Consider the following 201,871-nt stretch of genomic DNA (forward strand, 5'->3'; position numbering starts at 1 on the left):
CCGCCCGCGGCGCCCGCCGCCGGTCTGGAGGCCGAATGCCGCCCGTCGGCGAAAGCACCGAGAACACCGAAGAGGACTCCCGATCGAACCGCCGCCCAATCGAACTCATCGACTCGCCGGCCTTCCAGCGATCCCAGATCTCAGCCCGCTGGGCCGCCGAATAGTAGATCCGCCGCCGCTGCTTCATCACCCACGCTCCATCTCCAAAGGAAAAGTAGCGTGTTGCGATTACCGATTGAGACCACCACCCATTCCTGACATTTGTCGCGTTGAGCGCTTCAACGCCGCCGGCCCAACAAAAAAGCCCGCACGAGACGATCGCGCGGGCCTTGGGACTGCTACCCGGAAAGCCTCAGAGCTGGCCGAGCATCGTCTCGGCGCCGGAGGCGTCGGCTTTGCCCGGCGCTTCCTCGACATTGAGGGACTTCACCACGCCGTCCTCGATCAGCATCGAGTAGCGCTGGGAGCGTGTGCCCATGCCGAAGCCCGAACCGTCCATCGACAGGCCGATCTCCTTGGCGAAATCGGCGTTGCCGTCCGACAGGAACTCGATGACGCCGGCGCCGCCGCTGGCCTTCGACCAAGCATCCAGCACGAACACGTCGTTGGTCGAGGTCACCAGGATGGCATCGACGCCCTTGGCCTTGATCTCGTCGGCCTTGGCCAGATAGCCGGGCAGATGGTTCTTGTGGCAGGTCGGGGTGAAGGCGCCGGGCACGGCGAAGAGCACGACCTTGCGGCCTTTGAATAGGTCGTCGGTCGTCTTGGCCGCCGGCCCATCGGCGGTCATGACGCGGAACGTCGCCTGCGGAAGCTTGTCACCCACCTTGATCGTCATTGCGGCTGTTCTCCGTGAAGCCTGCGGCCGGGGCCGCTCGCCCCCGGATTAGGGCCTGCTGGCGGGGATGTCGAGTTCGAGCCGTGTCTCGACAGGCTTGGGCATTCCGCGGATGGTGAAGATGAGGGGGACCGGGCCGGCGGCGCTCTTCGGCCGTTCGTTGATCCGGATCTGGGCGACGACCGTCCCGTCGGGCTGCGGCGCCAGCCGGGATTTGCCGAAGGACCACATTCCCGGGCCTTCGGCGAAGATGTCCTGCACCTTGCCATCGGGCGGCGGCTGCAGGACGAGCCGCAACCCTGGATCGACCACGGTGTCGTCGAGCTTCGCCTCGATGATGGAGGTCTTCTCCTTGTGCGTTCCCGGCTTCACGGGCACCGGAACGCGCGCCTCGAAGCTCTCCAGCCGTGGCGACGTCACGGTGGTGACGCCGGGCTCGAGCCAGAGGCTCGCCTCGCCCTTGGCGGGAATGCAGATCTTCTCGCAGACCGCATAGTCGAGCTTGAGCACGACCATGACCGGCCGCGACGGATCGACCGGCTGCACCGAGATCGGGATCACGACCTCGCCGACATAGCCCACGGAATAGCCGGCCGAATCCTGGAACCGCTCCGGAACCGGCCAGCGCACGTCGAGCCCGCCGATATTGATCGAGCCCGACCAGTCGAAGCTTGGCGGGACGCCGAATTCACCCGGGCTGCGCCAGTAGGTCTTGAAGCCCGGCGACATCACGATCTCGACGCCGACGCGCTGCTTTCCGGTCGGGGTCGTGGGGCCGGCGATCAGCCGCAGCTTAGAATGCTCGCTCGTCGACCAGGGCGACGTCGCGGCTTCGGTCGCTGCCTCCTGCGCATGCGCGACGGCGCTCAGCACGAAAGGCGCCATGGCCAGCAGGGAAAAAACTCGGTTCACCGACCCTGCCTTATCCATTGCGAAACCGAAAAGCGAACAAATCCTGCATCTCCCTGCGAAGCCAGCGCCGCCGCGACCGTGCAGTTTCTTGCATAAATGGGGCACAATCGCGTTGCCGGCCGTGTCGGTACGCGCATTCAGCCGTGCCGCACGCGAACGTGATCCATGGCGGTGGCCAGGCCAGGGTCACGCGATCTTGGCAGGCCTGTTCGCATCCAACCCTTGCCGAGACTCCCCGACAACCTCTAGCATGGGTGGATGAAGATCGGCTCACAACCACGCGTCGGCGGCCGCAGCTATCTCGACGGGCAATGCCTGATCGCGATGCCGGGCATGGCCGATACGCGCTTCAGCCGCAGCGTCGTCTATGTCTGTGCCCATTCGGAAGATGGCGCGATGGGCATCATCGTCAACAAGCCGGCAGCCGATACGAGATTCCCGGACCTCCTCGTCCAGCTCGACGTCATCCCGTCGGAAGAGATCATCCGCCTGCCGAGCCGCGCCGAGAAGATGCAGGTGCTACGCGGCGGGCCGGTCGAGACCAAGCGCGGCTTCGTGCTCCATACCGCCGATTTCTTCCTCGAATCGGCGACGCTGCCGATCGACGACGGCATCTGCCTGACGGCGACGCTCGACATCCTCCGCGCCATCGCCGTCGGCAGCGGGCCGGAAAACGCCGTCCTCGCTCTGGGCTATGCCGGCTGGGCTGCGGGCCAGCTCGAAGCCGAGATCCAGTCCAATGGCTGGCTGCACTGCGCCGCCGACCCCGAATTGCTGTTCGACGAGGGCGTCGATACCAAATACCAGCGGGCGCTGAACAAGATCGGCATCGACCCGGCCTTCCTCTCGCGCGAAGCCGGCCACGCCTGAAACCGCCGCTCCGGCATTCTCGGCCCTGACCCGAGCATCTTTTCAACCCGAGTCATCCAGGGCGTGCCGATTTGGTGCGGAATCACGCCGTCATCCCGGGCTTGACCCGGGATTCATGCCGGGACGTTGCCGACGAAGGCTCGGGCATGGATCCCGGATCTCCGCTTCGCTACGTCCGGGATGACCCGCGTTTGACGAAAACGCGGCATGCTCTTGTCCTGCGATCCCCGGGTCTGCGCTTCGCTTTGCCCGAGCATGACGCAGTGGGTCACGCCGCTTCCGTCGCCGCAGCCGTTGCGCCCATCAGGCGGCGCGCTTCGGCCGCCGTCATCGGCTGTCCGAAGATGTAGCCCTGCGCGTATTGGCAGCCGAGCTGGTAGAGCTCGATCGCATCCGACTCGCTTTCCGCGCCTTCCGCGACCACGTCCATGCCGAGATCGGAGGCGAGTTGCACGATCGAGCGCAGGATCACCGGCGGGCGGCCATTGCCCATCTGCCGCACGAAGCTCTGGTCGATCTTGATCGTGTCGAAGGGGAAGCGCTGCAGATAGGACAGCGACGAGTAGCCCGTGCCGAAATCGTCGAGCGACAATCCGGCGCCGAGGTCGCGGATGCGTTGCAGCATCTGCGCGGCATATTCCGGATTCTCCATCACGAGGCTCTCAGTGATCTCGAGCTTCAGCGTGCCCGGCAGCACGCGCCGGCGCCCGAGCACGGTCTTCACGTCATGCAACAGATCGTGGCGCAGCAGTTGCCGGCTGGAGACGTTGACGCTGGCGAAGATCGGCGGGTCGACTTCGAGTGCAGCCTGCCAGGCTTCGAGCTCGCGCGCCGTCTTGTCCATCACATAGACGCCGAGATCGACGATCAGCCCGGTCTCCTCGGCGATGGCGAGGAAGTCCTGCGGCATCAGCCGGCCCTCGCGCGGATGGTCCCAGCGCACCAGCGCCTCGAAGCCCGCGATCGTGCGGTCCTCCAGCCGGACGATCGGCTGGTACATGACCTGGATCTCGCTGCGCTCGATCGCCCTGCGGAGGTCGCTTTCGAGCGCGAGCCGGTCGTTGCGGTCCGTCCGCATCGCCGGCACGAAGACCTCGATCTTGTTGCCGCCCTGGCGCTTGGCATGGGCCATGGCGAGCTCGGCGTTCTTAAGCGCATCGTCCTTGCGTGCGGCCGAAGAGGGATCGAACAAGGCGAGCCCGATCGAGGGCGTCAGCACGATCTCGCGCTCGGCATAGGTGATCGGCGTCGAGACGGCGCGGCGCACGAGCTCTGCCAGCGCCAGGATGCGCTCCGGGTCGCGCTCCGAGACAAGGATCATCGCGAAGGTATCGCCGCCGATCCGGGCGAGCGTGTCCTGCGCCCTCAGCAGCCGTCCGAGCCTGCGGGCCAGCGTCAGCAGGATCGAGTCACCGGCCGAGAAGCCGACCGATTCGTTGACCTGCTTGAAGCGGTCCACGTCGATCACGAGCACGGTCGGGCGGATGTTGTCGTCGGCACGGGTGAAGCCGAAGATCGCGCCGAGCCGGTCCTGGAATAGCTTGCGGTTGGGCAAGCCGGTCAGGTTGTCGTGGACGGCGTCGTGCAGCAGCCGCTCCTGCGCGGTGCGCTGCTCGGTGACGTCCGAGAGCGTGCCAATGACGCGGATGACCTCGCCGTCAGAGCCGAGGACCGGCCGCGCCTTGACGTTGAACCAGTGATAGGCGCCGCTTGCGGCGCGCAGGCGCAGGTCGAGATTGAGCTTGCCGCGCCGCTGCTCCAGCACGGCGTCGAGCGTGACGCGGTAGCGATCGCGGTCGGCGACGTGCATGTGCTCCAGCCATCGTGCCGCGGAGCCTTCGAGCGAGCCCTTGGGCAGGCCGAGCAGCGCCTCGATCTGCGGCGAGACGAAGACCTTGTCGGAACTGACGTCCCAGTCGAAGACGAGGTCGCCCGAACCCGAGAGGGCGAGCGCCCGCCGTTCGGTATCCGAGACCAGGCCTTGCGAGATCGCGCCGCCGGCGAAGGCGTGCTGGATCACGGTGAAGCCGATCAGCAGCACGATCAGCACGAGGCCGCCCAACAAGGCAGGCGCGACCAGATCGCGTTGGAATTGCCCGGTGACGGTGAAGCTCGCCGCCGTGACCCAGACCGCGAGCAGGAACCAGGTCGGGATCAGCATCACCGCGCGCTCATAGCCATGCGTCGCCAGATGCACGACGAGCACAAAGCCGACAGCCGCGACGGCGGCGATCGAGATGCGCGCGATGCCCGAGGCCATCGGCGCGTCGAAGACGGCAAGACCGATCAACCCGGCGAGCCCGAGGATCCAGATCGCCGTGACATGGCCGTAGCGCACATGCCAGCGCGACAGGTTGAGATAGGCGAAGAGGAAGACGAGCAGCGTCGCCGCCAGCACCACCTCGGCGCCGGCACGGTAGATGCGCTCGATCGCAGGCGTGAGCGGGAAGAGACGCTGGAAGAAGCCGAAGTCGAGGCCTGCATAGGCAAGGACCGCCCAGGCGAGCGCCGCGGCGGCCGGGAAGATCACCGCGCCCTTGACCACGAAGATGATGGTCAGGAACAGCGCCAACAGGCCGGCGATGCCGATGATGATGCCCTTGTAGAGGGTCAGCCCGTTGGTCTTCTGCCGGTAGGCTTCCGACTCGTAGAGATAGAGCTGCGGCAGGTTGGGCGACTTCAATTCCGCGACGAAGGTCACGGTCGTGCCGGGGTCGAGCGTGATCAGGAAGACGTCGGCGTCGGGGCTGGCCTCGCGATCGGGTGCGAGGCCCTGGCTCGCGGTCACCGCCTCGATGCGCTTGTCACCGAGATCGGGCCAGACCACGCCGGAGCCGATCAGCCGGTGGAACGGCGCGACCAGCAGCCGGTCGATCTGCTCGTCGGAATCATTCGTGAGCGCGAAGACGATCCAGTCCGGCCGCGCGCCGGATTCGCGCGCCCTGACCGCGATGCGCCGGACGATGCCGTCCGGCCCCGGCGCGGTCGAGATCTGGATGACGTCGCCGTCGGATTTGTTGCGCTCGACGACGTTGGTGAGGTCGATCACCGGCACGTCGACCGGCACGCGCACCGCTTCGACGGCGCTTGCCGGCGTCGCGGCCGCAAAAACAAACCACAGGGCAAGGCCGGCGACGGCGAGGCCGATCCGGAGGATGCGCTCGGAAATGGACAAGCTGTGCTCGGCTATCAGGCGGGAAACGATCATTCGAGTTTGAACGAAAATCCCTATTGGTCGCTCATGGCAAGGGCAAGGCAGAGCGCGGCTGTGGTCAACCGCTGCCGTCACGGCTTCTCTCCGGTCAGCGCGTCGTTCGAGAGCACGGCATAGAGCAGGTGATCGGCCCAGGCGCCGTTGATCTTGAGATAGGCGCGCGCCAGCCCCTCATGCCGGAAGCCGACCCGCTCCAGCAGGCGCCGCGAGGGCTCATTGTTCGACAGGCAGGCGGCCTCGACCCGGTGGAGCGCAAGTTCGGAGAAGGCGAAGCGTACGGCGCCGCGCACCGCTTCCGTCATATGGCCCCTGCCGGCATGGCGCTTGCCCATCCAGTAGCCGAGCGTGCAGGCCTGTGCGACTCCGCGCCGGATCAGGCCGAGCGTCAGCCCCCCGAGCAGCGCTTCCGAATGGGCCTCGAAGATGAACAGCGAATAGGCCTCGTCGCTGGCGATCTCACGCGACGCGCGCTTGGCCCGCAGCCGGAACGAGGCGCGGGTCAGGTCGTCCTCGTTCCAGGTCGGCTCCCAGGGCGTCAGGAACTCGCGGCTTTCGATGCGCAGCACGGCCCAGGCCGAGTAGTCGCTGGCCTGCGGCGCGCGCAGGAATAGGTTCTGCGTCCGGATCAGCGGGCGGTTTGGCGGCTCGCTCGGGAAACGGAAGAGCGCCATCGCCGTTCAGTCCGCCGCCCGGGCCGCCTGGCGCAGGCGCTTGGCCGCGGGAACGTCCTGGATAGGGCCGATCGCGGCGATGGTCGGTTGGTGGCCGAGCAGCGAGCGGCCGGCGGCGCGCACATCCTCCAGCGTCACCGCGTCGAGCCGGGCGGCCAGCTCCTCGCGCGGGATCGCCCGGCCGAAGATCAGCACCTGCCGCGCCATCTGCTCCAGCTTGCCGCCGGGGCTCTCAAGTGAAGCCAACAACCCCACCTTCATCTGGGCACGGGCGCGCGCCACCTCGATCTCGCTGACATCCTCGGCAGCCTGGCGCAGGCAGCCGAATGCGACCTCGATCAGCTCGTTGGCATCTTCCGGCGCGGTGCCGGCTCCGATGCCGAACACGCCGCAATCGGAGAAGGGCCAGTGGAAGGCGTCGATCGCATAGGCCAGGCCACGCTGTTCGCGCACCTCCTGGAACAGCCGCGATGAGAGCCCGCCGCCGAGCACGGAGGCGAAGATCTGCAGCGGATAATGGGCTCCGCCGGTGAAGGGCAGGCCGGGCAGGCCAAGCACGAGATGCACCTGCTCCTCGTCGCTGCCGATCCGGGCTTCACCGCCGCGATACTCGCCGGCTTCCCGCTCTGGTATTTCGTCCGGCCTGGCCGGCAGTTTCGACAGATGCTCGCGGGCCAGCGCGACCAGCTCGTCATGGTCCACGGCGCCGGAGGCGGCGAGCACCATGTTTCCCGCATGGTAGTTGCGCGCGAGATAGGCGCGGATCGCATCGGGCGTGAAACCCTTCACCGTCTTGGCGGTGCCGAGGATCGGCCGGCCGATCGGCTGGTCGGGGAAGGCGGCCTGCAGGAAGCGGTCGTAGACGAGATCGTCGGGCGTATCCTGAACGGCCGAGATCTCCTGCAGGATCACGCCCTTCTCGCGCTTCAGCTCCTCCTCGGTGAGGGCGGGCGAGGTCACGATGTCGGCGAGGATGTCGACGGCGAGCCCTAGATCGGCGCCGAGCACGCGGGCGGTGTAGCAGGTGTATTCGACTGATGTCGCGGCATTGAGGTCGCCGCCGACGCTTTCGATCTCCTCGGCGATCTGCAGTGCGTTGCGCCGCGCCGTGCCCTTGAACGCCATATGCTCGAGCAGATGGGCGAGGCCATGCTCATGGGACAGCTCGTCGCGCGAGCCGGCGCCGATCCAGATACCCAGCGAGACGGTCGCGGCATGCTCCATGTGTTGCGAGACGATGCGCAGGCCCGAGGGCAGGGTGGTCAGCCCGACCTCGGGATCATGGGCACCTTCCGGCCGAGCCGGTGCGGCGATCTCGGCGGCCTCGGCCGGTCCGGTCGCGCTCACGCTGCCGCCCCGCGGACGGCGCGGGCATGCTCGCGCACGAAGGCCTCGACCTTGCCGAGGTCGTTCGGCAGCAGCGTCAGGCGCTCCTTCCGCGCCATCAGATCGGCAAGATGGGCGGGCAGGGCGGGTTCGACGCCGCTCGCCGCTTTCACCGCCGCGGGGAACTTGGCCGGGTGGGCCGTGCCGAGCACGATCATCGGCGTCGCCGGGTTGCGCTTCAGGGCCTGCCGCGCGGCGCCGACGCCGATCGCGGTATGGGGGTCGAGCAGATATCCGGCTTCGGTCCAGCTCTTGCGGATCTCGGCCGCGACCTGCTCCTCGCTCTGAGCGCTCGCGTCGAAATCGCCGCGGATGCGCTGGAGCGGCTCGGCCGCGATCTCGAAGCGGCCGGATTGCTGCAGCGATTGCATCAGCCGGCGCACGGCGCCGCCGTCTCGGCCATGGGCCTCGAACAGCAGCCGCTCGAAATTCGAGGATATCTGGATATCCATCGAGGGCGAGGTTGTCGCCGCGACGCCGCGCATCTCATAGGCGCCGGTTTCGAGCGTGCGCGTCAGGATGTCGTTGCTGTTGGTCGCGATCAGCAGGCGCTCGATCGGCAGGCCTATCTGCTTGGCGACCCAGCCGGCGAGAATGTCGCCGAAATTGCCGGTCGGCACCGCGAAGGAAACCTTGCGCGCCGGGCCACCGAGCGCGACGGCGGAGGTGAAGTAATAGACCACCTGCGCCGCGATGCGGGCCCAGTTGATCGAGTTCACGCCCGAGAGGCCGATCTCGTCGCGGAAGGAGTGGTGGTTGAACATCGCCTTCACGAGATTCTGGCAATCGTCGAAGGTGCCTTCGACCGCGATGGCATGGACGTTCGGCGCATCGACCGTCGTCATCTGCCGGCGCTGCACGTCGGAGACGCGGCCCTGCGGATAGAGGATGAAGACGTCGACGCTCTTCAGCCCCTTGAAGGCGTCGATGGCGGCTCCGCCCGTATCGCCGGAGGTCGCGCCGACGATGCTGGCGCGCTGGCCCCGCTGGCCGAGCACCTGGTCCATCAGCCGCCCGAGCAGCTGCATCGCCACGTCCTTGAAGGCGAGCGTCGGGCCGTGGAACAGCTCGAGTACGAAGAGATTGTCGCCGATCTGGGTCAGCGGGCAGACGGCCGGGTGCCGGAAGCCGGCATAGGCCTGATGGATCATCGCGCCCAGCGCCTTAGGCTCGACATCGCCGTCTGTCAGGGCGCCGAGCACGCGTTCGGCCACGGCAGTGTAGGGCTGGCCCGCGAAGCCGGCGATCTCGGCCGGCGTGAGTTTCGGCCAGCTCTGCGGCAGATAGAGGCCGCCGTCGCGGGCGAGCCCGGTCAGGAGCGCGTCGGAAAAGCTGAGCGCCGGGGCTTCACCCCGGGTGGAGACATGCAACACGATCTTGGCCTCGGTGATCTCAGTCAGATGCTATAGGCCGGTCCGTCGGTTTCGGCAAAACCGTCGAGACGTCAGGCCGGGGCCGAGCCCTTCCGCGCCTGCCAGACCCAGGCCGCGAAGACGCCGAGCAGGGTCAGCGCCAGTCCGAACCAGGTCAGGGCGTATTGGAGATGGTTGTCGGGGATTCGTCCGATCAGCTCGCGCACATCGACGCCGGCCGGTGGCGTCAGCTCGTCGCCCTCCCGCTCGGCTTCGAGATAGAACGGCGCCGGAGGCAGGCCGAGCGAGGCGGCGATGGCGCCGGGATCGCGCGTGTAGAACTCGCGGATCGACGGCAGGTCATCCGGCGTGAAGGTGTTTCGGATTTCCGGCGCGCGCAGGAAGCCCTTGATCGTGTCGGGGCCGCTGGCCGGGCCGATCTGTCCGATGCGGCTTTCGGGCACGAAGCCGCGATTGACCAGGATGATCCCGCCATCTTCCAGCCGGAAGCCCTGGAACACCCAGCGGCCGAAGCCGGAGAGCTGGCGCGAGCCCGGCGGGCCGGCGGCGATCGTGGTGCGCACGCCGGCGATCGGCCCGTCGACGTAACGGCCTGTTGCGGCGACGCGGGTCAGGTCGAGCGCGGCGGCATCGAGCTTGGCCCATTCGGCGCTCGCCGGCATCGCAGCCGGTGCGCCGGCAGCCTGCGCCTGCAGCCGGTCGATATAGGCGTGCTTCTCCTGCATGCGCTGGAGTTGCCAGGCCCCGAGCGTGCAGAGGATCGCCGTGCCCACGATCGTCAGGATCGTCGGCAGGATCAGGCCCGGCCTCCGCTCGATTGCGATCTTCGCCGTCACTTCGCGCGCCTGCCTTCCTCGGCCTTGTGGGCGTATTGCAGCGCGACGGCGAGCCCCTTCATCGGCCTGAGCAGTCCGAGGCAGAGGATCAGCGCCAGCGGCAGCCACATCGACAGGTGCAGCCAGATCGGCGGCTCATAGGCGATCTCGACATAGAGCGCGGCGCCCAGCACGACGAAGCCCGCTATCAGCATGATGAAGACGGCCGGGCCGTCGGCTGAGTCCGCGAATTTGTAGTCGAGCCCGCAGGCGCTGCAGCGCGGCTTCAGCTTGAGGAAACCGTCGAACAGCGCGCCTTCGCCGCAGCGCGGGCAGCGCCCGGCCAGCCCCGTGGAATAGGGGGAGGGAGGTGTGGGTTCAGGACCGGCCATCGCAGCCTCCCAGAGCATCGGCCCGAAACGTGGAATGCGATTTTCGGGAAAGCCGATGCAAATCAAAGGACCTAAGCATGAAAGGCGGCCTCGCGGCCGCCTTTCATCAGACGAGAACCGCGGGGGCGCGGTAGTTGTTCGCGATCTAGTGCGCCGCGGCCGCGTGCCCACCCGCGCCCCAGACGTAGATCGCGGCGAACAGGAACAGCCAGACCACGTCGACGAAGTGCCAGTACCAGGCGGCGAACTCGAAGCCGAGATGCTGGTTCGGCTTGAAGTGGCCGAGATAGGCCCGGTAGAGGCAGATCGCCAGGAAGATGGTGCCGATGATGACATGCGCGCCGTGGAAGCCGGTCGCCATGAAGAAGGTGGCGCCGTAGATGTTGCCCCTGAAGGCGAAGGTGGCGTGCGAATACTCGTAGGCTTGGCACAGCGTGAACAGGATGCCGAGGATCACCGTCAGCCACAGGGCCTGCTTCAGGCCGGCGCGGTCGTTGTTGATCAGCGCGTAATGCGCCCAGGTCACGGTCGTGCCCGAGGTCAGCAGGATCAGGGTGTTGAGCAGCGGCAGATGCCAGGGATCGAAGGTCTCGATGCCTTTGGGCGGCCAGACGCCGCCGGTAAAATCGTAGCGGAGATAGTTGATCGTCTCGCCGGAAAACAGGCTGGCGTCGAAATAGGCCCAGAACCATGCGACGAAGAACATCACCTCCGAGGCGATGAACATGATCATGCCGTAGCGGTGGTGGAGCTGGACGACGCGGGTGTGGTGGCCTTCCGTCTCGGCCTCGCGCACCACATCCATCCACCAGGAGAGCATGGTGTAGAGCACGCCGAGCAGGCCGGCGCCGAAGACGAGCGGGCCGATATGCATGCCGCCCACGGGCAGCGCCTTCATCCACATCACGGCGCCGATCGCCAGCACGGTCGCGCTGGCGGCGCCGACGAGCGGCCACGGGCTCGGATCGACGAGGTGGTAGTCGTGGTGCTTCGTATGGGCCCCGGCCATCTTATTCAGTCTCCGCGTACGGCGTCTTGTCCGCGCTTTTGCTCTAGCGCGTTCTACAGTTTCGAATTGCCCGCGTCACCCTTGACGGAGCCGGCCTTGTCCTCGGCGACGGGCTGGCCCGACTTGGAGGCGAAATAGGTGTAGGAGAGCGTGATGGCGTGGACCCCATCGAGTTCGCGATTCCCAGCGATCTCGGGGTCGATATAGAACACCACCGGCGCTTCGAAGCTCTCGCCCGGCTTGAGCGTGTGCTCGGTGAAGCAGAAGCACTGGATCTTGACGAAATAGGCCGCGCCCTTCTCCGGCGCGACATTGTAGGTCGCGATGCCGGTCACGGTGCGGTCCGAGCGATTCGTCATCTTGTAGAACACGGTCTGCGTCGCGCCGACGCGGACCTTGATCTCCGGGCTCTCGGCCTCGAACTTCCAGCCCAGCCCCGGCGCGACATTGGCATCGAAACGCACTGCCATCGTCCGGTCGAGGATCTTGCCGGCGCCGGCCGTGCCGACCATCGGCGTGCCGCCGAAACCGGTGACCTTGCAGAACAGGTCGTAGAGCGGCACCGCCGCGAAGGAGGCGCCCAGCATGCCGAAGGCGACGCCGGCGCAGATCAACGCGGTGCGCGCCGGATTGGCCCTGGGCTTCTCGGGGGCGGGGTTCGTCATCACAGCGGCCGGTTCATGATCGCGGGGCCGGTCTTCACCAGCGTCACCACGAAGAAGAACACCACGAGCCCGGCCAGCACCAGCGCGAGCGCGACGGAGCGGCGGCGGCGGCGCGCCATGTCCTCCGGCGAGAACGGAGCCGGCGCGGGCTGCTTGGGGGGCTGCTCGCTCATCCGATCACCTTCGGCAGGGCCCACATCAGCCCAAGGCCGTTCTCGACGAGCAGCACGGCGAACAGCAGGAAGAGATAGATGATCGAGAAGCCGAACAGGGAATAGGCGGCCTTCACGGCGGGCTGTCCCTCCGTGCGGCGCCAGACGCGGATCGCAAGCCAGATCATGGCGAGGCCGGTGGTCACCGAGACGATCAGGTAGAGCAGGCCGCCGAAGCCCATCAGTGCCGGCAGCACGGCGACGGGAGCCATGAGCAGCGAATAGAGCACGATCTGCCGGCGGGTGGCGGCGGGGCCGGCCACGTTCGGCATCATCGGGATGCCGGCGCGCGCATAGTCTTCGGACTTGACCAGCGCCAGCGCCCAGAAATGCGGCGGGGTCCACAGGAAGATGATCGCGAACAGCACCAGCGAATGCCAGCCGAAATCGCCGGTCACCACCGCTTCGCCGATCATAGGCGGGAAGGCCCCGGCGGCACCGCCGATCACGATGTTCTGCGGCGTCCAGCGCTTCAGCCACATCGAGTAGACGACGGCGTAGAAGAAGATGGTGAAGGCCAGCATGAAGGCCGCAAGTTCATTGGCGACCAGGCCGAGCACCAATACCGAGCCGATCGAGAGTGTCAGCCCGAAGGCCAGCGCCTCGGAGGCCAGGACGCGGCCGGCCGGGATCGGGCGCTTGGCCGTGCGGCTCATCAGCGCGTCGATATCGGCGTCGTACCACATGTTGAGGCAGCCGGAGGCACCGGCGCCGACCGCGATCGCGATCAGCGCGGCGAGTGCGAGGACCGGGTGCACGGAGCCCGGCGCCGTCGCCATGCCGGTCAGCGCCGTCACCACGACGAGCGACATCACGCGCGGCTTCAGCAGCGCGAAGAAATCGCGCGCTTCGCCGGGGGAGGCGGTCAGGCCGTCGGTGCGGGTTTCGAACGCAGCAGACATCTGTCGAATCGTCTTCGTACTCGTGAAACGGCGCCGTCAGGCGCGTGGGTATTCGCGGCGATGATCTTGCCGCCCGTCTCCGGAAAGCCTCGGGCGAGGCTCTCGGGGGAAGGGCGGCGGCGGGCCGGTTGGCCCGCCGCCTGTTGTCTCAGTGGTCCGAGCCGGTGATGCGCGGCAGCGTCTCGAACTGGTGGAACGGCGGCGGCGAGGACAGGGTCCACTCCAGCGTCGTCGCGCCTTCGCCCCACGGATTGTCACCGGCGAGCTGCTTCTTCGTGAAGGCGACCACGAGGCCGTAGAAGAAGATCAGCAGGCCGAAGGCAAAGATGTAGGAACCGATCGACGACCAGAAATGCCATCCCGCGAAGGCATCGGGATAGTCCACATAATGACGCGGCATGCCGGCGAGGCCAAGGAAGTGCTGCGGGAAGAACAGCAGGTTCGCGCCGATGAAGGCCACCCAGAAGTGCAGACGGCCGATCCAGTCGGGGATCACGTAGCCGCTCATCTTCGGGAACCAGTAGTAGAAGCCCGCGAAGATGCCGAACACGGCGCCGAGCGACAGCACGTAGTGGAAATGCGCCACCACGTAGTAGGTCGCATGCAGCGAGCGGTCGACGCCGGCATTGGCCAGCACCACGCCGGTCACGCCGCCGACGGTGAACAGGAAGATGAAGCCCACCGCCCAGACCATCGGCGCGGTGAAGCGGATCGAGCCGCCCCACATCGTCGCGATCCAGGAGAAGATCTTGATGCCGGTCGGCACCGCGATCACCATCGTCGCGAACACGAAGTAGCGCTGCGTGTTGAGCGACAGGCCGGCCGTGTACATGTGGTGCGCCCACACGATGAAGCCGACGACGCCGATCGCGACCATGGCGTAGGCCATGCCGAGATAGCCGAAGATCGGCTTCTTCGAGAAGGTCGAGATGATGTGGCTGACGATACCGAAGGCCGGCAGGATCATGATGTAGACTTCGGGGTGACCGAAGAACCAGAACAGGTGCTGGTACAGGATCGGGTCGCCGCCGCCGGCCGGATCATAGAAGGTCGTGCCGAAATTGCGGTCGGTCAGCAGCATGGTGATCGCGCCCGCGAGCACCGGCAGCGCCAGCAGCAGCAGGAAGGCGGTGACCAGCACGCCCCAGGCGAACAGCGGCATCTTGTGCATGGTCATGCCGGGCGCGCGCATGTTCAGGATCGTGGTGATGAAGTTGATCGCGCCCAGGATCGAGGCCGCACCGGCGAGGTGCAGCGACAGGATGCCGAAATCGACCGACGGGCCGGGATGTCCGGTCGTCGAGAACGGCGGATAGACCGTCCAGCCCGTGCCGACACCGTGCGCGCCGGGAGCACCTTCGACGAACATCGAGATGATCATCAGGATGAACGCCGCGACGGTGAGCCAGAACGAGATGTTGTTCATGCGCGGGAAGGCCATGTCCGGCGCGCCGATCATCAGCGGCACGAACCAGTTGCCGAAGCCGCCGATGACGGCGGGCATGACCATGAAGAAGATCATGATCAGGCCGTGGCCGGTGACGAAGACGTTGTAGCTCTGGCCGTTGGCGAAGATCTGCAGGCCGGGCTGCTGCAGCTCGATGCGCATCATGATCGAGAGGAAGCCGCCGACGAGGCCCGCGATGATCGAGAAGATCAGGTAGAGCGTGCCGATGTCCTTGTGGTTGGTGGACAGGAGCCAGCGGCGCCACCCGGTCGGGTGGTCGTGATGGGCCTCGTCATGTCCATGGCCGTGAGCGTGCGGTGCCGCGGTTGCCATCGTCTAGTCTCCTCGGCGAATTACTTGGACGCGGCGGCGAGCTTGCTGCCCGCATCCTCGGCATTGGCGAATTTCTGCTTCGCTTCGGCGAGCCAGGCGGCGTAGCGCTCCTGGCTGACGACGCGGAAGGCGATCGGCATGTAGGCGTGGTTCTGGCCGCAGATGAACGAGCACTGGCCGTAATAGATGCCTTCGCGCTCGGCCTTGAACCAGGTTTCGTTCAGCCGGCCGGGAATCGCGTCGATCTTGATGCCGAAGGACGGCACCGTGAATTTGTGGATGACGTCGGCGCCGGTGACCTGGACGCGGACGGTCTTGCCGACCGGCACGACCGCCTCGTTGTCGACGGCGAGCAGGCGCGGGGCTTCCGCCGCCGCGATCTTGTTGCTGGCGATCGCCTCGGCGCGCTGCTTCTCGTCCAGCATCAGCGAGTCGAAGCCGAAGGCGCCGGTGTCCTGCGCATATTCATAGGACCAGTACCACTGCTTGCCGGTGACCTTCAGGGTCAGGTCGGCCTGCGGCACTTCGAGCTGCAGCTTGAGCAGGCGGAACGAGGGAATCGCGATGACGACGAGGATCAGGACCGGGATCACGGTCCAGGCCACTTCGAGCAGGGCGTTGTGCGTGGTCTTCGACGGAACCGGGTTGGCCTTCTCGTTGAAGCGGAAGACCACGTAGACCAGCAGGGCGAGCACGAAGAGCGTGACGACGCCGATGATGATGTTCAGCCAGTCATGGAACCAGTGGATGAACTCGGCGACCGGGGTCGCCGCACCCTGCAGGTTCATCTGCCAGGGCGATGGCATGCCGGTGCCGGCGATGGCCGGGACAGTCGCCAGCGCGGCGACGGCAAGGGCCGTGGCGGCCGCTGTTGCAAAGGTCCTGCTCAGAAATCGCATCGATCCGACATGCTCCTCAATCGACCTGCATGGGAACCTACCGGCTTTGCCCCACGCACGAAGGGGCGACCGCGAAGTCGCCTCGTTCTTCGGGATTGCGATAAATCAAAGATCGCGCTTACGCCAGAGGGGCAATGAAGAGGCGCCCCGACATCTGTGCGGCATAATCGCGCGAGGTCTTGACGGAAGCGGCTGGACACGCCCGTGCCCGCCTTGACAGGGCCCTGCCTGCATGGTCCCAACGGATTTTATGTGAAGAGCGGTGGGATTCTCTCGCACGGTCGGCGTTTTGCCTGAATCTTGCGCTTCTGCTGCAGTGACGAGTCGGTTTGGAGGATGGCACGGATGATGAGGATCATCGGAGCGGCAGGCGCCTTGGCGCTGGCGCTGCTGGGGACGAGTCTCACCGCCGGCTCCGCTTTCGCGCAGGGCGCGGTGCGTTCGACACATGGCGATTGGCAGATGCGCTGCGAGGTGCCGCCGGGTGCCAAGGCGGAGCAATGCGCACTCGTCCAGAACGTCGCCGCCGAGGACAGGCCGAATTTGACGCTGCTGGTCATCGTGCTGAAGACGGCCGATCAAAAGAGCCGGCTCCTGCGTGTCGTCGCGCCGCTCGGTGTGCTGCTGCCGTCCGGTCTCGGCCTGAAGATCGACGACAAGGATATCGGCCGCGCAGGTTTCGTGCGCTGCCTCACCACCGGTTGCGTCGCCGAGGTCGTGATGGACGACAATCTGCTCGGCCAGCTCAAGGGCGGCAAGAGCGCGACATTCATCGTATTCCAGACGCCGGAAGAGGGGGTGGGCGTGCCCGTCTCGCTCAACGGCTTCGGCCCCGGCGTGGAGGCGCTGCCTTGATCGACCAGACTTTGACTGCGAGCCGCTGGTTTGCCCTGCCGCTGCTCTGCCTTGGCCTTGCCGGCTGTGGATCCTCTTCGTCCTCGTCGGGCCAGCCGAGCACGGCGCAGACGATCGGCAACGTCCTCATGTTCCAGTCGACGAAGCCGCCGGCGCCGGATCAGCTGCCGAAGGAGGAGAATGACGGTCAGTCCATCTGTCCGGAGGTCATCGTCGCCGATGGCGGTGCCGCGGTTCGCGCACAGGCCGGGCAGGACAGCAGCGGCCTGCGCTATCAGATCTCGATCACCAACGTCGCGCGCGAATGCACATCGACAGGCAATGGCGGCTTCCGGCTCAAGGTCGGTGTCGAGGGGCGCGTGCTTCTCGGCCCCGCCGGCGGTGCGGGAAGCTACGGCGCCACGCTGACGACGACGGTGTCGCGCGGCACGACGACTGTCGCCCGCCGCGCCTCGCGCGTCGGCGGCACGATCTCGTCCGGCCAGGGCGGTGTCGATTTCTCCCATGTCGAGGACGGCATCGTGGTGCCGGCCGGCAGCGGCGATGTCGAGATCATCGTGGGCCTGGGCCAGGGCGGCGCTGTCACTCCGGCGCGCAATCGCCGTCGATAAAGGCGGCTTTGCCGTGAAAGAGGGCGGCGCGCCGATTGACTAAGGCCGCGCCTCCTGTATCTCTGCCCCAGCCGCATATCCCCGCGGAAGAGACCGGGCCTGATCCGTCAGGGCCGGCGCCGAAGGCGCAACCGCCCCGGAAACGCTCAGGCAACAAGGACCGCTGGGGATTTGGCGCTCTGGAAAGCGGCGGGAAGCGATTCCCGCCCACCGACGGGTGTAACTCGTCCGGCCTCACGGTCTGGCGGGGAAATCTCTCAGGTCCCAAGACAGAGGGGGCGCGTTCCGGGCGATGCCGTCCGGAGCTTGCGCTCGACTCTGGGAGGGGCATGCCATGGCTGCCGAGGCACTTGAGGCCACAACCGACAATGCCGGCGCGCCTGCGCCGCTGAAGACGCCCTTGTACGCCCGCCATGTCGCGCTCGGTGCCCGCATGGTGCCCTTCGCCGGCTACGACATGCCGGTGCAGTACCCGGCCGGCATCCTGACCGAGCACAACTGGACACGCGAGAAGGCCGGGCTCTTCGACGTCTCGCATATGGGCCAGGCCTTCCTGATCGGTCCCGATCACGAGACTACGGCCAAGGCGCTGGAAGCGCTGATTCCCGCCGACATCGTCAATCTCGCCGCCGGCAAGCAGCGCTATTCGCAGCTCCTCAACGAAGAGGGCGGCATCCTCGACGACCTGATGGTGACGCGCTCGCTCGATCCCGACGAGGATGGGGCGCTCTATGTCGTGGTCAACGCCGCCTGCAAGGATGCCGACTACGCCCATATCGAGGCGCGGCTGCCGGCCAATGTGAAGCTGGTCAAGGCCGAGCATCGCGGGCTGATCGCGCTGCAGGGGCCGGGCGCCCAGGCGGTGCTAGCCGCCATCGCTCCGGAAGCGGCCGAGATGGGTTTCATGACGTCCCGCACGATGAAGGTCGCGGGCATCAAGGCCAATGTCAGCCGCTCCGGCTATACCGGCGAGGACGGCTACGAGATTTCCGCCGCCGCCAACAAGATCGGCGAGATCTGGGACACGCTGTTGCTCGATGCCACGGTGAAGCCGATCGGCCTCGGCGCCCGCGATTCGCTTCGGCTCGAAGCCGGACTTTGCCTTTACGGCCATGATATCGATACCACGACGTCCCCGATCGAGGCCGCGCTCAACTGGTCGATCCAGAAGCGCCGCCGCGAGGAGGGCGGTTTCCCCGGCGCCGCGCGCATCCAGCGCGAGCTGGCCGAGGGTGTGTCCCGCATCCGCGTCGGCCTGCTGCCGGAGGGCCGCGCGCCGGCTCGCGAGGGCACTGAGATTGCGACACCGGACGGCGAAGTCGTCGGCACCGTGACCTCGGGCGGCTTCGGCCCGACGCTGAACGGCCCCTGCGCCATGGGCTACGTCGCCAAGGCCCATTCCGCACCGGGCACGAAGCTCAACCTGATCGTGCGCGGCAAGCCGCTGCCGGCCGTGATCGCGCCGATGCCCTTCGTGCCGAACGGCTACAAACGCTGAATCGTTTTTCCGAGATATTTCGCCAGGAGGAGACCATGGCAGAGACCCGTTACAGCAAAGACCACGAATATATCCGCATCGAGGGTGACGTCGGCACCGTCGGCATCAGCGACTACGCCCAGTCGCAGCTCGGCGATGTCGTCTTCGTCGAGCTGCCGGCCGTCGGCAAGGCGCTGGCCAAGGGCGGCGAGGCCGCCGTGGTCGAGAGCGTCAAGGCCGCCTCGGAGGTCTATGCCCCGGTTTCCGGCGAGGTCGTCGAGGTCAATGGCGAGCTCGAAGCCACGCCCGGCACCGTCAACGAGGACCCCGCCGGCAAGGGCTGGTTCCTCAAGCTGAAGATCAAGGACGCGGGCGAGCTCGACGGGCTGATGAACGAGGCCGAGTACCAAGATTACGTCAAGACGCTTTGAGCTGAACCTCCGCGTCATCCCGGACAAGCGGCGAAGCCGCGCTGCTCCGGGATCCATCGGAGAGCGCGCCGCCCTTCGATGGATCCCCGGTCTTTGCCCGGGATGACGACGCGGTTTGGAATGCGTTCGGCGCCAGCACGATAACGGAAAACCCCATGCGCTATCTCCCCCTGACCGATACCGACCGCGAGGACATGCTCGCACGGGTCGGCGTCTCCGACATCGACGCGTTGTTCAGCGACGTGCCCGCCGGCAAGCTCCTGAAAGGCCCGGTCGATCTGCCGCGTGCCAGGGGCGAGCTCGAGGTCGAGCGCATCCTCGGCAAGATGGCCGGCCGGAACACCGCGGCTTCCGCCGTGCCTTTCTTCGTTGGCGCCGGCGCCTACAAGCATCATGTCCCAGCGACGGTGGATCACCTGATCCAGCGCTCGGAATTCCTGACCAGCTACACGCCCTACCAGCCCGAGATCGCGCAGGGCACGCTGCAATATCTCTTCGAATTCCAGACCCAGGTCGCGGCGCTGACCGGCATGGAGGTCGCCAACGCCTCGATGTATGACGGCTCGACCGGCACCGGCGAGGCCGTGCTGATGGCGCATCGCGTCACCCGCCGCCGCAAGGCCGTGCTCTCCGGCGGCCTGCACCCGCATTACACCGATGTCGTGAAGACGCTTTCCGAGATGGCGAACGACGAGGTTGTGGCGCTTAAAGCCGACGTCTCGGCCAATGAGGACATCCTCTCGCAGATCGACGACAGCGTCTCCTGCATCGTCGTCCAGTCGCCCGACGTGTTCGGCAATCTCCGCGACCTCAAGCCGATCGCGGAGAAGGCCCATGCCCATGGCGCCCTGCTGATCGCTGTTTTCACCGAGGTCGTCTCGCTCGGCGCCGTCGTGCCACCGGGCGCTGAGGATGCCGATATCGTCGTCGGCGAAGGTCAGTCGATCGGCAATGCGCTGAACTTCGGCGGCCCCTATGTCGGCCTCTTCGCCGCCAAGTCGAAATATATCCGCCAGATGCCGGGAAGGCTTTGCGGCGAGACGGTCGATTCGACCGGCCAGCGCGGCTTCGTGCTGACGCTCTCGACCCGCGAGCAGCACATCCGCCGCGACAAGGCGACCTCGAACATCTGCACTAATTCCGGCCTCTGCGTGCTGGCCTTCACCATCCATATGACGCTGCTCGGGCAGGCGGGTTTGACCCGCCTTGCCGAGGTGAACCACGCCAATGCCGTGAAGCTTGCCGATCTGCTGGCCGGCGTGAAGGGCGTCTCGGTGCTCAACGAGAGCTTCTTCAACGAGTTCACGGTGAAGCTGCCGAAGCCTGCGGCCGAAGTGGTCGAAGCTCTCGCCGAGAAGGGCGTGCTCGGCGGCGTGCCGGTCTCGCGGCTGATGCCGGGCGCCGGGCTGGACGACCTGCTGCTCGTCGCTTCCACCGAAGTGAATACCGATGATGACCGGGCGGCCTTCGCCAAGGCGCTCGCGGAGGTGCTGTGATGCTGAACCGTCAGGGACGTCCCACGCAGGCCGGCGAGGCCTCACATGAAGAGCACCTCACCTTCACCGGCAACAAGGCGCTTCAGCAGATCGAGCCGCTGATCTTCGAGATTGGCCATCACGAGACGACCGGCGTCGACATCGAAAAGCCGGCGCCGTTCAAGTCGCGTCTGGGCAAGCATGCCCGCCAGGGCGAGATCGGCCTGCCCGGCCTCTCCGAGCCCGAGGCGATGCGCCACTATGTCCGCCTCAGCCAGAAGAACTACGGTATCGATACCGGGCTCTTCCCGCTCGGCTCGTGCACGATGAAGCACAACGCCCGCCTCAACGAGAAGATGGCGCGGCTTCCGGGTTTCTCCGACGTGCATCCGCTGCAGCCGCTCTCGACCGTGCCCGGCGCGCTCGAATTGATGCTGGAACTGGCCAACTACCTGATGACGCTGACCGGCATGCCGGCCGTGGCGCTGAGCCCCAAGGCCGGCGCCCATGGTGAGGCCTGTGGCATGATGGCGATCAAGGCCGCGATCGAGGCCAAGGGCGAGGGCGCGACCCGCAACGTCGTGCTGGTTCCCGAATCGGCGCATGGCACCAACCCGGCGACCGCCGCGCTGATCGGCTTCTCGGTGAAGGCCGTTCCGGCGCGTCCGGACGGCACCGTCGCGGTCGAAGACGTGAAGGCCCTGCTCGGGCCCGACATCGCGGCGATCATGCTGACCAACCCGAACACCTGCGGTATCTTCGAGCCGCAGATCGTCGAGATCGCCGCGGCGATGCATGAGGCCGGCGCATATTTCTACTGCGACGGAGCCAACTTCAACGCCATCGTCGGCAAGGCGCGTCCGGGCGATCTCGGCGTCGACGCCATGCACATCAACCTGCACAAGACCTTCTCGACGCCCCATGGCGGCGGCGGGCCGGGTGCCGGCCCGGTCGTACTCTCCGAGCGCCTGGCGCCCTTCGCGCCCGTGCCCTTCATCCATGTCGAGGATGGCGGCAAGCTGCATCTGATCGAGAGCCGGGAGGAAGCGCCGGAAGGCAACAAGCCCTTCGGCCGCATGACCGCCTTCCACGGCCAGATGGGCATGTATGTCCGGGCTCTCGCCTACATGCTGAGCCATGGCTCGGACGGCATGCGGCAGGCGTCGGAAGATGCGGTGCTGAACGCCAACTACATCCGCGCCGGGCTTGCCGACCTGATGTCGCTGCCCTTCCCGGACCATCCGTCGATGCACGAAGTGCTGTTCGACGACGAGTGGCTGAAAGGCTCGGGTGTCTCGACGCTCGATTTCGCCAAGGCGATGATCGACGAGGGCTACCACCCGATGACGGTGTATTTCCCGCTGGTCGTCCACGGCGCCATGCTGATCGAGCCGACCGAGTCGGAATCGAAGGCTTCGCTCGACCTTTTCATCGCGACGCTGCGGGACCTCGCCATGGCCGCCAAGGGCAATGACAAGGAGCGCTTCACCAGCGCCCCGCACCACGCTCCGATCCGCCGGCTCGATGAGACCCGTGCCGCGCGCCAGCCGGTGCTGAAGTGGGAGAAGCCGGCGCCGGCGAAAGTCGCGGCAGAGTAAACGGCGACAGGCCGTCGCCGGCCGATCTTAATGCTTCCTTGACTATGTCGAGGAATGATCCCCCCGTGCCGCTCCCTGCGGCTCGGGGGTTTCCATGTCTATCCGTCCCGCCATCCTCGCTGCGACGGCCGCTCTTCTCCTGGCTTCGACGGCGGTCGTGCGCGCGAACGAGCCGAGTTACGGCCCGAATACCTATGACCGCACGCTCGAGGCGCTGATCGCCCATGAGGATGTCGCTGGCCGTGGCGGCTGGCCGAAGGTGCCGGGCAGCGCCGCGGCGCTGAAGCCGGATTCGCAGGGCGCGGATGTCGTCGCGCTGAAGCAGCGGCTGCTCGCCAGCGGCGATCTCGCGCCCGAGGCTATCGCGGGCGACGTCTACGATGCCGCCGTGACCGAGGCGGTGAAGCGCTTCCAGCGCCGTCACGGCCTGTCGGATCTCGGCACGGTCGGGCGCCTCACCCTCAAGGCGATGAATACGCCGGTCGAGACCCGGCTCAACCAGCTCACCGCGACTCTGGAGCGCCTCAAGGGCAACGGCTTCAACTTCGCCAGCCGCTATGTCGTGGTGAACATCCCCGGCGCCAGCGTCGAGGCGGTCGAGAACGGCGCCGTCCAGCAGCGCCACCTCGCCATCGTCGGCCGGGCTGACCGGCCTTCGCCGGTGATCCAGGCCAACATCACATCGGTCAACCTCAATCCCTATTGGACGGTGCCGATGTCGATCGTGAAGGCCGACATCATCCCGCATATGCGAAAGGATCCGGGCTTCATCGCCAAGTCGAACATGAAGCTGCTCGGAGCGGAGAACAAGGAAATCGACCCGGCGAGCGTCAACTGGGCGGGCCTGACCAATCCCTATTTCTATGTCCGGCAGGAGCCCGGGCCGACCAATTCGCTCGGCCAGCTCAAGATCGACATGCCGAATTCCGAGGCGGTCTACATGCACGACACGCCGAAGAAGACGCTGTTCCGCAACGATGTCCGTTTCAACTCCTCCGGCTGTGCCCGTATTGAGGGCGTCCGCGATCTCGCGGCCTGGCTGCTGGAAGGCTCGGAGTGGAATCGCCAGGCGATCGAGGACGAGATCGCCAAGGGCGAGCGCAAGAACATCGCGCTGAAGAAATCCGTGCCGGTCGCCTGGGTTTATCTCACCGGCTGGCAGGGCGCGGACGGGCAGGTCCAGTTCCGCGACGATATCTACGGGCTCGACACGCCGCAGGGCATCGTTACCTCGACGATCCAGCCGCGCAAGCCGAAGCCCAAGGCGGCGGTGGCTCCGCCGCCGTCACGACCTGCTGCGATGCCGGTGACTGCGGCGGGCAATGCTCCGGCTCCAGCGGCGACCGCCAGCAACTGAAGCGGCAACCCTGCCGTCATTCTCGGGCGAAGCGAGGCGCAGGTCCGAGAAGCTCTTTCAGGATGGGGCGCCTCTTTCGTCCTGAGATGCTCGGGGCAAGCTCGAGCATGACGCGTCACCCTCTCAGGCATCAAAAAGAAAACGCCGCGCTCCGAAGAGCGCGGCGTTGATCTTTCAGACGATCAGGGCTGGGCTCAGTTGAGCTTGGCCTTGACCTCCTGCAACCCGGCGGCGAAGGCGGCTTCGCCCGCCTTGCCGGCCATCTGGCCGCGCAGGATTGTCTCGGCCGCCTTGGTGGCAGCCTCCGCAGCCGCGGCGCGAACCTCGGCCTCGGCCTGGCTCTCGGCTTGGGCGATCTTCTCCTCGGCCGATTTGGTCCGGCGGGCGACGAAGTCCGCGAGCTTGGCCTCGGCTTCCGCCGCGAGGCGCTTGGCCTCGTCATTGGCGGAGGAGATGATCTCGGCGGCGTCGGCCTCTGCGGCCTTGCGCTTGGCATCGTACTCGGCGAGCAGCTTCTCGGCCTCCTGGCGCAGGCGGCGGGCTTCCGCCAACTCCTGAGCGACCTTCTCCCCGCGCGCATCGAGCGCGGAGACGATGGCCTTGGGCACGCCGAACTTGGCGAGCAGGGCGAGGAAGATAACGAGCGCGACGCCGACCCAGAAAGTATCCATCTGATCTCTCCTCAGCCGCGCGACAGGGCCTGGTCGACAGCCGCAGACGCCTCGCTGGCGCTGGGAGCCTGACCGGTCAGCTTCTCGACGATCGCGACGGCGATGTCGCTGCCGAGGCCGCGCACATTGGTCATCGCCTCGGTCTTGGTCTTGGCGATGGTCGCCTCGGCCTGAGCAAGCTTGGCGGCGAGCTCGGCCTCGGTGGCGTGACGCTGGGCGTCGCTCGCCTTGGCGCCGGTCTCGCGAGCCGTCTGGGCGATGCCCTGAGCGTTCTTGCGCGCCTCGGCGAGGGCCTTCTCATAGGCCTGCGCCATCTCCTCGGCCTTGCCCTGCATCTGCGTGGCGTGGTCGAGGTCGCGGCCGATCGTGTCCGCGCGCTCTTCCAGGATGGCGCCGAGACGGGGCAGGGCGACCGTGGACATCAGCCAGTAGAGCACCGCGAAGGTGATCGCGAGCCAGAACAGGTTGCTGGCGAAGTGTGTCGGATCGAAGGGCGGGAAGGAGGCCTTCTCGCCGCTCAAGCCGTGTTGCTGCTCGGCAGCCTGCGCCGCACCCGCCAGCAGAGTGGCGAACGAGGCGACAGCCACCGGCCATCCTTGTCCGACGAACCCTGAAGATCGAACCGGCATGGGGTGCCTTTCAGCGCAGAGAAAAGGAATCGCCGCGCACATGGCCGAAAGATGGCCGGCGCGCGCGACGAGAAAGCGATCGACGAAAAGCGTCAGACCACGAAGAGCAGCACGAGCGCGACGACGAACGCGAAGATGCCCAGACCTTCGGCGAGCGCCGCACCGATGAAGGCGCGCGGGAACTGGCCGTCAGCCGCGGAAGGGTTGCGCAGCGCGCCCGAGAGGAAGTTGCCGAAGATGGTGCCGACGCCGATGGCGGCGAGGCCCATGCCGAGCGAGGCGAGGCCGGCGCCGATGAACTTGGCTGCAACAGGATCCATGATGTTTCTCCAGTGTGGAAGGCTAAACGGTGGGTTGAACTCTCGCGAGCGCTGCTACGGGCTCAGTGGCCGGGGTGCAGCGCGTCGTTGAGATACACGCAGGTCAGGATCGCGAAGACGTAGGCCTGCAGGAAGGCGACGAGGAACTCGAGCGCGGTGAGCGCGACGGCCAGCAGCAGCGGCAGCGGCGCGATGGCATAGTTCAGCACGGCGCCCGAGCCGAGCAGCACGACCACGAAGCCGCCGAAGACCTTGAGCGCGATATGGCCGGCCAACATGTTGCCGAACAGGCGCAAGCTGAGCGAAACCGGGCGCGAGAGGAAGGAGACGACCTCGATCACCACCATGAAGGGCAAGAGCCAGCCCGGCACGCCCGACGGCACGAACAGGCCGAAGAAATGGCTGCCATGCTTCACGATGCCGTAGACCAGCACCACGCTGATGACGAGCACGGCGAAGGCGGCGGTGACGATGATCTGGCTGGTGACGGTGAACGAGCCGGGGATCATGCCCAGCATGTTGCTGGCCAGCACGAACATGAACAGCGAGAACACGAGGGGGAAAAACTTCATGCCCTCACGGCCCATCACGCCCGTGAGGGTGGAGGCGACGAACTCGTAGATCATCTCGGCGAGCGACTGCAGCCGGCCGGGAACGACCGAACGCTGGCTCGAGCCGTAGATCATGATCACCGAGACGACGGCGAGCACGATCACCATCCACAGCGAGGTGTTGGTGAAGGACAGGTTGAGGCCGAACGGCTTCAGCTCCACGATGGGAGTGATGTGGAATTGGTGGATCGGATCGATTCCGCCGCCGGCCGCCATGCTCTCGTTCCCTGTGGTGCGGCCTTCGCAGGCCGCCCTTCGATCAATTCGCCTTCGGACCGCCATTCGACCCGGAGGTCGGACGCGAACCGAGCCGATAGACGGATCTCAGGCCGGCGATGGTTCCGATCACCATGAAGGCGATCAGCAGGAACGGAGACGTTCCCAGCCACCGGTCGCCGAGGTACCCGATCAGGGCGCCTGCGATGATGCCGCCTGCGAGATCCGTCGCGGCGCGAAAGCCTGAGGACATCGCACCCGCAAGGGCCTTGTCCTCTCCAGCCGGGCCCGCGCCCGGCTTATCGTTCTCTTCCGCCCGTTTGATTGCGGACTTCAGGGAACCCAGTCTTGCGCGCAACTCCGAGTCTGAGGCGTTTGGGTCGGGTTCGGGCATGGTCTCGGTCCTCCGTCTTGATCGCGTTTACGCCGCGATCCCGCGAAAAACCACTATAACCACGACCAAACTCGCGCATCGAGCCGTCGTCAGCACGGCCTCCTTTATTGACAGCCCCCCGCGCTGTCAAGGCAGGTGGATAACGCCTAACGCATTGGAATATTTAGAAATTCGGGCTGGGTGCGACATTCTTGCCGCAATGCGGCGCAGATTGTGGCATTTTTTCAGCGCAGGGAACGCCGCCTTCAGACGGCCTCGCGGATGCGTTCGGCGGTGGCGAGGTCGACAGAAACCATCTGGCTGACGCCGCGCTCGGCCATGGTCACGCCGAAGAGCCGTTCCATCCGCGCCATGGTGATCGGATTGTGGGTGATCAGGATGAAGCGCGTCTCGGTATTCCGCGCCATGTCCGCGAGCAGGTCGCAGTAACGCTCGACATTGGCGTCGTCGAGCGGCGCGTCGACCTCGTCGAGCACGCAGATCGGCGAGGGATTGGTCAGGAACACCGCGAAGATCAGCGCGGTCGCGGTCAACGCCTGCTCGCCGCCCGACAGAAGGGTCATCACCTGCGGCTTCTTGCCGGGCGGGCGGGCGAAGATTTCGAGCCCGGCATCCAGCGGATCTTCCGAATCGACCAGCTTGAGCTCCGCCTCGCCGCCGCCGAACAGGATGCCGAAGAGGCGCTGGAAATGCGCGTTGACGATCTCGAAGGCAGCCAGAAGCCGCTCGCGGCCCTCGCGATTGAGCGCCCCGATCGCCTGGCGCAATCGCCGGATCGCCTCGGTCAGGTCGTCGCGCTCGCCGGAAAGCCCCTCGCGCTTCGTCTTCACCTCCGCGAGTTCGTCCTCGGCGCGCAGATTGACGGCGCCGAGCCGCTCGCGTTCGCCCTTCAGGTTGGCGAGCCGCCGCTCGACGGCCTCCGGCTCGGGCAGGGCGTCGCCCGGCTTGATCCCGGCGATTTCCTGCAGCCCGTCGAGCCCGGTTTCCAGCCCGTCCTCGATCTGCCGCGTGATGTCGCCGACACGCTGGCGGGCGGCTTCGAGCCGCGCCTCGGCCGAAGCGCGGCGCTCGCGCGAGCCGGACAATCCTTCGAGCCCGATGCGGGCCTGCCGGTCGGCGTCCGCAAGCGCCGTTTCGCCGGCGGCGAGCCTGTCGGCGGCGTCGCGGCGGGCGCCTTCGGCCTGCTCGATCTCCGCCAGGAGTCGGCGCCGCTCTGTCAGGAAGGTGTCGGGTGCTTCCAGCAGCGTCTTCTGCTCGGTGCTTGCGGCTTCGATTCGGCGGCGTGTTTCTTCGGCGGTCTGCAGGCTTGCCGTTGCGCGTTCATTCCAGGCCCTGATGTCGGCGGCGATGGCGGCGCGGCGGCGCATCCGCAATTCGGCCTCGCGCGCCAGCGTCTGGACGCGGGCGCGCGCATCAGAGGCCGCAGCGCGGCTCTCGCCCAGCAGCACGCGCGCCTTGAGCAGAATGTTCTCCAGTTCCGCGGGGGCAGGCAGCGCCGCGAGCCCCGCCTCATGCGTCGCGATCTGCGACACCGCTTCGGAGACGGCCTGGCCGAGACGCTTGATCGCCTCGGCCAGCGTCGAGCGCTTCACCAGCGTTTCGGCAGCCTTGCGCTCGGCGGCGGCCAGTTGCTCGCGGGACTGATCGACGCCACGGCGGGCCTGCCGCGCGGCCTCGATCGCGGCGGTCTCTGCTTGCGCGGCCTTACGCGCCTCGGTGCTGACGGCCTCCAGAGCCCGCCGGGCGGCATCCGCCGCTTCGCGCGCCGCTTGGGCCGCACGCTCCAGATCGGCAAGCCGGTTCTTCTCGGACAGCCGCCGTGCGGCCGGGGAGGGCGCGTCTGCGGCGCTGGTGAAGCCGTCCCAGCGCCAGAGATCGCCCTCGCGCGAGACCAGGATCTGGCCCTGCTTCAGATGATGCCGCATCCCTTCGCCGTCGCCGCGCGCGATCACGCCGATCTGCGCCAGCCGCCGCCCGAGGGCCGCCGGTCCCCCGACATGGTCGAGCAGCGGCGTCGCACCTTCCGGCAGTGCCGGATCGTCGGATCCGGCGCCGGTGTCGTCCCAATGGGCAGGGGCCGCGGCCTCGGTCGAGGCATCGAGATCGTCGCCGAGCGCCGCGCCGAGCGCGACTTCATAGCCCTTCGCGACGCTGAGCGATTCGAGGATCGCCGGCCAGCGATCACCAACTGCCGGGGCGAGCAGCTTGCGTAGCGTGCCGATCTCGGTGTCGAGACGCTGGGCGCGGCGGTCGGCCTCGGCGAGAGGGCCACGCAGCGCGGCCTCGCGCTCGCGCGCCGCCGCGACGGCCGAACGCGCCGCGGCGACTTCGCTTTCCGCGCTCTGCACTGTCTTCTCTGCCGCCGCCAGCGCCTCGCGCAGCCGGTCGAGCATCGTCTTCGCGTCGGAGGAATCGAGGATTTCGAGTTCGCGTCGCAGTTTCTCCCGCTCGCCAGTTGCACGCTCCTGGCGCTCGCGGGCCTCACGCGCCGCACGCTCCAGGGCACCGCGCCGCGCGGCGAGATCGGACAAGGCCGCCTGTGCGGCGCCGTGTTCAGCCTCCGCTGCGGCAAGCGCAGCCTCCGCCTCCTGCTGTTCTCCCGTGGCGGCTTCCGCCCCGGAGCCGGCGCCATCGCCCTCGCGGGCAAGCGCTGCATCCTCCTCGCCGAGCCGGGACAGGCTTTCCGCAGCATCGCGGCCGACGCTTTCCTGACGCGCGAGATCGGCCTGCAATTCCGTGAGACGGCGGCCGAGTTCCTCCGCTCGCAGGCGGGCACGGCGATTCTCGGCTTCGAGCTCGTCGAGCCCGCGCTTCAGCCGGACCAGCGCCGCGGCGGCCGTGGCCTCGCCCTCGCGCAACGCCGGCATCTCATGGGCGGCGATGGCCTGCCGCTTGGCGGTTTCGGCCTGGATGCCGGTCTGGTCGGCGACGCCGCGCACCGCTTCCTCCAGCACGCGCGTGGCCTGCGCCTCCTGGGTGCGCGCATCATGCAGGGCGATCAGCGCCAGGATTGCTTCGGCCCGGCGGATATCGGAGGCGAGGCTGCGATAGCGCCCGGCCTGCCGCGCCTGCCGCTGCAGGGCTTCGATCTGCCCGTCGATCTCGCCGAGCACATCCTCCAGCCGGGTCAGATTGTCCTCGGCGCCGCGCAGCCGGAGTTCCGCCTCGTGGCGGCGGCTGTGCAGCCCGGCGATGCCCGCGGCGTCCTCCAGGATGCGCCGGCGCGATTGCGGCTTGGCCGAGATGATCTCGCTGATCTGCCCTTGCCGTACGAGCGCCGGAGAGCGCGCGCCGGTCGCAGCATCGGCGAAGAGCAGCTGCACGTCCTTCGCCCGCACCTCCTTGCCGTTGATGCGGTAGGTCGAGCCTTCCTCGCGCTCGATCCGGCGCGTGACTTCGAGCACCTCCGCCTCGTTGAAGGCGGCGGGCGCCTTGCGGTCGCTGTTGTCGAGGGTGAGCGAGACTTCGGCCATGTTGCGGGCCGGGCGTTCGCCCGAGCCGCCGAAGATGACGTCGTCCATCCCCGAGCCGCGCATGTTCTTGAACGAGCTTTCGCCCATCACCCAGCGCAGGGCTTCGACGAGATTGGACTTGCCGCAGCCATTCGGCCCGACGATGCCGGTCAGGCCGGGCTCGATCAGGAATTCCGTCGGCTCGACGAAGGTCTTGAAGCCGGCGAGCTTGAGGCGCGTCAGATGCACGGCTGCGCCTCGCCGCTTCTCCCCGCGAGCGTCATCCCGGGCGACCGAAGGGAGACCCGGGATCCATGCCGGAACGCTTCCGTTTGGGGTTCAGGCATCGATCCCGGCTCTGCGCCGCTTTGCGGCTTGGCCGGGATGACGGCGAGAAAAGGGACTGCGAAAACCGCGCCCTCACTGTCCGAGGAGCGGCTCCAGGATCTTGTCGAACTCGGCGATCGAGAGCGCACCGGAACGCTTCTGCCCGTTGATGAAAAAGGTCGGCGTCGAATCCACGCCAGCCTTGGCCCCGCCATCCTTCACGACAGTGACGGCGTCATAGATATCCTGCCTTTTCAAGCAGGCCTCGAACGATTCCTGTGTGAAACCGGCCTGTTTCACCAGCGCGGACAGCGCGTCGACCGGCTTTTCGGTGAAGGCCCAGTTGCGCTGCTGCGCGAACAGCAGGTCCGTCATCGGGAAGAACTTGTCGTTGCCGTTGCAGCGGGCGAGCATGAAGCCGGCCGTCGCCAGCGGATCGAGCGGGAATTCGCGGAGCGTGAAGCGCACCTTGCCGGTGTCGATGTACTTCTTCTTCAGCTCCGGCCACGTCGTCTCATGGAAATGCGCGCAGTGCGAGCAGGTCATCGAGGCGTATTCGACGATGCTGACCTTGGCGTCGGCCGGGCCGAGCCAGACATCGCCCAGCGGGCCGGCGTCGGGCAGCTTGGTCTGGGCCCGCGCGGCGTTCGTGCCGGCGAGCGCGGCAGCGGCGATGCCGGCCGCGCCGGTCAGGAGCTGTCGCCTGTTCGTCATCGTGAGAATTCCCCGGAAGGTCCAAATCGGTTGCGGAGCTATAGAGGCCATCGCGATTGTGGCAAGAGCACATCGCGCCGCGCACCGCCTCGCTCACGAAGCCGTGTCATGGCCTCGCGTTTTCGCGTTGAGGGCGACGGCGCGGCCGAGCCGCGCCAATGCCTCGCGCAGCCCCTCGTCGGCGACGCAGGCGACCTGCTCGTCGACGCGTGCGGCAGCTTCCCCGTCGAGCTTCGGCACCGGCTTGGCTGTGACAGGCGGGGCAACCGGCCCCTGCTTGAGCACGAGCTTGCCGACAGCGCGCCAGCCGAGATGGGTGTTCACCCGTTCGACGACCAATGGGCCGAGCTGCTGCATCTCCAGCGCGAAGGCGCCCTCGACGCGCACGACCATCGTCGCCGGCTCGGTCGCCTCGCCCGGGGCGGGGCGGCGGCGCGGCCAGTCGATCTTGAGCGGGCGCGAGCGCGCCGCCAGCCGCTCGCCGACGATCTCCGGCCAGAGCGAGACGATGGCGCGCCCCGCGAAACCCTGCGCGGCGAGCGCGGGCGCGATGCAGTTGTCGATCAGCTCTGCGAGCGGTTTTGCGGCCATGGCCCAGTTTGCGCGAGCGAGCGGTGGCAAGGCAAGCCGAATGCGTCGGGAGGCGAGAACGTGCTTCGGTTTTCGACCCCACCGGGAACTTGGACAGGTCCGCGTGCAAGGCGAATCCTTGCGGCGGGACGATCTCCGTGGTTTGATGCGCGTAGAGGGGTTATCGCGACGACCCCGTGAGGCGTCAGCCCAACGATCGCGTCCATTATCCTCGGTTCATCGGGATGGACGCTCATGTCTTCATTCACCCAGATATCGCCACAGCAGCTCTCGCGTCTCGTCGGAACGCTTGACGCGCCAACGATCATCGATGTCCGCATCCCCGACGATGTCGCCATCGATCCCCGAATCCTGCCCGGAGCGGTTCACCGCTCTCATAAGAACGTCGCCGAATGGGCGCGTGAATATCTTGGCCAGCGCATCGCCGTCGTCTGCCAGCGCGGCCAGAAGTTGAGCGAAGGCGTCGCGGCATGGTTGCGCCACGAAGGCGTCGAGGCCGAGAACCTGGCGGGCGGCTTCGAGGCGTGGCGAGATGCCGGTGGCATCCTGGTCGCGACCGGCAAGCTGCCGGCGCGCGATACCGCCGGGCGCACCTTATGGGTCACGCGCTCCCGGCCGAAGGTCGACCGCATCGCCTGCCCATGGCTGATCCGGCGCTTCGTCGACCCCAACGCCGTGTTCCTGTTCGTGACGGCCGCCGAAGTGCCTGATGTTGCCGACCGCTTCGGGGCGACACCGTTCGACATCGATGACGTGTTCTGGAGCCATCGCAGCGAGCGCTGCACCTTCGACGTCATGATCGAGGAGTTCGGCCTGGCCAATCCAGCGCTCGATCAGCTCGCCACGATCGTGCGCGCGGCCGACACCGCGAGGCCGGACCTCTCGCCCCAGGCGCCAGGCCTCCTGGCGGCTTCCCTCGGGCTCTCACGGATGTATCGGGACGATCTCGAACAGCTGGGCGCGGGCATGTTGCTCTACGACGCCTTCTATCGCTGGTGCCGGGACGCAACCGAGGAGACCCACAACTGGCCGTCCGTCCCGAAGAAGTCTTGAGGGAGGGCGCCATGACGATCGCTTCGACCTCGGACGACACCCACATCTCGCCATCGGCGCCGACCTTCGCAGGGGCCACCAGGGTCTGGGCGAAGATCGGCTGCCTGTCGTTTGGCGGCCCAGCCGGGCAGATCGCCCTCATGCACAAGGAACTCGTCGAGGATCGGCGCTGGATCGGCGAGCAGCGCTTTCTGCACGCTCTGAACTACTGCATGCTCCTGCCGGGCCCGGAGGCGCAGCAACTAGCTGTCTATATCGGCTGGCTGATGCATCGGACCATCGGCGGCCTCGTCGCGGGCTTGCTCTTTATCCTTCCCGGCGCACTGGTGATGCTCGGGTTGAGCCTGCTCTACGTGCTCTACCGGCAGGTGCCGCTGGTCGATGCCGTCTTCTTCGGCGTCAAGGCGGCTGTCCTTGCGGTCGTGATCGAGGCCTGCCTCCGCATCAGCCGTCGCGCCTTGAAGAACCGCGCGATGGTCATGATCGCGATTGCAGCCTTCGTCGGAATATACCTTTTCAAGATCCCGTTCCCGATCATCATTCTTGCCGCCGGCATCGTCGGTTGGGCCGGAAACCGTTACGCCCCCGCGACGTTCGTCGGCGGTGGCCACGCGGCCAAAGCCGGCGCGCCCGAATTCAAGGGCGTGGTCGACCTGATGTTCGAGCGCGGCGAACTTGCGCACGCCACGCCTTCGGGCGCGAGGGCGCTCCAGACGGTCGCGATATGGCTTCCGCTCTGGCTCGGCCCCGTCGCCCTGCTCTGGTTGCTGACCGGGCAGGCCAGCGTCTGGACGCATATCGGCGGCTTCTTCAGCACGATGGCTGTCGTCACCTTCGGCGGCGCCTATGCGGTGCTGGCCTATGTCGCGCAGGCCGCAGTGGAGAGTTTCGGGTGGCTCGCGCCGGGGGAGATGGTCGACGGGCTCGGGCTCGCCGAGACGACGCCGGGTCCGCTGATTCTGGTGCTGCAGTTCGTCGGCTTCCTCGCAGCCTATCGCGCTCCGGGTATGTTCGATCCGCTGCTGGCCGGTTGCCTCGGGGCGCTGCTGACGCTCTGGGTCACCTTCGCGCCCTGCTTTTTCTGGATCTTCCTCGGGGCGCCCTATGTCGAGGCATTGCGCGGCAACAAGGCGCTCGCGGCGGCCCTGACCGCGATCACAGCCGCGGTGGTCGGCGTGGTAATGAACCTCGCATTATGGTTTGCGCTGCACGTCGTTTTTCGAGAGGTGCGCTCGGTGAGCTTTCTCGGCCTCTCGCCTGATATGCCGGTCTTTGCGTCGGTGGATTGGCGGGCCGCGCTGTTGTCCATTGCGGCGATGATCGCGATGCTGCGGTTCCGGTTGGGCATGATACCAACCTTGGCCATGGCAGCCTTGGCCGGCGTCCTGCTGCGTATGGTTTTCTGAAACAACGGTTCGGGGCTGCCCAGGCATGTCCGCTCCTGGCTCCATGGCGCCAAGCTGCTGCTCACCTCTTGGCTGGCATCTGGAGCCCCCGCTGCCGTTCGGCCCTTCCACAGCCGCGGCTCCTCGCGCTAAACCGGACGCATGGACGCCCCCGTTCCGATGCCCCGCGCGGCCGACCTTCTCGCCTGGTACGATCGCCATCGCCGCGCGCTGCCCTGGCGCGCCATCGCAGGCGCGCGGCCCGATCCCTATCGTGTCTGGGCCTCCGAGATCATGCTGCAGCAGACCACGGTCACGGCGGTGAAGCCCTATTACGAGCGCTTCATGACCCGCTTCCCGACGGTGAAGGCACTTGCCGACGCGCCATCCGAAGAGGTCATGCAGGCCTGGGCCGGCCTCGGCTATTACTCACGCGCCCGCAATCTCCATGCCTGCGCCAAAGCTGTGATGGAAAGCCATGGCGGCCGCTTCCCCGATACGGAGGACGGGCTGCGCTCGCTGCCCGGCATCGGCGCCTATACGGCGGGCGCCGTGGCCGCGATCGCCTTCGACCGGCCTGCCGCGGCCGTCGACGGCAATGTCGAGCGCGTCATGACGCGGCTTTTCGCGATCGAGGACGAATTGCCGGGCGCGCGTCCGCTGATCCGCGAGAGGGTGCTGGCGCTGCTGCCGCATGGCCGTCCGGGCGATTTCGCGCAGGCCCTGATGGATCTCGGCGCCACCATCTGCACGCCGCGCAATCCGGCCTGCGGCCTTTGCCCGTGGCGCGAGCCCTGCCGGGCGCGGGTGGCGGGCACGCAGGAGAGCTTTCCGCGCAAGGCGCGCAAGAAGGCGGGGGTGACGCGCTATGGCGCCGCCTTCGTGCTGGCGCGGGCCGACGGCGCGATCCTATTGCGTACGCGCCCGGCCAAGGGGCTGCTCGGCGGCATGGCCGAGGTGCCGACCAGCGAATGGCGCGCCGATTACGAGCTCGACGGCGCCGCGCAGGATGCGCCCTTGCCGCTGCGCTGGAACCGGCTGCCCGAGCCGGTGCGCCATGTCTTCACGCATTTCCCGCTGGAACTGACCGTGTTCACCGGCAGCGTGCCGCAGCAGACGCGGGCGCCCGTCGGCATGCGCTTCACGCCGCTGGCGGATATCGCGAGCGAGCCGCTGCCGAGCCTCATGCTCAAGGTGGTCGAGCGTGCCGGGCTTTATCGCTCGAAGACGCGGTAGGTCATCGTCGGAAGGTCGACGGACCATTTGAAATAGCCCTTGGAGTAGATCTTGCCGCGGTTCGGCGGCCAGGGATCGTGGATGCGCAGCGTCGTGCCGGTGCCGTCGGGGTTGCCGTCCCCGCGCATGCCGACCACCACGATCATATGGCCGGGGCTGCCGCGCCCGGCGGTGTATTCGTTGACGCGCCAGAGCATGTCGAACATCAGCGGCCCGCGTGACAGCGCCTGCCGCAGCAGCTCGACCGACCAGGACATCGGCGCGTTGCAGCGCAGCCCGTGGATGCGGCCATAGCGCTGGCCGGTCACGATCGCCTGGTCGCTTTCGGAGGAGTTCAGCAGACCGCCATCGGAGGCGATCATGTCCGGTGGCGTCCTGGCGATGATGATCGGAACGGTCGAGTTCTTCATCATCGCCGTCGACGTCGCCCAGCAGGTCGTGTTCGTCGGCTGCGCGATGAAGGAGACCTTGTGCAGGATCGGCGCGAAGGCCTCGATGTCATAGAGGCAGGATTGCGTGGCCGGGCCGGCCTCGCCGTCCTCGACCAGCCAGTTCTTGCGCTGGAAGGCGAGGACCGCGCTGCGGGTCAGGTTGCCGAACTGGCCATCGGGTACGAGCAGCGGCCGCGGCTTCAGCGTGGCGTTCAGCGCTTCCTGAAGCTTCTTGACCTCAGGCCCGCGGGAACCGTTTTTCAGGATTGTGGCCATGACGTATCCGCCGGAGATGTCCTGCGCCCAGAGTGAGTGCGCCCAAGGGGCGCAGGCATCATCCGAACGAAGGACAGGCGGGTGGATACGGGGCGGCCCGCCGTTCAGGCGGCCGCCATCTGCGCCCTGATCTCGCCGCGCAGCGTGTCGAGCACGGTCAGATTGCCGCCGCGCTCGACATGCCAGAAGGTCCAGCCATTGCAGGCGGGCAGCCCCTGAGCGAGAGCGCCGACCTTGTGGATCGAGCCCACCGCGGGGCCGAGGATCAGCGTGCCGTCGGCCCGGATCACGGCCTTGTGGCGGCGCTTCTCGTCATGGACGGTCTCGCCCGCCTTCACCAACCCGGCCTCGACCAGGCTGAGGAACGGCACGCGCGGCTCGCTGCGCTTCGAAGGAGCGGTCGAGAAGGCCTCCGGCGCGAGTGGCGTCACTGCGGCGATGCGCTCGCGCGCCGCCTTGGCATAGACCGGATCGCGCTCGAGCCCGATGAAATGGCGGCCGAGCGCCTTGGCGACGGCGCCCGTCGTGCCGGTGCCGAAGAAGGGATCGAGCACGACGTCGCCGGGATTGCTGGCCGAAAGCAGTACGCGGGCTAGCAGGGCCTCCGGCTTCTGCGTCGGATGCACTTTGGCTCCGCCAGCGTCCTTCAGGCGCTCCTCGCCGGTGCAGAGCGGCAGATACCAGTCCGAGCGCATCTGCAGGTCGTCGTTACCGCCCTTCAGCGCCTCGTAATGGAAGGTGTATTTCGAGCTTTCGCCGCGCGCCGCCCAGATCAGCGTCTCATGCGCGTTGGTGAAGCGCCGGCCGCGGAAATTCGGCATCGGATTGGCCTTGCGCCAGACGATGTCGTTCAGCATCCAGAAGCCGAGATCCTGCAGCGTCGCGCCGACACGAAAGATGTTGTGGTAGCTGCCGATCACCCACAGCGCCCCGTCCGGCTTCAGCACGCGCCGCGCCGCGGCAAGCCAGGCGCGGGTGAACGCATCATAGTCGGCGAAGGAGGCGAACTTGTCCCAGTCGTCGTCGACGGCGTCGACGAGGCTGTCGTCGGGCCGGCGCAGATCGCCGCCGAGCTGGAGGTTATAGGGTGGATCGGCGAAGACGAGATCGACGCTCGCCGGTGGCAACGCATTCATCGCCGCGACGCAATCGCCGACGAGAATCTGATCCAGCGGCAGTTCCGATGGAACGCCGATTGTTTCGGGAAGGCTCTTGGCCTTCATCCGAGCCCCCAGCGCAGGCCGTCCGGTACGCGAAACTTGAATCCGGACGGGAGCGCTGGCGGTCCCGGTACGCGAGATACCCATGACGCCAAGACCGTTACGCAACTTCAACAAGCGCGATATTGGCCGGACAGGGTAAAGGGCGGGTTTCCGCTTTGAAAAAAATGCGTCCCGTTTTGGGGCTGCAGAAATTGCCTAGCCCATTGGCATTGAAAGGAAATTTCCTAACGGGAATTAACGCTTCGCCCTGCCGTAACGGCAGTCTCTAGCGCGACCAGACGCCCTTCACCGGGGCGAAGGAGTAGCGGTGCTCGGGGCAGGGGCCGTGCTCGGCGATCGCCTTGCGGTGCTGCGGCGTCGCATAGCCGACATGGCCGGCGAAGCCATAGGCCGGATAGCGCCGCGAGAGCCGCGCCATCATCCTGTCGCGTGTCACCTTGGCGACGATCGAAGCCGCTGCGATGGAGGCCACCGCCCCATCGCCTTGAATGATGGCCTCGCAGCCGCAGCCGAATTGCGGCGGGTCGTTGCCGTCGACCAGCACATGCAGCGGCGCGAGCGGCAGCGCGGCTACGGCCCGGCGCATCGCGAGCAAGGTCGCCTGGCGGATGTTCAGCGCATCGATCTCGATCGCGGTGGCGCTGGCGACCGCGACGGCCAGCGCGCTCTCGACGATCTCGCCGAAGAGTTCCTCGCGGACCGGCGCCGACAGCTTCTTCGAATCGTCGAGCCCATGCGGCACGCGGGCAGGGTCCAGGATCACGGCGGCGGCCACAACAGGCCCGGCCAGCGGCCCGCGCCCGACCTCGTCAATGCCGGCAAGCGGCCAGCGGCCGGTCGCGATGGCGTGGGTCTCTCGGCTGAAATCGGCGGGCATGGCCGGGTTATGCAACATCCGTCCCTGGGGAGCCAGAGCGACATGAGTGCGCTCCACGGTCATCCCGGGTCAACGCTTCGGTTCGCCCGGGACGATGGCGCCTCACTCTCCAAACGCTCCCGCTCAAAACAAACTCAGCTGCGCCTTCTCCTTCTCGGGCTTGACGAACAGGTCGGTGCGCAGGCGCCGCCGCGTCGTGTTGAAGCCGCTGCGCTCAGCCGCGAGCTCGAAGCGCCGGCCGATCATCCAGGCATAGGGGCCTGAGCCGACCATGCGCTGGCCCCATTGCGAATCGTAGTCCTTGCCGCCGCGCGTCGAGCGGATCAGCGACATCACATGCCGGAGCTTGTCCGGGTGATGCGTCAGGAGCCATTCCTGCACGATGTCGCGCACCTCGAGCGGCAGCCTGAGCAGCACATAGCCGGCCTCCTGCGCGCCCGCCGCCTTGGCGGCGTCGAGGATGCGCTCGATCTCATGCTCGTTGATAGCCGGCACGATCGGCGCGACCAGCACCGTCACCGGAATGCCGGCCTCCGACAGCTTGCGGATCGTCTCCAGCCGCTTGGGCGGCGAGGCGGCGCGGGGCTCCATGCCGCGTGCGACCTTGGGGTCGAGCGTCGTCACAGAGAGCGCGACCTTGACCAGCCCCTTCTCCGCCATCGGAGCGAGGATATCGATGTCGCGCTGGACCAGCGCCGACTTCGTCACGATGCCGACCGGATGATTGAACTTCGCCAGCACCTCCAGGATCGAACGCATGATCCGCAGCTTCTTCTCGATCGGCTGATAGGCGTCGGTGTTGGTGCCGATTGCGATGGTGCGCGGCTGGTAGGAAGGGGAGGAGAGTTCCTTCTCCAGCAGCGCCGCGGCATCGGGCTTGGCGGTCAGCTTGCTCTCGAAATCGAGGCCGGGCGACAGGCCGAGATAGGCATGGGTCGGTCGCGCGAAGCAGTAGACGCAACCATGCTCGCAGCCGCGATAGGGATTGATCGAGCGGTCGAAGGAGATGTCGGGCGAGTCGTTGCGCGTGATGATGTTGCGCGCCTTCTCATAGGCGATCTCCGTCGTGAACGGCGGCAGCTCTTCCAGCGAGCCCCAGCCATCGTCCTCCGCGACGCGCTGCTCGGCCTCGTAGCGCCCGCCCGGATTGATCGTGGCGCCGCGCCCGCGCCGTCTCTCCGGATCGATGCGGTGGCCGGCATAGGCCATCGGGTCGGCCGGGGCGACGACAGGCGCGGAGACCGTCGGCTCCCGGTCGTGCCGCTTCAGCGGCTGGGCCGCCGGATAGGGCCTCTCGGTGGGTCTGGCCTGACGCATGGCAGTCGAACCTCGTCCAAAGCCGGGAATCGGCGTCGGTTCTCGCTCACCAATGTGAACATACCAAGAACAAATGGCAAGTGACAGGATTGCGACATGCTGCGCCGCATCATAAGCATTGGGCATGCTCACAGCCGTGATCCGGGCAGACGGTTCTCCACAGGCACTCGCCGCGACGCTCGCCGTGCTGATACCGGCGGTGGCCGAGGGTTTTCTCGGCCATGCGGTAATCGTCGATGCCGCGGGCTCGGCCGATATCGAGCGCATCGCCGACGGGACCGGGGCGCATTATCTGCGCGGCGGGGTCGAGGCCTGGCAGCGTGGAGCGGCCGAAGCGCGCGGAGACTGGATATTGCTGCTCGATGCCGGCGACGTCCCGCAGCCCCATTGGGTGCAAACCGTCGAGCGCCATTTACTGCTCGCCCCGAATCGGCCGGCACTGATCCCGGTGGAGGGGGCGGCAGCCTCGCTGCGTGAGCGTGCGGCAGTGGCCTTCGGTGGGCGCCGGCTGAGAGCGGGCCTCGTCGTTCCGAAAAGCGCGGCGCAGTCCGGGCACCTCGCTCGCGCACCGAAGCGGCTGGCGGTGCGGCGGGAAAGGGCCGGCTAAAGAGCCGCCCTAGGTCTTTTGCGTTCCTGGCATGCAAAGGCCCCGCCGAAGCGGGGCCTCAGGATTGGGAGCCGGTGGCTCGGCCGGAACGCGACGCCTATCCGGTCAGGCTTGCTCCAGCAGCAGGTTTTCGTCCCGATGCTCGCCGCCGAGTCCGGCAGCCCAAGCCGCCGCCGCGGCGCCGACAAGCAAGGCCGCCGCCGTCAGGAAGGCGGAGAGGACGGCGATCTTTCGGGCGCGTTCGGCTGCCTGCTTCGCGGTCTCCTTTGCCTGAGCCAAGCGGGCGTAGGCGTCATCGATGCGCTTCTGGGCATCCTGCTGGGCGATACTGGCCCGCGCCGCGAGCCGGCCGGCGAGGTAGTCCCGATCGGCAGGCTCGATCTTTCCATTGGAGAGCGCATTGACGAAGATTCGCGAGGCTTCGTTACGCTCCTCGGCCGTTACAGGCTGCTGGCCGCTGGCGCGCATGGAATTGTCGAGCGCCATGCTGAGCGGATCGACATTCTGGGAGATCAGCGATGCCGCTCCCGAGCCGGCGGAGGCGACGCCGCTGGCTGCCGTCTTCGCGGCCCCGAACAGCGACGATGTCGCGACGATGGTGATCAGCAGCGCGCCGGTGGCCCAGACGAGCAGACCATGGGTGGCGTCGCGCACTTTCCGCTCGTCCTTGGTGGAATCGAAGGTCGGCTGGCGCATGCGGCCGGCGAGATAGCCGCCTGCCATGCAGCAGGAGACGGTGACCCAGAGCGCCCAGAGAGCGCCGGCGATCGCCAGCGCCGTTGCGCTCGAACTCCTTTCGTAATCGGCGGAGACCATCGACAGGCCGATGGCCGAACCGAATACGGTCATGATCGTCGAGATGGCGGTGGCGATGACGGCGCCGCCGATGATCGGCCCCCATTGCACGTAAGAGTGCGTCTGCTTGTTGACGGTCACCGGGGCGACGACGACGTCTGTTCCTGACATGGACATGGGGATCTCCTATCGAAGCCCGAGGAACGACAGGATGGCCAAGATGACCACGACTAAGCCGACGAGATAGATGATGCTGTCCATGAGCCCCTCCTGCTGGCGAAAATCGCCATCTGCGTGAGAGGCAAACGGTTCTGAGGGCGCAGAGGTTCCTCCGCACCCGTCCAGATTGCAAAACAGCCGAAACCTGTCGTCGCGGCTGCCGGCGTGTCGATGCTCGCTCCGGCGGTGTCGGAGTTCCCCGCTACACCTGATTGCGGAACGTGTCGCAGCTCTGCATCGAGCCCGACTGGAAGCCGGTATTGAACCACTTCGTGCGCTGTGCCGAGGAGCCGTGGGTGAAGGAATCCGGCACCACCGTGCCCTGCGCCGCTTTCTGCAGTTTGTCGTCGCCGATCGCGGAAGCGGTGCGGATCGCCTCCTCGATGTCGCCCTGGTCGAGCCGGCCCATGGCCTGGACGTTGTGCGCCCAGACGCCGGCAAAGCAGTCGGCCTGCAATTCGACGCGCACCGAGATGGCGTTGGCATCGCGCTCGGACGAGCGCTCGCGCAGCTGGTTGGCCTTGGGCAGGATGCCGAGCAGGTTCTGGATGTGGTGGCCGACCTCGTGGCCGATCACATAGGCATAGGCGAAGTCGCCGCCGCCGCCGAGCTTGCGCTGCATCTCCTGGAAGAAGGAGGTGTCGAGATAGACCTTGCGGTCCTGCGGACAATAGAACGGACCCATCGCCGATTGTGCCGTGCCGCAGCCGGAGCGGTCGATACCGGAGAACAGGACGAGCCGCGGCGCCTGATAGCGGGTATTGGCCTGCTGCGGCAGGATCTTCGTCCAGACATCCTCGTTCTGCGCCAGCACGGCCGAGACGAAGCGGCCCATCTGGTCCTGCGGCGGGCCGGACGAGCGTCGGGTCTCCTGCGTCTGCTCACGCCCGCCGATGCCGCCGATCATCTCGGCGCCACCGATCAGCAGGCGCGGATCGATGCCGAGCGCCCAGCCGAGCAGGCCGAGCACCACCATCGTGCCGATGCCGATGCCGCCGCGGCCGCCGGGCATGCCGGCGAACCCGCCGCCGCCACCGCTGCCGCGCCTGTCCTCGAGATTCTCGGACTGGCGGTAATCTTCCCACTGCATGGACCGGTCCCCGAGAAAGCTCCCCGCAATCTCGCCAAGTGAGGCGGGGAACTCAAGCCGTCTTTGCAGGCGGCGGCTGAATATAGGCTGACTGCGGCCTGTCGGCTCAATGATAGCCGCTGTCGGCCCGCACCTTGCCGCGGAAGGTCCAGTACACGAAGGCCGTGTAGAACAGGATCATCGGCAGCAGGAACGCGACGCCGATCAGCACGAAGATATGGGAGGAGGGCGCTGCGGCCGCATCCCAGATCGTCACGTTCGGCGGCACCAGATAGGGGAAGTTCGAGATCGAGAGCCCGAGGAAGCAGAGCAGGAAGATCGCGATCGTCAGCGCGAAGGGCGTGAACTCATGCGCGCCATGGAGCCGCCGCCAGGCGAGGTAACCGCACAGCGCCGTCAGCACGGGGAAGGGCCACAGCCAGACGAGATTGGCTGGCGTGAACCAGCGCTCGGCGATGCGCGGATGCGCATAGGGCGTCCAGAGCGAGACCAGCACCGCGAAGGCCAGTAGCCCCAGCAGCAGCGTCTTCGCCTGACGCCGGGCCCGTTCGGCGACCGGGCCGTCGGTCTTGTAGAGCAGCCAGGTCGCGCCGAGCAGCGCATAGCCGACGACCACGCCGGCCCCGCACATCACCGTGAAGGGCGTCAGCCAGTCGAGCGGTCCGCCGGCAAACTGGCCCTTCGCGACGGTGACGCCCTGGATCAGCCCGCCGAGCACAAGGCCCTGCGAGAACGCGGCCACCGTCGAGCCGAGCCAGAAGGCCAGATCCCAGCGCTGGTGATGCGGCTTGGCGACCCAGCGGAATTCGAAGGCGACGCCGCGGAAGATCAGCGCCAGCAGCATCAGCGTGATCGGGATGTAGAAGGCGGGCATGATGATGGCGTAGGCCTGCGGGAAGGCGACCCAGAGGCCGCCGCCGCCCAGCACAAGCCAGGTCTCGTTGCCGTCCCAGAACGGGGCGACCGAGTTCATCATCTGGTCGCGCTCGCCCTCGTCCTTGGTCGTCGGGAACAGGATGGCGATGCCGAGGTCGAAGCCGTCGAGCACGACATAGAGCATCACGGCGGTGCCGATCAGCACGGCCCAGATGATCGGAAGATACCATTCCATCGTCGTGGCTCCTCAGATCGCCGGCTGGATCTTGTCGTCGCCGGGCCGGCCGTCGCCGAAGATCGTGGCGGCCTCGCCCTGCACCGCCTTGAGCGGGCGCTTCGATGGCTGCTCCGGTGGCTCCTCCCCGGTGATCTCGTCCGGTCCCTTGGCGATCAGGCGGTTGATCAGCAGGATGCCGGCCGTGAACACCACCGAATAGACGCAGACGAACAGGAAGAGCGAGATCGCGACCTGCAGGGTCGTGACCGGGGAGACGGCGTCGGCCGAGCGGATGATGCCCGTCGCCAGCCAGGGCTGGCGGCCGACCTCGGTGACGAACCAGCCTGAGAGAATGGCGACGAAGCCCGCCGGCCAGGAATATTGGGCGACCCAGAGCCAGCGCCGCGATTCGAATACTGTGCCCTTGCGCCAGAGCCAGGCGCCGGTCCAGCCGAACAGGATCATCAGCACGCCGATCCCCACCATCGCCCGGAAGGCGAAGAACGGGATCAGGACGGGCGGCCGATCCTGTGGCGCGAAGTCCTTCAGGCTCGGGAAGAGCGCGTTCATGCTGCCATGGGTCACCAGGCTGGCGACGCCCGGGATCGAGATCTCGAATCGGTTGAGCTCGGCCTTCTCGTCGGGCCAGGCGAAGAGCACGAGGGCGCCGGGCTTCGACGAATCCCAGTGCGCCTCGATCGCGGCGAGCTTGGCCGGCTGATAGGTCGCCGTGTCGCGACCGTGGAAATCGCCGATCACCGCCTGCAGCGGCGCCGTCAGTGCGATCATCAGGATCGCCATCCGCACCATCGTCTTGGCCGATTCGGTGCGATGTCCGATGAGCAGATGCCGCGCGCCGGTCGCCAGCACGACGAAGGCGGTCGTCAGATAGGCTGCCGTCATCATATGGGCGAAGCGTAGCGGGAAGGTCGGGTTGAAGACGATCTTCATCCAGTCGACCGGGTAGGCGATCCCATCGCGCACCTCATGCCCGGTGGGATGCTGCATCCAGCTATTGGCCGAGAGAATCCAGAAGCCGGAGAGCGCCGTGCCGCCCGCGACGATGATCGCCGAGGTGAAATGCAGCCAGGGCGGCACGCGCTTCCAGCCGAACAGCAGCACGCCGAGGAAGGACGCCTCCAGGAAGAAGGCCGAGARCACCTCGTAGCCGATCAGCGGCCCGATGACGTTGCCGACCGCCGTCGAGAACCGGCTCCAGTTGGTGCCGAACTGATAGGACAGCACGATGCCGGAAACCACGCCCATGGCGAAGGAGACGGCGAAGATCTTGGTCCAGAAGCGGGCGAGCAGGTGGAATTTAGGATCGCCGGTCTTGAGCCACAGGCCGAGCAGCGTGGCGATATAGGCGGAAAGCCCGATGGTGAACGCTGGAAAGACGATGTGGAAGGAGACGGTGAAGGCGAACTGCAACCTTGAAAGCAAGAAGGCGTCGATGACCATTGCAGAACTCCATCCGGCAGCGCCATGAAGGCGCCGGGTTTCGCCCGCTGGGGCGCTTCTGGATATGATCTAATTCGAGCTTGCCCTGCTTGGCTCCGGTCCGCAACGCCGCTGCGTCAATTCTTCCCATCGAGCGCGGTTTTGAGCGCGCGCAAATCCCGCCAGGCGAGCCGCTTCTGCAATGGCTGGCGCAGCAGATAGGCCGGGTGCAGCGTCGCGAGGGCGCGGATGCGCCGCGAGCCGGTATCGTACTCGACCCATTGTCCGCGCGAGCGCAGGATGCCGCTGAAGCCGAGTAGCCCCTGCGCCGAGGGCCCGCCGACGCAGACGAGGATATCGGGGTCGGCAAGCTCGATCTGGCGCTGGATGAAGGGCAGGCAGATCGCGACCTCCTGCGGCGTCGGCGTGCGGTTGCCGGGCGGCCGCCAGGGCAGCATGTTGGCGATGTAGACGTCTTTCTTGCGACTGAGGCCGATCGCCGCCAGCATCCGGTCGAGCAATTGCCCGGACCGCCCGACGAAGGGCAGGCCGAGCCGATCCTCGTCGGCGCCGGGCGCTTCGCCGACCATCATCACCCGTCCCTCCGGATTGCCGTCGGCGAAGACGAGGTTCTTGGCGGTGGCCTTCAGAGCACAGCCCTCGAACTTGGCCAGCGCCTCTTTCAGTTCCTCGAGCGTGCGCGCTTCGCGGGCAAGCGCCCGCGCGCTGACCGCGGCATCTTCGGGCGCCGTGGCGGCGGCTGCGATCGGCCGTGGCGCTGCGGCCGGGCGGCCCGGCAGCGAACGCAGTTGTCCTGCGGGCCGGTCAGCGGGCGACGGCTCGGCGAAATGATTGCGCGGTGTTTCGTCGAGCGCTTCCGTCACGCCCATCTCGGCGTACCAGCTCAGAAGCTCGTAAGGGTTTGGCTCGTCGGGGCCGGCTGCATCGGACAGGCTCATGAGCGCATCCTATACCCTGCAAAGCCGCTTCGCGAGCCAACGCAGTTGCAAAATGGAACGGGCACTTGGATAGAGGGGTTCCAGACTGGACGGAAGCCGAACGTTGAACGAGTCGGCGGGATAGTTCATATATAAACAATTGCGCGGCGCGGATGAAGGCGGAGGGCAGGATGGATCTGAAGGAAGCGCAGAGCGAACCGCGCGAGAGCATGGACTATGACGTCGTCATCGTCGGCGCCGGTCCTGCGGGTTTGGCTGCCGCGATCCGTTTGAAGCAGCTCGACGAGAACATCACCGTCGTCGTGGTCGAGAAGGGGGCCGAGGTCGGCGCCCACATTCTCTCCGGCGCGGTAATCGACCCGATCGGCCTGGATCGTCTCGTGCCCGATTGGCGCGATGATCCGGAGCGTCCGCTGACCACGGAGGTCAAGGAGGACATCTTCTATTTCCTCACAGAGCCGAACGGCATCCGCCTGCCGAATTTCGGTATGCCCAAGCTGATGAACAACCACGGCAATTTCGTCGGCTCGCTCGGGCTGGTGGCGAAGTTCCTGGCGGCGCGCGCCGAGGCGCTGGGCGTCGAGATCTATCCCGGCTTCGCCGCTGCGGAGCTGCTCTACAACGATGACGGCTCGATCGCCGGCATCGCCACTGGCGATATGGGCATCGCCAAGGACGGCACGGTCTCCGAGCGCTTCACCCGCGGCATGGAGCTGCGCGGCCGCTACACGCTTCTGGGCGAGGGCGCACGTGGCTCGCTCTCCAAGATCGCCATCCGGAAGTTCGCTCTCGATGAGGGGCGCGAGCCGCAAAAATACGGCATCGGCCTGAAGGAGCTCTGGCAGGTCAAGCCGGAGAAATTCCACAAGGGCCGCGTCCAGCATTCCTTCGGCTGGCCGCTCGACAACAGCACGGGCGGCGGCTCCTTCCTCTACCATTTCGACGACAATCTCGTCACCGTCGGCTTCGTCGTGCATCTGAACTATCAGAACCCGACGCTCTCGCCCTTCGACGAGTTCCAGCGCTTCAAGACGCATCCGCTGATCCGCGACACTTTCGAAGGCGCCAAGCGCATCTCCTATGGCTCACGCGCCATCACCGAGGGCGGCTATCAGTCGGTGCCCAAGCTGACATTCCCGGGCGGCGCGCTGATCGGCTGCGCGGCCGGCTTCGTCAACGTTCCCCGCATCAAGGGCAGCCACAACGCCATCCTGTCCGGCATGCTGGCGGCGGAAAAGCTGGTGCCCGCATTGCAGGCGGGGCGCAGCCATGACGAGGTCGTCGAGATCGAGGATAGCTGGCGCGACAGCGCGATCGGCAAGGACCTCAAGCTGGTCCGCAACGTCAAGCCGCTCTGGTCGAAGTTCGGCACGCTGATCGGCATCGGCCTTGGCGGCATCGACATGTGGCTGAACCAGCTCTTCGGCTGGTCGCCCTTCGGCACTCTCAAGCACGGCAAGCCGGATTTCGCGACGCTGAAGCCGCTCGCCGAGGTCACGCCGATCACCTACCCGAAGCCCGACGGCAAGATTTCTTTCGACAAGCTGTCCTCGGTCTTCCTCTCCTCGACCAACCACGAGGAAGACCAGCCGGCGCATCTGAAGCTGACGGACCCGTCGATCCCGATCGCGAAGAACCTGCCTGTTTATGGCGAGCCGGCCCGGCTCTACTGCCCGGCGGGGGTCTACGAGGTGGTCTATGACGATGCCGAGGCGAAGACCAACCCGCGCTTCGTGATCAACGCGCAGAACTGCGTCCACTGCAAGACCTGCGACATCAAGGACCCCGCCCAGAACATCACCTGGACGGTGCCGGAAGGCGGCGGCGGACCTGGCTACGCGAATATGTGATCGGCCTGCGCCGGCGCGCTTGCAACACGTCATGAAAAAGGGCGCGCCGGCAGGCGCGCCCTTTGTTTTTGCGAGGCTGATCAGCCCTTGCGCACGACGGACGGAGCCGGCTTCGGCTCGTCCTTGGTGCAGCGGGCGGCGAAACCGGCGAGAAGAGCGGCAGCCGCGAAACTCGGAACAATCTTTTCCATTGGAACGATCCCAACAGAGAAGCTGCGTGATCTGGGGACCAACGAAATATGGAGCTGATAACCTTGCCTGATGACTGGCGTTTTCTCACGGCCTCCTCTCCGTCAGCCGGTTTTCGGGCACTGTTGCGCCGCCGCTACGAGACTGCCGCATTCGCTCGGAGCCCGGCTTGCCGGCCCGCCCGGAAACCGCCATCTTGCCAGCCTACGCGAAGCGATCACGGTCCGCTGGAAAAAGCGCCCCGGAACAGTGAGGCGGCGGACCGAGGGAGAATGGCAGTCGTGACATTTATGAAGAAGCTGCGTGCCTCCGGTACGGCTGCTGCCTTGTCGTTTTTGATGGTTCTGCCGGTGGCTGCTGCCGCTCAAGGCGCGACCGCGCCGCGTTCGGCCGATTCGCTCGAGCCGGCCGACAGCCTTGAAGGGAATTACCTCGCCGCCATCGTGGCAGGCGCCTCGCGCGATCTCGGCGCCGCCTCCGTCTATCTGCGTGAGGCCGTGCGGGACGATCCGCAGAACAACGACCTGCTGGAGCGCGCTTTCGTCGCTTTCCTGGCCGACGGCGCCATGCCCGACGCCTTCCGCGCCGCCGACAAGCTGATCCAGCAGGATCCGAGCAACGGCCTGGCGCAACTCGTCATTGGCATCCGTTCGATCAAGCAGAAGAGCTACCAGACCGCGCGCAATCACCTTCAGCGCGGCGGGCGCGGCCGGGCGGCCGACATCACCGCGACGCTGCTTTCCGCCTGGTCCTATCTCGGTTCGGGCAATTCCAGGCGCGCCATCGAGACGCTGGAGCGGTTGAAGGGCGAGCCGTCCTACAATCTTTTCCGCGACTATCACGCCGGGTTGATTCTCGACGCCGCCAACCGCAAGGCCGAGGCCGAGAAGCGGCTGAAATCGGCCTATGACGCCGAAAAGACGACGCTGCGCCTGGTAGATCTCTGGGCGCGCTTCCAGGCCCGCGGCGGCGATTATGCCGGGGCTGCGGCGACCTACGCCGATTTCGACCGCTTGCTGCCCAACCACCCGATCATCCGCGAGGGCATGTCGCTGGTGGCGAAGAAGGAGGCCCCCTCGCGCCAGATCCAGACGGCGCAGCAGGGTGCCGCCGAGGTGCTCTACGGGCTCGCCAGCGCCGGCAATCGCCAGGGCGACGAAGCCGCTGCGCTGCTCTATCTGCGCATGGCGATCTATCTCGACCCCGGCCACGACCTCGCCATCCTGACGCTGGGCGACATCCTCGAGCGCGCCCGCCAGCCGGAGGACGCGGTCGCGGTCTACGACAGGATGCCGGCTTCCTCGCCGCTGCGTTCCAATGCCGAGATCCAGGCCGGCCTCGCGCTGGAGAATCTCGGCAAGCCGGAAGAGGCGGTGAAGCATCTGGAGAAGGTCATCGCCGAGCGCCCCGATGATGTCGACGCGCTCTCCGCGCTCGGCAATATCTATCGCTCGCGCAAGCAGTTTGCCGAGGCGGCGGCGGCCTACGACAAGGCCATCAACAAGATCGCCTCGCCGGGCCGCGCCAACTGGGACCTGTATTATTTCCGCGGCATCGCGCGCGAGCGCATCAACCGCTGGCCGGAAGCCGAGGCCGATCTGCGCAAGGCGCTCGAACTCCTGCCCGATCCGCTCGGGCGCGAGCGCGCTCTGGTGCTGAATTATCTCGGATATTCGCTGGTCGACAAGCATCTCAAGCTCGACGAGGCGCTCGACATGCTGCGCCGTGCCGTCGAGCTGCGGCCGCGCGACGGCTACATCATCGATTCGCTGGGCTGGGCCTATTACCGCCTCGGCCGCTACGAGGATGCCTCACGCGAGATCGAGCGCGCCGCCGAGCTGCGCCCCTCCGACCCGGTCATCAACGACCACCTCGGTGACGTCTATTGGCGCACCGGCCGCCAGCTCGAGGCGAAGTTCCAGTGGAACCACGCCCGCGACCTCAAGCCGGAGCCCGAGGATCTGGAGAAGATCCAGCGCAAGATCGAGCGCGGGCTGGAGGATCCCTCGGCCAATGTCACGGACGACGCCAAGAAGGACGGCGGCTGACGCCTCCCGCGTCATAGGCGCCTCTAGAGAGTTTTCGCGTTGCTCCGAAGCGCAGAAATTCTCTAGCCCCTTGATTTATCGCATTTTCTTCACGCGAACCGGTATCCACTTCGCTCGAAAATGCTTCAGCCGGGATCGGCCGTGGCTCTACCGCTGACGACGCGTGCGCGCGCCAAGGTCAATCTTGACCTGCGGGTTCTTGGTCGGCGCGACGACGGCTATCACGAGCTCGAAAGCCTCGTCGCCTTCGCCGGAATCGGCGACGAGCTGACGCTCGATCCCGATGGACCGCTCTCCCTGTCGATTGCCGGTCCCCGCGCTACGGGGCTGGCGGTCGATGACGGCAATCTCGTCCTGCGCGCCGCCCGCGCGCTGGAGGCCGCCCGCCCCGGCCTGCGCTTCGGGCGCCTCCACCTCGTCAAGCGATTGCCTGTCGCCTCCGGGATCGGCGGCGGCTCGGCTGACGCGGCTGCGGCTTTGCGGCTGCTCGCGCGCCTGAACGGCATCGCCATGTCCGATCCGATTCTGCACGATGTCGCCGCGCAGGTCGGTGCCGATGTGCCGGTCTGCCTCGATTCGCGGGCGCGGCTGATGGCCGGTATCGGCGAGCGGCTCGGCCCGGCGCTGCGCTTGCCGCGGCTCTTTGCGCTGCTGGTCAATCCGGGCGTGGCAGTCGAAACGGTTGCGGTCTTCCGGGCGCTTGGACTGGCGCATGGCCAGCGGCTGGGCGGCCCCGATGACAAGCTCGGCTATGGCACGGTCTCGGCGGCGGAGCTTCTCGCGAATCTCACCCGTTCCGGAAACGATCTCACCGTGCCCGCTCAGCGCGTTGCGTCTGAGATCGGCGAGGTTCTGGAGCGGTTGGAGCGCATTCCGGATTGCCGGCTTGCCCGCATGTCCGGCTCCGGCGCGACCTGCTTTGCGCTGTTCGATGATTGCCGCGCCAGCGCCGCTGCGGCGAAGGTACTGCAACGCGATCGGCCGGATTGGTGGGTGAAGCCGACGCTATTGAGCTGATAATCAGCCGTCATTCTCGGGCGACGCTCAGCGCAGACCCGCGAATCGCTCACAGAATGAGGAGCAGGAGCATCTGCGTTACCAGATGCTCGGGTCGAGCCCGAGCATGACGCTCTGCCTCAGTGCGCCCGCGCCACGCAGAAATCGACGGCGGCGTTGAGCGCCTGCTTCATCGGCGAGGCCGGGAACAGGCCGAGCGCGTCCTTGGCCATCCGCGCATAGTGCTCGGCACGGGCGATGGTGTCGTCCAGCGCCTTGTGCCGGCGCATGATCGCCTGCGCCTCTTCCAGATCGCCGTCCCTGATCTCGCCGTCCTGCAATGTGCGCTTCCAGAAGGCGCGCTCCGTCTCGTCGCCGCGGCGGAAGGAGAGGACGACGGGCAGGGTGATTTTGCCCTCGCGGAAATCGTCGCCGGTGTTCTTGCCGAGCTTGGCCGCGACGCCGCCATAGTCGAGCGCGTCGTCGATGAGCTGGAAGGCGATGCCGAGATTGAGCCCGTAGCTGCGGCAGGCGGCGGAATCGGCCTTGGAGGAACTGGCGATCACCGGCCCGACCTCGCAGGCCGCGGCGAAGAGCTCCGCCGTCTTGCCGCGGATGACCGAGAGATATTCGTCCTCGGTCGTCTCGGTGTTCTTGGCGACGGAGAGCTGGAAGACCTCGCCCTCGGCGATCACGGCGGCGGCGGTGGAGAGAATGTCGAGCGCCCGGAGCGAGCCCACCTCGACCATCATCTTGAAGGCCTGGCCGAGCAGGAAGTCCCCGACCAGCACGCTGGCTTCGTTGCCCCAGAGCATGCGGGCCGCGAGCTTGCCGCGGCGCATGTCGCTCTCGTCGACGACGTCGTCATGCAGCAGCGTCGCCGTGTGCATGAACTCGACGGAAGCCGCGAGCTTGACCTGACCCTCGCCCTGATAGCCGCAGAGATTGGCCATGGCGAGCGTCAGCATCGGCCGCAGCCGCTTGCCGCCGGAGGAGATGAGGTGGTTGGCGACCTCCGGGATCATCGTCACGTCAGAGCCGGTGCGTGACAGGATCATGGCATTGACCCGCTCCATGTCGGCACGCGTCAGCGCGACGAGCGGCTCGATGCTCGCCTGATTCGATTCCCGTTCCTCGAGGGATACGACAACGCCCACTGGAAACACTCCGGATCAGATCCACGCGCCGATACGGCGCGCCTGCAGCCATGCCACAACCGTCGCATGGGACGCCAGCCCCCGCAAACCGGCGGGACGCCGCACCTTGCGCGAAGCGGCCGGCTTGGGTTCCATGGGGCGATGCACGAACTCATGCGCACCAACGACCTCATCCTGCTCGGCGCCGTCGAGGCCCTGCTGGACTCCGCCGGGCTCGACTGCCTCATCGCCGACCAGCACATCAGCGCGCTCGAAGGCATGATCGGTGCCTTCCCCCGGCGCCTCCTCGTGCGCGAGGCGGATAAGCGCCGGGCGCGGGCCCTGCTGGTCGAGGCCGGCTATGGCGGCGAGCTGCGTGATGAATGAGGCGGATGCTGCCTCGGCATTGGGCGAGATCGTCGAGGACCGGCTGCTCGACGGCCGTCTCGTTCTGCGCCAGCCGCGCAAGGGCCATCGCGCCGGCACGGATGCCATTCTCCTGGCGGCAGCGCTGCCCGATCTCGATGGCGGAACGCTGCTTGATATCGGTTCGGGCGTCGGAACGGTCGGCCTGGCCGCAGCGCTCGCAAGGCCCGGATTGAGCGTCACGTTGCTGGAGCGCGATCCCGATCTCGCGGCTCTGGCGAAGCACAATGCCGAGACGAACGGCATGGCCGGCCGCGCCGGCGTCATATCGGCCGACATCACGGCTCCTGCTGTGGAACTGGAGGCGGCGGGGCTGAAGGCAGCTTCCTTCGACGCGGTTGCGATCAATCCGCCCTTCTATCCCGCAGGGGGGACGCGGGCCTCGCCGACGCCCAATCGCAGGGCCGCCCATGTCGCCGAAGGCGATCTTCAGCCCTGGCTCCGTGCGGCCCGGCGCGCGCTGAAACCCGGCGGGCTCCTTGCGATGATCCATCGGGCCGAGGCGTTGCCGGAACTGCTCGCCGGCCTCGGCACCGGCTTCGGCGCCATCGCGATCCGGCCGGTCCACGGCTCGGCCGAGAGGCCGGCGATCCGTGTCATCGTCACGGCGGTCCTGAACAGCAGAAAGCCGGCAGAGGTGCTGCCGGCTTTCGTGATCAATGGCCCCGATGGCCGCTTTACCGATGCGAGCGAGGCCGTCCATCGCGGCCGCGCGCGCCTTGCGGCCTACCAGTAGCGCGGCCCGTAGAACGGCGGCGGCGGGGGCGGCGGACCATAGAAGCGCGGGCCGTAATAGGGGCGCGGCCCGTAATAGCGCGGCGGACCATAATAGCGGCGGGGCCCATAGTAGCCGCGCGGTCCGTAATAGCGGCGCGGCCCGTAATAATACTGGGCTTGCTGCACCATGCCGCCGGTATCAACCAGCGGCGCGGCGGCGACGGGCGCGGCAGCGGCCGGGGTGGCGCTCAGGGCGGCCACGCCCAGCGTGCCGGCCGTCGCGACGGTGAAAAGCATCGTCCGGAACATGATATCCTCCATGAGGTTGGCGCCGGCAGTATCTGCCGTCGAAATGAACGCCGTCCGTGGAAACGAAATTAGGTCTTTGAAGCTGAACGGAACGAAACCGCGCCGTTCAGCTTGCCTTCATTGAGCGGCCGATCATGGCCGGAATGCGTCGGCCTCAGCGGCAGACCCGTACGGGGCGGACGACCCAGCGCCAGCCATTCCACACGCGGCGTTCCGACCAGAAGCAGCGCGGGCGATAATAGGGGCGCGGGCCGTAATGGCGGCGTGGGCCTCGGTAGTAGTACTGGGCCTGTTCGATAAGGCCTTGGCCGGCCTGCGCGGTCTGGCCGGCCGGGGCAGCGACCGGCGCGGCCGAGGCGGGAGCAGCCGTCAGGGCAATACCGCCCAGCGCCGCCGTCACGGCAGCCGCGAGAAGCGTTGTACGGAACATCGTGATCTCCATCGCTGGCCACCGGCTTCGCCGATGGCCGACTTGTCGTCCCTGCAAAGGAACTTAGGCGTTTCACCTGAACGGCGCGAAACCGCGCCGTTCAGCTTGTCTTCATCTGGGGAAGGGCGCCGGCTCAGCGGCAGACGCGGTGCGAGCGCACGATCCAGCGCCGGCCGTTCCAGACGCGGCGGGTCTCGGTCCAGCAGCGGCGGACATGCGGGCGGCCCGGGCCGTAATGCGGGCGGCCACGATGCCAGGCCTGCTGCACGAGGCCGGTTTCAGCGCCGGAAGCCAGCGCCGTGCCGGCCGAGATCGGCGCGGCGGAAGCCGGGGCGCTGCTCATGGCGGCACCGAGCAAGGTTGCTGCGCCGAACGCGGCGGCAATGATGCGGGTTGTCAACATGGGCTTAACTCCTTCGTTATCCAGCCGCCGGCCCGGCATCAAATGCTCGCCCCGAACATCGCGAGCCCAGCGGTTGTCCCGGTGGTTATCAGACCGGGTATGAACGAAACCTGTCCGGTTCCGGCCGGGCGCTTGACCCTGGCGGGCGCGAACCCTAAGCACCCCGCCATCCCTTTGTTATCGGAAGGTTGCCGGCACTTGTCCGCCCCAGCACCGCACTTGCACCCTGCCAACCCGGTTTCCTCGCCGGCGATGGACCCGACGCGCTCTTTCCAGGCGCTGCTGCTGACGCTGCAGCGCTTCTGGGCCGAGCGAGGTTGCGTCGTGCTGCAGCCTTACGACATGGAGGTCGGCGCCGGCACCTTCCACCCGGCGACGACTTTGCGTGCGCTTGGGCCCAAGCCCTGGAAGGCGGCCTATGTCCAGCCTTCGCGCCGCCCCAAGGACGGCCGCTATGGCGAGAACCCCAACCGCCTCCAGCATTATTACCAGTTCCAGGTCATCCTGAAGCCGTCGCCGCCGGACCTGCAGCAGCTCTATCTCGACTCGCTCAAGGCCATCGGCGTCGATCTCGCGCTGCATGATGTCCGCTTCGTCGAGGACGATTGGGAAAGCCCGACGCTCGGCGCATGGGGGCTCGGCTGGGAGTGCTGGTGCGACGGTATGGAGGTCAGCCAGTTCACCTATTTCCAGCAGGTCGCGGGTGTCGAATGCGCCCCGGTCGCGGGCGAGCTGACCTATGGGCTCGAGCGGCTGGCGATGTATGTCCAGGGCGTCGAGAACGTCTACGACCTCAATTTCAACGGCCTCGACGGCGAGGACCGGATTTCATACGGCGACGTCTTCCTGCAGGCCGAGCAGGAATATTCGCGGCATAATTTCGAGCACGCCAATACCGAGACGCTGTTCCGCCACTTCTCGGACGCCGAAGCCGAATGCAAGGCGTTGCTGGCCGCCGGCGAACCCGTCTCCGGCGCCAACCAGCCTCGCCACCAGCTCGCCCTGCCGGCCTATGACCAGTGCATCAAGGCGAGCCACATCTTCAATCTGCTCGATGCGCGCGGCGTGATCTCGGTCACCGAGCGCCAGAGCTATATCCTGCGCGTGCGTGAGCTCGCCAAGGCCTGCGGTGCAGCCTGGCTGAAGACCGCCGGCGGCGGAGCCATCTGATGCCCGATCTCCTGCTCGAACTCTTCTCCGAGGAAATCCCCGCGCGCATGCAGCGCAAGGCGGGCGAGGATCTGAAGAAGCTCGTCACCGATGCGCTCGTCGAGCGCGGCCTCGTCTATGAGGGCGCCAAGGCCTTCGTCACGCCGCGCCGGCTGGCGCTGCACGTCGCCGGGCTGCCGGTGCGCGGCCGCGATGTCCGCGAGGAGCGCAAGGGCCCGCGCGTCGGCGCGCCCGAGGCTGCCGTGCAGGGCTTCCTCAAGGCTGCCGGGCTGAATTCGCTCGATCAGGCGACCATCGTCAGCGATCCGAAGAAGGGCGATAGCTACGTCGCCATCATCGAGAAGCCCGGCCAGGAAACTGTCGCCGCCATCGCCGAGATCGTCCCGGCCGTGATCCGGTCCTTCCCCTGGCCGAAGTCGATGCGTTGGGGCAAGGCTTCCGCTGCCGGCGCCAGCCTGCGCTGGGTGCGCCCGCTGCATTCGATCCTCTGCACCTTCGGCGCGGAGACCGAGGACACCGAGATCGTGCCCTTCGAGGTCGACGGCATCGTCTCCGGCAACGTCACCTATGGCCACCGCTTCCATGCGCCCGGCCCGATCACGGTGAAGCGCCTCGACGACTACGTGACCTCGCTGGAGAAGGCCAAGGTCGTGCTCGATGCCGACCGGCGCAAGGAGATCATCCTCACCGACGCCCGCAACCTCGCCTTCGCGCAGGGGCTCGATCTCGTCGAGGATGAGGGGCTGCTGGAGGAGGTTGCCGGCCTCGTCGAATGGCCGGTCGTGCTGATGGGCGAATTCGAGGAGCGCTTCCTCGACATCCCCGGCGAGGCGATCCGCGCCACCATCCGCGCCAACCAGAAATGCTTCGTGCTGCGCGATCCCGCGACGGGCGCGCTCGCCAATCGCTTCATCCTGGTCTCGAACCTCCTCGCCAGCGACGGCGGCACGGCGATCACCGCCGGCAACGGCCGCGTCGTGCGCGCCCGCCTCTCCGACGCCGCCTATTTTTGGCAGACCGATCGCGGCTCGCTGCCGGACCTCGATACGCTCACGGCCAGCGCCGAGAAGCTCGGGCTCGATCTCGCCAAGCCGCTCGACCAGCGCATGGCCAAGCTCGACAAGCTCGGCGTCGTCTTCCACGCGAAGCTCGGCACGCAAGGCGAGCGCGTCCAGCGCATCGCCGCGCTGGCGAAGGAACTGGCCCCGATCGTCGGCGCCGATCCGGAAAAGGCCGAGCGCGCCGCCAAGCTCGCCAAGGCCGATTTGCCGACCGAGATGGTCGGCGAGTTCCCGGAACTGCAGGGCCTGATGGGCCGTAAATACGCCGAGCTGCAGGGCGAGGACGCCTCGGTCGCCGCCGCGGTGGAGGAGCACTACAAGCCGCTCGGTCCCTCGGACCGCGTACCGACCGATCCGGTTTCGGTCGCGGTGGCGCTGGCCGACAAGCTCGATACGCTCGTCGGGTTCTGGGCCATCGACGAGAAACCCACGGGGAGTAAGGACCCCTATGCGCTGCGACGGGCGGCGCTGGGTGTTTGCCGAATTTGCGACGAGAATAATCTGAATCGCCTTCAGCTTGAGCTGATCTTGATCCGCTCGTTCGACAGATGGCCGTCCGTCGACGGGCCTGTTGCTGCTTTTGATCTCATCGACTTCATCGTCGAGCGTTTGAAGGTCATGCTTCGTGATCGAGGCATCCCGCATGACGTTGTTGATGCAGTGTCACAGCAAGGTATTCGACGCGAGGCCATGATGCCTGGCATGGCGAATGTCAGGGTGATTTCGATCATCATTCGAACAGCTGATGCGCTCGGCCGCTTCCTCGACACAGAGGACGGCAAGAACCTGCTCGCCGGCTACAAGCGCGCCGCCAATATCCTCAAGGCCGAGGAGAAGAAGGACGGGGAGGGCGCCTTCGCCGACGCTCCGGACCTGCACCTCATCGCCGATGCCGGGCTGATCGAGGAGAAGGCGCTCGCCGTCGCGCTGGCGCAGGCCACTCCGAAGGCCGAGGCCGCCGTCGCCGCCGAGGATTACGAAGGCGCCATGGCCGCGCTGGCGGAGCTGCGCCCGGCGGTCGATGCCTTCTTCGACAAGGTCACGGTCAACGATCCCGATCCGGCCCAGCGCGCCAACCGCCTGAAGCTGCTGAACCAGCTTCGTCAGGCGACGCGCTCGGTCGCGGATTTCGACCGCATCGCGGGCTGACACACCGCCGTCATGCTCGGGCTTGACCCGAGCATCTCGGAAACCAGTGCCTTCTCGTCCTGAGATTCTCGGGTCTGCGCTTCGCTTCGCCCGAGAATGACGCCCTCGACGCCAAGCTCGCCCTTGTGCGGGCATCCACGTCTTGACCGCGACCTTCGACCGCCGAAGACGTGGATGGTCGGGACAAGCCCGACCATGACGATGGAGCTCCCCGCCAAGCACACCCACTTCGCCGGCAAAAGCTCGAACCGGAACCTATTCCCACCCTGCGACGTTCTGTCGGCGGGGCTGACATGCTGCGAATACGTCGCGGCAGGGCTCCGGGGGGCCGGCTATCGGCCGAGATAAAGGGCTTCACGCATGTCCATTCTGATTTCGCTTCTGATCACCGTTCTCGTGATCGGCCTCGTGCTCTATCTCGTGCGCATGCTGCCGCTCGACGGGCAGATCAAGAACGTCGTGCAGATCATCGTCATCGTGATCGGCATCATCTCGCTGCTGCGCTATCTCGCTGTTTTCTAAGGCGATTGACGGCGCGCCTGCGCTGGTTCACACTTCGCAAGGTCCAGAGGGCCCCGGACGTTCCCGTCTGGGGCCCTTTCCTGTTTCAGGGCGAGACCTGCGATGAACGCGCCGAACCGCACCGGCCATATCAGGCTGACCTCCCATCCCGAGCCCGGCAGCGCCGCCGTTCGCTTCCCGATCCGATGGGGCGCCCCGACCGCCGCCGAGCGCGGCCCGATCATCGCCTCGACCACAAACCCGGCCGACCGCAACGTCATCGGCGCCCATGGCGGCTCCTATTCGGTCTATCGCGCGCTCGCGATCTCGGCCCGCGCGATGAACCCCTCGCAGCGTCCCGACCTGACCAACACCTATCCCACCGCCGAGATCGCGCCGCAGCCGCAATGGGCCGATCCGAAGAAGATCGTCTCGCTCGATCCTTACGGCCACACGGTGGCGCAGGATTTCGGCAAGCTGATCGGCGAGGGCATCGATATCCGCCCTTCCATCGCAATCACCAAGGCGAGGCTCAACCTTCCCGAGATACTCGCGGCCATGGGCGCGCATCGCCTTGCCGCCGACGGGCATATCCTGCATTCCACCGGCGACATCTCCGTCACCAAGATCGCGGTCGACCCGGTCTGGTATCTGCCGGGCATCGCCGAGCGCTTCGGCACCACCGAGAACGAACTGCGCCGCACGCTCTTCGAGCAGACCGGCGGCATGTATCCCGAGCTGGTGACGCGGCCTGACCTCAAGGTCTTCCTGCCGCCGATCGGCTCGATCACCGCCTATGTCATGGGCGAGGTCTCCGGCTTGGCCGACCGCAAGACGCGCATCGCCTGCCGCGTCCATGACGAGTGCAACGGCTCGGATGTCTTCGGCTCCGACATCTGCACCTGCCGGCCCTATCTCACCCACGGCATCGAGGAATGCGTGAAGGAGGCCCAGAGCGGTGGCGTCGGCCTCATCGTCTACAACCGCAAGGAGGGCAGGGCGCTTGGCGAGGTCACCAAGTTCCTCGTCTACAACGCCCGCAAGCGCCAGGAGGGTGGCGATTCCGCCGCGACCTACTTCGAGCGCACCGAATGTGTCGCCGGCGTGCAGGATGCGCGCTTCCAGCAGCTCATGCCGGACGTATTGCACTGGCTCGGCGTCACCCGGATCGACCGGCTGATGTCGATGTCGAACATGAAATACGACGCCATGGTCGAGAGCGGCATCGAGATCGGCGAGCGCGTCGCCATCCCGCCCGAGCTGATCCCGCCCGATGCCTCCGTCGAGATCGAGGCGAAGAAGGCGGCGGGCTATTATTCGCCCGAGGGCAAGCCCGGCGACAACGCGCTCAAGGCCACCGTCGGCCGCGAGCTCGACAAGTTCTGATCCCGTCCCGCCCTATCCGAGTTGATGATGCCTGACCGCGATTCCGAGGCGTTCCGCGCCCTGTTGAAACCTGCTGCCGTGCGCGAACGCGCGCGGGAGATGCTGGAGCTGGGATTGTCCGGCGGGCTGCTCCATTTCAGTGTCCATCCCGAGCGGCTGGAGGCTTGCGCCGACTATGTGCTGGAGACCATCCGCGCGAATTATCCGACGCTCGAAATCCCCTTCCACGCACGCTGGCGCCACTTCGTCGTCGCCGGGGACGATCGCTGGCAGAGACTGGATCAGGCCGCGGCCTTCTCCGACACAGGCGCGCGCGGCCGCGCCGCTTACGACCTCGCCATCGTCAGCGTCCTGCTCGATGCCGGTGCGGGACCGGACTGGCGCTATCGCGACGCGGCGACCGGCAGCGAGATCGGCCGCTCCGAGGGGTTGGCGCTCGCTTCGCTCGATATGTTCGCCGCCGGCCTGTTCTCCAGCGACCCGGCCGATCCTCTGCGCGCCGATGCCGACGCGCTGAAGCACCTCGACACGGCAGGGCTTGCGCGGGGATTCCAGGCCGGGCCGGACAATCCGCTATTGGCTCTCGAAGGGCGTGCCGCCCTGCTCAACCGCCTCGGCGAGGAGCTGGAGCGGCAGGGTTTGTCGCGCCCCGGCGAGCTTTTCGACCGCTTTGCGGCCGCCGCCGATACGGGGACGCTCCGGGCCGCCCATATGCTCGGTGAGGTCCTTGCGGTCTTCGGCGGCATCTGGCCTTCGCGCCTGACGCTGGCCGGCGTGGCGCTGGGCGACACCTGGCGGCATCCGCTGATCGCGCCCGGCGAGCCGACGGAAAGCCTGGTGCCCTTCCACAAGCTCTCGCAATGGCTGACCTATTCCCTGATCGAGCCGCTGCAATGGGCCGGCATCACCGTCGTCGATATCGACGATCTCACCGGCCTGCCCGAATATCGCAATGGCGGGCTCTTCCTCGACAGCGGTGTCATCGCGCTCAAGGACGAGGCGGATCGGGAGAAGGCGCATGAGGTCGGCTCGCCGCTGGTGGTCGAATGGCGGGCGCTGACCGTGGCGTTGCTGGACGAGATCGGCGCCCTGATCCGCAGGCGCCTCGGCCGTTCGCGCGCGGAATTGCCGCTCGCCAAGGTGCTTGAAGGCGGCAGCTGGGCCGCCGGGCGCCGGATCGCGCGCGAAAAGCGTGTGGATGGCGGTCCGCCCTTGACCATTGTCAGCGACGGCACGGTATTTTGAGGGTGAGCACCGCTTCGAGAATAAAGGGGTAACCGGCGTATGACTTCGAGCCAGGACGGCGTCACCGTCGTCGATCACCCGTTGGTCCAACACAAGCTCACGCTGATGCGCGAGAAGGATCGCTCCACCAAGAGCTTCCGCCAGCTCCTCAACGAGATCGGCATGCTGCTCTGTTACGAGGTGACGCGCGATCTGCCGACCGAGAAGATCGAGATCGAGACGCCGCTGCAGAAGTCAATGCAGCCGGTCATCGCCGGCAAGAAGCTGGTCTTCGCGCCGATCCTGCGCGCTGGTGTCGGCTTCCTCGACGGCATGCTGGAGCTGGTGCCGGCAGCCCGCGTCGCCCATATCGGGCTCTACCGCGATCCCGATACGCTCCAGGCGGTCGAGTATTATTTCAAGGCGCCATCCGACATCGCCGACCGCATGATCGTGGTGATGGACCCGATGCTGGCCACCGCAAACTCGGCTGTTGCCGCCGTCGAGCGCCTGAAGGAGCGCGGCGCCAAGGATCTGCGCTTCGTCTGCCTGCTCGCTGCGCCGGAAGGCATCGCTCACCTGCGGGGTGCCCATCCCGATGTCCGCATCTGGACGGCAGCGATCGACGAGCGCCTCAACGAGCACGGCTATATCGTGCCGGGCCTCGGCGACGCCGGAGACCGCATGTTCGGCACGCGCTGAACAGCAAAAAGGCCCGCGCCGTCTCCCGGCGCAGGCCTTCCAGCGTTGCGACCGTCAGGCCTGCCGTCAGTCGATGACTTCGATCACGCGGCGGGTGCGCGGCTCGACGATCACGGGCTCGTCGTTCACCACCGTGTAGCGATAGCCATGCGCGCCATACTCGGCCGGCACGACGTGATAGACCACTCCGCGCGACGGCAGCACTGTTCCGACCGCGACCGGCTCGGCATAGCGATACGAGCGCATATGTTGTGCCATCACATAGTTCCGGAAGCCCGGCTCGTCGCTGATCATCGTCCCACCGGCCGGGTCCCGCGTCAGGGTAGGGGCGAACATATCCGACCCCGCAAGCGCGGGATCATGCGTGAAGCCACCGCTGGCGGGATCGCGAATGATCGGCCCCGCAGTCTGCGCAAAGGCAGTTGCGGGAAGGGCCGCGAGGACGACAGCAAAAAGAATCCGCTTCATTATAAGTGACCTCCGATAACGCCCCGCTCTGAAAACGCCGTCACCTGGCGGCGGTTCCGGCTGTGGCGATCACCAAAAAGAGAGGCCCGCCCCCGTTTCCAGGGGCGGGCCTCCCTACGACTCCGAGGAGCGTCAGGCGGTTACTGGATGATCTGAACCACGCGACGGGTCTGCGGCTCGACGATGACCGTGCGGTCGTTCACCACCGTGTAGCTGTAGTTCGAGGCGCTCGCGCCGTATTCGGCCGGCAGGCGGTGATAGGTCACGCCCTGCGCCGGCAGCACCGTGCCGACAGCGATCGGCTCGGCATAGGTATAGGACGGAACGCGCTGCTCGACGACATAGGTGCGGAACCGGGGCTCCGCCGCATCGCCGACGATGGCGCCGACGACTGCACCGCCGACGCCGCCGACGACTGCACCCACGGGGCCGCCGACGACAGCGCCGCCTACGGCACCGGCCGCCGCGCCGCTGGTCGCGCCGCCGACAGCGCCGCCCGAAGGCTGGCTCTGGGCGAAGGCAACAGCCGGGGTGATGGCGAGGGCGGCAACAAGAGCGATCTTCTTGAACATAATGTCTCTCCTTCCGAAGTGAACGTCGGCGAGACAACCGCAGCTTGGCAAAACAGTTCCCGGAAAATCGGTCACGAGATGTTAACGCCACGCAACCCGGCGGAAAAAGAACAGGCAGAACAAAGTCTTGCTTGTTCATGGCAGAACACGGACCCGCGGCTCATTCTCGCCCGCGCAGCCTGAAACGAAAACGGCGGGCCCCGAGGCCCGCCGCAAAATGCGCTCTGTCCGGCTGGATGCTTACTGCTTGGGCGCGGCCGAAAGTGCCGGCGTCAGCTTGTCGGCGTCGCGCTTGATCAGCGCGGCGAAGCCGGCAGGCGTCCGCTCCTCCGCCGTCGGCAGCACGGTGCCGAGGTCGAGCAGGCGCTTCTTGGTGCCCTCGTCGTTGAGCGCCTTGTTCAGGGCGTCGACGAGCTTGTCCACGGCCTCCTTGGCCATGCCCTTCGGCCCGGCGATGCCGTTCCAGGCTTCGATCTGGTACTCGGGCAGGCCGGCTTCCTTGGTGGTCGGGACGTCGGGCAGCGCCGGCGAGCGCTGGGCCGAGGCGATGGCGTAGGCCTTGATCGTGTTGGCGCGGACCTGCTCGGCGACGGAGACGATCTGGTCGCACATGAAGTCGACCTGGCCGGAGACGAGGTCGTTCAGTGCAGGGCCCGTGCCGCGATAGGCGACGGCGTTGATCTTCGGCGTGCCGAGGATGCCCTTCAGCAGGGTGCAGGTCGTCCAGGAGACCGAGCCGAGGCCGGCATGGGCCTCGTTCACCTTGTCCGGGTTCGCCTTCACATAGGTGACGAACTCCTTGAGGTCCTTCGGCTCGAAATTCTTGCGTGCCACGAGCAGGATCGGCGTGCCCCCGGCGAGACCGATGGTCTGCATGCCGTTGATCGGGTCGTATTTCAGGCCGGGATAGGTGGCCGGCGCCGCCGAGAAGGTGCCGAGATGGCCCATGGCGATGGTGTAGCCGTCAGGAGCGGCCGTCACGGCGCGCGCGATGCCGGTGGTGCCGCCGGCGCCGGCGACGTTCTCGATGACGATCTGCTGGCCGAGCGTCTTCGACATGTGGTCGGCGACGATGCGCGCGATGATGTCGGTCGGTCCACCCGCCGCGAAAGGCACGATCATGGTGATAGGCTTCGTCGGATATCCCTGCGCCTGCGCGCCGCCGGTGAACGCCAGCGCAGCAGCCGCAGCTAGGCCTAGAACGAGTTTCTTCATTCGGATTCCTCCCTCGATGTTGCTTGAGATAAAACTGGGGTGCCGCCGCCGGGGCGGCAACCCCGTCATTCGGTGAAGACCTCTTCGCGCTTCTTCGAGATCGAAGGCAGCAGGGCGATGGCCAGCACCAGCACCGCGACGAGCAGCAGGCCCAGCGAGATCGGCCGGTTCTGGTAGTCGATGAAGGTGTAGAACGAGCCGCGCGAGATGATCAGCGCCTGCCGGAGCTTCTCTTCCATAAGCTTGCCCAGCACGAAGCCGAGCAGCATCGGCGCGGGTTCGAAGCCGAGCTTGATCAGAAGGTAGCCGAACAGGCCGAACAACGCGGTGAATGCAACGTCGAGCGGCTGATTGTTCACCGAATAGATGCCGATGCAGCAGAAGATCAGGATCGCCGGGAACATCAGGCGGTAGGGCACCTGCAGCAGCTTCACCCAGACGCCGACCAGCGGCAGGTTGATGACCAGCAGCATCAAGTTGCCGACCCACATCGAGGCGATCATGCCCCAGAACAGCTCGGGGTTGCGGGTCATGACCTGCGGGCCGGGGATGATGCCGTGGATCGTCATCGCGCCCACCATCAGCGCCATCACCGCGTTCGGCGGGATGCCGAGGGTGAGCAGCGGGATGAAGGCGGTCTGCGCGCCGGCGTTGTTGGCCGATTCCGGCCCCGCCACGCCCTCGATCGCGCCCTTGCCGAAGCGCGACGGATCCTTGGCGATCTTCTTCTCCACCGTGTAGCTGGCGAAGGGGCCGAGCACTGCGCCGTTGCCGGGCAGGATGCCGAGGATGCCGCCGATCGCGGTGCCGCGCAGCACCGGCGCCGTCGCCTGCTTGATGTCGTCCCAGCCCGGCAGGAGCCGGCCGATCTTGCCCTTGACGACGTCGCGCGCCTCAGGGCTTTCGAGATTGCGCAGCACCTCCGCGAAGCCGAACACGCCCATCGCCAGCACCGAGAAGTCGATGCCGTCCGAGAGCGAGGCGATGCCGAAGGTCAGGCGCTCCTGGCCGGTCTCGAGATCGGTTCCAACGGTCGAGAACAGCAGGCCCAGCATGATCATGCAGAAGGCCTTGAGGATCGAGCCGCGCGCCAGCACGACGGCGAAGCACAGGCCCATCACCATCAGCGAGAAATACTCGGCCGGGCCGAAGAGCAGCGCCATCTTGGTCAGCGGCGCGCCGAGCGCGGCGATGATCAGCGTCGCCACGCAGCCGGCGAAGAAGGAGCCGATGGCCGCCGTGCCGAGCGCGACGCCGGCGCGGCCCTGCCTGGCCATCTGGTGGCCGTCGAGCGTGGTGACGACGGAGGTCGCCTCACCGGGGATGTTGACCAGGATCGCGGTGGTCGAGCCGCCATACTGCGCGCCGTAATAGATGCCGGCGAGCATGATCAGCGCGCCTGTCGGATCGAGCCCGAAGGTGATCGGCAGCAGGATCGAGATCGTAGCGATCGGGCCGACGCCGGGCAGCACGCCGATCAGCGTGCCGACGAGGCAGCCGACGAAGCAGAGGCCGATGTTCTTCAGTGTCAGAGCGACGCCGAAGCCCAGTGCGAGATTGGAGAACATGTCCATCGGTCAGATCCCCAGCAGCCAGGGCGCGAGCGGGATCGGCAGCGACAGCGCGTATTTGAACAGGAGGATGCAGCCGGCGGACATCGCCACCGCGAAGATCAGCAGCTCCTTGAGCTTGCGGTCGTCGGCGGCGAGGCCGGAGAAGAAGATCAGCAGCGGGCCGGAGACGAGCAGCCCCAGCGCTGGGAACCGGATCGGACCGATCTCAAAGCCGCGGATGGTCAGTCCGAACAGGCAGGCGCCGCCGAGCGCGAAGAAGACGCCGCGCCAGGACCAGCCCTGCAGCTTCTCGCCGTTGTAACGCAGCGAGGCGAGGGCAAGCATCACCCCCAGCGCGCCGCAGATCACGGCGAAGGTCTTGGGCAGCATCCCCGGCCCGAGCTGGCGCAGCGTGCCGGCCGGCAGGTCCCAGGTGAAGATGAAGGCACCGAGCGCCAGCAGGATCATGAACAGGCCGCCGGCCAGATCCTGCGTCGATCGTACGCGCAGGCCCTGCGCCTGTTCTATCTGATTGAGACTCATCAGGCTCCTCCGACTGGCGACCCGGTTCGGGCTGTCCGTTTCTGCGATTTGGGGGAAGGGGTGAAGGAAAGGGTCTGGCGATCGTCGAGCAGGGTCACGCTTTCCCTCAGGATCGCAAGAAAATCGTCGCGCGCCGGCAGTTTCTGCTGGGGACGCCAGGCGACGCCGACGAGAGCGCCGGGCGGCGGCGGGTCGAGAAGGGCGCCGCGCAGGCGCCGCATCGTCACGCCGGGGAAGGACAGCCGCGACACCCAGTCCGGCGCCAGGGCCATGCCGAGCCCGGCTGCGACCGCCGACATCATCGCCGGCTTCTCGGTCGCCTCGATCGTCACGTTCGGCACCGCGCCGACGCTCTCGAAATAGGCCATGACCAGATCGTAGGCGTAGGGGCGGATGCGCTTCGACGGCACGACGAAAGGCTCGCCGACGAGATCGAGCATGGTCAGGTGCTCGCGGGCGGCGAGGGGATGGGCCTCGTTCAGCACCACGAGCGGGCGCTCCACCCGCAGGATCTCGAAGGCGCAATCGGTCGGCTTGCGTGGCGGGCGGGTCAACGCGAGGTCGAGCTTGCCGGATTCGAGCATCTGGACCAGCGCCGCCGTCATCGCCTCGACGAACTTGATCTCGATGCCGGGGAAGCGTGTCCGGAAGGCCACCAGCGCCTCGGGCACGAAGCTCGAAGACGCCGCGTCGATCGCCCCGACGCGCAGGATCTTGCCTGAGGCGAGCGAAGCCTCGCGCACCGCGCGGGTGGCATGCTCCATCTTGACGAGGATGCCCTTGGCTTCCTCGAGCATGATCAGCCCGGCCCGGGTCATGGCGACCTGTCGGGTCGTGCGGGTCAGCAGGCTGACGCCGAGTTCATCCTCGAGGGCACTGATCTGGCGGGACAGGGCGGGAGGCGCGACGCCGAGCCGCTCGGCCGCCCGGCCGAAATGCAGCTCTTCCGCGACCGCGATGAAACATCGCAGCTGCCGCACATCCATGGCCGTCCCCTGTTCCCCGGTACCGCTTGCCCGCGATATCTCTCGGTGGGCCGTGCCCAATAGCGACTCCAGCCGACAAGTCGACTCTAGAGCAATTCATAATTTTTTGGCAATAAAGTCTTTGGTTCTAGGCAGGCCTGGCGCGGGCCATCCTGAACAGGCGTCCGTCGATCAGGGCGAGGCCGGCGGCGATGGCCGCCATCCCCCAGAAGTGCCGAGCCAGAAGCGCTTCTCCGAGGAAAACCGAGCCGAGCAGGATGGCACTCACGGGGATCAGGAAGGTCACCAGGGTGACGTTGGTGCCACCGGCCCGGCGCATGATCCGGAAGAAGATGACATAGGCCAGCGCCGTCGAGAGCAGCGCCAGTCCGACCAAGGACAGCGCGACCCTGGTGCTCGGCACCGGCAGCAGCCAGGGCGGGTGGAAGAAAATGACCAGTGGTATCGTCATCAATGTCGTCGCGCTGACCTGGCCGGCGGCGCTGACGAGCGGCGGCATCCCGCGGAAGCGGCGTCCGAAAAGCGCGGCGAAGCCGTAGGACAGCGCAGCGGCGAGGCAGGCTAGCTGCGGCAGCAGCGCCCCGCTGACGCCATGGACCGCGTCAGGCCCCATCAGGATCGCGACGCCGACGATGCCCGCGCCGACGCCGGCGAGCTTGAGCCCGCCCGCCTTCTCGTCCGGCGCGAACAGATGCGCGACGACGACGCCGAAGAGCGGGGTCGTGGCATTGATGATCGAGGCGAGGCCGCTGGCGATCTGGGTCTGGCCCCAGAAGATCAGGCCGAACGCGATCAGGTTGTTGAGCAGGCCCATGCCGAAGAAGGCGAGCCACATCCGCCCGCCGACACGCATCGATAGGCCTGACAGCCTGACTACGAGGAGCAGCGCGATGGCGGCCATGCCGACGCGGGCGAGCACGACGGCGAGCGGCGGCCATTCGGCGACGGCGATCTTGCCGAAGAAGAACGAGGCACCCCAGAGCAGGGAGAGCAGCAGGAGCAGCAGCCAGTCGCTCAGGTCCATAACGGGTTGCGGAGCGGGGGAGGACGACATGGTGAACCTGCTGAACAATAACGAGCCGGAGCGATAGGCTCGCCCCGGCTCTTCCCCCACCCGTTTCCTGTATCAGGCGGCTTCTGCGTCGCGCGCCTGCCACATCGCCTGGAAGGCCGGCCGTGCCTGGCAGGCATCGAGCCAGGCCTTGACGCGCGGAGCGGCCTCGAAGAGCTGCGTTGCGGGCTTCGCGTAGCGGATGATCTCGGCGACGTTGATGTCGGCGACTGTGAAGCGGCCGCCCATCACATAGCCGTTGTTCTCGGCCAGCGTCTTGTCGAGCACGGCGAAGGGGCCGGGCAGGGCGGCCAGGGCAGCATCGACCAGCTCGGGCTTGCGCTTCTCCGGCGGATAGGCGGCGAGGTGGAACTGCAGGTTGAGCGCGTGGGTCTCGCACTCGGTCGCCGCCCAGAGCGCCCACATCACCGCGAGCCCCTCTTCCTGCGCGTTCTGCGGCGCGAGCGGGCCACCATGCTTGCGCGCCAGATAGAGGTTGATCGCCAGCGATTCGTGCAGCTTGAAGCCGTTGTCGTCGATGCTGGGGATATGGCCGTTGGGGTTGATCTTCAGGAACTCGGCGCTGCGCGTGTGCAGCGGCACGCCCGGCGCCGCCGGATCGGGGAGGCGATAGGCCTGGATCACCGGCACATGGCTGAACGGCAGGCCGAGCTCGTTGGCGAGCCAGATGACGCGCGTGGCGCGCGAACGATAGCAACCGTAGATCGTCAGGGTCATCGGCGGGATTCCAGTGAGAAATGGCGGACCGTCGGCGGAGGTGGCGCAGGGCGCCGATTCCGTCGCCGCGACCTTAGGCGCGCGATGGCGCTGAGCCAATGCGGATGATCGGGGGCAACGCGCCGAAAAAACCGTTTGACGCAGGCGTTTGGCGGGTGCATTGGCCTCCTGCTCCCGGCCTTCGTGGCCGGCTGCTCACAGGAAACTTCAACCCGATGCCAAGCGACAGTCCCAGCCGACAGTCGAAGCCGTCTGCCGCCGCTTCGCGCGCCTGACCGGGTTGCCCGGCTCGCCTGCGATCCGGCCATGACGGCCCGATCGCAAGGAATAGAGCCATGAACGATACCGCCGCCACGACGGACCTCCTTGCCGTGACGCTGGCCCAGACGCTGGCGCAAGAGCATGTCGCCGACATCGTCGAGACGCTGAACGAGCAGGACGAAGCGACCATCGCGCATGTCCTGGCCGAGTTGCCTTTCGATCGCGCCGTCGAGGCGCTCGACCAGCCGGAATTCACCGCCGCCGCCGAGGCGCTGGCCTTGCTGCCTGACGGGCGCGCCGGCGCGCTGCTCTCGGCCATGTCGGCGGACCGCACTGCCGACGTCTTCCAGGAATTCGACGAGGAGACCCGTCAGCGCCTGAGCGGCCGTATCGACCGCCAGACCCGTTCCGACCTCAACAAGCTGCTGGCTTATCCCGAGCATAGCGCCGGCTCGATCATGACGACAGAGTTCGTCAGCGTGCCCAGCAACTGGTCGGTACAGCAGGCGCTCGACCATATCCGCCGCGTCGAGCGCTCGCGCGAAACCGTCTACGCCATCTACGTGCTCGATTCCGTGACCCGCAAGCTGGTTCGCGCCGTCTCTCTCCGGCGCCTGATCAGCGGCGACCCCGAGGCTCCGGTCGAATCGGTCGTGCCGGCGCACAAACCGATCACCGTTGCGCCCGAGGTCGATCGCGAGGACGTGGCGCGCCTGATCACCAAATACGACCTGCTGGCCGTTCCCGTCGTCGATGCCGACGACCACGTCGTCGGCATCGTCACCTTCGACGACGTCATCGACGCGATGATCGCCGAGACGACGGAGGACGTGCAGAAGCTCGGCGGCATGGAGGCCCTCGACCAGCCTTATAACGAGATCGGCTTTCTTTCGATGATCCGGAAGCGTGCCGGCTGGCTCTCGATCCTGCTGGTCGGCGAGATGCTGACCGCCTCGGTCATGCAGTATTTCGAGGGCGAGCTCGAGAAGGCGATCGTGCTGACGCTGTTTATCCCGCTCATCATGAGCTCGGGCGGCAATTCCGGCTCGCAGGCGACCTCGCTGATCATCCGGGCGCTGGCGCTGCGCGAGGTCACGCTGAAGGACTGGTGGCGGATCGCACTGCGCGAACTGCCGACAGGTCTCACGCTCGGCGCCATTCTCGGCGTCATCGGCGTTATCAGAATCATCGTGTGGCGGTGGCTCGGCTTCTACGATTACGGGCCGCACTGGATGCTGGTGGCGGCGACGGTCGGCGGCGCGCTGGTCGGCATCGTCACCTTCGGCTCGCTTGCCGGCTCGATGCTGCCCTTCGCGCTGAAGCGGCTCGGCTTCGACCCCGCCAGCGCTTCCGCGCCCTTCGTGGCGACGCTGGTCGATGTCACCGGGCTGGTGATCTATTTCGGCGTCGCCGCCGCGATCCTGACCGGGACGCTGCTATAGAGGCACGCTCTTCAAGTGCAACCGTGCCGTCATTCCGGGGCATCGCGTCAGCGATGAGCCCGGAACCCAGAGCCGCCGCCGATTCTGGTCAAGGCGCAGGCCCGGCCGTGTTCAAATGAAACAGGGCATCGGTTCTGGGTTCCGGGCTCGGGCCTTCGGCCCGCCCCGGAATGACGGCTCGCGTTTGTGTATCGTCAGCTCGCCAGCACGCGCTGCGGCGGGAAGGTGATCTCGACCAGCGTGCCTTCCTTCTTGACTGATGTGATCGACATCGCGGCGCGGTTTGCCTCGACCAGCGCCTTGGTCAGCGGCAGGCCGAGGCCGGTACCGCCCGCGCGCCGCGTCGTCGGCACCTGCCGGAAGGGCTCGAGCGCAAGCTTCAGCTCGTCATCATCCATGCCGATGCCGGTATCGCGCACCCGCAGGATCGCCTCGCCCTGATCGCCGAGCGCGGTCGAGATGATCACCTGCCCGCCGGCATCGGTGAACTTCACCGCGTTGGAGAGCAGGTTGATCGCGATCTGCCGGATGGAACGTTCGTCGGCGACGACCGGCGGCAGCTTCGGGGACAGGCCGGAGCGCAGCACGACGCGTCCGCGTTGCGCCTCGGGCTGCAGCAGCGAGACGGTCGACAGCGCGATCTCGTTCAGGTTGACGCTGACGAAATCGAGGTCGAGCTTGCCGGCCTCGATCTTGGCGAGATCGAGCAGGTCGTTGACCAGGCTGATGACGTAGCCGCCGGACTGGTGGATGTCGCGCAGATATTCCTTGTAGCGCTCGTTGGCGATCGGCCCGAAGCGTTCCTCCGCCATCACCTCGGCAAAGCCGATGATGGCGTTGAGCGGGGTGCGGATCTCATGGCTGATCTTGGCGAGCACGTCGGATTTCTGTGCGCTCGCCATTTCCGCAGCCTTGCGCGCGTCGACCAGCTCGCCCTCGGTCTTCTTCCAGGCGGTGATGTCTCGCAGCACCGCGCAGAAGCGCGGCTCGGCCCCATGCGCGATCTGGCCCATGGTCATGAACAGCGGGATCTTGCCGCCCTGGCGCACCCGGCCCTGCACCTCGCGCCCGTCGTTCAGCACCGAGGCGACGCCGCCGCCTTTCAGGCCTTCGAGATAGTCGAGCGCCGGCGCATGGCTCTCGCTGGCGAAAAGCAGCGTGAACAATTCGCCTGTGACCTCGCGCTGGTCGTAGCCGAACAGCGCCTCGGCCGCCTTGTTCAGCGCCAGGATGCGCCCGCGATCATCGACCGTGACGACGCCGTCCGTCGCCGTGTCGAGCATGGCGGTGAGTTCGTCGATGCGGGCATCGCGGGTCTCGGCGTCGAGCCTGAGCGCCTCGACACGCGCCGCCGATTCGGATTCCTCGGCAGCGAACTCGGCCGCAAGCTCGGCTTCCTCCGCCTCTTCCGGCGTCAGCACCTTGACCTCGCCGCCGCCATTGGGATGGCGGAAGGCCATCAGCGTTGCCGGCTCGTCCTGCCAGCTGACGCTGGAAAGGATGGCATCGACGCTGACCAGATGGCCCCGGCGATCGATCAGCGTCATCGCGCCACCTTCGGCGCGCGAGGCTTCCTTGATAAGGCGGCTGACATTGCCGCCGGCCTTCAAATCGGCGAGGTCGGCAAAGTCGAGCAGGTCGAGCAGCGTGCGGTTGGCGTAGACCGCCTCGTCGCCGCGGTTCACCAGGACGGCGACGGGCAGACGGTCGAGCACATCGGCATGGGAGTTGCGCTGCCGTGCGGGCGCGACGGCAGAGTCCGCTTCGGCTCCCGCCTTCTCTGCGGCGGCGGCTGCCTCTTCGCGTTCCTTGACCTGCAGCGGCGCGACGGGCGGCAGCCGTGGGCCGACTGTTTCCTCGTCGCCGGCCAGCCGCGCGCCCAGCGCCTTGGCGATCTCGCGGAAGGCATTGCGCTCGGCGGAACTGAGGTGAGGCTTCGACGGCTCCAGAACCGGCCGCAGCGTGGTCAGCGTGCCGTTACGGAGCGGGACGATGTTGCCGCCCGGTGCCGCAGCTTCAGCCACAGGCTGCTCGTCGCCAAGCCATTCGGCCGGCCGAATCTCGGGCTCATCGTCTTCAGCCGGATTCGCGAGCGGCGTGGCAGCGCCTTCATCGACATGGCCCTCCGCTTCCGGCTGCTCATGCTGATCAGCAGCGTCTTCGGCGAGGGGCTCGGGAATTTCGTCGGCTTGTGCCGGTAGAGCATCCGCTTCGGGCGCGGTTTCCGTCGCGGCTGCAGGCTCTTCCTGCCGGCTCGCCTTATCGTGCTCCGCAACCGGCGCGTCCGCTTCCGGCAGGTCGAGGACGGCTTCCGGCGCGGCGAAAGGCTCGCGCTCGTTCAGGCGGGCGATGCCGAAGCCGCGAAATCCGGTGAGCGCGCGTCCGGCATCGAGAAGCGGCACGCCCGAGAGCTCGACGCGCGCCCCTTCGCCGGGCGTATCCGTCTGCCAGAGCAGGGCGTGGCCGCTCCAGGTCGCCGCCGTGGCGAGCCGCTCCGCCAGCCCGCCGTCGCGGTCGAGAACGGTGGAGCCGAGGAGGTCGTGCCAGCTTTTGCCGGCAAGCCCGGCTGCGGCCTCTGCGCCGGTCAGGGCTGCGATCTGTTCGGAGACGCTGGTCAGCGTCCCCTCGCGGTCGCTCTGCCACAGAAAGCGAATCATTGCCGGCCGCGCAGGCGCGGCGGCTTCGACCTCGGCCGGCGGTGTGGGGGGCGTCGCGATCGTAGCGGCTGCCGTCGGCTCGCTGGACTGGGGAATCGCGATGCCCAGCCGGCGCAACTCGGCTGCCGAAACCACGACCGCCAGGACCGTTTGTCCATCGGGGCAGGACAGGAGTTTGCAGCCGCAGGTGACGGGCAGGGCGGCGAAGCCCGAAGTCAGGCGCAGCCTTTCGAGGCGGATGCCGGCCATGGAGGCCAGGCCGCCGGCGAGGGCATCGAGGCGCTGCCGCGCTTGATTCGGAACGACGATTTCAGCGGTCTTGCCGCCGAGCAGAGCCTGGCCGGCGGAGTTGGCGAAGCCGGGGCGTCCGGCGCCGGCATCCCAGAGAAGCAGGGCGCCGCCCGCGGCAAAGGTCGCAAGGGCGGCGTCCTCAGCCGCCGCCGCTCCCCGTCGCGCCCAGTCCTGTCCGGATTCGCTCATGCCTGCCTGCTCGTTCAATCCGCGCCCGTTATGCCTAACAAACCTTTAATAGCTCCCAAATGGCCGCAAATCCATGGAACCAAAGATCGCTCTCCCGCTTCTCCTCGAAACAGCGTTAACATGGGCGGCGTCGCGATAGGTCACGCGGTTGTCATTGCATTGCAACAATGATATTGCAGTGCACAATATTGTAAGGCTTGGCTGCAAGACGACAGGAGGATCCCATGAACGGCAAATCACCCTACGAAGTGCCAACCGAGATGCGCGAGTTCGCGGAACGCAGCGTCGAGCAGGCCCGCAAGGCTTTCGACGGCTTCATCGGCGCGGCCCAAAAGGCTGTGGATAGCGCCCATGGCTCGGCCGAGAACGCCCGCGCCAACACTCACGACGCCACCCGCAAGGCGATCGCCTATGCGGAAGACAATGTCGCGGCGGCTTTCGACTTCGCCCAGAAGCTGGTGACGTCGAAGGACCTCACCGAGGTCATGCAGCATCAGTCGGATTTCCTGAAGTCCCAGATGGCGTCGTTCCAGACCCAGCTCAAGGATCTCGGGGCTGCCGCCCAGGACGCTGCGACGAAGGCTGCCGAGACCGTCAGCAAGGCCACCAAGGGCGGCCGCTGAGGCGCGTCTGCCGGCGCTACTGCGCGCCGGCACACATTCTGGCCGGGCCAAGGGCCCGGCTTCCGCTGTTTGCCGCTGAAGGAGAGCCGCCATGGTTAAGCCTGCTCCCACCAGGACCACGTCCAAGGTTCCGGTCAGCCTGCCTCCGGTGAGGGCGCTGTCGCCCGCGCCTGCCGAGAAGCAGGTCGACAAGCTGCCGTCGCCGAATCCGGATGCGCGTCCCGCCGCCAGCGACGCGACGCCGCCTCGGCCTGCTCCCGCCAGCCCGGCCGTTTCGAAGCCCGCTTCTCCCGCGGACGCGGCCCCTGCGGCGGCTGCTCCCGTCGTCGTGGCTCCCCCGGCTGTCGCTCCCGCAGTGGCCGCGCCAAGTGCAGCCGCGCCAAGTGCAGCAGCTCCGGTTGCCGCGCAGAACAAGCCTTTGGCCGCAGTCTCACCGCCGGCAGCGCGAACCGAAGCGGTTGCTCCGGCCGAGGTCGCTCCGGTCAAGGAGGCCGTTACTCCGGTTAAGGCGGATCGGCCTGCCGTGACACCGGTCTCCGTCGCTGCCAAGAAGGCGGCGCCGGCCAAGAAAGCAGCTTCGGCCAAGATCCGCATCGAGAAGCCGGTCGCCAAGGTCGTTGCGCCGAAGATTGCTGCCAAGGCCGCTCCCGCTGCGCCGAAGGTGGCCCCGCAAGCTCCCGCGCCTCAGAAGGCCACTCCCAAAACCATCGCCAAGCCCGCCGCGCCGAAGGCGACATCAGCGCCGGCGAACGCCGCTGTGGCTGCACCTCCTGCCAGGACGATCCAGCCGGTCGCTGCACCCGCTCCTGCACCCGCCAAGCCGGTGCAGCCGGTATCGCTCGATTCGCTGCCTCTGCCGCGGCCGCCCGAGGCTGTCACCGTCGCGTCCGCGACCGTGATGAGCCAGGCGCTGACGATGGCACGGGCTTTCGGCGCCTTGCAGGCCCGCATGCTCGACCATGCCTGCGCGGAACTGGAAGCGACGTTGCACGACGCCCAGACGGTGGCGCGCAGCAACAGCGCGTCCGAAGCCATCACGCTTCAGGCCAAGGCGGTTCGCCGCAGCTACGAATCCTACGCGGACCACCTGAAGGAGCTTGCGCGCGTCGCCAATGCCGCCTTGCGCAAGGATTGATGGGCCACTGTGTACGGCGCACTCTCGGGCGCGCCGAAATTCGGCCGGCCGAATGCATTACGCGGTTGCAAAAGCAAAAACTCGGCACTAGGGTCCGCGCCGCTGGTGACCCCGCCGAGGCGGCTGGTTGCAAGGCCCAAGGTACGGGCAGCCATAGCTCAGTTGGTTAGAGCGCTAGATTGTGGATCTAGAGGTCCCCCGTTCAAGCCGGGGTGGCTGTACCATCTTTTCGACGAGAATCCTGAAGCGACCGTCGGCTGGCCAGGGCTCTCCGGTGCCTGTTCGGCTCCTCTTGAAGCAAGGCCTGCGGTTCGCCATATCCTTGCCGAGCGAAAGGGTTCGCCTTTCGCCCGCGGGGTGCTGCCGGCTGCGGGTCCCGATGATAGTGAGGCGCCTTTCGAGGGCCTGGATAGATGACGCGTACGCCTAGCCTGTCCCATCCGTTCCTGCTCGGCTTCGACGACATCGAGCGTGCGCTCGACCGTGTCGCCAAGGGCGCGAGCGAGGGTTATCCGCCCTACAACATCGAGCGGCTGCCCCGGACGGAGGACGAGCCCGATCGCCTGCGCATCACGCTGGCCGTCGCGGGCTTCTCGCGCGAGCAGCTCGAGATCACGCTGGAGGAGAACCAGCTCACGATCCGTGGCCGCCAGAGCGACGATAAGAATCGCCAGTTCCTGCACCGCGGGATCGCCGCCCGTCAGTTCCAGCGCAGCTTCCTGCTGGCCGACGGTATGCAGGTCCTTGGCGCGGATTTGTCGAACGGCCTGCTCGCGATCGATCTGGTCAGGCCGGAACCGGAACGGCTCATCCGGCGTATCGATATCATGAGCCGCGAGTAGAGGACGGAGTCCCGTCCAGCTTTTGAAGGATGCGTCAGCGGTTTTCGCATCTGTTCATAATTGAAGGCGCAGTATCAGAACCGCATTCGCACTGCTCTGAAGGAGGGCGCGATGAAACAGGACAGAATCCTTATCCAGGCCGACCCGCTGACCCCTGCGGAATTCGCCGCGCTCGGCGCCGGCGAAGTGGCATATGTCAAGCCGATGACCTCGGACGAGCTCATGCGGATCTTCCCGCAGGCGCCGAAGATCGAATCCGGCTTGCAGCTCTTCACACTGCTCTCGGCCGATGGCGCGCCGATCCTCGTGACGGATACGCGCGAGGCTGCGACGGCCAATGCCTGGGAGCACGACCTGAAGATGGTCAGCGTCCACTGACGCTGACCGCCCTTCCGGGCGTTCAGGGCGCGGTCGCCATTCCGGCGACTGCTGTTTGCAGCCGCACGATATCTTCCGGCGTGGACAGGCGGTGATCGCCGTCCTTGATCAGCGTCAGCACGACCGGATCGCCGCTCAGGTGCTCGACCAGCTTCAAGGCCTGGCGCCAGGGCACGTCGGGATCGCGCATGCCCTGCAGGATATGGACGGGGCAGCCGGCCCGGATTTCGCCGCCGAACATCAGGTGCTGCCGCCCGTCCTCGATCAGGGCGCGGGTGATCGGCGTCGGATCGGGTGAATATTCGGAAGGGCGCAGCCAGACGCCTTCGTCCAGGATCGCCCGGCGGATCGCGTCGGGCATCTGCGCCCACATCAGTTCCTCTGAGAAATCGACGGCCGGCGCGATCAGAACGAGGCCGGCCGGCTGGAGCGGGGACCCGAACAGGCGGCGCGCCGCGAGCAGCGCGATCCAGCCGCCCATCGATGATCCCACCAGGATCGGAGGCTGGCGGCACTGGCTTTCGATCGCAGCGAGCGCATCGGCCAGCCAGTGCGACAAGGTGAAGCCGGCGAAGTCGCCTTCGCTCTCGCCATGGCCGCCATAGTCGAAGCGCAGATAGGCGCGCCCGGTGTCATAGGCCCAGTCTGACAGGGCCTCGGCCTTGGTCGCGCGCATGTCGGAGCGGAAGCCGCCGAGCCAGACCACGGGCGCCCCGGTGCCCGGGTGAAAGAGATAGGCGAGGCGGCGCCGATCAGGGCCGTTTCCGACGTCGAGCCATTGCGGCGGCTGGCGCTCCAAGGCAAATCTCCTGTGACGAATCGCTTGGCCGCGGCGATTAAAGGCTGCGGTCGCGGCCGCATAGGGGCATATTCGCCCCCGTTGTCGAAAGTCCAGACCAAGAGCGCATGTCCTTCAAGCCGGGTGCCCATCTTTCGCTGCCGTCGACCGAAACGCATCCGCTGGCGGGGCGGACGATCCTGCAGATCATCCCCGAGCTGGAGGCAGGCGGAGCCGAGCGCACGGCGGTCGACATCGCCAAGGGGCTGACGGATGCCGGCGCCCGCGCTCTGGTCGCGACCGAGGGCGGGCGCCTCGTCGCTGAGCTTCAGGCCAAGGGGGGTGTCTGGCTGCCCTTCCCGGCGGCCTCGAAGAATCCGGTCGCGATGGCGCTCAACATCCGCAAGCTCGTGCTGCTCTGCCGGCAGGAGGGCGTGGAACTGATCCATGCCCGCTCGCGCGCGCCGGCCTGGGTCGCGCTCGGCGCGGCGAAGCTGCTGAAGCTGCCCTTCGTCACCACCTATCACGGCTCCTACAACAGCCGTTCGGCGGTGAAGACGCTCTATAATTCGGTGATGACGCGCGGCGACGTCGTCATCGCCAACTCCGGCTATACGGCCGAGCTGATCCTGTCGAAGCACCCGATGGCGCGCGAGCGGATCAGGGTCGTCAACCGTGGCACCAATTTCTCGGCCTTCGCGCCGGCTGCCGTCGGCGCCGAGCGGGTCCAGGCGCTGCGCAAGGCCTGGGGCGTCGAGCCGCATCAGCGCATCGTCCTGCTGCCCGGCCGGCTGACCGGCTGGAAAGGCCAGCGTGTGCTGATCGAGGCCGCGCGGCTGATGCGCGATGGCGGCGACAGCGAGACCGCCTTCATCCTCGCCGGCGACGCGCAGGGGCGGGACGGCTACGTCAAGGAGCTCGACGGGCTCATCGCCAAGGCGGGGCTGGAGGGCCGTGTCCGGCGCGTCGGCCATTGCACGGACATGCCCGCCGCGATGCTGTCGGCAGCGGTCGTCGCCGTGCCGTCGACGGAGCCCGAAGCTTTCGGACGCGTCGCTGTCGAGGCGCAGGCGATGGGTACGCCCGTCGTGGTCTCCGATCTCGGCGCCGTGCCGGAAACGGTGCTGGCCCCGCCGCAGGTCGCGCCGGGGGAGCGCACCGGCTGGCATATCCCGCCGGGCGATCCGGCCGCTCTGGCGGCTGGGTTGAGCGAGGCGTTGGCGCTGCGTCCGTCCGCTCGCGATGCCCTGGCGAGGCGGGCGCGCGAACATGTAGAGAAGCATTTTTCGCTCGAGTCGATGGTGACGGAAACCCTCGATGTCTACTGCGCGTTGCTGGAACGCTGAGGCGCTACGGCCCAGGTGAATGGCTGCCGCAGCGGCGTCATGCATTGACAACGCGCATCTTTGTGCAATGTGTCTCAATCAACGGCGCGATACGCGCCAAATGCAGGAGAATACCCCATTCGTCGCCCTTACCGTGCTGCCCCGACCCCGACCAAGGAAGGTCCCCGTTCGAACCGTGATATTCGCGGAGTTCGCGAGGTTCAGCTCATCGACGACACAGGCGCCAACCGTGGCGTGGTGTCGTTCTTCGAGGCGCTGAAGATCGCCGAGGATGCCGGTCTCGACCTCGTCGAGATCGCCCCGAACTCCGTACCGCCCGTCTGCAAGATTCTCGATTACGGCCGTTTCCGCTTCCTGGAGCAGAAGAAGGCGGCAGAGGCGCGCAAGAAGCAGCGCACCATCGAGATCAAGGAGATCAAGCTGCGTCCCGGCATCGACAAGCACGATTACGACGTGAAGATGAAGGCGATGCACGGCTTCTTCGAGGAGGGCGACAAGGTGAAGGTCACCCTGCGCTTCCGCGGCCGCGAGATGGCTCACCAGGATCTCGGCGTGAAGGTGCTGGAGCGCGTCAAGGTCGATACGGCCGAGTTCGCCAAGGTCGAAAGCGACTGGCAGCTGGAAGGCCGCCAGATGGTGATGGTCCTGGCGCCGCGCTGAGGCGCCCGTCTGTCCAGCGATCTCGTTCAAGGCAGATCGAGAAGGGGCGCCTCCGGGCGCCCTTTCTCATTTCGGCCGGTGCAACAAGCCGTCGAGCATCGCGTTGAAGGCGTCGGTCGCCGCCTGTAGGGCGGCTTCCGGTTGCGGGGCATGCGCGATCCATTGGGCCGCATGCTGGGTGGCGCCGACGATCAGCCGCGCCACGGCTTCCGGGTCGAGCGGCGCCAGCGCGCCGTCCGCGACGAGTTCGCCGAGGCCCCGGGTCATCATGCGGATACAGTCGTTCTGGATCGGCCAGTTCCAGGGGTCGCCGAGCACGGCAGGCCCGTCGCGCAGGACGATGCGCTGGATCTCTGGCTCCAGCGCCATCGCGAGATAGGCGGCGCATTCGTCGCGGAACCCGGTCCAGCGATCCTCCGCCTTGGCCGCGACGGCGCGCAGCCGCACAGTCATTTCCGCGTCGATCTGGTCCAGAACCGCCGCAAAAAGTCCCTTCTTGTCGCCGAAATGGTGATAGAGCGCGCCGCGGGTCAGCCCGGCCGAAGCGGTCAGGTCGTCCATCGATGCTGCCGCATAGCCGACCGTGCCGAACGCCTCGCGCGCCGCCGAAATCAGGCTGGCGCGGGTTTCCGCGATCATGTCGGCGCGAAGCCTGCGAGCCATCATAACCCTTTCACATACGGTTCGTATGTTAATTGACATACGCAACGTATGCAATTACCCATTCGCATACGCGGCGTATGTCCGCTCTTCCTTCGGGACAAGCCTGTCATGCCTAATCCCTATCGCGAGATTTTCCGCGCGCCAGGCGCGCTCGCCTTTTCGTCCGCCGGCTTCGTCGCGCGCCTGCCTGCCTCGATGGTCGGGCTCGGCATCGTCACCATGCTGTCGGAACGGCGCGGGGAATACGCCATCGCCGGTGCGGTCGCCGCGACCTTCGCGCTCGCCAGCGCGCTGATCACGCCGCAGATCTCGCGCCTCGTCGATCGCTACGGCCAGCGCCGCGTGCTGATGCCGGCCACAGTGGCGGCAGCCTTGGCGCTGAGCGCGTTGATGCTGTCGACATGGGCGGGGGCCCCCAGCTGGCTGCTCTTCGTCTTCGCGCTGCTCTCTGGCCTGATGCCGAGCATCGGCGCGATGGTGAGGGCACGCTGGACCGAATTCTATCGCGATACGCCGCAATTGCGCACGGCCTTCGCCTTCGAATCGGTGGTCGACGAGATCATCTTCATGGTCGGGCCGATCGTCGCGATCGGGCTGAGCGTCAGCCTGTTTCCCGAAGTCGGGCCGCTGGCCGCGCTGCTGTTTTTGGTCGTCGGCGTGCCGCTGCTCTGTGTCCAGCGGCGCACCGAGCCGCCGGTCCGCGCCCATGCCGCGGACGCCGATGTCTCGGTCATCCGGCTTGGCGGCGTGCAGGTCGTCGTGCTCGCCATGATCGCGGTCGGCGCCATCTTCGGCACTGCCGAGATCACCGCCGTCGCCTTCGCCGAAGCGCAGGGCCAGAAGGCGATGGCGAGCGTCGTGCTTGCCATCTATGCGGCGGGCTCGCTGATCGTCGGCCTCGTCTTCGGTACGCTCAAGCTCAAGGCCACGCTCGCCACGCAGTTCCTCGCCGCGATCACGCTCGCGGCCCTGACGACGCTGCCCTTGCTGGCAGTCGAGGGACTGGTGTCGCTGGCGCTGGTCTTCTTCCTGGCCGGGGCGGCGGTTTCGCCGACGATCATCATCGCCATGGGGCTGATCGAGCGCCTGGTCTCGCCGCGCCAGCTCACCGAGGGCATGACATGGGGCATCACCGGCATCGGCATCGGCATGGCCTTCGGCGCCTCGGCGGCCGGCGCGCTGATCGATGCCTTCGGCGCCCGCAGCGGCTTCTGGATCTCGGTCGCCGCCGGTGTCGCGGCGCTGCTCGTCACGCTCATCGGCTACAGCCGGCTGCTCGGGGAACGCAAGCAGACCGTGCTCTGCAAAGCAGCCTGAGCCGCTTCGAACCAAAAGGGCCGCCCCTTCGGAAGGGGCGGCCCGTTCTTCTCATCGCTACCTCGGCGAAGCCGTTAGCCTCAGCGAATTGGCGGGGCGTACTGCAGCCCGCCCTGGGTCCAGAGCTTGTTGGCGCCGCGCGGCAGCGGGTTGCGCGTGTTCGGCCCGAAATGCCGATCGAAGCTCTCGCCGTAGTTGCCGACAGCTTTGACGACCCGCACGACCCAGTCGTTGCTAAGGCCGAGCGCCTCGCCGAATTTGCCTTCGCTGCCGAGCATGCGGCGGATTTCGGGATTCTGCGAAGTCTTCGCCATCTCCTCGACATTGGCCTGCGTCACGCCGAACTCCTCGGCATTGATCAGCGCGAAGGCCGTCCAGCGCACGATGTCGAACCAGGCTGGATCGTTCTTGCGAACCCAGGGGCCGAGCGGCTCCTTGGAGATGACCTGCTGCAGCAGCACATGCTCTTCCGGGTCCTTCAGCCTGCCGCGCGTGCCGGCAAGCGACGAGAGGTCGGTGGTGTAGGCATCGCAGCGGCCCGCCTCATAGGCCTGCACGGTGTCGTCCAGGGTGGCGAAGGCGACGGTCTCGAACTTGATGCCGTTGGTGCGGCCATAGTCGGCGAGGTTGAGCTCGGTCGTCGTGCCCTGCGCCACGCAGACCGAGGCGCCGTTCAGGTCCTTGACGTCTTTCACATTGACCTTCTTGCGGACGATGAAGCCCTGGCCATCGTAATAGTTGACCGCCGTGAACGTCAGGCCCTGGCCGATGTCGCGGCCGAGCGTCCAAGTCGTGGTGCGGGCGAGCACGTCGATCTCGCCGCTCTGGAGCGCGACGAGCCGGTTCTTGCTCGACAGCGACAGATAGCTCGCCTTTTTCGGGTCGTTGAAGATCGCCGCCGCCAGGGCGCGGCAGACGTCGGTGTCGAAGCCCTGCCAGATGCCGTTGCCATCCTGCAGCGAGAAGCCGGGCACGCCTTCGCTGGTGCCGCAGATGATGTTGCCGCGGGCCTTGATCTTGTCGAGCGTGGATTGGGCAAGCGCAGGGGCCGAGGCGGCAGCCGTCAAGGCCAGGCCGGCGGCGAGGCTAAGCAGAAACTTCTTCACAGAGGGATTCTCCAGATGCGGAACGTGACGGATGACCTTACGTCGTGACAACCGTTTGAAGGAAGAGCGCAGATACCGGGCGTTTTTCTCGGCGGCCTCTCGCCGCGTTGCCGGCTTCGCACTTGCCAGAGCGGCGCTTTTCTGCGATAGGGCCGGCCTTCGATCGCCCGGCTGATAAGGGCTGCCGTGGCGGTCGTGCTTTGCTTCCTGAAAGCAAGACATTGGCAACGCGTTCAAAAAACGCGCGGCCACGACCATTGAGGAGCTGAAATGCCCAAGATCAAGACGAAGTCGAGCGCTAAAAAGCGCTTCAAGATCACCGGTACCGGCAAGGTGCTCTACGCCCAGGCCGGCAAGCGTCACGGGATGATCAAGCGGACCAACAAGCAGATCCGCAACCACCGCGGCACGACGACCCTCTTCGAGGGCGATGCGGCCAACGTGAAGAAGTACTTCCTCCCCAACGGCTGACGCCACCTGACACACCGGAGATCATGACATGGCTCGCGTGAAACGGGGCGTGACTGCCCACGCCAAGCACAAGAAGACACTCAAGGCCGCCAAGGGCTTCTATGGCCGCCGCAAGAATACGATCCGCGCCGCCAAGGCGGCCGTCGATCGCTCGATGCAGTACGCCTATCGCGACCGCAAGAACAAGAAGCGCTCGTTCCGCGCGCTCTGGATCCAGCGCCTCAACGCTGCGGTGCGCGAGCACGGCCTGACCTATTCGGTCTTCATTGGCGGCCTGATCAAGGCCGGCATCGAGCTCGACCGCAAGACCCTGTCGGCCATGGCGATCGACGACGTGGCATCGTTCACGGCCGTGGTCGAGACCGTCAAGGGCGCGCTCGGCACCGAAGCCAAGGCCGCCTGAGCGGACTGGTATCGCTGAATTGGAAAAGGCCGGCGGTGACGCCGGCCTTTTTCTTTGGCGATGTGGCAAGGGCACGTCATTCTCGGGCGACCGAAGGGAGATCCGAGAATCTTTGGCCGGGGGAGGCGCCGCGTCACAAGGGCCTTTCCGGGGAGAGCGGAAGGGTCAGCTCTGCACGCTGCCGTTCGTCGGCGGGTTCCAGCCATCGCCGGCGCCTTCGACGATCCGGTCATAGGCTTGCTCGGGCGTGTCGACATAGCTGAAGAGCTTCAGGTCCTCACGGCGGATGAAACCGGCCGCTTCCATCCGACCGAGGTTGAGCAGGCCCTGCCAGTAGCCGGAATCGTAGAGCACGATCGGCACCGGCCCCATCTTTCCCGTCTGCACCAGCGTGATGATCTCGAACAGCTCGTCGAGCGTGCCGAAGCCGCCGGGGAAGACCACGAGCGCCGCAGCGCGCATGGCGAGATGCATCTTGCGCATTGCGAAATAGTGGAAGCGGAAGGTCAGGTCGGGCGTCGACCAGGCGTTCGGCTCCTGCTCGTGCGGCAGGGTGATGTTGAAGCCGATCGAGATCGCGCCGGCCTCGGTCGCGCCGCGATTGGCCGCTTCCATGATGCCCGGCCCGCCGCCGGTGGCGATGACGTGGTGGCGCCCGGCCTCGCCGTCGCGCAGCGCGCCGCCACGTTCGGAGGCGATGCGGCCGAACTGCCGGGCGGCTTCGTACCAGGGGTTGCCCTCGCGCACCCGCGCCGAGCCGAAGACCACGATCGTCGAGACGACGCCGCGCGCCCGCAGATGGTTCTCCGCCTTCTGATATTCCAGCATGAAGCGCACGCCGCGGGTCGAATCGCCGAGGATGAAATCGGGGTCGCGGGCGGCGAGCCGATAGGAGGGCGATTCCTTCTGGGCGGTGTTGTCGGGCAAGGCATCCTCCTGCATCGGCATCGACGAAGCTGAACCGGTTCGGCAAAGCGTCGCTTCGCTCTGGCATAAGCCGGCTGTTCCCGCTAGAACGCGCCCGTTCCCACGCCTTCAACGCTTGCGACCCATTCAATGACCGATATCGCCACCCTGGAACGCGACGTCCTCGCCGCGATCGACACCGCCTCCGACGAAACTGCCGTCGAGGATGTGCGCATCGCCGCGCTCGGCAAGTCCGGCTCGATCTCGGCGCTGCTGAAGACGCTGGGCGCGATGACGCCCGACGAGCGCAAGGAGAAGGGCCCGCTGATCAACGGCCTGCGCGACCGCGTGCAGGGCGCGATCGCGGCCCGCAAGGAAGCGCTCGGCGAGGCGGCGCTGGAGACGAGGCTCGCCTCCGAGCGCGTCGACGTGTCGCTGCCGGTTCAGGATGGCCCGGAGGCGCGGGGCCGCATCCACCCGATCAGCCAGGTCATCGACGAGATCACCGCGATCTTCGGCGATATGGGCTTCGCCATCGCCGAGGGGCCGGATGTCGAGACCGACGACCTCAACTTCACCAAGCTGAACTTCCCGGTCGGCCATCCCGCCCGCGAGATGCACGACACCTTCTTCTTCGCGCCGGATGCCAATGGCGAGCGCAAGCTGCTGAGGACACACACCTCGCCGGTGCAGGTGCGCACCATGCTGGTGCAGGAGCCGCCGATCCGCGTGATCTGCCCGGGCCGGACCTACCGCAACGATTCCGACCAGACCCACACCCCGATGTTCCATCAGGTCGAGGGCCTCGTCATCGACAAGACGGCCCATCTCGGCCATCTGAAGTGGATCCTGGAGGAGTTCTGCAAGTCCTTCTTCGAGATCGACGACGTGAAGATGCGCTTCCGCCCGTCCTTCTTCCCCTTCACGGAGCCTTCGATGGAGGTCGACATCCAGTGCTCGCGCAAGGGCGGCGAGATCCGCTTCGGCGAGGGCGAGGACTGGCTGGAGATTCTCGGCTGCGGCATGGTCCATCCGAACGTGCTGCGCAATTGCGGGCTCGACCCGGAAGTCTATCAGGGCTTCGCCTGGGGCATGGGCATCGACCGCATCGCCATGCTGAAATACGGCATGCCGGACCTGCGCCCCTTCTTCGAGGCTGACGTGCGCTGGCTCGCCCATTACGGCTTCCGCCCGCTCGACCTGCCGACGCTGACGGGCGGCCTTTCTTCATGATGCAGTGGACCGGCCAGGGGAGGGCGCGATGACGCCTGCGGGCTGGGCGGCGCTGTTTGCCGGGCTGCTGAGCGCGACGAACCTGGCGAGCCAGGCCATCGCGCTCCGGCGGCTGCGCCGGCCTTTGCAGCGCTCGGTCCTGCTCGACACCTTGCCGCCGGTCACCATCGTCAGGCCTGTGCGCGGCATCGAGGCCTTCAGCCGCGAGACGGCGATCTCCGGGCTTGAGCTCGACTATCCCAGCTACAGCACGATCTTCTGCGTCGCCGATGCGCAGGACCCGATCGTTCCGCTGGTCGAGGAATTGATCGGCATCTACGGCGCCGACAAGGTCAGGCTGATCATCGGCGACGTCGCGGTCAGCGCCAATCCAAAGCTGAACAATTGCGTGCGCGGCTGGGAGGAGGCGACGACCGACTGGGTCATCCTCGCCGATTCCAACGTGCTGATGCCGAAGGATTATATCCAGCGCATGCTCGCCGCCTGGCAGCCTGCCACCGGGCTCGTCTGCTCGACGCCGGCCGGCTCCCGGCCGCAGAGCTTCGGCGCCGAGGTCGAATGCGCCTTCCTCAACGCCTTCCAGGCACGCTGGCAATATGTCGGCGAAGCCTTGGGGCTGGGCTTCGCGCAAGGCAAGTCGATGCTCTGGAACAAGCCCTTCCTCGACGCGCTGGGCGGTATCGCCGCGCTCGGCGCCGAGATCGCCGAGGATGCCGCCGCGACCAAGCTCGTGCGCGGCGCCGGCAAGCATGTCCATCTCGTCGGCCAGCCCTTCGAGCAGCCGCTCGGCCCGCGCCGCCTGGCGGATGCGGTGCAGCGCCAGTTCCGCTGGGCGCGGCTGCGGCGCGTGACCTTCCTGCCGTTCTTCATGCTGGAGCTCATCTCCGCGCCGCTCCTGCCGGCCGTGCTGGCGGCCTTCGGCGCCCCGGCGCTGGGCTTGCCGTTCTGGCTGGGGCCGCTTCTGGTGCTGCTGCTCTGGTATGTCGGCGACATCGTGCTGTCCGCCAGCGTCGGCTGGTTTCTGAACTGGCGTACGCCGCTCGCGATGCTGGTGCGAGACATCGCCTTCCCCGGTGTCTGGGCCTATGCCTTCGTCGGCGGGGAAGTGAGTTGGCGTGGCAACGCCATGAAGATCCGCACTGACGGCGCCAACGAGCTGAACGACACGACGCCGACGCTTTCGACGGCGAACTCGAAGATTTCCGACTGATCTGGCAAGCTATTGATCTGACAACGCGATGAAATTCACGATTTCCTGGCTCAAAGAGCACCTCGACACCGACGCCTCCGTCGCCGAGATCGCCGAAACCTTGACCCGCATCGGCCTCGAGGTCGAGGCGATCGAGGATCGCGCCGCCGCGTTCTCCGCCTTCACCATCGCCTATGTCATCGAGGCGAAGCAGCATCCCAACGCCGACCGGCTGCGCGTCTGCCTGGTCGATACCGGCGCGGGCGAGCCCGTGCAGGTGGTCTGCGGCGCGCCCAATGCCCGCACCGGGATGAAGGGCGTGTTCTCGCCGCCGGGCAGCTACATCCCCGGCAAGAAGATCACCCTCGGCAGGGGCGTGATCCGCGGCGTCGAATCGAACGGCATGCTGGTCTCCGAGGCCGAGCTCGAACTCTCCGACGACCATGACGGCATCATCGATCTGCCTGATGATGCGCCGGTCGGCCAGCCCTACGCGACTTATGCCGGGCTCGACGATGCCGTGATCGAGATCGCGGTGACCCCGAACCGGGCCGATGCGCTCGGCGTCGCCGGCATCGCGCGCGACCTCGCCGCTGCCGGCCTCGGCAAGCTCAAGACGCCGTCGGTACCGCCGGTACGCGGCAGCTTCCCATGCCCGGTCAAGGTTACGCTCGACTTCGCCGACGAGGACCGCAAGCTTTGCCCGGCTTTCGCGCTGCGTCTCGTGCGTGGCGTGAAGAACGGTCCGTCGCCGGACTGGCTGCAGGCGCGGCTGCGCGCCGTAGGCCTGCGCCCGATCAACGCGCTGGTCGACATCACCAACTTCATGACGCTCGACAGCAACCGCCCGCTGCACGTCTTCGACGCCGCCAAGGTGCAGGGCAACCTCACCGTGCGCCGCGCGAAGGCAGGCGAGACCATCCTCGCCCTCGACGGCAAGACCTATACACTCACCGACGAGCAGGTCGTGATCGCCGATGAGCACGGCGTAGAGTCGCTCGCGGGCATCATGGGCGGCGAAGCCTCCGGCAGCAGCGAAACGACCACCGACGTGCTGATCGAGAGCGCGCTCTGGGATCCGCTCAATGTCGCCCGCTCGGGCCGCGCACTCGGCATCAACTCGGATGCGCGCTATCGCTTCGAGCGCGGCGTCGATCCCGATTTCGCCCGGCCCGGCCTCGACCTCGCCACGGCGATGGTCATCGATCTCTGCGGCGGCGAGGCCTCCGAGATGGAGTTCGCCGGCGAATTGCCTGACAGCCCCGGCGCGATCGACTTCCCCTGGTCGGAGGTCAAGCGCCTCACCGGGCTCGACCTGCCGCAGGCGGAGATGAAGCTCGCGCTGACCTCGCTCGGCTTCCACGTCTCGGGCGCGGGGGACCGGGTCAAGGTCGCGCCGCCGTCCTGGCGCGCCGATGTCGGCGGCAAGGCGGATCTGGTCGAGGAGATCGTCCGCATAGCCGGCCTGGATCGCGTCGCCTCGACGCCGCTGCCGCGCATCAAGGGCGAGGTGGTCAAGCCGGTGCTGACCGTGCTGCAGAAGCGCACGCGCATCGCCAAGCGCACGCTCGCGGCGCGCGGCCTCGTCGAGGCCGTGACCTGGTCCTTCATCTCGCAGGATCAGGCCAGGCTCTTCGGCGGCGGCTCGCCCAAGCTCGCGCTCGCCAATCCGATCGCCGCCGATCTCTCCGACATGCGCCCCTCGTTGCTGCCGGGCCTGATCCGGGCTGCGCAGGCCAATGCCGATCGCGGCTTCCCCGATGTCGCGCTGTTCGAGGTCGGCCAGATCTTCAAGAGCGACGAGCCGGAAGGCCAGCTCATCGCCGCAACGGGCCTGCGCCGCGGTACGGCCCGCCTCGAAGGCGTCGGTCGCCATTGGGATGGCGGCGCCAAGCCGGTCGATGCCTTCGATGCCAAGGCCGATGTGCTCGGCCTGCTGGCCGGGCTCGGCGTGCCGACCGGTGGCCTGCAGATCGTTGCGGGCGGCCCGGTCTGGGCCCATCCCGGCCGCTCGGCCACGCTGCAGTTCGGCCCCAAAGGCATCGTCGGTGCCTTCGGCGAAATCCACCCGCGCATCCTCAAGGCGCTCGACGTCAAGGGGCCGCTCGTCGCCTTCGAGATCCATCTCGATGCGCTGCCGCTGCCGAAGTCCAAGCCGACCAAGGTCAAGCCGAAGCTAGCCCTCTCCGACTTCCAGCCGGTGACGCGCGACTTCGCCTTCATCGTCGACAAGGCGGTGGCGGCCGGAGATATGGCGAAGACCGCCCAGGGCGCGGACCGTGCCCTGATCACCAATGTCGGCGTCTTCGATCTCTATGAGGGCGCGGGCGTCGACGCCGGCAAGAAGTCGGTCGCGCTCGCCGTGACGCTGCAGCCGACCGAGAAGACGCTGACCGAAGCCGAGATCGAGGCCGTCGGCACCAGGATCGTCGCCGAGATGGGCAAGCGCTACGGCGCGACTCTGCGCGGGTAACGCCGCCATCCAACGCGCGTCATGCTCGGGCTCGACCCGAGCAGCGCGTGCAGGGCGAGGCTCTCTCGCCCTCTTCGGCAGGAGATTCTCGGGTCACCGCTCCGCGGCGCCCGAGAATGACGTCCGGGCGCCCGCCAAGCTCTCACCATTGATCAGGATTGTGTAATAATCCGTGCGCGAAATCCCTGAGCTTTCAGGGTATCGGCTGGCGTATTCTTGCATTGCCGTGGTCCGATGAGCCTCACCGAACGTCCTGTAACGGATAATCTCTTCCCCGGTTTTCGCCTGCTCGACGTTCAGACGTCGGGAGCGCGCATCCGCGTGCGTACGGGCGGGGAGGGGCCGCCGCTCCTGCTGCTGCACGGCTATCCGCAGACGCACGCGCTCTGGCACAAGGTCGCTTCGCGGCTGAAGGACAGCTTCACCCTCGTCTGCGCCGATCTGCGCGGCTATGGCGACAGCGACAAGCTTGCGACAGACGCGGAGCATTCCCCCTATTCGAAGCGCGCCATGGCGCAGGACATGGCCGAGGTGATGACCGCGCTCGGCCACGAACGCTTCTTCGTCGGCGCGCATGATCGCGGCGCCCGCGTCACCCATCGCCTGGCGCTCGACCATGCCGACCGCGTCATGCGCCTTGCCACGCTCGACATCGCGCCGACGCGCGAGATGTACGCCAACACCACCGACGCCTTCGCCCGCGCCTATTGGCACTGGTTTTTCCTGATCCAGCCGGCGCCCTTTCCGGAGCGCATGATCGGTGCCGATCCGGAGGCCTATTGGCGCAAGAAATGCGGGTCCGGCTCGGCGGGGATGACGCCTTTCGCACCTGAGGCGCTCGCCCATTACCTCCGCTGTTTCGCCGACCCMGCGGCGATCCACGGCAGCTGCGAGGACTATCGCGCCGCTGCGACCATCGACATTCGTCACGATGATGAGGATGGCGGGCGCAAGCTGACCCAGCCGCTGCTTGCGCTTTGGGGCGCGAACGGCATCATCGGAAGATGTTTCGACCCGCTGGCCTTGTGGCGTGAGCGTGCGCAGGATGTGCGCGGCCATGCCCTGCCGGGCGGGCATTATCTTGCGGAGGAGGTCCCTGATCTCGTCGCCGCGGAGTTCAGGACGTTCTTCGGAGAAGCCGCATGACCGGGACCAATCGCGTTTACCGTATCGCCGTCATCCCCGGTGACGGCATCGGCAAGGAAGTCATGCCCGAGGGCCTGCGCGTGCTGGAGGCGGCGTCGAAGAAGTTCGGCTTCGAGCTTCGCCTGGACGAGTTCGACTTCTCCTCCTGCGACTACTACGCCAAGCACGGCAAGATGCTGCCGGATGATTGGAAGGAAAAGATCGGCGGCCACGACGCGATCTATTTCGGCGCCGTCGGCATGCCCCAGCAGGTGCCGGACCACATCTCGCTCTGGGGCTCGCTGCTGCTGTTCCGGCGCGAATTCGACCAATATGTCAACCTGCGCCCCGTGCGGCTGATGCCGGGCGTGCCCGGCCCGCTCGTGGGCCGCAAGCCGGGAGACATCGACTTCTTCGTCGTCCGCGAGAACACCGAGGGCGAGTACTCCTCGGTCGGCGGGCGCATGTATGCCGGCACCGAGCGCGAGATCGTCATCCAGGAGACGGTGATGAGCCGCGTCGGCGTCGACCGCGTGCTGAAATACGCCTTCGAGCTCGCCCAGCGCCGCCCGCGCAAGAAGCTGACTTCCGCCACCAAGTCCAACGGCATCTCGATCACGATGCCCTACTGGGACGAGCGGGTGAAGGAGATGGCGAAGAACTATCCCGACGTCGCCGTCGACCAGTATCATATCGATATCCTGACCGCGCATTTCGTTCTGAACCCGGACCGCTTCGACGTTGTCGTCGCGTCCAATCTCTTCGGCGACATCCTCTCCGATCTCGGCCCGGCCTGCACCGGTACGATAGGCATCGCTCCCTCCGGCAACATCAACCCGACCGGCGATCATCCCTCGCTGTTCGAGCCGGTCCACGGTTCGGCGCCGGATATCGCCGGGCAGGGCATCGCCAATCCCGTCGGCATGATCTGGTCGGGCGCGATGATGCTCGATCACCTCGGCGAGCACGAGGCCGCCAAGGGCATCGAGGCTGCGATCGAGCGTTCGCTGGGCGACGCAGGCACCCGCACGCGTGATCTCGGCGGCTCGCTCGGCACGCAGGCGGCCGGCAAGGCCGTTGAGCAGGCGCTTTAAGACGGCCGCCGGGTCGTCGCAAAGAATTTGAACGCAAGGATTTGAAGACATGGATTTGTCGTCGGTTTCCATTGTCGATCCCCTGATCTGGGGCAAGCTGGCCGAGATCATCCTGCTCAACATCGTGCTCTCAGGCGACAACGCCGTCGTCATCGCGCTGGCCTGCCGCGCGCTGGCGCCTGCACAGCGCACCAAGGGCATCGCGCTCGGTGCTGGCGTCGCGGTGGTGCTGCGGGTGGTCTTCACGGTGCTGATAGCCTCGCTGCTCAACACGCCGTTCCTGCGCATCATCGGCGCGGTCCTGCTGATCTGGATCGCGGTGAAGCTGATCGTCGAGGACGAGGGCCAGGACGAGGATTCGATCACCGCGAGCAGCAAGCTCTGGAAAGCGGTGCAGACCGTCGCGATCGCCGACATCGTGATGAGCCTCGACAACGTGCTGGCCATCGCCGCCGTGGCGAAGGACTCGATCCCGCTCCTCATCGCCGGCCTGATCATCTCGATCCCGCTGATCGTGCTCGGCGCTTCGCTGATCACCAATCTGCTGACGCGCTTCCCGATCCTGGTCTGGGCCGGTGCGGCGCTGCTGGGCTGGGTCGCCGGCGAGATGTTCGAGAGCGATCCCTGGCTGATCGCCCGCTTCGGCGAGGAACTGCTGCACAAGCTGGAATACCCGGCCGCGATCCTGGGCGCGCTGCTCGTGCTCGGTCTCGGCTACCTCATCAAATCGCGCCGGCCCGACCCGGCTCACTGACAAGAAAGGGGCAGACCTTCGATGGATTTTTCGTCCTCCACCTTCTGGATATCGCTGCTGCAGATCATCTGGATCGATCTGCTGCTCTCCGGCGATAATGCGATCGTCATCGCGCTCGCCTGCCGCTCGCTGCCGGAGAACCGCAAGAAGATCGGCATCTGGCTCGGTGCCGGCGCGGCCGTCGGCCTGCGCATCATCTTCGCGCTGGTCGTCACCTATCTGCTCGCGGTGCCGTATCTGAAGGTGGTCGGTGGCGTCCTGCTGTTCTGGATCGCGATCAAGCTCGCGGTGGGCGAGGAGGAGTCGCACGGCAACATCGAGGCGAGCGAAAGCCTCTGGAAGGCGGTGCGCACCATCGCCATCGCTGACGCCGTGATGAGCCTCGACAACGTCATCGCCATCGCGGCGGCCTCGCGCGGCCATCCCGAGCTCTTCATCTTCGGCCTGCTGCTCTCGATCCCGCTGATCATCATGGGCGCGCAGCTGTTGACCTCGATCATCGAGCGCTTCCCGATCCTGATCTGGCTCGGGGCCGCGCTGCTGGGCTGGATCGCGGCAGAGATGATCCTCGGCGACATCGCGGTGCTGCGCTGGCTGCAGGCGAACTGGCCGGACTGGGTCATGACGATCCCGGTCGAGGTCAATCCGCTCGGCATCGGCCCGGCGAAAATACCGCAATATGCGGCGGCGGTGATCGGCGCGCTCTTCGTCTGCGTCCTCGGCTATGTGCTGAAGCGCAAGCCGGCCGACCAGCCGGGCTGATCCCCGGCGTCAATCGAGAACGATCACCGCGGCGGCCAGGATATCCTGGCCGCCGTTTTTCATGGTGCGGAGATGCCCTGTCGAGTCGGTGGGGCGCAGCGGATCCGCCACGCAAAAGTGCGTGTCTGATAACAGCGAGACTGCAAAGCTCTCCGGAGAGCGTCCGAAGCCGGTGCCGAGCGCCTTCACATAGGCCTCCTTCGCCGCCCAGAGGCGGGCGAAGGCGAGGGCGCGGGCATCAGGCGCGATCGCAAACAGAGCTTCGCGTTCGGCGGGATGCAGCACATCGAGCGGCGGCAGACCTTGTGTCTCGACCCGTTCGACATCGACGCCGACCGGCTGCGAGGCCAGAGCCACCCCGACCAAGCCCGCCCGCGTCGCGAGCGAAAGCTGCAAACCCCTGTCTCCGGGCTGGACGAGCAGCGGCCGGCCCGCCGGATCGTGCGCGATCACGACATGCTCATCCATGCAGCCAAGCTGGCGGGCGAGCAGGCAACGCGCGACGCCGCGCCTCAGCGCCGAGCGCTCGCCGAGATCGCGCGGGCTCGTCCCGGTCGGGATCAGCCAGACGGCCGGTAGGGCAGGGGCCACGCTGTCGCTGGAATCGAGCCAGAGCATGGCGCGGACTCTAGAGATGCTGCCGCGTACTGTCGCGTTCTGCGCGCAATTCATGCAGCTGCGCCTTTGGTGCGCGTTGACGCGCGCGCGGGCTTTCCGCTTCTGGAACGCGATGTCGCCCGATCCGAACACATTGCCGACCACCGAAAAGCGAGCGCCGGTTACGGGCGCCGGCATGCTGCTGGGTGTGCGCAAGGTCTCTGTGCTGATGCCGGGCGTCATCGTCTTCGCGGTCGCCTTCGGCGCTGCGGCCTCGGCAAAAGGGCTGTCCTTTCTCGAAACCATGCTGATGAGTGCCTTCGTCTATGGCGGCGTGTCGCAACTCGTGGCGATGGAAATCTGGCGGCCTGAATGGAGCTGGGGCGCCATCGCTGGCCTCGCCGTCGTCACGGCGACGGTCAATGCGCGCATGGTCCTGCAGGGCGCCGCGCTCCAGCCCTGGTTCGCGCAGTATCCCAAGACGCTCAACGCCTTCCATCTCTTCTTCTTCACCGACGCCAACTGGCTGATCGGCACACGCTACCAGGCCGAAGGCGGACGCGATCTCGGCGTGCTTGTCGGAGCGGGCATAGCGCTTTGGGCGGTCTGGGTCATCGCGACGGGCGGCGGCTACATGCTCGGCGCGCTGGTGTCGGATCCGCGCCGCTATGGCATCGACCTCGTGATGCCGATCTTCTTCGCCGCGATGATCGTGCCGCTCTGGCGCGGTCGGCGCGGCGCGGTGCCCTGGGTTGTCGCCGGGCTCGTCGCGCTGGTGACGGCCAAGCTCGTCGATGGCTATGCCTTCATCATCGTCGGCTCGCTCGCCGGCGCCGTGACGGGAGCGTTCCGCGATGACGCTGCCTGATCTCGGCACTTGGGGCGCGATCCTCGCCATCGGCGCGATGACGCTGGCGACCTATCTCTGCCGCGTCGCCGGCGTGGCGCTGATGAGCGTCATCCCGCTGACGCCGCATGTCCGGCGCGGGCTTGCCGCGCTGCCGGGCTCGATCGTCGTCGCGACCGTCCTGCCGCTGATCGAGCGATTGGGCTGGACTGCGGCGCTGGCCCTGCTGGTCGCCATCGGCACCATGATCCTGCGGCGCAGCGAGCTGCTGGCGCTGCTGACCGGCATGGCCGCGATCTCCGCCCTGCGCGCGCTCGGCTTCTGACCCATCACCTGTTCCGATTGCTTCCATCACATCCCGTCATTGCGATATGCGTTGGCATGTGTTGACGGCGGACGGTGGGGGGAGGACGGTGCGGCACGGTAAAACTGACTAAAATGGAGCGCCGTCATGGCATGGTATTCTCAGACGTGGACGTGGTTCGATGGCGCCTGGCACGAGGGCAACCCTGGCATCGTCGGTCCGCGCAGCCATGTGCTGTGGCAGAGCTCCTCGGTCTTCGACGGCGGCCGCTATTTCGATGGCGTGGCCCCTGACATCGATCTGCACGCTGCCCGCGTGAACCGTTCGGCGCTGGCGCTCGGCCTCGAGCCCACCGTCACCCCGGAGTTCATCGTCGAGAAGATGTATGAGGGCGCCAAGAAATTCGCGCCCGGCACGGCGCTTTACGTCAAGCCGATGTACTGGGCCGAGGCCGACGGCCCGTCGACCATCATGCCCGATCCCGGCTCGACCCAGTTCGCGCTCTGCCTGTTCGAGGCGGCGATGCCAGCCCCGACCGCCGGCTTCTCTGTGACCAAGGGCATCTATCGCCGCCCGAGCTACGAGACCGCCCCGACCGATTCCAAGGCGGGCTGCCTCTACCCGAACAATGCCCGCGTGCTGAAGGCGGCGAAGGCCGCCGGCTTCGACAACGCGCTGGTGCTCGACATGCTCGGCCATGTCGCGGAGACCGCGACCTCGAACATCTTCCTCGCCAAGGACGGCGTGGTGAAGACTCCGGTCCCGAACGGCACCTTCCTGAACGGCATCACCCGCCAGCGCGTCATCAGGCTGATGCGCGAGAGCGGCGTGGTGGTCGAGGAATGCAGCCTGCGCTACGAGGATTTCGAGCAGGCCGACGAGATCTTCATGTCCGGCAACTACTCGAAGTGCATGCCGGTGACGCGCATCGACAACCGCACGCTCCAGCCCGGCCCGCTCTTCCGCCGCGCCCGCGAACTCTACATGGACTTCGCCCACAGCAAGGCCAAGGCTGCCTGAGCCCGGCCTCCTGACATGGCGCGTCTCGCCACGCGGCTGACCGAGCGGCTTGGCATCGCCCACCCGATCCTGTCGGCGCCGATGGCGCTGGCAGGCGGCGGGGCGCTCGCCGCCGCCGTCACCCGGGCGGGCGGCCTCGGCCTCATCGGCGGGGGCTATGGCGACGGCGCCTGGATCGAGCAGCAATTCACCGCTGCCGGCAACACTCAGGTCGGCTGCGGCTTCATCACCTGGTCGATGGCAGGGAAGCCCGAACTTCTGACGCAGGCGCTGGCCCACAAACCGGCCGCGCTGATGCTTTCCTTCGGCGATCCCAGCCCCTTCGCCGCCGAGATCGCGGCCGCCGGCGTGCCGCTGATCTGCCAGTGCCAGTCGATCGCACATGTCCGGCAGGCGCTTGATGCCGGTGCCGCGATCATCGTCGCACAGGGTGCCGAGGCCGGCGGCCATGGCCATCGCCGTGCGACGCTGCCCTTCGTGCCGGAGGCGGCCGACCTTATCGCTCGCGAAAGCCCCGACACGCTGCTGCTCGCAGCCGGTGGCATCGCCGACGGGCGCGGACTCGCTGCAGCGCTGATGCTCGGCGCCGATGGCGTGCTCGTCGGCACGCGCTTCTGGGCAAGCCGCGAGGCGCTGGTGCATGAGCGCCATCATGCGGTGGCCGTAGCCGCAAGCGGCGACGAGACCATACGTTCCGCATTGCCCGATATCGCCCGTCAGCTCGACTGGCCGAAGCCTTTCGACATCCGCATCAGCGACAACGCCTTCATCGCGAAATGGGCTGGCCGCGATGCCGAACTGAAAGCCGCCATCGAGACGGAAGCTCCGGCCTATCGCGAGGCCTTCATGGCTGGCGATCCCGAGAAGGCGGCCGTCATCTTCGGCGAGTCGGCGGGGCTGATCTCCGATATCCCCACCGCCAGCGAGATCGTCGAGCGCATGGTGGCACAGGCTGCGGCGCTGCTCGGTCGCGCCGATCGCTTCCTCGCCTGAGCTTCAGCGCAGCAGCCTGAGCAGCCCTGTCGCCTTCAGCGCGCCGCCTGCGAGTGCTGCGTAAACCACGGTCGCTGCCCCCGACAGAAGCATGACGGCCATCAGCAGCGGCTCGAAGGGCAGGGCGGCGGTTAGCCGCAACGCCAGCGGCGCAGCCCACCAGGCCAGCGCCCCTGCGATGACAGCTGCAATACAAACGATCGCCGCGAAGCCCGGCAAGCGCCGGTCAACCTGTGTCCAGCCGCGCCGCCGCGCCAGCACGAACAGCGTCAGCAGGTTGACCCAGGCTCCGGCTGCGGTCGCAAGCGCGAGGCCGGGCGCGCCCCAGTCGCGCCAGAGCAGGAGCTTCAGCGCGAGATTGCAGGCGATGGCGGCGAGCGCGATCAGCATCGGCGTCTTGGTGTCGCCGCGTGACTGGAAAGCCGAAACCTGCGTCCGAATCATCACGATCGCCGGCAAGCCGAGCGCGTAGGCAAAGAGCACGGCTCCGGCCGCGGCGCTCGCCTGCGCGTCGAAGGCGCCGCGCTGGAACAGTCCGGCCACCATCAGCTCGGGCACGGCTACGAAGGCCGCGACGAAGGGCGCGCTGGCGATGAGGGAGATCGCGATGGCACGGTTCTGCGCGCGATTGGCGGCAGCCTCGTCGCCGCGCGCGACAGCGCGGCTCATCGATGTCAGCGCGACGGTGCCGACCGCGATGGCGATCAGCCCTAGCGGGAGCTGGTAGAGCCGTTCGGCGTAGTAGAGCGCCGCATAGCCGCCGCGCGGCAGCAGCGAGGCGATGATCGTATCGGCGAAGATTGCGATCTGCACCCCGGCCGAGCCGATAACGGCCGGGCCGAACGCCTTCAGAAAGCGCCGGACGCCGGCATCCATATGCGGCTTGACCACCGTGCTGGAGACGCCGGCCCGCTTCGCCGCGACGTAGAGCAGGATCCACTGCGCCACGCCCGAGATCGCGACGCCCCAGGCCGCGGCATGGGCCGCGCTCGGGAACAGGAACGGCACGGCCAGCGCCGCCATGATGATGACGTTGAACAGGATCGGCGCGGCGGCGAATGCGGCGTAGCGCTCGACGGCGTTCAGCGTTGCGCCGAGGAACGTGACCATGGTCACGAACAGCAGATAGGGGAAGGTGATCCGCGTCAGCGCGACCGCAAGCTCGAAGACGGCGGGGTCGCGAGTGAAGCCGGGCGCCAGAAGCGTCACCAGCCAGGGCATGAGAGGCAGTATCAGCGCCAGCAGCACGATCTGTACGAGAAGGAGAACGGTGAAGAGGCGGTCGGCGAAGAGACTGGCGGCCTCCTGGCCCTGCCGTTCCAAGACATGGGCATAGGTCGGCACATAGGCCTGGTTGAAGGCTCCTTCGCCGAAGATGGCACGGAAGTGATTGGGCAGGCGCAGCGCGACAGAGAAGGCGTCCATCGTCGCGCCGGCGCCCAGCACGGCCGCCAGCATGATGTCGCGCGCGAAGCCGGTGAGACGCGAGATCAGCGTATAGCCGCCGACCGACAGGATGTTTCTCAGCATGAAGGCCTAGCGGATCAGCGGCGGCAGCGCGTCGCCGCGCGGATGGTCGACCGTGCGGCCGTCGAAGCCGACTCGTTCCCCGATCAGGTAGAGCGGCCGGCGTTTGACCTCGGCGAAGATGCGCCCGACATATTCCCCGATCATCCCGAGCGAAAGCAGCTGGATGCCGGAGAAGAACATGATCGAGACGATCAGCGACGGGAAGCCCGGCAGGTCGGTGCCGACAAGCAGCGTGCGCAGCAGGAAGTAGGCTGCCGTCAACGCCGCGATCACCGCGATGACCGCCCCCGACCACGTCGCCACCTTGAGCGGCACTGTGGAGAAGGAGGAAAGCCCGTCGAAGGCGAAGGAGAACAGCTTGCGGTATTTGAATTTCGACTGCCCGTGCTCGCGCTCGGCGACATGGAAGGGCACGCCCACGGATCGAAAGCCGACCCAGGCATAGAGCCCTTTCGAGAAACGCGCCCGCTCCGGCAGAGCCCGCAGCGCATCGACGGCCTTGCGGTCGAGCAGGCGGAAATCGCCGGCGCCTTCCGGCAGCGGGGTTTCGCCGAAATAGCCGAAGATGCGGTAGAACATCTTGGCAAAGTTGCGCTTCAGCCGCGTCTCGTCCTCGCGGTCAGTGCGCTGGCCGTAGACGTTGAGATAGCCCTCGCGCCATTTCGCCAGGAAGGCCGGGATGGTCTCTGGCGGATGCTGGAGGTCGGCATCCATGATGATCGCGGCATCGCCCAGGGCGTGGTCGAGCCCTGCGGCGATGGCGATCTCCTTGCCGAAGTTCCGGCTGAAGGAGACCGCGCTGATCCGCGGATCGGCGGCATTCAGGCCGCGGATGACGGCCAGCGTCTCATCACGGCTGCCATCGTCGACGAAGACGAGCTGCCAGGATGAGACCGCCTCGTCGAGGACCGTCCGCAGCCGTTCCACCAGCAAGGGCAGGTTCTCCGCCTCGTTGTGCACGGGCACGACGACGGAGAGCTCCGGCCGGCCTGTGCCGGTAACGGTAGCGGCAGGAGCGGGGCTGGACGCGATGTCCGACACGGACGCCCTTTCAGCGCTAGAGCATTTTCAAGCGAAGTGGATACCGGTTCGCGTAAAGAAAATGCGATAAAACAAACGGCTCGAGCATTTCGCGATTCAGGGAAACGCGGAAATGCTCCAGCGTCATCGCCGGATGACGCGCGTGGCACAGAACCTTAAAGCTTGCCGGCCGACAAGCCTGCCGCGCTATAGCGCGATGCAGCTGAACGAGGAATAGCGAACGGCATGGCGAAAGGCTTCATCCTCTGCGCCGATGATTTTGCCCTGACCGATGGCGTCAGCCGCGCCATCCTCGACCTGCTCGGGCGCGGCAAGCTCACGGCGACCGGCGCGATGACCAACCGTCCGCATTGGCGCCGGCTCGCGCCGGAGCTGGCGGCGTTTGCCGGCAAGGCCGATCTCGGCCTCCACCTCAACCTCACCTGCGCGGCGCCGATCACGAAGATGCCCAGCCTCGCGCCGGGCGGCACTCTGCCCGGCCTGAAGGATGTCGCCCGCGCCGCTGCTTCCTCCGGGACAGTGCGGGCCGAGATCGCGGCCGAGATCGCGCGCCAGCTCGACGCCTTCGAGGATGCGCTGGGGCGTCCGCCCGACTTCGTCGACGGCCACCAGCATGTCCATGTCCTGCCGGGTGTCCGGCGGGCGCTGCTCGACCTGCTGGCGCGGCGCTATCCGGCCGGCTCGCTCTATGTGCGCGATCCGGCCGACCGTGTGATGGCGATCCGGACCCGCGGCGTCGCGGTCGGCAAGTCGCTTGTGATCGCGGGCCTCGCAACTGGCTTCCGCAGCGCGGCGCTGCGGCGGCAGCTTCGCGTCAATCGAGGCTTCTCCGGCGTGGCGCCTTTCGACCCTCAGCGCGATTTCGGCGCTGATCTCACCCGCTTCCTGATCGATCCCGGCCCGGCCCATCTCGTCATGTGCCATCCCGGCTTCATCGACGACGAATTGGCACGGCTCGATCCCGTCACTGCGACGCGACCCGTCGAGCATGCCGCGCTCGCCGCTTTCCAACCGCCTCCGGGCATGCCGTTGCGCCGCTTTGCAGAGCTGGCGGGCTGATCTGCGTCGCCACTGGCGCGCAAGCGATTTGTTTACCGGGATCGGCGAATGTTGGCCCAGGGTAGTTGGGCACTCTGCTTTGCAGCTGTTGCGCCGGATTTCGGGGATATCAGGCTCGATGACGTGGTTCAGACGCGCCTCCGCTGCGGGCGAGTTGGCGCAGCCGGTCGGGCGAGGCCTGGGCTCGCTCAGCCGGCAGATCGCTGCCGCCGCCGTGGCGATCGTGGCCGTGGCGGTCGTCCTCGTCGTCATGGCGGTCGCTCGCTACAACGATGCCCGCACGCGCGCCGATCTGGATCAGAAGATCACGGCGCTCACCTTGATGGTGGTCAATGCGGCGCCGTCCCTGATCCTCTCGCGCGACACCAACACGCTCGGCTACATCCTGACGTCGCTTCGGCGCGATCCCGATTTCGATGCGGGCCTGGTCGGCGATGATCTCTCCGCTCTGGCTTCGGCCGGACGCAATGAGGACGCCCGTCTCTCTTTGACGCCTCGATGGCTGGCCAAGCTCATCGGCGAGGAGCCGTGGAAGGTCCTGCATGGTCGTGAAGAGATCACGATCGAGGATGATGTCTTCGTCTCAAAGATTCATGCGGTGCGTGTCGGCAATCAGCAGAAGCTGATCGGCTACGTCGCGCTGCGTTTCGACAAGACCCGGCTTGTGGCTCGCGCGGCCTGGGAGCAACTCGTCACCATCGGGCTTGGCCTCCTCATCCTGGTCGTGCTCGGGCCGCTGCTGTGGTTCTCGCTGTCACGGACGATGCGGCCGCTGCGCAGCATGACGAAATCGATCGTCAGCATTTCCGACGGCAAGCTGGACACGCCCATCGATGCGCTGGAGCGGCGCGACGAGATCGGCGCGATTGCGCGAGCGCTCGGCGTGCTCAAGGTTCGGTTGGCGGAGCGTGCGACGCTTCAGCAAAGGCAAAGCGTGTCGGAGGCCGAGCAGCGCGACCGCCAGCAGGGCGTCGACATGGCGATCACGTCGTTTCGTAGCGAGGTCGGGCTCGCGCTGGAAGCGTTCAAGAACAATGCCGAGCGGATGCGCGAAGCCTCGGACGGGCTCGCGCGCGTCGCCGCCGAATCGTCCCAGCGCGCCGCTCGCGCCGCCGACAACGCCCATGGCGCCTCCGGCAACGTCGAGAATGCCGCGCAGGCGGCCGAGGAGATGGGCGCGGCCATTCGGGAGGTCGAGTTCCAGGTGCGGCGCGTCCGCACCGAGATCGTCGAGGCGGCTTCCGCCTCGCGCGACACGGCCGGCTCCGTGCGCGAACTCGACGAGACGGCGCGCGCCATCGGCGAGGTGGTCAACCTGATCCGCGACATCGCCGCGCAGACCAACCTGCTGGCGCTCAATGCCACGATCGAGGCCGCGAGGGCGGGCGAGGCGGGGCGTGGTTTCGCCGTCGTCGCCTCCGAGGTGAAGTCGCTGGCGGCGCAGACCGCGGACGCGACAGACCGTATCGTCGCTCAGGTCGCCGCGATCCAGGGCGCCACCGGACAGGTCGTCGGCGCGATCCAGAACATCGCCGAGCGCATGAATGCCATCGAGAAGTTCGCCAACTCGGTCGCGACCTCGATCGAGCAGCAGGCGATCGCTACCGGCGAGATCGCCAGCGGCGTGGCGATGGCGAGTTCCTCCTCGCTCTCGGTGTCGAGCGATCTCAGCGTGCTCGCCGACAGCGTCGAGGAGACCGGCCGCTCGGCCGAGCAGGTGCGAGGCGCCGCCAGCGAGGTCGCCACCCAGGCGCAGCGTCTCGATTCGACGGTCGACCAGTTCCTGCGCAACGTCGCCGCCTGAGCGAAGTCGCAGCACCGCAACGAAAAACGGGGCCGCAAGGCCCCGTCTGTATTTCCAGCCTGCGGTAAGGCTCAGGCCTTGGCGGCGTCGTAGAGCTCCGCGACATAGTCCCAGTTCACCAGGCTCTCCAGGAAGGCCTTGAGATAGTCGGGACGACGGTTGCGGTAGTCGATGTAGTAGGAGTGCTCCCAGACGTCGACGCCGAGGATCGGCGTGCCGCCATGGACGAGGGGATTCTCGCCGTTCGGGGTCTTGCTGACGGCGAGCTTGCCGCCCTTGACCTCGAGCCAGGCCCAGCCGGAGCCGAACTGGCCGACGCCGGCCGCGGCGAAGTCTTCCTTGAATTTCTCGACCGAGCCGAAGGCATCGACGATCGCCTTCTCGAGCGCGCCCGGGATCTTGCCGCCGCCATTCGGCTTCATCCACTTCCAGAAATGGAGGTGGTTGTAGTGCTGGCCGRCATTGTTGAAGACGGGGGCGTTCTTGCCGTAGGAGCCCTTGACGATCTCCTCCAGCGACTTGCCTTCGAATTCCGTGCCCTTGATCGCGTTGTTGCCGTTGTTGACGTAAGCGAGGTGGTGCTTGTCGTGGTGGTACTCGAGCGTCTCCTTCGACATGAAGGGCTGGAGAGCATCATGGGCGTAGGGAAGATCAGGAAGAGTAAAAGTCATGAGGTCTCTCCTCGGGCTATGAAAATCGCTTGAATGAGAATGGCTTGCCATCACTGGACGGGGGCAGGGAAGCCCTGCCATTCCATGCGATAGTTAAGCCCCCCGGCGCCGGTCGACAACCGCTGCCACTGCGAAATGCGCATGTCTTCTCGACAGGCGGCCACAATCGCGCCAGATTCCTCCTTCTTAGCCGTCCGGATTGGAAACTCTCCCTTATTCAATACGTTAGATAGTCATGCGCCTTCGCTGCGTCCCAGCGCTGGTGCGGCTCATGCCAAGGATGCGAAATTGATCGCGATTTTTACCGTTCTGGGCCTCTTTCTCTTCGGTGGCGGCGCCTATGCCATCTATGACGGCTGGCCCTATCTGGTCCTCGAGCGCGGTTTCACCCAGGTCATCATCGGCTCGATCGCAAGCAGCGCCGGGCTGATCCTTATCTCGCTCGCCTGGGTCCTGCGTGAGATCCGCACGCTCAAGCGTTCGCTGGCGGAAGCCGCGCAGATGCGGCCCGATTTGCAGGCGCCGGCCACAGTCGATGTCGTGCGCGTGCCGTGGGAGGCAGCGCGCCCGGACAGCGCCTCGGGAAGTTCGGTGCTCGTGCCCGCTGCCATCGGCGCGGCAGCTGGCGCGGTCGCTGCCGGCGCGGTGGCGGATACGCTTGCGATGCCGGCCGTGGAGACGGCGCCGGCTGCGACCGAGGCCGCTTCCACCCCAGAGCGCGATCTGTTCGGAACGCTGGTGGCACGGCGCCTCGAGGAAACGGAAGCGAAGCAGGACGACGTGCAGGAAGAAGCGGCGTTGATCGAGCCCGCCGAACCGCTGCCCGACATGTTCGAGGATGCGCCGTTCGAACAGACCGAAGAGGCCGACGAAGCGCCGATCGCGATCGCGACGGAGAGCCATGAGCCGGCGGAGATCGTCGCTGCGAAGATTCAGCCTGTAGCGGAGGATGAAGCTCTCGCGCATGCGGCCGAGCCGATCGTTGTCGCCCCCCCGCCTTCTGAGGAACATGCTGACGGTTTTCCTGCCGCACAGGATGAAAACAAGCCTGTCACCGGGAGCGCGTCCGGCTTCGACGAGTTCAGCCTGCTGCGCGAGAGCCTGGCCGGCCATCTGAACGAACCCATCGGGACCGACACGCGGGTAGAGCCCTCGCTCGCGCCGGAGGCCGATCCGTTCGCGCAAGCCGAAGCCTGGATGGACAAGGCCTCGCCACGCAAGGAGCCATGGTTCGAGACCCACGCTCCCACAGATGAGGATGCCCCCGAGGCAGCTTCGCTGCCCTGGCCCCCGCGGACCGAGGCCCCGGATTTTACGGCTGCCTCAGAGCATGTCGTGACGGAGCCTGACGAAGAACCGGAGGCGGTGACAGCTTCGGACGATGTTCTGCCGGAGCATGAGGTCGTGCCGGAGCAGGATGAGCAGGAGACCCCCCCGACGACTGTAGCGGCCGGCGAGGATGCGGCAGAGGACGATCCGGCCCCGTCGTCGGAGCGCGCGGCTTCCGATGAGGGCATTGTCGGCGCGTATCAGGTCGGCGACGCCCATTTCACCATCTATGCCGACGGCTCGATCCAGGCCCGGACGCCCGACGGCGAGTACAGCTTCGCCTCGATGGACGAGCTCAAGGTCTATCTCGCCAGCGAGAAGAGCCGGCTGGGCGTCTGATCAGACGCCCTTCGTCGACGGCCAGCCATCCCCGGCCGTCTGGATCGCGAAGGCATAGGCCAGAGCCGTTTCCTTGAGTGAGTCGAACCGGCCCGCAGCGCCGCCATGGCCCGCTTCCATATTGGTGTGGAGCATGATCGGGCCGCCGCCCGTCATCGTGGCGCGCAGCCTCGCCACCCATTTCGCCGGTTCCCAATAGGTCACGCGCGGATCGGTCAGCCCGCCCATCGCCAGGATCGGCGGGTAGTCCTGCGCCGTGACGTTGTCATAGGGCGAATAGCTGCGGATCGTCTCGAACGCCTCCACGTCGCGGATCGGATCGCCCCATTCCGGCCATTCCGGCGGCGTCAGCGGCAGCGTGTCGTCGAGGATCGTGTTGAGCACGTCGACGAAGGGCACTTCCGCGACGATGCCGGCGAAGAGTCCGGGCGCCATGTTGGCGACCGCGCCCATCAGCATGCCGCCGGCGCTGCCACCTTCCGCGACGATCCGGCCATGGCTGGTGAAGCCGGCATCCGCCAGCGCTTCGGCAGCGGCGATGAAATCGGTGAAGGTGTTGCGCTTGTTCTCTCGCTTGCCGTCGAGATACCAGCGCCAACCCTTGTCCGTGCCGCCGCGCACATGGGCGATGGCATAGACGAAGCCGCGATCGACCAGGCTGAGCGGCCGCGTCCGGAACGAGGCGGACATCGCCGAGCCATAGGAGCCGTAGCCGTAGAGCAGGCAGGGAGCCGAGCCGTCGAGCGGCGTATCGGCGCGATGCAGGATCGAGATCGGCACGCGCGCACCGTCCTTGGCCGTCGCGAAGATGCGGCGCACCTTGTAGGCGGCAGGATCATGGCCGGAAGGGATCTCCTGGCGTTTCAGCAAGCTTCGCTCGCCTGTCGCGAGGTTGTAGTCGTAGGTCTCGGCCGGGCGCGCCATCGAAGCATAGATGAAGCGCAGCGTATCGGTGTCGAATTCGTAGCCGGCATCCATGCCGAGGCCATAGGCTTCTTCGTCGAAGGCAATGCTGCTTTCCGCTCCGCTGGCGAGGTCGCGGACGATGATCCGCGGCAGACCATCCTCGCGTTCCAAGCGGATCAGGCGCCCCTTCAGGCAGACATGGCTGATGACCAGCCGTCCCGGCTTGTGCGGCACCAGATCGCGCCAGTGCTCGGGAGCGGGTGCGACCACCGGCACGCTGACGATCTTGAAGTCTTCGGCTTCGTCGGCATTGGTCAGGATCAGGAAGTCGTCGCCATGATGCTCGAGCCCGTATTGCCGGCCGATCTGGCGCGCAGCTATCAGGGTGGGTCTGGCGGTGGCGTCGTCGAGATCGACCACCCGCGTCTCGGATGTCTCGTGGTCGCCGATGGTGATCAGCAGGAAGCGGCCCGACTGCGTGCGGTCGATGTCGACGAACATGCCCGCATCGGCCTCGTCATGCAGCAGCTCGTCCGCGCTGCTCGGCGTGCCCAGTTGATGGCGCAGCACCCGCGACGGGCGATGGTCGGCATCGAGAGCGACATAGAAGAACGCGCGCGAATCATTGGCCCAGACGATGTCGCCGGTCGTATCGCGGACCTCGTCCGGCAGGTCCGTGCCGCTTTCCAGGTCGCGAACCCGGATGGTGTGTAGTTCCGAACCTGCCTCATCGGCGCTCCACGCCAGCAGCTTGTGGTCCGGGCTATGCGCGGTGTCGCCGAGATCGAAGAAGTCCTTCCCTTCGGAGAGGGCGTCGGCATCGAGCATGATCTGCTCGCGCTCCTTCTTCGGGCCGGCGGCTTCATCTCGGGCGCGACGGCAGATCAGAGGATGCTCGGCGCCCTTGCGGTAGCGTGAATAGTAGAGAAACGGGCCATCCGGCTGCGGCACGCTGGAATCGTCTTCCTTGATCCGTCCGCGCATTTCCTTGACGAGGTCGCGCTGTAGCGCTCGCGTCGTGGCCATCAGCTTCTTGCAATACGCGTTTTCGGCTTCGAGATAGTCGCGGATGTCGTCTGGCAGTGCATCGGGATCGCGGAGGACGTCCTTCCAGTTCGATGCCCGCAGCCAGTCATAGTCGTCGCGCAGCACGACGCCGTGGACGACGGTTTCCTTCGTCCTGATTTCCGCTCTCGGCACCCTCGGCCCTGATGGCGGCGCGCCGCGAACCTGACGATGCTGACCCGAGTGCATGGGAATTCTCCGATAGTGGTGGCGACAGGTAGAGAGCAGGGTGCATACTCTGGCAAGATGCATGCGAAATCGTACGTTTGATTTTACGGTGCAGTGAAAATTGCTCTCGCTGCGGTTGAATTATAGAGGTTCCAGAATTTCAATTGTTGGGAATTGTTCTCTTGCATGAATAGTCGGCATGGACTAAACGCATATCCCGATCAGTCCGCGTTGTCCGACTCTGAACGTGGTAGTGCTTGATCCGCTATCGCAAAGTTTGGTCACAAATCAGGCAGAGCAAAACGGGCGATCCTCAGAAAACCGCTTCCAAAAATGATAAGGAGTGACATCGCCATGGCCGATAACGAGGGGTCGGACTTCATCGAGCTGACAGCGGATATCGTCTCCGCTTATGTTTCGAACAATTCCGTGCCTGCATCCGAACTGCCTGCTCTGATCAGCGAAGTTCATTCGGCATTGAGCCGGGTCATTGGCGGCGCTGCCCCGATCGTTCAGATCGAGGCGCCGAAGCCCGCTATTCCGGTGAAGAAGTCGATCACGGCCGACTACCTGATCTGCTTGGAAGACGGCAAGAAGTTCAAGTCGCTGAAGCGGCATCTGCGCACGCAGTACAACATGTCGCCCGAGCAGTACCGTGAGAAGTGGGGCCTGCCGCCTGACTATCCGATGGTCGCGCCGAACTATGCCGAGGCGCGCTCCCAGCTTGCGAAGAAGATGGGTCTCGGCCAGCAGCGCCGCAAGCGTCGCTGAAACGACCAGCCGGTCTCCGGATCTGGCAATGAGGAAGCCGCCGATCGCTCGGCGGCTTTTTCATGCCTGTCACCTCGTGGCAGGAGCCGGGGATAAGGCCGAGTCCGAGCTTGCCAGCCGAATTTAAGAATATAATCCTATTATCGAAATCGCCATCGAGGAAACCGGCGGGTCGTTAATAGGAACATATCATGAACTCAAGCAATATCCAGAGCCGCGTTTCCTTGCATGCCGCGGCGGGTGCGCGTTTGGCCGAGGCCGCGGTCGCCGCAACGGCGCGGGTTCATCTCGCCGGCATGCGGGGCGCTACCCGTGGTCGTCAGCGGGAGGCTCTGGCGCGGCAGATGGCGATGTATCTCGCCCATGTCGCTTTCGGTCTCAGCCTGACGCGCGTGGGCATCTGCTTCGGCCGCGACCGCACGACGGTCCGGCATGCCTGCGCCCTGATCGAGGATCGGCGCGACGATCTGCGCCTCGAATGCGGGCTCAACGCGCTCGAGGCGGCGCTTCTCGCCTTGAAGAGCAGCTTGGAACGTCACGCCGGGAGGGCATGCTGATGACGACCGAACAGGATCGCAACCAGCAGACGCGCCTGCTGCGGCATCTGGCGGCGCCGGGATGCTATGCCGTCGCCTCGCCGCTGGGCTGCGGCCGAATCGCCCTCTATCGGGAAGCGGGCGGCACCAGCCTGGGCGCAGGCTATGTTTCGGCGGAGACGGCGGCCGCACTGGTCGCGGATGGAGCTGTCGCCTGGACTGGAGCGGGGAGGGCGGCGAGACTCGGGCTGTGTGAGCATGTCCAGGGCAACCAGCAGGTTGAGGAAGCACGCTCGGACACATCCGATCAAGCCAGGCCCGCGCTGGACGAGCGGGAGAGCCCGTTGCTCTGGCTTTATCGCCGCCCGGGGAAGGACGGAAAACCGCAGATCGGTGACGAGGAATTCGCGGCCGGCGAACGTTTTCGGGCCGATATCACCCTGGCACAGATGCTGCCCCGCACGACGATGAACTGGGACGCCGCGCTCACGCCGGAGCAGTGCAGCCCGGGGCCTCGCGATGTGGGGGGAGCGTCCGATACGTCGCTCGCGGCTCGTCAGCGCGTCAGACTGGCCTGCGAGACGTTGGGGCCGGAACTGTCTGGGCTCGCCATCGATGTCTGCGGCTTCCTGAAGGGGCTCGATCTCGTCGAGAAGGAACGCCGCTGGCCGGCGCGCTCGGCCAAGGTGGTGCTCCGCATCGCTCTGGCGAGGCTGGCGACGCATTATGGGCTGGACCGCCGGGCGCGACCCGCTGGCCTTCGAAGCTGGCAGTCGCAGGATGCCCGGCCCGCGCTCCTACCCGTGGCGGCCGAGTGAAGCCGCTCAGCCTGCCGCCGCCGCGCGGGCGTCGTTCTTGATCCGGTCGATCATCGCGCGCACGCCGTTCGAGCGCTGTGGCGTGAGATGGGCGGCGAGGCCGAGCTTCTCATAGATCGCGAAGGCATCGATCGCGAGGATCTCGGAAGCCGGCCGGCCCGAGAAGATGGCGAGCGCCAGCGCAACCAGCCCGCGCACGATATGGGCGTCGCTGTCTCCCAGGAAATGCAGGCGTGTCTGCGGGCCGGGGCCGCCCTCGCGATGGACATCGAGCCAGACCTGGCTCGCGCAGCCGCGCACCTTGTTGACGTCGTTGTGGGCAGCTTCGGACAACGGCTCGAGACCCTTGCCGAGCTCGATCAGGTAGCGATAGCGATCGTCCCACTCGTCGAGCAGTTCGAAATTGGCGACGATGTCGTCGAGAGATGTTGTCATGTCCTGCCTGGCCGCGGTCGCACATCCCTAAAGATGGGCGGCGCGACCTCTTCCCGCGAGGGGCGCGCGACGTCAAGCGCGCTAACGTGACGAGGGCTTCGCCGTCGCAGTCGTCATCGCCGTATTCAGGATGCGCTCGCGCGTCACGGGATCGAGCCCTGCGAGAATCTCGGCCGCCTCCCGCGCGGCCGTCAGGCTGCCGGCGGCGTTGCGTGCGCCCGCCTGGGCGCTCTCGACAGCCTGGCGGACGGCCTGCGGCAGCGTCGTATCGGCGGGCTTGCCGCTGTGAACCGGCGAGTTCACCGCGATAAACCCGATGATCGCGACCTTGCGCAGGAAGTGAGCCATCTCAATCTCCATCGCCGGCGCGTCTCGTTCGGCGCCGGATGACAGACACTACGCGCCGATCCGGAAAAATCGCGTCATTCCGAAGGCTCAAATGCGAGTCGAATGCAACGAGCGATCTTCAGTTTCCGTTCACCCTGCCGCGAACATCGCAATGCCTTCGAAAATTGCGCGATCACAGATTAAATGCATGAAAAACATCAGATAATTTTACTTGAATGGCCTGAATGAGAGTTTCAGCGCAATGGGCCTTAAGCCCCGCTTAAACCGCTCGTGGCGAGATGCAGGGCGCGGACGGTTGGTCCGCAGAGTTTGGGCGTTGCGTTCCGTATGGCGATCACGGCACTGAGGACACAGGCGGCGGCACTGGTGCACGCATCGGTGCGGTCGAACCCGGCCGAGCGGTTGCGTCATGAGCGCTTCGTCCTGTCGCGCCTGCTCGTCGGTGGCGGCGCGCTCAGTCTCGCTCCGGCCTATCTTGCGTGGCGCGGTGCGCTTGGCGCTTTCGAGGCCGCCATGGTCGTCGCGGCGGCCCTTCTGGTTCTGGCCGTCGTGCTGCTCTCCCGCACCGGCCGGCTGGAGATCGCTCACCTGATCTCGTCGGCGGCGCTGTCGCTCTTCATCGTCGCGCTCGCCGGAGCCACCGGCGGGCTGTCATCCCCGCTGCTTCTCTGGCTCTTCGTCGTCCCGGTCGAGGCCGCCTTCTTCGGCTCCCGGGATTTCGTGCTGCGGGCTGGCTGGACGGCCGTCGTCGCTCTGCTTGCGGCCATCGGCCTGGAGCATCTCGGCCTGCTGGCCGGTCCTGCGACCTGGACCAGCGAAGCGATGTCGATGCTGGCGGTGGTCGCGCTGGCGCAGGCGCTGATCGCCGCCGCAGTCCTGCTACGCCGGCGCGACGCCGAAGAGCGGACGCAGCGCGCGGCGGATGCACGCGCGCAGCTCCTGCTCGATCATGTCGGCGATCTCGTCACCTGGCACGATGCCGGGGGCGCCGTCGTCTTCGCCAATGCGGCTGCGCGGACGCTGGCCGGCGCCGAGCCGCGTGACCTGATCGGGCGCGGGCTGCTCGACCGTGTCCATGTCGCCGACCGGCCTCTCTTCCTCAAGGCGCTGAGCGATGCCGCCCATGGCAATGGCGCTGCTACGATCTGCTTCCGCACTCTCTTCGTTCCACGCGAGGGCGAGAACCGCCTGCCGGTATCGCTCTGGCTGGAGATGCAGGCCTATCGCACCGCCGAAGCCGGCTCCAGGGACGGCGCCGCGGTGGTCTGCGTGATGCGCGACGTCACCGCGCGCCGTGCTGCCGACGAGGAGCGCGATCGCGGCCATGCCGAGGCGCTGCGGGCCAATGACGTCAAGGCGCACTTCCTGGCGACGGTCAGTCATGAGCTGCGCACGCCGCTGAACGCCATCATCGGCTTCTCGGAAATGCTGGGCGCCGAGGAAAACGGCTGGATCGATGCCGCCAAGCGGCTCGAATACACCCGGATCATCCATGCCTCCGGCCATCATCTCCTCGAGGTCGTCAACACCTTGCTCGACATCTCGAAGATCGAGAGCGGCGCGATGGAGATCGAGCGCGAGCCGCTGGATCTCGCCGCTCTGGCCCGCGATTGCTGCACGCTGATGGCGCTGCGCGCCGAGAGCGGCGACGTCGCGGTGGATCGCGTCGCCGGCCCGGCCTTGCCGATGGTGGAAGGGGATCGGCGCGCGCTGAAGCAGGTCGTGCTCAACCTTCTCTCCAACGCCATCAAGTTCACGCCGGCCGGCGGGCGCGTCGTCCTCGCCATCGTCCGCGACGGCGACACGATCGACCTTTCCGTCTCCGATACCGGCATCGGCATCGCTGCCGCAGATCTGCCGCGGCTCGGCGACCCCTTCTTCCAGGTCAAGGGCGCCTATGACCGCAACCACGAGGGGACCGGCCTAGGCCTGTCGGTGGTCCGGGGCCTCGTCGGCCTGCATGGCGGCCGCATGACGGTCGAGAGCGCGCCGGGCATCGGGACGCGCGTCTCGATCCGGTTGCCCGTCGGCGGCGCCGATGGCGTCGAGCAGCCTGCCAAGATCGTCACTTTCGCCCGGGCCCCGCGCAAGGGGCTCGAGACCAAAGAACCATTCCGCCTGACCGCCTGAAGACCGAGCTGAGCAATGTCCGTGACCATGGCCGCCCGCGCCCATTCCAGCGCTTCTCTCTCCGCACCGGTCCGGCGCGCCCAGCCGGCGCGTCGCAAGTCGTCATGGCTCGGCCGGGTCGGCCGCATGGTCGGTCGGCGGCCGGGGAGGACACTCCTGTTCCTCGCCTTCGGCATCGCGACCTGCGCGATCCTCGCCAATGCCCTGATGTTCCAGAAGGCGCGTCATCCGGCACCGATGCTCTCGGCCGCGCCGGCACCCGCGCCTCGCGCCGCAGCCGAGCGCCGTGCCGAGCCGGTGCCTGTGCAGGAAGCTGCCACGACACCGTCTTCGGGCTTGGCGGCGGTGCCGTCTCGGCCGCCCGCACGGCCCGCAGACCTTTCGACTGCGCAGCCGGCGCGCGAGGCCGCGCCGCGTCCGCCGGCACCAATCGCCAGCCAGCCGCGCACGGCGCAGCCGGCCACGACATCGGTGCCCAAGGCGGCGCAGGCTCCGGCCCGCGACCCGATCGCCGATCTCCTCAATGGCGGCGACCTTCGTCCGCCGGCCGACGTCAAGGGCGCGGCCTCGCGCTCTGCCGCCGCGCCGCGCCGGTCGGCCGAGAACTGAGCCGGGCCGTCGGGCGATGGCGCGCCTGACCAGCGATTTTTGGGTATCGGCCTATCTGCGCCAGGCCGGGCATGACGGGCTCGTCGCGATGCTGCGTCGTCGCGGTGCGCGCGAGGCCGGCGCGATCTTCATCAAGCTCGATCGTCTCGACGGCACGGCGGCTCTTTATGGCCCGGTCCCGCAGTCGCTGGCCGAGGATGACGGCGAGCGCCGCTTCCAGTTGCTGATCGATGCCGATCCGCTGGCAGTCGAGGATCGGGTCGATCGCGAGCTGCGCTTCGACAGCGACCTCTGGCTGGTCGAGATCGAGAACCGGGCCGGCGATCCGCGCCTCGCTCTCGTCGAAGCCTGAGCGTCTCGGCTCAGCCGCGATCGCGCCGGGCGCCGATCCGTCCCAGAACCTCGGACAGGCCGGGCTGAGCCTCCGGGCGGGCGGCGCCGGAGCGCGCCGGGGTCCCGCTCGGGTCCATCGCCGGCTGATGCTGGCCTTTCCGCTGCGACGCGGAGACGGGGTGGGAGCCTGCGATCAGCATCGCCAGCCGGAACGCGATCGACGGCCTGATCGTCCGCATCAGCGCAACCAGGGCGAAGATCCGCTCGACCGAATGCGCCGTGTCGTCGCCGAGGCGGATCAGAAAGCGTGTGGCTTCCTCGACGCTCGCCCCGCTGGCGACGAGGCTGAGCGCCGCGAGGTCGCGCGATCTGTCATGTGCGATCGCGGTGGCGAGGGGCGCGCCGCCGCCGAGATGTTCGGCGATGGCGCCGAACGCACTCGCGCGATCGTCGCCGGCCAAGGTGAGCCAGCCAGCAAAGGCCTCGTTGGAGACGGCAGGCCGCCTCTCACCGGGATGCAAGGCCTCGCGCGCCATCAGCGATTCCACAATGGCGAGCCGGCGCTCCGGCCCCGCCTGAAGGAAAAGCGGTGCCAGTTCGAGATTGGACAGGTCTTCCCGCGCCAGCAACCGGGGCTGGTAGGCCGCGTCGCTGCGCGAGCGCGCGATCAGGATCTCGACGGCGGCGCGGGGCAGGGGCGCATCGAAATTGCCGATCAGCGCCAGGTCGATGGCGCGATCGGCTTCGGAAACCAGCAGCAGCACTGCGGTATTGCTGAGGTCCGCGCGCACTGCCAGTCCGGCGCGGATCGCCTCGTCGCCGGTTTCGGCGAGGTGTTCAAGCTCGGCGACAGAGAGCGGCATGCCATGGCGCAACAACTCGACCAGCACGGAGCCGCCGCGTGCCGCCAGCGCGGCCAGCACGGGACCGGGCGTATGGCGCCAGCCGGCAAGCTTGCGCGCCAGGATGAGGGCGGTGGGCTCGTCGATCGTCGGGATCAACGTGCTCGCCATCTCGCTGAAGGCGGCGATGTCCTCCTGCGGCGGCTGGGCCGCCGACATGAGCAGGTCCGCCTTCACCCGCAGCGAGACCTGACTGAGGTCCAAGTCACCGTCGCGTGCGAGGCGGGCGAGGTCGGCGAGTTCCTGGGAAATACGGGCAGGCATGGCTGGCTCGGGTACGGATCCGATGGATTCGCGAAGCTTATCCCCGAGGCATTAAGGCCACGTTAACCATGTCGGAGCCTGATGGGTCTTGAGGGCCTGCGACTCGGTGCGGCCTCGGGCACCAGGACGGCTCTCGCGATTGCAACTCAGCGCTGGATAGGAGGCGCTTCATGGCCGTCGTCATCCCTTTCGCGCTATACCGGCGCCGGCAGGATCGGTCCTGCCCGTTCCCGCAACGCTCGGCGGACATCCTGTTCTTTACCGGCGTCCGCTATGAGCGCCCCAAAGAGGCGCGGCCGTTGGAGGCCAAGGCCGCCGTCGTGCGGCGCCCGCGCAAGGTGTCCGCTCGCAAGACGGCTCGCAGGCAGCCTGCGTGAGACAGCCTCGGATTGAAGAACAGCGGCGCTCCTGGCGTCCGTCCGGAGCGGCTATCGCTCTTTCGCTGTCGTCAGCGTTGATCCTGACTGCCTGTACGGCGACCGACGGGGATCTGGGGCGCCCGCGGCCGACGGTATGGTCGCAGATCATGGCGCCCGAGGCCGGCTTCTGGTCGGCGACCGCACGCGGCGAGCAGGCTTCCTATTTCCGCCTCACCGACGATGAGGAGCAGATGCGCGACCGCGCCTGGCGCTTCATCATGCCAGCCAGCCCGCACAGCGTTTTCCAGGGGGAGGTTTCGAACCTCGCCCATTCGCGCATCGTGCCGGTCGCAAACCAGTCAACCGATGTCTCCGACTATTTCCGCGGGTTGACCTCGGTCTCCTTCGCCTCGCAGGCCTCGCGCTACAACCGCCTTGCCCAGGACAGCAACGCGGACCGCCTGCTGATCGGCCCCTTCCGCGCCAATGCGCTGCGGGTCGTGAGCATGGATCGCGTCCGGATGCGCACCGCCGAATCCTCTCCCGATATCGCTCCGGGCAAGCAGGAGCCGGCGATGGCGCGCGTGATCGAGAATGAGGGGCTGATCTTCTGGGTCTGCGAGCGGCTCGATTTCCGGATCAGGAGCTATCGCTACGCCCTCGCCAATCTCGTCGTCGAGATGCCCTCCCGCGAGGCGGTCCGCGCCGAGCGCGCGATCATGGCGCTGGAGGCCGAGGCGGCCCCGCTCTGCCAGATGCCCCTGAATGGCGCCTTCGGCGAGGGTGGCAAGCGGCCGGTCGTCTACAAGGGCTGAGCCGCACCCTCGGAGCGTGCCTCGTTTTCATGGAAATGCGGGTCATCCCGGCCGAAGCGAAGCGGAGAGCCGGGATCCATGCCTGAACCTTGATCGGCGGCGCTCCGGCATGAATCCCGGGTCAAGCCCGGGATGACGGCGTGGTTTCGTGCAAAAACAGCACCCTCGGAGTTTCTCAGTTCGCGGGCCCGCATGCGACGCCCGTCGCGAGCGCTTCGGCATCGGCCTTGTCCGAAGGCAGGCGGACGAGGACCCGCGCCACGATCAGCCCCTGGCCGGCGTCGGAGACGATACGCAGCTCCCGGCTGCTCTCCCCTTCCTCGTCGGCGGCGATGCGCTCGTCGAGCTGGGCTTCGGTCATCACCAGGAATTCGAGCACGCCGCGGATCGCGGCGCGGTCGGTGATCGCGTAGATCACCCCGCCGCCTTGCCTATGCAGCGTCAGGCCGAGCGGCAGCACGCCGGTCTTCGCGACGACGCGCATCGGCCCCGTAGAGAGGTCGTAGCTGCAGATCGCCGTGACGACGTCGGGGTCGGCCTCGCGCAGGGCGGGAATCCTGCGCCCCTGGCCCGGCGCCGGAACGAGCTCGGCATGGCCTTCGATGCCGATATCCCGATAGGCATGCGCGGCATCGTTCCGCGACAGCACGGGCACGGCGAGGATCGTGACGATATGCACGATCCCGGCCAGCATCAGCCCGGCCAGTGTCGTCATGACGATGCGTGCAAGGCCGCTGCGCAGATGGGCGCCCCAGTTCACCGAAGGCGGGACAGGGGTCTGCGCCACGTCGTGATCGATCGCACTCATCGGCAGTCGAGGCGCGTGATGCGGGGCAGGTTGGCGGCCCGCGTCTCGCCGGTCTGGCTGGAGATCGGGGTGTCGTAGAGCCGCAACCGCAGCTGGAAGCGGCCGCTCGCCGGCAGGGGCAGCCAGTTGCCCGCTTCGGGCGTCGCGGCGGCGGCGATCGCCAATTGGCCATCCTCCGGCCGGACGATCTCGGAATCGGTGAAGCTGCTGCGCTCCAGCGGCAGGCGGAAGGGCAGGCCGTCACCATCGCTGACGCTGAGCGTCCAGCCGCGCGTCGTCGGCGTCGCGCCGGAGAGGCTGTAGCGGCAACGGCCATCGAGCGGCCACCCCTCTTCGTCGCGCTCCGCGATCAGCTCGAGGCCCTCGCCGGAGCCCAGCGGCAGATGTACCCCCCGGGCCAGATAGGCGCGCATATAGGGGTCGATGTCACGGCCGCCGCTGCGCGGCCAGGCCATCCAGGCGCCGACCTCGACCTTGCCGAGGGCAGGGCGCCCGGCCACGGCCCAATGCGCCGAGCCGAGGCCAAGGCCTGCTCCGAGTGCCAGGATATAGGTGAGATCGAGAATCCGCACGCTTGCCTTCCGGTTGCGTGATGCAGCTTGCCTGAGTTGAGCGGGGCCGTCCGCGATCGTCAACAATAAGGCGTTAGGCGGAGTGAATAGTTTCCAGAGACGAGCCTTGTCGGACCCCCCGCCGTCATCGGGGCAGGCCGCAGGCCTGAGCCCGGAAACCAGAACCGATGCTGGCTCCGCGAAAGGCGCGGTTGGGCGACCGATCAAACGGGGCACGGCATCGGTTCTGGGTTCCTGGCTCTTCGCTGGCGCGAAGCCCCGGAATGACGGCGGCGACACGACTACGCCGAGGAGATCAACTGTCTACCGAGCCTAGCGCAGCCGCGTCTCGCCCGCCGAGACCTCGCGGATGCCGACCTGCACCGGCCGGCCGGCGACACGCGAGCGTTCGATCGTCTTGAACATCGAGCCGACGGCGGAGAGAACCTCGAAGGACTGCCTCGGCATGTGCCCGGCCCCCGGCCCCGGCGGATGACCCGCATCGGGCGCAGGCGCCCCGGCCTTGGCGACGGCGATGCCCTTCGGATCGGCGGCCGGCACGCCCGGAATGGGCTTCAGCTCCAGCCCCTGATGGGCGAACTGCATGATCTCCTTCCAGGTCATGGCCGGCAGGGAGCCGCCGGTCATGTTGGCGGTTTCCGCCGAATTGTCGTTGCCGAACCAGACTGCGCCGATGAGGTTGCCGGAATAGCCGACATACCAGGCATCCTTGTAGCCGTTGGTGGTGCCGGTCTTGCCGGCCGTGACGACGCCGTCCAGCGCGGCGCGGCGCCCGGTGCCCTCGGTCGGCACCTTCGAGAGCATGAAGTTCATGTCCTGCGCCACCTGCGTGCTCAGCACCTGTTTCGGCTCGGGCTCATCGCGGTCGTGGCGATAGATGACGTCGCCCTGCGAGTTGCTGATCTCGAAGGCGGCGTAGGGTTTCGCCCGCTTGCCGCCATTGGCGAAGACGGCATAGCCCGCCGCCTGGTCGATGACCGTGACCTCGGCCGCGCCGATCGGCAGCGAGACGGTGTCGGTCAGCGGCGTCGTCAGGCCCATGGCGTGGCCGGTCGCGATGATCCTCTTGCGGCCGATCAGGGCGGCGCGCGCCTCATGCGTCTCGCCGGTGGCGCGCCCGATGGCGATCGACATCTGCACCGGGATCGTATTGATCGACTTCGCCAGCGCGACCGTGAGCGGCATCGAGCCGGCATAGGAGCGGCCGTAATTGTTGGGGCACCAGTTGCCGATGCAGACCGGGCGGTCGGTCACCATGGTGTTCGGCTTGTAGAGGCCGGCCGAAAGCGCCGCGGCATAGACATAGGGCTTGAAGGACGAGCCCGGCTGGCGCTGGCTCGCGGTCGCCCGGTTGAACTGGCTCGCGCCGTAGTCGCGGCCGCCGACGATGGCGCGCACCGCCCCGTCCGGGTCCATGATGACCGTGGCGGCCTGCTTGACCCGGTAGGCCGGCCCATGCTGGCGCAGGATCGCCTCGATCGCCTCGTCGGCCCGGGTCTGGATGGCGGAATCATGCGGCGTCTTGACCGTCAGCACGCGGTCGGGCCCGAGCTTGCCTTCGTTCGCGAGCTCCTTCACCGCGTCGAACGCCCAGTCGAGATAATAATCGGGGCTGGAATCGCGCTTGCGATCGACCGGCGTCGCCGGGTTGCGCTTGGCGCTGTCGACCTGGCCGGCGGTCATGAAGCCGGCATCGACCATGGCGTTGAGCACGTCGTTGGCACGGGCGCGTGCAGCCGGCAGGTTGACATGCGGGGCATATTTCGTCGGCGCCTTGAACAGGCCGGCGAGCATGGCGGCCTCGGCCAGCGAGACGTCCCTCACCGACTTGCCAAAATAGTAATCGGCCGCCGCCGCGACGCCGAAGGTGCCGCCGCCCATATAGGCGCGGTCGAGATAGAGCTTGAGGATCTCGTTCTTGCTCAGCCTCGTTTCCAGCCACAGCGCCAGGAAGGCTTCCTTGATCTTGCGGTCGAGCGAGCGCTCGTTGTTGAGGAACAGGTTCTTGGCGAGCTGCTGCGTCAGCGAGGAGCCGCCCTGGACCACGCCCGACGCCCGTGTGTTGACCAGGAGGGCCCGGGAGGTGCCGATCAGGTCGATGCCGAAATGGTCGTAGAAGCGGCGGTCCTCGGTCGCGAGCACGGCCTTCAGCAGATGGTCCGGCATCTCCTCGAGCTTCAGTGAATCGTCGTGCCGGGCGCCGCGATGGCCGATCGTCGTGCCGTAGCGATCGAGGAAGGTGACGGCGAGAACCTGGTTCTTCAGCGCCTCCTCATTGCCGATGCGGAAGGCGGGCAAGGCGAGCATCAGGACGATGAGGGCGCCGACGATGCCGATGTTCAGCCCCTCGCTGGCGAATTCGGCGGCGAGACGCTTGCCGCCGGTCACGGTCAGGCGGTCGGCTAGGCTGCGGATGCGCTCATACGCCTCACCCGCGCGGCGGCCCGCACCCCACAGGCCGGCATCGAGCCATGAGTCCGCAGCGAGCGCGTAGCGCTTCAGCCGCGTCCTCCAGCCTGCCTTCCTGAACTCCATGGCCGTTCCAGGCTTTCCGAATGGCCCCCGACACTTTCCTGCCGCGCCATGGTCGTCTTGGCAACAGCATCGGGCCAGAGAATAGACACATAGTCACGCCCCGCTTCGAGTTAAGGGATGGGGCGCGAATATTCCGTTTGCGGCAGCAGAAACTGCGCCAACCCGGCTGTTTCGCTCTGGCACAAAAGCTGGCGTTGACGCTGCGCTCTTCCATCTTGGCGCCCGGCGGCGCATAAGCCGGTCATGACGCTGAAGCAGCCGAAAGACGAGCCGTTCTGGCGCACGACGCCGCTCGAGGCGATGTCGGTGGAGCAATGGGAATCGCTCTGCGACGGCTGCGGGCGCTGCTGCCTCGTGAAGCTCGAGGACGAGGATACCGGGCGCATCTTCGCGACCGATGTCGGCTGCCGGCTGTTCGACGCCGGAACCTGTCGCTGCAAGGATTATCCGAACCGCTCCGTCAAGGTGCCCGACTGCGTGACGCTGACGCCGCATGACGTGCGCACGCTGCCCTGGCTGCCGCCGACCTGCGCCTACCGCCTCGTCGCGGAGGGCAGGGATCTGCCGTGGTGGCATCCGCTCGTTTCCGGCGATCCGGAGACAGTGGTTGCGGCCGGCATCTCCGTCCGTGGACGTGTCTACGCGTCGGAAGACGATATCCCCGAAGACGAGGTCACAGAGCGCGTCGTCAACTGGCCGCTGCGCTGGCCGCGCGCCGCGCGCGCCAAGGCCAAGTGAAATACCCGCAAGTGAAACACCGGCAAGCGAAACACCGGCGAAATGAGCGTCGGCATTTGTGCGCTGCCGGGTATTTTGTTGCACCTGCTCATTGATTGTTCAGGTGGTTTTGGGCATGACCGCCCGATCCCGCTGCCGGTGTCCAAAGGGCATCGACGGCTCGCACACGAAACTTTCGCATCGCCGCGACGTTGCTGCGTCCGGCTGCCAACGAAGAGGTTGAAGTGATGGCTGGTGGGAAGTGGGTCTACACCTTCGGCGACGGCAAGGCCGAGGGTGAGGCGGGAATGAAGAACCTGCTCGGCGGCAAGGGTGCGAACCTGGCCGAGATGAGCAATCTCGGCCTGCCCGTCCCGCCCGGCTTCACCATCACCACCGAGGTCTGCACGGCGTATTACGACAACGGCAAGAGCTTCCCCGCCGATCTCGACGCCCAGGCCAGGGCCGCGCTCGCCGGCATGGCCAAGCTGACCGGCAAGACCTTCGGCGACCCCGCCAATCCGCTGCTCGTTTCCGTCCGCTCCGGCGCGCGCGCCTCCATGCCCGGCATGATGGACACCGTCCTCAATCTCGGCCTCAACGACGAGACGGTGGAAGCCGTCGCGAAGGCCTCCGGCGATGCCCGTTTCGCCTGGGACAGCTATCGCCGCTTCATCACCATGTATTCCAACGTCGTGCTCGATATCGACCATGGCCTCTTCGAGGAGGCGCTGGAGGACTACAAGGAGCGCAAGGGCCTGCACCTCGACACCGATCTCAAGGCCGACGACTGGAAGGTGCTGGTCGGCAAGTACAAGCAGATCGTGAAGAAGGCGCTCGGCTCAGACTTCCCGCAGGATCCCGAGAAGCAGCTCTGGGGCGCGGTCGGCGCCGTCTTCTCCTCCTGGATGAACGCCCGCGCCATCAAGTACCGCGAGCTCAACAACATCCCGGCCTCCTGGGGCACGGCGGTCAACGTCCAGTCGATGGTGTTCGGCAATATGGGCGACACCTCCGCGACCGGCGTCGCCTTCACCCGCAATCCCTCGACCGGCGAGAACGCGCTCTATGGCGAGTTCCTGATCAACGCCCAGGGCGAGGACGTCGTCGCCGGCATCCGCACCCCGCAGGACATCACCGAGACGGCCCGCAAGGAAGCCGGCTCCGACAAGCCTTCGATGGAGCAGGAGATGCCGGAGGCCTATGCGGAGCTCTGCCGCATCTACGGCATCCTGGAGAAGCACTACCGCGACATGCAGGACATGGAGTTCACCATCCAGGAGGGCAAGCTCTGGATGCTGCAGACCCGCTCCGGCAAGCGCACGGCCAAGGCCGCGCTCCGGATCGCGGTCGAACTCGCGCAGGAAGGCTTGATCACGCAGGAGGAGGCAGTCGGCCGCGTCGAGCCCGGCGCGCTCGACCAGCTCCTGCACCCGATGATCGATCCCAAGGCGGAGCGCCGCGTGCTGACCACCGGCCTGCCGGCCTCGCCCGGCGCCGCCGCCGGCGCGATCGTCTTCAACTCCGACGACGCTGAGGCGGCGAAGAAAGCCGGCCGCAAGGTCATCCTGGTCCGTGTCGAGACATCGCCGGAAGACATTCACGGCATGCACGCCGCCGAGGGCATCCTCACCACGCGCGGTGGCATGACCTCGCATGCCGCGGTCGTCGCGCGCGGCATGGGCAAGCCCTGCGTTTCCGGCGCCGGCCAGATCCGAGTCGACTACGCCAAGGGTACGCTGGCGATTGGCCCCACGACGCTCAAGGCCGGCGATGTCCTCACCATCGACGGCGGCAACGGTCAGGTGCTGCTCGGCGAGGTCAAGATGCAGCAGCCGGAACTCTCCGGCGAGTTTGCCACGCTGATGGGCTGGGCCGACAAGGTCCGCCGGCTCAAGGTCCGCGCCAATGCCGAGACGCCGGAGGATGCGAAAACCGCGCGCGAATTCGGCGCCGAGGGCATCGGTCTCTGCCGCACCGAGCACATGTTCTTCGACGAGAGCCGCATCCAGTCGATGCGCGAGATGATCCTCGCCCCTGACGACAACGGCCGTCGCGCCGCGCTTGCAAAGCTCCTGCCGATGCAGCGCCAGGATTTCGTCCAGCTCTTCACCATCATGAGCGGGCTGCCGGTCACCATCCGCCTGCTCGATCCGCCGCTGCACGAGTTCCTGCCGCATGGCGATAAGGAGATCGCGGAGGTCGCCGCGGCGCTGGGCGTGACGCCCGATGCACTGAAGCACCGCGCCGCCGAACTGCACGAATTCAATCCGATGCTCGGCTTCCGCGGCTGCCGCCTGGCCGTCGCCTTCCCCGAGATCGCCGAGATGCAGGCCCGCGCCATCTTCGAGGCGGCGGTGATCGCCGCCAAGGAGACCGGCAAGCCGGTGATCCCGGAGGTGATGGTGCCGCTCGTGATGGGCAAGCCCGAGCTCGACCTCGTCAAAGCCCGCATCGACGCCATGGCGAAGGCCGTTATCGAGGAGAGCGGCACGAAGATCGACTATCAGGTCGGTACCATGATCGAGCTGCCGCGTGCGGCCCTGCGCGCCGCCGAGATCGCCGAGAGCGCCGAGTTCTTCTCCTTCGGCACCAACGACCTGACGCAGACGACGCTGGGCATCAGCCGAGACGACGCCTCGTCCTTCCTCGGTTCCTACACCGCCAAGGGCCTGCTCGACGCCGATCCCTTCGTCACCATCGACCAGGAGGGCGTCGGCGAATTGGTGAAGCTTGCCGCCGAGCGCGGCCGCAAGACCCGTTCCGACATCAAGCTCGGCATCTGCGGCGAGCATGGCGGCGACCCGGCCTCGATCGGCTTCTGCGAGAGCGTCGGGCTGGATTATGTCTCCTGCTCGCCCTTCCGCGTGCCGATCGCGCGGCTTGCGGCGGCGCAGGCGGCACTGGGTGCGGTGAAGCAGAAGGAAGGCTGATCGCCTTCCGGGGGGGCTCGCTTCTAAACGGGCAGGATCGAGCCGGGATAGCGGGCGACGACCTCATCGGCGGTGACGAGCGTGATGCTTTCGACCAGGGCCTGCGCCAGCAGGAGCCGGTCGAAAGGATCCTTGTGCAGCGTCGGCAGATGCATCGTCGCCACGGCGTGTGCGCTGGAGATCGGCAACTCGATATAGCCATTATCGATCAGGCCGCGCCGCAGCTGTGCCGGATCGACCGTGAAGTCCGGCCTGTCGAGGCCGCGCTTGATGGCGATCTCCCACAGGCTGGCGGCGCTGAACAATAGCGTGTTGGAGGGATCGTCGAGCAGGGCTCGTGCCTTCGCCGACAGCTTCTCTGGCTCGCCGGCAGCCCAGAGCAGCAGATGCGTGTCGAGCAGAAGCTTCACGGGGTGGAGCCAAACAGGCTCGCGATCTCGTCCTCGCCCATGCGGTCGAAGTCGTCCGGGACCTCGAACTGTCCGCTCATGAAGCCGAGGCGACGACTTTGGGCTCGGGCGGGTGCGTCCAACGGAACGACCTTCGCCATCGCCTTACCGGCTTTGGCGATGATAAAGCTCTCACCCTTGGCGGCGCGCTCGACAAGGCGGGAGAGGTGGGTCTTCGCTTCGTGGATGTTGATGACGTCCATGGCTGGCCTCGCTGGACTTAGTTTAACAGACTTAGTTCACTGAGGAAGTGATGCCAAGAGGCTTTTATTACCGCTCTGTCGTCGAGCCTGGTTTTGAGGAGAGCGGGTACCGATGCCGCATTTGACCACCATCGGCTTCGACGCCGACGACACGCTCTGGCAGAACGAGCAGTTCTTCCGCATGACGGAGGAGCGCTTCGTCGCGCTGCTCGGCGAGCACGGCGAGGCGGCCGAGATTTCCGGGCGCCTGCTGGAGGCCGAGAAGCGCAACCTCGGCTTCTACGGCTTCGGCATCAAGGGCTTCGTGCTCTCGATGATCGAAACTGCGATAGAGATCACGCGCGGCCAGGTTCCGGCCTCGGTGATCGGCGAGATCCTCGCCGCCGGCCGGGAGATGGCGGCTCATCCCGTCGAGACCTTGCCGCATGTGCAGGAGACGCTGGAAGCCCTGTCCGGCGATTATCGGCTGGTGCTGATCACCAAGGGCGATCTCTTCGACCAGGAACGCAAGCTCGCCCAATCCGGCCTCGGCGATTTCTTTCACGCGGTCGAGATCGTCAGCGACAAGAAGGCCGCTACCTATGACCGCATCTTCGCCCGGCATGGCGACGGGGCAGGGCGGGCTCGCTGAAATCCGATATCCTGCCGGCGCTGGACGCGGGTTCCTGGGCGGTGCATGTGCCGCATGAACTCACCTGGGTGCTCGAGCAGGCCGAGGAGCCCGTGGGGCACGGGCGCTTTCATGCGATACCGCATCTCGGCCTTTTACTTGGCCTTGTCGCGCGGCTCGCGCGATAACCGGTCCGCAGCCGGTCTTCAATCGACCCAAAGGCCGCGTTTGCGATGCCATTCCTCGATCGATTCCTCCGGGTAATCGTCGAAGCTCTGGTCGTTCGCTGCGATATCCGGCTCGACCCAACTGGCCTTGAAGCGCAGCATGAGATGGGTCTTCTCGGGAGCGCGCGGCAGATGGCTGTCGATCGCCGAGGCAAAGGGATGCAGCAGATCCGGCCACCGCGGGTCAAACAGCCACAGCGCCGTCCCACAAATCTTGCAGAAGCGGCGCTGTGCTTGCGAGCGCTCGCAACTGCCGTCATCGCCGCGAATCTCGGCGCTGAAGCTGCCGGTGGCGTCTTCGCCCTCGACCTTCAACGTCGCGGCTTCGGCCGACAGGTTGATCGCGAAGCCGCCACCGCCGGCCGTCTTACGGCAGATCGAGCAGTAGCAGAGCTGGTACGGAACGGGCGCGTGGCTTTCGGCCGAGAAGTGGACCGCCCCGCAGCGACATGATCCCTTCAGCGTAATTGGCATGATCTGGCCTCCATTTATCTGTCAAACATCTGCTTTCGCCGCGTGTTCCGGGATGCTTGCATGTGCCTTGCTGGACCTGCCTTGCATTTCGTGCTAGGTCCCCCGATGTAAGACGAGATGCGGCCGGGTTCTGGCCACCCCTCCGCTCGGCGGCTTGTCCGGTCGGCGGTTACGAATCAGATCCACCACACATCGCTACAAGGCCATGGCGAGGCGTTCCGCGCGTCCCGCCGTGTCATCACGATAGACGCGGATCTGAAACGTAAGGACTAACCCATGAACAAGGGCACCGTGAAGTGGTTCAACGCCACCAAGGGCTACGGCTTCATCACCCCTGAGAACGGCGGCCAGGACGTTTTCGTCCACATCAGCGCCGTCGAGCGCGCCGGCCTGCGCGAGTTGCGCGAAGGCCAGGTCGTCTCCTTCGAGATGGTCGCCGATCGCAAGACCGGCAAGACCTCGGCCGGCAACCTCGCCGTCGCCTGATAACCTATCGACCGCGTGGGCTTTCGCCCGCTCGGTCCACGACAAGCCTGCCGGCGCTGTGGCTAGCGGTTCGCCGGCAGGATCGATTATCTGATATCAAGGCCGGATACGGGCCGGCGGCGCAGCCGAAACCACATGCGCCCCCCGTCATCACGGCGCCCAGAAAGCTTCTTCTTGACCAAGTTCACTGATCTCGGCCTCGCCGAGCCGCTGCTCAAGGCGCTCGCGACCGAGGGTTATGAGACGCCCACGCCGATCCAGGCCCAGGCGATCCCCCACATTCTGAAGGGCCGCGACCTGCTCGGCGCCGCCCAGACCGGCACCGGCAAGACCGCTGCCTTCTCGCTTCCGATGCTGCACCGGCTGCTCGGCAAGCCGCGCCAGATGCCGCAGCGTGCGGTGCGCGTGCTGATCCTGTCGCCGACGCGTGAGCTCGCCGCCCAGATCGAGACCTCGATCCGCACCTACGCGCAGTTCACCACGTTGCGCTCGACGGTGATCTTCGGCGGCGTCCCGGTCGGCAAGCAGATCCGCGCCCTCGGCGACAAGATCGACATCCTCGTCGCCACGCCCGGCCGCCTGCTCGACCTCGTCGATCAGCGCGCCGTCTCGCTGCGCGAGATCGAGTTCCTCGTCCTCGACGAGGCCGACCAGATGCTCGACCTCGGCTTCATCCACGCGCTGCGCCGCATCTCCACGCTGATCCCGAAGGAGCGCCAGACGCTGCTCTTCTCGGCGACCATGCCGAAGCCGATCCGCGAGATCGCCTCCGCCTATCTGACCGATCCGGTCGAGGTCGCCGTGACTCCGGTTGCGACCACCGCGGAGAAGATCGACCAGCGCGTCATCTTCACCGAGCCGAACGACAAGCCGGCGCTGCTGGCGAAGACGCTGAGCGTGCCGGAGATGGAGCGGGCGATCGTCTTCACCCGCACCAAGCACGGTGCAGACAAGGTCGTGCGCCAGCTCGATCAGGCCGGCATCGAGGCGGCGGCGATCCACGGCAACAAGAGCCAGGGCCAGCGCGAGCGTGCGCTCGGCGCCTTCCGCGACGGCAGCCTGCGCATTCTCGTCGCGACCGACATCGCCGCCCGCGGCATCGATGTCGACGGCATCAGCCATGTCGTGAACTACGACCTGCCGAACGTGCCTGAGACCTATGTCCACCGCATCGGCCGTACCGCGCGCGCCGGAGCGGCCGGCGTTGCCATCGCCTTCTGCACGCCGGAGGAGCGCGGCGACTTCGCCGCCATCGAGAAGCTGACGGGCATCAAGCCGACGCCGGTCGGCGAGGTGCCTTACTGGGATGGCCGCACGCCCAAGAAGCCGCAGCAGAATCGCGGCGGGCGCGGTCAGCAGCAGTCTCGCCCGCAGGGGCAGGGCCGTCCGCAGGGGCAGCCGGGCAAGCGTTCCGAACAGGGCGGTCACCACCATGCCGGTGGCGGCGCACGCCAGGAGCGCCATGAACGGCCGCGCAATCCCGAGCGCGCCCCGCGTCCCGAGCAGGCGGCACAGCGAAAAGACGGTGCTTCGGCAAAAGAAGGGCTTGGCGGCGTCGCGTTCTTGCAGCAAAGAACACAGCAACCACGCACCAACGGCGCCCGGCGGCGCGCGCGCTGACGCGCGATCGGCCAGAACAGGGCGGGCCTCACACCGGTTTTCTGACCGGGCGATGGCCCGCTTCCGCGCCAAAGGGCTCACGAAGGACGACAGATGGCGAAAGAAGAACTGCTTGAATTCGACGGCACCGTGGTTGAGGTGCTCCCGGACGGCAATTACCGGGTCAAGCTCGACAACGATCACGTGATCCTGGCCTATGCGGCCGGCAAGATGAAGAAGAACCGCATCCGCACCATCGCGGGCGACCGCGTCATCGTGGAAATGTCGCCTTACGATCTCGATCGCGGCCGCATCAACTTCCGCCAGAAGACGGCCGGTCCGGCCCCCGGCGGTCCTCCGCGTCAGAACTTCCGCCGTCGCTGAGCGATCTGCCGATGCGCCTGTCGCGAAATGAGCTTCTCTTCATCGCGCTGGGCGCCATTCTCGGTGCCGTGGTCGCTTACGCCGCGAAAGCCGGCTTCGTCGTTCAGGACGGAGCCTTTCCGCCTTTCGTCATCGTGCTGCTCGGCCTGGGGCTGACCGAGCTGCTGCTCGGTTATGTGGCCGGCCGTTCGCCGGGCACGTTGGTCGGCATGCCCGCCCGCTTCCTCGCCTTCGTCGTCGGCGTCGGCGTCTTCCTGCTCGGCGGCAAGTTCGTCTGAGCTGCTGCGGCGCGAAACACACGTTCCGTCATGCTCGGGCTCGCCCCGGGCATCTCGCAAGCCGGTGTCTTCCTCCCGGACATTGCGGTTCTAGGCTCGCTCCGCCCGGGACAGATGACGCTTTCCCGCGAGAAAAATGACCAAGAAAAAACCCCGGCGCGAGGCCGGGGTGAAAGTGGTCGTTTCCGTGGTAAAAAAAGGGTCTGCGTAAAACTCTGCCCGACCGGCTCAGTAGCCGGCGCGGGACCAATACTGCGAGCCTTGGCTGACCAGGACCTGGCGCTGCCGCGTCTCGTAGACGGCGGGGATTTCTTCCCGCACGACTTCGGTAGGACGCACCATCACCTTGCGCTGACGCTGCGTGTAGACGGCCCGAACCATCTCGTATTCGACGGTCGCCGGCGAAACCTCGACCCGGCGGCTCTGCACGCCATATTGCGCGGGCACCACGACCCAGCAGCCGACCATGTTGCCCCAGGCGTCGCGGCTCACATCCCAGCGGCGGGTGGCCGGCGCGATCAAAACTGTCTCGGTCACCGTGTCGTAGACCGCAGCGCGGCGGTGCCCGATGCGCCGCTCCGGCGCGATCATCACATTGTCGGTCACGGTCTCGTATTCGGCGGGGACGACACGGTGCTGCGTCTGCGCAGGACGAACCTGGTAGGTCTCGTTGACCGTTCCGTAGACCGGCGGCGCGGTGACGAGGTTGTAGCAGGCGGAGCCGCGGCAACCGCCGGCCTGTGCAGCCGAGGCGCCGATGAGAAGCGCCGTCGTGAAGGCGGAGGCTGCAATGATCCGGGATGACGAGAGCGAGCGCAGCATGTTGGGCCTGACCTGTCGGTTCCGGCGTCAGCGCGCCGTTCGTTGAGGTCAGGAAGCCCGCTTGAAGTGATGAACGCAAGGTAAACGCTAAAACAAGGTAAAATTAACCAAGTCCGGCCTTGTGCCGATTTCACTCACATTGCCTTCAAGTGAATGGAAACGCTCGATTTTTAGCGATCAGGTCTGGCCCGGCCGAAGCTGGTAGAACACGTGCTGGCCGATCGTGTCCATCTTCTTCAGCTTCTTTGCCCAGTACGGCCGGACATAGTTTGCGTGGTAGTGCGTGGAGGCGCCGACCTCCGGCAGGTAGGTCGTTCCGTCATAGACCTCGCGCGCGATCCTGACCGCGTCGCGCCAGGGGCCGGGCTCGGTGATCCGCAGCGACTTGCCCTCGCAGGTGAAGGTGAACTGGCAGGCGAGGTAGCGGTTGCTGTTCTGGTAGACGACGCCGCAGACGCTGCTCGGATAGAGGCCGCTCTTGGCCCGGTTGAGCACCACCTGCGCCACCGCGGCCTGTCCCAGAAGCGATTCCGAACGCGCCTCGAAATAGACTGCTTCCGCCAGGCAGCGCTGTTCCTTCGCCATGTTTTCCGGCGCGATCAACGCGGTGTAGTCCTGCTTTACGCCGGGCTCGGCCAGGCGCAGGTCGCGGTTGGTCGGGGCCGGCGCCGGGGCGAGCGCGATGCGCCCGCGCTGCTGCGGCGCGCCGTGGGAGGGCAGGGCCGGCGGCGTCAGCGTGCCGATGACCGAGCCGACCAGCGGCGTCGACGAGGATTGCCGGCTCGCCTCCTGCACGGAAGGCGAGGAGCCGTCGATGCTTTCCAGATGGAGCTCGGCCTGTCGCGCCGAGGTGATCTTCGGCTTGAGCGAGACCGGCGAGGAATCCGACAGCGCCGGATCGGTCAGCCCTTCCTCGTTGGCATAGGGCTCGAAACCGGTTTGTGGCCCGTCGACGGCTTCCGCAGCGCGCATGGCGTCGATCGAGAAGCCGCCCGAGATCAGCTTCGGCTGGGTGTCGCCGAAGACGACGCGTTCCAGTTCGACGGAAGGATGTTCGGTGAGGCCGGGCCGCAGGTTCGGCAGCAGGTCGCCCTTGGCGCTGCGGTCGACCTCGGGGAAAGTTGCCACTGTGCGCTTGAGGTCCTCGCGCGGCGCGCGGGGATCGACGACGACGCGCCGCTCCGGATCCTCGAAGGAGAGCTTGGCCTGGGTGACGGCGGAGGTCAGCGCGAGACCGGGCAGGCGGAAGGCGCTGGCTGCGACCAGCATCGACGGTCCTTCGGCGAGTTCCGAGGCCGGGCCGGGCGCGGCCCGCACGATGGCGCTGGAGGGCAGGCCGGTCGGCCCGAAATTCTGGCCGGCAGACGCGGTGAAGGAGACGAGCAGCCCGACCGACAGCGCCCAGGGCGCGACCGTGTTCGCGGCCCATTTGATGCCGAGCGGGCGCGCACCTCGCCCATGCCTGTGCTGACGCCAATGACTCAAAGCGACACACCCGTCCCGATCGCACGGAACGAAGACGCAGCCGACAACCCGCGCGCCTTCGTTGGAATCCGTTATCGCCTCGGTAAGGTTGAGCGGCGGTTAACGCCGCCGCCATGCGCGCCATTCCATGCCGCTCCGTGATGCCAAACGTCACGAAATCGCGCTGGTTGGCGCCTGGACAGGGCGATAACGTGTAGCCACACATTCGACTCGTCGCGACTCCCCGGAGATATCCATGACGCCTGCTCCAGCGCGCAGCTACGCTCCGGAGGTCATCGTCGCCGCCGGCTGCCTGATCGCCCTGATCACCTTCGGGCCGCGAGCCAGCGCCGGCCTCTTCCAGATCCCGATGACGCTGCAGTTCCACTGGGGGCGCGACACCTTCAGTCTGGCACTGGCGATCCAGAACCTGCTCTGGGGCCTCGGCGCGCCCTTTGCCGGTGCGATCGCCGACCGATACGGCACGGTGCGCGTGCTCTGCGTCGGCGCGCTTCTTTATGCAGCGGGCCTCGTGACGATGGCCTATGCCACCACCCCGCTCCAGCTCCATTTCGGCGCGGGCGTGCTGATCGGCTTCGGCCTCTCTGCCTGCTCGTTCAACCTCGTGCTCGCCGCCTTCGGCAAGCTCCTGCCCGAGCAATGGCGGCCGATGGCCTTCGGCGCGGGCACGGCGGCTGGCTCCTTCGGCCAGTTCCTCTTCCCGCCGATCGGCAACATCCTGATCGACACGTTGGGCTGGCAGCAGGCGCTGGTGGTCTTCGCGTTCACGCTGCTGCCGATCCTGCCGATCTCGATCGTCATGGCGACGCGCAAGACGGGCGCTGCGGCAGGCGCCGCCGCGGCCAATCTGCCGAACCAGACGATCGTGCAGGCGCTGACCGAGGCCTTCAAGCATCGCAGCTACGTGCTGCTGGTGCTCGGCTTCTTCACCTGCGGCTTCCAACTCGCCTTCATCACCGTGCACATGCCGGCCTATCTCAAGGATGCCGGCCTGCCGGCCTGGGTCGGCGGCTGGACGCTGGCGGTGATCGGCCTCGCCAACGCGGTCGGCTCGCTCTCCTCCGGCTGGCTCTCGACGCGGATGCCGAAGCGCCATCTGCTGGCCTGGATCTATCTCGGGCGCGCAGTCGCGATCGCCGCCTTCATCATGCTGCCGCCAAGCCCGACGACCGCGATCACCTTCGGCGTCGTCATCGGCCTGTTCTGGCTCTCGACCGTGCCGCCGACATCCTCGCTGGTCATGCTGATGTTCGGCACGAAATACATGGCGATGCTCTATGGCTTCGCCTTCTTCTCGCATCAGGTCGGCGGGTTCCTCGGGGTCTGGCTCGGCGGCGTGCTCTACGAATCGATGGGCAACTACCAGTTCGTCTGGTGGCTCTCGGTCGCGCTCGGCGTGGCCTCGGCATTGATCAACCTGCCCATCGTCGAGCGGCCGGTGCAGAGGCCGGAGGCGCAGCCGGCCTGATCCGGAACAGCTTGGGCGCACGATCTGCGGGGTTGCGGCGGCGGGCCGCCGCTGCAACCTTGTCGGTCGTTGCGCTTTCAGCGGTTCGGGAGACGGTGATGACGACGTTCAAGGCCCTCGTGGCGACCAAGGGCGAGGCCGGGCCGAATCTCGCCTTCACCGATTTCGCCGAGAGCGACCTGATGGAGGGCGACGTCACCGTCCGCGTCACCCATTCCACGGTGAACTACAAGGACGGGCTCGCGCTCACCGGCAAGGCGCCGGTGGTGCGCCGCTGGCCGATGATTCCCGGGATCGACTTCGCCGGCCGGGTTGAGGACTCCGACAACCCTGATTTCAAGCCCGGCGATCTCGTCGTCCTCAATGGCTGGGGCACCGGCGAGACGCATCTCGGCGCCTACGCCCAGAAAGCCCGCGTCAAGGGCGACTGGCTGGTGCCGCTGCCGGAAGGGCTGACGCCCGCCGAGGCGATGGCGGTCGGCACCGCCGGCTACACCGCGATGCTCTGCGTGCTGGCGCTCGAAAGGCATGGGCTCAAGCCTGCCGATGGGCCGGTCGTGGTCACCGGCGCGGCGGGCGGTGTCGGCTCGGTCGCGATCACGCTGCTGGCCAAGGCCGGATGGCACGTCATCGCCTCGACCGGCCGTGCCGAGGAGGCCGACTATCTGAAGAGCCTCGGCGCGGCCGAGATCATCGATCGCAACGAGCTCGCCGCGCCCGGCCGGCCGCTCGGCAAGGAGCGCTGGATTGCGGGTGTCGATGCTGTCGGCTCGCATACCCTGGCGAACCTGCTCTCGATGACGAAATATGGCGGCGCCATCGCCGCCTGCGGCCTGGCGCAGGGCATGGACCTGCCGGCTTCCGTCGCGCCCTTCATCCTGCGCGGCGTCGCGCTGCTCGGCGTCGATTCGGTGATGTGCCCGAAGCCGCGCCGGCTCGAAGCCTGGCAGCGCCTCGCGGCCGATCTCGACCGCGACAAGCTCGCCCTGATCACCACGACGATCCCGCTGGAGGCGGTGATCGAGACGGGCAGGGCCATCGTCGAGGGCAAGGTGAAGGGCCGAGTCGTCGTCGAGATTGGCTAGCCTACCCCTCGAACAGTGCCCGCTGCCGGGCAAGCTCGCCGCTGCAGAAATCCATGAAGGCGCGTACGCGCGGGACGTGGCGGATGTCGGGATGGGTCAGCACCCACAGGCCCGTCGCGAAATCGGAGTTCGGCGGTGAAAGTCGCGTGAGCCTTGGCCGTTGGTCTGCGATGAAGCAGGGCACCGGGCCGATGCCGACGCCATGCTCGACCGCTTCCGCAATGCCGAGCACGGCCGAGCTCTTCAGCGCGATCCGCTCCGGCGCGACATGCTCGCGCACGAATCGGGCGGCCTTCACATGCGAGAGCTGGTCGCCGAGAGCGACCCAGTCGCGCTGGTAGAGCAGCGTCGGGTCGGCCTTTTCCTCGGCCGTCACGCCATCCTCGCTGCGGCCATAGATCGCCCATGCGATGGTGGCGATGCGCCGGCCGACCAGCGTCTCGCCCGGAGTGTCGCTCGCCCGGATGGCGATGTCCGCGTCGCGCTTCGACAGGTTGAGCGCCTGGTTGCCGACGACGACATCGAGCCGGATCAGCGGATGCGCCCGGCGAAAGGCCGCGAAGATCGGCAGCAGCACGTTCTGATAGAGCGTGTCGGTCGTGGTGATGCGCAGTTCGCCCGAAGGCGCGACGTCCCGCCCGGCGAGGCGGCGGGCGAAGGCCGTGACGTCCTCGTCCATGCGGCTCGCCAGCGCGGCCATCTCGGCCCCGGCCACGGTCGCGACATAGCCGGTCTTGCGCCGCTCGAAGAGCGGCATGCCGACGATCTCCTCGATCTGTCCGAGGCGCCGGAACACCGTGGAATGGTTGACAGACAGCGCTCCGGCCGCCCCGGTCAGCCCGTCATGGTCGGCGATCGCCTTGACCAGCCGGAAATCGTCCCAGGCGAGCTTGGCATTCATTGTTGTTGCTTCCTCCAGCGCCCACGCAAGCCGAAATCTTGCATCGATGCAAGCTGGAGGAATTCAAATCCGAGAGAGCGGAACGCTAGCGCGGTGCCGCCGCGCGCCGCAGCCGGTCGTTGATGGCCTCGCCAAGTCCGTGCTCGGGGATGCGCGCGACGGCGATCGTCCGGGGGCCCATCTCGTCGAGCCGGCGCATATAGCCGAAGAGATTGCTGGCGGCCTCGCGCAGATCGCCGGCCGGGCTGAGGTTGAGCGAGGCCGGGACATCCGGCCCCGGCCCGAAGCCGAGCCAGGCCTCGCCGTCCTCGGGTGCATCGGCATCGAGCCGGACCCGCGCCGCCGGCGCATAATGGGAGCTGAGCATGCCCGGCGCGATCGGCGCATTCCCGGCTTCACCCGCCAGCACCAGCGGGCGCCCGATCAGATGCTCGATGGCCGCGCGCGGCACGCCGCCCGGCCTCAGCAGCCGCGGCGCGCCGTCAAGGCAAGCGACGATGGTCGATTCCACGCCGACCTCGGTCGGGCCGGCATCGATGATGGCGTCGATCCGTCCGTCGAGATCGGCGAGGACATGCTGGGCGCTGGTGGCGCTGATCCGGCCGGAGCGGTTGGCGGAGGGCGCCGCGATCGGCCGGCCGGCCGCTTCGAGAACGGCATGCGCCACGGGATGGGCCGGCACGCGCAGCGCAACGGAGGGCAGGCCCGCCCGCGCCAGTTCGCTCACCGTGCAGCCGGACGATGCCGGCACCACCAGCGTCAACGGCCCCGGCCAGAAGGCTTGCGCCAGCGCCAACGCATTGGCGTCGAACAGTCCCTGCCGGCGCGCGCTGGCGAGATCGGGCAGATGCGAGATCAGCGGGTTGAAGCTCGGCCGCTCCTTGGCGGCATAGATGCCGGCGACGGCCGTGCCGGAGGTCGCATCGGCGGCGAGCCCGTAGACGGTCTCGGTCGGCATCGCGACGAGCCCGCCCGCGCGCAGCAGCGCCGCCGCCTCCGCGATACCGACGGCGTCGGCTGAGAGGAGCTTGGTCGGGCGGGAGGCGGGCAGGGCTTGGCTCAAGGCGAGATTGACCGGATATCGTTTACATATAAACTAACTGGCAGGCACGACACGGAACGAAGGTCGCGCTTGGCCGGCGTGGCATAGGCGATAGTTCCTCGCTACCATCGCGGCAACGGCAAAAGCGGGCTGTGGCGTCCTTCAGGGTCAGCGCCGGCCTCAGGGAGACGACCTATGAGCTATCGCGCCCCGGTTTCCGACATGCTCGCCACCATGCGCCATGTCGCAGGCCTCGACCGGCTGATCGCCGACGGGCTGACCCCGGAGCTGGAGGGCGGCGTCACCGAGGCCGTGCTGGATGAAGCCGCGAAATTCGCCGCCGACGTCATCGCGCCGCTGAACCGGGTCGGGGACGCCTATGGCTCGAAGCTGAAGGACGGCGCGGTCACCACCCCGCCAGGCTGGAAGGAAGCCTACAAGGCCTGGGCCGAGGCCGGCTGGAATGCGCTGCCGGGGCCGGAGGCCTATGGCGGGCAGGGCCTGCCGACGCTGCTGCAATCGGCCTGCATCGAGATGTGGAACTCGGCCGCCTTCGCCTTCGCGCTCGGCCCGCTGCTGACGGTCGGCGCCATCGAGGCGATTTATGCCCATGGCTCGGATCATCTAAAGGAGACCTATCTCGCCAAGCTCGTCTCGGGCGAGTGGATGGGCACGATGAACCTGACCGAGCCGCAAGCGGGCTCCGATCTCAACGCGCTCCGCAGCAAGGCCGAGCGCCAGCCGGACGGCACCTACCGCATCACCGGCCAGAAGATCTTCATCACCTATGGCGAGCACGACCTGACCGAGAACATCGTCCATCTCGTGCTGGCGCGCCTGCCCGATGCCCCTCCCGGCACGCGCGGCATTTCGCTCTTCCTCGTGCCGAAATTCCTGGTCAATGCCGACGGCTCGCTCGGCGCGCATAACGACCTGCGCTGCTCCGGCATCGAGCACAAGCTCGGCATCCACGCCTCGCCGACCTGCTCCATGGCTTTCGGCGACAAGGACGGCGCGATCGGCTGGCTGATCGGCGAGGAAAATCGCGGCCTCGCCTGCATGTTCACGATGATGAACAACGCCCGGCTCAATGTCGCGCTGCAGGGCGTTGCCATCGCCGAGCGCGCCTATCAGCAGGCGCTCGCCTTCGCCCATGATCGCAAGCAGGGTGCGGCGCTCGACGCACCGAAGGGCGCGCCGATGAGCTCGATCATCGTCCACCCCGACGTTCGCCGCATGCTGATGGACATGCGCGCCAAGACGCAGGGCGCGCGGGCGATCTCCTATCTGGTGGCGGAGGCGCTCGATCGCTCGCATCGCGAGACGGATGAAGCCGGGCGCAAGGTGGCCGCCGAGCGCGCCGCGATCCTCACCCCCGTCGCCAAGGCCTATGCCACCGATATCGGCATCGACGTCGCCTCGACCGGCGTGCAGGTCCATGGCGGCATGGGCTTCGTCGAGGAGACCGGCGCTGCCCAGCATCTGCGCGACGCCCGCATCGCCGCGATCTATGAGGGCACCAACGGCATCCAGGCGATCGACCTCGTCACCCGCAAGCTGCAGCTTTCGGGCGGGGACGCGGTCCATGCGCTGATCACCGAGATGCGCTCTGTCGTCAGTGAGGTCGAGCGCGCCAACACGCCGGGCTTCGGCCATACGGCCGCCCGCCTCGGCGCAGCCGTCGATGCCCTGGAGAGCGCCACCGAATGGATGCTGGGCGCGATCGGCACGAAGCCGGCGGACGCGCTGGCCGGCGCGACGCCCTACCTCAAGCTCTTCGCGCTGGCGCAGGGCGGCACGGGACTGGCGAAGAAGGCGCTCGCGACCCGCTCCGAGGCGGACGGCACCGGCGATCTCGCCACGGCCCGCTTCTATGCCGAATGCATCGCGACCGAGGCGCCGGCGCTCGAACTCGCGGTGACGGAGGGCGCGGGCGCCATCGCCGACGCGGCTGCGGTCTTCGCGGCGTGAGCGCTGCGGCGTCCGGTTCAGGCGGCGGCGCCCTTGCGGGCGCGGATATGCAGGAACAGCGGCGCGATCAGCGTATCGGCCAGATAGGGCTTGGCTTCCGCGGTCTGCGCATCGACGCTCGGCTCTGCCATGTGCTCGATCGTGTGGCCGGCGGCGACGATCATCGCGACCCATTCGCTCAGCGTGCGGTGGAAGCGAGGGACGCGGAAGGGCTCGACGCCCGCCTTCTCGTGCTCGGGCGCCGCGCCGAAGCGCCAGACCTCGATCGCTCCGGCGGGATCGCTGAAATACTCGGTGATGAGCAGCCCGGTCACGTTGCCCTGCGCATCGCGCAGGACCTTGCGGTTCGGCGGCGCGAAGCAGGGATGCAGGATCGAGAACTGCAGAAAACCGCCTGGCCTCAGCACGCGCGCGGCCTCGGCGATGCCGAGATCCTGCCGGTGCATGTCCATCAGCGACATGAAGGCGGTCGCGAAGTCGAAGCTGTCGTCGGCGAAGGGCAGGGCGGTGCCGTCGCTCTCCAGATAGGTGATGCCCAGCGGCGCCTGCGCCTCGGCCTCGCGGGCATGGCGGATGAAGGTCGGCGCGATGTCGATCGCCGTGATCCGCGCCCCGCGCTCGGCGAGCTTGCGCGTATTGCCACCTTCGCCGCAGCCGATGTCGAGGCCGTTCAACCCGGCGATATCAGGCAGGTTCGCCAGGAAGACCGGGGTGTTCTGCAGATCGCGATAGAGGTCGTAGCCGGCGCGGGCATGCCGCGTCCAGGTTTCGGCATTGGCCTCCCAGCACGCCGCTACATGCGTTCTGTCCATGATGCTGCTCCGCTGCGAGGGGAGCGGGGCTATAGAGCAGAGGGCGGAGCGTGGCTAGCTCGTTTTTGTTCAATCCGCGCAGTCATTCCGGGGCGCCGCGAAGCGGTGAGCCCGGAACCCAGAACCGACGCCTTGTATAAGGAAGCGTGCGGAGACGGATCGTTTCCTTGTCCAAGCACATCGGTTCTGGGTTCCGGGCTCTTCGCTTGCGCGAAGCCTCGGAATGACGATAGCGCCTATAAGATCGCGCAGTCCGGATCGGCAGCCTGGCGGTGCCTGGAGCCATGACCGCCGTTTCTCCCCCGCTCGCCGGCCGCATCTGCCTCGTCGCGGGCGCATCGCGTGGACTCGGGCGTGGCATTGCGCGGGCGCTGGGCGAAGCGGGCGCGACCGTCATCGTAACCGGGCGCTCCAGCGAAGCCGGTCCGCACACCGACCAGCGGCCGGAGACCTTCGAGGACGCCGCGCGCGAGGTCGAGGCGGCCGGCGGCAAGGGCCATCCCTATCGCTGCGACCACACCAGCGAGCGGGAGGTCGACGGGCTCGTCGCCTGGGCGCTGCGCCGTTTCGGCCGGCTCGACTGCGTCGTCGATGCGGTCTGGGGCGGCAACGAGGGCTATGATGGCGAGCGTTATCCCGATGGCTCGGCATTCGGCACGCCCTTCTGGCGCCGCCCCGCCGCGCGACTGGGCGAGAGCTTCGAGAGCGGCGTCTATGCGCAGCTCTTGCTGGCGCGGGCTGTGGCGCCGGCCATGGCGCAGATGCGCTCCGGCCTCATCGTCACCGTGAGCTTCGATACCGAGACCGGCTATCTCGGCGACGTCTTCTACGATCTTGCCAAGGCGGCGATGAACCGGCTGACCTATGCAATGGCCGAGGAACTCCGGCCGTTCGGAGTGACCGCGCTCGGGCTCTCGCCCGGCCATGTCCTGACCGAGCGCGTCCGCGATGCGGGTCTCGCAGCCGAGACGACCGAGACGCCGCTCTATGCCGGCCGTGCCGTCGCGGCGCTGGTAGCAGATCCCGAATTGGCGCGCCATGCGGGCCGAGTCCTCCATGTCGCTGATCTCGCGCGCGAATACGGCTTCACCGACCGGGACGGCTCGCAGCCGGGCCGCTACGTCATTACGAACGAACAGGGAGGCGGCGATGTCGCTCAAGGGTAAGACGCTCTTCATCACCGGGGGATCGCGCGGCATCGGGCTCGCCATCGCCATCAAGGCGGCTCGCGACGGCGCGAACATCACGATCGCCGCCAAGACCGCCGAGCCGCATCCGAAGCTGCAGGGCACGATCTATACCGCCGCCGCCGAGATCGAGGCGGCCGGCGGCAAGTGCCTGCCGCTGATGGTCGACGTTCGCGACGAGCAGAGCGTTGCGGAGGCGATCGCCAGGACCGCCGAGACCTTCGGCGGCATCGACATTGTCGTGAACAACGCCAGCGCGATCTCGCTGACCAACACGCAGATGACCGACATGAAGCGCTTCGATCTGATGCAGCAGATCAATACGCGCGGCACCTTCATGGTCTCGAAATACGCCATTCCCCATCTGGAGAAGGCCGAGAATCCGCATATCCTGATGCTCTCGCCGCCGCTCGACATGAAGACGCACTGGTTCGCGCCGCACCTGGCCTATTCCATCGCCAAATACGGCATGAGCCTGTGCGTGCTCGGCCTCGCCGGGGAGCTCGCCTCCAAGGGGATCGCCGTCAACGCGCTCTGGCCGCGTACGACGATCGCCACCGCCGCGGTCCAGAACCTGCTCGGCGGCGACAAGATGGTGCAGGCGAGCCGGACACCGGAGATCCTCGCCGATGCCGCGCACATGATCTTCTCGAAGCCGTCGCGGGAGTTTTCCGGCAACTTCCTGATCGATGACAGCTTCATGGCCGGCGAGGGCGTCACCGACTTCACGCCCTATCGCGTCGATCCCTCGGTGCCGCTCATGCCGGACTTCTTCGTGCCGGCCGACAGCAAGCCCCCGCAGGGCGTCAAGGGCGGGGTCTGAGGCGTCATCGGTTTGACATCGCCCTCGGATCAGCGTTCCTGCCGGTCTCCATCCTGACCGTGCAGCGAGATTCGTGCCCATGCTGATGATCCACGGCATCTGCCCCGATTCGCGCAACAAGCTTCGCCATGCCGAGCTCGGGCTCGATGAGGCCTTTCCGGCCGAGGCGGTCTGGATCGACCTGCTCAATCCGACGCCCGAGGAGGACCGGCGGGTCGAGCAGCATCTCGGCATCTCCATCCCGACACGCGAGGAGATGCACGATCTCGAGCCTTCCGAGATCATCTATACCGAGAACGGCGCGCGCTACATGACGGCGCGCGTCATCTGCCAGTCCGAGACGATCGTCCCCAAACTGGCTGATGTCACCTTCATCCTCACGGAGAAGGCGCTGGTGACGGTGCGCTATGACGAACCCGGCGCCTTCAACATCTTCCTCAACCGCGCCACCAAGCCCGGCGGCTGCGGCCCGCAGCCGGAAGCGGTGCTCGACGGGCTGATCGAGGCGATCGTCGACCGCGCCGCAGAAGTGCTGCGCGGGGTCGGCGACAAGGTCGACATGGCGTCGCGGCGAATCTTCGCCGGCCGCGGCCAGGATGTCGAACGGGGCGGCGTGTATCAGGTGGTGATCCAGCATATCGGCCAGCACGAACACATCATCTCGAACGTGCGCGAAAGCATGATGTCGGTCGAGCGCGTGCTGCTGTTCCTGTCCGCCAACTACACCCGGCCGAAGAAGGCGCAGACCGGCTTCTCGGCCGAATGGCGCTCGGCCGTGCGCGACGTGCAGGCCATCGAGGAGCACGCCACCTTCCTCTCCAACAAGCTGCAGTTCATGCTGGACGCCACGCTCGGCCTCGTCTCGATCGAGCAGAACAAGATCATCAAGCTGTTCTCGGTCGTCTCCGTGGCGCTGATGCCGCCGACGCTGATCGCCTCGATCTACGGCATGAACTTCAAGACGATGCCGGAGTTGGAGTGGCAATGGGGATACCCCCTGGCGATCGGGCTGATGATCCTGTTCGCCGTGCTGCCCTATCTGCTCTTTCGCTGGAAGAAATGGCTCTGAAGCCAGGCTTGCGGCGGCTGCCCTGACGACCGGATGACCCAGCCTCAGATTCTCTCCGTCCTCCTCGTCGCCGGCATGATGGCGGCCTTCCTGTGGGGCCGCCTGCGCTACGACATCGTCGCGATGCTGGCGCTGCTGCTCGGCGTCGCGCTCGGATTGGTCCCGACCGCGGACGCCTTCAAGGGCTTTTCGGACGACATCGTCATCATCGTCGGCAGCGCGCTGGTGCTGAGCGCCGCCGTGGCGCGCTCCCGCATCATTGAGCGGCTGTTCGCCAGGCTCGGCTCGCGCCTGAGCTCGACACAGCTGCAGGTGCCGCTGCTCGTCTTCATGGTCGCCATCATGTCGGCGATCATCAAGAACATCGGCGCGCTCGCGATGATGCTGCCGATCGCTTATCAGCTCGCGCGCAAGGACGGGAAATCGCCTTCGGTCTTCCTGATGCCGATGGCCTTCGGCTCGCTGCTCGGCGGCATCGTCACGCTGGTCGGCACCTCGCCGAACGTCATCGTCGCGCGTGTGCGGCAGGAGCTTGGCGGCGAGCCCTTCCGGATGTTCGATTTCGCTCCCGTCGGCATCGTCGTGGCGCTGGCGGGCTGCATCTTCCTCAGTGTCGGCTACCGTTTGCTGCCGCGCGACCGGCGCGGCGCGGTCTCGCTCGATCAGGCGATCGACATCAAGGATTATCTCACCGAGGCGAAGCTCGGCGAGAAGTCGCCGCTCGCCGGCAGGACGGTCGCCGACCTCAAGGCCATCGCCGGCAGTGGCGCCGAGATCGTCTCGATCCTGCGCAACGAGCGGCGCGTGCAGGCGCCGCTGCCGGATGCGGGCCTGCGGGCCGGCGACATCCTGCTGCTGCGCGGCGACGCCGCCGTGCTGGAGCGCGTCGTCGCGGAAGGCGGGCTCGATCTCATCGGCAAGGACCGCCCGACGCAGAAGGGCGACGCGCTGGACCCCGACCGCATCGCCGAGGCGATCGTCGGGCCGGATTCGGTGCTCATTGGTCAGTCGGCCGGCGACATGGCGCTGCACAGCCGTTTCGGCGTCAACATGCTGGCGATCAGCCGTTCCGGCGAGCGCTTCAGCCAGCGGCTGCGCGACATCAGGCTGCGAGCCGGCGACATCGTCGTCATCCAGGGCGACGAGAAGCTCCTGCCGGAGAAGCTCTCGGAACTGGCGCTACTGCCGCTTGCCGACCGGCTCGTGCCGCTGGGCTCGACACGCCGCGTGGTGCTGACCGTGACGATCGTGCTGGCGGCCATCATAGCTCTCGCCGCCGGCTTGGCCCCTGTGCCGCTCGTCTTCTTCGCGGCGGCTGTCCTGCTGATCGCCTGCCGCTGCGTGCCGCTGCGCGAGGCTTATCAGAGCATAGACGCGCCTATCCTGCTCATGCTGGCGGCGCTGATCCCCGTCAGCGACACCTTGCGCAGCACGGGCACCACCGATCTCTTCGCCTCCTGGCTCGCCACGATCGGCGGCGGGTTGCCTGGCTGGGCCTCGGTCGCGCTGATCCTGGTGGCGCGATGGCGGTGACGCCCTTCCTCAACAACGCCGCGACGGTGCTGGTCATGGCGCCGATCGGCGCCGGATTCGCCAAAAATCTCGGCTACAATCCCGATGCCTTCCTGATGGCGGTGGCCATCGGCGCCGCCTGCGACTTCCTCACGCCGATCGGCCACCAGTGCAACACGCTGGTGATGGGGCCGGGCGGCTATCGGTTCAGCGACTATGCCCGTCTCGGCGCCCCGCTTTCGCTTATCGTCATCCTGCTGGCCGTGCCGATGATCCTGCTGGTCTGGCCCCTGCGCTGACGGATAACGCTGTCGGAAATCGCCGCCCGCTACAGCCAGCCATTGCGCTTGAAGCGCCAGTACAGGATGGCGCAGGACGTGACGATGACCGACAGCACGGCGTAGTAGCCGTAATGCAGCTCGAGTTCCGGCATGTTCTTGAAATTCATGCCGTAAACGCCAGCGACGGCCGTCGGGACCGCCAGGATGGCGGCCCATGACGCCAGCCTCTTGGTGATCGCATTCTCCTGGCCCTGGCCGACGAGCAGGCTCGCTTCGAAAGCGAAGGCCAGCACCTCGCGCAGGCTGTCGATCTTCTCCTGCACGGTGCGGACATGGTCGGTGACGTCCCGAAACATCGGCGCGAGCGTCGGCCGCACCTGCGGCACGCTGCCATTGGTCAGCCGCTGGCAGACATCGACCAGCGGCGCGATGGCGTTGCGCAGGCGCAGCAGATCGCGCCTGAGCATGTAGAGCCGCTCGATATCGGCACGCGCCATCGGCCTGGCGAGGACCATGTCCTCGATCTCCTCGACCTCTTCATGGATCGCCTCGAGCACCGGCATGTAGTTGTCGACGATGAAATCGAGGATCGCATAGAGGATGAAGTCCTCGCCCTTCGCCAGCGAGGTCGGGCAGGTTTCCCAGTGCTGCCGGACCGATGTGTACGAGGTCGAGGCACCGTGGCGCACACTGACGATGTAGCCGCGGCCGACGAAGATATGCGTCTCGCCGAAGGCGATGCGGCCCTCGATCAACTGCGCGGTGCGCGCCACCACGAACAGGGCGTCGCCATATTGCTCAAGCTTCGGGCGCTGATGGGCGTTCGTCGCGTCCTCGACAGCGAGGGGATGCAGGTTGAACTGCTGCTGCACGCATTTGAGCAGGGCGGCCTCGGGCTCCAGCAGCCCGATCCAGACGACATGGCCGTCCTTCTGCGCCCAGTCCCCGGCTTCCTCCACCGGGATATCGGCGATGCGCACGCCATGGGCATAGACGCTCGAAGCGACGACGCCGGCCGCATGGACGTGGCCCGGTTCGGCGACAGCGTCGCGAGGCCGTTGTTCCGGAGCCACCGAAGCGGCGAACCTGACATTCGGGACTGCCATGCGACCACCTCGTCGATCGCGGGATAACCAAAGGGCAGGCTAGAACTGTTGCAGCCCGGTGGAAATCACTTTTCTGGCAAAATGGCCCGGGCGCCCGGCGAGGCCGTCGGCTCTTACGCCAGCACCTTCGACATGACCTGCTTGAGGCTGGCATCGTCCCGCTCCAGCCAGCCCGGCACCGGCAGGTCTTTCGAGCGCAGGAATTCCGGGTTGAACAGCTTCGACTGGTAGCGCGTGCCGTAGTCGCAGAGCACGGTCACGATGGTGTGGCCGGGACCCATCTGCTTCGCCAGCCGGATCGCGCCGGCGACGTTGATGCCGGAGGAGCCGCCGAGGCAGAGCCCCTCGTGCTCCAGCAGATCGAAGACGATCTGCACCGCCTCCGCATCCGGGATCTGGAAGGCGGCATCGACGGCCAGGCCTTCGAGGTTGGCAGTGATCCGCCCCTGGCCGATGCCCTCGGTGATCGACGAGCCTTCCGACTTGAGCACGCCGCTCGTGTAATAGGAGTAGAGCGCCGCGCCCATCGGGTCGGCGAGCCCGATCGTCACCTTCGGATTGCGCGCCTTGAGGGCGATGCCGACGCCCGCGAGCGTGCCGCCCGAGCCGACGGCGCAGATGAAGCCGTCGACCTTGCCGGCCGTCTGATCCCAGATCTCCGGGCCGGTCGTGTCGATATGGCCCTGACGATTGGCGGTATTGTCGAACTGGTTGGCCCAGACGGCGCCGTTGGGTTCGCTCTTGGCCAGCTCTTCGGCGACCCGGCCGGAAACCTTCACATAGTTGTTCGGGTTGGCGTAGGGCGCGGCCGGCACCTCCACCAGCGTCGCGCCGGCGAGCCGCAGCATGTCCTTCTTTTCCTGGCTCTGCGTATCGGGGATCACGATCACCGAGCGATAGCCCAGCGCGTTGCCGACGAGCGCGATGCCGATGCCGGTATTGCCCGCCGTGCCCTCGACGATGACGCCGCCCGGCTTGAGCTGCCCCTTCGCCTCGGCGTCGCGGATGATGGCGAGCGCGGCGCGATCCTTCACCGACTGACCGGGATTCATGAACTCGGCCTTGCCGAGGATGGCGCAGCCGGTCTCCGCCGAGGCGCGCCCGAGCTTGATGAGCGGGGTGTTGCCGATGGCTTCGATGACGCCGTCGCGGATGGTCATGGCGAAATTTCCCAATTCGTCCTCGACCTGATAGGCGAAAGCCTTGTTCCCGTCATCAGCAGGCCGGCGCCGTGCCGGAAATTGTCATCATGCCCGCCGTCCGTACGAATCCGCCGCAGGGTTCCGCACCGAAACTTGCCATGAACGAGACGCTGGTCATCGATCGCCTCGGACAGCGCGGCGACGGCGTCGTGCAGGCGCCTTCCGGCCAGGTGTTCGTGCCCTATGCGTTGCCGGGCGAGACGGTGCGTGCCGTGGTCGATGGCGAGCGCGGCCAGCTCGTCGAGATCATCGCGCCCTCCGCTTCCCGCATCGCCGCGATCTGCCCGCTCTTTACCCGGTGCGGCGGCTGCGCCGCGCAGCACATGGCGCCCGGCCTCTATCGCGAATGGAAGCGCCGGCAGGTCGTGACGGCACTGAGCCGCGCCGGCGTCGAGGCGCCTGTCGCCGATCTGATCGATGCCCATGGCGAGGGCCGTCGCCGCGTCACCTTCCATGCCCGCCGGCAGGGCGAGACCATGTTGGTCGGCTTCATGGCGGCGCGCAGCCATGAACTGATCGCCGTCGAAGCCTGCCCGGTTCTGGCGCCGGGGCTGGCGCGGGCGCCGGCCGTCGCGCAGATGCTGGCGAACCGCATGGGCGGAGCGAACAAGCCGCTGGATATCCAGATCACCGCCTCCGAAGCCGGGCTCGATGTCGATATGCGTGGCCATGGCCCGCTCGGCGACAAGCTCAGGCTCGCCTTGACCCAACTCGCGGAACGGCTCGATCTCGCACGGCTCTCCAACCATGGCGAGATCGTCGTCGAGCGTCGCCCGCCCTTGCAGCATATGGGCAAGGCTTTGGTCGCGCCGGCCGCAGGCGGTTTCCTGCAGGCGACGGCAGCGGGCGAGGAGATTCTGGCCGGGCTCGTCATGGCGGCGCTGCCGAAGGGCAAACGCGTCGCCGATCTCTTCGCCGGCTGCGGCCCGTTCAGCTTCCGCCTCGCCGAGCGCATGCAGGTCCTCGCCATCGAGAGCGACAAGGCGGCGACGCTGGCGCTGAGCCGGGGAGCAGGGGCGACGCAAGGCCTCAAGCCCATCACGACCGAGACGCGCGATCTCTTCCGCCGTCCGCTGCTGGAGCATGAGCTCAACGGCTTCGACGCCATCGTGCTCGATCCGCCGCGCGCCGGTGCGGAGGCGCAGGTCAAGCGATTGGCGGCCTCGAAGGTCAGGGACGTGATCTACGTCTCCTGCGACGCCGGCAGCTTCGCGCGCGACGCTGCGACGCTGGCTGCGGGCGGATATGCGCTGGAAGGCGTGACACCGGTCGACCAGTTCCGCTATTCCGCCCATGTCGAACTTGTCGGCGTCTTCCGGCGCGGCAAGAAGGGCTGAGGGCAGGGCTTCAGGATGAGTGCAATTCTCGATCGCATGGCCGGTATCGTCGGTGCGAAGAACGTCATCACCGATGCCGACGCGATGGTGCCCTATCTCAAGGAGTGGCGCGATCTCTTCCGTGGCAAGGCTCAAGGCATCGTTCGCCCCGGCTCCACAGCTGAGGTTGCCGAGCTGGTGAAGCTCGCGGCCGAGACCGGCACGACGCTGGTGCCGCAAGGCGGCAATACCGGCCTCGTCGGCGGCCAGATCCCGACCGCGGATGGCAGGGAGATCATCCTCTCGCTGCAGCGCCTCGACAAGGTCCGCACCGTCGACACCGAAGGCGATACGATGATCGTCGAGGCCGGCGTCACCCTGAAGCGGGCGCAGGATGCGGCCGAGGCTGCCGGGCGCCTGTTCCCGCTCTCGCTCGCTTCCGAGGGCTCCTGCACGATCGGCGGCAACCTCGCCACCAATGCCGGCGGCACCGCCGTGCTCGCCTATGGCAATGCCCGCGAACTCTGCATGGGCCTGGAAGTGGTGCTGCCGGACGGCCGCATTTGGAACGGGCTGCGCCAGCTCCGCAAGGACAACACCGGCTACGATCTGAAGAACCTCTTCATCGGCGCCGAAGGCACGCTCGGCATCATCACGGCCGCGGTGCTCAAGCTCTTCCCGCTGCCGGCGGCGCGCGCCACGGCCTTCCTCGCCGTGCCCAGCCCGGAAGCGGCGCTGGAGCTGCTGAACGATGCCAAGGCCGGCGCAGGCGGCACGCTCACCACCTTCGAGCTGATGCCGCGCGTCGGGCTCGAATTCGTCCTGCGCCACGCCTCAGGCGCGCGCGACCCGCTCTCGGAGCCGTCGCTCTGGTATGTGCTGATGGAGGTTTCGGCTCAAGTTGCCGCCGGGCTCGACGAGCATGTCGAGGCCTTCCTCGGCGAGGCCCTGGAGAAGGGCATCGTCACCGACGCCGCGCTCGCCGGCTCGCTGACCCAGCGGGCCGATTTCTGGAAGCTGCGCGAGATGATGTCGGAGGTGCAGACCTATGAGGGCGGCTCGATCAAGCACGACGTCTCCGTGCCGATCCATGCCACGCCGGAGTTCCTGAAGCGCGCCATCGCGGTGGTGGAGGCGATGGTGCCGGGCTGCAGGCCGGTGCCTTTCGGCCATCTCGGCGACGGCAACATCCATTTCAACATCAGCCAGCCCGTGGGCGCCGACAAGGCCGCCTATCTCGCCCGCTGGAGCGAGATGAACGAGGCGGTGCATGCCATCGTCACCGAGCTGCATGGCTCGATCTCGGCCGAGCACGGCATCGGCCGCCTCAAGCGCGACCTGTTGCCGGGCGTGAAGGATCCGGTCGAGCTCGATCTGATGCGCACGCTGAAGAAGACGCTCGATCCGAAAGGGATTCTGAACCCGGGCTCGGTGCTGGCGCAGGGCTGAGCCCGCTGGGCGCACGTCATGCTCGGGCTTGGCCCGAGCATCTGCCGCAGGAGGTTCCAGCGCCTCGTTCAGCCAGAGGTTCTGGGGTCTGCGCTTCGCTCCGCCCGAGAATGACGGCAGCTTAATGGGCAGCCTGCCGCGCGCAAATACTCCTCCGAGCCTCTCTGCCTAAAAAAATGGCAGTACCAGTCTTCCGCCTGATTGACCGCTTTTCGCCGCGTCTCTAGCCTTCGGCCCATAAAGAAAACATGAGGGGTTGGCTGGAATGATCGGCGTGGCGCGGATGCTGTCGAATTGCGCATGGGCGAAAGGCTTCGGGCCGACGCGGCGCGGCCTTGTCGGCGCGGCTTTGGTCGGAGCGGCTGCATTGGCCGGCGCGATGCCCGTGGCCGCCCAGACCCCGATCAAATTCACGCTCGACTGGGTCTTCCAGGGGCCGACCTCGCCCTTCCTCGTCGCGCTCGACAAGGGTTACTACAAGGCCGAGGGGCTCGACGTCACGATGGATCCCGGCCAGGGCTCGGCCGGCGCCGTCCAGCGCGTCGCCACAGGCGCTTACGACATCGGCTTCGCCGATGTGAACTCGCTGATCGAGTACAACGCCAAAAACGCGGGCAAGGAGATCCTCTGCGTCTTCATGGCCTATGATTTCCCGCCCTTCGGCGTCCATGCGCTGAAGAAGAGCGGCATCGCCAAGCCGGCCGATCTCGCCGGCAAGAAGCTCGGCGCCCCCGTCTTCGACGCCTCGTTCCGGCTTTTCCCGGCCTTCGCCAAGAAGGTGGGGCTCGACGCCGCGAGCGTCCAGCACGTCAACCTGACGCCGCAATTGCGCGAGCAATCGCTGGTGCAGGGCACGGTCGATTTCATCTCCGGCCACTATTTCTCGTCGATCCTCGACCTGAAGGCGCGCGGCGTAAAGGCGGAGGACGTCGTCTCGTTCAACTATTCCGACTTCAAGATGGACGTGTACGGCAACGGCATCATCGTCTCGCCGGCGCTGGCGGCGAAGCCCGAGGTCGTCACCGGTTTCCTGCGCGCCACCGCCAAGGCCTGGAAGGAGGTCGCTGCCAATCCGGCGCTCGGCATCGCCGCCGCCAAGAAGCGCGACCCGCTGATCGACGAGAAGCTGGAAACCGAGCGCCTCGACATGTCGCTGAGGCTGAACGTGCTGACGCCCTTCGTGAAGGAAAACGGCATGGGCGATGTCGAGCCGGCCCGCTTCGCCCGCTCGGTCAAGGACGTCGCCGAAGCCTTCGGCCTGCCTGCGGCTCCCGAGCCGGACAAGGTCTTCACCGGCAAGTTCCTGCCACCGAAGGCCGAGCGGATGGTCGCGCCCTGACCGCTGCCGTCATGGCCGGGCCTGACCCGGCCATCTCCTTGGAGCCCTTCCTTCCCGAGATTCTCGGGGCAAGCCCGAGAATGACGCCCGGATGGCCGTGACAACAGAACCGCCTCTCGTCGAGCTGCGTCAGGTCAGTCTCGCCTATGGCAGCGGCCCTTCGCGCATGCAGGCGCTGGAGGATGCGACGCTCTCCATCGCCAAGGGCGAGTTCATCGCCGTGGTCGGGCCTTCCGGCTGCGGCAAGTCGACCCTGATGAAGCTCGTCACCGGGCTGCTGCCGCCCACCGGCGGCGAGGTCCGGGTCCACGGGCAGCTGGTCAAGGGTCCGATCCGCGGCGTCGGCATGGCCTTCCAGGCGCCGACGCTGATGCCCTGGCGCACGACGCTCGACAACATCCTGCTGCCGCTCGAGGTGGTCGAGCCGCATAAGCGGCGCTTCCGCGCCAACAAGGCCGAATATGTCGCGCGCGTCGAGGCGCTGCTGGCCTCGGTCGGCCTCGGCGGCTTCGGCGAGAAATACCCGTGGCAGCTCTCGGGCGGCATGCAGCAGCGCTCCAGCCTGTGCCGGGCGCTCGTCCACGACCCCGACATCCTGATGCTCGACGAACCCTTCGGCGCGCTCGACGCCTTCACGCGCGAGGAGCTCTGGGGCGTGATGCAGAAGCTCTGGATGGAGCGCCGCTTCACCGCCGTGCTCGTGACGCACGACCTGCGCGAGGCGGTCTATCTCGCCGACACCGTCTACGTGATGAGCCGCCGCCCAGGGAAGATCGTCAAGATCCGCAGGATCGAGCTGCCCCGCCCGCGCACGCTGGAGACGACCTTCACGGTCGAGTTCGTCGACATCGTCCACGAGCTGCGCGAGCGCATCCATCTGGAGCATGCGTGACCATGACTTGCGCTCATGGCCGCTCGCCGTCATTCCGGGGCGCCGCGTCAGCGGCGAGCCCGGAACCCATGAACACGCCGCTGCTTGATGAAGCGCGACGGCGACTTGCGCCTGCTCCGGCTCCCACGGTGTTCATGGGTTCCGGGCTCATGCCTGCGGCATGCCCCGGAATGACGGAGTAGTCCGATGACCGAGACGCAAAGGCGCCTGCTGCTGGTCGCCATGCCCTGGCTCGCCATGATCGGCCTGCTGCTGATCTGGGAGCTGGCCTGCATCGTTTTCGATGTGCCGGAGATTCTGGCGCCGCGCCCGACGCGGATCATCGAGACGATGATCCTGCGCTGGGACATCCTGCTGCGCTTCTGCCTGGAGACGCTCTGGACCACCCTGATCGGCTTCGCGCTGGCGATCGGTTTCGGCCTGCTGCTCGGCCTTGCCATCGGCGCCTCGCCCTTCGTCTATTCGGGTCTCTACCCGCTGCTGATCGCCTTCAACGCGATCCCGAAGGTGGCCATCGTACCGATCCTGATGATCTGGGTCGGCGTCGGCGCCTTGCCGGCGGTGATCACCGCCTTCGTCATCTCCTTCTTCCCCATCGTCGTGAACGTCGCCACGGGGCTCGCCACCATCGAGCCGGAAATGCGCGACGTGATGCGCTCGCTCGGCGCGAGCCAATGGCAGATCCTGACCAAGGTCGGCGTGCCCCGCGCCATGCCCTATCTCTTTGCCAGCCTGAAGGTCGCGGTGACGCTCGCCTTCGTCGGCTCGGTCCTATCTGAGACGGTTGGCGGCAATCGCGGTATCGGCTTCCTGATGCTCTCAGCCGGCGCGCGCAACGACGCGCCGACGACCTTCGCCGGCCTGTTCTCCATCGCCATCATGGGCATGGCGCTCTATGCGCTCTGCGCGCTGGTCGAGCGGCGGATGACCCGTTGGGCCTTCCGCGGCGAGATCGTCGCCTGAGATTTCCCGGCTGGGCTGCCCTTGGAGCCGCCCCGTCATCCGGGGCATGGCGAAGCCATGAGCCCGGAACCCAGAACCGATGCGCCCCATCGTAACGCGGGCTGGTCGTCTACATCTTCTCGATGAGCGGCATCGGTTCTGGGTTCCGGACTCGATCCTTTGGATCGCTCCGGAATGACGGGGAGATTCCTCGCAAAATGCCCTACGGCGTCGCGACGTAGCCGTCGCGGCGCGGATCGGCGGCCCCGGTGAAGATGCCGGTCGCCGGATCGAACGCAACCGCCTGCATGCCGCCGCAGCGCATCGTCCAGCCGACATCGAAAGCCCTGGCGTCGTGCCCGCGCCGTATGAGCTCGGCGATGGTCTCGGGCACGATCCGGTTCTCGATCTCGACGAGGCGCCCATCCCAGAGCCGGGCGCGCGGCGCCTCGATCGCGTCCTGCAGCGGCAGGCCGAAGGCGAGATGCTGCACCATGGCCTGCGCCTGCGTCTGCATGATGCCGTAGCTGCCGGGCGTGCCGAGCGCGAGCACCGGCTTGCCGTCCTGGGTCGAGATGGACGGAGACATGCACATAGGCAGCGCATCGCCGGGCTTGGAGCGGTTCGGGCTCTCCGGCTGCACATCCGCCCAATAGAGGAAGTTGTTGAGGCACAGGCCAGTGCCCGGCACGACCACGCCGCTGCCGAACGGGCTGCCGAGGCTCTGCGTGATGCAGATCAGGTTGCCCTCGCTGTCGGCGATCGAGAACGAGGTCGTGTGCGCCGGATCCTCGTTCTCCTGCGGCGTCCACTGCTCGGTCGGCCCGGTCACCGGCTTGCCGTCTGTGAGACGCTTGCGCAGCCGTTCGATCGAAGCGTCTGATAGCATCTCGGCAAGCTTCTCCGGGCTCGGATTGTTGTGGGCGATGCGCTCGCCGGCGGCGAGGCGGATCGCACGGTAGACGAGGTCGAGATGATCTGGCCCATCCTTCGGCAGGGCGGCGAGATCGAGCCCATCGAGGAGGCGCAGCGTCAGCAGGAACTGGAAGCCTTCGCAGGACGGCGGCGGCACATGCACGGAAAGCCCGCGATAGGAAGCCGCCAGCGGCTCGCGCCAAACCGTCTTCACCGCGGCGAGATCGGCCATGGTCAGTGAGCCGCCGAGCGCCTGCAGATGCGCGACGACGCGCTCGCCCAGCGCGCCGCGGTAGAAATGATCGGGTCCCTTCTGGGCGATCTCGCTCAACGTCCTGGCAAGATCGGACTGGACCAGCAGCGAGCCGAGATGCAGAGTCTCGCCACCGGGCTGATAGTTCGCGGACCAGGCCGGATAGAGAGCGGGATAGGTCTTCAGCAGCGGGTCGTTCTCCTCGAACTCCGCGGCGCCGAACTCGGCCAGCGCGAAACCGTCCCGCGCCAGAGCGATCGCCGGCGCGAAGACATCAGGCAGCGACTTGCGGCCATAGCTCTTCACGAGCTCGCACCAGCCGGCGAGATTGCCGGGGGAGGCGACGGCGAGCGCGCCGCGCTCGAGGTCCGTGCGCTTGCTGAAGCGCCCGGCCGGGAAGCTCGCAGGCACCGGCGGCACGAAATCGAGCACGCGCACGCGCTGCTCGGCCGCGACCCACATCGTCGCGAAGCCCATCCCGGCGAGGCCCGACATGAAGGGTTCGACGACGTTGAGCGCGGCGGCGGTCGCGGCGGCGGCATCGAAGGCGTTGCCGCCCTGCGCCAGGACGCGCGCGCCGGCCTGTGCCGCCAGTGGATGGGCCGCGGCGACCATGCCGTGGCGGGAGGTCATGGTGGGGCGGCGGCCGTGCATGCTTCGTCTCCTCGTCGTCTTCTGCAACGATCAGAGCATGATTCCGGCCCTAGAACAGGCTGCCTTGCCCATCATCGGCGGGAGGCCGGGCCGCTTTGCGCGCATGACGCTTCGGCTCTTCGCTCGGTTCGGATCGAGGCAGGTCGGCGAGAGGCAGCTGTACCTCCGGCGCGTCGTTGGCGACCTTGTTGACGGCGCTGCCGATGGCGATGGCCTCCAGAAGATCGTCCGGCGGCGGCTTCAGCAGCCGGGCCGTCTGCTGCGGGGTGCTCTGAGGATCGAGCCACGCGTCATGGTCATCAGGGTCCAGGATGATCGGGCTGCGGTGATGGATCGGCGCCATCAGGCCGTTGGCCGGCCCGGTCATCATCGCCACCGTGTCGATCTCGGAACCATCCGGCGAATGCCAGGTCTCCCACAGCGCGGCGAAGGCGAAGAAGCCGCGATCCGGCCGGCGGAACAGGAAGGCCTCGTTTTGCGCCTGGCGGCCGGAGCCGCTGCGCCGCCATTCATAGAAGGCATCGGCCGGCAGCAGGCAACGCCTGCGCGTCAGCGCGTTGCGGAAGGAGGGCTTCTCGGCCGCGCTCTCGCTGCGCACATTGATGACGAGCGGGAAATCCTTGGCGTCCCGGACCCAGCCTGGGATGAAGCCCCAGCGCATCAGCAGGAAGCGCCGCGCCCCGTCATGCGGCAGCACGACAGGAATCGGCTGCGTCGGCGCGATATTGTAGCGCGACGGGAAATTCGGCTGCTCGCGATAGCCGAAGGCCTCGCGCATGGCTTCAGGAGGTAGGGTGATCGCATAGCGTCCGCACATGCCGGCTGTTTACGTCGAGACGAGGCGGTCAGATCAACACTTTCTTTCCGGTTGGCCAAACATAGTCGCCCCGATTCGGGGCAGAAGATGAGCGCCATCGCGACGAATGTGCCGGTCGATGCGCCGGCAAACCGGGCCGGAAGCGTCGACGCACCCCGTATGTCGACCGATTTCCTCAACCGCTACAGCGAAGCCCTGATGCTCATCGAGATGGCGGCGCTGGATGACACCGTCCTCGCCGATCTCCAGGCCTGGCACAGCATCAGCTATCGCGAGCATTTCCGCTCCTCTCAGCTGCGCTGTGCGGCCTCGGCGTTGGCGGCCTATGACCGGGTCGATCCCGTCCGGGCAAGGGCTTTCGAGGATATCTGCCTGTCGATGACCCGGCTGGTGCGGACAGTGTGTGCGCTTCTGACCGAAAAGCCGCAGCCGCCGGAGTTGCCGATGATCATCGAGGTGGCCGGCGAGGCCCTGCGCCGGCAGATCGGCCGCGCGACGCAGTTCATCAACGCCAACGGCATGATCGATATCGCCATCTTCGAGGACGCCGCCCTGCAGGAGGAGATCGACGCGCTGCTCGCGCGTTGATCAGGGCTTGCGCCGCGCTCCGACGAGAAACTCGCGATTGCCGTCGCCGCCTTCGATCGGGGAGGGGATCGGTCCTTCGACGGTGAAGCCCAGCGTGCCGAGCAGCGCGACGATGTCGTCGCAGACTTGCTGCTGGATCGCCTCGTCCCGGACGATGCCCTTCTTGAGCGCCGCCCGTCCCGCCTCGAATTGCGGCTTGATCAGCGCCGCGATCCCGGCTTGCGGCACGAGCAAGGCCGCAACCGCCGGCAGGACGAGCTTGAGCGAGATGAAGCTGACATCGATGGCGGCGAGGGCCGGGCGCTCCGGCAGTGCCTCCGGCGCCAGCGTGCGAATGTCCTGACCCTCGAGACTGGTCACGCGCGGATCGGCGCGCAGGGAGGCGTGGAGCTGGTCGCGGCCGACATCGACGGCGACGACGTGGCGCGCGCCCCGCTTGAGCAGCAGATCGGTGAAACCGCCGGTCGACGACCCGACATCCAGGCAGACCTGCCCGGCCGGATCGAAGCCGAAGGCATCGAGCGCGCCTGCCAATTTCAGGCCGCCGCGCGAGACGTAAGGATGCGGCGCCTCGGCCGTCAGCGCCGCATCCCGCGCCACCATTTCCGAAGCCTTGCGCACCGGCTGACCATTGGCGCTGACCAGCCCGGCCGCGATCGCAGCCTGCGCCCGCGCCCGGCTTTCGAAGAAGCCGCGTTCAACGAGCAACTGGTCCGCGCGGCTCTTCATCGCGATCCGCCCGCGCCGGCGCGGCTTTCTCTCCAGCCCTCATCCTGAGGAGCCATTTCGCCAGAAATGGCGTCTCGAAGGATGCTCCAGATGGTTCCGGAGTTTCCTGGAGCATCCTTCGAGACGCGATCCTCCGGATCGCTCCTCAGGATGAGGGCTGAAGGGGGCGAGACCACTGCCATGGCTGTCGGCCTGAATCAGGCGCGCTTGACGACGCTTGGCGCTCCGAGCGCGCCATCGACGGCAGCGACGATGCCGCCGGCGTCGAGCCCAGCGGCGGCATACATCGCGTCCGGCTTGTCATGATCCTGGAAGACGTCCGGCAGTGTCAGCGTCCGCACCTTCAAGCCGGTATCGAGCGCGCCGTTGCGGGCGAGCAGATGCAGCACATGGCTGCCGAAGCCGCCGACCGAGCCTTCCTCGATCGTGATCAGGATCTCGTGCTCGCGGGCGAGCTTAAGGATCAGCGACTCGTCGAGCGGCTTGGCGAAGCGCGCATCCGCGACCGTGGTCGAAAGCCCGCGCTGCGCCAGCAGATCGGCCGCCTTCAACGCTTCGGCGAGGCGCGTGCCGAGCGAGAGCAACGCGATCCGCGTTCCCTCCCGCACGATGCGGCCCTTGCCGATCTCCAGGGGCATGCCGACGTCGGGAATTTCGACGCCGACGCCCTCGCCGCGCGGATAGCGGAAGGCGATCGGCCCTTCGTCATAGGCTGCGGCGGTCGCGACCATATGGGTCAGCTCCGCTTCGTCGGCCGCGGCCATCACCACCATGTCCGGCAGGCAGGCGAGATAGGCGACGTCGAAGGAGCCGGCATGGGTCGCGCCATCGGCGCCGACGAGCCCGGCCCGGTCGAGCGCGAAGCGCACCGGCAGCTTCTGGATCGCCACGTCATGGACGATCTGGTCGTAGGCGCGCTGCATGAAGGTCGAGTAGATCGCGACGAAGGGCTTGTAGCCTTCGGTGGCGAGCCCGGCCGCGAAGGTCACCGCGTGCTGCTCGGCGATCCCGACATCGAAGGTGCGGCCGGGGAATTCCTTCCCGAAGGCATCGAGCCCGGTGCCGGATGGCATGGCGGCGGTGACGGCGACGATCTTGTCGTCCTCCCGCGCCTCCTTCATCAGGGCATTGGCGAAGACGCCGGTATAGCTCGGCGCATTCGCCGGGGCCTTGGCCTGCAGGCCGGTGATGGGGTCGAACTTGACGACGCCGTGATATTTGTCGGCGCTGGCCTCGGCCGGGGCATAGCCCTTGCCCTTCTGCGTCACGACATGGACGAGGATCGGCCCGTTGCCGGCGTCGCGGACATTGCGCAGCACCGGCAGCAGATGGTCGAGATTATGCCCGTCGATCGGCCCGACATAGTAGAAGCCGAGCTCCTCGAACATCGTCCCGCCCGTCCAGAAACCGCGGGCGTATTCTTCGGTGCGCTTGGCCTTGTCGTGGAAGAAGCGCGGCAGCCTCTCGGCGAGCTGCTTGGCGACCTCGCGCAGCGAGCGATAGGTCCGGCCCGAGACGAGCCGCGCGAGATAAGCCGACATCGCGCCGACCGGGGGGGCGATCGACATGTCGTTGTCGTTGAGGATGACGATCAGGCGCGAGCCGAGCGCGCCGGCATTGTTCATCGCCTCATAGGCCATGCCGGCCGACATCGCGCCGTCGCCGATCACGGCGATGACATTGTTGCCCTCGCCCTTGAGATCGCGCCCGACGGCCATGCCGAGCCCGGCCGAGATCGAGGTCGAGGAATGGGCGGCGCCGAACGGGTCGTAGGCGCTCTCGGAGCGCTTGGTGAAGCCGGAGAGCCCGCCCGGCTGGCGCAGCGTGCGGATGCGCTCGCGCCGCCCGGTCAGGATCTTGTGCGGATAGGCCTGGTGGCCGACATCCCAGATCAGCCGGTCGCGCGGCGTGTCGAAGACATGGTGCAGCGCGACGGTCAGTTCGACCACGCCGAGCCCCGCGCCGAGATGCCCGCCCGTCACGGAAACGGCGTCGATCGTCTCCAGCCGCAGCTCGTCGGCGACCTGTCGAAGCTGTGCATCGTCGAGCGCCCGCAGATCGGCGGAGTCGTGGATCGTGTCGAGGAGCGGCGTGGCGGGGCGGGGCACGAGGGTGTCTGATCCTTCGCTGAGACGATCTGGAAATAGAGCCTGCGCGGCGCGCTGGCAAACGGGGGGCGGGATTCCATTTTGATTCCCGAAGGGTGTCCTCCTCTTCCCACGAAACGGGTGGTTCCGGTGCCGGCAAGGCGTTTCAGTGTCCGCAGACCGTTTTCGAGGACACCGTTCGATGCAACAGACCGATACCACACCGCTGCCGGCGGCATTCAGACGCATCGGCTGGTCCAATCTCTTCGCACAGTTCTCGGAGCAGATTGCGCTGGCCGCGGCACCTCTGGCCGCGGTTCTCCTGCTCGCGGCCGGGCCGGCCGAGACAGGCTGGCTGCAGACGGCGCAGACCTTGCCCTTTCTCCTGCTGTCCATTCCCGCCGGGCTGATGGTCGATCGCGCCTCGCGGCGCCGGCTCATGGTCGGCACGGAAGCGTTGCGCGCGGTGTCCTTGCTGGCGATCCCGCTGCTGCTTGCCGCGGGCAGCCTCAACCTGACCTGGCTCGCCGTGCTCGGCGCGCTCGGCGCCATCGGCACGGTCTGCTACAGCGTGGCGGCGCCGGCCTTCGTTCCCTCCGTGGTGCCCCGCGCGCGGCTTGCCGACGCCAATCGCTGGCTGGAGCTGGCGCGCAGCGCCGCCTATGCCGGCGGCCCTGCGCTCGGCGGGGCGCTCGTCGGATGGATCGGCGTATCGACGGCCTATGGCCTCGCCGCCGGGCTCTCGATCCTCGCCGCGCTCCTGCTGGCCGGTCTACCAAAGGATGAAGCGCCGTCCGGCCCGCGGCGCGACCTGCTCGATGATCTGAAGGAGGGCGCGCGTTTCGTCGCCGGCCACGACCTGCTCAGGCCGATCCTGATGACGGCGGTCTTCTTCAATATCTCCTGGTTCATCTTCCAGGCGGTCTATGTCGCCTATGCCATTCAGAATCTCGGCCTCAGCGCGACCCAGGTTGGCGTGACCCTCGGCATCTACGGCGCGGGCATGATCGTCGGCGCCGTCCTCGCGCCCGCCATCGCACGGCAGGTTTCCTTCGGGACGCTGATCCTGCTCGGACCATTCGCCGGCCTCTGCGCGGCCGGCGTGATGCTCGCGACGCTCTGGGTTCCGTCGGTTTATCTGGTCGGCGCGAGCTTCTTCCTGTTCGGCGTCGGGCCGATCATCTGGACGATCTCGACGATGACATTGCGGCAGGCGGTGACCCCCAACGCGATGCTCGGCCGCGTGTCGGCCCTGATCATGACGGCGACCTTTGGCGCGCGGCCGGTGGGCGCCGCGATTGGCGCCTCCGTGGCGGCGCATCTCGGCATCTCGGCCAGTCTTGCCATGGCGACCGCAGGTTTCCTGATCCAATTGCTCGTGATCGGCTTTTCGCGGGTCCCGCGCCTACGGGACATTTCCGAGGCGGCCTGAGCCTGTGGCGCATCCTCTGCCGTCATTCCGGGGCAGGCCGCAGGCCTGAGCCTGGAACCCAGAACCGATGCGGCTATGAGTTCGAGCGATGGCCCCACCGCGTCCTTCTTGGAAGCGGCGTCGGTTCTGGGTTCCGGGCTCGATCCTTCTGATCGCCCCGGAATGACGGCGCATAAGCCATCGGTTGGTGTAAAAGGCCGACTGCTTCAGCCCTCGGGCAGCGGGATGAACTCGCTCTCGTCGCCGGGGACGGTATCGAAGCGGCCGGTTTTCCACTCATCCTTGGCTTGTTCGATGCGTTCCTTCGATGAGGAGACGAAGTTCCACCAGATATGGCGCGGCCCGTCCATCGGCTCGCCGCCGACGATCATCACTCGGCTCTGGTCGATGGCGAGGATCGAGATGCGGTCGCCCGGCTTGAAGACGAGGAGCTGGCCGGCGCCGAATTCCTCGCCGGCGATGTCGACCTTGCCCGAGACGATGTAGATCGCGCGCTCGTCATAGTCGGGGTCGAGCGGCAGGATCGCGCCCGGCGACAGCACGGCCTCGGCATAGAGCGCGTCCCAGGGAAACTTCACCGGCGAGGTCTGGCCATAGGCCGAGCCCATGATCAGGCTGATCCGCTTTCCGCCTTCGACGATCCTCGGCAGTTCGGGCGCGCCGTGATGCACGAATTCCGGCGCGACCTCCTCATGCGTCTTCGGCAAGGCGAGCCAAGCCTGGATGCCGTAGAGCTTCGGGCCGGTGGCTCGGGCTTCCATTCCGGTACGCTCGGAATGGACGATGCCGCGCCCGGCCGTCATCAGGTTGACCGCGCCGGGCTTGATGGCGAGCGCCGTGCCGAGCGAGTCGCGATGCATGATCTCGCCGTCGAAGAGATAGGTCACGGTCGAGAGCCCGATATGCGGGTGCGGGCGCACGTCCAGTCCCTCGCCGAGATGGAATTCGGCCGGCCCCATCTGGTCGAAGAAGATGAACGGCCCGACCATGCGCTGGCCGATCGCCGGCAAGGCGCGCCGAACCTGGAAGCCGCCGAGATCATGCGTGCGCGGCACGATCACCTTTTCGATCGCCTCGCATGAGCGGGCATCGCCCAGGATCGGATCATCGGCGGGCAGTTGCGACATGGCGGCCTCCTTGGTCAGGCCGAAGCCTGATCCCGTTCGGGCCGCCGGGCAAGCCGGCAGGTTGCAACCGGCCGTTGGCGGGCGCGCAATGTCGAGGCGCCCGCGTGGAAGCCGCGCCTCGGGCCGCGTTTAGTTGTCGACGTCGAGCGGCGTGGTACCCGTCGGCTTGCCGTCGGCGCCGAGCGTGATGCGCTCGATACGGGCTTCGGCCTGCTTCAGAAGTGCGTCGCAACGCGCCTTCAGCGCCTCGCCGCGCGTGTAGATCGCGATCGATTCCTCGAGCGGCACGTCGCCGCGCTCCAGCCGCGCAACGATGCCTTCGAGCTCCTTCATCGCAGCCTCGAAGGGCAGGGCCGCGACATCGGCATTGGAGTTGTCTTGCGTTTTGTCTTGGCTCACGGACCCGATTCCTCTTTGCGGCAAGCTTATCGGCCGGAGCGCGCTCCGCCGCAACCCGGGAATGGATCGAGCGACCGTCGGTTTGACACGGAACCAGGCCGTCATTCCGGGGCGGGCCGCAGGCCCGAGCCCGGAACCCATGAACACGACGGCAGATCAGATGGTGCTGTCGATCGGCGAGCTTACCCGTCCAACCGGTGTTCATGGGTTCCGGGCTCTTCGCTGACGCGAAGCCCCGGAATGACCGGGTGGTTCTTGGAAACGCGAATTTACAATAGCCGCCGGATTCAGACCGGCAGCGCGGACGTCTTCTTGATCGTGCGCAGCGTCAGCGTCGACTGCACGCGGGTGACGCCCGGCAGCTGCGTGATGATGTCGGTGTGGATGCGCTCGAAATCGGCGCTGTCGCGATAGATCACGCGCATCAGATAGTCGTGCGCGCCGGCAAGCAGATGGCATTCCAGGATTTCCGGCAGGCTCTGCACGGCCTGCTCGAAGCTCTCCAGCGAGGCGCGGCCCTGCTGGTCGAGCGTGACGAAGACGAAGGCCGTGCCGGGAAAGCCCGCGATCTTGTCGTCGAGCATCATGGCATAGCCGCGGATCAGGCCGCTTTCCTCGAGCTGTCGCACGCGCCGCAGGCAGGCCGAGGGCGAGAGATGCACCTTCTCGGCGAGGTCGGAATTGGTGATGCGGCCATCCTGCTGGAGAATCCGCAGGATGGAGCGGTCGCGTGAATCGAGCTCGATCGTCATGGTCACGGTAGAAACCTCCCGCGTGATGCATCGTCGCAAAATTCACGCGATGCAAGCAATCTTCTGCGCCGATATCGAGCCGACGCGCTTCTATCCGCAGCAAGCGTGGCGTGGCGTTGCAGGAATATGCGCAGGCCGAACGGCCCGTTCAGGTCAGCGGCATCGCGAAAGGCGTGCCCTCGAACGCATCGGCGCCGCGTCCGATTCGCTCGATCGCGCGGATCATCCGGCCATCGCGGCCAAGCGTTGCGTCGGCGAGAGCGACAAGCCTGACATTAGGCGTCGCCGCAGGGGCGGCGGTCCGCAATGCGTCGGCAACCTCCTCCTCGTCTCGCTCGGGGCTGATGGCGCAGGCCGCGATATAGGCGGCGGCAGTGGAGCGGCTGATGCCCGCCCAGCAATGGATCACCATCGGCGCCTCGCGGTCCCAGTCGCGCACGAAGGCGAGGAAGCGCCCGATATGGTCCTGGCCGGCGAGGACATGGCCATCCAGAGGCTGGCTGATGTCGGACATGCCGAGAAAGAGATGGCGGTTTTCCGCGATGCCGGCCGGGCGCTCGACGACGGAGCCGACATTGATCAGGGTCACGAGATGGCGGGCGCGGACGGCGGCGACGGTCTCGCTCAGCCGGGATAGCGGGGAAACATGAAGGCTGGGCAAGAGGCCGGCTCCGGGTTCCTCGGCTGGAAACGATGGGACAGACGATAGCATGATCGACAGCGCCGACGTCTCCATGACATGGAAGCCGCAACCCATCGACCTGTCCTGGCGGCGCTCCCCATGAATCTCTGGTTCCGGCTGATCTGGCTCCTGCTGACGACGCGCTTCCGGCCAAAGCTCGCGCTGCCGCGGCAAGCCTCCATCCTGCCCTTCCGGGTCTGGTTCCACGATCTCGACACAAGCGCGCACATGAACAATGGCGCTACTGGTCGCTGATGGATCTCGGCCGGCTCGATCTGATGCTGCGCAGCGGGCTGTGGCGGGCGGTGCTGCGCCATCGCTGGCTGCCCGTCGTCAATGCCGGCACCATCCGCTTCCGGCGCGAGATGCGCCTGTTCCGGCCGTTCCGGCTGGAAACCAGGATCCTGTGCTGGAGCGAGAACTGGCTGGTGATGCAGCATCGCATGCTGATGCATGGGAGCGACGGCAGGGAGATCGTCGCGGCGGTCGCGCTGGTCAGGGCGGCGCTCTACGACAAGCGTGCTCGCGCTTATGTCCCGGTCGCCCGAATCCTGAGCGAGATCGGCGTCGCCGCGACAAGCCCCGAGCCGAGCCTGGAAGTGGCGGCTTTCATCGCCTCCGAAGAAGCGATGCGCAGCGCCGCCTCGACGGCGGTCTGAACCGGGTTATTCGGCCGCCAGCCTTGTCGCGCGCCATTGCGCCAGCAGGGCGCGCAGCGCCGCAGGCTTCAGCGGCTTGTTGAGCAGATAGACATCGAGCGCGCTCGCGGCTTCGCGGACATGCGGCGTCCGGTCGGCGGTGAGCAGGATCGCCGGCATCGGCGTCCGGGCCCGTGCGCGCAGGGCGGTGATGGCTGTCAGCCCGTTGCCGTGGTCGAGATGATAGTCGGCGATCAGCACGTCGGCCTCGCCCTTGCTCCCGACATGCGGCAGCGCCTCGTCCAGCCCCGGCGCGATCGTGACCTGGCAGCCCCAGCCTTCGAGCAGGCGCTTCATGCCGTCGAGAATGGCGGGCTCGTTGTCGATGACGAGCAGCCGCATCCCGGCGAGCTGCCCGGCCGGGGCATTGCGCGGCGCGGCGCCGGTCGCCATCGCGGGCAGCGGCGCGGCGCGCGGCACCAGCACCGAGAAGCGCGAGCCGCGCCCCGGCGCCGAATCGAGCGTCAGCCCATGGTCGAGGGCACGCGCGATGCGCTGGACGATGGAAAGCCCGAGCCCGAGCCCGCGCGCCACCTTGGCGCCCTGGTCGAGCCGCTGGAACTCGCGGAACACCGTCTTCTGCTTGCTCTGGGGAATGCCGAGCCCGGTATCGATGACCTCGACGGCGACCTGATTGCCCCGTCGGCGGCAGCCGATCAGTACCTTGCCGTTCGGCGTGTACTTGATCGCGTTCGAGATCAGGTTCTGCAGCAGCCGGCGCAGCAGGCGCCGGTCCGAGCGCAGCGTCAGGCTGGTCGGCATGAAGACGAGCTTGAGCCCCTTCTCCTGGGCGCTGGGCTCGAACTCGCGCTGGAGCTGGCGCATCAGCTCGTCGAGCCGGAAGGAGGACAGCTCCGGCTTGAGTGCTCCGCCGTCGAGGCGCGAGATCTCGAGCAGCGCGGTCAGGATTTCCTCGACGGCGTCGAGCGAGGCGTCGATGTTCTCGGCGAGGTCCGGGTGGCCTGCCGTGCGGTCTCGCTCGACCAGCGAGGTCGCGTAGAGCCGTGCCGCGTTGAGCGGCTGCAGGATGTCGTGGCTGGCGGCAGCGAGGAAGCGCGTCTTCGAGGCGTTTGCGGCTTCCGCCTCGGCCTTGGCGCGCTGCAATTCGGCATTGACGTGCAGCAGCTCCTCGGTGCGTTCCGCGACGCGCTTTTCGAGGCTCTCATTGGCGCGTTCGAGTTCCTCCTCGCCGGCGACGGTCTCGGTGATGTCGGTATAGGTCGTGACGAAGCCGCCATCGGGCAGCGCGTTGGTGCGGACCTCGATCACCTTCTTCGAGGGAAAGAGCTTGAGGCGGACCGGCTCGCGGTCGTTGACGAAGCTCTCCAGCCGCGCTGCCATCAGATCGTCCTGCGCGCCGTCGCCATAGGCGCCGCGCGCCGCGTTGAAGCGCACGATCTCGTCGAGACCCGTGCCGAAACGCACCAGCGAGGGCGGCAGGTCGTAGAGCTGGATGAAGGCCTGGTTCCAGGCGAGCAGCCTCAGATCGCGGTCGAGCACCGTGATGCCCTGGCCGGCATGGTCGAGGCCGTGCTGCAGGATGTCGCGATTGTACTGGAGCGCGGCCGAGGCGTCGTCGAGCAGCTTGAAGGCGGCCTCGGTCGAGAGGTTGCGGCGCTTCAGCAGCAGCGAGAGCACGAGGCGCGAGGAGGCCGCGCCGATCGCCGAGGAGAGCAGATGCTCGCCGAAGCGCAGCAGGTGGATATCGGCGTCGCGGCCGGGTTCGGTGGTTTCGCCGCGGCCGGTATTGAACCCGTCGAAGGCGCGCTCGGTGCGCTCCTGGCCGAGATAGCGCGCAATGGTCGACTGCAGCTCGCCCTCGGTGACGCTGGTCCGCCAGAGCGAGAAGGACTGCGCCATGGTCGCCGGCTGGGATTCGACGAAGGCGTTCGCCTGCAGGCGCTCCATCGCATTGGCGGGCCTCAGCAATGAGAAGCCGATATAGGCGAGGACGTTGAGCCCGAGGCTCCAGAACACGCCATGCGGCAGCGCCGGCCAATCCAGGCCGAACAGCGCTTCGGGCCTCAGGCTTTCGGCGCCGAACGGGCCGTTCGCGATGATCTCGCTCCACCAGCCGCCGGGCAAAGCGAGGCTCGGCATCAGCAGCGTATAGGCCCAGACCAGCGTGCCGATCGTCAGCCCCGCCACGGCGCCGAGCGCAGTCCCCCGTCGCCAGAGCAACCCCCCGAAGAAGGCCGGTGCGATCTGCGCCGTCGCCGCGAAGGACAGTAGGCCGATCGAGACCAGCGCCGCCTCGCCCGAGGCACGGTAATAGACATAGCCGAGCAGGATCACGAGGATGATGCCGAGGCGGCGGATGATCACGACCTGGGAGCCGAGATCGCCGCCGGTGCTGCCGTTTCCGTCGCTGCTGCGGTTGAACCGCCGGCCCGCACGGCTGGGATCGCTCAGCGTGCGCCGCCCGCGCAGCAGCAGGGGCATGACGATATGGTTCGAGATCATGATCGCGAGCGCGACGGAGGCGACGATCACCATCGCCGTCGCCGCCGAGAGCCCACCGACGAAGACGAGGAGCGCGATTACCCCGGCTTCGCGCTGCAGCGGCAGCAGCAGCACGGTCATGTCGCGGTCGATGCCGCTGCCGGGGATGAGGATCTCGCCGGCCGCCGCCAGCGGCAGCACGAACAAGTTGATCAGCACGAGATAGAGCGGGAACATCCAGGCCGCCCGCCGCACGTCGCGGACATCGCGGTTCTCGACGATCGTCATGTGGAACTGGCGTGCCAGCAGCAGCGCCGCACAGCTGGACAGCAGGGTCAGCGTCAGGAAGTTCGGCCAGCTCGATGTCCGCTCCCAGATCGGTGGCATGCCGGACGGCGGCTTGGCGGCCTGGGAGAGCAGGTCGCCCGGCCCGCCGAACAGCCCGTAGACGATGAAGAAGCCGAGAACGAGGAAGGCGACGAGCTTGATCAGCGACTCGACCGCGATCGCGAGCACGAGCCCGTCCTGATGCTCGGTGGCGTCGATATGGCGCGTGCCGAAGGCGCAGGCGAAACCGGCGAGCACGATCGCCACCAGAAACGGCAGGTCGCTCAGCAGGGGCACGCCCGGCATCAGCATGTGCCCGCCGGTCGCGGTGAGGAAGACCGACAGCGAATTGGCGACGGCCTTCAACTGCAATGCGATGTAGGGCAGCGCGCCGATCACGGCGACGATGCAGACCAGCGCCGCCACGCGCTCGCTCTTGCCGTAGCGCGCGCCGACGAAATCGGCGATCGAGGTGATGTTCTGCGACTTGGCGATGCTGACGATGCGCCCGACGAAGCGATGGCCGAGGCCGATGACGAGGATCGGCCCGACATAGATGCCGAGGAAGTCGAAGCCGGCGCGATTGGCGAAGCCGACCGAGCCGTAGAAGGTCCAGGACGTGCAATAGACGCCGAGCGCCAGCGCATAGATCGTGGTGCGCGCCCGGCCGGTCATCAGCTTGCGGCCGGAGGTGTCGGCGATATGGGCGACGGCGAACAGCCCGCACAGATAGGCCAGCGCGACCAGGATGACGGACCACGTGGGGATCATGGTGCGATCCGTGGCGCTGGGATGCGCGAGAGGGGCCGGAGTTCGGGCGCCATGAACTTTCGCTTCGAAATAAGCTTCCGCTTCGAGCTTTGTGACATTTTATCGGACGCCTCCGGCCCCCGCCATAGGACATTGGCGCAAGTCATCCCCAGCTCTTTGTCGCAAAAGCCGCAATCGACGCTGTTTCGGCGGGTATTCAGGCTTTCCCTGGTCCAGCGGGTTGGTCTAGCGTCCGATATCGGCTGATGGGGAAGCTCGTCGACTAGCTTAGGGGTACAGCATGCTGAAGGAATTCAAGGAATTCGCACTGAAGGGCAATGTCATGGATCTCGCCATCGGCGTGGTCATCGGCGCATCCTTCGGCAGGATCGTCGACTCCCTCGTCCAGGACATCATCATGCCGTTCATCGGCGCTCTCGGCGGCGTCGATTTCTCGAACTACTTCTTCGGCCTCAACCGTGCGGTCACGGCCCCTGTGCTCGACGAAGCGAAGAAGCAGGGCGCCGTGCTGGCCTACGGCAACTTCGTCACGGTCGCGATCAACTTCGTGATCATCGCCTTCGTCCTCTTCCTCGTGGTCAAGGGCATCAACCAGCTCAAGCGCAAGGCGGAAGCGGCGCCGGCGACGCCCGCGGCAACCCCTGCCGATGTGGCACTCTTGACCGAGATTCGCGACCTCCTGAAGCAGAAGGCCGTCTGAGGCGGGTGGCTCGGAGGCGCTGATTCATCACCGGCGCCGATTGACCTGATCTCGCGATTTCATGCCAGCCGACGCCGCGATCGGCTAAAGGAGGGCATCGAATTTCGCGAGGTCGAAGCCCCATGAACACCACCGTCCTGCCCGGCAGCACCCTGGTCGCCGAGCTTCGGCCCGAAGCGCGCAACGCGCCGGAAAGCGGGATCGTCGAGGTCATGAACTACGGCCGGCTGCGGCCGGGCCTGATCCCGCTCTGGGTCGGGGAGGGCGATCTGCCCACTCCGTCCTTCATCAGCGAGACGGCGGCGCGCTCGCTGGCGGCGGGCGAGACCTTCTACACCTGGCAGCGCGGCATTCCCGAGCTGCGCGAGGCGCTGGCGCGCTATCACGAGCGCCTCTACGGCCAAAGCTTCTCGCCGGAGCGCTTCTTCGTCACCGGCTCGGGCATGCAGTCGGTCCAGATCGCGGTCCGCATGATCGCCGGCCCCGGCGACGAGCTCATCATTCCGACGCCGGCCTGGCCCAATTTCGGCGCAGCGGTCTCCGTCGCCGGCGCGCGCGCCGTCTGCGTGCCGATGGACTACGCCCAGGGCCGCTTCACGCTCGATCTCGACAAGCTCGCCGCCGCGATCACGCCGAAGACGCGCGGCATCCTGATCAACTCGCCCTCCAACCCGACCGGCTGGACCGCGACACGGGCCGAGCAGGAGGCGCTGCTCGCGCTCTCGCGCAAGCACGGCCTGTGGATCGTCGCCGACGAAATCTATGGCCGCTTCGTCTATGACGGTTCGGTGCGTGCATCGTCCTTCCACGACATCATGGATGCCGAGGACCGTGTCGTCTTCGTCCAGACCTTCTCCAAGAACTGGGCGATGACCGGCTGGCGCATCGGCTGGATCGAGGCGCCGGAAGCTTTCGGCCAGGTCATCGAGAACCTGATCCAGTACTCGACCTCCGGCTCGCCGGTTTTCGTGCAGCGCGGCGCCGTGGCTGCGCTCGACGAGGGCGAGGGCTTCGTCGCCGAGCAGATCGCGCGCGCCGCGGAAGGCCGCCGTATCATCTTCGAGGGCCTGAAGGCCACGAACCGAGTTACCCTCTCTGCGCCGGTCGGCGCCTTCTACCAGTTCTTCTCGGTCGATGGCCGCGAGGATTCCCGCAAGCTCGCGCTCGATCTGGTCGACACCGCCAATGTCGGGCTTGCGCCCGGCACGGCCTTTGGCCCCGGTGGTGAGACCGGCCTGCGCCTGTGCTTCGCGCGCAAGTCGTCCGATCTGGTCGAGGCTGTCGCACGCCTGCAGAAGGCGCTGACGGCAGCCTGACACGACCCCCTGCCGCAGGCACAGGGCGGCTCTGTTCCAGAGACGCTCCTGACCGGTTGACCACTGGGGAGCCCGCCGCCATGAACGGCGGGCGCCGCCTTCCTCCGGCGCGCCCGGAGCATGATGAAACCGTTCGGCTACCCATCGACCCGGCTGACGATCCTCTGGCGGGAGATCCTGGTCATAGCGCTGGCCGCGGCGGGAGGAGGCGCTTTCGCGCTGCTGGGCATGCCCGCCGCGTGGCTCTCGGGCTCGATGCTGCTGAGCGCGATCGTGGCGCTGCTGCGCCCGCTGCCGACGCTGCGGCGCCCCTGGTTCGATGCGACCATGGTGCTATCCGGCACGATCCTCGGCTCCGCCGCCACCCCGGATGCCCTGGCGGCGGCCGCGCGCTATCCGGCCTCGCTCGCGATCCTCCTGCTCGGTGTTGCCGCGATCATGTTCGCGACCGGCGCCTATCTGCGCCATGTCGCGCGCTGGCCCTGGATCGACGCGCTGCTGGCCGCCGCGCCCGGCGCTCTCTCGACCGTACTTGCCGTCGCACAGGCGAAGGGCGCGAATATCGGCCGAATCTCGGTCGTCCAGCTCTTCCGCCTGCTCGTGCTGGTGGCGCTGCTGCCCAGCGTGATGCAGCTTTCCGGCGCATCGGCAGGGATGCCTGTTCCCGATGTCCTGTCGGTCGGCGCCTCGACCATGCTCGGCGTGACGATGGCTGGGCTCGCGCTCGGCCTCGTCTTTGAGCGCCTCGGCATGGCCGCACCGCTGATGTTCGGCGCGACCTTCGCCAGCTCCTTCCTGCATGGCAGCGGGATGGTCGAGGGCTCGCTGCCCATGCCGATCCAGATCGCCGTGCAGATCCTGCTCGGCTCGACGATGGGCGGGCGCATCGCCCATATCCCGCGCAACGAACTCAGGGGCCTGTTTCCGCTCGCCATCGGCGGCTTTGCGGTCTCGATCGGCGTCGCCTTCCTCTTCGCCTGGCCGGCGGCATGGCTCGCGGGCGTCTCCTATGCCAGCGGCATGGCGGCCTTCGCGCCGGGCGGGCTGGAGGCGATGGCGATGCTCGCCTTCGCCATGAGCCTCGACACGCTCTATGTCGGCGCCCACCATCTCGTTCGCTTCGTCATCATCGGGCTGGCGATGCCGCTGGTCCTGACCCGCATCAAGAGCGCGCCGCCGCGCTGACGGTCCGCGCCGGGTAAGCTTAACAATCCATTATACTTCATCTCCTTCATTGCGAGTTCGGTGAAAATCCGAATTCACTCGCTCCTGTTAAGTCATGGCCGTCGACTTGCTTCGACGGATACGGAGCGATCTCCATGAACATCGCCGTCCAGTCGCCCAGCGTGTGGCGCCGCTTTGCCAAGCCCGTCGCGATCATCGGCGCCGGCATCGCCGGCCTGACCGCCGCCTTCGACATCGAGCGCCGGGGCCTGCGCGCCACCGTCTTCGAAAGCGGCAAGGCGGTCGGCGGCATGGCGTCGTCCTTCAAGGACGCCGACGGCTACACCTACGATTTCGGCGCGCATTTCGTCAGCAACCGGCTGGCCGATGCGATGGGCGCCAGCTCAGTCTCGAGGACCGTCCATCACTACGGCGAGGCGGTCGCGCTCGGCCAGAAAAGCTACAGCTACCCCTTCGGCCTGGCGCTTTCGCCGCGATACGCCGTCAGCGCCGTGTCGGCACGTCTCAATCCCCAGCCCGTCCAGAACGCCGCCGATTGGTTCCGCAACGCCTATGGCGAAGCGCTGGCCGAGGATGTCGCGATCCCGCTCGCCGAGGCCTGGTCGGGCGCGCCGGCGAGCGAGCTTTCGCCTGCCGTCGGCAACAAGCTCGCCGCCGGGGTGATGAAGACCTTCTATCTGAAGGCGGCCTCGCGCCTCTCGGGCAGGGCGGTCTGCAACGGCTATTCGCATGAGATGCCGGAGAGCCCGCGCGTCTACCACGTCTATCCGGAAGGCGGCGTCGCCAAGCTGCTGGAGCCGACCGTGGCCCACCTCAGTGACAGCATCGCGCTGGAATCGAAGGTCGAGCGCGTCTTCGTCGAGAACTTCAAGGTCGCCGCTGTGAAGGTCAACGGCCGCGAGATCGGCGTCTCCGCCGTCATCAGCACGGCGCCGGTCCATATCCTGCCCAATCTCGTCGAGGGCACCGACGCGCTCGACGAGCTGCGCAGCTTCCGCTACCGCCCGATGATCTTCGTCAACCTGCGCTTCGAGGGCCGCAACCTGCTGCCCGACACGATGCTGTGGGTGCCGGATCGCACGCAGCCCTTCTTCCGCGTGACGGAAGCGCCTTTCTCGATGCCCTGGCTCGCGCCGGAGGGGCGCACGCAGCTGACCTTCGACATCGGCTGCGAGGTCGGCGACGCCTGGTGGACGATGTCCGACGAGAAGCTGGCCGAGGCCTGTCTCGAAGGACTCTGCCGCATCTATCCGCATCTGCGCAGCCGCTATGTCGGCCCCGGCGGCATGCTGAAGACGCCCTTCGCCTATCCGGTCTATCTCGGCGCCTATGAGCAGCGCCGCCAGGATTTCGCCCGCAGCACCGGCGTCGCCGGCCTCTACAGCATCGGCCGCAACGGCGAGTTCGCCCATCTCCTGATGGAGGACATCTACTGGCGCACGCTCAAGCGTATGAACGACGTTGCCGACTATGTCGGGCGGGACGTATAGCGCCGCGACCCGCTGGCCTGACGCCGGTCAGAGTATCCTCGTTTTTCACCGAAACGCGTGGTCATCCCGGGCTTGACCCGGGATCCATGCCAGAGCGCTTCCGGTCAAGGTTCAGGCATGGATCCCGGCTCTCCGCTTCGCTGCGGCCGGGATGACCCGCGTTTCCATGACAACGCAGTGCGCCCTAGGGCCTCATCGCTCCGTTCGTGTGCGTCATCACCGCATAGAGCGAGGTCGTGCCGCAGATGAACAGGCGGTTGAGCTTCGGCCCGCCCCAGCAGACATTGGCGACGATCTCGGGGATCGCGACCTTGCCGATCAGCGTGCCGTCCGGGTGGTAGATGTGGACGCCATCGGTCGCGCTCGTCCAGATCCGGCCCTCGATGTCCAAGCGGAAGCCGTCGAACAGCCCCGCCGTGCAGGTCGCGAAGACTTTTGAGGCGCCGAGCGTCTCGCCATCAGCCTCGACAGTGACGGCGCGGATGTGGCGCGGCCCGTTCTCGGGATCATGGCTCGCGCCGGTATCGGCGATGTAGAGGATGCTCTCGTCCGGCGAGAAGGCGAGGCCGTTGGGCTTGACGAAATCGTCGGCGACGATCGCGATCTCGCCGGTCCGCCCGTCGATGCGGTAGACGTTGCAGGTGCCGATCTCGCTCGGCGACTTGTCGCCCTCGTAGTCGCTGAGGATGCCGTAATCGGGATCGGTGAACCAGATCGAACCGTCCGATTTCACCACCACATCGTTTGGCGAGTTCAGGCGCTTGCCGCCGAAATGGCTGGCCAGCACCGTGATCGAGCCGTCATGCTCGGTGCGCGTCACCTGCCGCCCGCCATGCTCGCAGGTGACGAGCCGGCCCTGCGTGTCGACGGTGTTGCCGTTTGAGTTGCGCGCCGGTTGGCGGAAGACCGCCGTCTGGCCCGAAAAGGCGTCGTAGCGCAGCATCCGGTCGTTCGGAATGTCGGACCAGACAAGCGAGTTGTGCGCCGGAAACCAGGCCGGCCCCTCCGACCAGCGTGCGCCTGTCCAGAGCCGCTCGACCCGGGCCGAGCCGGGAATGACGCGGTGGAAACGCGGATCGAGGACCGAAACCCCCGTGCCTTCGAGCACGCCGAACATGTCATTCCTCCCTTGCTGCCGGGTCGTCATTCTCGGGCGAAGCGAAGCGTAGACCCGCGAATCTCAGGCAGAAAGAGCAGATCTCTTGTCTTGAGATGCCCGGGTCAAGCCCGAGCATGACGGTACGGCTCGATCTCGATCCGGCAAGCGTCTAAAGCGCAAGCCCCGCATCCCAATAGGGCGTGGCGCCGTAGAGCTCGCCGAGATAGTCGACGAAGGCGCGCACCTTCTGCTCGAGATGTCGGCGGCTCGGATAGACCGCATAGACCGCGACACGCGAGCCCACCGCATAGGCCGGCAGCACGCGCTGCAAAGCCCCCGATTTCAGCTCCGGCCCGACATCCCAGGTCGAGCGCAGCGCGATGCCGACGCCCGCCAGCAGTGCCTCGCGCACGACCTCGCTCGAATTGGTGCGCAAAGGGCCGTTGACCCGGACCGAGACCGGCCCCTCCGGCCCGTCGAGCCGCCAGTGGTCGGCATTGTGGGCGATCAGGGTGTGGCGGCCGAGATCGCCGATCTCGCTTGGCGTGCCATGGGCGGCGAGATAGCCCGGCGTGGCGCAGAGGACGCGATGGTTCGGCGCGAGCCGCTTCGCGACGAGGCTCGAATCCTGCAGGTCGGCGATCCGGATCGCGAGGTCGAAACCCTCCCCGACGACATCGACGAAGGCGTCGCTGAGCACGAGGTCGACCGTCACCAGCGGGTTGGCGTCGAGGAAGCGTTTCAGATGCGGCGCGACATGCATCCGGCCGAACGAGGTCGGGGCCGAAACCCGTAGCGTGCCCCGCACTTGCCCCGCGCCGCTCGCCACCCAGGCCTCGGCCTCCTCGATCGAGGACAGGATCGAGACGACGCGCTCGTAGAAGCCCTGTCCGGCTTCCGTCAGTGCGAGCTGGCGGGTCGTACGCTGGAGCAAGCGCACGCCGAGCCGCTCCTCCAGCCGGCGGATGCGCTTGGAGATCACGGCCGGCGACAGGTTGAGCTGGCGCCCGGCCGCCGACATGCTCTTGGTCGTGACGACATGCGCGAACACGTCGAGATCGCCGAACCGGTCCATCAGCGCCCCACCTTTTCCATTTCGGAAATAATGGCTGGCTTTATGCGCACGCTGCAAGAGGCATTGAATTGGTCTAATCTGCCGCGCACAGAGAGTGTCGATGTGCGGCGCGTCCGCGCCGCGGAGATGGGAGGGAGAGATGAGCGCGATAGCTTTTCCGGTGCCGGATGCCGGCATCCTCGCCCGCCGCGAATCGATCATCGCAGGCCTCGCCGGGCTCGTCGCGCCGCAGGCGCTGATCACCAGCGATGACGAGCGCAGGCCGTACGAGACCGACGCGCTCACCGCCTATCGCCGCATGCCGCTGGCCGTCGTGCTGCCCTCGACCACGCAGGAGGTTGCGGCCGTGCTGCGCTATTGCTCCGAACAGGGCGTGCCGGTGGTGCCGCGTGGTGCCGGCACCTCGCTCGCCGGCGGCGCGATCCCGCAGGAAGATGCCATCGTCATCGGCGTCTCGAAGATGAACCGCATCCTCGAGATCGATTACGCCAACCGCTTCGCGAAGGTGCAGGCCGGCGTCACCAATCTCGCCGTCACCGGCGCGGTCTCGGCCGATGGCTTCTTCTACGCGCCCGATCCGTCCTCGCAGCTCGCCTGTTCGATCGGCGGCAATATCGGCATGAACTCCGGCGGCGCCCACTGCCTGAAATACGGCGTGACGACCAACAACGTGCTCGGCGTCACCCTCGTCATGCTCGACGGCAGCATCGTCGAGATCGGCGGCAGCCACCTCGATTCGCCGGGCTACGACCTGCTCGGCCTGATCAACGGCTCGGAAGGCCAGCTCGGCATCATCACCGAAGCGACGGTGCGCATCCTGCGCACGGCGGAAGGCGCACGGCCCGTCCTCTTCGGCTTCCCGACCAGCGAGCAGGCGGGCGCGGCCGTCGCCGCGATCATCGGCGCCGGCATCATTCCGGTCGCGATGGAGTTCATGGACAAGCCGGCGATCGAGATCTGCGAGGCCTTCGCCAAGGCCGGCTACCCGATGGATGTCGAGGCGCTCCTGATCATCGAGGTCGAGGGCTCGGATGACGAGATGGACGCCCAGCTCGCCCGCATCGTCGCCATCGCCCGCGAGCACGGGGTCGCCACCGTCAAGGAATCGAAATCGGCCATGGAGACCGCGGCGATCTGGAAGGGCCGCAAATCCGCCTTCGGGGCGACCGGCCGCATCGCCGACTACATCTGCATGGACGGCACGATCCCGACCGGCCAATTGCCCTATGTGCTCAAGCGCATGGCGGAGATCGTGAAGAGCTACGGCCTGCGCGTCGCCAACGTCTTCCACGCCGGCGACGGCAACCTTCACCCGCTGATCCTCTACAACTGCAATGACCCGGTCGAGGCGCAGAAGGCGGAGGATGCCGGCATGGACATCCTCAAGCTCTGCGTCGAGGTCGGCGGCTGCCTCACCGGCGAGCACGGCGTCGGCATCGAGAAGCGCGACCTGATGACCTTCCAGTTCAACCCGGAGGACCTGGCGCAGCAGATGCGGGTGAGGGCAGTCTTCGACGAGCGCTGGCTGCTCAACCCCGCGAAGGTGTTCCCGCTGGAAGGCAGGGTGGCGGCGTGACGAACCTCTCCGTCATTCCGGGGCTTCGCGCAGCGAAGAGCCCGGAACCCAGAGCCGATGCGGGGTATCGTTGTCTTGGTCAGGTCGATCCGCTTCATTGTCGGGCGGCATCGGTTCTGGGTTCCGGGCTCGCCGCTTCACGGCGCCCCGGAATGACGAGGGAGGATGTTGTTGCCCTTTCACGTCTACCTGCTTGCGAGCGGCCAGCATGGAACCCTCTATCTCGGCGTGACACGGGATCTCGCTCGGCGTGTTCACGAGCACAAGACCAAGGCTTACCGTGGCTTCTCCCGCCAATACGGCGTCGACAGGCTGGTTTGGCACGAGGAGCATGCGACGGCCGCCGATGCGATCGACCGCGAAAAGGACATCAAGAAGTGGCGTCGCGACTGGAAAGTCAGGTTGATCGAAGAACAAAATCCGCTTTGGAGCGATCTCTATCCGCTTCTGGCGCAATAAGCCTCCACGGTCATTCCGGGGCAGCGCGAAGCGCTGAGCCCGGAACCCAGAACCGATGTCTGCAATCGTTACCCTGGCGAAATCGTGCTGTTTCACTCCCGAATGGCATCGGTTCTGGGTTCCGGGCTCACGCCTTCGGCGTGCCCCGGAATGACGGCGGAGCTTGGTCGTGACCATCCACACTCCCACCACCGAGGCGCAGGCCTGCGCCGTCGTGAAATCCGTGATCGATTCCCGCGTGCCTCTCACCTTGCGCGGCGGCGGCACGCGCGCAGGCCTTGGGCGGCCGGCCCAGGCGGAAAGCACCTTGTCCAGTGGTGGCCTCACCGGCATCACGCTCTATGAGCCGGCCGAGATGGTCATCGCCGCCCGGGCCGGCACGCCGCTCGCGTTGGTGCAGGAGACGCTCGCCGAGCGCGGCCAGATGCTGCCCTTCGAGCCGATGGATCATCGCGCGCTCTTCGGCACCGAGGGCGAGCCCACGATCGGCGCCGTCGCGGCCTGCAATATCTCCGGGCCGCGCCGGATCAATGCCGGCGCCGCGCGGGATTCCCTGATCGGCATCCGCCTGATCAACGGCCGCGGCGAGATGATCAAATCCGGCGGGCGGGTGATGAAGAACGTCACCGGCCTCGACCTGGTGAAGCTCGTCAGCGGCAGCCACGGCACGCTCGGCTTCCTGACAGAGGTCACCTTCCGCGTGCTGCCGAAGCCGGAGCGCATCGTCACGCTGCGATGGTCCGGCCTCTCGGACGAGCAGGGCGTCGCGTTGCTTGCGAAGGCGCTGGGCTCGCCTTTCGAGCCGATGGCGGCTGCCCATCTGCCGGCAAGTCTCGCAGGCGATGCCGCGCAAACGCTGCTGAGGCTGGAGAATTTCTCGGACTCGATCGAATACCGCGCCGGCGAGCTCGCGCTGCTGCTCGGCGAATACGGCCTGCCGGATCGTCTGGAGGGAGCGGAGCCGACCGAGCTTTGGAGCGACATCCGCGACGCCGGCGTCTTCGCTGGAACGACGGAGGCCGTGTGGCGACTCTCGCTCGCGCCGACCAACGGGCCGAAGGCGGTGGCTGCTATCGCCCGCATCATGCCGGACGCGCGCTGGTTCTACGATTGGGGCGGCGGGCTGGTCTGGCTCGCCACCTCTGCGGACGGCGATGCCGGCGCGGCAGCGATCCGCGCCGCGCTGAAGCCGCTCGGCGGCCATGCCACGCTGGTGCGCGCGCCGGATGCGGTGCGTGCCGCCGTCGACGTGTTCCAGCCGCTGGCCGAGCCGCTGATGCGGGTCACGACCGGCATCAAGAAAAGCTTCGACCCGGCCGGCATCTTCGAGCCCGGCCGGATGTATGCGGGGATCTGATGGCGCTTGCTGAATCGCTTTCTTCCGAGGCACCGTCCGCGCGCAGGAGTTGGGCGCCCAATCGCCTGGGGCCTGTGACGCTCGTCCTGCTGGCGGCGCTGCTGATCGCCGTGGCGGCGGGCATCCTGCTCTGGATGGGGCGCGAGCCGATCTGCAAATGCGGGAACATCAAGCTCTGGCAGGGCACAGTGATGTCTTCCGAGAACTCCCAGCACATCACGGACTGGTACACCTTCTCGCACATCATCCACGGCTTCCTGTTCTACGGCCTGTTCTGGCTGATCCGCCGTCTCACCGGCCTGCCGATCTCGTTTGGCCTCGCGCTGCTGCTGTCCATCGTCGTCGAGAGCGCCTGGGAGATCACCGAGAACACCGATGCGGTGATCAACCACTACCGCTCGGCGACGATCTCGCTCGACTATTACGGCGACAGCGTGCTGAACTCGGTCAGCGACATCCTCTCGATGGTGCTTGGTTTCATCATCGCCCGGCTGGCGCCGGTCTGGCTGACGGTGACGAGCGCGCTGGCGATGGAACTGATCGTCGGCTGGCTGATCCGCGACAACCTCACCCTCAACGTCATCATGCTGCTCTGGCCGATGGACTGGATCAAAGCCTGGCAAGGCGGAGCTTGAGCGATGCAGACCAATTTCAGCCCCGAGCGTCTCGCCTCCGATCCGCGCATGCCGGCCTCGGAGAAGATCCTGCGGACCTGCGTGCATTGCGGCTTCTGCACCGCGACCTGCCCGACCTACCTCCTGCTCGGCGACGAACTCGATTCCCCGCGCGGGCGCATCTACCTGATCAAGGACATGCTGGAGAACGGCAAGCCGGCCACCGCGGAGGTGGTGAAGCACATCGACCGTTGCCTCTCCTGCCTCTCCTGCATGACGACCTGCCCCTCGGGCGTGCACTACATGCACCTCGTCGACCACGCCCGCGCCCATATCGAGGAGACCTATCGGCGCTCCTGGCATGACCGGCTGCTGCGCAACGTGCTGGCGGCGATCCTGCCCTATCCCGACCGTTTCCGTGCGGCGATGCTGGCGGCGCTCGCGGCCAAGCCCTTTGCCCCGCTGCTCGGCCTCGTGCCGGGCGTCGGCCAGAAGCTGAAGGCGATGCTGGCGCTGGCGCCCGCGCGTTTGCCGACACGCTCAATGATGGAAGGCCCGCAGAACTTTCCGCCGCCCGCGGCGCGGACGAGACGCGTGGCGCTGCTTTCCGGCTGCGCCCAGCCGGTGCTCGACCCGGCGATCAACGAGGCGACGATCCGCCTGCTCAACCGCCATGGCGTGGAGGTCGTGCTGCCGAAGGGGGAGGGCTGCTGCGGCGCGCTCGTCCACCATATGGGGCAGGAGCATGATGCGCTCGGCTTCGCACGCAAGAACATCGACGCCTGGATGGCTGAGGTCGATGGCGAGGGGCTCGACGCCATCCTGATCACGGCGAGCGGCTGCGGCACGACGATCAAGGATTACGGCTTCATGTTCCGCAACGAGCCGGCTTATGCCGAAAAGGCGGCGAAGGTCTCTGCGCTGGCGAAGGACGTCACCGAGTTCCTGGAGACGCTGGAACTTGCCCCCGTCCGCGACGTCGCCATGCCCATCGCTTATCACTCCGCCTGCTCGATGCAGCACGGCCAGCAACTCAAGGATGGGCCGAAGCGCTTGCTGTCCGGCGCCGGGTTCAAGGTCAAGGAGGTGCCGGAGGGCCATATCTGCTGCGGCTCGGCCGGCGTCTACAACATCCTCCAGCCCGAGATCGCGGGCAGGCTGCGCGAGCGCAAGATCGGCAATATCGAGCGCACCAAGCCGATGCTGGTCGCGACCGGCAATATCGGCTGCATGACCCAGCTCGCCAAGGGCTTCGCCGACAAGGGTGCAACCACCCCTGTCGTGCATACTGCCGAGCTGCTCGACTGGGCGACCGGCGGTCCGCTGCCGGAGAAGCTGGCGCGGGCTGGGATCGAGGACAGGCCGCTGCGGGAACCGGCGTTGGTCGCGGCGGAGTAGCAAGCGCGTCATACTCGGGCTTGACCCGAGCATCTCTGGCCGCAGAAGGCTCCTGCGCTTTCTCGTCATGAGATTCTCGGGTCTGCGCTTCGCTTCGCCCGAGAATGACGACGAGCGGCTTGCCCGTCGGGCCGGTACGGTCTAACCCGCCAGCTTATCCATTTCCGGGTACGCTTACCCGTTTCCGAGTTGCGAACGCCCATGTCCTCCGCCGACAAATCCGCTCCTGCCAAGCTGAAGGCCCGCCAGCCGCGCGGCTTCGTCGATCGTGGCCCGGCCGATGTCGCCGCCACCGAGCGCATGCTCTCCGTCATCCGCGAGAGCTTCTCGGTCTATGGCTTCGATCCGGTCGAGACGCCTTTCGTCGAGTACACTGACGCGCTCGGCAAGTTCCTGCCGGACCAGGACCGGCCGAACGAGGGCGTCTTCTCCTTCCAGGACGATGACGAGCAGTGGCTCTCGCTGCGCTACGACCTGACGGCGCCGCTCGCCCGCTATGTCGCCGAGAATTACGACGCGCTGCCGAAGCCCTATCGCAGCTATCGCGTCGGCTACGTCTTCCGCAACGAGAAGCCGGGGCCGGGCCGCTTCCGCCAGTTCATGCAGTTCGACGCCGATATCGTCGGCTCGGGCACCGTCGCAGGCGATGCCGAGATCTGCATGCTCGCCGCCGACACGATGGAAAAGCTCGGCATCAAGCGCGGCGACTATGTCGTGAAGGTCAACAACCGCAAGGTGCTCGACGGCGTGATGGAGGCCATCGGGCTCGGCGGCGAGGAGAATGCCGGGCGCCGGCTGAACGTGCTGCGCGCGATCGACAAGCTCGACAAGTTCGGGCCGGAGGGTGTGCGTCTCCTGCTGGGCGAAGGACGCAAGGACGAGAGCGGGGACTTCACCAAGGGCGCGGGGCTGGGCGAGGAGCAGGCCAATCGCATCCTCCTTCTAACAGGCCAAGTTGCCTTCCGCGAAAGCACGCCCGAATTGGTCGAGGCTTCTCGTCGTCGGAGTGAGTCTGCGCCGGCTGGAGATCCGACAGGCGAGGAAACATGGCCATCTGACGAAATGACGCTTTCATTCGCTCGCGATGCGGTCGTCGGTTCACAGCGCGGGTTAGAGGGAGTGGAAGAGCTTCGTCAGATCGCGGAGCTTCTGCGTGCAGCGGATTACGGTCCGGGCCGCATCCGCATCGACCCCTCCGTCGTCCGTGGCCTCGAATACTACACCGGCCCGGTCTACGAGGTTGAACTGACCTTCCCGGTTACCAACGACGACGGGCAGGTCGTGCGCTTCGGTTCGGTCGCGGGCGGCGGGCGCTATGACGGTCTCGTCGGACGCTTCCGGCCCGAGCCCGTGCCGGCGACCGGCTTCTCGATCGGCGTCTCTCGGCTTTACTCCGCGCTGAAGGCGGTGAAGTCGCCCATCGTCGACAGCCGCAACGAGCTGCCGCTCGTCGTCGTCACCGCGATGGACAACAAGTCGCCCGAGTTCATGCCGGGCTATCAGGCGATGGTCTCGGCTTTGCGGCAGGCGAAGGACGCCGACGGCAAGCCGCTGCTGCGCGCCGACCTCTATCTCGGCTCTTCCGGCTTCAACGCCCAGATGAAATATGCCGACCGGCGCGGCGCCGTCTGCGCCGTCATTCAGGGCTCGTCGGAGCGCGAGGCCGGCACCGTCGTCATCAAGGACCTGATCCTCGGCGCCGAGCTCGCCGCCGCCAGCCGCGACGTCAAGGATTCCGCCGAGCACAAGGCCAAGCAGGCCGAGGCGCAGTTCGCCGTGCCGGTGGCCGAACTGGTGGACGGGGTGAAGCGGGTCCTGGCGCGACATTCGTGAAGGCGCGTCATGCTCGGGCTTGACCCGAGCATGACGCCTCTCGCAGCCCGCCAAACTCCATTCACCCATTTCCCTCAAATCCCTCGAAAATTCGTCGCGCCGCTGCTAGGACGGCGCTCGCAACAGGACAGGACGAGCCGTGCCCGCCAGCCGCGCCAGCATCGACACCGTGATCGCGCTCTTCGCGGGCGAGGGTTATGCGCGGGCGGAGCCCGCCATCCTCCAGCCCGCCGACGTCTTCCTCGATCTGTCGGGTGAGGATATCCGCCGTCGTATCTTCATGACGCAGGATGCCGATGGCCGCGACTGGTGTCTGCGCCCCGAATACACCATCCCCGTCGCGCTCGATCACATCGCCTCGGGCTCGACCGAGCCGGCGTCCTATGCCTATGCCGGGCCGGTCTTCCGCATGCGCTCGGGCGAGCCGGGCGAGTTCCAGCAGGCCGGGCTCGAATCCTTCGGCCGGGACGATTCCACTGCCGCCGATGCCGAGATCATGGCGCTCACCATCGACACCACCGCCGCGCTCGGGCTGAAGGCGCCGCGCATCGCCATGGGCGATGTCGCGCTGCTCGGCGCGCTGCTCGATGGGCTGGCGGTGCCGCAGGGCGCGCGCCGCCGTCTCGTGCGCGCCGTCGTGCAGGGCAAGGGCGCGGAAGCCGTTGATGCGCTCGATCCGCCCGCGGCCGAGGGCGACGCTGCCCATGCCGGCCTGCTCAAGGCGCTGGAAGGGCAGGACCCCAAGGCCGCCCGCGCCTTCGTCGAGGATGTGCTTTCGATCGCCGGCATTTCGACGGTCGGTGGACGCACGGCGGGCGATATCGCCGAGCGTTTCCTGGCGCGCGCCGCCGAGCGCGAGAACCCGGTCAATGGCGACGTCAAGGCGCTGCTCGCCCAGGTGCTCGCCGTGTCGGGCGATCCGGATGCGGCCTCCGCGGCGCTGCGGGCGCTCGCCGATCAGGCTTCGCTCGATCTCGGCCGCCAGCTCGATGCCTTCGACGAGCGCACCGGCTTCCTGGCCGCGCGCGGCGTCGATGTCGGCGCCATCCAGTTCTCGGCAGGGTTTGCCCGCAATCTCGACTACTACACCGGCTTCATCTTCGAGCTGCACGACGACGCCCGCGGCGACGGCAAGCCCGTCGCCGGCGGCGGCCGTTACGACAACGTCCTCGGGCGCCTTGGCGCCGGCCGGCCGATCCCGGCTGTCGGTGCCTCGCTCTGGCTTGACCGCCTGACGGGAGAAGCCCGATGACCGATGCGCCTCTCGTCCTTGCCGTGCCCTCGAAGGGGCGGCTGCAGGAGAACGCCACCGCCTTCTTCGGTCGCGCCGGGCTGAAATTCGTCAAGGCCAGCGGCGAGCGCGGTTATCGCGGAACGATCGCGGGGCTTGATGGCGCGGAGGTCGCCTTCCTCTCGGCCTCCGAGATCGTGGCGCAGCTCGCCTCGGGTGCCGCCCATATCGGCATCACCGGCGAGGACCTCGTCCGCGAGCAGCTCCCGGATGCCGATGCGGCGGTCGAGATGTTGACCCCGCTGGGCTTCGGCCATGCCAATGTCGTCGTCGCCGTGCCGCAGGCCTGGATCGACGTGCGCAATATGGCCGATCTCGACGATGTCGCCTCGACGATGCGCGCCCGCCATGGCCGCAAGCTCCGCGTCGCCACGAAATATGTGCACCTGACCCGCCGCTTCTTCGCGCAGCACGGCCTTGCCGATTACCGCATCGTCGAGAGCCTCGGCGCCACGGAAGGTGCGCCGGCTGCCGGCACGGCCGAGATCGTGGTCGATATCACCACCACCGGCGCGACGCTCTCCGCCAATGCGCTGAAGGTGCTCGATGACGGCGTGATGCTGGCTTCGGAGGCCAATCTCGTCGCGTCGATGCAGGCGCCCTGGGGCGATCGTGCCAAGGCTGCTGCCAGGACCATCCTCTCCCGCATCGCGGCGGAGGAGGAGGGGCGCACGGTCCGCGAAGTGCGCGCGAGCCTCGCTCTCGCGCCGGATGTTCTGGCGGCACTGGAGGAGCGCTTCGGGGCTCGTCTTCCCTTTGGCGCGCCTGCGCCCGGCGCGCCGCTCACGCTGCATTGCCCGGACAAGGTCGTGTTCGCGCTGGTCGAGCATCTCGACGGGCTCGGCGCCGACGACGTGACCGTGACGGCACCGGCCTATGTCTTCCGCCGTTCGAACCGCCTGCTCGAGCGGCTCAACGCCAGGATCTGAAACGATTTTCCGTAGCGGAATGCTTTCCGCCGCGCTTCAGCCTTGATCCTGAGCCAATTGGCCTCTAGGCGTGTTAACCGATTTTGACGGCACGTCGCGCTGCCGCGCGAGTGAATGCAGGTAAGACGATCATGATCCGACGCCTTGGCCTTGCGGCCGTTCTTGCTGGCCTGGCCTTGCCGATGTTGATGCCGGGCGAGGCCGCCGCGCAGCGCCGCCAGCAGATGCCGTCCCGCTCCGAGCTGGGCGGCGGACAGACCGAGATTCCGCAAGCCCAGCAGGAGAAGACCTTTCCGCTGGGTGCGAGCTGGAGTGTCGTTCAGCTCAACGGCAAGCCGGTCTATGACCGGCGCGCGACGCTGCTCATCGACAAGAACCTGCGCGGCACCGGCTTCGGCGGCTGCAACACCTTCTCGGCTTCGGCCTATCCGCTGCGCCAGCAAGCGCTCGCCGTGGGGCCGATCGCGCTGACGAAGCGCAGCTGCGACAAGGGCGCGCTCGAATTCGAGCGAGCCTTCCTGACCGCGCTGCGCGCAACCCGCAACTGGGACCTCGTCAATGGGCGTCTCGTGCTCAAGGGCGCCGCGGGCGAGCTGACCCTCAGCCGCTCGCTCTGATCGTTTCGATCCCGACCGGACCGTTTCGCGCCGGCTGCCTCAGGCAGCCGGCGTTTTTGCTGTCGGCGTCGGCGTGAAGGTGCCGTCCGCGTTCGGCTCCATGATGACGATGGCGTCATGCATGGCGCGCAGCGTCGCGCGGTGGCCGATCGAGACGATGCGGGCCTCGGGCAGCTCGGCATCGATCGTGCCGTAGATCTCGCCTTCCAGCTTCTCGTCGAGCGACGCGGTGGCCTCGTCGAGGAAGAGCCAGTCCGGCTTGCTCAGCAGCGCGCGCGCGACGGCCAGCCGCTGCTGCTCGCCGCCGGAGAGCCGCTGCCCCCACAGATCGATCTCGTCGAGCCTGTCGGCGAGATGGCCGAGCTTGACCTTGTCCATCGCAGCACACATCGCGGCGTCGTCATAGGCTGTCTCTTCGGCCGGATAGGCCAGCGCGGCCCTGAGCGAGCCCTGCGGCAGATAGGGCCGCTGCGGCAGCAGCATGATCTCCGCGTTGGCGGGAATCCCGACCTTGCCGTCGCCGAAGGGCCAGATGCCCGCGATGGCACGGAACAGCGTCGATTTGCCGGAGCCCGAAGGCCCGATCAGCAGCGTCGAACGCGTCTTGCCGAGATCGAGCTCGCCGAGCTTCACGATCGGCTTGCCGTTCGGCAGCAGGAGCGTGGCATTGCGGATGCGCAGGCTCTCGTCGCGCGAGGTCTCGCGGCCGAGCGCTTCCTCCGAAATCGGCCCGTGATGCGCGTCTGCGATCGCCGTCTCGAAAGAGGTCAAGCGGTTGATCGAGGCGAGGTAGGACGCGATCGACGAGTAGCTGTTGATGATGAAGGAGAGCGCGGTCTGCACCCGGTCGAAGGCGCCGGCGACCTGCATCATGATGCCGAGGGTGATCGTGCCCGCGAAATAGTACGGCGCAAGAATGATATAGGGCAGCACCACGCTGAGCTGGTTGTAGGACAGGGTGAAGCTGGTGAGCTTCAGCCGGCGCCAGACCAGCCGGTAGAAGTTCTCGACGATGTCGCCGAAGCGATGGGCCAGATGGCTACGCTCGGTCGGCTCGCCCACCATCAATGCGATCTGCTCGGAATATTCGCGCAGGCGCGCCAGCGAGAAGCGGAAGTTCGCCTCGCGTTTCTCCTGCTCGAATTCGAGCCGGATAAGGGGGCGTCCGATGAGATGGGTCAGCCAGGTCGCGGCAGCCGCATAGAAGAACGCGACCCAGAAGATGTAGCCGGGGATGGCGAGGGAGGTGCCCGGCAGGGTGAAGGCGACGGGAATGTTCCAGAGGATGATCGAGAACGAGACCAGCGTCGAAACCTGCGAGAGCAGGGGCAGCGCGAAATTATAGGTTTGGTTGACGAAGGAGCGTGTGTCCTCGGCGATACGCTGGTCGGGGTTGTCGACGGTGCCGGCGAGCGCGATCCGGTAATGCGTGGCATGGTCGAGCCAGCGCTGCGTGTACTCGTTCGCCATGAACTGCCGCCAGCGGATCAGGATGGTGTAGTTGGCGAAGAGCTCGATCAGGTTGGCGACTACCCATATCGCGGCCCAGATGCAGAAGACGTAGAAGAGCTGATACCAGAATGCCGCCGCATCCTTGTTCTGCAGCGCGTCATACATGTCGCGATTGAAGAACGAGAGCCGCAGTGTGATGCCGACCTGCGCCTGGTTCAGCACGATCAGGAAGACGAAGAGCGCGACTGCCAACGTGCCGAGGCGGATATTGAACGGCCCGATCGGCCAGAGATTGGCGGTGGTGGTCTGGTCGGATTCGAAATAGGGCGATGCGATCCGCGATATGCGCGCGATGACCGGCACGAAGGAGATCGCGTAGATCAGGATGCCGAAGACGCCGACCGTGATCGGCAGGCTCGTGGGAGCCGGCGGGATCTGCAGCGCCTCGGACCACCAGCCGACCTGCGCCATGATCGCGGCGGCGCCGAACAGCAGATACTCGATGGCGAAGACGCCCGAAAATATCCGCAGGAAGAAGGACAGGCTCGGCGAGCGGAAGGTCACCACCGCGAGCAGCAGGCCAACGACGCCCATGCCGATCAGCCCGGCCGATCCGGCTTGCTGGCCGACGACCAGCGTGACGACCGCCAGCACGGCGACGAGAATGCTCAACAGACGCATGGGCTGAAATCCTGGCGGGAAACGGTGGGAGCCACGATTCGGACCATGTCGCAGCGGATAGGGCCTTTCAATGGCCATGCGCCTGGATGAGCAAATTGTCATCTGACGGACAGGCGCTCGCGAGGCGCAGGAAGGCGCTGGTTGCCTCCTGCTTTTCGTCGAGGCGCGGGTCATCCCGGACGCAGCGCAGCGGAGATCCGGGATCCATCATGGAGCGCCGTCGAGGCCCTCGATGGATCCCGGGTCGAGCCCGGGATGACGGCGTGGTTCGGTGAAACGAGGGCATGTTTTTCGAGCCAGAAAACGAAACGCCCCGGACGGGCGATGCTCGTCCGGGGCGCGAAGCTGGAGGTCCGGCGGGGTCGGAAGCCCTGTTCGTCACTCGGCCGAGACGATCTTGCCGGCGTCCCATTTGTACATGGCGAAGCTCGGCGAGCTCAGGTCGCCGGTCTTGCCATAGGTCAGCGTGCCGATCGCCGTCTTGACCGGCATGCCCGATTGCAGCGCCTTGGCTGCGCCGCTGGCGTCCCCCGCCTTGCCGGCCTTCTCGATGGCTGCCTTGAGCACCTCGACCGCGGCATAGGCGTTCAGCGTGAAGGCCTCGGGCGGAATGCCCTTCTCCTTCAGCGCCGCGACGGCCTGGGCCGAATCCGGGTTCTTCAGCGCGTCGGTGGCGTTGGTGAAGAGGGTGCCCGTGGCGTGGTCGCCGCCGATCGCGGCGAACTCGGTGTTGGACAGGCCTTCGCCGCCGATGATGGTCGCCTTGACGCCGGCATCGGCGAGCTGGCGGGAGAGCAGCCCACCCTCCGGGTGATAGCCGCCGAAATAGATCATATCGACATTGGCGGCCTTGAGGCGCGTCACGACCGCGGACATGTCCTTGTCGCCGGGGTTGACTGTCAGCGCGGCGACCTCCTTGAGGCCGCCGGCATTGATGCCCTTCTGGAAGGCGTCGGCGAGGCCCTTGCCGTAAGTGCCCTTGTCGTGGACGATCGCGATCTTCTTGTCCTTCAGGTTCTTCAGAACGTAGGTCGCGGCGATCTCCGCCTGCTGGTCGTCGCGGCCGCAGGTGCGGAAGACGTTGGTCAGGCCGCGCGTGGTCAGCGCCGGCGAGGTCGCCGTCGGCGTCACCATCAGCAGGCCGCTTTCCGCCAGCACGTCGGAAACCGCCATGGCGACGCCCGAGGTCACCGGGCCGACCACAAACTTGACCTTCTCGCCGACCAGGAGGTTGGCGGCCGAGACACCCTGCTTGGGATCGCCGGCATCGTCGGCGAGCTTCAGCACGAGCTTCTCGCCGAGCACGCCGCCGCTCTTGTTGATGACGTCGACGGCGGTCTGGGCGCCGTTCTTGACCTGGTCTCCATAGGCGGCGACCGGACCGGTCAACGGCGCGACAAGTCCGATGGTGATGTCGGCCTGCGCAGCCTGGCTTGAGAGGAACAAGGCGGTCGCGATAGCGACGCCCGAGAGGAAATGGGACTTCTTCATTTGCATCTCCCTACGACATGCAACTTATGCGCGCGATCCTGCCGTGGATCGCTTGTCGCATGTATAGGCCATGACGAGCCGAGGGGCACTGCCTGCTTTTTCATCAGCTTTGGCGGGAAACGCATGGCTGCTGCCAGCCCACTCCCGCGAAATCCTGATGTCATCCCGGACGGAGCGAAGCGGAGATCCGGGATCCATGCCTGAACTCAGGCGGAGATGCTCCGGCGTGGATCCCGGGTCTCCCTTCGGTCGCCCGGGATGACGCGGCGCATGTTTGCTCAAACGAAAAAGGCCCGGCTTGCGCCGGGCCTTCCATAGTTCGCTTGGAGCGATGGATCAGAARTCCATGCCGCCCATGCCGCCGCCGCCCATCGGGGGCATCGGGGAGTCCTTCTTCGGCAGCTCGGCGATCATCGCCTCGGTGGTGATCAGCAGGCCAGCGATCGAAGCCGCGTCCTGGATCGCCGTGCGCACGACCTTGGTCGGGTCKATGATGCCGGCCTTGACCAGATCGCCGTACWCGCCGGTCTGGGCGTTGTAGCCCCAGGAGTAGTCCTTCGACTCCAGCAGCTTGCCGATCACGACCGCGCCGTCATCGCCGGCGTTGTCGACGATCTGSYKGGCMGGAGCCATGATCGCCTTGCGGACGATCTCGACGCCGGTCTTCTGGTCGTCRTTSKSGGTCTTGATCGMCTTGACSGWSGASAGCGCRCGCAGSAGSGCRACGCCRCCGCCCGGMAGRAYGCCTTCTTCGACCGCAGCGCGGGTCGCGTTCAGGGCRTCGTCGACGCGGTCCTTCTTCTCCTTGACCTCGACCTCGGTCGMRCCGCCGACGCGGATGACCGCGACGCCGCCGGCGAGCTTGGCCAGGCGCTCCTGGAGCTTCTCACGGTCGTAGTCCGAGGTGGTCTCCTCGATCTGCGCCTTGATCTGACCGACGCGGGCCTCGATGTYCTTCTTCTTGCCGGCGCCGTCGATGATCGTGGTGTTCTCCTTCTCGATGCGCACCTTCTTGGCGCGGCCGAGCATCTGGAGGGTCACGGTCTCGAGCTTGATGCCGAGGTCTTCCGAGATCAKCTGGCCGGCGGTCAGGATCGAGATGTCCTCGAGCATGGCCTTRCGGCGATCRCCGAAGCCCGGAGCCTTGACGGCCGCGACCTTGAGGCCGCCGCGGAGCTTGTTGACGACGAGSGTGGCGAGAGCCTCRCCCTCSACGTCCTCGGCGATGATCAGGAGCGGCTTGCCGGTCTGAACGACGGCCTCGAGGATCGGCAGCATCGCCTGGAGCGAGGACAGCTTCTTCTCGAAGATCAGGACGTAGGGGTCTTCCAGCTCGGCGACCATCTTCTCCGAGTTGGTGATGAAGTACGGCGAGAGATAGCCACGGTCGAACTGCATGCCCTCGACGACGTCGAGCTCGGTCTCGGCGGTCTTGGCTTCCTCGACGGTGATGACACCCTCGTTGCCGACCTTCTGCATGGCGGTCGAGATCATCTTGCCGACCGACTCGTCGCCGTTCGCCGAGATGGTGCCGACCTGCGCGACTTCCGCGTTGGACGTGACCTTCTTGGAGTTCTTCTTGAGGTCGGCGACGATGGCCTCGACGGCCAGATCGATGCCGCGCTTCAGATCCATCGGGTTCATGCCGGCGGCCACCGACTTGGCGCCCTCGCGGACGATCGCCTGGGCCAGAACGGTCGCAGTCGTGGTGCCGTCGCCGGCATGGTCGTTCTGACGGGACGCGACTTCGCGAACCATCTGGGCGCCCATGTTCTCGAACTTGTCGGCGAGCTCGATCTCCTTGGCGACGGTGACGCCGTCCTTGGTGATGCGCGGAGCGCCGAACGACTTCTCGATCACGACGTTGCGGCCCTTGGGACCGAGCGTGACCTTCACGGCGTTGGCGAGGATGTCCACGCCGCGCAGCATCTTGTCGCGGGCGTCGGAAGAGAACTTGACGTCTTTGGCAGCCATGAGAGCTACTCCTTGAAATGGAAACGGAAGCGAGCGGTCAGGCGGCTATCAGCCGACGACGCCCATGATGTCGGATTCCTTCATGATGAGGAGATCCTGGCCGTCGATCTTGACCTCGGTGCCCGACCACTTGCCGAACAGGACGCGGTCGCCCTTCTTGACGTCGAGGGCAACGAGCTTGCCGGCTTCGTCACGCGCGCCGGAACCGACGGCGATGACCTCGCCCTCCTGGGGCTTTTCCTTGGCGGTCTCGGGGATGATGATGCCACCCTTGGTCTTCTCTTCGCCATCCAGGCGGCGGACCACGACGCGGTCATGCAAAGGACGGAACTTCATGGTTCTGTCTTCCTCTCGGTCTTATTCGGTGCGGGCGCCGCAGAAGGGCCCCGGGTGAGGCTGTTAGCAGTCACCTGACGGGAGTGCTAACAGATGCCGCGGAGATAGGCTTGGGGTCGCGGAGAGTCAAGGAAGCCTGCGACGATAAAGTGAACGCCGCCAGATGCGGCATCGCCGCCCTTCGCCTACTGGCTGCCGCCAGCGCTAGAACACGCTAAGATGGCCGAATGACGACACCCGTTCCCGACCCCCGCCTCGACGCCATCGCCCGTTCCTGCGTCGCGCTGCACGTCCGCATGACGGCGCGCGCCGTGACGCGCGCCTATGACGAGGCGATGCGCCCGAGCGGACTGAAGATCACCCAGTTCGTGCTGCTCTCGGCCTTGAGCACGGGGCAATGGAAGTCGGTGACCGAGCTGGCCGAGCGCTTCGCGTTGGAGCGCACGTCGCTGACGCGCAATCTCCAGCTGCTGGCGGTCGAGGGAATGGTCGAGCCGGTCGAATGCCGCGGGCGCGCCTCCGTCTATGCCGTGACGGAGAAGGGCCGGGCCGCGATCGAAGCCGCGATCCCCTATTGGCGGGCCGCGCAGGACAAGATCGAGGGCGGCTTCGGCGAGGAGCGCTGGCGCGATACGCGCGAGGGGCTCAAGGCGCTGCGCAAGGCGGCGCGTGACGTGCGTTGACGCACGGCTCCGATTGACGCGCCTGCCGTCCTCTCTCTATCGTGCAGATACACGATTGGAGAGGAAACCATGGATCGGACCTTTGGTGTTGTGTCCCGCGAGGTGCTGGTTGCGGATGGGGGGCTGAGCTTCTTGCGCGGCATCATTGCCGGCACCCAGCCGGCCCCGCCCTTTGCCCAGACCATGGATTTCGATCTGGTCGAGGCGGAGGAGGGCAGGGTCGTCTTCGTCGGTGTGCCGTCGGCGCGCTTCTTCAACCCGCTCGGCACGATCCACGGCGGCTGGACCGCGACGATCCTCGACTCCGCCATGGCCTGCGCCGCGCACTCCACGCTGAAGTCAGGCGAGGGCTACACCACGCTGGAGATGAAGCTGAACTATGTCCGGCCGGTCATGCCCGATAGCGGCACGGCGCGCTGCGAGGGCAAGCTGATCCATCGCGGCGGTTCGGTGATCACGACCGAAGGCAACCTGCGAGACGAGCGCGGCAGATTGCTGGCGCACGGCACGGAGACCTGCCTGGTCTTTCCGGCGAAGCCTAGCGCCGGCTGACCGCGACGGCGCCGGCCACGATCAGCAGCGCGCCGAGATAGGTTGTGTACAGCGGCACCTCGCCGAAGACGAAGAAGCCGAGCAGGCTCGCCCAGATCAGCGCCGTGTATTCGATCGCTGCCAGCCGGGAGGCGGTCGCCCTGGCATAGGCCGAGGTGAGCGTGAGATGACCGGCGACGCCGAGCGCGCCGGCGACCAGATAGATCCCGAGGTCGGCAAGGCCCATCGGCACGAAGGCGAAAGCGGCGGGGACGGCGAGGCACAGCGCCGGCCCGACATTCTGGAAGGCGACGATGACGGTGGGGTGTTCCCGGACCGCGATCCGCCGCAGCAGGATCAGGTTGAAGGCATAGCTCACTGCCGAGAACAGGGCGGCCGCGACGCCGAGACTGGCGCCGCTGACATGGCCCTGCAGCCGCGGCCAGACCATGACCAGCATGCCGGCGAGCCCGAAGCCGAGCGCCTGCAGGATGCGTTTGTCGATCCTCTCCTTCAACAGCAGGCCGCCGAGCAGCGCGACGAAGACCGGGGCGAGGAACGACAGCGTCAGCGCCTCGGCGAGCGGCAGCACCGAGATCGAATAGAAGAAGCTGCCGGCCGTGAGCACGACGAGGGGGATGCGCGCGACATTGCCGATGACGCTCGCGCGCGTCGGGCGGGGTGGGCGTGCGATCGCGAGGACGATCAGCGCGCAAAGGCCGCCCATCAGGAAGCGCATGAACAGCGCCAGGGCGAAGGGCTGATGCTGCATCTGGCCCTTCAGCACCGCATCCATGGCGGTGAGCAGGGCGATGCCGAGCGCGGCGCGCAGAGCGATCGACGAGGTCATGATGTCAGGCCGCGTCCATGGCTTTCCGGAAGGCGCCCGTGCGGACCATGGGCAGCAACCTCCGTCTAAGGCCGATCCCGGGGCGCGGATAGGGGAGGGGCGCACAGGCCCCCAATGCCGCCATTGCAGGTGTGAAAGCGCCGAACGTGCCGGCGCCGACACCTCCCGGCTTGGAAAAGTGCGGCGTCGACGCTAGGCCATATCGGGGCAGGCTTGCGGCAGCCGGGCGAATCGCGCGAACCGCCACGCAGCGCCGCGCAGGACGAAGTGACCGAGAGGCGATGACCGTTCTTCTGCCCTTCATCGTCAATGCCGGGCTGAATTTCGTCCTCGGGCTGCTCGTTGCCCTGTTCCTCGGCCCCGCAGCTTTCGGGGTCTATGCGATCGGCGCCGCGATCGTCGTCCTGGTCAACACGGCGCTGCTCGACTGGCTGAAGCTCTCGGTCATCCGTTTCTATTCGGGCCGCGATCGCGATCCCGGCATCCGTGCGACCCTCGATCTGCTCTTCGCCGGCATCGGCCTCTCGCTCTGCGCGCTGTTGGCCGCGGCGCTGCTGGCCGGCATCGATACGGGCCTGCCGATGACCCTGCTCGTCGTCGCCGTCGCCGGGGGCGTCGGTGCCGGCTGGTTCGACTATCACGGCGCCATCGCCCGCTCGCGCTTTCTCGATGCCGCCTATGCCCGTCTCGTCGTCGTCAGGAGTTCCGTCGCGCTCCTGCTGATGGTCGGCGCGGCGTGGCTGATGCGCGATCCCGTGCTCGTCCTTCTCGGCGGGCTCGTCAGCACCATCGTCTCGGTGCTCGCCGTGCGCCGCAGGCTGGCCGAGGAAGGACCGGGCTTTGCCGCGGCGCGGGCCGACCTCGCCCGCAGCTTCGCGCGCTATGCGCTGCCGCTGGTGGCCGGCAACGCCGTTTATTCCATCATCCCGCTGCTCAATCGCGCGATCCTGGCGGATCGTCTTGGTTTTACGGAAGCCGGCTATTTCTCGCTCGCCTCCGATATCGGCCTGCGGCTTTTCCCCGTGCTGGCGTCGATGCTGGAGATCCTGCTGCTGCGAGAGGTCATCCGCCTCGACGAGACGCGGGGGCGGCTGGCAGCGCAGAAGCGCATCGCGCGCAATATGGCGTTGGTGCTTGCCGTCGTCCTCCCCGTCGCCCTGGGCTTCTGGTTGACGCTGCCGGCCTTCGAGCGGGTCTTTGTGCCGGCGAGTTTCCGAGGTCACTTCGCCCACCATATGGCATTGCTGCTGCCCGGCTTCGCGGCGATCGCGCTGTTCCAGGCGGCGATCTACCCGGTCTTCCTGCTGGAAAGGCGTACGCGCGTCGCGGCGCTCGCCGCTCTGGTGGGGCTGGTGGTCAATCTCGCCGTCATCTACCTGCCGCCGGGAGCGTTTGCGCCAGGGACGATCGCAATCGCGCAAAGTGCCGCTTTCATCACGGCGTTTCTCGTCACCGGCGCGGTGGCCTTGCGCGCGCTGCCATCCTGGCCGCCGCTGCGCGATATCGGCTGCATCGTCCTCGCCGGTGTCGTGATGGGAGCGGTGGTCTGGCCGCTGCAGAACCGCTTGCCTGCGTCGCTGGAACTGCCGCTTCAGATCGTACTCGGCGGGCTGGCCTATGCGGCTGTCATCCTCGCCTGCGATATAGGCCGCTGGCGCACCGGCCTGAAACTGCGGTGGCTCGCCCGAAAGAGCGCGCGGTGATAGCGCCTGCAACTTTTCCTTCACCCTGACATTTGACGCCGCGCTAAGGTTAATTCCGCGAATTGAGCGGTTTGGGCACGGTTTCGGCCCGCAAACCTCGGCGATTCACCATTCCTTTGAGGCAGCGCCGCAGGCTCCCGGCAGTTGATGTCGAGAGTATTGCGTGATGCGTCGAACGATTATGCTTCCGCTGCTGGTCGTCGCCGGCACCCTGGCTGCGAGCGCGGCCGTGGCGCAGGGCTATGCCGCCTCGAACGACCCCATGGCCGCCGCCCGCGGCCGGGCGAATTATGGCGGCGGCTTCATCGAGATGCTGATGACCGGCCGCGACCCGACGCCCTATGGCCGCGGCGGCGCCGTCTACAACCGCCCCGGCGGCTACGCTTATGGCCAGACGGTCCGATCTGCGCCCGGCTACGAGGTCGACCCGTTCGAGGCGGCGGGGCAGCCGCGTGCTGGCCGCCGCATGGCCGCGCTCGGCGAGCCGGTCGAGCCGCAGCAGGGCATCCAGCAGATCGTCGATCCGCGCTTCCGCAAGCAGGAGGTCGCCTATGACGGGCCGCACAAGCCCGGCACGATCATCATCGACACCCCGCAGCGTTTCCTCTTCCTGGTGCAGCCCGGCGGCAGGGCCCTGCGTTACGGCATCGGCGTCGGCCGCCCCGGCTTCTCATGGGCGGGGATGAAGACGGTGTCCCGCAAGGCGGAATGGCCGAGTTGGACGCCGCCGGCCGAGATGCTCAAGCGTCGGCCGGATCTGCCGCGCTTCATGGCAGGCGGCCCGGAAAACCCGATGGGCGCGCGCGCCATGTATCTCGGCTCGACGCTCTACCGCATTCACGGCACCAACGAGCCCAACACCATCGGGCAGGCGGTCTCGTCAGGCTGCATCCGCATGACCAATGACGACGTCACCGATCTCTACGAGCGCGTGCGCGTCGGCGCCAAGGTGCTGGTGATCTGAGGCGGAGCGGAAAGCCGCTCGCAAGAAAAAGCCCGCCTTCTCAGGCGGGCTTTGTCGTTTCGGTGCTGGCGTCAGACCCAGCTGTCATCGTCGCCGGAATCGAGGCCCGGATCGTCGTCCTCGTAAGTCGCTGGCTCGGATCTGGCCTCGCCGTCATAACCCTGGTCGTAGCCCGAGCGATCCTGCGCTGCCTGGTCCGAGGCGCCCTGGTCATAGGCCGCCTGTTGCGTGCTGGCACCGGCATCGGTGTTGGTGCTGGCGCTCGTATCCGCCGCGGCCGCCGGGGTCGCGGGCTTGGCAGCGTTACCCGCGCCGCTGAAGGCATTGGTCAGGACGTTGCCGAGGACGAGACCGCCGGCGACGCCGGCCGCCGTCGTCAGGGCGCTCGCCATGAAGCCGCCGCCACGGCCGGCGGCCTGCTGCGGCTGGTTGCTCCACGGGCCGGGCTGCGCGGACGCGGCGGCCTGCATCGGCGCCGCCTGCATGGGCTGGCCCTGCGGCTGCGTGTTCCAGGCGCCGGACGGCGCGGGCGCGTCGCCGCGCGGCGGGACGGAGGGCACCGATCCGGCACGCGGCGGGCTGGCGCCGCCGAAGATGCCTGACAGGAAGCCGCCGGCCGCCGGCTGGGATGCGGCCTCGCTGGCGCGGGTCTGAGCTTCGCGCAGCTGCGCCTGCAGGCTCTCGACCTGCTGGTTCAGATTGGTGAGGGCCTGCTCCTGCACATAGACCGCCTGGGCCATGGCATAAGGCGCATAGGGCTGCTCGCGCAGGCGTTCTGCGATGAAGTTCTCAGCCTCGGGGTCGCGGGGCTGACTGGCCGCCTGTTTCAGGCGGTCGAAAATCCCGGCGATCACGTCGCGTTCCTGCGGCGTCATCGTCATCTCCTCTCGTTGCGCGGCATCGCTTGCGCCGCGCTCAAGAGGTGGGACCGTCCTGTGACAGTATCAAGGCCGAAGCCGCGGCACGCTGCCGCGCGCTTCAGATGCTGCCGCCGAAATCGTCATCCGGCGGCGGGATCTCGTCGCCATCCATGTTCGGCTGCAGCGTGCCGCGGTTGAGCACCACGACGGCCGTGCCGGTCGGTACGCGGCTGTAGAGATCGATGATGTCCTGGTTGAACAGGCGGATGCAGCCAGACGAGACGGACTTGCCGATCGACCACGGCTCGGACGTGCCATGGATGCGATACAGCGTGTCGCGGCTGCCCTGGTAGAGATAAAGCGCGCGGGCACCGAGCGGGTTCTCGAGCCCGCCGGCCATGCCGGCAGCCCAGGGGCGGTTCCGCTCCGGCTCGCGGGCGATCATCGCGGGAGTGGGCGTCCAGCGCGGCCACTGCGCCTTGCGGGCGACGGTGGCCCGGCCACGCCAGGACATGCCCTGCTTGCCGACGCCGATGCCGTAGCGGATCGCCTTGCCGTTCTCCTGAACGAGGTAGAGGAAGCGGTTGTCGGTATCGACGACGATGGTGCCGGGCTGCTCGCGTGTCGGATAGGACACGATGCGGCGCAGGAACTGCGGGTCGACCTCGTCCAGGTCCGTCGCCGGCAGCGGGTGCTGCTCGTCGGGCCGCTCGCCATACATCGCGAGATACTCGGCGCTGACATGCGGCCCACGCGAGGCAACCTCGAAGGGTTGCTGGCGCTGGCCTACGCAGGCCGCGAGGAAGAGCGGGGTCAGCGCCGCGAAAACGCGACGGGTCGGCCGGGCGAGGGAAGAGGCGGGCGGGCGGGCGGGGGACATCGACAAAAAACTCGGCGTTGCGGGCGGGAAATCAACGGTGGGACGGCGCCGGGGTTCCATGCGCCGTTGCAGGTCCCCGTTCAAGGTTCCCGAGATGGCCGTGGGGTGAACAGGAGGTGGCCAAATTGTGTCCGTGCAACTCTGTTGCCGATCAGCCACAGACGGGGTCGGGTCACACCCTGCATCAGGCGCCGCTTCGATGATCGGATTAAGCTAGGACGCTTCCCTCAAGCCCCACCGCAGCAGGCCCAGCCGCTCGCGCGCCCACCAGCGCCACAGCATCATCACGGCGACGACGGCAAGCCCGATCGCGAGCCCGATCCAGATGCCGCGCCCGGCGAGCGGGGTCAGGAAGCCGAGTGCCGCTGAAAGCGGCAGGCCGATGCCCCAATAGCCGATGCCTGCCAGGATCATCGGCAGGCGGGTGTCGCCGAGCCCGCGCAGGATCGACGAGCCGATGACCTGCGCGCCATCGGCGATCTGGAAGACTGCGGCATAGAACAGGAAGATCATCGCGAGCTGCGCCACCGCTTCCGCCCCCGGCTTGGAGCGGTCGAGGAAGGGCGCGACCAGCCATTGCGGCACGACAGCCATCAGCAGGGCGGTGCAGGTCATGAAGCTCAGGGCGAGGATGAGCGCCATGGTGCCGGCGCGGCGGATGCCGTCCTTGTCGCCGGCGCCGAAGGCGCGGCCCACGCGCACCGTGCCGGCCTGGCCGATGCCGAGCGGCACCATGAATGTCAGCGAGGCGATCTGGATCGCGATGGCGTGCGCCGCGAGGGAGGACGCGCCGATCAGACCCATCAGGAAGGCGGCGCCGTTGAAGATCACCACCTCGAAGGCGAGCGTCAGGCCGATGGGCAGGCCGAGGCGCCAGAAGGCGCGGTAGCGCGACCAGTCCGGCACCCAGAAGCGGCCGAGCAGATGATAGCGCCGGAAGCGCCGGTCGAGCACGACGACGAGCGCCAGCCCCGCGAACATCAGGGCCGATGACAAGGCCGTCGCCAGCCCCGAGCCCGGCAGGCCGAGCGCGGGAAAGCCCAGCTGCCCAAACATCAGGCACCAGTTGGCGAGGGCGTTGAAGGCGACCGCGAACAGCACGACGATGAAAGCCCAGCGCGGCCGCTGCAAAGCGGCGACGAAGCCGCGCAGGCACAGATAGAGGAAGAAGGGCAGCAGGCCCCATTGCAGCGTGTGGACATAGGAAGCTGCTGCCTTCGACAGGCCGGGGTCCTGCCCCATCGCCCTGAGAATGAACTCGGCCTGCCACAGAAACAGCCACATCGGCCCGACCATCGTGGCGGCGGCCCAGAAGCCTTGCCGCACCGTGCGGCGCAGATCGCGCACCGCATGCCGGTTGCGGCCGAGTTCGATCGCGATCATCGGCGAGACCGCACCCATCACGCCGATGCCGAAGATCAGCACGGAATTGTAGAGATTGGTGCCGAGCGCGCCGGCTGCCAGGGCGTCCGGGCTGAGATGGCCCATCATGATGACGTCGGTCGCCGTCATCGCCGTCTGCGCGACATTGGTCAGCACCATCGGCCAGCTGAGGGCGAGCATGGCGCGCGCCTCGGTGAGCCAGGGACTGAGCGGTTGCGAGGCGTCGGCGATCGTCATGAAGCTCTTTCTCGGGGCGCCGCTTCTACTCCCGATTGCAACCCCGAAACAGCCACGCCCATGTCTGACGCCGCCCGGAGCCGATGCGCTGGACGCGGGTCGACAAGCGACGTTGCGGTCTGCATCTTGCCTTCCGGAACGCAGGGGGGCCTGAAGCGATGAGCACCAATCTGAGGATCGACGGCGCGAGATTGACCTCGCGCCTCGGAGAACTCGCGAAGATCGGTGCCACGCCGGAAGGGGGCTGCCGTCGCCTCGCCCTGACCGACGAGGACAAACAGGGTCGCGACTGGCTCGTCGCTCAGATGCAGGCGCTCGGCCTCGACGTCCGCGTCGACGCGATCGGCAACATCGTCGGCATCCTGAAGGGGCTCGAGGACGGACCGGCTCTCATCATGGGCTCGCATATCGACACGGTCGGCACCGGCGGGCGCTTCGACGGCGCGCTCGGCGTCGTCGCCGGCGTCGAGGTCCTGGCGGCGCTGCGCGATGCCGGGCTCACGCCGAAGCGCGACATGGCCGTCATCGCCTTCACCAACGAGGAAGGCGCCCGCTTCCATCCCGACATGCTCGGCTCCTATGTCTGGGCCGGCGGCATGAGCGTCGATGCGGCCCACAAAGAAGTCGATTCCGAAGGCGTCGGCCTCGGCGCCGAGCTGAAGCGCATCGGCTACGAGGGTGCCGAGCAGCCGGGCTTCCTGCCCGCGCATGCCTATCTCGAGATGCATATCGAGCAGGGGCCGATCCTGGAGAGCGAGGGCGGCGGCCTCGGCGCCGTCACCGGCATCCAGGCGATCTGCTGGCTGGAGCTCACCCTGAAGGGGCGCCCGAGCCATGCCGGCACGACGCCGATGGCCTATCGCAAGGATCCCGGCCTCGCTGCCGCGCGCATCAACATCTTCGCCAACGAGCTGACCAAGACGATCCCACACCAGCTCGCCAATTGCGGTGTCATCCGCACGCAACCCGGCAACGTCAACGTCGTGCCAGAGACGGTGGTGATGACGCTCGACCTGCGCAATCCGCTCGATGCGCCGCTCGCCCAGGCCGAGGAGGCGGTGCGCCGCTTCTGCGCCGAGCTGGCCGAGCGCGACGACATCCAGATCTCGTTCCGCGACCTCGCGCGCTTCCCCGCGACGCCCTTCGCCGAGGAACTGATCGCCGAGGTCGAGCGCAGCGCCGGCGAATTCGGGCTGCCGATCCGGCGCATGATCTCGGGAGCCGGCCATGACGCGCAGATGATGGCGCGGCTCTGCCCGACCGCGATGGTCTTCATTCCCTCGATCGGCGGGCTCTCGCACAACCCGGCCGAGTTCAGCACCGACGACGACATGGTCGCCGGCGCCAACATCCTGCTCAGCACGGCCTGGCGCGTCGCCAACGCCTGAAAGCGCTTGAACAGATCAGCCCGCGTCCTGAGAAGCGCCACTGGTGCGGATCAGGATGAGGGCTCGGTTTCCCAATAAGGTCATAAAAGGAGCTTCGATGACGACGATCGCCTCGCTTTCCGCCGCCGAGCTCGGCCCGCTCTACGCCAGCAAGGAACTCTCTCCCGTCGAGGTCGCGAAGGATGCGCTCGCTCGCATCGAGCGCTTCGAGCCCGACATCAACGCCTTCACGGTACGTGGCGACGCCGTGGCGCTGGCGATGGCGGAAGCGTCGCAGGCACGCTGGCTGAAAGGCGAGGCGGTCGGCCCGCTCGACGGCGTGCCCGTCACCATCAAGGACAATATCGGGGTCGCCGGCTGGTCGATGCAGCGCGGCTCCGCAATCGCCTCCGACGCGCCCTTCGCCGAGGATTCGCCCGCCACGGCGCGGCTGCGCGAGGCCGGCACGGTCTTCCTCGGCAAGACCACCATGCCCGAATATGGCTGGAAGGGCGTCGGCGATTCCCCGGCCTCGGGCATCACGCGCAATCCCTGGAATACCGGGACCGGGCCCGGCGGTTCCTCCTCCGGTGCCGCTTCCTGCGCCGCGCTCAATCTCGGCTGTATCCATATCGGTACGGATGGCGCCGGCTCCGTGCGCATCCCGGCCGCCTTCACCGGTGTCGTCGGCCTGAAGCCCAGCTATGGCCGCGTCCCGGCCTGGCCGGTCTCGACCATGGGTTTCCTCGCCCATATCGGGCCGTTGACCCGCACCGTCACCGATACCGCGCTGGCGATGCAGGTGATCGGCCAGCCCGATACCCGCGACATGACCGCGATGACGAGCCGCCCGCCGGATTATGTCGACGGGCTGAAGGGCGGCGTCAGGGGCCTGCGCATCGCCTGGTCGCCGCGCCTCGGTCAGGATGTGATCGTCGATCCCGAGATCGCGGCGCTTACGGCAGCCGCTGCCCAGATCTTCGCCGAACTCGGCGCGACGGTCGAGGAAGTCGATCCCGGCTTCGCCGACCCCGTCGAGACACTGATGACGATCTGGGCGTCCGGGGCGGCCCTGGCGCTGCGTGGCGTCGACGCGGCGACGCGGGCACGGATGGATCCCGGCCTCGTCGCGGTGGCCGAGCGGGGCGGACGCATTCCGGCATCGACCTATGCCGACGCGCTGCTCAACCAGCGCAATGCGCTGGCCTCCCGCATGGCGCAGTTCCATGCCCGTTACGACCTGCTGCTGACCCCGACGCTGCCGCTGCCGGCCTTCGCCGTCGGTCGCAACACGCCGGAGCATGGCGCCTATGGCGAGGACTGGACGCGCTGGACGCCCTTCACCTACCCCTTCAACATCACCGAGCAGCCGGCGGTCTCGGTGCCTTGTGGGCTGACACGAGCGGGGCTGCCGGCGGGGCTTCAAATCGTAGGCGCCTTTGGCAAAGATGCACTGGTGCTCAGAGCGGCTGCGGCCTTCGAACAGGCCCAGCCTTTCGCGCGCATCGATCTGCCGGTCAAACCGCTTTAATCGCGAATTTTTTCGCTATTGTCGGAATTTCCGCATAATATTGCGATGGGAGCGACAAGCCAAGGATTCCAGCTCCTGAGGCTCCGTGTGGCACGAACCGTGCAGGCGGCCGAAAGGTCTCGATCAGGTGCCATTGCTTGTTGTCAGGCAGGATTTTTCTGCCCAGACTTGCAGCAAGGCAGCCCGATCAGAGGCGCCGCTTCAGGGGAGAACATAATGGATCGCAGGACATTTCTGAAATCCGCGACGGGCGTCGGCGTAGCGGCAGCCACGGGCGGGCTGGCGATGCCGGCGCTGGCGCAAGGGGCAAGCAAGACCCTCCGCTTCGTGCCGCAGGCCAACCTCGCGAATTTCGACCCCATCTGGGGAACGCAATACGTCGTCCGCAACGCCGCCGCGCTGGTCTGGGACACGCTCTACGGCATCGATTCCAAGTTCCAGCCGCAGCGCCAGATGGTCGAGGCCGAGGAGGTCTCCTCCGATGGCCTGACCTGGACGTTCAAGCTGCGCTCCGGCCTGAAATTCCATGACGGCACGCCGGTCACGTCGAAGGACGTGGTCGCGAGCCTGGTGCGCTGGTCGGCGCGCGACCCGATGGGCCTGATGATCCGCGGCCTGCAGGTCGAGCTTGCCCCGGTCGACGAACTGACCTGGAAATGGACGCTGAAGCAGCCCTTCCCGAAGATGCTGCTGGCGCTCGCCAAGAACAACGCCCCGTGCTCCTTCATAATGCCGGAGCGCATCGCCAAGACCGACCCCTTCACGCAGATCACCGAATATGTCGGCTCGGGCCCGATGAAGTTCCTGCGCAGCGACTGGGTGCCCGGCGCCAAGGCGGTGTTCGAGAAGTTCGCGGACTACAAGCCACGCTCCGAGAAGGCGGACTGGCTCGCCGGCGGCAAGAACATCCTCGTCAACCGTATCGAATGGGTGATCATGCCCGATGCGGCGACGGCGGCCGCAGCGCTCCAGAACGGCGAGGTCGACTGGTGGGAGACGCCGCTCGCCGATCTCGTGCCCGTGCTCAAGGCGCATAAGGACATCAACGTCGATATCGGCGATCCCCTGGGCAATGTCGGCGCCTTCCGCATGAATCACCTCTTCCCGCCCTTCAACAATCTGAAGGTGCGTCAGGCCGTGCTGACGGCGCTGAACCAGGAAGACTACATGCGCGCCGTCGTCGGCGACGACGACAAGCTCTGGAAGCCGCTGCCGGGCTTCTTCACGCCGGGCACGCCGCTCTACACCGAAGAGGGCGGCGACATCCTGAAGAAGCGCAACGTCGCCGAGGCGAAGAAGCTGCTGGCCGAGTCCGGCTACAAGGGCGAGCCCGTCGTCTGCGTCGTCGCGCAGGACATGGCGGCCACCAAGTCGATGGGCGACGTCACGGCCGAGTTGCTCAAGAGCATCGGCATGAACGTCGATTTCGTCGCCACCGACTGGGGCACGGTCGGCTCTCGCCGCGCCCAGAAGACCCCGCCGGGGCAGGGCGGCTGGAGCATGTTCCACACCTGGCACGCCGGCGCCGACTGCATCAATCCGGCCGCCTATACCGCGATCCGGGCCAATGGCGAAAAGGCCTGGTTCGGCTGGCCTGACGTGCCGACCGTCGAGGCAGAGGTCACCAACTGGTTCAATGCCAAGGACCTGGCCGGCGAAAAGGCGGCAATGGCCAAGCTCAACAAGGCGGCGGTCGAAAACGTCGTCTATGCGCCGACCGGCTTCTATCTGAGCTACCAGGCCTGGCGGAAGAACGTCTCGGGCGTCGTCAGCGGCCCGCTGCCCTTCTTCTGGGACGTCACCAAGGCCTGATGCCTGTCGCGGAGCGGCGGGGCCGCTCTGCCTCTTCGGAGCCGGCCCGGCCGCTCCGACACCTCGCCTCGTCGCGACCCGGACGAAAACCGGGCCGCGGCTCCTGGATTCGATGTGAACGAGGCTCGTCGGCCTTATGCTCGCTTTTGTTGTCAGGCGCATTTTCACGACCATCCCTGTGATGGCCTTCGTGGCGCTGTTCGTCTTTTCGCTGCTCTATATCGCGCCGGGCGACCCGGCGGCCATCATCGCCGGTGACCAGGCCTCGCCCGCCGATGTCGAGCGCATCCGCGCCAGCCTSGGGCTCGACCGGCCCTATCTCGTGCGCTTCGCCGAATGGTCCTTCCGCGTGCTGCAGGGYGATCTCGGCACCTCGATCTTCACCTCGCTGCCGGTGACGCAGCTCATCTCCCAGCGCATCGAGCCGACCGTCTCGCTGATGGTGCTGACCGTGATCTTCGCCGTCGTCATCGCCGTGCCGATGGGCGTGCTCGCGGCCTGGAAGGCCGGGAGCTGGATCGACAAGGCCGCGATGGCCTTCGCCGTCCTCGGCTTTTCCGTGCCGGTCTTCGTCGTCGGCTACCTGCTCGCCTATTTCTTCGCGCTGAAGCTCGATTGGCTGCCGGTGCAGGGYTACACCCCGATCTCGCAGGGCCTGTGGCCCTGGCTCAGGAACCTGATCCTGCCCTCGGTCACGCTGGGCCTCGTCTATATCGCGCTGATCGCCCGCATCACCCGCGCCACGATGCTCGAGGTGCTCCAGCAGGAYTACGTCCGCACCGCCCAGGCCAAGGGCGTGGCCCAGAAGGACGTGCTCTTCCTGCACTCGCTCAAGAACGCGGCGGTGCCGATCGTCACCATCATCGGCATCGGCATCGCGCTTTTGATCGGCGGCGCGGTCGTCACCGARAGCGTCTTCGCCATTCCCGGCCTCGGCCGGCTCACCGTYGATGCCATCCTGCGSCGCGACTATCCCGTGATCCAGGGCGTCGTGCTGATGTTCAGCCTGGTCTACGTGCTGGTGAACCTGCTGATCGACCTGACCTACACCCTCGTCGACCCGAGGATCCGCTATTGACCGCKCAATCGTCCATTCCGGCCCCCGTCGGCGTCGTGGCTGCCGAGCCGATCAAGGCTCCCGGCCTCAGCCGCTCCGTGCGCTTCCGCCGCTATCTGCGGCGCCACCCCTCCGTCGCGATCGGCGGCGGCCTGCTCGTGCTGATGGCGCTCATCGGCATCTTCGCCCCGCTGCTCGGCACGGTCGACCCGACCGCGATCTCGCCGTCCAGGCGCACCCGCGTGCCCTCCGAGCTCTACTGGTTCGGCACCGACATGCTCGGCCGCGACATCTACTCGCGCGTGATCTACGGGGCGCGGGTCTCGCTCCTCGTCGGCTTCAGCGTCGCCGTGCTGTCCTCGGTCGTGGGGCTGACCATCGGCCTCTTCGCCGGCTTCGTGCGCTGGGCCGACGGCATCATCATGCGCGTCATCGACGGCATGATGTCGATCCCGCCGATCCTGCTCGCCATCGCCCTGATGGCGCTGACGCGCGGCTCGGTCGGCAACGTCATCCTCGCCATCACCATCGCCGAGATCCCGCGCGTGGCGCGCCTCGTGCGCGGCGTCGTGCTGTCGCTGCGCGAGCAGCCCTATGTCGAGGCTGCCGTGGCCAATGGCGCGCGCGTGCCGCGCATCATCATCAGACATATCCTGCCCAACACCTTCGCGCCGATGAGCGTGCAGGCGACCTATATCTGCGCCAGCGCCATGATCGTCGAGGCGATCCTGTCCTTCATCGGCGCCGGCGTGCCGCCGGCGACGCCGTCCTGGGGCAACATCATGGCCGAGGGCAGGGCGCTCTGGCAGGTCCGGCCGCATATCATCCTGTTCCCGGCCGTGTTCCTCTCCATCACCGTCCTCGCCGTAAACCTCCTCGGCGACGGCCTGCGAGACTCCCTCGATC

185 protein-coding genes, 1 tRNA gene, 4 pseudogenes and 1 riboswitch are annotated in these 201,871 nt (G+C 67.0%); of the genes and pseudogenes, 101 read left to right on the forward strand and 89 right to left on the reverse strand.

What is annotated here, in order from left to right:
- The 3 genes and pseudogenes from AC1DVA_RS03850 to AC1DVA_RS03860 form a co-directional block, all read right to left on the reverse strand.
- Window positions 1-187: pseudogene (locus AC1DVA_RS03850) on the reverse strand (IS30 family transposase); the annotation flags it as partial.
- Window positions 188-352: 165 nt separating this feature from the next.
- Window positions 353-838 carry a redoxin family protein gene (locus AC1DVA_RS03855; RefSeq protein ID WP_476805036.1) on the reverse strand — a complete coding sequence of 162 codons (486 nt, stop codon included), beginning with the start codon at window positions 836-838 and terminating at the stop codon, window positions 353-355.
- Window positions 839-886: 48 nt separating this feature from the next.
- Entirely contained in the window at window positions 887-1,750 is an 864-nt protein-coding gene (locus AC1DVA_RS03860) for a protein-disulfide reductase DsbD domain-containing protein (protein ID WP_265052212.1), read from the reverse strand.
- Window positions 1,751-2,008: 258 nt separating this feature from the next.
- Here AC1DVA_RS03860 and AC1DVA_RS03865 point away from each other — a divergent pair, with 258 nt between their 5' ends.
- A complete protein-coding gene (locus AC1DVA_RS03865) occupies window positions 2,009-2,620 on the forward strand; it encodes a YqgE/AlgH family protein (RefSeq protein ID WP_265052213.1) in 612 nt (203 codons plus the stop codon).
- Between the two features lie 268 nt (window positions 2,621-2,888).
- On the opposite strand, the gene AC1DVA_RS03870 is transcribed toward AC1DVA_RS03865, so the two are convergent.
- The 12 genes from AC1DVA_RS03870 to coxB all read right to left on the reverse strand — a co-directional run bounded on the left by AC1DVA_RS03870 (window position 2,889) and on the right by coxB (window position 15,938).
- Window positions 2,889-5,828 carry an EAL domain-containing protein gene (locus tag AC1DVA_RS03870; protein ID WP_476805037.1) on the reverse strand — a complete coding sequence of 980 codons (2,940 nt, stop codon included), beginning with the start codon at window positions 5,826-5,828 and terminating at the stop codon, window positions 2,889-2,891.
- Window positions 5,829-5,905: 77 nt separating this feature from the next.
- Window positions 5,906-6,505, reverse strand: coding sequence for a GNAT family N-acetyltransferase (locus AC1DVA_RS03875; protein WP_265052215.1), 600 nt, complete (start codon window positions 6,503-6,505; stop codon window positions 5,906-5,908).
- A gap of 6 nt (window positions 6,506-6,511) precedes the next feature.
- Entirely contained in the window at window positions 6,512-7,819 is a 1,308-nt protein-coding gene (locus AC1DVA_RS03880; RefSeq protein ID WP_476805157.1) for a M16 family metallopeptidase, read from the reverse strand.
- Window positions 7,820-7,848: 29 nt separating this feature from the next.
- The gene (gene thrC, locus AC1DVA_RS03885; protein WP_476805038.1) at window positions 7,849-9,264 is read right to left on the reverse strand and encodes a threonine synthase; all 1,416 of its coding nucleotides are present in this window, start codon (window positions 9,262-9,264) and stop codon (window positions 7,849-7,851) included.
- A gap of 71 nt (window positions 9,265-9,335) precedes the next feature.
- Complete coding sequence (locus AC1DVA_RS03890) at window positions 9,336-10,100, reverse strand: SURF1 family protein (protein WP_476805039.1); 765 nt, start codon at window positions 10,098-10,100, stop codon at window positions 9,336-9,338.
- Complete coding sequence (locus AC1DVA_RS03895) at window positions 10,097-10,471, reverse strand: DUF983 domain-containing protein (protein WP_476805040.1); 375 nt, start codon at window positions 10,469-10,471, stop codon at window positions 10,097-10,099. Before AC1DVA_RS03895 ends, AC1DVA_RS03890 begins: the two co-directional genes overlap by 4 nt.
- A 145-nt stretch (window positions 10,472-10,616) precedes the next feature.
- Window positions 10,617-11,480, reverse strand: coding sequence for a cytochrome c oxidase subunit 3 (locus tag AC1DVA_RS03900; protein WP_476805041.1), 864 nt, complete (start codon window positions 11,478-11,480; stop codon window positions 10,617-10,619).
- A gap of 53 nt (window positions 11,481-11,533) precedes the next feature.
- A complete protein-coding gene (locus AC1DVA_RS03905) occupies window positions 11,534-12,145 on the reverse strand; it encodes a cytochrome c oxidase assembly protein (protein WP_265052220.1) in 612 nt (203 codons plus the stop codon).
- A complete protein-coding gene (locus AC1DVA_RS03910; RefSeq protein WP_265052221.1) occupies window positions 12,145-12,318 on the reverse strand; it encodes a hypothetical protein in 174 nt (57 codons plus the stop codon). Before AC1DVA_RS03910 ends, AC1DVA_RS03905 begins: the two co-directional genes overlap by 1 nt.
- On the reverse strand, window positions 12,315-13,259 hold the full coding sequence (locus tag AC1DVA_RS03915; RefSeq protein ID WP_476805042.1) for a heme o synthase: 945 nt from the start codon (window positions 13,257-13,259) through the stop codon (window positions 12,315-12,317). The genes AC1DVA_RS03910 and AC1DVA_RS03915 overlap by 4 nt, the downstream gene beginning before the upstream one ends.
- A gap of 148 nt (window positions 13,260-13,407) precedes the next feature.
- Window positions 13,408-15,039, reverse strand: coding sequence for a cytochrome c oxidase subunit I (gene ctaD, locus AC1DVA_RS03920; protein WP_265052223.1), 1,632 nt, complete (start codon window positions 15,037-15,039; stop codon window positions 13,408-13,410).
- Window positions 15,040-15,059: 20 nt separating this feature from the next.
- On the reverse strand, window positions 15,060-15,938 hold the full coding sequence (gene coxB, locus AC1DVA_RS03925) for a cytochrome c oxidase subunit II (protein ID WP_476805043.1): 879 nt from the start codon (window positions 15,936-15,938) through the stop codon (window positions 15,060-15,062).
- A 345-nt stretch (window positions 15,939-16,283) separates the two neighbouring features.
- Here coxB and AC1DVA_RS03930 point away from each other — a divergent pair, with 345 nt between their 5' ends.
- From AC1DVA_RS03930 to AC1DVA_RS03960, 7 genes are all read left to right on the forward strand, one after another.
- Window positions 16,284-16,793 (forward strand): invasion associated locus B family protein, encoded by a 510-nt coding sequence (locus AC1DVA_RS03930; RefSeq protein ID WP_442864909.1) that lies wholly within the window; start codon window positions 16,284-16,286, stop codon window positions 16,791-16,793.
- Window positions 16,790-17,404 carry a hypothetical protein gene (locus tag AC1DVA_RS03935; RefSeq protein WP_265052225.1) on the forward strand — a complete coding sequence of 205 codons (615 nt, stop codon included), beginning with the start codon at window positions 16,790-16,792 and terminating at the stop codon, window positions 17,402-17,404. Before AC1DVA_RS03930 ends, AC1DVA_RS03935 begins: the two co-directional genes overlap by 4 nt.
- A gap of 74 nt (window positions 17,405-17,478) precedes the next feature.
- Window positions 17,479-17,577, forward strand: a riboswitch (glycine riboswitch).
- Between the two features lie 161 nt (window positions 17,578-17,738).
- Window positions 17,739-18,902, forward strand: coding sequence for a glycine cleavage system aminomethyltransferase GcvT (gcvT, locus tag AC1DVA_RS03940; protein ID WP_476805044.1), 1,164 nt, complete (start codon window positions 17,739-17,741; stop codon window positions 18,900-18,902).
- Window positions 18,903-18,937: 35 nt separating this feature from the next.
- Window positions 18,938-19,312, forward strand: a complete 375-nt coding sequence (gene gcvH / locus AC1DVA_RS03945) for a glycine cleavage system protein GcvH (RefSeq protein ID WP_265052227.1) — start codon at window positions 18,938-18,940, stop codon at window positions 19,310-19,312.
- 155 nt (window positions 19,313-19,467) lie between these two features.
- Window positions 19,468-20,808, forward strand: a complete 1,341-nt coding sequence (gcvPA, locus tag AC1DVA_RS03950; RefSeq protein WP_476805045.1) for an aminomethyl-transferring glycine dehydrogenase subunit GcvPA — start codon at window positions 19,468-19,470, stop codon at window positions 20,806-20,808.
- The gene (gcvPB, locus tag AC1DVA_RS03955; RefSeq protein ID WP_265052229.1) at window positions 20,808-22,385 is read left to right on the forward strand and encodes an aminomethyl-transferring glycine dehydrogenase subunit GcvPB; all 1,578 of its coding nucleotides are present in this window, start codon (window positions 20,808-20,810) and stop codon (window positions 22,383-22,385) included. Before gcvPA ends, gcvPB begins: the two co-directional genes overlap by 1 nt.
- A gap of 94 nt (window positions 22,386-22,479) precedes the next feature.
- Entirely contained in the window at window positions 22,480-23,742 is a 1,263-nt protein-coding gene (locus AC1DVA_RS03960) for a L,D-transpeptidase family protein (RefSeq protein ID WP_265052230.1), read from the forward strand.
- Window positions 23,743-23,936: 194 nt separating this feature from the next.
- Here AC1DVA_RS03960 and AC1DVA_RS03965 read toward each other — a convergent pair whose 3' ends face one another.
- The 8 genes from AC1DVA_RS03965 to AC1DVA_RS04000 all read right to left on the reverse strand — a co-directional run bounded on the left by AC1DVA_RS03965 (window position 23,937) and on the right by AC1DVA_RS04000 (window position 31,667).
- Window positions 23,937-24,413 carry a F0F1 ATP synthase subunit B family protein gene (locus AC1DVA_RS03965; protein ID WP_265052231.1) on the reverse strand — a complete coding sequence of 159 codons (477 nt, stop codon included), beginning with the start codon at window positions 24,411-24,413 and terminating at the stop codon, window positions 23,937-23,939.
- An 11-nt stretch (window positions 24,414-24,424) separates the two neighbouring features.
- The gene (locus AC1DVA_RS03970) at window positions 24,425-25,000 is read right to left on the reverse strand and encodes a F0F1 ATP synthase subunit B family protein (protein WP_265052232.1); all 576 of its coding nucleotides are present in this window, start codon (window positions 24,998-25,000) and stop codon (window positions 24,425-24,427) included.
- 134 nt (window positions 25,001-25,134) lie between these two features.
- On the reverse strand, window positions 25,135-25,362 hold the full coding sequence (locus AC1DVA_RS03975) for a F0F1 ATP synthase subunit C (RefSeq protein WP_038360954.1): 228 nt from the start codon (window positions 25,360-25,362) through the stop codon (window positions 25,135-25,137).
- A gap of 62 nt (window positions 25,363-25,424) precedes the next feature.
- Window positions 25,425-26,189, reverse strand: coding sequence for a F0F1 ATP synthase subunit A (locus tag AC1DVA_RS03980; protein ID WP_265052233.1), 765 nt, complete (start codon window positions 26,187-26,189; stop codon window positions 25,425-25,427).
- 43 nt (window positions 26,190-26,232) lie between these two features.
- Complete coding sequence (locus tag AC1DVA_RS03985) at window positions 26,233-26,583, reverse strand: AtpZ/AtpI family protein (protein ID WP_265052234.1); 351 nt, start codon at window positions 26,581-26,583, stop codon at window positions 26,233-26,235.
- 245 nt (window positions 26,584-26,828) lie between these two features.
- On the reverse strand, window positions 26,829-30,284 hold the full coding sequence (locus AC1DVA_RS03990) for a chromosome segregation SMC family protein (protein ID WP_476805046.1): 3,456 nt from the start codon (window positions 30,282-30,284) through the stop codon (window positions 26,829-26,831).
- Between the two features lie 171 nt (window positions 30,285-30,455).
- Window positions 30,456-31,076 (reverse strand): DsbA family protein, encoded by a 621-nt coding sequence (locus AC1DVA_RS03995; protein ID WP_476805047.1) that lies wholly within the window; start codon window positions 31,074-31,076, stop codon window positions 30,456-30,458.
- A 93-nt stretch (window positions 31,077-31,169) separates the two neighbouring features.
- Window positions 31,170-31,667 carry a DUF721 domain-containing protein gene (locus AC1DVA_RS04000; RefSeq protein ID WP_476805048.1) on the reverse strand — a complete coding sequence of 166 codons (498 nt, stop codon included), beginning with the start codon at window positions 31,665-31,667 and terminating at the stop codon, window positions 31,170-31,172.
- 234 nt (window positions 31,668-31,901) lie between these two features.
- Between AC1DVA_RS04000 and AC1DVA_RS04005 the strand changes: the two genes are divergently transcribed.
- From AC1DVA_RS04005 to mutY, 3 genes and pseudogenes are all read left to right on the forward strand, one after another.
- Entirely contained in the window at window positions 31,902-32,720 is an 819-nt protein-coding gene (locus tag AC1DVA_RS04005; RefSeq protein WP_476805049.1) for a chromate resistance protein ChrB domain-containing protein, read from the forward strand.
- 11 nt (window positions 32,721-32,731) lie between these two features.
- Window positions 32,732-34,126 carry a chromate efflux transporter gene (gene chrA / locus AC1DVA_RS04010; protein ID WP_476805050.1) on the forward strand — a complete coding sequence of 465 codons (1,395 nt, stop codon included), beginning with the start codon at window positions 32,732-32,734 and terminating at the stop codon, window positions 34,124-34,126.
- Window positions 34,127-34,267: 141 nt separating this feature from the next.
- Window positions 34,268-35,314: pseudogene (gene mutY / locus AC1DVA_RS04015) on the forward strand (A/G-specific adenine glycosylase); the annotation flags it as partial.
- 5 nt (window positions 35,315-35,319) lie between these two features.
- Here mutY and AC1DVA_RS04020 read toward each other — a convergent pair.
- The 4 genes from AC1DVA_RS04020 to AC1DVA_RS04035 all read right to left on the reverse strand — a co-directional run bounded on the left by AC1DVA_RS04020 (window position 35,320) and on the right by AC1DVA_RS04035 (window position 39,465).
- Window positions 35,320-36,048 (reverse strand): peptidoglycan-binding protein, encoded by a 729-nt coding sequence (locus AC1DVA_RS04020; RefSeq protein WP_476805051.1) that lies wholly within the window; start codon window positions 36,046-36,048, stop codon window positions 35,320-35,322.
- A 104-nt stretch (window positions 36,049-36,152) separates the two neighbouring features.
- The gene (locus AC1DVA_RS04025; protein ID WP_442864910.1) at window positions 36,153-37,355 is read right to left on the reverse strand and encodes a site-specific DNA-methyltransferase; all 1,203 of its coding nucleotides are present in this window, start codon (window positions 37,353-37,355) and stop codon (window positions 36,153-36,155) included.
- A 181-nt stretch (window positions 37,356-37,536) separates the two neighbouring features.
- Complete coding sequence (rnhB, locus tag AC1DVA_RS04030; RefSeq protein WP_265052243.1) at window positions 37,537-38,148, reverse strand: ribonuclease HII; 612 nt, start codon at window positions 38,146-38,148, stop codon at window positions 37,537-37,539.
- A gap of 123 nt (window positions 38,149-38,271) precedes the next feature.
- Window positions 38,272-39,465, reverse strand: coding sequence for a PA0069 family radical SAM protein (locus AC1DVA_RS04035; RefSeq protein ID WP_476805052.1), 1,194 nt, complete (start codon window positions 39,463-39,465; stop codon window positions 38,272-38,274).
- 124 nt (window positions 39,466-39,589) lie between these two features.
- On the opposite strand from AC1DVA_RS04035, the gene AC1DVA_RS04040 reads away from it, so the two are divergent.
- Window positions 39,590-40,072: a glycosyltransferase family A protein gene (locus AC1DVA_RS04040; RefSeq protein ID WP_265052244.1), complete on the forward strand. Its 483-nt coding sequence runs from the start codon at window positions 39,590-39,592 to the stop codon at window positions 40,070-40,072.
- Between the two features lie 105 nt (window positions 40,073-40,177).
- Here AC1DVA_RS04040 and AC1DVA_RS04045 read toward each other — a convergent pair whose 3' ends face one another.
- The 5 genes from AC1DVA_RS04045 to AC1DVA_RS04065 form a co-directional block, all read right to left on the reverse strand.
- Window positions 40,178-41,038 (reverse strand): hypothetical protein, encoded by an 861-nt coding sequence (locus tag AC1DVA_RS04045; protein ID WP_476805053.1) that lies wholly within the window; start codon window positions 41,036-41,038, stop codon window positions 40,178-40,180.
- 250 nt (window positions 41,039-41,288) lie between these two features.
- A complete protein-coding gene (gene ypfJ / locus AC1DVA_RS04050) occupies window positions 41,289-42,176 on the reverse strand; it encodes a KPN_02809 family neutral zinc metallopeptidase (RefSeq protein WP_265052246.1) in 888 nt (295 codons plus the stop codon).
- Between the two features lie 106 nt (window positions 42,177-42,282).
- Complete coding sequence (cydB, locus tag AC1DVA_RS04055; RefSeq protein ID WP_476805054.1) at window positions 42,283-43,287, reverse strand: cytochrome d ubiquinol oxidase subunit II; 1,005 nt, start codon at window positions 43,285-43,287, stop codon at window positions 42,283-42,285.
- 12 nt (window positions 43,288-43,299) lie between these two features.
- A complete protein-coding gene (locus tag AC1DVA_RS04060) occupies window positions 43,300-44,730 on the reverse strand; it encodes a cytochrome ubiquinol oxidase subunit I (RefSeq protein ID WP_476805055.1) in 1,431 nt (476 codons plus the stop codon).
- Between the two features lie 116 nt (window positions 44,731-44,846).
- Window positions 44,847-45,668, reverse strand: coding sequence for a uracil-DNA glycosylase (locus AC1DVA_RS04065; protein WP_476805056.1), 822 nt, complete (start codon window positions 45,666-45,668; stop codon window positions 44,847-44,849).
- A 170-nt stretch (window positions 45,669-45,838) separates the two neighbouring features.
- Here AC1DVA_RS04065 and AC1DVA_RS04070 point away from each other — a divergent pair, with 170 nt between their 5' ends.
- The 3 genes from AC1DVA_RS04070 to AC1DVA_RS04080 all read left to right on the forward strand — a co-directional run bounded on the left by AC1DVA_RS04070 (window position 45,839) and on the right by AC1DVA_RS04080 (window position 50,772).
- Window positions 45,839-47,518, forward strand: a complete 1,680-nt coding sequence (locus tag AC1DVA_RS04070; RefSeq protein WP_265052250.1) for an electron transfer flavoprotein-ubiquinone oxidoreductase — start codon at window positions 45,839-45,841, stop codon at window positions 47,516-47,518.
- A 479-nt stretch (window positions 47,519-47,997) separates the two neighbouring features.
- Window positions 47,998-49,755 (forward strand): tetratricopeptide repeat protein, encoded by a 1,758-nt coding sequence (locus AC1DVA_RS04075; protein WP_476805158.1) that lies wholly within the window; start codon window positions 47,998-48,000, stop codon window positions 49,753-49,755.
- A gap of 120 nt (window positions 49,756-49,875) precedes the next feature.
- Window positions 49,876-50,772, forward strand: coding sequence for a 4-(cytidine 5'-diphospho)-2-C-methyl-D-erythritol kinase (locus AC1DVA_RS04080; protein ID WP_476805057.1), 897 nt, complete (start codon window positions 49,876-49,878; stop codon window positions 50,770-50,772).
- A gap of 119 nt (window positions 50,773-50,891) precedes the next feature.
- Here AC1DVA_RS04080 and AC1DVA_RS04085 read toward each other — a convergent pair whose 3' ends face one another.
- Window positions 50,892-51,908: a polyprenyl synthetase family protein gene (locus AC1DVA_RS04085; protein WP_476805058.1), complete on the reverse strand. Its 1,017-nt coding sequence runs from the start codon at window positions 51,906-51,908 to the stop codon at window positions 50,892-50,894.
- 153 nt (window positions 51,909-52,061) lie between these two features.
- On the opposite strand from AC1DVA_RS04085, the gene AC1DVA_RS04090 reads away from it, so the two are divergent.
- Both AC1DVA_RS04090 and AC1DVA_RS04095 read left to right on the forward strand, forming a co-directional pair.
- A complete protein-coding gene (locus AC1DVA_RS04090) occupies window positions 52,062-52,274 on the forward strand; it encodes a putative signal transducing protein (protein WP_442864913.1) in 213 nt (70 codons plus the stop codon).
- On the forward strand, window positions 52,267-53,049 hold the full coding sequence (locus AC1DVA_RS04095) for a tRNA1(Val) (adenine(37)-N6)-methyltransferase (RefSeq protein ID WP_265052254.1): 783 nt from the start codon (window positions 52,267-52,269) through the stop codon (window positions 53,047-53,049). The genes AC1DVA_RS04090 and AC1DVA_RS04095 overlap by 8 nt, the downstream gene beginning before the upstream one ends.
- Here AC1DVA_RS04095 and AC1DVA_RS04100 read toward each other — a convergent pair.
- From AC1DVA_RS04100 to AC1DVA_RS04110, 3 genes are all read right to left on the reverse strand, one after another.
- Complete coding sequence (locus AC1DVA_RS04100; protein ID WP_265052255.1) at window positions 53,040-53,339, reverse strand: hypothetical protein; 300 nt, start codon at window positions 53,337-53,339, stop codon at window positions 53,040-53,042. The genes AC1DVA_RS04095 and AC1DVA_RS04100 overlap by 10 nt on opposite strands.
- Window positions 53,340-53,493: 154 nt before the next feature.
- Entirely contained in the window at window positions 53,494-53,769 is a 276-nt protein-coding gene (locus AC1DVA_RS04105) for a hypothetical protein (protein WP_265052256.1), read from the reverse strand.
- A gap of 133 nt (window positions 53,770-53,902) precedes the next feature.
- Window positions 53,903-54,172: a hypothetical protein gene (locus AC1DVA_RS04110; RefSeq protein ID WP_265052257.1), complete on the reverse strand. Its 270-nt coding sequence runs from the start codon at window positions 54,170-54,172 to the stop codon at window positions 53,903-53,905.
- 252 nt (window positions 54,173-54,424) lie between these two features.
- Between AC1DVA_RS04110 and AC1DVA_RS04115 the strand changes: the two genes are divergently transcribed.
- The 6 genes from AC1DVA_RS04115 (at window position 54,425) to upp (ending at window position 61,365) form a co-directional block, all read left to right on the forward strand.
- The gene (locus tag AC1DVA_RS04115) at window positions 54,425-55,342 is read left to right on the forward strand and encodes a glycine--tRNA ligase subunit alpha (RefSeq protein WP_265055036.1); all 918 of its coding nucleotides are present in this window, start codon (window positions 54,425-54,427) and stop codon (window positions 55,340-55,342) included.
- Complete coding sequence (glyS, locus tag AC1DVA_RS04120) at window positions 55,342-57,552, forward strand: glycine--tRNA ligase subunit beta (protein WP_476805059.1); 2,211 nt, start codon at window positions 55,342-55,344, stop codon at window positions 57,550-57,552. Before AC1DVA_RS04115 ends, glyS begins: the two co-directional genes overlap by 1 nt.
- Window positions 57,553-57,912: 360 nt before the next feature.
- The gene (locus AC1DVA_RS04125) at window positions 57,913-58,074 is read left to right on the forward strand and encodes a Thivi_2564 family membrane protein (protein ID WP_091855869.1); all 162 of its coding nucleotides are present in this window, start codon (window positions 57,913-57,915) and stop codon (window positions 58,072-58,074) included.
- 102 nt (window positions 58,075-58,176) lie between these two features.
- Window positions 58,177-59,439: a GTP cyclohydrolase II gene (locus AC1DVA_RS04130; protein WP_265052259.1), complete on the forward strand. Its 1,263-nt coding sequence runs from the start codon at window positions 58,177-58,179 to the stop codon at window positions 59,437-59,439.
- Window positions 59,440-59,466: 27 nt separating this feature from the next.
- The gene (locus AC1DVA_RS04135; RefSeq protein ID WP_476805060.1) at window positions 59,467-60,684 is read left to right on the forward strand and encodes a URC4/urg3 family protein; all 1,218 of its coding nucleotides are present in this window, start codon (window positions 59,467-59,469) and stop codon (window positions 60,682-60,684) included.
- Window positions 60,685-60,723: 39 nt separating this feature from the next.
- Complete coding sequence (gene upp, locus AC1DVA_RS04140) at window positions 60,724-61,365, forward strand: uracil phosphoribosyltransferase (RefSeq protein WP_265052261.1); 642 nt, start codon at window positions 60,724-60,726, stop codon at window positions 61,363-61,365.
- 66 nt (window positions 61,366-61,431) lie between these two features.
- Here upp and AC1DVA_RS04145 read toward each other — a convergent pair whose 3' ends face one another.
- From AC1DVA_RS04145 to AC1DVA_RS04180, 8 genes are all read right to left on the reverse strand, one after another.
- A complete protein-coding gene (locus tag AC1DVA_RS04145) occupies window positions 61,432-61,833 on the reverse strand; it encodes a DUF1236 domain-containing protein (protein ID WP_265052262.1) in 402 nt (133 codons plus the stop codon).
- 140 nt (window positions 61,834-61,973) lie between these two features.
- The gene (locus AC1DVA_RS04150; protein WP_265052263.1) at window positions 61,974-62,405 is read right to left on the reverse strand and encodes a DUF1236 domain-containing protein; all 432 of its coding nucleotides are present in this window, start codon (window positions 62,403-62,405) and stop codon (window positions 61,974-61,976) included.
- A 240-nt stretch (window positions 62,406-62,645) separates the two neighbouring features.
- The gene (locus AC1DVA_RS04155; protein ID WP_476805061.1) at window positions 62,646-63,620 is read right to left on the reverse strand and encodes a tripartite tricarboxylate transporter substrate-binding protein; all 975 of its coding nucleotides are present in this window, start codon (window positions 63,618-63,620) and stop codon (window positions 62,646-62,648) included.
- Window positions 63,621-63,685: 65 nt separating this feature from the next.
- Complete coding sequence (locus tag AC1DVA_RS04160; RefSeq protein WP_265052265.1) at window positions 63,686-65,194, reverse strand: tripartite tricarboxylate transporter permease; 1,509 nt, start codon at window positions 65,192-65,194, stop codon at window positions 63,686-63,688.
- A gap of 3 nt (window positions 65,195-65,197) precedes the next feature.
- Window positions 65,198-65,716 (reverse strand): tripartite tricarboxylate transporter TctB family protein, encoded by a 519-nt coding sequence (locus AC1DVA_RS04165; protein ID WP_265052266.1) that lies wholly within the window; start codon window positions 65,714-65,716, stop codon window positions 65,198-65,200.
- Window positions 65,716-66,702 (reverse strand): LysR family transcriptional regulator, encoded by a 987-nt coding sequence (locus AC1DVA_RS04170; protein WP_265052267.1) that lies wholly within the window; start codon window positions 66,700-66,702, stop codon window positions 65,716-65,718. The genes AC1DVA_RS04165 and AC1DVA_RS04170 overlap by 1 nt, the downstream gene beginning before the upstream one ends.
- A gap of 127 nt (window positions 66,703-66,829) precedes the next feature.
- Complete coding sequence (locus AC1DVA_RS04175) at window positions 66,830-67,756, reverse strand: DMT family transporter (RefSeq protein WP_476805062.1); 927 nt, start codon at window positions 67,754-67,756, stop codon at window positions 66,830-66,832.
- 72 nt (window positions 67,757-67,828) lie between these two features.
- Window positions 67,829-68,491, reverse strand: coding sequence for a glutathione S-transferase family protein (locus tag AC1DVA_RS04180; protein WP_265052269.1), 663 nt, complete (start codon window positions 68,489-68,491; stop codon window positions 67,829-67,831).
- A 335-nt stretch (window positions 68,492-68,826) separates the two neighbouring features.
- Between AC1DVA_RS04180 and mgtE the strand changes: the two genes are divergently transcribed.
- Complete coding sequence (gene mgtE, locus AC1DVA_RS04185) at window positions 68,827-70,194, forward strand: magnesium transporter (RefSeq protein WP_476805063.1); 1,368 nt, start codon at window positions 68,827-68,829, stop codon at window positions 70,192-70,194.
- 194 nt (window positions 70,195-70,388) lie between these two features.
- On the opposite strand, the gene AC1DVA_RS04190 is transcribed toward mgtE, so the two are convergent.
- Window positions 70,389-73,331 carry a sensor histidine kinase gene (locus AC1DVA_RS04190; protein WP_476805064.1) on the reverse strand — a complete coding sequence of 981 codons (2,943 nt, stop codon included), beginning with the start codon at window positions 73,329-73,331 and terminating at the stop codon, window positions 70,389-70,391.
- A gap of 224 nt (window positions 73,332-73,555) precedes the next feature.
- Between AC1DVA_RS04190 and AC1DVA_RS04195 the strand changes: the two genes are divergently transcribed.
- The 5 genes from AC1DVA_RS04195 (at window position 73,556) to AC1DVA_RS04215 (ending at window position 76,309) form a co-directional block, all read left to right on the forward strand.
- Entirely contained in the window at window positions 73,556-73,954 is a 399-nt protein-coding gene (locus AC1DVA_RS04195; RefSeq protein WP_265052272.1) for a phasin, read from the forward strand.
- Window positions 73,955-74,045: 91 nt separating this feature from the next.
- Window positions 74,046-75,089, forward strand: a complete 1,044-nt coding sequence (locus AC1DVA_RS04200; protein ID WP_476805065.1) for a phasin family protein — start codon at window positions 74,046-74,048, stop codon at window positions 75,087-75,089.
- 147 nt (window positions 75,090-75,236) lie between these two features.
- Window positions 75,237-75,313 (forward strand) — tRNA-His (locus AC1DVA_RS04205).
- Window positions 75,314-75,502: 189 nt separating this feature from the next.
- Window positions 75,503-75,931: an Hsp20 family protein gene (locus AC1DVA_RS04210; protein WP_265052274.1), complete on the forward strand. Its 429-nt coding sequence runs from the start codon at window positions 75,503-75,505 to the stop codon at window positions 75,929-75,931.
- A 111-nt stretch (window positions 75,932-76,042) separates the two neighbouring features.
- Window positions 76,043-76,309: a BQ00720 family protein gene (locus tag AC1DVA_RS04215; RefSeq protein WP_265052275.1), complete on the forward strand. Its 267-nt coding sequence runs from the start codon at window positions 76,043-76,045 to the stop codon at window positions 76,307-76,309.
- A 22-nt stretch (window positions 76,310-76,331) separates the two neighbouring features.
- Here AC1DVA_RS04215 and AC1DVA_RS04220 read toward each other — a convergent pair whose 3' ends face one another.
- Window positions 76,332-77,108 (reverse strand): alpha/beta hydrolase, encoded by a 777-nt coding sequence (locus AC1DVA_RS04220; protein ID WP_476805066.1) that lies wholly within the window; start codon window positions 77,106-77,108, stop codon window positions 76,332-76,334.
- A 107-nt stretch (window positions 77,109-77,215) separates the two neighbouring features.
- Here AC1DVA_RS04220 and AC1DVA_RS04225 point away from each other — a divergent pair, with 107 nt between their 5' ends.
- Both AC1DVA_RS04225 and infC read left to right on the forward strand, forming a co-directional pair.
- Window positions 77,216-78,433, forward strand: coding sequence for a glycosyltransferase family 4 protein (locus AC1DVA_RS04225; protein ID WP_476805067.1), 1,218 nt, complete (start codon window positions 77,216-77,218; stop codon window positions 78,431-78,433).
- A gap of 117 nt (window positions 78,434-78,550) precedes the next feature.
- Window positions 78,551-79,093: a translation initiation factor IF-3 gene (infC, locus tag AC1DVA_RS04230; protein WP_265055037.1), complete on the forward strand. Its 543-nt coding sequence runs from the start codon at window positions 78,551-78,553 to the stop codon at window positions 79,091-79,093.
- A 66-nt stretch (window positions 79,094-79,159) separates the two neighbouring features.
- On the opposite strand, the gene AC1DVA_RS04235 is transcribed toward infC, so the two are convergent.
- Window positions 79,160-79,756 carry a TetR/AcrR family transcriptional regulator gene (locus AC1DVA_RS04235; protein ID WP_265052278.1) on the reverse strand — a complete coding sequence of 199 codons (597 nt, stop codon included), beginning with the start codon at window positions 79,754-79,756 and terminating at the stop codon, window positions 79,160-79,162.
- A gap of 108 nt (window positions 79,757-79,864) precedes the next feature.
- Between AC1DVA_RS04235 and AC1DVA_RS04240 the strand changes: the two genes are divergently transcribed.
- A complete protein-coding gene (locus tag AC1DVA_RS04240) occupies window positions 79,865-81,073 on the forward strand; it encodes an MFS transporter (RefSeq protein ID WP_476805068.1) in 1,209 nt (402 codons plus the stop codon).
- An 80-nt stretch (window positions 81,074-81,153) separates the two neighbouring features.
- Here the strand turns inward: AC1DVA_RS04240 and AC1DVA_RS04245 are convergent, their stop codons facing one another.
- Window positions 81,154-82,179 (reverse strand): amino acid ABC transporter substrate-binding protein, encoded by a 1,026-nt coding sequence (locus AC1DVA_RS04245; protein WP_476805069.1) that lies wholly within the window; start codon window positions 82,177-82,179, stop codon window positions 81,154-81,156.
- 270 nt (window positions 82,180-82,449) lie between these two features.
- On the opposite strand from AC1DVA_RS04245, the gene rpmI reads away from it, so the two are divergent.
- Window positions 82,450-82,650, forward strand: coding sequence for a 50S ribosomal protein L35 (rpmI, locus tag AC1DVA_RS04250; protein WP_131860007.1), 201 nt, complete (start codon window positions 82,450-82,452; stop codon window positions 82,648-82,650).
- A gap of 28 nt (window positions 82,651-82,678) precedes the next feature.
- Window positions 82,679-83,053 carry a 50S ribosomal protein L20 gene (rplT, locus tag AC1DVA_RS04255; RefSeq protein WP_476805070.1) on the forward strand — a complete coding sequence of 125 codons (375 nt, stop codon included), beginning with the start codon at window positions 82,679-82,681 and terminating at the stop codon, window positions 83,051-83,053.
- Window positions 83,054-83,218: 165 nt separating this feature from the next.
- Here the strand turns inward: rplT and AC1DVA_RS04260 are convergent, their stop codons facing one another.
- Window positions 83,219-83,995 carry an LOG family protein gene (locus tag AC1DVA_RS04260; RefSeq protein WP_476805159.1) on the reverse strand — a complete coding sequence of 259 codons (777 nt, stop codon included), beginning with the start codon at window positions 83,993-83,995 and terminating at the stop codon, window positions 83,219-83,221.
- Between the two features lie 114 nt (window positions 83,996-84,109).
- Here AC1DVA_RS04260 and pheS point away from each other — a divergent pair, with 114 nt between their 5' ends.
- The 7 genes from pheS (at window position 84,110) to AC1DVA_RS04295 (ending at window position 92,589) form a co-directional block, all read left to right on the forward strand.
- Window positions 84,110-85,192, forward strand: coding sequence for a phenylalanine--tRNA ligase subunit alpha (pheS, locus tag AC1DVA_RS04265; protein ID WP_476805071.1), 1,083 nt, complete (start codon window positions 84,110-84,112; stop codon window positions 85,190-85,192).
- Window positions 85,193-85,220: 28 nt separating this feature from the next.
- Window positions 85,221-86,402, forward strand: coding sequence for a ceramide glucosyltransferase (locus tag AC1DVA_RS04270; protein WP_476805072.1), 1,182 nt, complete (start codon window positions 85,221-85,223; stop codon window positions 86,400-86,402).
- A gap of 28 nt (window positions 86,403-86,430) precedes the next feature.
- Entirely contained in the window at window positions 86,431-88,854 is a 2,424-nt protein-coding gene (gene pheT / locus AC1DVA_RS04275) for a phenylalanine--tRNA ligase subunit beta (protein WP_476805073.1), read from the forward strand.
- A gap of 234 nt (window positions 88,855-89,088) precedes the next feature.
- A complete protein-coding gene (locus AC1DVA_RS04280) occupies window positions 89,089-90,000 on the forward strand; it encodes an alpha/beta fold hydrolase (RefSeq protein ID WP_265052285.1) in 912 nt (303 codons plus the stop codon).
- Window positions 89,997-91,073, forward strand: a complete 1,077-nt coding sequence (locus tag AC1DVA_RS04285; protein WP_476805074.1) for a tartrate dehydrogenase — start codon at window positions 89,997-89,999, stop codon at window positions 91,071-91,073. Before AC1DVA_RS04280 ends, AC1DVA_RS04285 begins: the two co-directional genes overlap by 4 nt.
- A 49-nt stretch (window positions 91,074-91,122) precedes the next feature.
- Entirely contained in the window at window positions 91,123-91,827 is a 705-nt protein-coding gene (locus tag AC1DVA_RS04290) for a TerC family protein (RefSeq protein ID WP_476805075.1), read from the forward strand.
- A 21-nt stretch (window positions 91,828-91,848) separates the two neighbouring features.
- On the forward strand, window positions 91,849-92,589 hold the full coding sequence (locus tag AC1DVA_RS04295) for a TerC family protein (protein WP_476805076.1): 741 nt from the start codon (window positions 91,849-91,851) through the stop codon (window positions 92,587-92,589).
- 9 nt (window positions 92,590-92,598) lie between these two features.
- Here the strand turns inward: AC1DVA_RS04295 and AC1DVA_RS04300 are convergent, their stop codons facing one another.
- Window positions 92,599-93,207: a 4'-phosphopantetheinyl transferase family protein gene (locus AC1DVA_RS04300; RefSeq protein WP_476805077.1), complete on the reverse strand. Its 609-nt coding sequence runs from the start codon at window positions 93,205-93,207 to the stop codon at window positions 92,599-92,601.
- A 16-nt stretch (window positions 93,208-93,223) separates the two neighbouring features.
- Between AC1DVA_RS04300 and AC1DVA_RS04305 the strand changes: the two genes are divergently transcribed.
- The 4 genes from AC1DVA_RS04305 to AC1DVA_RS04320 all read left to right on the forward strand — a co-directional run bounded on the left by AC1DVA_RS04305 (window position 93,224) and on the right by AC1DVA_RS04320 (window position 96,350).
- Window positions 93,224-94,054 carry an AzlC family ABC transporter permease gene (locus AC1DVA_RS04305; RefSeq protein WP_476805078.1) on the forward strand — a complete coding sequence of 277 codons (831 nt, stop codon included), beginning with the start codon at window positions 93,224-93,226 and terminating at the stop codon, window positions 94,052-94,054.
- Complete coding sequence (locus AC1DVA_RS04310; RefSeq protein ID WP_476805079.1) at window positions 94,041-94,358, forward strand: AzlD family protein; 318 nt, start codon at window positions 94,041-94,043, stop codon at window positions 94,356-94,358. The genes AC1DVA_RS04305 and AC1DVA_RS04310 overlap by 14 nt, the downstream gene beginning before the upstream one ends.
- Before the next feature lie 126 nt (window positions 94,359-94,484).
- Entirely contained in the window at window positions 94,485-95,357 is an 873-nt protein-coding gene (locus tag AC1DVA_RS04315; RefSeq protein ID WP_476805080.1) for a branched-chain amino acid aminotransferase, read from the forward strand.
- Between the two features lie 15 nt (window positions 95,358-95,372).
- Window positions 95,373-96,350, forward strand: coding sequence for an NAD(P)H-dependent flavin oxidoreductase (locus AC1DVA_RS04320; protein ID WP_476805081.1), 978 nt, complete (start codon window positions 95,373-95,375; stop codon window positions 96,348-96,350).
- A gap of 3 nt (window positions 96,351-96,353) precedes the next feature.
- On the opposite strand, the gene murJ is transcribed toward AC1DVA_RS04320, so the two are convergent.
- Together murJ and AC1DVA_RS04330 are read right to left on the reverse strand one after the other, a co-directional pair.
- Window positions 96,354-97,880 (reverse strand): murein biosynthesis integral membrane protein MurJ, encoded by a 1,527-nt coding sequence (gene murJ, locus AC1DVA_RS04325; RefSeq protein WP_476805082.1) that lies wholly within the window; start codon window positions 97,878-97,880, stop codon window positions 96,354-96,356.
- A gap of 6 nt (window positions 97,881-97,886) precedes the next feature.
- Complete coding sequence (locus tag AC1DVA_RS04330; protein ID WP_476805160.1) at window positions 97,887-98,912, reverse strand: glycosyltransferase family 2 protein; 1,026 nt, start codon at window positions 98,910-98,912, stop codon at window positions 97,887-97,889.
- Between the two features lie 234 nt (window positions 98,913-99,146).
- Between AC1DVA_RS04330 and AC1DVA_RS04335 the strand changes: the two genes are divergently transcribed.
- Both AC1DVA_RS04335 and AC1DVA_RS04340 read left to right on the forward strand, forming a co-directional pair.
- The gene (locus tag AC1DVA_RS04335) at window positions 99,147-99,980 is read left to right on the forward strand and encodes a ChbG/HpnK family deacetylase (protein ID WP_265052295.1); all 834 of its coding nucleotides are present in this window, start codon (window positions 99,147-99,149) and stop codon (window positions 99,978-99,980) included.
- 118 nt (window positions 99,981-100,098) lie between these two features.
- Window positions 100,099-101,784 carry a methyl-accepting chemotaxis protein gene (locus tag AC1DVA_RS04340; RefSeq protein ID WP_476805083.1) on the forward strand — a complete coding sequence of 562 codons (1,686 nt, stop codon included), beginning with the start codon at window positions 100,099-100,101 and terminating at the stop codon, window positions 101,782-101,784.
- 71 nt (window positions 101,785-101,855) lie between these two features.
- Here AC1DVA_RS04340 and AC1DVA_RS04345 read toward each other — a convergent pair whose 3' ends face one another.
- Window positions 101,856-102,455 carry a superoxide dismutase gene (locus AC1DVA_RS04345; protein ID WP_476805084.1) on the reverse strand — a complete coding sequence of 200 codons (600 nt, stop codon included), beginning with the start codon at window positions 102,453-102,455 and terminating at the stop codon, window positions 101,856-101,858.
- A 288-nt stretch (window positions 102,456-102,743) separates the two neighbouring features.
- Between AC1DVA_RS04345 and AC1DVA_RS04350 the strand changes: the two genes are divergently transcribed.
- Entirely contained in the window at window positions 102,744-104,123 is a 1,380-nt protein-coding gene (locus AC1DVA_RS04350; protein ID WP_476805085.1) for a hypothetical protein, read from the forward strand.
- Here the strand turns inward: AC1DVA_RS04350 and AC1DVA_RS04355 are convergent, their stop codons facing one another.
- A complete protein-coding gene (locus AC1DVA_RS04355) occupies window positions 104,124-106,283 on the reverse strand; it encodes a S9 family peptidase (protein WP_476805086.1) in 2,160 nt (719 codons plus the stop codon).
- Window positions 106,284-106,616: 333 nt separating this feature from the next.
- Between AC1DVA_RS04355 and AC1DVA_RS04360 the strand changes: the two genes are divergently transcribed.
- From AC1DVA_RS04360 to AC1DVA_RS04370, 3 genes are all read left to right on the forward strand, one after another.
- The gene (locus AC1DVA_RS04360) at window positions 106,617-107,033 is read left to right on the forward strand and encodes a Ros/MucR family transcriptional regulator (protein ID WP_265052300.1); all 417 of its coding nucleotides are present in this window, start codon (window positions 106,617-106,619) and stop codon (window positions 107,031-107,033) included.
- 191 nt (window positions 107,034-107,224) lie between these two features.
- On the forward strand, window positions 107,225-107,590 hold the full coding sequence (locus tag AC1DVA_RS04365) for a helix-turn-helix domain-containing protein (RefSeq protein WP_476805087.1): 366 nt from the start codon (window positions 107,225-107,227) through the stop codon (window positions 107,588-107,590).
- Window positions 107,590-108,387, forward strand: coding sequence for a DUF6456 domain-containing protein (locus AC1DVA_RS04370; protein ID WP_476805088.1), 798 nt, complete (start codon window positions 107,590-107,592; stop codon window positions 108,385-108,387). Before AC1DVA_RS04365 ends, AC1DVA_RS04370 begins: the two co-directional genes overlap by 1 nt.
- Window positions 108,388-108,393: 6 nt before the next feature.
- Here AC1DVA_RS04370 and AC1DVA_RS04375 read toward each other — a convergent pair whose 3' ends face one another.
- On the reverse strand, window positions 108,394-108,822 hold the full coding sequence (locus tag AC1DVA_RS04375; RefSeq protein ID WP_476805089.1) for a SufE family protein: 429 nt from the start codon (window positions 108,820-108,822) through the stop codon (window positions 108,394-108,396).
- Window positions 108,823-108,903: 81 nt separating this feature from the next.
- The gene (locus AC1DVA_RS04380; protein WP_476805090.1) at window positions 108,904-109,170 is read right to left on the reverse strand and encodes a hypothetical protein; all 267 of its coding nucleotides are present in this window, start codon (window positions 109,168-109,170) and stop codon (window positions 108,904-108,906) included.
- Window positions 109,171-109,497: 327 nt separating this feature from the next.
- Between AC1DVA_RS04380 and AC1DVA_RS04385 the strand changes: the two genes are divergently transcribed.
- From AC1DVA_RS04385 to AC1DVA_RS04395, 3 genes are read left to right on the forward strand one after another with little or no spacing between them, the layout of a single operon-like run.
- The gene (locus AC1DVA_RS04385) at window positions 109,498-111,300 is read left to right on the forward strand and encodes a PAS domain-containing sensor histidine kinase (protein ID WP_476805091.1); all 1,803 of its coding nucleotides are present in this window, start codon (window positions 109,498-109,500) and stop codon (window positions 111,298-111,300) included.
- Window positions 111,301-111,315: 15 nt separating this feature from the next.
- Complete coding sequence (locus tag AC1DVA_RS04390; protein WP_476805092.1) at window positions 111,316-111,909, forward strand: hypothetical protein; 594 nt, start codon at window positions 111,316-111,318, stop codon at window positions 111,907-111,909.
- A gap of 16 nt (window positions 111,910-111,925) precedes the next feature.
- Window positions 111,926-112,261: a DUF1491 family protein gene (locus AC1DVA_RS04395; RefSeq protein WP_476805093.1), complete on the forward strand. Its 336-nt coding sequence runs from the start codon at window positions 111,926-111,928 to the stop codon at window positions 112,259-112,261.
- A gap of 10 nt (window positions 112,262-112,271) precedes the next feature.
- On the opposite strand, the gene AC1DVA_RS04400 is transcribed toward AC1DVA_RS04395, so the two are convergent.
- The gene (locus AC1DVA_RS04400) at window positions 112,272-113,408 is read right to left on the reverse strand and encodes a DUF2336 domain-containing protein (RefSeq protein ID WP_476805094.1); all 1,137 of its coding nucleotides are present in this window, start codon (window positions 113,406-113,408) and stop codon (window positions 112,272-112,274) included.
- 170 nt (window positions 113,409-113,578) lie between these two features.
- Here AC1DVA_RS04400 and AC1DVA_RS04405 point away from each other — a divergent pair, with 170 nt between their 5' ends.
- Window positions 113,579-113,785, forward strand: a complete 207-nt coding sequence (locus AC1DVA_RS04405) for a hypothetical protein (protein WP_476805095.1) — start codon at window positions 113,579-113,581, stop codon at window positions 113,783-113,785.
- Between the two features lie 149 nt (window positions 113,786-113,934).
- Window positions 113,935-114,582 carry a hypothetical protein gene (locus AC1DVA_RS04410; protein ID WP_265052310.1) on the forward strand — a complete coding sequence of 216 codons (648 nt, stop codon included), beginning with the start codon at window positions 113,935-113,937 and terminating at the stop codon, window positions 114,580-114,582.
- A gap of 175 nt (window positions 114,583-114,757) precedes the next feature.
- Here the strand turns inward: AC1DVA_RS04410 and AC1DVA_RS04415 are convergent, their stop codons facing one another.
- The 3 genes from AC1DVA_RS04415 to AC1DVA_RS04425 form a co-directional block, all read right to left on the reverse strand.
- The gene (locus tag AC1DVA_RS04415; RefSeq protein ID WP_476805096.1) at window positions 114,758-115,390 is read right to left on the reverse strand and encodes a DUF1254 domain-containing protein; all 633 of its coding nucleotides are present in this window, start codon (window positions 115,388-115,390) and stop codon (window positions 114,758-114,760) included.
- Window positions 115,387-115,962 carry a DUF1214 domain-containing protein gene (locus tag AC1DVA_RS04420; RefSeq protein ID WP_476805097.1) on the reverse strand — a complete coding sequence of 192 codons (576 nt, stop codon included), beginning with the start codon at window positions 115,960-115,962 and terminating at the stop codon, window positions 115,387-115,389. Before AC1DVA_RS04420 ends, AC1DVA_RS04415 begins: the two co-directional genes overlap by 4 nt.
- 312 nt (window positions 115,963-116,274) lie before the next feature.
- Window positions 116,275-118,497 carry a transglycosylase domain-containing protein gene (locus tag AC1DVA_RS04425; RefSeq protein WP_476805098.1) on the reverse strand — a complete coding sequence of 741 codons (2,223 nt, stop codon included), beginning with the start codon at window positions 118,495-118,497 and terminating at the stop codon, window positions 116,275-116,277.
- Window positions 118,498-118,740: 243 nt separating this feature from the next.
- Here AC1DVA_RS04425 and AC1DVA_RS04430 point away from each other — a divergent pair, with 243 nt between their 5' ends.
- Both AC1DVA_RS04430 and ppdK read left to right on the forward strand, forming a co-directional pair.
- Window positions 118,741-119,235: a YcgN family cysteine cluster protein gene (locus AC1DVA_RS04430; RefSeq protein ID WP_265052314.1), complete on the forward strand. Its 495-nt coding sequence runs from the start codon at window positions 118,741-118,743 to the stop codon at window positions 119,233-119,235.
- Window positions 119,236-119,462: 227 nt separating this feature from the next.
- A complete protein-coding gene (ppdK, locus tag AC1DVA_RS04435) occupies window positions 119,463-122,147 on the forward strand; it encodes a pyruvate, phosphate dikinase (protein ID WP_476805099.1) in 2,685 nt (894 codons plus the stop codon).
- 23 nt (window positions 122,148-122,170) lie between these two features.
- Here the strand turns inward: ppdK and AC1DVA_RS04440 are convergent, their stop codons facing one another.
- A complete protein-coding gene (locus AC1DVA_RS04440; protein WP_476805100.1) occupies window positions 122,171-122,557 on the reverse strand; it encodes a type II toxin-antitoxin system VapC family toxin in 387 nt (128 codons plus the stop codon).
- The gene (locus tag AC1DVA_RS04445) at window positions 122,554-122,799 is read right to left on the reverse strand and encodes a type II toxin-antitoxin system Phd/YefM family antitoxin (RefSeq protein ID WP_476805101.1); all 246 of its coding nucleotides are present in this window, start codon (window positions 122,797-122,799) and stop codon (window positions 122,554-122,556) included. The genes AC1DVA_RS04440 and AC1DVA_RS04445 overlap by 4 nt, the downstream gene beginning before the upstream one ends.
- A gap of 112 nt (window positions 122,800-122,911) precedes the next feature.
- Between AC1DVA_RS04445 and AC1DVA_RS04450 the strand changes: the two are divergent.
- A pseudogene (locus AC1DVA_RS04450) lies at window positions 122,912-123,597 on the forward strand (HAD family hydrolase).
- Between the two features lie 18 nt (window positions 123,598-123,615).
- Here AC1DVA_RS04450 and AC1DVA_RS04455 read toward each other — a convergent pair.
- Entirely contained in the window at window positions 123,616-124,110 is a 495-nt protein-coding gene (locus AC1DVA_RS04455; protein ID WP_476805102.1) for a GFA family protein, read from the reverse strand.
- Between the two features lie 276 nt (window positions 124,111-124,386).
- Here AC1DVA_RS04455 and AC1DVA_RS04460 point away from each other — a divergent pair, with 276 nt between their 5' ends.
- The 4 genes from AC1DVA_RS04460 (at window position 124,387) to AC1DVA_RS04475 (ending at window position 126,857) form a co-directional block, all read left to right on the forward strand.
- Window positions 124,387-124,596 (forward strand): cold-shock protein, encoded by a 210-nt coding sequence (locus AC1DVA_RS04460; protein ID WP_265052320.1) that lies wholly within the window; start codon window positions 124,387-124,389, stop codon window positions 124,594-124,596.
- A gap of 174 nt (window positions 124,597-124,770) precedes the next feature.
- Window positions 124,771-126,216 carry a DEAD/DEAH box helicase gene (locus tag AC1DVA_RS04465; RefSeq protein ID WP_476805103.1) on the forward strand — a complete coding sequence of 482 codons (1,446 nt, stop codon included), beginning with the start codon at window positions 124,771-124,773 and terminating at the stop codon, window positions 126,214-126,216.
- A 93-nt stretch (window positions 126,217-126,309) separates the two neighbouring features.
- Entirely contained in the window at window positions 126,310-126,579 is a 270-nt protein-coding gene (gene infA, locus AC1DVA_RS04470) for a translation initiation factor IF-1 (protein WP_047578165.1), read from the forward strand.
- A gap of 11 nt (window positions 126,580-126,590) precedes the next feature.
- A complete protein-coding gene (locus AC1DVA_RS04475) occupies window positions 126,591-126,857 on the forward strand; it encodes a hypothetical protein (protein WP_265052322.1) in 267 nt (88 codons plus the stop codon).
- A gap of 228 nt (window positions 126,858-127,085) precedes the next feature.
- On the opposite strand, the gene AC1DVA_RS04480 is transcribed toward AC1DVA_RS04475, so the two are convergent.
- Window positions 127,086-127,679 (reverse strand): hypothetical protein, encoded by a 594-nt coding sequence (locus AC1DVA_RS04480; RefSeq protein WP_476805104.1) that lies wholly within the window; start codon window positions 127,677-127,679, stop codon window positions 127,086-127,088.
- A gap of 177 nt (window positions 127,680-127,856) precedes the next feature.
- Complete coding sequence (locus AC1DVA_RS04485; RefSeq protein WP_476805105.1) at window positions 127,857-129,164, reverse strand: cell wall hydrolase; 1,308 nt, start codon at window positions 129,162-129,164, stop codon at window positions 127,857-127,859.
- Window positions 129,165-129,399: 235 nt separating this feature from the next.
- Between AC1DVA_RS04485 and AC1DVA_RS04490 the strand changes: the two genes are divergently transcribed.
- Both AC1DVA_RS04490 and acuI read left to right on the forward strand, forming a co-directional pair.
- The gene (locus AC1DVA_RS04490; RefSeq protein ID WP_476805106.1) at window positions 129,400-130,632 is read left to right on the forward strand and encodes an MFS transporter; all 1,233 of its coding nucleotides are present in this window, start codon (window positions 129,400-129,402) and stop codon (window positions 130,630-130,632) included.
- A gap of 98 nt (window positions 130,633-130,730) precedes the next feature.
- Entirely contained in the window at window positions 130,731-131,717 is a 987-nt protein-coding gene (gene acuI, locus AC1DVA_RS04495; RefSeq protein WP_476805107.1) for an acrylyl-CoA reductase (NADPH), read from the forward strand.
- 1 nt (window position 131,718) lies between these two features.
- Here the strand turns inward: acuI and AC1DVA_RS04500 are convergent, their stop codons facing one another.
- Both AC1DVA_RS04500 and AC1DVA_RS04505 read right to left on the reverse strand, forming a co-directional pair.
- On the reverse strand, window positions 131,719-132,618 hold the full coding sequence (locus AC1DVA_RS04500) for a LysR family transcriptional regulator (RefSeq protein ID WP_476805108.1): 900 nt from the start codon (window positions 132,616-132,618) through the stop codon (window positions 131,719-131,721).
- 85 nt (window positions 132,619-132,703) lie between these two features.
- Window positions 132,704-133,681 (reverse strand): L-threonylcarbamoyladenylate synthase, encoded by a 978-nt coding sequence (locus tag AC1DVA_RS04505; protein ID WP_476805109.1) that lies wholly within the window; start codon window positions 133,679-133,681, stop codon window positions 132,704-132,706.
- Window positions 133,682-133,855: 174 nt separating this feature from the next.
- Between AC1DVA_RS04505 and AC1DVA_RS04510 the strand changes: the two genes are divergently transcribed.
- Window positions 133,856-135,631 carry an acyl-CoA dehydrogenase gene (locus AC1DVA_RS04510; RefSeq protein WP_476805110.1) on the forward strand — a complete coding sequence of 592 codons (1,776 nt, stop codon included), beginning with the start codon at window positions 133,856-133,858 and terminating at the stop codon, window positions 135,629-135,631.
- Window positions 135,632-135,648: 17 nt separating this feature from the next.
- Here AC1DVA_RS04510 and AC1DVA_RS04515 read toward each other — a convergent pair whose 3' ends face one another.
- Window positions 135,649-136,443, reverse strand: a complete 795-nt coding sequence (locus tag AC1DVA_RS04515) for a class I SAM-dependent methyltransferase (RefSeq protein ID WP_476805111.1) — start codon at window positions 136,441-136,443, stop codon at window positions 135,649-135,651.
- Window positions 136,444-136,727: 284 nt separating this feature from the next.
- Between AC1DVA_RS04515 and AC1DVA_RS04520 the strand changes: the two genes are divergently transcribed.
- The 4 genes and pseudogenes from AC1DVA_RS04520 to AC1DVA_RS04535 all read left to right on the forward strand — a co-directional run bounded on the left by AC1DVA_RS04520 (window position 136,728) and on the right by AC1DVA_RS04535 (window position 141,333).
- Entirely contained in the window at window positions 136,728-137,609 is an 882-nt protein-coding gene (locus tag AC1DVA_RS04520; RefSeq protein WP_476805112.1) for an SDR family NAD(P)-dependent oxidoreductase, read from the forward strand.
- On the forward strand, window positions 137,593-138,453 hold the full coding sequence (locus tag AC1DVA_RS04525) for an SDR family oxidoreductase (RefSeq protein ID WP_476805113.1): 861 nt from the start codon (window positions 137,593-137,595) through the stop codon (window positions 138,451-138,453). Before AC1DVA_RS04520 ends, AC1DVA_RS04525 begins: the two co-directional genes overlap by 17 nt.
- Before the next feature lie 79 nt (window positions 138,454-138,532).
- Window positions 138,533-139,522 (forward strand): magnesium transporter CorA family protein, encoded by a 990-nt coding sequence (locus tag AC1DVA_RS04530; RefSeq protein ID WP_265052334.1) that lies wholly within the window; start codon window positions 138,533-138,535, stop codon window positions 139,520-139,522.
- 33 nt (window positions 139,523-139,555) lie between these two features.
- Window positions 139,556-141,333: pseudogene (locus AC1DVA_RS04535) on the forward strand (SLC13 family permease).
- Between the two features lie 29 nt (window positions 141,334-141,362).
- Here AC1DVA_RS04535 and corA read toward each other — a convergent pair.
- Together corA and AC1DVA_RS04545 are read right to left on the reverse strand one after the other, a co-directional pair.
- Entirely contained in the window at window positions 141,363-142,421 is a 1,059-nt protein-coding gene (corA, locus tag AC1DVA_RS04540; RefSeq protein ID WP_476805114.1) for a magnesium/cobalt transporter CorA, read from the reverse strand.
- A gap of 113 nt (window positions 142,422-142,534) precedes the next feature.
- Complete coding sequence (locus tag AC1DVA_RS04545) at window positions 142,535-143,581, reverse strand: cysteine synthase A (RefSeq protein WP_476805115.1); 1,047 nt, start codon at window positions 143,579-143,581, stop codon at window positions 142,535-142,537.
- A gap of 140 nt (window positions 143,582-143,721) precedes the next feature.
- On the opposite strand from AC1DVA_RS04545, the gene AC1DVA_RS04550 reads away from it, so the two are divergent.
- The 5 genes from AC1DVA_RS04550 to AC1DVA_RS04570 all read left to right on the forward strand — a co-directional run bounded on the left by AC1DVA_RS04550 (window position 143,722) and on the right by AC1DVA_RS04570 (window position 149,582).
- On the forward strand, window positions 143,722-144,960 hold the full coding sequence (locus tag AC1DVA_RS04550; RefSeq protein WP_476805116.1) for a class I SAM-dependent RNA methyltransferase: 1,239 nt from the start codon (window positions 143,722-143,724) through the stop codon (window positions 144,958-144,960).
- A 15-nt stretch (window positions 144,961-144,975) separates the two neighbouring features.
- The gene (locus AC1DVA_RS04555; protein ID WP_476805117.1) at window positions 144,976-146,388 is read left to right on the forward strand and encodes an FAD-binding oxidoreductase; all 1,413 of its coding nucleotides are present in this window, start codon (window positions 144,976-144,978) and stop codon (window positions 146,386-146,388) included.
- Window positions 146,389-146,653: 265 nt separating this feature from the next.
- Window positions 146,654-147,727, forward strand: a complete 1,074-nt coding sequence (locus AC1DVA_RS04560; RefSeq protein ID WP_476805118.1) for an ABC transporter substrate-binding protein — start codon at window positions 146,654-146,656, stop codon at window positions 147,725-147,727.
- A gap of 91 nt (window positions 147,728-147,818) precedes the next feature.
- The gene (locus AC1DVA_RS04565) at window positions 147,819-148,619 is read left to right on the forward strand and encodes an ABC transporter ATP-binding protein (protein ID WP_476805119.1); all 801 of its coding nucleotides are present in this window, start codon (window positions 147,819-147,821) and stop codon (window positions 148,617-148,619) included.
- A gap of 186 nt (window positions 148,620-148,805) precedes the next feature.
- A complete protein-coding gene (locus AC1DVA_RS04570) occupies window positions 148,806-149,582 on the forward strand; it encodes an ABC transporter permease (protein ID WP_265052340.1) in 777 nt (258 codons plus the stop codon).
- Window positions 149,583-149,784: 202 nt separating this feature from the next.
- On the opposite strand, the gene AC1DVA_RS04575 is transcribed toward AC1DVA_RS04570, so the two are convergent.
- Entirely contained in the window at window positions 149,785-151,383 is a 1,599-nt protein-coding gene (locus AC1DVA_RS04575) for a gamma-glutamyltransferase family protein (RefSeq protein WP_476805120.1), read from the reverse strand.
- Between the two features lie 49 nt (window positions 151,384-151,432).
- Window positions 151,433-152,200: an SOS response-associated peptidase gene (locus AC1DVA_RS04580; RefSeq protein WP_476805121.1), complete on the reverse strand. Its 768-nt coding sequence runs from the start codon at window positions 152,198-152,200 to the stop codon at window positions 151,433-151,435.
- Between the two features lie 87 nt (window positions 152,201-152,287).
- On the opposite strand from AC1DVA_RS04580, the gene AC1DVA_RS04585 reads away from it, so the two are divergent.
- Complete coding sequence (locus AC1DVA_RS04585) at window positions 152,288-152,788, forward strand: hypothetical protein (RefSeq protein WP_476805122.1); 501 nt, start codon at window positions 152,288-152,290, stop codon at window positions 152,786-152,788.
- Here the strand turns inward: AC1DVA_RS04585 and AC1DVA_RS04590 are convergent, their stop codons facing one another.
- Window positions 152,789-153,517: a TlyA family RNA methyltransferase gene (locus tag AC1DVA_RS04590; protein WP_476805123.1), complete on the reverse strand. Its 729-nt coding sequence runs from the start codon at window positions 153,515-153,517 to the stop codon at window positions 152,789-152,791.
- Between the two features lie 197 nt (window positions 153,518-153,714).
- Complete coding sequence (dxs, locus tag AC1DVA_RS04595) at window positions 153,715-155,625, reverse strand: 1-deoxy-D-xylulose-5-phosphate synthase (protein WP_265052345.1); 1,911 nt, start codon at window positions 155,623-155,625, stop codon at window positions 153,715-153,717.
- A gap of 181 nt (window positions 155,626-155,806) precedes the next feature.
- Here dxs and AC1DVA_RS04600 point away from each other — a divergent pair, with 181 nt between their 5' ends.
- On the forward strand, window positions 155,807-157,036 hold the full coding sequence (locus tag AC1DVA_RS04600) for an MFS transporter (RefSeq protein ID WP_476805124.1): 1,230 nt from the start codon (window positions 155,807-155,809) through the stop codon (window positions 157,034-157,036).
- A 206-nt stretch (window positions 157,037-157,242) separates the two neighbouring features.
- On the opposite strand, the gene AC1DVA_RS04605 is transcribed toward AC1DVA_RS04600, so the two are convergent.
- The 4 genes from AC1DVA_RS04605 to AC1DVA_RS04620 all read right to left on the reverse strand — a co-directional run bounded on the left by AC1DVA_RS04605 (window position 157,243) and on the right by AC1DVA_RS04620 (window position 159,975).
- Window positions 157,243-158,163, reverse strand: coding sequence for a pirin family protein (locus AC1DVA_RS04605; RefSeq protein WP_476805125.1), 921 nt, complete (start codon window positions 158,161-158,163; stop codon window positions 157,243-157,245).
- A 129-nt stretch (window positions 158,164-158,292) separates the two neighbouring features.
- Window positions 158,293-158,562 carry an exodeoxyribonuclease VII small subunit gene (locus AC1DVA_RS04610; RefSeq protein WP_476805126.1) on the reverse strand — a complete coding sequence of 90 codons (270 nt, stop codon included), beginning with the start codon at window positions 158,560-158,562 and terminating at the stop codon, window positions 158,293-158,295.
- Window positions 158,563-158,849: 287 nt separating this feature from the next.
- A complete protein-coding gene (locus AC1DVA_RS04615; protein WP_173049670.1) occupies window positions 158,850-159,314 on the reverse strand; it encodes an Lrp/AsnC family transcriptional regulator in 465 nt (154 codons plus the stop codon).
- Between the two features lie 148 nt (window positions 159,315-159,462).
- Entirely contained in the window at window positions 159,463-159,975 is a 513-nt protein-coding gene (locus AC1DVA_RS04620) for a tyrosine phosphatase family protein (RefSeq protein ID WP_476805127.1), read from the reverse strand.
- 120 nt (window positions 159,976-160,095) lie between these two features.
- On the opposite strand from AC1DVA_RS04620, the gene AC1DVA_RS04625 reads away from it, so the two are divergent.
- Window positions 160,096-160,251, forward strand: coding sequence for a hypothetical protein (locus AC1DVA_RS04625; RefSeq protein WP_476805128.1), 156 nt, complete (start codon window positions 160,096-160,098; stop codon window positions 160,249-160,251).
- A complete protein-coding gene (locus AC1DVA_RS04630; RefSeq protein ID WP_476805129.1) occupies window positions 160,251-160,655 on the forward strand; it encodes a thioesterase family protein in 405 nt (134 codons plus the stop codon). Before AC1DVA_RS04625 ends, AC1DVA_RS04630 begins: the two co-directional genes overlap by 1 nt.
- Before the next feature lie 6 nt (window positions 160,656-160,661).
- On the opposite strand, the gene AC1DVA_RS04635 is transcribed toward AC1DVA_RS04630, so the two are convergent.
- On the reverse strand, window positions 160,662-164,234 hold the full coding sequence (locus AC1DVA_RS04635; protein ID WP_476805130.1) for a PAS domain-containing hybrid sensor histidine kinase/response regulator: 3,573 nt from the start codon (window positions 164,232-164,234) through the stop codon (window positions 160,662-160,664).
- A gap of 280 nt (window positions 164,235-164,514) precedes the next feature.
- On the opposite strand from AC1DVA_RS04635, the gene mscL reads away from it, so the two are divergent.
- From mscL to AC1DVA_RS04655, 4 genes are all read left to right on the forward strand, one after another.
- Window positions 164,515-164,934, forward strand: a complete 420-nt coding sequence (gene mscL, locus AC1DVA_RS04640; RefSeq protein WP_265052353.1) for a large conductance mechanosensitive channel protein MscL — start codon at window positions 164,515-164,517, stop codon at window positions 164,932-164,934.
- A gap of 122 nt (window positions 164,935-165,056) precedes the next feature.
- On the forward strand, window positions 165,057-166,250 hold the full coding sequence (locus AC1DVA_RS04645; RefSeq protein WP_476805131.1) for a pyridoxal phosphate-dependent aminotransferase: 1,194 nt from the start codon (window positions 165,057-165,059) through the stop codon (window positions 166,248-166,250).
- A gap of 123 nt (window positions 166,251-166,373) precedes the next feature.
- A complete protein-coding gene (locus tag AC1DVA_RS04650) occupies window positions 166,374-167,435 on the forward strand; it encodes an AbrB family transcriptional regulator (RefSeq protein ID WP_476805132.1) in 1,062 nt (353 codons plus the stop codon).
- Between the two features lie 134 nt (window positions 167,436-167,569).
- Window positions 167,570-168,925: a protoporphyrinogen/coproporphyrinogen oxidase gene (locus tag AC1DVA_RS04655; protein WP_476805133.1), complete on the forward strand. Its 1,356-nt coding sequence runs from the start codon at window positions 167,570-167,572 to the stop codon at window positions 168,923-168,925.
- Window positions 168,926-169,109: 184 nt separating this feature from the next.
- Here AC1DVA_RS04655 and AC1DVA_RS04660 read toward each other — a convergent pair whose 3' ends face one another.
- Window positions 169,110-170,042 (reverse strand): SMP-30/gluconolactonase/LRE family protein, encoded by a 933-nt coding sequence (locus AC1DVA_RS04660; RefSeq protein ID WP_265052357.1) that lies wholly within the window; start codon window positions 170,040-170,042, stop codon window positions 169,110-169,112.
- A 151-nt stretch (window positions 170,043-170,193) separates the two neighbouring features.
- The gene (locus AC1DVA_RS04665; RefSeq protein WP_476805134.1) at window positions 170,194-171,099 is read right to left on the reverse strand and encodes a LysR family transcriptional regulator; all 906 of its coding nucleotides are present in this window, start codon (window positions 171,097-171,099) and stop codon (window positions 170,194-170,196) included.
- Window positions 171,100-171,238: 139 nt separating this feature from the next.
- Here AC1DVA_RS04665 and AC1DVA_RS04670 point away from each other — a divergent pair, with 139 nt between their 5' ends.
- From AC1DVA_RS04670 to AC1DVA_RS04710, 9 genes are all read left to right on the forward strand, one after another.
- Entirely contained in the window at window positions 171,239-172,675 is a 1,437-nt protein-coding gene (locus tag AC1DVA_RS04670; RefSeq protein ID WP_265052359.1) for an FAD-linked oxidase C-terminal domain-containing protein, read from the forward strand.
- A 171-nt stretch (window positions 172,676-172,846) separates the two neighbouring features.
- Window positions 172,847-173,134, forward strand: coding sequence for a GIY-YIG nuclease family protein (locus tag AC1DVA_RS04675; protein ID WP_476805135.1), 288 nt, complete (start codon window positions 172,847-172,849; stop codon window positions 173,132-173,134).
- Window positions 173,135-173,303: 169 nt separating this feature from the next.
- Window positions 173,304-174,491: a glycolate oxidase subunit GlcE gene (glcE, locus tag AC1DVA_RS04680; RefSeq protein WP_476805136.1), complete on the forward strand. Its 1,188-nt coding sequence runs from the start codon at window positions 173,304-173,306 to the stop codon at window positions 174,489-174,491.
- Window positions 174,491-175,126 (forward strand): DUF2585 domain-containing protein, encoded by a 636-nt coding sequence (locus AC1DVA_RS04685; RefSeq protein ID WP_476805137.1) that lies wholly within the window; start codon window positions 174,491-174,493, stop codon window positions 175,124-175,126. Before glcE ends, AC1DVA_RS04685 begins: the two co-directional genes overlap by 1 nt.
- A gap of 3 nt (window positions 175,127-175,129) precedes the next feature.
- Window positions 175,130-176,503, forward strand: coding sequence for a glycolate oxidase subunit GlcF (glcF, locus tag AC1DVA_RS04690; RefSeq protein WP_476805138.1), 1,374 nt, complete (start codon window positions 175,130-175,132; stop codon window positions 176,501-176,503).
- A 201-nt stretch (window positions 176,504-176,704) separates the two neighbouring features.
- Window positions 176,705-178,336 (forward strand): histidine--tRNA ligase, encoded by a 1,632-nt coding sequence (gene hisS / locus AC1DVA_RS04695; protein ID WP_476805139.1) that lies wholly within the window; start codon window positions 176,705-176,707, stop codon window positions 178,334-178,336.
- A gap of 139 nt (window positions 178,337-178,475) precedes the next feature.
- Window positions 178,476-179,588, forward strand: a complete 1,113-nt coding sequence (locus tag AC1DVA_RS04700; RefSeq protein WP_476805140.1) for an ATP phosphoribosyltransferase regulatory subunit — start codon at window positions 178,476-178,478, stop codon at window positions 179,586-179,588.
- A complete protein-coding gene (gene hisG, locus AC1DVA_RS04705) occupies window positions 179,585-180,556 on the forward strand; it encodes an ATP phosphoribosyltransferase (protein ID WP_265052400.1) in 972 nt (323 codons plus the stop codon). The genes AC1DVA_RS04700 and hisG overlap by 4 nt, the downstream gene beginning before the upstream one ends.
- 131 nt (window positions 180,557-180,687) lie before the next feature.
- Window positions 180,688-181,173, forward strand: coding sequence for an META domain-containing protein (locus AC1DVA_RS04710; RefSeq protein ID WP_476805141.1), 486 nt, complete (start codon window positions 180,688-180,690; stop codon window positions 181,171-181,173).
- A gap of 39 nt (window positions 181,174-181,212) precedes the next feature.
- On the opposite strand, the gene AC1DVA_RS04715 is transcribed toward AC1DVA_RS04710, so the two are convergent.
- The 4 genes from AC1DVA_RS04715 to groES form a co-directional block, all read right to left on the reverse strand.
- Window positions 181,213-183,306, reverse strand: a complete 2,094-nt coding sequence (locus AC1DVA_RS04715; protein WP_476805142.1) for an ABC transporter ATP-binding protein/permease — start codon at window positions 183,304-183,306, stop codon at window positions 181,213-181,215.
- A 378-nt stretch (window positions 183,307-183,684) separates the two neighbouring features.
- Complete coding sequence (locus AC1DVA_RS04720) at window positions 183,685-184,797, reverse strand: branched-chain amino acid ABC transporter substrate-binding protein (RefSeq protein WP_476805143.1); 1,113 nt, start codon at window positions 184,795-184,797, stop codon at window positions 183,685-183,687.
- 336 nt (window positions 184,798-185,133) lie between these two features.
- Window positions 185,134-186,771 carry a chaperonin GroEL gene (gene groL, locus AC1DVA_RS04725; protein ID WP_476805144.1) on the reverse strand — a complete coding sequence of 546 codons (1,638 nt, stop codon included), beginning with the start codon at window positions 186,769-186,771 and terminating at the stop codon, window positions 185,134-185,136.
- Between the two features lie 48 nt (window positions 186,772-186,819).
- Window positions 186,820-187,107: a co-chaperone GroES gene (gene groES, locus AC1DVA_RS04730; RefSeq protein ID WP_061964603.1), complete on the reverse strand. Its 288-nt coding sequence runs from the start codon at window positions 187,105-187,107 to the stop codon at window positions 186,820-186,822.
- Window positions 187,108-187,334: 227 nt separating this feature from the next.
- On the opposite strand from groES, the gene AC1DVA_RS04735 reads away from it, so the two are divergent.
- Window positions 187,335-187,790, forward strand: a complete 456-nt coding sequence (locus AC1DVA_RS04735) for a MarR family winged helix-turn-helix transcriptional regulator (protein ID WP_476805145.1) — start codon at window positions 187,335-187,337, stop codon at window positions 187,788-187,790.
- 69 nt (window positions 187,791-187,859) lie between these two features.
- Window positions 187,860-188,342, forward strand: coding sequence for a PaaI family thioesterase (locus AC1DVA_RS04740; RefSeq protein WP_476805146.1), 483 nt, complete (start codon window positions 187,860-187,862; stop codon window positions 188,340-188,342).
- Here AC1DVA_RS04740 and AC1DVA_RS04745 read toward each other — a convergent pair.
- Window positions 188,329-189,171 (reverse strand): DMT family transporter, encoded by an 843-nt coding sequence (locus AC1DVA_RS04745; protein WP_476805147.1) that lies wholly within the window; start codon window positions 189,169-189,171, stop codon window positions 188,329-188,331. The two genes, AC1DVA_RS04740 and AC1DVA_RS04745, sit on opposite strands and share 14 nt — an antisense overlap.
- 281 nt (window positions 189,172-189,452) lie before the next feature.
- Between AC1DVA_RS04745 and AC1DVA_RS04750 the strand changes: the two genes are divergently transcribed.
- Entirely contained in the window at window positions 189,453-190,874 is a 1,422-nt protein-coding gene (locus AC1DVA_RS04750; RefSeq protein WP_476805148.1) for a lipopolysaccharide biosynthesis protein, read from the forward strand.
- 166 nt (window positions 190,875-191,040) lie between these two features.
- Complete coding sequence (locus AC1DVA_RS04755) at window positions 191,041-191,838, forward strand: L,D-transpeptidase (RefSeq protein ID WP_476805149.1); 798 nt, start codon at window positions 191,041-191,043, stop codon at window positions 191,836-191,838.
- A 71-nt stretch (window positions 191,839-191,909) separates the two neighbouring features.
- Here AC1DVA_RS04755 and AC1DVA_RS04760 read toward each other — a convergent pair whose 3' ends face one another.
- The 3 genes from AC1DVA_RS04760 to AC1DVA_RS04770 all read right to left on the reverse strand — a co-directional run bounded on the left by AC1DVA_RS04760 (window position 191,910) and on the right by AC1DVA_RS04770 (window position 195,198).
- Window positions 191,910-192,713 (reverse strand): DUF2076 domain-containing protein, encoded by an 804-nt coding sequence (locus AC1DVA_RS04760; protein ID WP_476805150.1) that lies wholly within the window; start codon window positions 192,711-192,713, stop codon window positions 191,910-191,912.
- Window positions 192,714-192,816: 103 nt separating this feature from the next.
- Window positions 192,817-193,578: a L,D-transpeptidase gene (locus tag AC1DVA_RS04765; protein ID WP_476805151.1), complete on the reverse strand. Its 762-nt coding sequence runs from the start codon at window positions 193,576-193,578 to the stop codon at window positions 192,817-192,819.
- Window positions 193,579-193,791: 213 nt separating this feature from the next.
- On the reverse strand, window positions 193,792-195,198 hold the full coding sequence (locus AC1DVA_RS04770) for an MATE family efflux transporter (protein WP_476805152.1): 1,407 nt from the start codon (window positions 195,196-195,198) through the stop codon (window positions 193,792-193,794).
- Window positions 195,199-195,356: 158 nt separating this feature from the next.
- Between AC1DVA_RS04770 and AC1DVA_RS04775 the strand changes: the two genes are divergently transcribed.
- From AC1DVA_RS04775 to AC1DVA_RS04795, 5 genes are all read left to right on the forward strand, one after another.
- Window positions 195,357-196,586, forward strand: a complete 1,230-nt coding sequence (locus tag AC1DVA_RS04775) for a M20 family metallo-hydrolase (protein WP_476805153.1) — start codon at window positions 195,357-195,359, stop codon at window positions 196,584-196,586.
- Window positions 196,587-196,683: 97 nt separating this feature from the next.
- Window positions 196,684-198,096, forward strand: a complete 1,413-nt coding sequence (locus AC1DVA_RS04780) for an amidase (RefSeq protein WP_476805154.1) — start codon at window positions 196,684-196,686, stop codon at window positions 198,094-198,096.
- A gap of 216 nt (window positions 198,097-198,312) precedes the next feature.
- Complete coding sequence (locus tag AC1DVA_RS04785; RefSeq protein ID WP_476805155.1) at window positions 198,313-199,908, forward strand: ABC transporter substrate-binding protein; 1,596 nt, start codon at window positions 198,313-198,315, stop codon at window positions 199,906-199,908.
- Between the two features lie 136 nt (window positions 199,909-200,044).
- Window positions 200,045-200,986 carry an ABC transporter permease gene (locus AC1DVA_RS04790; protein WP_265054391.1) on the forward strand — a complete coding sequence of 314 codons (942 nt, stop codon included), beginning with the start codon at window positions 200,045-200,047 and terminating at the stop codon, window positions 200,984-200,986.
- Window positions 200,983-201,871, forward strand: an 889-nt coding sequence (locus AC1DVA_RS04795; protein WP_476805156.1) for an ABC transporter permease, incomplete at its 3' end; no start/stop codon positions are given. The genes AC1DVA_RS04790 and AC1DVA_RS04795, both read left to right, overlap by 4 nt.

The sequence above is a fragment of the Allobosea sp. P4_C6 genome (assembly GCF_056402015.1).

Excerpts from the sequence above, each read along its gene's own strand:
- pheT (WP_476805073.1), top strand. The coding sequence starts at position 86,431 with ATGAAATTCACGATTTCCTGGCTCAAAGAGCACCTCGACACCGACGCC.
- AC1DVA_RS04655 (WP_476805133.1), top strand. The coding sequence starts at position 167,570 with ATGAACATCGCCGTCCAGTCGCCCAGCGTGTGGCGCCGCTTTGCCAAG.
- AC1DVA_RS04295 (WP_476805076.1), top strand. The coding sequence starts at position 91,849 with ATGGATTTTTCGTCCTCCACCTTCTGGATATCGCTGCTGCAGATCATC.
- glcF (WP_476805138.1), top strand. The coding sequence starts at position 175,130 with ATGCAGACCAATTTCAGCCCCGAGCGTCTCGCCTCCGATCCGCGCATG.
- AC1DVA_RS03870 (WP_476805037.1), bottom strand. The coding sequence starts at position 5,828 with ATGATCGTTTCCCGCCTGATAGCCGAGCACAGCTTGTCCATTTCCGAG.
- AC1DVA_RS04410 (WP_265052310.1), top strand. The coding sequence starts at position 113,935 with ATGGCGCCCGAGGCCGGCTTCTGGTCGGCGACCGCACGCGGCGAGCAG.
- AC1DVA_RS03975 (WP_038360954.1), bottom strand. The coding sequence starts at position 25,362 with ATGGATCCTGTTGCAGCCAAGTTCATCGGCGCCGGCCTCGCCTCGCTC.
- AC1DVA_RS04625 (WP_476805128.1), top strand. The coding sequence starts at position 160,096 with ATGAATCTCTGGTTCCGGCTGATCTGGCTCCTGCTGACGACGCGCTTC.
- AC1DVA_RS04025 (WP_442864910.1), bottom strand. The coding sequence starts at position 37,355 with ATGGGTATCTCGCGTACCGGGACCGCCAGCGCTCCCGTCCGGATTCAA.
- AC1DVA_RS04530 (WP_265052334.1), top strand. The coding sequence starts at position 138,533 with ATGCTGATGATCCACGGCATCTGCCCCGATTCGCGCAACAAGCTTCGC.
- AC1DVA_RS04635 (WP_476805130.1), bottom strand. The coding sequence starts at position 164,234 with ATGATCCCCACGTGGTCCGTCATCCTGGTCGCGCTGGCCTATCTGTGC.
- AC1DVA_RS04560 (WP_476805118.1), top strand. The coding sequence starts at position 146,654 with ATGATCGGCGTGGCGCGGATGCTGTCGAATTGCGCATGGGCGAAAGGC.
- AC1DVA_RS04390 (WP_476805092.1), top strand. The coding sequence starts at position 111,316 with ATGTCCGTGACCATGGCCGCCCGCGCCCATTCCAGCGCTTCTCTCTCC.
- AC1DVA_RS04270 (WP_476805072.1), top strand. The coding sequence starts at position 85,221 with ATGACGCCTGCGGGCTGGGCGGCGCTGTTTGCCGGGCTGCTGAGCGCG.
- AC1DVA_RS04125 (WP_091855869.1), top strand. The coding sequence starts at position 57,913 with ATGTCCATTCTGATTTCGCTTCTGATCACCGTTCTCGTGATCGGCCTC.
- mscL (WP_265052353.1), top strand. The coding sequence starts at position 164,515 with ATGCTGAAGGAATTCAAGGAATTCGCACTGAAGGGCAATGTCATGGAT.
- ctaD (WP_265052223.1), bottom strand. The coding sequence starts at position 15,039 with ATGGCAACCGCGGCACCGCACGCTCACGGCCATGGACATGACGAGGCC.
- AC1DVA_RS04500 (WP_476805108.1), bottom strand. The coding sequence starts at position 132,618 with ATGAATGCCAAGCTCGCCTGGGACGATTTCCGGCTGGTCAAGGCGATC.
- AC1DVA_RS04475 (WP_265052322.1), top strand. The coding sequence starts at position 126,591 with ATGCGCCTGTCGCGAAATGAGCTTCTCTTCATCGCGCTGGGCGCCATT.
- AC1DVA_RS04600 (WP_476805124.1), top strand. The coding sequence starts at position 155,807 with ATGCAACAGACCGATACCACACCGCTGCCGGCGGCATTCAGACGCATC.
- AC1DVA_RS04175 (WP_476805062.1), bottom strand. The coding sequence starts at position 67,756 with ATGTCGTCCTCCCCCGCTCCGCAACCCGTTATGGACCTGAGCGACTGG.
- AC1DVA_RS04240 (WP_476805068.1), top strand. The coding sequence starts at position 79,865 with ATGCCTAATCCCTATCGCGAGATTTTCCGCGCGCCAGGCGCGCTCGCC.
- AC1DVA_RS04380 (WP_476805090.1), bottom strand. The coding sequence starts at position 109,170 with ATGGCTCACTTCCTGCGCAAGGTCGCGATCATCGGGTTTATCGCGGTG.
- AC1DVA_RS04720 (WP_476805143.1), bottom strand. The coding sequence starts at position 184,797 with ATGAAGAAGTCCCATTTCCTCTCGGGCGTCGCTATCGCGACCGCCTTG.
- AC1DVA_RS04090 (WP_442864913.1), top strand. The coding sequence starts at position 52,062 with ATGCGCACCAACGACCTCATCCTGCTCGGCGCCGTCGAGGCCCTGCTG.
- ypfJ (WP_265052246.1), bottom strand. The coding sequence starts at position 42,176 with ATGCAGTGGGAAGATTACCGCCAGTCCGAGAATCTCGAGGACAGGCGC.
- AC1DVA_RS04775 (WP_476805153.1), top strand. The coding sequence starts at position 195,357 with ATGAGCACCAATCTGAGGATCGACGGCGCGAGATTGACCTCGCGCCTC.
- AC1DVA_RS03995 (WP_476805047.1), bottom strand. The coding sequence starts at position 31,076 with ATGACGAACAGGCGACAGCTCCTGACCGGCGCGGCCGGCATCGCCGCT.
- AC1DVA_RS04510 (WP_476805110.1), top strand. The coding sequence starts at position 133,856 with ATGAGCTATCGCGCCCCGGTTTCCGACATGCTCGCCACCATGCGCCAT.
- AC1DVA_RS04490 (WP_476805106.1), top strand. The coding sequence starts at position 129,400 with ATGACGCCTGCTCCAGCGCGCAGCTACGCTCCGGAGGTCATCGTCGCC.
- AC1DVA_RS04095 (WP_265052254.1), top strand. The coding sequence starts at position 52,267 with ATGAATGAGGCGGATGCTGCCTCGGCATTGGGCGAGATCGTCGAGGAC.
- AC1DVA_RS04590 (WP_476805123.1), bottom strand. The coding sequence starts at position 153,517 with ATGAAGAGCCGCGCGGACCAGTTGCTCGTTGAACGCGGCTTCTTCGAA.
- murJ (WP_476805082.1), bottom strand. The coding sequence starts at position 97,880 with ATGCTGAGAAACATCCTGTCGGTCGGCGGCTATACGCTGATCTCGCGT.
- AC1DVA_RS04415 (WP_476805096.1), bottom strand. The coding sequence starts at position 115,390 with ATGAGTGCGATCGATCACGACGTGGCGCAGACCCCTGTCCCGCCTTCG.
- AC1DVA_RS04425 (WP_476805098.1), bottom strand. The coding sequence starts at position 118,497 with ATGGAGTTCAGGAAGGCAGGCTGGAGGACGCGGCTGAAGCGCTACGCG.
- AC1DVA_RS04155 (WP_476805061.1), bottom strand. The coding sequence starts at position 63,620 with ATGAAGAAACTCGTTCTAGGCCTAGCTGCGGCTGCTGCGCTGGCGTTC.
- corA (WP_476805114.1), bottom strand. The coding sequence starts at position 142,421 with ATGGCAGTCCCGAATGTCAGGTTCGCCGCTTCGGTGGCTCCGGAACAA.
- infA (WP_047578165.1), top strand. The coding sequence starts at position 126,310 with ATGGCGAAAGAAGAACTGCTTGAATTCGACGGCACCGTGGTTGAGGTG.
- AC1DVA_RS04615 (WP_173049670.1), bottom strand. The coding sequence starts at position 159,314 with ATGACGATCGAGCTCGATTCACGCGACCGCTCCATCCTGCGGATTCTC.
- AC1DVA_RS03980 (WP_265052233.1), bottom strand. The coding sequence starts at position 26,189 with ATGGCGGCCGGCGGCGGAATCGATCCGATCCACCAATTCCACATCACT.
- AC1DVA_RS04290 (WP_476805075.1), top strand. The coding sequence starts at position 91,123 with ATGGATTTGTCGTCGGTTTCCATTGTCGATCCCCTGATCTGGGGCAAG.
- mgtE (WP_476805063.1), top strand. The coding sequence starts at position 68,827 with ATGAACGATACCGCCGCCACGACGGACCTCCTTGCCGTGACGCTGGCC.
- AC1DVA_RS04320 (WP_476805081.1), top strand. The coding sequence starts at position 95,373 with ATGGCGCGTCTCGCCACGCGGCTGACCGAGCGGCTTGGCATCGCCCAC.
- AC1DVA_RS04105 (WP_265052256.1), bottom strand. The coding sequence starts at position 53,769 with ATGTTCCGTACAACGCTTCTCGCGGCTGCCGTGACGGCGGCGCTGGGC.
- AC1DVA_RS04750 (WP_476805148.1), top strand. The coding sequence starts at position 189,453 with ATGACCGTTCTTCTGCCCTTCATCGTCAATGCCGGGCTGAATTTCGTC.
- AC1DVA_RS03960 (WP_265052230.1), top strand. The coding sequence starts at position 22,480 with ATGTCTATCCGTCCCGCCATCCTCGCTGCGACGGCCGCTCTTCTCCTG.
- acuI (WP_476805107.1), top strand. The coding sequence starts at position 130,731 with ATGACGACGTTCAAGGCCCTCGTGGCGACCAAGGGCGAGGCCGGGCCG.
- AC1DVA_RS04335 (WP_265052295.1), top strand. The coding sequence starts at position 99,147 with ATGGCGAAAGGCTTCATCCTCTGCGCCGATGATTTTGCCCTGACCGAT.
- AC1DVA_RS03985 (WP_265052234.1), bottom strand. The coding sequence starts at position 26,583 with ATGCCCGAACCCGACCCAAACGCCTCAGACTCGGAGTTGCGCGCAAGA.
- AC1DVA_RS04215 (WP_265052275.1), top strand. The coding sequence starts at position 76,043 with ATGAAACAGGACAGAATCCTTATCCAGGCCGACCCGCTGACCCCTGCG.
- hisG (WP_265052400.1), top strand. The coding sequence starts at position 179,585 with ATGACCGATGCGCCTCTCGTCCTTGCCGTGCCCTCGAAGGGGCGGCTG.
- AC1DVA_RS04130 (WP_265052259.1), top strand. The coding sequence starts at position 58,177 with ATGAACGCGCCGAACCGCACCGGCCATATCAGGCTGACCTCCCATCCC.
- AC1DVA_RS04135 (WP_476805060.1), top strand. The coding sequence starts at position 59,467 with ATGCCTGACCGCGATTCCGAGGCGTTCCGCGCCCTGTTGAAACCTGCT.
- AC1DVA_RS04405 (WP_476805095.1), top strand. The coding sequence starts at position 113,579 with ATGGCCGTCGTCATCCCTTTCGCGCTATACCGGCGCCGGCAGGATCGG.
- AC1DVA_RS04075 (WP_476805158.1), top strand. The coding sequence starts at position 47,998 with ATGAAGAAGCTGCGTGCCTCCGGTACGGCTGCTGCCTTGTCGTTTTTG.
- AC1DVA_RS04375 (WP_476805089.1), bottom strand. The coding sequence starts at position 108,822 with ATGACAACATCTCTCGACGACATCGTCGCCAATTTCGAACTGCTCGAC.
- AC1DVA_RS03965 (WP_265052231.1), bottom strand. The coding sequence starts at position 24,413 with ATGGATACTTTCTGGGTCGGCGTCGCGCTCGTTATCTTCCTCGCCCTG.
- AC1DVA_RS04545 (WP_476805115.1), bottom strand. The coding sequence starts at position 143,581 with ATGACCATCCGCGACGGCGTCATCGAAGCCATCGGCAACACCCCGCTC.
- rplT (WP_476805070.1), top strand. The coding sequence starts at position 82,679 with ATGGCTCGCGTGAAACGGGGCGTGACTGCCCACGCCAAGCACAAGAAG.
- rnhB (WP_265052243.1), bottom strand. The coding sequence starts at position 38,148 with ATGCCCGCCGATTTCAGCCGAGAGACCCACGCCATCGCGACCGGCCGC.
- AC1DVA_RS04745 (WP_476805147.1), bottom strand. The coding sequence starts at position 189,171 with ATGACCTCGTCGATCGCTCTGCGCGCCGCGCTCGGCATCGCCCTGCTC.
- AC1DVA_RS04780 (WP_476805154.1), top strand. The coding sequence starts at position 196,684 with ATGACGACGATCGCCTCGCTTTCCGCCGCCGAGCTCGGCCCGCTCTAC.
- gcvT (WP_476805044.1), top strand. The coding sequence starts at position 17,739 with ATGGCTGCCGAGGCACTTGAGGCCACAACCGACAATGCCGGCGCGCCT.
- AC1DVA_RS04300 (WP_476805077.1), bottom strand. The coding sequence starts at position 93,207 with ATGCTCTGGCTCGATTCCAGCGACAGCGTGGCCCCTGCCCTACCGGCC.
- AC1DVA_RS04605 (WP_476805125.1), bottom strand. The coding sequence starts at position 158,163 with ATGTCGCAACTGCCCGCCGATGATCCGATCCTGGGCGATGCCCGCTCA.
- AC1DVA_RS03915 (WP_476805042.1), bottom strand. The coding sequence starts at position 13,259 with ATGTCTGCTGCGTTCGAAACCCGCACCGACGGCCTGACCGCCTCCCCC.
- AC1DVA_RS04715 (WP_476805142.1), bottom strand. The coding sequence starts at position 183,306 with ATGCGTCTGTTGAGCATTCTCGTCGCCGTGCTGGCGGTCGTCACGCTG.
- AC1DVA_RS04080 (WP_476805057.1), top strand. The coding sequence starts at position 49,876 with ATGCTTCAGCCGGGATCGGCCGTGGCTCTACCGCTGACGACGCGTGCG.
- rpmI (WP_131860007.1), top strand. The coding sequence starts at position 82,450 with ATGCCCAAGATCAAGACGAAGTCGAGCGCTAAAAAGCGCTTCAAGATC.
- upp (WP_265052261.1), top strand. The coding sequence starts at position 60,724 with ATGACTTCGAGCCAGGACGGCGTCACCGTCGTCGATCACCCGTTGGTC.
- AC1DVA_RS03895 (WP_476805040.1), bottom strand. The coding sequence starts at position 10,471 with ATGGCCGGTCCTGAACCCACACCTCCCTCCCCCTATTCCACGGGGCTG.
- hisS (WP_476805139.1), top strand. The coding sequence starts at position 176,705 with ATGTCCTCCGCCGACAAATCCGCTCCTGCCAAGCTGAAGGCCCGCCAG.
- AC1DVA_RS04430 (WP_265052314.1), top strand. The coding sequence starts at position 118,741 with ATGACGCTGAAGCAGCCGAAAGACGAGCCGTTCTGGCGCACGACGCCG.
- AC1DVA_RS04395 (WP_476805093.1), top strand. The coding sequence starts at position 111,926 with ATGGCGCGCCTGACCAGCGATTTTTGGGTATCGGCCTATCTGCGCCAG.
- AC1DVA_RS04765 (WP_476805151.1), bottom strand. The coding sequence starts at position 193,578 with ATGTCCCCCGCCCGCCCGCCCGCCTCTTCCCTCGCCCGGCCGACCCGT.
- AC1DVA_RS04755 (WP_476805149.1), top strand. The coding sequence starts at position 191,041 with ATGCGTCGAACGATTATGCTTCCGCTGCTGGTCGTCGCCGGCACCCTG.
- AC1DVA_RS03875 (WP_265052215.1), bottom strand. The coding sequence starts at position 6,505 with ATGGCGCTCTTCCGTTTCCCGAGCGAGCCGCCAAACCGCCCGCTGATC.
- AC1DVA_RS04645 (WP_476805131.1), top strand. The coding sequence starts at position 165,057 with ATGAACACCACCGTCCTGCCCGGCAGCACCCTGGTCGCCGAGCTTCGG.
- AC1DVA_RS04150 (WP_265052263.1), bottom strand. The coding sequence starts at position 62,405 with ATGTTCAAGAAGATCGCTCTTGTTGCCGCCCTCGCCATCACCCCGGCT.
- glyS (WP_476805059.1), top strand. The coding sequence starts at position 55,342 with ATGCCCGATCTCCTGCTCGAACTCTTCTCCGAGGAAATCCCCGCGCGC.
- AC1DVA_RS04180 (WP_265052269.1), bottom strand. The coding sequence starts at position 68,491 with ATGACCCTGACGATCTACGGTTGCTATCGTTCGCGCGCCACGCGCGTC.
- AC1DVA_RS04520 (WP_476805112.1), top strand. The coding sequence starts at position 136,728 with ATGACCGCCGTTTCTCCCCCGCTCGCCGGCCGCATCTGCCTCGTCGCG.
- AC1DVA_RS04650 (WP_476805132.1), top strand. The coding sequence starts at position 166,374 with ATGAAACCGTTCGGCTACCCATCGACCCGGCTGACGATCCTCTGGCGG.
- AC1DVA_RS04550 (WP_476805116.1), top strand. The coding sequence starts at position 143,722 with ATGAACGAGACGCTGGTCATCGATCGCCTCGGACAGCGCGGCGACGGC.
- AC1DVA_RS04735 (WP_476805145.1), top strand. The coding sequence starts at position 187,335 with ATGACGACACCCGTTCCCGACCCCCGCCTCGACGCCATCGCCCGTTCC.
- AC1DVA_RS03930 (WP_442864909.1), top strand. The coding sequence starts at position 16,284 with ATGATGAGGATCATCGGAGCGGCAGGCGCCTTGGCGCTGGCGCTGCTG.
- AC1DVA_RS04065 (WP_476805056.1), bottom strand. The coding sequence starts at position 45,668 with ATGAGCCTGTCCGATGCAGCCGGCCCCGACGAGCCAAACCCTTACGAG.
- AC1DVA_RS04665 (WP_476805134.1), bottom strand. The coding sequence starts at position 171,099 with ATGGACCGGTTCGGCGATCTCGACGTGTTCGCGCATGTCGTCACGACC.
- AC1DVA_RS04400 (WP_476805094.1), bottom strand. The coding sequence starts at position 113,408 with ATGCCTGCCCGTATTTCCCAGGAACTCGCCGACCTCGCCCGCCTCGCA.
- AC1DVA_RS03865 (WP_265052213.1), top strand. The coding sequence starts at position 2,009 with ATGAAGATCGGCTCACAACCACGCGTCGGCGGCCGCAGCTATCTCGAC.
- AC1DVA_RS04305 (WP_476805078.1), top strand. The coding sequence starts at position 93,224 with ATGCTGCCGCGTACTGTCGCGTTCTGCGCGCAATTCATGCAGCTGCGC.
- AC1DVA_RS03900 (WP_476805041.1), bottom strand. The coding sequence starts at position 11,480 with ATGGCCGGGGCCCATACGAAGCACCACGACTACCACCTCGTCGATCCG.
- gcvPB (WP_265052229.1), top strand. The coding sequence starts at position 20,808 with ATGCTGAACCGTCAGGGACGTCCCACGCAGGCCGGCGAGGCCTCACAT.
- AC1DVA_RS04785 (WP_476805155.1), top strand. The coding sequence starts at position 198,313 with ATGGATCGCAGGACATTTCTGAAATCCGCGACGGGCGTCGGCGTAGCG.
- AC1DVA_RS04770 (WP_476805152.1), bottom strand. The coding sequence starts at position 195,198 with ATGACGATCGCCGACGCCTCGCAACCGCTCAGTCCCTGGCTCACCGAG.
- AC1DVA_RS04480 (WP_476805104.1), bottom strand. The coding sequence starts at position 127,679 with ATGCTGCGCTCGCTCTCGTCATCCCGGATCATTGCAGCCTCCGCCTTC.
- AC1DVA_RS04160 (WP_265052265.1), bottom strand. The coding sequence starts at position 65,194 with ATGGACATGTTCTCCAATCTCGCACTGGGCTTCGGCGTCGCTCTGACA.
- AC1DVA_RS04190 (WP_476805064.1), bottom strand. The coding sequence starts at position 73,331 with ATGAGCGAATCCGGACAGGACTGGGCGCGACGGGGAGCGGCGGCGGCT.
- chrA (WP_476805050.1), top strand. The coding sequence starts at position 32,732 with ATGACGATCGCTTCGACCTCGGACGACACCCACATCTCGCCATCGGCG.
- AC1DVA_RS04340 (WP_476805083.1), top strand. The coding sequence starts at position 100,099 with ATGACGTGGTTCAGACGCGCCTCCGCTGCGGGCGAGTTGGCGCAGCCG.
- AC1DVA_RS04315 (WP_476805080.1), top strand. The coding sequence starts at position 94,485 with ATGGCATGGTATTCTCAGACGTGGACGTGGTTCGATGGCGCCTGGCAC.
- pheS (WP_476805071.1), top strand. The coding sequence starts at position 84,110 with ATGACCGATATCGCCACCCTGGAACGCGACGTCCTCGCCGCGATCGAC.
- AC1DVA_RS04445 (WP_476805101.1), bottom strand. The coding sequence starts at position 122,799 with ATGGACGTCATCAACATCCACGAAGCGAAGACCCACCTCTCCCGCCTT.
- AC1DVA_RS04460 (WP_265052320.1), top strand. The coding sequence starts at position 124,387 with ATGAACAAGGGCACCGTGAAGTGGTTCAACGCCACCAAGGGCTACGGC.
- AC1DVA_RS04070 (WP_265052250.1), top strand. The coding sequence starts at position 45,839 with ATGGATCTGAAGGAAGCGCAGAGCGAACCGCGCGAGAGCATGGACTAT.
- AC1DVA_RS04570 (WP_265052340.1), top strand. The coding sequence starts at position 148,806 with ATGACCGAGACGCAAAGGCGCCTGCTGCTGGTCGCCATGCCCTGGCTC.
- AC1DVA_RS04370 (WP_476805088.1), top strand. The coding sequence starts at position 107,590 with ATGACGACCGAACAGGATCGCAACCAGCAGACGCGCCTGCTGCGGCAT.
- AC1DVA_RS04200 (WP_476805065.1), top strand. The coding sequence starts at position 74,046 with ATGGTTAAGCCTGCTCCCACCAGGACCACGTCCAAGGTTCCGGTCAGC.
- AC1DVA_RS04670 (WP_265052359.1), top strand. The coding sequence starts at position 171,239 with ATGAGCGCGATAGCTTTTCCGGTGCCGGATGCCGGCATCCTCGCCCGC.
- gcvPA (WP_476805045.1), top strand. The coding sequence starts at position 19,468 with ATGCGCTATCTCCCCCTGACCGATACCGACCGCGAGGACATGCTCGCA.
- AC1DVA_RS04020 (WP_476805051.1), bottom strand. The coding sequence starts at position 36,048 with ATGGCCACAATCCTGAAAAACGGTTCCCGCGGGCCTGAGGTCAAGAAG.
- AC1DVA_RS04580 (WP_476805121.1), bottom strand. The coding sequence starts at position 152,200 with ATGTGCGGACGCTATGCGATCACCCTACCTCCTGAAGCCATGCGCGAG.
- AC1DVA_RS04685 (WP_476805137.1), top strand. The coding sequence starts at position 174,491 with ATGGCGCTTGCTGAATCGCTTTCTTCCGAGGCACCGTCCGCGCGCAGG.
- AC1DVA_RS04575 (WP_476805120.1), bottom strand. The coding sequence starts at position 151,383 with ATGCACGGCCGCCGCCCCACCATGACCTCCCGCCACGGCATGGTCGCC.
- AC1DVA_RS04005 (WP_476805049.1), top strand. The coding sequence starts at position 31,902 with ATGTCTTCATTCACCCAGATATCGCCACAGCAGCTCTCGCGTCTCGTC.
- AC1DVA_RS04000 (WP_476805048.1), bottom strand. The coding sequence starts at position 31,667 with ATGGCCGCAAAACCGCTCGCAGAGCTGATCGACAACTGCATCGCGCCC.
- AC1DVA_RS04045 (WP_476805053.1), bottom strand. The coding sequence starts at position 41,038 with ATGTCAGGAACAGACGTCGTCGTCGCCCCGGTGACCGTCAACAAGCAG.
- AC1DVA_RS04145 (WP_265052262.1), bottom strand. The coding sequence starts at position 61,833 with ATGAAGCGGATTCTTTTTGCTGTCGTCCTCGCGGCCCTTCCCGCAACT.
- AC1DVA_RS03905 (WP_265052220.1), bottom strand. The coding sequence starts at position 12,145 with ATGACGAACCCCGCCCCCGAGAAGCCCAGGGCCAATCCGGCGCGCACC.
- AC1DVA_RS04565 (WP_476805119.1), top strand. The coding sequence starts at position 147,819 with ATGGCCGTGACAACAGAACCGCCTCTCGTCGAGCTGCGTCAGGTCAGT.
- AC1DVA_RS04660 (WP_265052357.1), bottom strand. The coding sequence starts at position 170,042 with ATGTTCGGCGTGCTCGAAGGCACGGGGGTTTCGGTCCTCGATCCGCGT.
- AC1DVA_RS04360 (WP_265052300.1), top strand. The coding sequence starts at position 106,617 with ATGGCCGATAACGAGGGGTCGGACTTCATCGAGCTGACAGCGGATATC.
- AC1DVA_RS04100 (WP_265052255.1), bottom strand. The coding sequence starts at position 53,339 with ATGTTCCGGACGATGCTTTTCACCGTCGCGACGGCCGGCACGCTGGGC.
- AC1DVA_RS04225 (WP_476805067.1), top strand. The coding sequence starts at position 77,216 with ATGTCCTTCAAGCCGGGTGCCCATCTTTCGCTGCCGTCGACCGAAACG.
- AC1DVA_RS04110 (WP_265052257.1), bottom strand. The coding sequence starts at position 54,172 with ATGTTGACAACCCGCATCATTGCCGCCGCGTTCGGCGCAGCAACCTTG.
- AC1DVA_RS04630 (WP_476805129.1), top strand. The coding sequence starts at position 160,251 with ATGGATCTCGGCCGGCTCGATCTGATGCTGCGCAGCGGGCTGTGGCGG.
- AC1DVA_RS04235 (WP_265052278.1), bottom strand. The coding sequence starts at position 79,756 with ATGGCTCGCAGGCTTCGCGCCGACATGATCGCGGAAACCCGCGCCAGC.
- groES (WP_061964603.1), bottom strand. The coding sequence starts at position 187,107 with ATGAAGTTCCGTCCTTTGCATGACCGCGTCGTGGTCCGCCGCCTGGAT.
- AC1DVA_RS04035 (WP_476805052.1), bottom strand. The coding sequence starts at position 39,465 with ATGCGTCAGGCCAGACCCACCGAGAGGCCCTATCCGGCGGCCCAGCCG.
- AC1DVA_RS04555 (WP_476805117.1), top strand. The coding sequence starts at position 144,976 with ATGAGTGCAATTCTCGATCGCATGGCCGGTATCGTCGGTGCGAAGAAC.
- coxB (WP_476805043.1), bottom strand. The coding sequence starts at position 15,938 with ATGCGATTTCTGAGCAGGACCTTTGCAACAGCGGCCGCCACGGCCCTT.
- AC1DVA_RS04385 (WP_476805091.1), top strand. The coding sequence starts at position 109,498 with ATGGCGATCACGGCACTGAGGACACAGGCGGCGGCACTGGTGCACGCA.
- AC1DVA_RS04355 (WP_476805086.1), bottom strand. The coding sequence starts at position 106,283 with ATGCACTCGGGTCAGCATCGTCAGGTTCGCGGCGCGCCGCCATCAGGG.
- AC1DVA_RS04710 (WP_476805141.1), top strand. The coding sequence starts at position 180,688 with ATGATCCGACGCCTTGGCCTTGCGGCCGTTCTTGCTGGCCTGGCCTTG.
- AC1DVA_RS04525 (WP_476805113.1), top strand. The coding sequence starts at position 137,593 with ATGTCGCTCAAGGGTAAGACGCTCTTCATCACCGGGGGATCGCGCGGC.
- cydB (WP_476805054.1), bottom strand. The coding sequence starts at position 43,287 with ATGGAATGGTATCTTCCGATCATCTGGGCCGTGCTGATCGGCACCGCC.
- AC1DVA_RS04285 (WP_476805074.1), top strand. The coding sequence starts at position 89,997 with ATGACCGGGACCAATCGCGTTTACCGTATCGCCGTCATCCCCGGTGAC.
- AC1DVA_RS04310 (WP_476805079.1), top strand. The coding sequence starts at position 94,041 with ATGACGCTGCCTGATCTCGGCACTTGGGGCGCGATCCTCGCCATCGGC.
- ppdK (WP_476805099.1), top strand. The coding sequence starts at position 119,463 with ATGGCTGGTGGGAAGTGGGTCTACACCTTCGGCGACGGCAAGGCCGAG.
- AC1DVA_RS04365 (WP_476805087.1), top strand. The coding sequence starts at position 107,225 with ATGAACTCAAGCAATATCCAGAGCCGCGTTTCCTTGCATGCCGCGGCG.
- AC1DVA_RS04585 (WP_476805122.1), top strand. The coding sequence starts at position 152,288 with ATGAGCGCCATCGCGACGAATGTGCCGGTCGATGCGCCGGCAAACCGG.
- AC1DVA_RS04455 (WP_476805102.1), bottom strand. The coding sequence starts at position 124,110 with ATGCCAATTACGCTGAAGGGATCATGTCGCTGCGGGGCGGTCCACTTC.
- AC1DVA_RS04165 (WP_265052266.1), bottom strand. The coding sequence starts at position 65,716 with ATGAGTCTCAATCAGATAGAACAGGCGCAGGGCCTGCGCGTACGATCG.
- AC1DVA_RS04170 (WP_265052267.1), bottom strand. The coding sequence starts at position 66,702 with ATGGATGTGCGGCAGCTGCGATGTTTCATCGCGGTCGCGGAAGAGCTG.
- AC1DVA_RS04760 (WP_476805150.1), bottom strand. The coding sequence starts at position 192,713 with ATGACGCCGCAGGAACGCGACGTGATCGCCGGGATTTTCGACCGCCTG.
- gcvH (WP_265052227.1), top strand. The coding sequence starts at position 18,938 with ATGGCAGAGACCCGTTACAGCAAAGACCACGAATATATCCGCATCGAG.
- AC1DVA_RS04740 (WP_476805146.1), top strand. The coding sequence starts at position 187,860 with ATGGATCGGACCTTTGGTGTTGTGTCCCGCGAGGTGCTGGTTGCGGAT.
- AC1DVA_RS04195 (WP_265052272.1), top strand. The coding sequence starts at position 73,556 with ATGAACGGCAAATCACCCTACGAAGTGCCAACCGAGATGCGCGAGTTC.
- AC1DVA_RS04040 (WP_265052244.1), top strand. The coding sequence starts at position 39,590 with ATGCTCACAGCCGTGATCCGGGCAGACGGTTCTCCACAGGCACTCGCC.
- AC1DVA_RS03855 (WP_476805036.1), bottom strand. The coding sequence starts at position 838 with ATGACGATCAAGGTGGGTGACAAGCTTCCGCAGGCGACGTTCCGCGTC.
- AC1DVA_RS04260 (WP_476805159.1), bottom strand. The coding sequence starts at position 83,995 with ATGCAGGAGGATGCCTTGCCCGACAACACCGCCCAGAAGGAATCGCCC.
- AC1DVA_RS04515 (WP_476805111.1), bottom strand. The coding sequence starts at position 136,443 with ATGGACAGAACGCATGTAGCGGCGTGCTGGGAGGCCAATGCCGAAACC.
- AC1DVA_RS03910 (WP_265052221.1), bottom strand. The coding sequence starts at position 12,318 with ATGAGCGAGCAGCCCCCCAAGCAGCCCGCGCCGGCTCCGTTCTCGCCG.
- AC1DVA_RS04115 (WP_265055036.1), top strand. The coding sequence starts at position 54,425 with ATGGACCCGACGCGCTCTTTCCAGGCGCTGCTGCTGACGCTGCAGCGC.
- AC1DVA_RS04210 (WP_265052274.1), top strand. The coding sequence starts at position 75,503 with ATGACGCGTACGCCTAGCCTGTCCCATCCGTTCCTGCTCGGCTTCGAC.